Origin of the sequence: Enterobacter sp. V89_11 (assembly GCF_029967775.1) — a bacterium.
Taxonomy (GTDB): Bacteria; Pseudomonadota; Gammaproteobacteria; order Enterobacterales; family Enterobacteriaceae; genus Enterobacter; species Enterobacter ludwigii.
The window spans coordinates 57,672-268,615 of record NZ_JASCAN010000025.1 but is presented as its reverse complement, the minus strand read 5'-3'; the positions used below and the strand labels follow the sequence as shown (position 1 = coordinate 268,615).

Annotated in this window: 197 protein-coding genes, 1 tRNA gene, 1 other RNA gene, 2 pseudogenes and 1 other annotated feature (1 of these 202 only partly in view); of the genes and pseudogenes, 122 read left to right on the top strand and 79 right to left on the bottom strand. The window is 54.9% G+C overall.

Annotation, left to right across the window (positions count from 1 at the left end; translation table 11 throughout):
• Window positions 1–439: 439 nt before the first annotated feature.
• From QLG09_RS19655 to QLG09_RS19625, 7 genes are read left to right on the top strand one after another with little or no spacing between them, the layout of a single operon-like run.
• Entirely contained in the window at window positions 440–1,159 is a 720-nt protein-coding gene (locus tag QLG09_RS19655) for a FadR/GntR family transcriptional regulator (protein WP_014168746.1), read from the top strand.
• Window positions 1,156–2,169, top strand: a complete 1,014-nt coding sequence (locus tag QLG09_RS19650) for an ABC transporter ATP-binding protein (RefSeq protein ID WP_014168747.1) — start codon at window positions 1,156–1,158, stop codon at window positions 2,167–2,169. Before QLG09_RS19655 ends, QLG09_RS19650 begins: the two co-directional genes overlap by 4 nt.
• Complete coding sequence (locus tag QLG09_RS19645) at window positions 2,166–3,248, top strand: oligopeptide/dipeptide ABC transporter ATP-binding protein (protein ID WP_282489311.1); 1,083 nt, start codon at window positions 2,166–2,168, stop codon at window positions 3,246–3,248. The genes QLG09_RS19650 and QLG09_RS19645 overlap by 4 nt, the downstream gene beginning before the upstream one ends.
• A gap of 2 nt (window positions 3,249–3,250) precedes the next feature.
• Window positions 3,251–4,765, top strand: coding sequence for an ABC transporter substrate-binding protein (locus QLG09_RS19640; protein WP_020882796.1), 1,515 nt, complete (start codon window positions 3,251–3,253; stop codon window positions 4,763–4,765).
• 18 nt (window positions 4,766–4,783) lie between these two features.
• On the top strand, window positions 4,784–5,725 hold the full coding sequence (locus tag QLG09_RS19635) for an ABC transporter permease (RefSeq protein WP_032677468.1): 942 nt from the start codon (window positions 4,784–4,786) through the stop codon (window positions 5,723–5,725).
• A 2-nt stretch (window positions 5,726–5,727) separates the two neighbouring features.
• Window positions 5,728–6,603, top strand: a complete 876-nt coding sequence (locus QLG09_RS19630) for an ABC transporter permease (RefSeq protein WP_020882794.1) — start codon at window positions 5,728–5,730, stop codon at window positions 6,601–6,603.
• A gap of 9 nt (window positions 6,604–6,612) precedes the next feature.
• Window positions 6,613–8,214: a gamma-glutamyltransferase family protein gene (locus QLG09_RS19625; RefSeq protein WP_282489312.1), complete on the top strand. Its 1,602-nt coding sequence runs from the start codon at window positions 6,613–6,615 to the stop codon at window positions 8,212–8,214.
• Between the two features lie 41 nt (window positions 8,215–8,255).
• On the opposite strand, the gene QLG09_RS19620 is transcribed toward QLG09_RS19625, so the two are convergent.
• Together QLG09_RS19620 and fadE are read right to left on the bottom strand one after the other, a co-directional pair.
• A complete protein-coding gene (locus tag QLG09_RS19620) occupies window positions 8,256–9,026 on the bottom strand; it encodes an amidohydrolase (protein ID WP_014168753.1) in 771 nt (256 codons plus the stop codon).
• A 108-nt stretch (window positions 9,027–9,134) separates the two neighbouring features.
• A complete protein-coding gene (fadE, locus tag QLG09_RS19615; protein ID WP_282489308.1) occupies window positions 9,135–11,579 on the bottom strand; it encodes an acyl-CoA dehydrogenase FadE in 2,445 nt (814 codons plus the stop codon).
• Between the two features lie 239 nt (window positions 11,580–11,818).
• Here fadE and lpcA point away from each other — a divergent pair, with 239 nt between their 5' ends.
• The gene (lpcA, locus tag QLG09_RS19610) at window positions 11,819–12,397 is read left to right on the top strand and encodes a D-sedoheptulose 7-phosphate isomerase (protein WP_014168755.1); all 579 of its coding nucleotides are present in this window, start codon (window positions 11,819–11,821) and stop codon (window positions 12,395–12,397) included.
• A gap of 46 nt (window positions 12,398–12,443) precedes the next feature.
• Complete coding sequence (locus tag QLG09_RS19605; protein ID WP_014168756.1) at window positions 12,444–13,211, top strand: class II glutamine amidotransferase; 768 nt, start codon at window positions 12,444–12,446, stop codon at window positions 13,209–13,211.
• Here the strand turns inward: QLG09_RS19605 and dpaA are convergent.
• The gene (gene dpaA / locus QLG09_RS19600; RefSeq protein WP_014168757.1) at window positions 13,182–13,922 is read right to left on the bottom strand and encodes a peptidoglycan meso-diaminopimelic acid protein amidase; all 741 of its coding nucleotides are present in this window, start codon (window positions 13,920–13,922) and stop codon (window positions 13,182–13,184) included. The two genes, QLG09_RS19605 and dpaA, sit on opposite strands and share 30 nt — an antisense overlap.
• A gap of 298 nt (window positions 13,923–14,220) precedes the next feature.
• Between dpaA and QLG09_RS19595 the strand changes: the two genes are divergently transcribed.
• From QLG09_RS19595 to dinB, 8 genes are all read left to right on the top strand, one after another.
• Complete coding sequence (locus QLG09_RS19595; protein ID WP_282489307.1) at window positions 14,221–15,564, top strand: Na(+)-translocating NADH-quinone reductase subunit A; 1,344 nt, start codon at window positions 14,221–14,223, stop codon at window positions 15,562–15,564.
• A 3-nt stretch (window positions 15,565–15,567) separates the two neighbouring features.
• Entirely contained in the window at window positions 15,568–16,803 is a 1,236-nt protein-coding gene (locus QLG09_RS19590) for an NADH:ubiquinone reductase (Na(+)-transporting) subunit B (RefSeq protein ID WP_020882790.1), read from the top strand.
• Window positions 16,796–17,590: a Na(+)-translocating NADH-quinone reductase subunit C gene (locus QLG09_RS19585; protein ID WP_079231381.1), complete on the top strand. Its 795-nt coding sequence runs from the start codon at window positions 16,796–16,798 to the stop codon at window positions 17,588–17,590. The genes QLG09_RS19590 and QLG09_RS19585 overlap by 8 nt, the downstream gene beginning before the upstream one ends.
• Complete coding sequence (locus QLG09_RS19580; protein WP_025205100.1) at window positions 17,583–18,221, top strand: NADH:ubiquinone reductase (Na(+)-transporting) subunit D; 639 nt, start codon at window positions 17,583–17,585, stop codon at window positions 18,219–18,221. The genes QLG09_RS19585 and QLG09_RS19580 overlap by 8 nt, the downstream gene beginning before the upstream one ends.
• Window positions 18,222–18,227: 6 nt before the next feature.
• A complete protein-coding gene (gene nqrE / locus QLG09_RS19575; RefSeq protein ID WP_014168762.1) occupies window positions 18,228–18,824 on the top strand; it encodes an NADH:ubiquinone reductase (Na(+)-transporting) subunit E in 597 nt (198 codons plus the stop codon).
• 10 nt (window positions 18,825–18,834) lie between these two features.
• A complete protein-coding gene (nqrF, locus tag QLG09_RS19570; RefSeq protein WP_025205098.1) occupies window positions 18,835–20,058 on the top strand; it encodes an NADH:ubiquinone reductase (Na(+)-transporting) subunit F in 1,224 nt (407 codons plus the stop codon).
• A complete protein-coding gene (nqrM, locus tag QLG09_RS19565; RefSeq protein WP_020882787.1) occupies window positions 20,058–20,261 on the top strand; it encodes a (Na+)-NQR maturation NqrM in 204 nt (67 codons plus the stop codon). Before nqrF ends, nqrM begins: the two co-directional genes overlap by 1 nt.
• 101 nt (window positions 20,262–20,362) lie before the next feature.
• Window positions 20,363–21,421 carry a DNA polymerase IV gene (dinB, locus tag QLG09_RS19560; RefSeq protein WP_014168765.1) on the top strand — a complete coding sequence of 353 codons (1,059 nt, stop codon included), beginning with the start codon at window positions 20,363–20,365 and terminating at the stop codon, window positions 21,419–21,421.
• Between the two features lie 54 nt (window positions 21,422–21,475).
• Here the strand turns inward: dinB and pepD are convergent, their stop codons facing one another.
• A complete protein-coding gene (pepD, locus tag QLG09_RS19555; protein ID WP_025205094.1) occupies window positions 21,476–22,933 on the bottom strand; it encodes a cytosol nonspecific dipeptidase in 1,458 nt (485 codons plus the stop codon).
• A 260-nt stretch (window positions 22,934–23,193) separates the two neighbouring features.
• On the opposite strand from pepD, the gene gpt reads away from it, so the two are divergent.
• From gpt to crl, 3 genes are all read left to right on the top strand, one after another.
• Window positions 23,194–23,652 carry a xanthine phosphoribosyltransferase gene (gene gpt / locus QLG09_RS19550; RefSeq protein ID WP_010427903.1) on the top strand — a complete coding sequence of 153 codons (459 nt, stop codon included), beginning with the start codon at window positions 23,194–23,196 and terminating at the stop codon, window positions 23,650–23,652.
• Between the two features lie 105 nt (window positions 23,653–23,757).
• Complete coding sequence (gene frsA, locus QLG09_RS19545; protein WP_014168767.1) at window positions 23,758–25,002, top strand: esterase FrsA; 1,245 nt, start codon at window positions 23,758–23,760, stop codon at window positions 25,000–25,002.
• A 57-nt stretch (window positions 25,003–25,059) separates the two neighbouring features.
• The gene (gene crl, locus QLG09_RS19540; protein ID WP_020882784.1) at window positions 25,060–25,461 is read left to right on the top strand and encodes a sigma factor-binding protein Crl; all 402 of its coding nucleotides are present in this window, start codon (window positions 25,060–25,062) and stop codon (window positions 25,459–25,461) included.
• A 114-nt stretch (window positions 25,462–25,575) separates the two neighbouring features.
• Here the strand turns inward: crl and phoE are convergent, their stop codons facing one another.
• Window positions 25,576–26,628, bottom strand: a complete 1,053-nt coding sequence (gene phoE, locus QLG09_RS19535; RefSeq protein ID WP_014168769.1) for a phosphoporin PhoE — start codon at window positions 26,626–26,628, stop codon at window positions 25,576–25,578.
• 304 nt (window positions 26,629–26,932) lie between these two features.
• Here phoE and proB point away from each other — a divergent pair, with 304 nt between their 5' ends.
• The 4 genes and pseudogenes from proB to QLG09_RS22405 all read left to right on the top strand — a co-directional run.
• Window positions 26,933–28,036: a glutamate 5-kinase gene (proB, locus tag QLG09_RS19530; protein WP_020882782.1), complete on the top strand. Its 1,104-nt coding sequence runs from the start codon at window positions 26,933–26,935 to the stop codon at window positions 28,034–28,036.
• An 11-nt stretch (window positions 28,037–28,047) separates the two neighbouring features.
• The gene (gene proA, locus QLG09_RS19525; RefSeq protein WP_251884347.1) at window positions 28,048–29,301 is read left to right on the top strand and encodes a glutamate-5-semialdehyde dehydrogenase; all 1,254 of its coding nucleotides are present in this window, start codon (window positions 28,048–28,050) and stop codon (window positions 29,299–29,301) included.
• A 111-nt stretch (window positions 29,302–29,412) separates the two neighbouring features.
• Window positions 29,413–29,488 (top strand) — tRNA-Thr (locus tag QLG09_RS19520).
• Window positions 29,489–29,677: 189 nt separating this feature from the next.
• Window positions 29,678–29,773, top strand: a pseudogene (locus tag QLG09_RS22405) (Arm DNA-binding domain-containing protein); the annotation flags it as partial.
• A gap of 77 nt (window positions 29,774–29,850) precedes the next feature.
• Here the strand turns inward: QLG09_RS22405 and QLG09_RS19515 are convergent.
• Window positions 29,851–30,036, bottom strand: a complete 186-nt coding sequence (locus QLG09_RS19515) for a hypothetical protein (protein WP_282489304.1) — start codon at window positions 30,034–30,036, stop codon at window positions 29,851–29,853.
• Between the two features lie 55 nt (window positions 30,037–30,091).
• On the opposite strand from QLG09_RS19515, the gene QLG09_RS19510 reads away from it, so the two are divergent.
• A complete protein-coding gene (locus tag QLG09_RS19510; RefSeq protein ID WP_282489302.1) occupies window positions 30,092–30,220 on the top strand; it encodes a hypothetical protein in 129 nt (42 codons plus the stop codon).
• 517 nt (window positions 30,221–30,737) lie between these two features.
• On the opposite strand, the gene QLG09_RS19505 is transcribed toward QLG09_RS19510, so the two are convergent.
• On the bottom strand, window positions 30,738–32,603 hold the full coding sequence (locus QLG09_RS19505; RefSeq protein ID WP_282489301.1) for a DUF4209 domain-containing protein: 1,866 nt from the start codon (window positions 32,601–32,603) through the stop codon (window positions 30,738–30,740).
• 213 nt (window positions 32,604–32,816) lie between these two features.
• On the opposite strand from QLG09_RS19505, the gene QLG09_RS19500 reads away from it, so the two are divergent.
• Window positions 32,817–33,989 (top strand): hypothetical protein, encoded by a 1,173-nt coding sequence (locus tag QLG09_RS19500; protein WP_282489300.1) that lies wholly within the window; start codon window positions 32,817–32,819, stop codon window positions 33,987–33,989.
• A gap of 217 nt (window positions 33,990–34,206) precedes the next feature.
• On the opposite strand, the gene QLG09_RS19495 is transcribed toward QLG09_RS19500, so the two are convergent.
• On the bottom strand, window positions 34,207–34,848 hold the full coding sequence (locus QLG09_RS19495; protein ID WP_282489298.1) for a TetR/AcrR family transcriptional regulator: 642 nt from the start codon (window positions 34,846–34,848) through the stop codon (window positions 34,207–34,209).
• Between the two features lie 108 nt (window positions 34,849–34,956).
• Between QLG09_RS19495 and QLG09_RS19490 the strand changes: the two genes are divergently transcribed.
• Window positions 34,957–35,649 carry a hydrolase gene (locus tag QLG09_RS19490; protein ID WP_282489297.1) on the top strand — a complete coding sequence of 231 codons (693 nt, stop codon included), beginning with the start codon at window positions 34,957–34,959 and terminating at the stop codon, window positions 35,647–35,649.
• A gap of 184 nt (window positions 35,650–35,833) precedes the next feature.
• Here the strand turns inward: QLG09_RS19490 and QLG09_RS19485 are convergent, their stop codons facing one another.
• Window positions 35,834–37,222, bottom strand: coding sequence for a carbohydrate binding domain-containing protein (locus QLG09_RS19485; RefSeq protein WP_282489296.1), 1,389 nt, complete (start codon window positions 37,220–37,222; stop codon window positions 35,834–35,836).
• 87 nt (window positions 37,223–37,309) lie between these two features.
• Entirely contained in the window at window positions 37,310–38,074 is a 765-nt protein-coding gene (locus QLG09_RS19480) for a LecA/PA-IL family lectin (RefSeq protein WP_014168780.1), read from the bottom strand.
• 786 nt (window positions 38,075–38,860) lie between these two features.
• On the opposite strand from QLG09_RS19480, the gene QLG09_RS19475 reads away from it, so the two are divergent.
• Window positions 38,861–39,220: a LecA/PA-IL family lectin gene (locus tag QLG09_RS19475; protein WP_032681601.1), complete on the top strand. Its 360-nt coding sequence runs from the start codon at window positions 38,861–38,863 to the stop codon at window positions 39,218–39,220.
• Window positions 39,221–39,624: 404 nt separating this feature from the next.
• On the opposite strand, the gene QLG09_RS19470 is transcribed toward QLG09_RS19475, so the two are convergent.
• Both QLG09_RS19470 and QLG09_RS19465 read right to left on the bottom strand, forming a co-directional pair.
• Window positions 39,625–40,839 carry an L-dopachrome tautomerase-related protein gene (locus QLG09_RS19470; RefSeq protein ID WP_149376853.1) on the bottom strand — a complete coding sequence of 405 codons (1,215 nt, stop codon included), beginning with the start codon at window positions 40,837–40,839 and terminating at the stop codon, window positions 39,625–39,627.
• Between the two features lie 68 nt (window positions 40,840–40,907).
• Window positions 40,908–41,702 (bottom strand): SDR family oxidoreductase, encoded by a 795-nt coding sequence (locus QLG09_RS19465; protein ID WP_049022702.1) that lies wholly within the window; start codon window positions 41,700–41,702, stop codon window positions 40,908–40,910.
• Window positions 41,703–41,799: 97 nt separating this feature from the next.
• Here QLG09_RS19465 and QLG09_RS19460 point away from each other — a divergent pair, with 97 nt between their 5' ends.
• Window positions 41,800–42,696: a LysR family transcriptional regulator gene (locus tag QLG09_RS19460; protein ID WP_282489295.1), complete on the top strand. Its 897-nt coding sequence runs from the start codon at window positions 41,800–41,802 to the stop codon at window positions 42,694–42,696.
• 20 nt (window positions 42,697–42,716) lie between these two features.
• A complete protein-coding gene (locus QLG09_RS19455; protein ID WP_063858387.1) occupies window positions 42,717–43,226 on the top strand; it encodes a hypothetical protein in 510 nt (169 codons plus the stop codon).
• A 33-nt stretch (window positions 43,227–43,259) separates the two neighbouring features.
• On the opposite strand, the gene QLG09_RS19450 is transcribed toward QLG09_RS19455, so the two are convergent.
• Together QLG09_RS19450 and QLG09_RS19445 are read right to left on the bottom strand one after the other, a co-directional pair.
• The gene (locus tag QLG09_RS19450) at window positions 43,260–45,044 is read right to left on the bottom strand and encodes a diguanylate cyclase (RefSeq protein ID WP_282489294.1); all 1,785 of its coding nucleotides are present in this window, start codon (window positions 45,042–45,044) and stop codon (window positions 43,260–43,262) included.
• 120 nt (window positions 45,045–45,164) lie between these two features.
• Complete coding sequence (locus QLG09_RS19445; RefSeq protein ID WP_020885256.1) at window positions 45,165–46,274, bottom strand: AI-2E family transporter; 1,110 nt, start codon at window positions 46,272–46,274, stop codon at window positions 45,165–45,167.
• 336 nt (window positions 46,275–46,610) lie between these two features.
• Here QLG09_RS19445 and mmuP point away from each other — a divergent pair, with 336 nt between their 5' ends.
• From mmuP to tauD, 6 genes are all read left to right on the top strand, one after another.
• Window positions 46,611–48,011 (top strand): S-methylmethionine permease, encoded by a 1,401-nt coding sequence (mmuP, locus tag QLG09_RS19440; RefSeq protein ID WP_025205021.1) that lies wholly within the window; start codon window positions 46,611–46,613, stop codon window positions 48,009–48,011.
• On the top strand, window positions 47,998–48,930 hold the full coding sequence (mmuM, locus tag QLG09_RS19435) for a homocysteine S-methyltransferase (protein WP_047355623.1): 933 nt from the start codon (window positions 47,998–48,000) through the stop codon (window positions 48,928–48,930). The genes mmuP and mmuM overlap by 14 nt, the downstream gene beginning before the upstream one ends.
• Before the next feature lie 196 nt (window positions 48,931–49,126).
• Window positions 49,127–50,089, top strand: coding sequence for a taurine ABC transporter substrate-binding protein (tauA, locus tag QLG09_RS19430; RefSeq protein WP_282489293.1), 963 nt, complete (start codon window positions 49,127–49,129; stop codon window positions 50,087–50,089).
• Window positions 50,090–50,099: 10 nt separating this feature from the next.
• On the top strand, window positions 50,100–50,867 hold the full coding sequence (gene tauB / locus QLG09_RS19425; protein ID WP_282489291.1) for a taurine ABC transporter ATP-binding subunit: 768 nt from the start codon (window positions 50,100–50,102) through the stop codon (window positions 50,865–50,867).
• A complete protein-coding gene (gene tauC, locus QLG09_RS19420; RefSeq protein WP_014168802.1) occupies window positions 50,864–51,691 on the top strand; it encodes a taurine ABC transporter permease TauC in 828 nt (275 codons plus the stop codon). Before tauB ends, tauC begins: the two co-directional genes overlap by 4 nt.
• Window positions 51,688–52,539 (top strand): taurine dioxygenase, encoded by an 852-nt coding sequence (gene tauD, locus QLG09_RS19415; RefSeq protein ID WP_014168804.1) that lies wholly within the window; start codon window positions 51,688–51,690, stop codon window positions 52,537–52,539. Before tauC ends, tauD begins: the two co-directional genes overlap by 4 nt.
• 44 nt (window positions 52,540–52,583) lie before the next feature.
• Here the strand turns inward: tauD and QLG09_RS19410 are convergent, their stop codons facing one another.
• Window positions 52,584–54,284, bottom strand: coding sequence for a lysophospholipid acyltransferase family protein (locus tag QLG09_RS19410; protein ID WP_020885252.1), 1,701 nt, complete (start codon window positions 54,282–54,284; stop codon window positions 52,584–52,586).
• A gap of 132 nt (window positions 54,285–54,416) precedes the next feature.
• Complete coding sequence (gene hemB / locus QLG09_RS19405) at window positions 54,417–55,391, bottom strand: porphobilinogen synthase (RefSeq protein ID WP_020885251.1); 975 nt, start codon at window positions 55,389–55,391, stop codon at window positions 54,417–54,419.
• Between the two features lie 448 nt (window positions 55,392–55,839).
• Here hemB and QLG09_RS19400 point away from each other — a divergent pair, with 448 nt between their 5' ends.
• The gene (locus tag QLG09_RS19400; protein WP_282489290.1) at window positions 55,840–58,614 is read left to right on the top strand and encodes an autotransporter outer membrane beta-barrel domain-containing protein; all 2,775 of its coding nucleotides are present in this window, start codon (window positions 55,840–55,842) and stop codon (window positions 58,612–58,614) included.
• A gap of 91 nt (window positions 58,615–58,705) precedes the next feature.
• On the top strand, window positions 58,706–59,329 hold the full coding sequence (locus tag QLG09_RS19395) for a helix-turn-helix domain-containing protein (protein ID WP_014168808.1): 624 nt from the start codon (window positions 58,706–58,708) through the stop codon (window positions 59,327–59,329).
• Here QLG09_RS19395 and ampH read toward each other — a convergent pair.
• Window positions 59,326–60,492 (bottom strand): D-alanyl-D-alanine-carboxypeptidase/endopeptidase AmpH, encoded by a 1,167-nt coding sequence (gene ampH, locus QLG09_RS19390; RefSeq protein WP_020885249.1) that lies wholly within the window; start codon window positions 60,490–60,492, stop codon window positions 59,326–59,328. The two genes, QLG09_RS19395 and ampH, sit on opposite strands and share 4 nt — an antisense overlap.
• Window positions 60,493–60,696: 204 nt before the next feature.
• Here ampH and QLG09_RS19385 point away from each other — a divergent pair, with 204 nt between their 5' ends.
• The 3 genes from QLG09_RS19385 (at window position 60,697) to QLG09_RS19375 (ending at window position 63,674) form a co-directional block, all read left to right on the top strand.
• A complete protein-coding gene (locus QLG09_RS19385) occupies window positions 60,697–61,230 on the top strand; it encodes an isochorismatase family protein (RefSeq protein WP_025205011.1) in 534 nt (177 codons plus the stop codon).
• A gap of 111 nt (window positions 61,231–61,341) precedes the next feature.
• On the top strand, window positions 61,342–62,562 hold the full coding sequence (sbmA, locus tag QLG09_RS19380; RefSeq protein ID WP_049022711.1) for a peptide antibiotic transporter SbmA: 1,221 nt from the start codon (window positions 61,342–61,344) through the stop codon (window positions 62,560–62,562).
• A 14-nt stretch (window positions 62,563–62,576) separates the two neighbouring features.
• Window positions 62,577–63,674, top strand: coding sequence for a DUF1615 domain-containing protein (locus QLG09_RS19375; protein WP_014168812.1), 1,098 nt, complete (start codon window positions 62,577–62,579; stop codon window positions 63,672–63,674).
• On the opposite strand, the gene QLG09_RS19370 is transcribed toward QLG09_RS19375, so the two are convergent.
• Window positions 63,671–63,973, bottom strand: coding sequence for a DUF2755 family protein (locus QLG09_RS19370; RefSeq protein ID WP_020885246.1), 303 nt, complete (start codon window positions 63,971–63,973; stop codon window positions 63,671–63,673). The genes QLG09_RS19375 and QLG09_RS19370 overlap by 4 nt on opposite strands.
• 248 nt (window positions 63,974–64,221) lie before the next feature.
• Between QLG09_RS19370 and QLG09_RS19365 the strand changes: the two genes are divergently transcribed.
• On the top strand, window positions 64,222–64,458 hold the full coding sequence (locus QLG09_RS19365; protein WP_020885245.1) for a DUF2754 family protein: 237 nt from the start codon (window positions 64,222–64,224) through the stop codon (window positions 64,456–64,458).
• Here the strand turns inward: QLG09_RS19365 and ddlA are convergent.
• On the bottom strand, window positions 64,455–65,555 hold the full coding sequence (gene ddlA, locus QLG09_RS19360; protein ID WP_020885244.1) for a D-alanine--D-alanine ligase: 1,101 nt from the start codon (window positions 65,553–65,555) through the stop codon (window positions 64,455–64,457). The genes QLG09_RS19365 and ddlA overlap by 4 nt on opposite strands.
• A gap of 103 nt (window positions 65,556–65,658) precedes the next feature.
• Between ddlA and QLG09_RS19355 the strand changes: the two genes are divergently transcribed.
• The 6 genes from QLG09_RS19355 (at window position 65,659) to adrA (ending at window position 71,326) form a co-directional block, all read left to right on the top strand.
• Window positions 65,659–66,342 carry an extensin family protein gene (locus tag QLG09_RS19355; protein ID WP_049022712.1) on the top strand — a complete coding sequence of 228 codons (684 nt, stop codon included), beginning with the start codon at window positions 65,659–65,661 and terminating at the stop codon, window positions 66,340–66,342.
• A 169-nt stretch (window positions 66,343–66,511) separates the two neighbouring features.
• Window positions 66,512–67,726, top strand: a complete 1,215-nt coding sequence (locus tag QLG09_RS19350; RefSeq protein ID WP_025204998.1) for a multidrug efflux MFS transporter — start codon at window positions 66,512–66,514, stop codon at window positions 67,724–67,726.
• A gap of 209 nt (window positions 67,727–67,935) precedes the next feature.
• Window positions 67,936–68,196, top strand: coding sequence for an anti-adapter protein IraP (iraP, locus tag QLG09_RS19345; protein WP_014168818.1), 261 nt, complete (start codon window positions 67,936–67,938; stop codon window positions 68,194–68,196).
• A 99-nt stretch (window positions 68,197–68,295) separates the two neighbouring features.
• Window positions 68,296–69,711 carry an alkaline phosphatase gene (gene phoA / locus QLG09_RS19340; protein ID WP_049022713.1) on the top strand — a complete coding sequence of 472 codons (1,416 nt, stop codon included), beginning with the start codon at window positions 68,296–68,298 and terminating at the stop codon, window positions 69,709–69,711.
• Window positions 69,712–69,800: 89 nt separating this feature from the next.
• Complete coding sequence (gene psiF / locus QLG09_RS19335; RefSeq protein WP_014168820.1) at window positions 69,801–70,121, top strand: phosphate starvation-inducible protein PsiF; 321 nt, start codon at window positions 69,801–69,803, stop codon at window positions 70,119–70,121.
• Window positions 70,122–70,222: 101 nt separating this feature from the next.
• A complete protein-coding gene (gene adrA, locus QLG09_RS19330) occupies window positions 70,223–71,326 on the top strand; it encodes a diguanylate cyclase AdrA (RefSeq protein WP_049022714.1) in 1,104 nt (367 codons plus the stop codon).
• A 16-nt stretch (window positions 71,327–71,342) separates the two neighbouring features.
• Here adrA and proC read toward each other — a convergent pair whose 3' ends face one another.
• Window positions 71,343–72,152: a pyrroline-5-carboxylate reductase gene (gene proC / locus QLG09_RS19325; RefSeq protein WP_020885239.1), complete on the bottom strand. Its 810-nt coding sequence runs from the start codon at window positions 72,150–72,152 to the stop codon at window positions 71,343–71,345.
• A 97-nt stretch (window positions 72,153–72,249) separates the two neighbouring features.
• Here proC and QLG09_RS19320 point away from each other — a divergent pair, with 97 nt between their 5' ends.
• The 5 genes from QLG09_RS19320 (at window position 72,250) to ppnP (ending at window position 74,887) form a co-directional block, all read left to right on the top strand.
• Window positions 72,250–72,708: a YaiI/YqxD family protein gene (locus QLG09_RS19320; RefSeq protein ID WP_014168823.1), complete on the top strand. Its 459-nt coding sequence runs from the start codon at window positions 72,250–72,252 to the stop codon at window positions 72,706–72,708.
• Between the two features lie 144 nt (window positions 72,709–72,852).
• Window positions 72,853–73,377, top strand: coding sequence for a shikimate kinase AroL (gene aroL, locus QLG09_RS19315; RefSeq protein ID WP_020885238.1), 525 nt, complete (start codon window positions 72,853–72,855; stop codon window positions 73,375–73,377).
• A 44-nt stretch (window positions 73,378–73,421) separates the two neighbouring features.
• Window positions 73,422–73,613 (top strand): protein YaiA, encoded by a 192-nt coding sequence (yaiA, locus tag QLG09_RS19310; RefSeq protein ID WP_013095817.1) that lies wholly within the window; start codon window positions 73,422–73,424, stop codon window positions 73,611–73,613.
• Window positions 73,614–73,850: 237 nt separating this feature from the next.
• Entirely contained in the window at window positions 73,851–74,528 is a 678-nt protein-coding gene (locus QLG09_RS19305) for an AroM family protein (protein ID WP_025204994.1), read from the top strand.
• A 71-nt stretch (window positions 74,529–74,599) separates the two neighbouring features.
• Entirely contained in the window at window positions 74,600–74,887 is a 288-nt protein-coding gene (gene ppnP, locus QLG09_RS19300; RefSeq protein WP_014168827.1) for a pyrimidine/purine nucleoside phosphorylase, read from the top strand.
• A gap of 45 nt (window positions 74,888–74,932) precedes the next feature.
• Here ppnP and rdgC read toward each other — a convergent pair whose 3' ends face one another.
• Window positions 74,933–75,847 (bottom strand): recombination-associated protein RdgC, encoded by a 915-nt coding sequence (gene rdgC / locus QLG09_RS19295; protein WP_014882739.1) that lies wholly within the window; start codon window positions 75,845–75,847, stop codon window positions 74,933–74,935.
• Between the two features lie 123 nt (window positions 75,848–75,970).
• Here rdgC and mak point away from each other — a divergent pair, with 123 nt between their 5' ends.
• On the top strand, window positions 75,971–76,876 hold the full coding sequence (gene mak / locus QLG09_RS19290) for a fructokinase (RefSeq protein WP_049022715.1): 906 nt from the start codon (window positions 75,971–75,973) through the stop codon (window positions 76,874–76,876).
• Window positions 76,877–76,936: 60 nt separating this feature from the next.
• Here mak and sbcC read toward each other — a convergent pair whose 3' ends face one another.
• Window positions 76,937–80,068 (bottom strand): exonuclease subunit SbcC, encoded by a 3,132-nt coding sequence (sbcC, locus tag QLG09_RS19285; RefSeq protein WP_049022716.1) that lies wholly within the window; start codon window positions 80,066–80,068, stop codon window positions 76,937–76,939.
• Window positions 80,065–81,270: an exonuclease subunit SbcD gene (gene sbcD / locus QLG09_RS19280; protein ID WP_049022717.1), complete on the bottom strand. Its 1,206-nt coding sequence runs from the start codon at window positions 81,268–81,270 to the stop codon at window positions 80,065–80,067. The genes sbcC and sbcD overlap by 4 nt, the downstream gene beginning before the upstream one ends.
• A gap of 187 nt (window positions 81,271–81,457) precedes the next feature.
• Between sbcD and phoB the strand changes: the two genes are divergently transcribed.
• From phoB to QLG09_RS19240, 8 genes are all read left to right on the top strand, one after another.
• On the top strand, window positions 81,458–82,147 hold the full coding sequence (gene phoB, locus QLG09_RS19275; RefSeq protein ID WP_008503265.1) for a phosphate response regulator transcription factor PhoB: 690 nt from the start codon (window positions 81,458–81,460) through the stop codon (window positions 82,145–82,147).
• 21 nt (window positions 82,148–82,168) lie between these two features.
• Window positions 82,169–83,464, top strand: a complete 1,296-nt coding sequence (phoR, locus tag QLG09_RS19270) for a phosphate regulon sensor histidine kinase PhoR (protein WP_014168833.1) — start codon at window positions 82,169–82,171, stop codon at window positions 83,462–83,464.
• A 409-nt stretch (window positions 83,465–83,873) separates the two neighbouring features.
• Window positions 83,874–85,193, top strand: coding sequence for a branched-chain amino acid transporter carrier protein BrnQ (gene brnQ, locus QLG09_RS19265; RefSeq protein ID WP_014168834.1), 1,320 nt, complete (start codon window positions 83,874–83,876; stop codon window positions 85,191–85,193).
• An 81-nt stretch (window positions 85,194–85,274) separates the two neighbouring features.
• Window positions 85,275–86,648 (top strand): proline-specific permease ProY, encoded by a 1,374-nt coding sequence (gene proY / locus QLG09_RS19260; protein ID WP_014168835.1) that lies wholly within the window; start codon window positions 85,275–85,277, stop codon window positions 86,646–86,648.
• A 153-nt stretch (window positions 86,649–86,801) separates the two neighbouring features.
• Window positions 86,802–88,619, top strand: a complete 1,818-nt coding sequence (malZ, locus tag QLG09_RS19255; RefSeq protein WP_049022718.1) for a maltodextrin glucosidase — start codon at window positions 86,802–86,804, stop codon at window positions 88,617–88,619.
• Window positions 88,620–88,819: 200 nt separating this feature from the next.
• Entirely contained in the window at window positions 88,820–89,461 is a 642-nt protein-coding gene (locus QLG09_RS19250; RefSeq protein ID WP_014168837.1) for a hydrolase, read from the top strand.
• Between the two features lie 48 nt (window positions 89,462–89,509).
• Window positions 89,510–90,055, top strand: a complete 546-nt coding sequence (locus tag QLG09_RS19245; protein ID WP_014168838.1) for an antibiotic biosynthesis monooxygenase — start codon at window positions 89,510–89,512, stop codon at window positions 90,053–90,055.
• A gap of 21 nt (window positions 90,056–90,076) precedes the next feature.
• Window positions 90,077–91,945 carry an amidohydrolase gene (locus tag QLG09_RS19240; protein WP_049022719.1) on the top strand — a complete coding sequence of 623 codons (1,869 nt, stop codon included), beginning with the start codon at window positions 90,077–90,079 and terminating at the stop codon, window positions 91,943–91,945.
• Window positions 91,946–92,014: 69 nt separating this feature from the next.
• On the opposite strand, the gene QLG09_RS19235 is transcribed toward QLG09_RS19240, so the two are convergent.
• Together QLG09_RS19235 and acpH are read right to left on the bottom strand one after the other, a co-directional pair.
• A complete protein-coding gene (locus QLG09_RS19235; protein ID WP_014168840.1) occupies window positions 92,015–92,617 on the bottom strand; it encodes a peroxiredoxin in 603 nt (200 codons plus the stop codon).
• A gap of 127 nt (window positions 92,618–92,744) precedes the next feature.
• Window positions 92,745–93,326: an ACP phosphodiesterase gene (gene acpH / locus QLG09_RS19230; RefSeq protein WP_025204983.1), complete on the bottom strand. Its 582-nt coding sequence runs from the start codon at window positions 93,324–93,326 to the stop codon at window positions 92,745–92,747.
• A gap of 92 nt (window positions 93,327–93,418) precedes the next feature.
• Here acpH and queA point away from each other — a divergent pair, with 92 nt between their 5' ends.
• From queA to QLG09_RS19195, 7 genes are all read left to right on the top strand, one after another.
• Window positions 93,419–94,489, top strand: coding sequence for a tRNA preQ1(34) S-adenosylmethionine ribosyltransferase-isomerase QueA (gene queA, locus QLG09_RS19225; protein WP_032677507.1), 1,071 nt, complete (start codon window positions 93,419–93,421; stop codon window positions 94,487–94,489).
• Between the two features lie 53 nt (window positions 94,490–94,542).
• Window positions 94,543–95,670, top strand: a complete 1,128-nt coding sequence (gene tgt, locus QLG09_RS19220) for a tRNA guanosine(34) transglycosylase Tgt (protein WP_020885227.1) — start codon at window positions 94,543–94,545, stop codon at window positions 95,668–95,670.
• Window positions 95,671–95,692: 22 nt separating this feature from the next.
• The gene (gene yajC / locus QLG09_RS19215) at window positions 95,693–96,025 is read left to right on the top strand and encodes a preprotein translocase subunit YajC (protein WP_000007630.1); all 333 of its coding nucleotides are present in this window, start codon (window positions 95,693–95,695) and stop codon (window positions 96,023–96,025) included.
• 27 nt (window positions 96,026–96,052) lie between these two features.
• Complete coding sequence (gene secD, locus QLG09_RS19210) at window positions 96,053–97,900, top strand: protein translocase subunit SecD (RefSeq protein ID WP_014168844.1); 1,848 nt, start codon at window positions 96,053–96,055, stop codon at window positions 97,898–97,900.
• A gap of 10 nt (window positions 97,901–97,910) precedes the next feature.
• Window positions 97,911–98,882, top strand: a complete 972-nt coding sequence (secF, locus tag QLG09_RS19205) for a protein translocase subunit SecF (RefSeq protein ID WP_020885225.1) — start codon at window positions 97,911–97,913, stop codon at window positions 98,880–98,882.
• Between the two features lie 142 nt (window positions 98,883–99,024).
• Entirely contained in the window at window positions 99,025–99,390 is a 366-nt protein-coding gene (locus tag QLG09_RS19200; RefSeq protein ID WP_020885224.1) for a VOC family protein, read from the top strand.
• 14 nt (window positions 99,391–99,404) lie between these two features.
• Entirely contained in the window at window positions 99,405–100,085 is a 681-nt protein-coding gene (locus tag QLG09_RS19195; RefSeq protein ID WP_049022720.1) for a YafY family protein, read from the top strand.
• 48 nt (window positions 100,086–100,133) lie between these two features.
• Here the strand turns inward: QLG09_RS19195 and QLG09_RS19190 are convergent, their stop codons facing one another.
• Window positions 100,134–101,018, bottom strand: coding sequence for a nucleoside-specific channel-forming protein Tsx (locus QLG09_RS19190; RefSeq protein WP_025204975.1), 885 nt, complete (start codon window positions 101,016–101,018; stop codon window positions 100,134–100,136).
• 266 nt (window positions 101,019–101,284) lie between these two features.
• Window positions 101,285–101,824, bottom strand: a complete 540-nt coding sequence (locus tag QLG09_RS19185) for a DUF3251 domain-containing protein (protein ID WP_025204974.1) — start codon at window positions 101,822–101,824, stop codon at window positions 101,285–101,287.
• A gap of 152 nt (window positions 101,825–101,976) precedes the next feature.
• On the opposite strand from QLG09_RS19185, the gene nrdR reads away from it, so the two are divergent.
• The 5 genes from nrdR (at window position 101,977) to thiL (ending at window position 105,583) form a co-directional block, all read left to right on the top strand.
• Window positions 101,977–102,426, top strand: a complete 450-nt coding sequence (gene nrdR, locus QLG09_RS19180) for a transcriptional regulator NrdR (protein ID WP_008503337.1) — start codon at window positions 101,977–101,979, stop codon at window positions 102,424–102,426.
• A 4-nt stretch (window positions 102,427–102,430) separates the two neighbouring features.
• Complete coding sequence (gene ribD / locus QLG09_RS19175; protein ID WP_063435362.1) at window positions 102,431–103,534, top strand: bifunctional diaminohydroxyphosphoribosylaminopyrimidine deaminase/5-amino-6-(5-phosphoribosylamino)uracil reductase RibD; 1,104 nt, start codon at window positions 102,431–102,433, stop codon at window positions 103,532–103,534.
• A gap of 87 nt (window positions 103,535–103,621) precedes the next feature.
• On the top strand, window positions 103,622–104,092 hold the full coding sequence (gene ribE, locus QLG09_RS19170) for a 6,7-dimethyl-8-ribityllumazine synthase (protein ID WP_006176874.1): 471 nt from the start codon (window positions 103,622–103,624) through the stop codon (window positions 104,090–104,092).
• A gap of 21 nt (window positions 104,093–104,113) precedes the next feature.
• Window positions 104,114–104,533, top strand: a complete 420-nt coding sequence (gene nusB, locus QLG09_RS19165; RefSeq protein WP_006809908.1) for a transcription antitermination factor NusB — start codon at window positions 104,114–104,116, stop codon at window positions 104,531–104,533.
• Window positions 104,534–104,611: 78 nt separating this feature from the next.
• A complete protein-coding gene (gene thiL / locus QLG09_RS19160; RefSeq protein WP_020885221.1) occupies window positions 104,612–105,583 on the top strand; it encodes a thiamine-phosphate kinase in 972 nt (323 codons plus the stop codon).
• 81 nt (window positions 105,584–105,664) lie between these two features.
• On the opposite strand, the gene QLG09_RS19155 is transcribed toward thiL, so the two are convergent.
• The 4 genes from QLG09_RS19155 to xseB all read right to left on the bottom strand — a co-directional run bounded on the left by QLG09_RS19155 (window position 105,665) and on the right by xseB (window position 109,732).
• Window positions 105,665–106,639: an aldo/keto reductase gene (locus tag QLG09_RS19155; protein WP_049023479.1), complete on the bottom strand. Its 975-nt coding sequence runs from the start codon at window positions 106,637–106,639 to the stop codon at window positions 105,665–105,667.
• A 63-nt stretch (window positions 106,640–106,702) separates the two neighbouring features.
• Window positions 106,703–108,565 carry a 1-deoxy-D-xylulose-5-phosphate synthase gene (dxs, locus tag QLG09_RS19150; RefSeq protein ID WP_020885219.1) on the bottom strand — a complete coding sequence of 621 codons (1,863 nt, stop codon included), beginning with the start codon at window positions 108,563–108,565 and terminating at the stop codon, window positions 106,703–106,705.
• Window positions 108,566–108,589: 24 nt separating this feature from the next.
• Window positions 108,590–109,489 (bottom strand): (2E,6E)-farnesyl diphosphate synthase, encoded by a 900-nt coding sequence (ispA, locus tag QLG09_RS19145; RefSeq protein WP_014168855.1) that lies wholly within the window; start codon window positions 109,487–109,489, stop codon window positions 108,590–108,592.
• Window positions 109,490–109,732 (bottom strand): exodeoxyribonuclease VII small subunit, encoded by a 243-nt coding sequence (gene xseB, locus QLG09_RS19140; RefSeq protein WP_008503331.1) that lies wholly within the window; start codon window positions 109,730–109,732, stop codon window positions 109,490–109,492.
• 312 nt (window positions 109,733–110,044) lie between these two features.
• Between xseB and thiI the strand changes: the two genes are divergently transcribed.
• Window positions 110,045–111,493 carry a tRNA uracil 4-sulfurtransferase ThiI gene (thiI, locus tag QLG09_RS19135; RefSeq protein WP_014168857.1) on the top strand — a complete coding sequence of 483 codons (1,449 nt, stop codon included), beginning with the start codon at window positions 110,045–110,047 and terminating at the stop codon, window positions 111,491–111,493.
• 45 nt (window positions 111,494–111,538) lie between these two features.
• Here the strand turns inward: thiI and yajL are convergent, their stop codons facing one another.
• Complete coding sequence (gene yajL / locus QLG09_RS19130) at window positions 111,539–112,132, bottom strand: protein deglycase YajL (protein ID WP_020885217.1); 594 nt, start codon at window positions 112,130–112,132, stop codon at window positions 111,539–111,541.
• On the bottom strand, window positions 112,095–113,006 hold the full coding sequence (gene panE, locus QLG09_RS19125; protein WP_014168859.1) for a 2-dehydropantoate 2-reductase: 912 nt from the start codon (window positions 113,004–113,006) through the stop codon (window positions 112,095–112,097). Before panE ends, yajL begins: the two co-directional genes overlap by 38 nt.
• A 203-nt stretch (window positions 113,007–113,209) precedes the next feature.
• Here panE and QLG09_RS19120 point away from each other — a divergent pair, with 203 nt between their 5' ends.
• Window positions 113,210–113,701 carry a YajQ family cyclic di-GMP-binding protein gene (locus QLG09_RS19120; RefSeq protein WP_020885215.1) on the top strand — a complete coding sequence of 164 codons (492 nt, stop codon included), beginning with the start codon at window positions 113,210–113,212 and terminating at the stop codon, window positions 113,699–113,701.
• 32 nt (window positions 113,702–113,733) lie between these two features.
• Here the strand turns inward: QLG09_RS19120 and QLG09_RS19115 are convergent, their stop codons facing one another.
• The 8 genes from QLG09_RS19115 to QLG09_RS19080 form a co-directional block, all read right to left on the bottom strand.
• Complete coding sequence (locus QLG09_RS19115) at window positions 113,734–115,095, bottom strand: MFS transporter (RefSeq protein WP_020885214.1); 1,362 nt, start codon at window positions 115,093–115,095, stop codon at window positions 113,734–113,736.
• A gap of 149 nt (window positions 115,096–115,244) precedes the next feature.
• Complete coding sequence (gene cyoE / locus QLG09_RS19110; protein ID WP_014168862.1) at window positions 115,245–116,132, bottom strand: heme o synthase; 888 nt, start codon at window positions 116,130–116,132, stop codon at window positions 115,245–115,247.
• An 11-nt stretch (window positions 116,133–116,143) separates the two neighbouring features.
• Entirely contained in the window at window positions 116,144–116,470 is a 327-nt protein-coding gene (locus QLG09_RS19105; protein ID WP_006176899.1) for a cytochrome o ubiquinol oxidase subunit IV, read from the bottom strand.
• Window positions 116,470–117,084: a cytochrome o ubiquinol oxidase subunit III gene (locus tag QLG09_RS19100; protein ID WP_014168863.1), complete on the bottom strand. Its 615-nt coding sequence runs from the start codon at window positions 117,082–117,084 to the stop codon at window positions 116,470–116,472. The genes QLG09_RS19105 and QLG09_RS19100 overlap by 1 nt, the downstream gene beginning before the upstream one ends.
• Complete coding sequence (cyoB, locus tag QLG09_RS19095; protein ID WP_014168864.1) at window positions 117,074–119,065, bottom strand: cytochrome o ubiquinol oxidase subunit I; 1,992 nt, start codon at window positions 119,063–119,065, stop codon at window positions 117,074–117,076. The genes QLG09_RS19100 and cyoB overlap by 11 nt, the downstream gene beginning before the upstream one ends.
• Before the next feature lie 16 nt (window positions 119,066–119,081).
• A complete protein-coding gene (gene cyoA, locus QLG09_RS19090) occupies window positions 119,082–120,029 on the bottom strand; it encodes a cytochrome o ubiquinol oxidase subunit II (protein ID WP_008503322.1) in 948 nt (315 codons plus the stop codon).
• Between the two features lie 479 nt (window positions 120,030–120,508).
• Window positions 120,509–121,984 carry a muropeptide MFS transporter AmpG gene (gene ampG / locus QLG09_RS19085; protein ID WP_049022575.1) on the bottom strand — a complete coding sequence of 492 codons (1,476 nt, stop codon included), beginning with the start codon at window positions 121,982–121,984 and terminating at the stop codon, window positions 120,509–120,511.
• Window positions 121,985–122,030: 46 nt separating this feature from the next.
• Complete coding sequence (locus tag QLG09_RS19080; RefSeq protein WP_049022573.1) at window positions 122,031–122,609, bottom strand: lipoprotein; 579 nt, start codon at window positions 122,607–122,609, stop codon at window positions 122,031–122,033.
• 304 nt (window positions 122,610–122,913) lie between these two features.
• On the opposite strand from QLG09_RS19080, the gene bolA reads away from it, so the two are divergent.
• The 9 genes from bolA to QLG09_RS19035 all read left to right on the top strand — a co-directional run bounded on the left by bolA (window position 122,914) and on the right by QLG09_RS19035 (window position 133,277).
• Window positions 122,914–123,231 carry a transcriptional regulator BolA gene (gene bolA, locus QLG09_RS19075; protein WP_013095855.1) on the top strand — a complete coding sequence of 106 codons (318 nt, stop codon included), beginning with the start codon at window positions 122,914–122,916 and terminating at the stop codon, window positions 123,229–123,231.
• A gap of 330 nt (window positions 123,232–123,561) precedes the next feature.
• Window positions 123,562–124,860, top strand: coding sequence for a trigger factor (gene tig / locus QLG09_RS19070; RefSeq protein ID WP_014168868.1), 1,299 nt, complete (start codon window positions 123,562–123,564; stop codon window positions 124,858–124,860).
• Between the two features lie 260 nt (window positions 124,861–125,120).
• Window positions 125,121–125,744, top strand: a complete 624-nt coding sequence (gene clpP, locus QLG09_RS19065) for an ATP-dependent Clp endopeptidase proteolytic subunit ClpP (protein WP_020885210.1) — start codon at window positions 125,121–125,123, stop codon at window positions 125,742–125,744.
• Between the two features lie 126 nt (window positions 125,745–125,870).
• A complete protein-coding gene (clpX, locus tag QLG09_RS19060) occupies window positions 125,871–127,145 on the top strand; it encodes an ATP-dependent protease ATP-binding subunit ClpX (protein WP_020885209.1) in 1,275 nt (424 codons plus the stop codon).
• Between the two features lie 183 nt (window positions 127,146–127,328).
• Window positions 127,329–129,683, top strand: a complete 2,355-nt coding sequence (gene lon, locus QLG09_RS19055) for an endopeptidase La (RefSeq protein ID WP_014168872.1) — start codon at window positions 127,329–127,331, stop codon at window positions 129,681–129,683.
• A gap of 210 nt (window positions 129,684–129,893) precedes the next feature.
• Window positions 129,894–130,166 (top strand): nucleoid-associated protein HU-beta, encoded by a 273-nt coding sequence (gene hupB, locus QLG09_RS19050; RefSeq protein ID WP_002444653.1) that lies wholly within the window; start codon window positions 129,894–129,896, stop codon window positions 130,164–130,166.
• A gap of 212 nt (window positions 130,167–130,378) precedes the next feature.
• Window positions 130,379–132,250 carry a peptidylprolyl isomerase gene (gene ppiD, locus QLG09_RS19045; RefSeq protein WP_049022572.1) on the top strand — a complete coding sequence of 624 codons (1,872 nt, stop codon included), beginning with the start codon at window positions 130,379–130,381 and terminating at the stop codon, window positions 132,248–132,250.
• A gap of 148 nt (window positions 132,251–132,398) precedes the next feature.
• Window positions 132,399–132,779, top strand: coding sequence for a helix-hairpin-helix domain-containing protein (locus tag QLG09_RS19040; protein ID WP_032681557.1), 381 nt, complete (start codon window positions 132,399–132,401; stop codon window positions 132,777–132,779).
• A gap of 99 nt (window positions 132,780–132,878) precedes the next feature.
• The gene (locus tag QLG09_RS19035) at window positions 132,879–133,277 is read left to right on the top strand and encodes a YbgC/FadM family acyl-CoA thioesterase (protein ID WP_014168875.1); all 399 of its coding nucleotides are present in this window, start codon (window positions 132,879–132,881) and stop codon (window positions 133,275–133,277) included.
• Window positions 133,278–133,337: 60 nt separating this feature from the next.
• Here the strand turns inward: QLG09_RS19035 and queC are convergent, their stop codons facing one another.
• Together queC and QLG09_RS19025 are read right to left on the bottom strand one after the other, a co-directional pair.
• The gene (gene queC, locus QLG09_RS19030; RefSeq protein WP_014168876.1) at window positions 133,338–134,033 is read right to left on the bottom strand and encodes a 7-cyano-7-deazaguanine synthase QueC; all 696 of its coding nucleotides are present in this window, start codon (window positions 134,031–134,033) and stop codon (window positions 133,338–133,340) included.
• Window positions 134,034–134,099: 66 nt separating this feature from the next.
• Window positions 134,100–135,800: an SgrR family transcriptional regulator gene (locus QLG09_RS19025; protein WP_063435360.1), complete on the bottom strand. Its 1,701-nt coding sequence runs from the start codon at window positions 135,798–135,800 to the stop codon at window positions 134,100–134,102.
• Between the two features lie 101 nt (window positions 135,801–135,901).
• Here QLG09_RS19025 and cof point away from each other — a divergent pair, with 101 nt between their 5' ends.
• Window positions 135,902–136,720 carry an HMP-PP phosphatase gene (gene cof / locus QLG09_RS19020; RefSeq protein ID WP_014168878.1) on the top strand — a complete coding sequence of 273 codons (819 nt, stop codon included), beginning with the start codon at window positions 135,902–135,904 and terminating at the stop codon, window positions 136,718–136,720.
• A gap of 41 nt (window positions 136,721–136,761) precedes the next feature.
• Here the strand turns inward: cof and QLG09_RS19015 are convergent, their stop codons facing one another.
• Window positions 136,762–137,808, bottom strand: a complete 1,047-nt coding sequence (locus QLG09_RS19015) for a PLP-dependent cysteine synthase family protein (protein ID WP_049022865.1) — start codon at window positions 137,806–137,808, stop codon at window positions 136,762–136,764.
• A gap of 115 nt (window positions 137,809–137,923) precedes the next feature.
• On the opposite strand from QLG09_RS19015, the gene QLG09_RS19010 reads away from it, so the two are divergent.
• The 5 genes from QLG09_RS19010 to amtB all read left to right on the top strand — a co-directional run bounded on the left by QLG09_RS19010 (window position 137,924) and on the right by amtB (window position 143,862).
• Window positions 137,924–138,382, top strand: coding sequence for an Lrp/AsnC family transcriptional regulator (locus tag QLG09_RS19010; protein WP_063156338.1), 459 nt, complete (start codon window positions 137,924–137,926; stop codon window positions 138,380–138,382).
• Window positions 138,383–138,432: 50 nt separating this feature from the next.
• Window positions 138,433–140,205, top strand: coding sequence for a SmdA family multidrug ABC transporter permease/ATP-binding protein (locus QLG09_RS19005; RefSeq protein ID WP_032681552.1), 1,773 nt, complete (start codon window positions 138,433–138,435; stop codon window positions 140,203–140,205).
• Window positions 140,198–141,979 carry a SmdB family multidrug efflux ABC transporter permease/ATP-binding protein gene (locus tag QLG09_RS19000; protein WP_020885202.1) on the top strand — a complete coding sequence of 594 codons (1,782 nt, stop codon included), beginning with the start codon at window positions 140,198–140,200 and terminating at the stop codon, window positions 141,977–141,979. The genes QLG09_RS19005 and QLG09_RS19000 overlap by 8 nt, the downstream gene beginning before the upstream one ends.
• A 222-nt stretch (window positions 141,980–142,201) precedes the next feature.
• The gene (gene glnK / locus QLG09_RS18995) at window positions 142,202–142,540 is read left to right on the top strand and encodes a P-II family nitrogen regulator (RefSeq protein WP_008503304.1); all 339 of its coding nucleotides are present in this window, start codon (window positions 142,202–142,204) and stop codon (window positions 142,538–142,540) included.
• A 35-nt stretch (window positions 142,541–142,575) separates the two neighbouring features.
• Entirely contained in the window at window positions 142,576–143,862 is a 1,287-nt protein-coding gene (gene amtB / locus QLG09_RS18990; protein WP_020885201.1) for an ammonium transporter AmtB, read from the top strand.
• A 75-nt stretch (window positions 143,863–143,937) separates the two neighbouring features.
• Here amtB and tesB read toward each other — a convergent pair whose 3' ends face one another.
• The gene (tesB, locus tag QLG09_RS18985) at window positions 143,938–144,798 is read right to left on the bottom strand and encodes an acyl-CoA thioesterase II (RefSeq protein WP_138013556.1); all 861 of its coding nucleotides are present in this window, start codon (window positions 144,796–144,798) and stop codon (window positions 143,938–143,940) included.
• A 203-nt stretch (window positions 144,799–145,001) separates the two neighbouring features.
• Between tesB and QLG09_RS18980 the strand changes: the two genes are divergently transcribed.
• Window positions 145,002–145,529, top strand: coding sequence for a YbaY family lipoprotein (locus tag QLG09_RS18980; protein ID WP_014168885.1), 528 nt, complete (start codon window positions 145,002–145,004; stop codon window positions 145,527–145,529).
• Between the two features lie 30 nt (window positions 145,530–145,559).
• Here QLG09_RS18980 and QLG09_RS18975 read toward each other — a convergent pair.
• Window positions 145,560–145,874 (bottom strand): annotated as a pseudogene (locus QLG09_RS18975) (MGMT family protein); the annotation flags it as partial.
• Window positions 145,875–146,041: 167 nt separating this feature from the next.
• On the opposite strand from QLG09_RS18975, the gene ffs reads away from it, so the two are divergent.
• The 3 genes from ffs to QLG09_RS18960 all read left to right on the top strand — a co-directional run bounded on the left by ffs (window position 146,042) and on the right by QLG09_RS18960 (window position 146,870).
• An RNA gene (gene ffs, locus QLG09_RS18970) (signal recognition particle sRNA small type) lies at window positions 146,042–146,138 on the top strand.
• 268 nt (window positions 146,139–146,406) lie between these two features.
• Entirely contained in the window at window positions 146,407–146,658 is a 252-nt protein-coding gene (locus tag QLG09_RS18965; RefSeq protein ID WP_020885198.1) for a hypothetical protein, read from the top strand.
• Entirely contained in the window at window positions 146,655–146,870 is a 216-nt protein-coding gene (locus QLG09_RS18960; protein WP_014168888.1) for a hypothetical protein, read from the top strand. Before QLG09_RS18965 ends, QLG09_RS18960 begins: the two co-directional genes overlap by 4 nt.
• Window positions 146,871–146,950: 80 nt before the next feature.
• Here QLG09_RS18960 and QLG09_RS18955 read toward each other — a convergent pair whose 3' ends face one another.
• A complete protein-coding gene (locus QLG09_RS18955) occupies window positions 146,951–148,372 on the bottom strand; it encodes a PLP-dependent aminotransferase family protein (RefSeq protein WP_025204848.1) in 1,422 nt (473 codons plus the stop codon).
• An 87-nt stretch (window positions 148,373–148,459) separates the two neighbouring features.
• Here QLG09_RS18955 and QLG09_RS18950 point away from each other — a divergent pair, with 87 nt between their 5' ends.
• The 3 genes from QLG09_RS18950 (at window position 148,460) to QLG09_RS18940 (ending at window position 153,416) form a co-directional block, all read left to right on the top strand.
• Window positions 148,460–149,071, top strand: a complete 612-nt coding sequence (locus tag QLG09_RS18950) for a membrane protein (RefSeq protein WP_032677524.1) — start codon at window positions 148,460–148,462, stop codon at window positions 149,069–149,071.
• 78 nt (window positions 149,072–149,149) lie between these two features.
• A complete protein-coding gene (locus tag QLG09_RS18945; RefSeq protein WP_041162448.1) occupies window positions 149,150–150,220 on the top strand; it encodes a LacI family DNA-binding transcriptional regulator in 1,071 nt (356 codons plus the stop codon).
• A 103-nt stretch (window positions 150,221–150,323) separates the two neighbouring features.
• Entirely contained in the window at window positions 150,324–153,416 is a 3,093-nt protein-coding gene (locus tag QLG09_RS18940) for a beta-galactosidase (protein WP_282489286.1), read from the top strand.
• A gap of 33 nt (window positions 153,417–153,449) precedes the next feature.
• Here the strand turns inward: QLG09_RS18940 and QLG09_RS18935 are convergent, their stop codons facing one another.
• Window positions 153,450–154,295 carry a nickel/cobalt efflux protein RcnA gene (locus QLG09_RS18935; RefSeq protein WP_282489285.1) on the bottom strand — a complete coding sequence of 282 codons (846 nt, stop codon included), beginning with the start codon at window positions 154,293–154,295 and terminating at the stop codon, window positions 153,450–153,452.
• Window positions 154,296–154,429: 134 nt separating this feature from the next.
• Here QLG09_RS18935 and QLG09_RS18930 point away from each other — a divergent pair, with 134 nt between their 5' ends.
• A complete protein-coding gene (locus QLG09_RS18930; protein ID WP_020885193.1) occupies window positions 154,430–154,702 on the top strand; it encodes a metal/formaldehyde-sensitive transcriptional repressor in 273 nt (90 codons plus the stop codon).
• Here QLG09_RS18930 and QLG09_RS18925 read toward each other — a convergent pair.
• The gene (locus tag QLG09_RS18925) at window positions 154,695–156,260 is read right to left on the bottom strand and encodes an EAL domain-containing protein (RefSeq protein WP_047355651.1); all 1,566 of its coding nucleotides are present in this window, start codon (window positions 156,258–156,260) and stop codon (window positions 154,695–154,697) included. The genes QLG09_RS18930 and QLG09_RS18925 overlap by 8 nt on opposite strands.
• Before the next feature lie 208 nt (window positions 156,261–156,468).
• Here QLG09_RS18925 and QLG09_RS18920 point away from each other — a divergent pair, with 208 nt between their 5' ends.
• Window positions 156,469–156,729 (top strand): type B 50S ribosomal protein L31, encoded by a 261-nt coding sequence (locus tag QLG09_RS18920; RefSeq protein ID WP_010428154.1) that lies wholly within the window; start codon window positions 156,469–156,471, stop codon window positions 156,727–156,729.
• A gap of 2 nt (window positions 156,730–156,731) precedes the next feature.
• The gene (ykgO, locus tag QLG09_RS18915) at window positions 156,732–156,872 is read left to right on the top strand and encodes a type B 50S ribosomal protein L36 (RefSeq protein ID WP_282489284.1); all 141 of its coding nucleotides are present in this window, start codon (window positions 156,732–156,734) and stop codon (window positions 156,870–156,872) included.
• On the opposite strand, the gene QLG09_RS18910 is transcribed toward ykgO, so the two are convergent.
• Window positions 156,869–157,579 carry a GNAT family protein gene (locus QLG09_RS18910; protein WP_282489283.1) on the bottom strand — a complete coding sequence of 237 codons (711 nt, stop codon included), beginning with the start codon at window positions 157,577–157,579 and terminating at the stop codon, window positions 156,869–156,871. The genes ykgO and QLG09_RS18910 overlap by 4 nt on opposite strands.
• A 100-nt stretch (window positions 157,580–157,679) precedes the next feature.
• Here QLG09_RS18910 and QLG09_RS18905 point away from each other — a divergent pair, with 100 nt between their 5' ends.
• Entirely contained in the window at window positions 157,680–159,140 is a 1,461-nt protein-coding gene (locus QLG09_RS18905; protein WP_282489282.1) for a PLP-dependent aminotransferase family protein, read from the top strand.
• On the opposite strand, the gene QLG09_RS18900 is transcribed toward QLG09_RS18905, so the two are convergent.
• The 6 genes from QLG09_RS18900 to acrA form a co-directional block, all read right to left on the bottom strand.
• Complete coding sequence (locus tag QLG09_RS18900; RefSeq protein ID WP_020885189.1) at window positions 159,112–159,579, bottom strand: YlaC family protein; 468 nt, start codon at window positions 159,577–159,579, stop codon at window positions 159,112–159,114. The genes QLG09_RS18905 and QLG09_RS18900 overlap by 29 nt on opposite strands.
• Before the next feature lie 117 nt (window positions 159,580–159,696).
• Window positions 159,697–160,248 carry a maltose O-acetyltransferase gene (gene maa, locus QLG09_RS18895; RefSeq protein ID WP_282489281.1) on the bottom strand — a complete coding sequence of 184 codons (552 nt, stop codon included), beginning with the start codon at window positions 160,246–160,248 and terminating at the stop codon, window positions 159,697–159,699.
• A 209-nt stretch (window positions 160,249–160,457) separates the two neighbouring features.
• Window positions 160,458–160,676: an HHA domain-containing protein gene (locus tag QLG09_RS18890; protein WP_014168902.1), complete on the bottom strand. Its 219-nt coding sequence runs from the start codon at window positions 160,674–160,676 to the stop codon at window positions 160,458–160,460.
• Between the two features lie 27 nt (window positions 160,677–160,703).
• Entirely contained in the window at window positions 160,704–161,078 is a 375-nt protein-coding gene (gene tomB / locus QLG09_RS18885; protein WP_020885187.1) for an Hha toxicity modulator TomB, read from the bottom strand.
• Between the two features lie 511 nt (window positions 161,079–161,589).
• On the bottom strand, window positions 161,590–164,736 hold the full coding sequence (acrB, locus tag QLG09_RS18880) for a multidrug efflux RND transporter permease subunit AcrB (protein ID WP_014168904.1): 3,147 nt from the start codon (window positions 164,734–164,736) through the stop codon (window positions 161,590–161,592).
• Window positions 164,737–164,758: 22 nt separating this feature from the next.
• On the bottom strand, window positions 164,759–165,952 hold the full coding sequence (gene acrA, locus QLG09_RS18875; protein WP_020885186.1) for a multidrug efflux RND transporter periplasmic adaptor subunit AcrA: 1,194 nt from the start codon (window positions 165,950–165,952) through the stop codon (window positions 164,759–164,761).
• A 141-nt stretch (window positions 165,953–166,093) separates the two neighbouring features.
• On the opposite strand from acrA, the gene acrR reads away from it, so the two are divergent.
• Window positions 166,094–166,747, top strand: a complete 654-nt coding sequence (acrR, locus tag QLG09_RS18870) for a multidrug efflux transporter transcriptional repressor AcrR (RefSeq protein ID WP_014168906.1) — start codon at window positions 166,094–166,096, stop codon at window positions 166,745–166,747.
• 113 nt (window positions 166,748–166,860) lie between these two features.
• Window positions 166,861–170,208 carry a mechanosensitive channel MscK gene (gene mscK, locus QLG09_RS18865; RefSeq protein ID WP_014168907.1) on the top strand — a complete coding sequence of 1,116 codons (3,348 nt, stop codon included), beginning with the start codon at window positions 166,861–166,863 and terminating at the stop codon, window positions 170,206–170,208.
• Window position 170,209: 1 nt separating this feature from the next.
• Here the strand turns inward: mscK and rsmS are convergent, their stop codons facing one another.
• Both rsmS and priC read right to left on the bottom strand, forming a co-directional pair.
• The gene (gene rsmS / locus QLG09_RS18860) at window positions 170,210–170,395 is read right to left on the bottom strand and encodes a pleiotropic regulatory protein RsmS (protein WP_049022496.1); all 186 of its coding nucleotides are present in this window, start codon (window positions 170,393–170,395) and stop codon (window positions 170,210–170,212) included.
• A gap of 12 nt (window positions 170,396–170,407) precedes the next feature.
• Window positions 170,408–170,935: a primosomal replication protein N'' gene (gene priC, locus QLG09_RS18855; protein WP_049022495.1), complete on the bottom strand. Its 528-nt coding sequence runs from the start codon at window positions 170,933–170,935 to the stop codon at window positions 170,408–170,410.
• Window positions 170,936–170,985: 50 nt separating this feature from the next.
• Between priC and QLG09_RS18850 the strand changes: the two genes are divergently transcribed.
• The 9 genes from QLG09_RS18850 (at window position 170,986) to QLG09_RS18810 (ending at window position 180,353) form a co-directional block, all read left to right on the top strand.
• On the top strand, window positions 170,986–171,363 hold the full coding sequence (locus QLG09_RS18850) for a DUF454 family protein (protein ID WP_049022494.1): 378 nt from the start codon (window positions 170,986–170,988) through the stop codon (window positions 171,361–171,363).
• Window positions 171,364–171,514: 151 nt separating this feature from the next.
• Entirely contained in the window at window positions 171,515–172,066 is a 552-nt protein-coding gene (apt, locus tag QLG09_RS18845; protein ID WP_000127359.1) for an adenine phosphoribosyltransferase, read from the top strand.
• An 88-nt stretch (window positions 172,067–172,154) separates the two neighbouring features.
• Entirely contained in the window at window positions 172,155–174,083 is a 1,929-nt protein-coding gene (gene dnaX / locus QLG09_RS18840; RefSeq protein ID WP_047744116.1) for a DNA polymerase III subunit gamma/tau, read from the top strand.
• Window positions 173,413–173,477, top strand: a sequence feature (DnaX frameshifting element). Its footprint overlaps the gene before it by 65 nt.
• 54 nt (window positions 174,084–174,137) lie before the next feature.
• Window positions 174,138–174,470, top strand: coding sequence for a YbaB/EbfC family nucleoid-associated protein (locus QLG09_RS18835; protein WP_010428194.1), 333 nt, complete (start codon window positions 174,138–174,140; stop codon window positions 174,468–174,470).
• The gene (gene recR, locus QLG09_RS18830; protein WP_006809843.1) at window positions 174,470–175,075 is read left to right on the top strand and encodes a recombination mediator RecR; all 606 of its coding nucleotides are present in this window, start codon (window positions 174,470–174,472) and stop codon (window positions 175,073–175,075) included. The genes QLG09_RS18835 and recR overlap by 1 nt, the downstream gene beginning before the upstream one ends.
• Before the next feature lie 110 nt (window positions 175,076–175,185).
• The gene (gene htpG / locus QLG09_RS18825; RefSeq protein ID WP_014168914.1) at window positions 175,186–177,060 is read left to right on the top strand and encodes a molecular chaperone HtpG; all 1,875 of its coding nucleotides are present in this window, start codon (window positions 175,186–175,188) and stop codon (window positions 177,058–177,060) included.
• Between the two features lie 192 nt (window positions 177,061–177,252).
• Window positions 177,253–177,897 (top strand): adenylate kinase, encoded by a 645-nt coding sequence (adk, locus tag QLG09_RS18820; RefSeq protein ID WP_006809841.1) that lies wholly within the window; start codon window positions 177,253–177,255, stop codon window positions 177,895–177,897.
• Window positions 177,898–178,022: 125 nt separating this feature from the next.
• A complete protein-coding gene (hemH, locus tag QLG09_RS18815; RefSeq protein WP_025204839.1) occupies window positions 178,023–178,985 on the top strand; it encodes a ferrochelatase in 963 nt (320 codons plus the stop codon).
• A 63-nt stretch (window positions 178,986–179,048) separates the two neighbouring features.
• Entirely contained in the window at window positions 179,049–180,353 is a 1,305-nt protein-coding gene (locus QLG09_RS18810) for an inosine/guanosine kinase (RefSeq protein WP_020885178.1), read from the top strand.
• An 89-nt stretch (window positions 180,354–180,442) separates the two neighbouring features.
• Here QLG09_RS18810 and ybaL read toward each other — a convergent pair whose 3' ends face one another.
• Window positions 180,443–182,119 carry a YbaL family putative K(+) efflux transporter gene (gene ybaL, locus QLG09_RS18805; RefSeq protein WP_014168917.1) on the bottom strand — a complete coding sequence of 559 codons (1,677 nt, stop codon included), beginning with the start codon at window positions 182,117–182,119 and terminating at the stop codon, window positions 180,443–180,445.
• Between the two features lie 229 nt (window positions 182,120–182,348).
• Window positions 182,349–183,557: an MFS transporter gene (locus QLG09_RS18800; protein WP_032677549.1), complete on the bottom strand. Its 1,209-nt coding sequence runs from the start codon at window positions 183,555–183,557 to the stop codon at window positions 182,349–182,351.
• Window positions 183,558–183,726: 169 nt separating this feature from the next.
• Here QLG09_RS18800 and ushA point away from each other — a divergent pair, with 169 nt between their 5' ends.
• A complete protein-coding gene (gene ushA / locus QLG09_RS18795) occupies window positions 183,727–185,379 on the top strand; it encodes a bifunctional UDP-sugar hydrolase/5'-nucleotidase UshA (RefSeq protein ID WP_282489280.1) in 1,653 nt (550 codons plus the stop codon).
• Window positions 185,380–185,468: 89 nt separating this feature from the next.
• Here ushA and ybaK read toward each other — a convergent pair whose 3' ends face one another.
• The 3 genes from ybaK to copA form a co-directional block, all read right to left on the bottom strand.
• Window positions 185,469–185,948, bottom strand: coding sequence for a Cys-tRNA(Pro)/Cys-tRNA(Cys) deacylase YbaK (ybaK, locus tag QLG09_RS18790; RefSeq protein ID WP_020885175.1), 480 nt, complete (start codon window positions 185,946–185,948; stop codon window positions 185,469–185,471).
• A 199-nt stretch (window positions 185,949–186,147) separates the two neighbouring features.
• The gene (locus QLG09_RS18785; RefSeq protein WP_044858267.1) at window positions 186,148–186,942 is read right to left on the bottom strand and encodes a TraB/GumN family protein; all 795 of its coding nucleotides are present in this window, start codon (window positions 186,940–186,942) and stop codon (window positions 186,148–186,150) included.
• Window positions 186,943–186,992: 50 nt separating this feature from the next.
• Window positions 186,993–189,491: a copper-exporting P-type ATPase CopA gene (gene copA / locus QLG09_RS18780; protein WP_049023175.1), complete on the bottom strand. Its 2,499-nt coding sequence runs from the start codon at window positions 189,489–189,491 to the stop codon at window positions 186,993–186,995.
• Window positions 189,492–189,599: 108 nt separating this feature from the next.
• Between copA and cueR the strand changes: the two genes are divergently transcribed.
• Window positions 189,600–190,010: a Cu(I)-responsive transcriptional regulator gene (cueR, locus tag QLG09_RS18775; protein ID WP_014168923.1), complete on the top strand. Its 411-nt coding sequence runs from the start codon at window positions 189,600–189,602 to the stop codon at window positions 190,008–190,010.
• Here the strand turns inward: cueR and QLG09_RS18770 are convergent.
• Window positions 190,001–190,459, bottom strand: coding sequence for an NfeD family protein (locus tag QLG09_RS18770; protein WP_014168924.1), 459 nt, complete (start codon window positions 190,457–190,459; stop codon window positions 190,001–190,003). The genes cueR and QLG09_RS18770 overlap by 10 nt on opposite strands.
• Window positions 190,456–191,370, bottom strand: coding sequence for an SPFH domain-containing protein (locus tag QLG09_RS18765; RefSeq protein ID WP_014168925.1), 915 nt, complete (start codon window positions 191,368–191,370; stop codon window positions 190,456–190,458). Before QLG09_RS18765 ends, QLG09_RS18770 begins: the two co-directional genes overlap by 4 nt.
• Before the next feature lie 217 nt (window positions 191,371–191,587).
• On the opposite strand from QLG09_RS18765, the gene fetA reads away from it, so the two are divergent.
• Window positions 191,588–192,259 carry an iron ABC transporter ATP-binding protein FetA gene (fetA, locus tag QLG09_RS18760; protein WP_063925408.1) on the top strand — a complete coding sequence of 224 codons (672 nt, stop codon included), beginning with the start codon at window positions 191,588–191,590 and terminating at the stop codon, window positions 192,257–192,259.
• Complete coding sequence (fetB, locus tag QLG09_RS18755) at window positions 192,252–193,034, top strand: iron export ABC transporter permease subunit FetB (RefSeq protein ID WP_020885171.1); 783 nt, start codon at window positions 192,252–192,254, stop codon at window positions 193,032–193,034. Before fetA ends, fetB begins: the two co-directional genes overlap by 8 nt.
• Window positions 193,035–193,083: 49 nt before the next feature.
• Here fetB and QLG09_RS18750 read toward each other — a convergent pair whose 3' ends face one another.
• Genes QLG09_RS18750 through tesA form a run of 3 tightly spaced genes read right to left on the bottom strand, consistent with a single transcriptional unit; the run spans window position 193,084 to window position 195,419 of the window.
• Entirely contained in the window at window positions 193,084–193,938 is an 855-nt protein-coding gene (locus QLG09_RS18750; protein ID WP_025204830.1) for a co-chaperone YbbN, read from the bottom strand.
• Window positions 193,939–193,996: 58 nt separating this feature from the next.
• Window positions 193,997–194,806 (bottom strand): SDR family oxidoreductase, encoded by an 810-nt coding sequence (locus tag QLG09_RS18745; RefSeq protein WP_014168929.1) that lies wholly within the window; start codon window positions 194,804–194,806, stop codon window positions 193,997–193,999.
• A complete protein-coding gene (gene tesA / locus QLG09_RS18740; protein WP_025206538.1) occupies window positions 194,796–195,419 on the bottom strand; it encodes a multifunctional acyl-CoA thioesterase I/protease I/lysophospholipase L1 in 624 nt (207 codons plus the stop codon). Before tesA ends, QLG09_RS18745 begins: the two co-directional genes overlap by 11 nt.
• On the opposite strand from tesA, the gene ybbA reads away from it, so the two are divergent.
• The 3 genes from ybbA to QLG09_RS18725 all read left to right on the top strand — a co-directional run bounded on the left by ybbA (window position 195,390) and on the right by QLG09_RS18725 (window position 199,815).
• Window positions 195,390–196,076 (top strand): putative ABC transporter ATP-binding protein YbbA, encoded by a 687-nt coding sequence (gene ybbA, locus QLG09_RS18735; protein WP_014168931.1) that lies wholly within the window; start codon window positions 195,390–195,392, stop codon window positions 196,074–196,076. The two genes, tesA and ybbA, sit on opposite strands and share 30 nt — an antisense overlap.
• Window positions 196,073–198,487 (top strand): putative ABC transporter permease subunit YbbP, encoded by a 2,415-nt coding sequence (gene ybbP, locus QLG09_RS18730; RefSeq protein ID WP_049023174.1) that lies wholly within the window; start codon window positions 196,073–196,075, stop codon window positions 198,485–198,487. The genes ybbA and ybbP overlap by 4 nt, the downstream gene beginning before the upstream one ends.
• A 182-nt stretch (window positions 198,488–198,669) precedes the next feature.
• Window positions 198,670–199,815: a porin gene (locus tag QLG09_RS18725; RefSeq protein ID WP_032677564.1), complete on the top strand. Its 1,146-nt coding sequence runs from the start codon at window positions 198,670–198,672 to the stop codon at window positions 199,813–199,815.
• Window positions 199,816–199,886: 71 nt separating this feature from the next.
• Here QLG09_RS18725 and mnmH read toward each other — a convergent pair whose 3' ends face one another.
• The 6 genes from mnmH to ppiB all read right to left on the bottom strand — a co-directional run bounded on the left by mnmH (window position 199,887) and on the right by ppiB (window position 204,395).
• Complete coding sequence (mnmH, locus tag QLG09_RS18720) at window positions 199,887–200,957, bottom strand: tRNA 2-selenouridine(34) synthase MnmH (protein WP_047744103.1); 1,071 nt, start codon at window positions 200,955–200,957, stop codon at window positions 199,887–199,889.
• An 84-nt stretch (window positions 200,958–201,041) separates the two neighbouring features.
• Window positions 201,042–202,109, bottom strand: a complete 1,068-nt coding sequence (gene purK / locus QLG09_RS18715) for a 5-(carboxyamino)imidazole ribonucleotide synthase (RefSeq protein ID WP_032681533.1) — start codon at window positions 202,107–202,109, stop codon at window positions 201,042–201,044.
• The gene (gene purE / locus QLG09_RS18710) at window positions 202,106–202,615 is read right to left on the bottom strand and encodes a 5-(carboxyamino)imidazole ribonucleotide mutase (RefSeq protein WP_020885164.1); all 510 of its coding nucleotides are present in this window, start codon (window positions 202,613–202,615) and stop codon (window positions 202,106–202,108) included. The genes purK and purE overlap by 4 nt, the downstream gene beginning before the upstream one ends.
• Window positions 202,616–202,827: 212 nt before the next feature.
• Entirely contained in the window at window positions 202,828–203,037 is a 210-nt protein-coding gene (locus QLG09_RS18705) for a YdgH/BhsA/McbA-like domain containing protein (RefSeq protein ID WP_013095921.1), read from the bottom strand.
• A gap of 137 nt (window positions 203,038–203,174) precedes the next feature.
• Complete coding sequence (lpxH, locus tag QLG09_RS18700) at window positions 203,175–203,897, bottom strand: UDP-2,3-diacylglucosamine diphosphatase (protein WP_282489278.1); 723 nt, start codon at window positions 203,895–203,897, stop codon at window positions 203,175–203,177.
• A gap of 3 nt (window positions 203,898–203,900) precedes the next feature.
• Entirely contained in the window at window positions 203,901–204,395 is a 495-nt protein-coding gene (gene ppiB / locus QLG09_RS18695) for a peptidylprolyl isomerase B (RefSeq protein ID WP_014168939.1), read from the bottom strand.
• A gap of 174 nt (window positions 204,396–204,569) precedes the next feature.
• On the opposite strand from ppiB, the gene cysS reads away from it, so the two are divergent.
• Window positions 204,570–205,955 (top strand): cysteine--tRNA ligase, encoded by a 1,386-nt coding sequence (gene cysS / locus QLG09_RS18690; protein ID WP_020885161.1) that lies wholly within the window; start codon window positions 204,570–204,572, stop codon window positions 205,953–205,955.
• A 79-nt stretch (window positions 205,956–206,034) separates the two neighbouring features.
• Here cysS and QLG09_RS18685 read toward each other — a convergent pair whose 3' ends face one another.
• From QLG09_RS18685 to folD, 5 genes are all read right to left on the bottom strand, one after another.
• A complete protein-coding gene (locus QLG09_RS18685; protein ID WP_020885160.1) occupies window positions 206,035–206,556 on the bottom strand; it encodes a metal-dependent hydrolase in 522 nt (173 codons plus the stop codon).
• 72 nt (window positions 206,557–206,628) lie between these two features.
• On the bottom strand, window positions 206,629–207,645 hold the full coding sequence (malI, locus tag QLG09_RS18680; protein ID WP_014168942.1) for a Mal regulon transcriptional regulator MalI: 1,017 nt from the start codon (window positions 207,643–207,645) through the stop codon (window positions 206,629–206,631).
• Between the two features lie 84 nt (window positions 207,646–207,729).
• The gene (locus QLG09_RS18675; RefSeq protein ID WP_014168943.1) at window positions 207,730–209,229 is read right to left on the bottom strand and encodes a PTS transporter subunit EIIC; all 1,500 of its coding nucleotides are present in this window, start codon (window positions 209,227–209,229) and stop codon (window positions 207,730–207,732) included.
• A 221-nt stretch (window positions 209,230–209,450) separates the two neighbouring features.
• Entirely contained in the window at window positions 209,451–209,663 is a 213-nt protein-coding gene (gene ybcJ, locus QLG09_RS18670; RefSeq protein WP_014168944.1) for a ribosome-associated protein YbcJ, read from the bottom strand.
• A 1-nt stretch (window position 209,664) separates the two neighbouring features.
• Window positions 209,665–210,531: a bifunctional methylenetetrahydrofolate dehydrogenase/methenyltetrahydrofolate cyclohydrolase FolD gene (folD, locus tag QLG09_RS18665; RefSeq protein ID WP_014168945.1), complete on the bottom strand. Its 867-nt coding sequence runs from the start codon at window positions 210,529–210,531 to the stop codon at window positions 209,665–209,667.
• A 310-nt stretch (window positions 210,532–210,841) separates the two neighbouring features.
• Here folD and fimA point away from each other — a divergent pair, with 310 nt between their 5' ends.
• Window positions 210,842–210,944, top strand: partial view of a type 1 fimbrial major subunit FimA gene (fimA, locus tag QLG09_RS18660; RefSeq protein WP_282489277.1) — the 5' end (the start) only. The gene runs 461 nt beyond the window's last position; only the first 103 of its 564 coding nucleotides appear in the window; the start codon lies at window positions 210,842–210,844; its stop codon lies off the right edge, out of view.

Sequence of the window (210,944 nt, the reverse complement as noted above, 5' to 3'; positions counted from 1 at the left end):
ATACCTGCCTGTCACGCAGGGGGTCGCGGGTTCGAGTCCCGTCCGTTCCGCCACTATTCAGAAGGCCTGAATCAAAAATGATTCAGGCCTTCGTCGTTTCTGCGTCTGCAAATCTTCTTTATCCGCCCCCCTGTCTTTATTAACAAAAAATTAATATCTGTGGTGCAATTAATTAACATTTGATCAGTGATAGTGCACAATTTGCACCGTATTTGTGCATTTTGCCACCGATTGTCTTTTTGGCAGCGGAGCAGATGTGTAATTTTGTAAAAAATAATTCACAGAAAATCATTCGCTTATCTACAGTCCTTCAGAAAGTTCATGAACCAATGCTTTATTGGTTCGTTTATTGCTTAATCATTAGCACGGTAAGTAGTACGTCATATCAATAACTTATCGTTAATAAAAATAAAGTAATGATGATAGCGAGCGAACCAATATGGAAAAACCGTCACGGTTTCTGGCCAATTCCAGCACCGCGCTTGAGCAGCTGCGCGGACTGATCAACCAGCATGAGTCAACACCAGGCACTCCGCTGCCCACTGAACGTGAGCTGTCGGAGACTCTCGGCGTAGGACGACGTGAAGTACGTCGTGCGCTGGATGTGCTGGAAGAGGAGGGGCGGATCTGGCGTAAACAGGGCAAAGGGACCTTTATAGGCCCGTCTGCACCTGTTGAACCTCTGGCCCTTCAGGGATTGGTTCAGCAAACCAACCTTCTGGAAGTCATGGAAGCTCGTCTTCAGCTCGAACCGGGCTTAGCCCGGCTTGCGGCACTGCGTGCCACCAGGGAAAACCTCGCGCTTATGCAGCGCATGCTGGAACGCATTGATAAGGTCAGCCCGGACGACCGCGATCTCAACGAACTCTGGGATAGCGCATTTCACCGCGCCATTGCCGAGGCTGCCGGTAATCGCCTGATGCTTGGCCTGTTTGATGCCATTGATGCCGTCAGACGTGAACCGGGCTGGCAGCATTTGCGCGAATTAGCCCGTACACCCGAGCGGGTTGATCACTATAACGACCACCATCAAAAAATCATGTCTGCGATTATCCATCGCCAGCCTAATGAAGCAGCGGCCGCCATGCGCGAACACCTGCTTAGCCTGCAGTCAGCCCTGATTCAGGCTATTCACCTTGAGGACGACTTCACGCTATGACGACGATCCCGTTTAAGGACCCCACGCCTGTACTGCGGCTGCAAAATCTTAACGTAACGTTCGCCGGCTCTCCGGTGAGCGTGCTTGATGGTATTTCACTGACGGTCAACGCGGGAGAAACGCTGGCGCTGGTGGGGGAATCCGGCTGCGGGAAAAGTATCACCTCATTAGCGCTGATGGGCTTACTGCCCGCCAGCGCACAGATCGTCAGCGGCGAGATGCAGTTCCGTCGTCACGACTTACGAAAGCTTTCACCGCGGGAATATGCCGATCTTCGCGGCAGCGAACTGGCAATGATTTTCCAGGAGCCAATGACCTCGCTCAACCCTGCCTTCACGCTGGGAGACCAGCTCAGTGAAGCGGTGATGCGCCATCAGAAACTTTCTCGTGCAGAGGCGATGAAGGTTGCGCTGCAGATTCTGGAGAAGGTGCAGATCCCGGCAGCAGAAATGCGCCTGAAAGCGTATCCGCACCAGCTTTCCGGGGGGATGCGTCAGCGCGTGATGATTGCGATGGCGCTGATTAACCATCCACGTTTGCTGATTGCCGACGAGCCGACAACCGCGCTGGATGTGACCATTCAGGCGCAGATCCTCGCGCTGCTTAATACCCTCAAAGAAGAGACCGGTACGGCGGTGTTAATGATCACCCACGATCTGGGGGTGGTGGCGGAAGTCGCGCAGCAGGTGGCGGTAATGTATGCCGGACAGGTGGTAGAGCAGGGGAGCGTGGAGGCCATTTTTGCCGACCCGCAACACCCGTACACCATAGGACTGATGGGCTCGATTCCGTCCCTCGGCGCACGTAAAGGCGCGCTTTCCACTATTCCCGGTGCCGTTCCGCTGCCGGAATCCATGCCCAAAGGGTGCCGATTCGCTACCCGCTGCCCCTTCGCGCAAACGCGGTGTCATGACGAAAAGCCGTCGCTGACGGCGATGGGGACCGACCATCAGGTGGCCTGCTTCCGTGTACCGCTGGAACAACATATTGCGCTGGGAGAAATTGCATGACGACGCCCATTCTTGAAGCCCGGGACCTGAGCAAGCTTTTTCCCGGCCCTAAAAAACTGTTTACCCCAGCACGTTTTGTCACCGCGGTCGATCGCGTCTCCCTTTCCGTCATGCCTGGTGAAACGCTGGCGATTGTGGGCGAGTCCGGATCCGGAAAATCGACGCTGGCCCGTCTTCTTCTGCGGCTGCTGGCGGCCAGCGAAGGACGCGTATTTTATCAGGGTGAAGAGATCACTCATGCCTCGGGTGCGCGTCTGAACCAGCTGCGGCGGGAGCTGCAGATCATCTTTCAGGATCCTTTCGCATCGTTAAACCCGCGCATGACGGTCGAGCAGATCGTCGGTGAGCCGCTGTGGCTACACCAGTCGATGAAGAAAACCGACAGGCAATATCGGGTGGCGGAGCTGCTTAAAACTGTAGGGCTGCCAGCGGCCTGGGCACAACGTTATCCGCACGAATTTTCCGGAGGGCAGCGTCAGCGAATTGGTATTGCGCGTGCGCTGGCCTCCGGTCCAAAGCTGTTGCTCGGGGACGAGCCGGTCTCCGCGCTGGATGTCTCGGTTCAGGCGCAGGTGGTCAACCTGCTGGAAAGCCTGAAGCACCAGCTGGGTCTGACAATGGTGATTGTCGCCCATGGCCTGGCGGTGATTCGCCATATGAGTGACCGCGTGGCGGTGATGTATCTCGGGCAAATTGTTGAGCTTGCGACCGTCGACGAAATCTTTGATGCCCCGCTACACCCCTATACGCAGGCGTTAATCGCCTCCGCCCCCCAGATGCAGCCAGGCGCGCCGCGGGTGGCACCTCTGCTTCAGGGGGATTTACCGAACCCGGCCAGCCCACCGTCAGGCTGCCGTTTCCATACCCGTTGTCCGTATGCCACGGATGAATGTCGCCAGGTCGAGCCGATCAATCAGGTGCTGGACGGGGGACGCCAGATTGCCTGCCATCGCTGGCAGGAGATTAACCGCGATCGCAGTGTTATCCAGATAGCACCGCCATCCGCAGCCTTTCTGCGCCGCCGCGCGCTGTTTGAACACGCGGCCACTCACTCCTCCCTTCCTTCAAGGAACTCATGATAATGACAATGCGTAATTCTCTTTTGACCGTACTGGGAAGTGTTATGTTGCTTGGCGCGGCGCTGCCCGCCCATTCTGAAAGCGTACTGCGAATTGGTCTGGGGGCGGATCCGGATATGCTCGATCCGCATCTGGCGCGCACCTATTACGGCCGTTTCGTCTTTGCGTCTCTGTGCGACCGGCTGGTGGACGTGGATGAGCATCTGAAAGTGGTTCCCGGCCTGGCGAAATCGTGGGCCTGGAGTGACGACGGCAAAACGCTGACCATGGATCTGCGTGAAGGTGTGACCTTCCATGACGGTGAAAAATTTGACGCCGCCGCGGCAAAATACAACCTCGACCGCGCGCTGACGTTAAAAGGTTCGCTGCGTAAAAGTGAAATCTCGTCCGTTGAGTCCGTTGAGGTGACAGGCCCGATGCAGATTGCCCTGCATCTGAAAACACCTGATGCCGCACTGCTGATGCAGCTTACCGATCGCGCCGGGGCGATGATGGCACCCGACGCCGCGAAAAAGCCTGACTTTGCCGCCCATCCGGTCTGCTCTGGCCCCTATAAGTTCGACAGCCGCGTCTCACAGGACCGTATCGTTCTGACGCGTTTTGACAACTACTGGAACAAAGGCGCTTACCATTTCGACAAAATTATCTATCTGCCGATCCCGGATGCTTCCGTGCGTCTGGCTAACCTGCGTGCAGGGGATCTTGATCTGACGGAAGGCATTGCCGCAAGCGACGTTAAAACCGTAGAAGCCGACAGCAAACTGGCGCTGGCGAAGGTGACCGGTCTGGGTTATCAGGGCATTACCTTCAATATCAATAACGGCAAGGTCCCGGCGAACGATCCGTTTAAGGATGCCCGCGTGCGTGAGGCATTTTCTCAGGCAATCGATCGCGATGCGTTAAATCAGGTGGTCTTCGAGGGACTGTACACCCCGGCAAACCAGGCGTTTTCTACCGTAAGTCCGTATCACGTTAACCTGCCGGTGCCACCACGCGATGTCGACAAAGCCAAAGCGCTGTTGAAAGCGGCAGGCGTCACTACGCCGCTGAATGTCAATCTGCTGGTGCCCAACAACCCAACTTCACAGCAGGTCGGTCAGGTACTGCAGGCGATGGTCGCAGAGGCTGGCTTTAACCTGAACCTGCAAATGACCGAGTTCGCCACGCTGCTCGACCGTCAGCAAAGCGGTGATTATCAGCTGAGCTTCTCTGGCTGGTCGGGTCGTCCGGATCCGGATGGCAGCATCTACGGCTTCATTAACAGCAAAGGCACCCTTAACGACGGTCGCTACAGTAACGCGCAGGTGGATGAATGGCTGACGCAGGCGCGCCTGAGCAACGACAAAGCCGTCCGTCAGCCGCTGTACGACAAGGTGGTGAAACAGCTGCAGACGGATATGCCCATTGCCTACCTCTATTTTGAACCGCGTATTTTTGGTCTGAACAAGAGCGTGCAGGGCTTTAAACCGTATCCGGACGGCATTGTGCGTCTGGCTGGTCTGACGCTGGCGAAATAACTGGCCTGAGGAGAACCCATGCTGGAACTGATTTGCAAACGTCTGCTGCTGGCCATCCCGACCTTACTGCTGGTGAGCATGATGGTGTTCGGCCTGCAAAAACTGCTGCCCGGCGATCCGCTGATCGCCATGGCCGGGGAGGAGCGCGATCCGGCGGTGATCGCCCAGCTGCGTGCTGAGCTCAATCTCGATGCGCCCATCCCTGTGCAGTACTTCAACTGGCTGACGCGCGCGCTGCAGGGCGATCTTGGTGTCTCCTTACGCACTCACGAGCCGGTCACCCAGCTCATTGCCAGCAAACTGCCGGTGACGCTGGAGCTGTCGCTGCTGGCGATGATCATCGCGCTGGTGTTTGGCATCAGCATGGGGATCCTCGCGGCGGTCAACAAAAACAGCTGGGTCGATCACGGTGCCAACTTTGTGGCGATCTCGGGGATCTCGATACCGCATTTCTGGCTCGGGATCCTGTTGATTCTGGTCTTCTCGGTCAATCTGCAATGGCTGCCAGCGTCGGGTTTCGTGCCGTTTAGTGAAGATCCGATCCAGAACCTGCGTACGCTGTTGTTGCCTGCCTCGGTACTGGGAACGGGGCTGGCGGCCACGCTGATGCGCCATACCCGCGCCTCCATGATCGCGGTAATGAAGGCCGATTACATCCGCACCGCACGGGCTAAAGGGCTGTTGCCAAACGCGGTGATTTTAAAGCATGCGTTTCGCAATGCGCTGGTTCCGGTGATCACCCTGACCACGCTGCTGTTCGGCGAACTGCTGGGGGGCGCGGTACTGACCGAACAGGTCTTCACCATTCCAGGGTTCGGCAAGATGATCGTCGATTCGGTCTTTAACCGTGACTATGCGGTGGTGCAGGGGGTGGTGCTTATCGTGGCGATCGGTTTCCTGCTGCTGAACCTGCTGGCCGACGTGCTTTACGTTCTTATCAACCCGAAAATGCGAGGTTAAGCATGGCGGAACTGACAACTCAAACCATTGCCGCGGTTCAGCCCCGAGCGCAGAACCGGGTACTGAAGAAATTTCTCGCCAATAAAAGCGCGGTGATGGGTGCCGTAGTGGTGGGCTTTTTTGTGCTGGTGGCACTGCTGGCACCGTGGATCGCGCCTTTTGATCCGGTGAAAGCCAATTTCCTGGCGGTGCGTAAAGCGCCTTCGGTGATGTACTGGTTTGGGACCGATGAACTGGGCCGCGATATTTTGTCCCGCATTATCTGGGGGGCGAGAACGTCGTTGATGGCTGGCTGTATGTCGGTGGTGATCGCCGTGGTCATTGGCGTTCCGCTGGGGCTGGTGGCGGGTTACTTCCAGAAGATGTGGGACGGCGTGATCTCGCGTTTTATTGAAGCGCTGCTGGCTTGTCCGTTCCTGATCATGGCGATCGCGCTCGGGGCGTTCCTGGGCCCAAGCCTGACCAACGCCATGATCGCCATTGGCCTCTCCGCAATGCCGATCTTCGCCCGCCTGACGCGCGGCCAGGTGATTGCCATTCGCAACGAAGAGTATATCGACGGCGCGAGGGCGATTGGCCTGCCGGATCGCTGGATCATCATTAAGTATGTGCTGCCCAATGTGATGTCTCCGATTCTGGTGCAGGCCACGCTGGCCATTGCCTCGGCAATCATTGCTGAAGCCAGTCTGTCATTTCTGGGGTTAGGCCAGCAGCCGCCGAACCCGTCATGGGGCTCAATGCTTAATACCGCGAAAAGTTTCCTTGAGCAGGCTCCATGGATGTCTGTATTCCCCGGTGTGGCGATTTTTCTTGCCGTGCAGGGCTTTAATTTACTCGGCGACGGGCTGCGCGATGCGCTCGATCCGCGCCATGACTAAGGAGTCATGATGACCAGAGCGCTTGATTTCACTTCCGGTTACGATTCACGACGCCCGCCGATGATGGGCCACAACGCCGTGGCGACATCTCAGCCGCTGGCGGCCCAGGCGGGAATGAAAATGCTGCAGCTCGGCGGGAACGCGGTTGATGCGGCGGTTGCAACCGCCATGGCGTTGACGGTGGTTGAACCCACCGGCAACGGTATTGGCAGCGATGCCTTTGCCATCGTCTGGGATGGTGAAAAACTCCACGGCCTGAACGCCTCTGGCCGCTCGCCTGCCAGCTGGCACGCGGATCTGTTTGCCGGGAAAACCGCGGTGCCAGAAATTGGCTGGGACGCCGTCACCGTGCCGGGTGCGGTATCGGGCTGGGTGGCGCTGGCAGAACGTTTTGGCACGCTGCCGCTTACTACGCTGGCGCAACCGGCCATCGAGTATGCGCGTAACGGTTTTCCGGTCTCCCCGTTGATTGGCCATCTCTGGCAGCGGGGTTATAACAAGCTCAAAGATCAGCCAGGCTTTAGCGCCTGCTTTGCTCCGGAAGGGCGTGCTCCCCGGGTTGGCGAGATCTTCCGTAACCCGGCGCAGGCTCATTCGCTGGAGCTGATTGCCAGAACCAACGGTGAAGCGTTTTACCGCGGCGAGCTGGCGCAGAAAATTGCCGCTTTCGCGAAAGAACATGGCGCGCACCTGACGGCAGAGGATTTGGCCAATCATCGTGTGGACTGGGTAGAACTGCTGTCGCGTGATTTTGCCGGTGGTTCAGTGCAGGAGCTGCCGCCAAACGGGCAGGGCATCGCCACGCTGATTGCGCTCGGTATTCTGGAGCAGTGTGGAATTGAAAAACATCATCCGGATTCCGTGCAGTCGCTTCATCTGTCTATTGAAGCGATGAAACTGGCGCTGGCGGATCTCGATCGCTACGTCGCTGATGAAGAACACATGGAGTTCGCGGCCCAGGCGTTGCTGAGCGATCGTTATCTGGCGTCCCGCGCGGCGCTTATCGACCCCGATAACGCCTCCGATTTCGTCTACGGTTCGCCGACGCAGAGCGGCACGGTCTACCTGAGCGCTGCAGATTCCAGCGGTATGATGATCTCCTTTATTCAGTCCAACTATATGGGCTTTGGATCCGGGATTGTGGTGCCGGAGACCGGGATCAGTCTGCAAAACCGCGGCTGTGGCTTTGTGCTGGATCCAAACCATCCGAATGCGCTGGCGGGCAGTAAGCGTCCGTTCCACACCATCATTCCGGGCTTTGCGATGGACGGCAACGGTAAACCGCTGATGTCCTTTGGCGTCATGGGCGGCCCAATGCAGGCGCAGGGGCATATGCAGATGGCGCTGCGCATCATGCTGCACGGGCAAAACCCACAGGCGGCAATTGATGCGCCTCGCTGGCGCGTGGTGCAGGGCAGGGAAGTGATCGTCGAATCGACGTTCGATCGCAATACTATCGCCGCACTGCGTGAGCGCGGGCACCAGATCGTGGTGGAAGATCCGCTCCAGGATTACAACTTCGGCGGCGCGCAGGTGATTTATCGTATGCCGGAAGGGCATTATGTGGCGGCGACAGAGAGCCGCAAAGACGGGCAGGCGCTGGTGAGTTAATGATGTCCCCTCCCTCTACCTGTGAGAGGGAGGGGAAACCGTTATCCAATGCTAAAGGGATCCGCATCCTGCCAGGCCGGAAACTTCTCGCGATATTCCTTCAGGGCCGTTAGTGACAATTCAGCATCAATGCGCGTTGCCTGATGCGGCTCTGCGGTGGCAATAATTTCACCCTGCGGGTTCACCACCCGGCTATCCCCCCGATAATGATGCCCGTTGCCATCGGTCCCCACGCGGTTACAGCCGACCACATACGCCTGGTTTTCAATGGCGCGTGCGACCAGCAGCGACTGCCAGTGCAGGGAGCGCGGGGCAGGCCAGTTGGCGACATACAGCGCCAGGTCGTAATCGTTGCGGTTGCGTGACCACACCGGGAAGCGCAGGTCGTAGCAAACCAGCGGCAGAATACGCCAGCCGCGCCATTCGAACACCACGCGCGCATCACCCGCTTCATAGTGATGATGTTCATCTGCCATGCGGAACAGGTGGCGTTTATCATAGAAATGCACTTTCCCTTCCGGCTCGACCAGCAGGAAGCGGTTGACCGGCCCGCGTTCGGTTTGCAGCGCAGCGCTGCCGGCAATCAGCGCATTGGTTTGCTGCGCTTTGGCGTGCATCCAGGCGACCACCTCTTGCTGTGGCATTGACTGTTGCGCCGCTTCCATGGCGAAGCCGGTAGTGAACATCTCCGGCAGGACAATCACATCACGCCCGGTAATGCCTTCCAGTTGACGATCAAAGTGGCGCAGGTTGGCAGGGCCGTCCATCCACACTAAAGGTTGCTGCAAAATCGAAATCTTCAGACCAGGCACAATTCAGACTCCTCAAACGACCACTTTTTGACACTGTAGCACGACATAAAGAGAAAATGTGGCAATAAAAAACCCCGCGCGTGGCGGGGTTTGTAGAAGCGAAACGCGTTATGCAGCTTCAGGTTTGCGGACCTTCTCCGGCAGCTTTACCGGCTGTGTCGCCAGCTCATCCGGGTCGAAATCATCCACGTTAATGCTGCGCAGACGGCTCTCTTCGGCTTTCACCAGCAGAGCGGCTTCATCATTGTTGATGATCCCGCCCGTCAGGGCCTGTTTCGCCAGTTCATCCAGGCGGGTGAACGGCAGGTTTTTGCCCAGCTGTTTGCAGATCTTCTGGTGGATGGGATCGGCAGCCATCACGTCCAGCAGCGCTTCTTCCAGCAGACCAACCGGGTTATGCGGCGTGGGAGCCAGATACTGACCGCGGCCGATACGGGAACGGGTTGCGCTCGGTACCTGCAGGATCTTCGCCACTTTGTGATCCAGTTTGTCAGACGGCGCCAGATGATGACGACCGGTCGGGAAGATCACCACGCGAAGGGCACCTGCAACAAAGCGGTTCGGGAAGTTCGCCAGCAGATCGTCAATGGCCTGTTCCGCCTGATACATCGCATCCTGAACACCCCAGTGAACCAGCGGCAGATCGGCTTCCTGACGGCCTTCATCGTCGTAGCGTTTCAGGACCGCAGAGGCGAGGAAGATTTGGCTCAGCACATCACCCAGACGGGCAGAGATACGCTCACGACGCTTCAGGCTACCGCCCAGCACCGCCATAGAAACATCTGACAGCAGAGCGAGGTTGGCGCTCAGGCGGTTAAGATGCTGGTAATAACGCTTGGTCGCATCACCGGTTGGCGTGGCGCTGGTAAGACCGCGCGTCAGACCCAGCCAGAAGCTGCGTACTTTATTACTGCCCACGTGACCGATATGTTTGAACAGCAGCTTGTCGAAGGCATCCACGTCGTTATTCTGCGCGGCGGCCATCTCTTCCAGCACATAAGGATGGCAACGGATTGCCCCCTGGCCGAAGATCATCATGCTGCGGGTCAGGATGTTTGCCCCTTCAACGGTGATGGCAATCGGTGCGCCCTGGTAGCCGCGCGCCAGGAAGTTGCCCTCGCCGAGCATAATGCCTTTACCGCCCGCGATATCCATTGCATCAATGATTGACTGCTGTGCGCGGTGGGTACAGTGATACTTCACGATAGCTGACAGCACGGCCGGTTTTTCGCCCAGCATAATGCCGTAGGTAATCAGGGAGGCGGCAGCATCCATCACGTAGGCGTTACCTGCGATACGTGCCAGCGGCTCTTCGATCCCTTCCATCTTGCCGATAGAGATTTTGAACTGACGGCGGATATGGGCGTATGCACCAATCCCCATCGCGACAGATTTCAAACCACCGGTCGAGTTCGACGGCAGGGTAATACCACGGCCAACCGACAGACATTCCACCAGCATGCGCCAGCCCTGACCGGCCATTTTTGGACCACCGATGATGTAATCAATCGGTACAAAGATATCCTTGCCGCGGGTTGGGCCGTTCTGGAACGGTACGTTCAGCGGGAAGTGGCGACGACCAATTTCAACGCCTGGGGTTGAGGTTGGGATCAGCGCGCAGGTAATGCCCAGATCTTCTTCACCGCCCAGCAGTTTTTCCGGATCGGAGAGCTTAAAGGCCAGGCCCAGCACGGTCGCGATAGGGGCGAGCGTAATATAACGTTTGTTCCAGGTCAGGCGCATACCCAGCACCTGTTGGCCCTGCCATTCACCCATGCAGACGACACCGGTATCCGGGATCGCACCCGCATCGGAGCCCGCTTCCGGGCTGGTCAGCGCGAAGCATGGAATTTCCTGGCCGCGTGCCAGACGCGGCAGGTAGTGATCTTTCTGCTCTTCGGTACCGTAGTGTTGCAGCAGTTCACCCGGGCCTAACGAGTTCGGCACGCCAACGGTGATCGCCAGGATCCCGGAAACGCCTGCCAGTTTTTGCAGGACGCGGGCCTGAGCGTAAGCGGAAAACTCCAGACCGCCGTACTCTTTCTTAATGATCATCGCGAAGAAGCGGTGTTCTTTCAGATACGCCCACAGTTCTGGCGGCAGGTCCGCCATTTCATGGGTAATCGCGAAGTCATTTGCCATGCGGCACGCTTCTTCCACCGGACCATCAATAAAGGCCTGTTCTTCAGCGGTCAGACGCGGTTGCGGATAATTGTGCAGCTTTTTCCAGTCCGGGTTGCCCTGGAACAGGTCGCCTTCCCACCAGGTGGTACCGGCATCAATCGCTTCTTTCTCCGTACGCGACATGGGCGGCATCACTTTGCGGAAGCCTTTGAACACCGGCGCGGAGATCATCGATTTACGCATCGGCGTAAAGTTAAGCGGCAGAAGAATGATAGCCAGCGGGACTAAAAGCCAGATATTCCACAGGCCAGCGACGCCAAGCGCAGCCGTCCAGGCCAGCAGAATCAGACTGCTCAGGAATAAACTCACCCGGTGATAGAACAGCACACCGAGCAGAACAACGGTTGCGAGAATGCTCAAAATCATCATAAAGAAAAGCTCCCTTTCTTGTAGGAGGTCTGACCACTTGTGATGATATGGTTGTAGTTGATGTTATTTCCTTTAGCAATGTGTTTACAAAATAATTACAACCTGGTTCACATTGTTCAGGTTTAAGCCGGCACGAAAACGCAAAACGCCAGACGATTCGCATGGCTTTAGCTTCTCGCTTTTCCCGCTATCCGGTACACTCCACTGTGTTATTTCATCAATACTGAAGGATTATCCTCATGTACCAGGATCTTATTCGTAACGAACTGAACGAAGCGGCGGAAACGCTGGCTAACTTTCTGAAAGATGATGCCAATATTCACGCTATTCAGCGCGCAGCGGTCCTGCTGGCCGACAGTTTCAAAGCCGGCGGTAAAGTGCTCTCCTGTGGTAACGGTGGTTCCCATTGTGATGCGATGCACTTTGCAGAAGAGCTGACCGGGCGTTATCGTGAAAACCGTCCGGGCTACCCGGCGATTGCGATTTCCGATGTGAGCCACATTTCCTGCGTCAGTAACGATTTTGGTTATGACTATATCTTCTCTCGCTACGTCGAAGCCGTGGGCCGTGAAGGTGACGTGCTGCTGGGTATTTCGACGTCCGGAAACTCGGCTAACGTGATCAAAGCGATTGCCGCAGCGCGTGAAAAAGGGATGAAAGTCATCACCCTGACCGGTAAAGATGGCGGTAAGATGGACGGTACGGCGGATATCGAAATCCGTGTTCCACACTTCGGTTATGCTGACCGCATTCAGGAAATTCACATCAAAGTGATCCACATCCTGATCCAGCTGATCGAAAAAGAGATGGTTAAGTAAGACTTCGCTGGGGGCATGATTGCCCCCGCTGTTGTGGAGGTGATGTATGTGCGAATTGCTCGGGATGAGCGCCAATGTGCCAACCGATATCTGCTTTAGCTTCACCGGGCTCGTTCAGCGCGGCGGGGGCACCGGGCCGCATAAAGACGGCTGGGGCATTACCTTCTACGAAGGCAAAGGATGTCGCACATTCAAAGATCCCCAGCCCAGCTTTAATTCCCCGATTGCCAGACTGGTGCAGGACTATCCCATTAAGTCCCGCTCGGTGATTGCCCACATCCGTCAGGCAAACCGTGGGGAAGTGGCGCTGGAAAATACCCACCCGTTCACCCGCGAGCTGTGGGGCCGTCACTGGACCTACGCGCACAATGGCCAGCTCTCCGGCTATAAGTCGCTGGAGACGGGCAATTTCCGTCCGGTCGGTGAGACCGACAGCGAAAAAGCGTTTTGCTGGCTGCTGCACAAGCTGACGCAGCGTTATCCGCGCACGCCCGGCAACATGACCGCCGTCTTCAAATACATTGCGTCGCTGGCATCAGAACTGCGTGAGAAGGGCGTGTTCAACATGCTGCTGTCTGACGGGCGTTATGTGATGGCGTTCTGTTCGACCAATCTGTTCTGGATCACGCGCCGCGCGCCGTTTGGCGTCGCCAAGCTGCTCGATCAGGATGTGGAAATTGATTTTCAACGAGAGACCACACCGAATGATGTGGTCACAGTGATCGCGACCCAGCCGCTGACGGGCAACGAAACCTGGCAAAAGATTATGCCAGGCGAGTGGGTCTTATTTTGTCTCGGGGACCGAGTAGTTTGATGCCAGCTGCGGCTGGACGACTTCGTGGCTCAGCGGCTTGCTGACCACATAGCGGCCATCGACAACCGAGACAACCGGCGGCTTGTGCGTCTGCTCAAAGTAGTCGTAACCCGGTTTCAGCTGTTTCCAGAAATCCGCGTAGTAGGAATACTTGTGACGCGCCATGTTGGCATCGGTCATGCGGAACGGGTAGATGCTGACCTGAACGTTCGGCTGACCAAAGACCAGTGCGCCGGTGACAAACTGGAAAATCTCATCAATGCCGGTATCGGTCATCGCATAACAGCCGATAGACACGCATGCACCGTGGATCATCAGGTATTTGCCTTCATAACCGTGGGCACGGTCATAGGCGTTCGGGAAGCCAATGTTAATGGCTTTATAGAAGCGGCTGTCAGGTTTTAGCTGGCTACGCTGAACGTTGTAAAACCCTTCCGGACTTTTGAAATCGCCCTGACGCTGTTTTGGCCCCAGACCACCGGAGTAGTTACAAATCTTGTAACTATCAAGCAGCTGATATGTCTCGCCCATTTTTACAAACAGATCGAGTGTGCGTTCTTCCTTGAAGATTTGAATATAAACCGGTGATCCCATTAACTGCTGTTTATATTCTTTGCTGACCGGCGTGGTTGAGCTATTGCTGCTGAGCAGCCCGGCAAACGATACGCACGGAATCAGGAGCATCGCAATGAACAATGCGATTTTACGCATACTACTAGTTCCTTGATAAAACTAAGACCAAATTGCCAGGACGGCAAAAGAGACCCGAAATCAGATTATTCTGTTAGGTGCGCTCACATTAGCACCGCCATAGATTTTCGCAAGAGCCGGACGGTGAGTTTACAAATTAGTTTTACTTTATAAACCATCAAAATCGCGTTGGCTCCAGGAACTTTGCGTAATACCTCGCACTTTAGCGCCTGCAACCGAGGTTTTGGTGCCCGAAAAACAGCGAAAATGGTACACTTCGCCCCCTCTGGATTGAAGTTCATGGAAGCTTGCTAACCACATGTTTAAAATCAGAAAAGGACTTGATCTGCCGATTGCAGGCGTGCCCGAGCCGCACGTTTCGCCTGGCGCAAGTGTCCGCCATGTCGCCATTTTGGGCGATGACTACCTGGGAATGCGTCCCTCAATGCTGGTGCAGGAAAGCGATCGCGTCATTAAAGGACAGGCGCTCTTCGAGGACAAAAAAAATCCTGGCGTTATGTTTACGGCCCCCGCGAGCGGTACCGTGGTGGCAATCAATCGCGGTGAACGTCGCGTCCTGCAGTCGGTGGTTATCCGTATTGAAGGCGACGAACAACGTGAGTTTTCCCGTTTCGACGCAGCAGACCTCGCTGCCCTGAGCCGGGAAGCCGTTCAGGCACAACTGCTGGCGTCCGGCTTGTGGACGGCGTTTCGCACGCGACCTTTCAGCAAATCGCCTGTTCCGGACACGCTTCCGGCCGCTATTTTCGTCACCGCCATTGATACCAACCCGCTCAGCGCGGACCCGGAGCCCATTATTCTGGCGCAGCGTAACGCGTTTGATGCCGGGCTAACCGTGTTAACCCGTCTGACTTCGGGGAAGGTCCACGTCTGTCAGGCGGGCGGCGGCAAACTCGGGGGCCATCCGCAGGGGCAAGTTACGTTTAATGCGTTTGCAGGTCCGCACCCGGCGGGGTTAGTCGGAACGCATATCCACTTCCTGGAGCCGGTGAGCCTGACGAAACAGGTCTGGCATCTGAATTATCAGGACGTGATTGCCATTGGTAAGCTCTTTACCACCGGTGAACTGTGCGCTGAACGGGTGATCGCCCTCGGCGGGCCACAGGCAGCAAATCCACGCCTGGTGAAAACGCTGATGGGTGCGGACATTAATGAACTGCTTGCCGGTGAAACGAAAGAGGGTGAAAACCGCCTGATTTCTGGCTCGGTGCTCAGTGGCCGTCATGCGGCTGACGCGCAGGCGTATCTTGGGCGCTTCCACCTGCAGGTCAGTGTGGTTCTGGAAGGTCGCGAGAAAGAGCTGTTCGGCTGGGTTCTGCCGGGCGCTGAGAAGTATTCAGTGACCCGCACTACCCTTGGGCACTTCCTGCGTCGCAAACTCTTTAATTTCTCGACCAGCACCCACGGCGGAGAGCGCGCCATGGTTCCGATTGGCAACTACGAGCGAGTTATGCCGCTGGATATTCTGCCAACTCTGCTGCTGCGCGATCTGCTGGCCGGTGACACCGACAGTGCCCAGGCGCTGGGGTGCCTCGAGCTTGACGAAGAAGATCTGGCGCTCTGTACCTATGTCTGTCCGGGAAAATACGAATATGGACCGGTATTGCGCGAGGTGTTAACCCGCATTGAGCAGGAAGGATAACTGATGGGCTTAAAACACCTCTTTGAAAAAATAGAGCCGCACTTTACGCACGGGAAGCTCAGGAAGTACTACCCGCTGTATGAAGCAACGGCGACTATTTTCTACACGCCGGGGCTGGTCACAAAAGGGGCGGCACACGTTCGCGATGCTATCGACCTCAAACGAATGATGATTCTGGTCTGGTTTGCGGTCTTCCCGGCCATGTTCTGGGGTATGTACAACGTTGGCCTGCAGACCATTCCGGCGCTGCATCATTTATATGATGCCCCACAGCTGGCTCAGGTTATCCAGTCGGACTGGCACTACCGCCTGGCTCAGACGTTAGGCGTCAGCTTTGCAGCCGATGCCGGCTGGATAAGCATGATGACGCTGGGAGCCGTATTCTTCCTGCCAATCTACATCACGGTGTTTATCGTGGGGGGCTTCTGGGAAGTGCTGTTCGCCATCATTCGCAAACATGAGATCAACGAAGGCTTCTTCGTGACGTCGATTCTGTTTGCCCTGATTGTTCCACCGACGTTGCCGCTCTGGCAGGCGGCACTGGGGATCAGTTTTGGCGTGGTGATTGCCAAGGAGATCTTCGGTGGCACCGGGCGCAACTTCCTCAACCCGGCACTGGCCGGGCGAGCTTTCCTGTTCTTTGCGTATCCGGCGCAAATCTCGGGCGACCTGGTGTGGACGGCCGCGGATGGGTTCTCGGGTGCGACGCCGCTTTCGCAGTGGGCCGCGCACGGGGGCGAAACGCTGGTTAACAACGCCACGGGTCAACCCGTGACCTGGCTGGATGCCTTTATTGGCAACATTCCCGGCTCTGTTGGGGAAGTTTCCACGCTGATGATTTTACTCGGTGGCGCCATCATTCTTTTCGGACGCGTCGCGTCGTGGCGCATTGTCGCAGGGGTAATGATTGGCATGGTGTTAACAGCCACGATGTTTAATTTCATCGGTTCCGCCACCAACCCGATGTTCTCCATGCCCTGGTACTGGCATCTGGTGCTGGGTGGGTTCGCTTTCGGCATGATGTTCATGGCCACCGATCCTGTCTCTGCGTCCTTTACCGACAAAGGTAAATGGAGCTATGGCGTGCTCATTGGTGCGATGTGTGTCCTGATTCGTGTGGTCAACCCGGCTTATCCGGAAGGGATGATGTTGGCCATTCTGTTTGCCAATCTGTTTGCGCCGCTCTTTGACTATCTGGTCGTGCGCGCCAACATTAAGCGGAGGAAAGCGCGTGGCTGAAAGCAAGAATAACGACAGCATCGGCAAAACGCTGCTGGTGGTGCTGGTCCTTTGCCTGGTCTGTTCCATTGTCGTGGCCGGCTCTGCCGTGGGATTAAAACCACGGCAACAGGAGCAGCGTGCGCTGGATAAACAACGCAACATCCTGGCTGTGGCCGGGTTAATGCAGGAAGGGATGAGTACAGACGACGTGGCTGAACTCTTCGCGGAGCGCATTTCGGCGCGTCTGGTGGATTTAAAAACCGGCCAGTTGCTGGATAAAGACCCGACGAAATTTAACCAGGCACTGGCACTGAAAGACCCTGAGATGAGCCTGACGCTGGAGGCATCGCAAGATCCCGCTGGCATCAAGCGTCGCAGTAACCTCGCCGAAATTTACCTTGTGCGCGATGAGCAGAAGCGGGTGCAGGAGATCGTGCTGCCGATATACGGCAACGGGCTATGGTCGATGATGTACGCCTTTGTGGCACTCGATACGGATGGTCGCACGGTGAAAGGGATTACCTATTATGACCAGGGCGAAACGCCGGGGCTCGGCGGTGAGGTTGAAAACCCTAACTGGCGCGCGCAGTTTGTCGGCAAGAAAGTGCTCGACGATAACGGCCTGCCTGCCCTGAAGGTGATGAAAGGGGCTGCGCGTCCGGGTGACGAATATGCCGTAGACGGGCTTTCCGGGGCAACGCTCACGTCAAAAGGGGTGCAGCACAGTTTTGATTTCTGGATGGGCGAGCTGGGCTTTGGTCCTTTCCTGAAAAACGTACGTGAAGGAGCGCTGAACAATGGCTGATACGGGTGAACTGAAAGAAGTCAAAAAGGTGCTCATTGGCCCGCTGCTGGCGAATAACCCTATTACCTTACAGGTACTGGGCGTCTGTTCGGCGCTGGCGGTCACGACAAAACTGGAAACCGCGCTGGTTATGACCGTCGCGGTCACGCTGGTGACGGCATTTTCCAGCATGTTTATCTCCATGATCCGCCACCACATCCCGAATAGCGTGAGGATCATTGTGCAGATGGCGATCATCGCGTCGCTGGTGATCGTGGTCGATCAGCTACTGCGTGCTTTCGCGTATGAAACGTCAAAACAGCTCTCGGTGTTTGTCGGCCTGATTATCACCAACTGCATCGTGATGGGGCGTGCCGAAGCTTATGCAATGAAAATGCCTCCGCTGGCGAGCTTTATGGACGGGATCGGTAACGGTCTCGGTTACGGCGTTATCCTGCTGACCGTTGGGTTCCTGCGCGAGCTGATTGGCAGCGGTAAGCTGTTTGGCGTCACGGTGCTGGACACGGTACAAAACGGCGGCTGGTATCTGCCAAACGGACTCTTCCTGCTGGCCCCAAGCGCATTTTTCATTATCGGTTTGCTGATCTGGCTGATTCGTACCCTGAAGCCAGAACAGCAGGAAAAGGAGTAACCGACGATGGCTCATTATCTGAGTTTATTTGTGCGCGCGGTGTTTGTTGAAAACATGGCACTCGCGTTTTTCCTGGGCATGTGTACGTTTCTTGCCGTTTCCAAAAAGGTATCGACGGCATTTGGTCTGGGTGTTGCGGTCACGGTGGTGCTCGGCTTATCTGTACCGATTAACAACCTGGTGTACAACTTTGTGCTGCGCGACGGTGCGCTGGTAGACGGTGTCGATCTCAGCTTCCTGAACTTCATCACCTTTATCGGTGTGATTGCGGCGCTGGTACAAATCCTGGAGATGATCCTCGACAGGTATTTCCCGTCGCTATACAACGCGCTGGGGATTTTTCTGCCGTTGATCGCGGTGAACTGCGCCATCTTTGGTGGCGTCTCGTTTATGGTTCAGCGTGATTACAACTTCAGTGAATCCGTTGTGTATGGTTTCGGCTCCGGCATCGGCTGGATGCTGGCTATCGTCACCATGGCGGGGATCCGCGAAAAAATGAAATATGCCAATGTGCCTGCGGGGTTACGTGGCTTAGGGATCACCTTTATCACCACCGGCCTGATGGCGCTGGGCTTTATGTCCTTCTCCGGTGTGCAGCTATAAGGGCTAACAGATGGAAATTATTCTTGGCGTGGTGATGTTCACGCTGATTGTACTGGTGTTGTCAGGGCTGATTCTGGCGGCACGCGCGAAGCTGGTGAATTCCGGCGACGTGGTGATTGATATCAACGGTGAGCCGCAAAACCAGATCCGCACGCCGGCGGGGGATAAACTGCTCAATACGCTCTCCGGTAACGGAATCTTTGTCTCCTCAGCCTGCGGTGGCGGTGGCTCCTGCGGTCAGTGCCGCGTCACGGTGAAAGAGGGGGGCGGGGATATTCTGCCCACTGAGCTGGCGCATATCACGAAGCGTGAGGCGAAAGAGGGCTGCCGTCTGGCCTGCCAGGTCGCGGTGCGCCAGGACATGAAAATTGAGCTGCCGGAAGAGATCTTCGGGGTCAAAAAATGGGAGTGCGAAGTTATCTCTAACGATAACAAAGCGACTTTCATTAAAGAGCTGAAGCTGCGCGTGCCGGAAGGGGAAGATGTTCCGTTCCGGGCTGGGGGATACATCCAGATTGAGTGCCCGGAGCACACCGTGGCGTATACGGACTTCGACGTTCCGGATGAGTACCGTGCCGACTGGGACAAATTCAATCTTTTCCGTTTTGTGTCTGACGTTAAAGAACCGACGCTTCGCGCCTACTCAATGGCCAACTACCCGGACGAGAAGGGCATCATTATGCTCAACGTGCGTATCGCCACGCCGCCGCCGAATGTGCCTGATGCACCCCCGGGCGTGATGTCGTCGTATATCTGGTCCCTGAAACCGGGAGATAAGGTGACCATCTCCGGTCCGTTTGGCGAGTTCTTTGCTAAAGAGACCGAGGCTGAAATGGTCTTTATCGGTGGTGGCGCGGGCATGGCACCGATGCGTTCGCACATTTTTGACCAGCTCAAGCGCCTCGGAAGCAAGCGCAAAATCAGCTTCTGGTACGGGGCACGCTCGCTGCGAGAGATGTTCTATGATGATGAGTTTGAGCAACTGGCGCGTGAAAACCCAAACTTCACCTTCCATGTGGCCCTCTCCGATCCGCAACCGGAAGATAACTGGACCGGCCACACGGGGTTCATCCACAACGTGCTTTATGAAAACTACCTCAAGCAGCATCCTGCGCCAGAGGATTGCGAATTTTACATGTGTGGGCCGCCAGTGATGAACGCTGCAGTCATTAAGATGCTAAAAGATCTGGGTGTGGAAGATGAGAACATCCTGCTGGATGACTTCGGGGGGTGATGATGCTGACGTTTCTGGCAACTTTCGCGGTTTTTTTGCTTGTTGTACTCGGCATGTCTCTGGGCTGGATCATAAAGCGTAAAAGCATTCAGGGCAGCTGTGGTGGTATCTCCGCGCTCGGGATGGAAAAAGTGTGCGACTGCCCCGAACCCTGCGACGCCCGTAAAAAACGCATGGCGCGCGAGGCCCGGCGGATCCTGTAGTGAGTCCGGTGTTTCCCCTCTTCCTGGAGGAGAGGGGAAACACACTTCTCAACTCTCATTTCTTTACTGTATACTTATCCAGTGATGAGTGAGGGCTTACTATGCGCAAAATTATCCATGTCGATATGGACTGCTTTTTTGCCGCAGTGGAAATGCGTGACAATCCGGCGCTGCGGGATATACCTATTGCGATTGGCGGTAGCCGTGTCCAGCGCGGTGTGATCAGCACCGCCAACTACCCTGCGCGCAAATTTGGCGTGCGCAGCGCTATGCCAACTGCCATGGCGCTAAAGCTGTGCCCTCATCTCACGCTGTTGCCCGGCCGATTTGAAGCCTACAAAGAAGCCTCCCTGCATATCCGCGAGATCTTCTCTCGCTATACCTCGCTGATTGAACCTCTGTCACTGGACGAAGCCTACCTGGATGTCACTGACAGCCTGCACTGCCACGGCTCCGCAACGTTAATGGCGCAGGAGATCCGCCGGACTATCTTTAACGAGCTCAATCTGACCGCTTCCGCGGGCGTCGCACCGGTGAAATTTCTCGCCAAAATAGCGTCTGATTTGAATAAACCCGATGGTCAGTACGTCATCACTCCGGAAGAGGTTCCGGCGTTTTTAAAAACGCTGCCGCTCGGCAAAATCCCCGGCGTGGGGAAAGTGTCTGCTGCAAAGCTGGAAAGTATGGGATTACGGACCTGTGAAGATGTACAGCGAAGCGATCTGGCCATGCTGCTTAAGCGTTTCGGTAAGTTTGGTCGCGTGCTGTGGGAGCGCAGTCAGGGAATTGATGAGCGCAGCGTGAGCAGTGAGCGGCTGCGTAAATCGGTCGGGGTTGAACGCACGCTGATGGAAGATATCCATGACTGGTCCGAGTGTGAAGTCATTATCACTGACCAACTTTATCCCGAACTGGAGCGGCGGTTAGCGAAAGTAAAACCCGATCTGCTGATTGCCCGTCAGGGCGTTAAGCTGAAGTTTAATGATTTCCAGCAGACGACGCAGGAGCATGTCTGGCCGCGACTGAATAAAGACGATCTTATCGCCACCGCGAGAAAAGCCTGGGAAGAGCGGCGGGCAGGGCGGGGAGTGAGGTTGGTGGGGTTACACGTGACGCTGCTGGACCCGCAACTGGAGCGGCAGCTGGTATTGGGGTTATAGCAGGCGGATTTGTCAGCCCGGCAGGCAACGTGCTACCGGGCATCATACGGCGAATTACTTAGCAGGGATCGCTTTCAGCAGTTCAGTCAGCAGAGTCCAGTAATGACCCACGCTTTCAATATGAACCTGCTCATCCGGCGAGTGCGGACCGGTAATGGTTGGCCCGATAGACACCATGTCCATGTTCGGATACGGTTTCTTGAACAGACCACACTCCAGACCGGCGTGGATCACCTGAATGTTCGGGGTACTGTTGAACAGACGTTGGTAAGTTTCACGCACCAGCGCCATCACCGGCGAACTGGCATCCGGCTGCCAGCCTGGGTAGCTACCTTTTGCGGAGGTGCGTGCACCCGCCAGTTTACCCAGAGACTCCAGCATGCTCACCACATACTCTTTACCGCTGTCGATAAGCGAGCGGATCAGGCAGATGATCTCCGCGCTGTCATCGCTCATGGTGACCACGCCCACGTTCAGGGAGGTTTCAACCACGCCTTTCGCGACGTCTGAGTTACGAATCACGCCGTTTGGCGTCGCGTTCAGCAGCTGAACGAAGGCGTCACGAGACGGGGAGGTCAGCGCCGCTTTGTCGGTAGTCACGGACTCGAGCACCACGGTCAGGTTCTTCTCTTTCGCTGACAGTTCGTTTTTCAGGATATCCAGGTACACGCTGGAAAGCTTTTTCAGCTCGTCAGCTTTTGCAGCGGGTACTGCCACGGTCGTGAAGGCTTCACGCGGAATGGCATTGCGCAGTGTGCCGCCGTTGAAATCCACCAGACGCAGATCCAGCTCAGCCGCGTGGCCAGCCAGGAAGCGTGCCAGCAGTTTGTTGGCGTTGCCCAGACCCAGGTGAATATCACCACCGGAGTGACCGCCTTTCAGCCCTTTCAGCGTCAGCTTGAAGGTCTGGAAACCAGCAGGGATCGCTTCGCGGGACAGTGGCAGGGTCGTGATGAAATCAATCCCGCCGGCGCAGCCCATGTAGATCTCACCCTCTTCTTCAGAGTCGGTGTTGATCAGAATGTCCGCCTGCAGCCAGTTCGCCTGCAGACCGAACGCGCCGTCCATGCCTGCTTCTTCCGTCATGGTCAGCAGCACTTCCAGCGGACCGTGCTCAACGCTGTCGTCCGCCAGGACCGCCAGAGCAGACGCCATGCCAATGCCGTTATCTGCACCAAGGGTCGTGCCGCGCGCTTTCACCCAGTCGCCATCGATGTAAGGCTGGATAGGGTCTTTGGTGAAGTCGTGAACGGTGTCGTTGTTTTTCTGTGGAACCATGTCCAGGTGCGCCTGCAGCACAACCGGTTTACGGTTTTCCATGCCTGCGGTCGCCGGTTTGCGGATCAGAATGTTGCCAACCTGGTCGCGTTCAGCATGCAGACCTTTTTCCTTCGCCCAGCCCATAATATGTTCGGCAAGCTGTTCTTCATGGTAGGAAGGGTGGGGAATGGAACAGATTTTGGCAAAAATATCCCACAGTGGCTGTGGAGATAATTGAGACAGTTCAGACACGATAAGTCTCCTTGTCGATGCCCTGCAAAGCGAGTTGCAGGTCACAGGGTTAGCAGGTTAATAGTTACCACAAGACAGGCTTGCGAGATGCAACTGAGAATACCACTTTCTCCGATGGCTGGTAGCATAAAGCATGTAAAAACTCAGGCTCCGGGCGCTAAACACTGGTTTTTAGTGCGTCAGATCTCTATAATCTCGCGCAACCTATTTCCCCCTCGAACACTTTTTAAGCCGTATACAAACAGGCTGGGACACTTCACATGAGCGAAAAATACGTCGTCACCTGGGACATGTTGCAGATTCACGCACGCAAACTGGCTGCGCGTCTGATGCCTTCCGAACAGTGGAAAGGCATTATTGCCGTCAGCCGTGGCGGTCTGGTACCGGGGGCGCTGCTGGCACGTGAGCTGGGTATTCGTCATGTCGATACCGTATGCATCTCCAGCTATGACCATGACAACCAGCGTGAGCTGACCGTGCTGAAACGTGCGGAAGGCGACGGTGAAGGCTTCATCGTTATCGACGACCTGGTTGATACCGGCGGTACCGCGGTGGCTATCCGCGAAATGTATCCAAAAGCCCACTTCGTCACCATCTTCGCGAAGCCAGCAGGCCGTCCGCTGGTTGACGATTACGTGATTGATATCCCTCAGGATACCTGGATTGAACAGCCATGGGATATGGGCGTGGTATTCGTACCGCCAATCTCTGGTCGTTAATTCTCTTACGCATTTATTTAACGCCCGGTGATACCGGGCGTTGTTTTTTTTAGTCTGACGCGCGTTACAATGGTCTCTATATGACGTATTCATGGAGGCAACGTAATGACGCAGGCGAATCTCACCGAGACTCTCTTCAAACCCCGTTTCAAACATCCTGAAACGTCGACGCTGGTACGCCGGTTTAATCCGGGAACCATGCCTGCCGTCCAGTCTGCATTAGACGGTAAAAACGTGCCCCACTGGTACCGCATGATTAACCGTCTGATGTGGATCTGGCGCGGTATTGATCCCCGTGAAATCCTTGATGTGCAGGCGCGTATCGTGATGAGCGAAGCCGAGCGCACCGACAGTGAACTCTACGATACGGTCGTGGGTTATCGCGGGGGAAACTGGATCTACGAATGGTCTAAACAGGCGATGCTCTGGCAGCAAAAAGCCAGCCAGGAAGAGGACGCCACGCTCAGCGGCAAACACTGGCTGCATGCGGCCAACCTCTATGCTATTGCCGCATACCCGCATTTGAAAGGTGATGAGCTGGCCGAGCAGGCTCAGGCGCTGGCGAATCGCGCCTACGAAGAGGCCGCTCAACGCTTACCGGGCCGGATGCGCGAGCTGGAGTTTACCATCCCGGGTGGCGCGCCCGTCACCGGGTTCCTGCATATGCCAGAAGGCGAAGGCCCGTTCCCGACTGTTCTGATGTGCGGCGGGCTGGATTCACTGCAAATCGACTATTACAGCCTGTATGAGCGTTACTTCGCACCAAAAGGGATCGCGATGCTGACGCTGGATATGCCCTCAATTGGCTTTTCATCCAAATGGAAACTGACTCAGGACTCGAGTCTTCTGCACCAGCATGCATTAAAAGCGCTGGAAAACATTCCATGGGTTGACCACACGCGTGTTGCTGCATTTGGCTTCCGCTTTGGCGCCAACGTCGCCGTACGTCTGGCTTACCTTGAAGCTTCACGCCTGAAGGCCGTCGCCTGTCTCGGCCCGGTGGTGCACGCTCTGCTCAGCGATCCGACCCGGCAGGGCCGCGTGCCGGAAATGTACCTTGATGTGTTGGCCAGCCGCCTTGGCATGCATGATGCATCAGACGAAGCGCTGCGCGTTGAACTCAATCGTTACTCGCTAAAAACGCAGGGGTTGCTGGGACGGCGTTGCCCTACGCCGATGATGTCAGGGTACTGGAAAAACGATCCCTTCAGTCCCGAAGAGGAGTCACGCTTAATCACTTCGTCATCTGCGGATGGCAAATTGCTTGAGGTACCGTTCAGCCCGGTGTACCAGAATTTTGACAAAGCATTGAGAGAGATCACACGCTGGATCGCGCAGAGATTGTGTTAATAGATTGCTAAATTTTGCTGGTTTGGTAAAACAGTGGCTTCACAAAAGGAGATCGCAATGACGTTACCGAGTGGACACCCGAAAAGTAGACTGATCAAGAAGTTTATGGCTCTCGGCCCGTATATTCGAGAAGAGCAGTGTGAAGAAAATCGCTTTTTTTTCGACTGCCTGGCTGTATGCGTCAACGTGAAGCCTGCACCCGAAAAACGTGAATTCTGGGGCTGGTGGATGGAAATGGAAGCGGAAGAAAAACGTTTTACGTATAGCTACCAGTTCGGCCTGTTTAATAAAGACGGCTACTGGCAAACAGCCCCCATCAAAGACCAGGAAGTGATCGACCGCCTGGAGCATACTTTGAAAGAGTACCTCGAAAAGGCAAGAGCACTGCTGGCCACCCTGGATCTGAAGCTTGAACCCGCGGATAACTTTTCCAGCGAAGCGGTTAAGCTGACGGCGTAATCGCGATATTTCTCCCTCTCTCTTCGCGAGGGATGGGGTGAGGGCAGTAAACCCGACCCCCTCCAGGCAAAAAAAATCCCGGCATCTGCGCCGGGATTTTTTATTTCAACAATATCAGAACTGGTAGGTCATACCCAGAGCAACGATGTCATCGCTGCTCACGCCCAGTTTATTGTCGTCATCAATCTGGTTGATTTTATAATCAACAAACGCGGACATATTCTTGTTGAAATAATAGGTCGCGCCCACGTCGATGTATTTCACCAGATCTTCGTCACCCACACCTTCGATATCCTTGCCTTTAGACTGGACATAACCCAGGGACGGGCGCAGACCGAAATCGAACTGGTATTGTGCAACAACTTCAAAGTTCTGAGCCTTATTCGCAAAACCACCCGAAATTGGGGTCATATTGCGGGTTTCAGAGTACATCGCTGCCAGATAAATATCGTTAGCGTCATATTTCAGACCGGTTGCCCATGCTTCCGCTTTTTTACCTTCGCCACGCGTCAGCAGGTTTTGTGCGTTAGTACGGTCAGAGTTGGTGTAGGCACCGCTGACGGCGAAGTCGCTGCCACCGAAGTCATAGGTCAGAGAGGTACCGAAACCGTCACCGTTCTGTTTTTTGACATCGCGGTTTTCGTTTTTGCCCTGATACTGCAGGGTCATATCCAGGCCATCAACCGCACCGAAGAAGTCGGTGTTACGGTAGGTGGCAAGACCACTCGCACGTTTGGTCATGAAGTTATCAGTCTGGGCTGAAGAGTCACCGCCGAACTCAGGGAACATATCGGTCCAGGCTTCAACGTCGTACAGTGCGCCCAGGTTACGACCGTAATCCAGAGAGCCAATGTCTTTCAGTTTCAGACCAGCAAACGCCAGACGCGTTTTCTGTGTAGAGTCGCTTTCGGCTTTGTTACCGGCAAATTCAGCTTCCCAACGGCCATAGCCCGTCAGCTGATCGTTAATCTGTGTTTCGCCTTTAAAACCGAAACGGACGTAAGTCTGGTCACCATCTTTAGTGTCATCATCGCTGATGTAGTGCATTGCTTTAACTTTGCCGTATACGTCCAGTTTATTACCGTTTTTATTATAAACTTCGGCTGCGTGTACAGATGCGGAAGCCACAACGCCCATTACCACTAATGCCAGTGTGCTCTTTTTCATTTTCGATCCTGTCTTATAAACGCGCTAAAAAATTCGCTGGACGATAAGCTCATGCTTAAGTCCCGTGAAAAAACAGAAAGGGTTTTAACGTTACGCAATGAAACTTTTATGACAAATTAAGAATAATTTTAAAAAACTGTGATTTATTATTTCGGTAATAAAACTGTCAAATTTTGCCGCTACGCTTCCTGATCCCGCGCAACAAAGTGTTTCGCGATGTGCTAAGGCAGTTGGCAACGGGGCTGACACCTGTTAAAACGTTCGTTTGACATCATTTTCCCTTATCGTTGAACGGCAGAGAATCATGAGTGACAGCCAGACGCTGGTGGTAAAACTCGGTACCAGTGTTTTAACAGGCGGATCGCGCCGCCTTAATCGCGCCCACATTGTTGAGCTTGTACGTCAGTGCGCTCAGTTGCATGCCGCAGGGCATCGTATTGTAATTGTGACCTCCGGGGCGATTGCCGCCGGGCGTGAACACCTGGGTTACCCCGAACTCCCCGCGACGATCGCCTCGAAACAGCTGCTGGCCGCCGTGGGACAAAGCCGACTCATTCAACTCTGGGAACAGCTGTTTTCTATCTATGGCATCCACGTCGGGCAGATGCTGCTGACGCGTGCGGATATGGAAGACCGGGAGCGTTTCCTGAACGCGCGCGATACGCTGCGCGCGCTGCTGGATAACAACATCGTTCCCGTCATTAACGAAAACGATGCCGTTGCCACCGCTGAAATCAAAGTGGGTGATAACGATAACCTCTCGGCGCTGGCCGCGATTCTGGCAGGTGCTGATAAATTACTGCTCCTGACCGACCAGCAGGGGCTCTTCACCGCCGATCCGCGTTCAAATCCAGATGCTGAACTGATTACCGATGTACACGGTATCGACGATGCGCTACGCGCCATCGCAGGTGACAGCGTTTCAGGCCTCGGGACCGGCGGGATGGGGACCAAACTGCAGGCTGCTGACGTGGCATGCCGTGCCGGTATCGACACCATCATTGCTGCGGGCAGCCGTCCTGGCGTGATTGGCGACGTGATGGAAGGCATCTCCGTGGGAACCCGCTTCCACGCGCAGGCATCCCCGCTGGAGAACCGTAAACGCTGGATCTTTGGCGCACCGCCGGCAGGCGAACTCACCGTTGATGAAGGGGCGACCGCCGCAATTCTGGAAAGAGGGAGCTCATTACTTCCTAAAGGAATTAAAAGCGTGACAGGCAACTTCTCGCGTGGTGAAGTGATCCGTATCCGTAATCTCGAAGGTCGTGACATCGCCCACGGCGTAAGCCGCTACAACAGCGATGCCCTGCGCCGTATTGCGGGTCACCATTCACAGCAGATCGACGCCATTTTGGGTTATGAATATGGCCCGGTTGCCGTGCATCGTGATGACATGATTATTCGTTAAGGAGCCAGAAAATGCTGGAACAAATGGGCGCAGCCGCGAAGGCCGCCTCTTACAAACTGGCGCTCCTTTCCAGCCGCGAGAAAAACCGCGTACTGGAAAAAATCGCTGATTATCTGGAATCGGAGTCGCAGGACATTCTGCTCGCCAACGAGCAGGATCTGCTGGAAGCGCGTCGCAATGGCCTGAGCGAAGCAATGCTCGACCGCCTGGCGCTGACCCCGGCACGTCTGAAAGGCATCGCTGACGATGTCCGCCAGGTCTGCAATCTTGCCGATCCGGTAGGTCAGGTCATTGACGGTGGGCTGCTCGACAGCGGGCTGCGCCTTGAGCGTCGTCGCGTGCCGCTGGGCGTGATTGGCGTGATCTATGAAGCCCGTCCCAACGTTACGGTTGATGTCGCTTCCCTGTGCCTGAAGACCGGCAACGCCGCCATTCTGCGTGGCGGGAAAGAGACCTGGCGTACCAACGCCGCGACCGTAAACGTTATCCAGCAGGCGCTGGAAGAGTGCGGCCTGCCGGCAGGTGCCGTACAGGCAATCGAGAGCCCGGACCGTGCGCTGGTGAACGAGATGCTGCGTATGGATAAATACATCGACATGCTGATCCCACGCGGTGGCGCGGGCCTGCACAAGCTGTGCCGTGAGCAGTCGACCATTCCTGTGATCACGGGCGGTATCGGCGTGTGCCATATCGTGGTTGATGACAGTGCCGAGATTGAACCGGCGCTGAAGATTATCGTCAATGCCAAAACCCAGCGTCCAAGCACCTGTAATACGGTTGAAACGCTGCTGGTGCATCAGGGCATCGCCAACACCTTCCTGCCTGCTCTGAGCAAACAGATGGCCGAAAGCGGTGTGACGCTGCACGCGGATGCCAACGCGCTGGCACTGCTGAAAGATGGCCCGGCGACGGTGGTACCGGTCAAAGCGGAACAGTACGACGACGAGTTTCTGTCGCTGGATTTGAACGTGAAGGTGGTTGCGAGTCTTGACGATGCCATTGCTCACATCCGTGAACATGGTACCCAGCACTCGGATGCGATTCTGACGCGTACCCTGCGCAATGCCGATCGCTTTGTGAATGAGGTGGACTCCTCTGCCGTATACGTGAATGCCTCAACCCGCTTCACCGACGGTGGCCAGTTCGGCCTGGGCGCAGAAGTTGCTGTCAGCACGCAGAAACTGCATGCAAGAGGCCCGATGGGCCTGGAAGCACTGACCACTTACAAGTGGATCGGCTTCGGTGATGATACGATTCGTGCGTAAATAATCACGGGTGATGCAAAAATAGCCGTTTGATTCAAAAGGGCATTGACGCATCACCCGGTTAGATTTAACCTTTTGCCCCGTGGTTACGCTCGTAACCGGCCTTTCAGGGCCGATATAGCTCAGTTGGTAGAGCAGCGCATTCGTAATGCGAAGGTCGTAGGTTCGACTCCTATTATCGGCACCATCCTAACGTCTCCCAAAGTCGACTAAATTTCACCAAAATCCCTTATATCCTGCGCTCTGAAACCTTTTAGTACCTCCACGTCTACAAAAATCTCCTGAAATCAATGGTCAGTAGGTGCAAGGGTATTTGCAGTTCGGTCTTAAGTAGGTATCTCCAGGTGAAACTTAATGCCACTAAGAGAAGGCTTACATGTTGGCTAATGGTGGTGGCTTGTATCTCATAATCCATCCTTAAGGCGGCAAATACTGGCGCTTAAAATATCATGTAGCCGGTATAGAGAAGCTGGGTTAGTCGGCAGAAGGTTTACGGCTGGATAGCCCGCGGTGAAATGTTATTTCAGGCGAAAAGTGGATGTCGACGCATCACAGGCTAAACAAAACCCCGCCGGTGCTGGCGAAGACCAGACTGAAATGACGTGGGCGCAGGCCGCCGCATGGGTATGGGAGCATGACGGCGGGAAAGAACTGCCAGCTGATATTGACGCTGGCCAGCGGATAGAGGCAGCTGCTGAGCTGAGTTTTGATGTTCAGCACGAACCCGAAGAGCAACTAATGATTCTCCTAGCCGGATGAAGAAACCCATAGCTTCTATGGCAAAGATCACATGGCTGGTGGTCTGCGTTTCCTGCGTTCCGGGCTGGCCTATGTGGCCGCAATGCATCCCGACACCCAGGATGACTGGAGCGAAACAGGATTAAAGGCACTCTGTCTGCTTGCAGGTGAGAAACTGTAAACCCCCGGCCAAACCTAACTCCTCTAACTTGACACTTTTTCGTGAAAAACAGGGAAAAGTGTCAACACAACCTAACGGATCCTGACGCCTACGAACAGCTGCTACAGCAGAAGTGTAAAGGGCTGGCGTTGAGATTTGTTGAGCCTTGGCTGTTAGCTTTTGTTAATCCTGATGCGAAGCTGGGCAGGTGTCAGCCTGTTATGGTTTGTTATGCCTTACCAGGGAAAACTAGGGGTAAAGTGTCAACCGCTACCGCTTCAGAAAACTTCAGGTGCGGGAACACAGGAGGGGAGGTGTTAAGCACTCCCCCTTTGCAACCATCCTCGTGCCTCTTTCAAGTCGCTGTTCTGGTTTGCCCGGACGCTGGCGTTCAGATTGAGTTGTCAAAAGTTGTCACCCACCGGCAGCGCCAGTAGGGATTTTTGGCAGAACGCGCTCTAAGTTACAGTTGCTTTATTCAGGCGCATAAAAATATTTTAATTTCAGTATTTACAATAAATCGGAATATTAATTAGCGTTAAAGCGTCATCTCAATTTGCGGTATTACTTGATCCTTCCAGTAAGGAAGAATGGGTAAACAAATAAATCTATAAATGAACCAACAAGCATAGATACAATCTGGCTGGTAACAGTCTCCAGCCGACAATTTACCATGTGCGACTTTGTGTCTTAGTGAAGGACCTGCTTTGTAATTGAAAAGCATATCGATCTCATGAACTATATCCTCCCCAAGTATTTCAACTAAATCAACACGTTTATTTTCCAAAAGCCCTGACAATGAACGGTCCTCCTGAAGTCCGTCTGCAGTAAATTTGAACGAATCTCTTCCGCTACAGAAGAGAATATGACGTAGTGTATTTTCAAGTTGAGGGATTAATATATATGCGGCTGATGAAAAATCACCTTGCCATAACCGGGCGAATCCTAAACTGAAGAGATGTTCATGGCCAAAAGGTACAAAACAACTTAAACTTACAATAGCATCGAAATGCCTTAATTCTACGGCGTATTGTAACATTGTAGTATGCCGGGCTGGCTTAATTCTTGACTCAGCGATAAAATATCTTAGGCTGCTCATATGTGTAATGGAGTTTGATTTTAACCACTCATTGCCAGAATCTTGTTCTGAAGCGTGGATGGATGTTTTAGCTATAGGCTTGCCTTCCTGATCAAGATGTATTGAAGTGGGAAATAAGATGGAAAATCCACTTTTATCGTTTTCTGAGATTTGTTCTTTTAGGCTTTCAATAGATGGTGATTTTGATAATATCGCAAAGCAATACAATATTTCCGGTAGGCCTATATTTGTAAACTGATTAATTGTTTCATCGCATTCTTCTGATAGTTCGCAAGGTATTTCATAAGGAACCATCTCAGATAGGCTGGCTAGTTGTAAATCTCTCAATCTTACACGCAGGTAATCAATTTTATCCTGAAATCCTCCGGCTATTTGAAGTTCAGTGATAGCCTGTCGCACCCAACTAGCTTGCGCAGCATAGCTTGAAACTTGTTCGCACATCCTTAGTGTTTCATTAGAATACTCTTCTAAACAGCGTCGGCGACCTTCTGTATTATTAATTTTTTGATAGCATTTTGCAGCAAGTGACCATACTTTTTTTCTTGCTTCTGGGTAATCCTTTATACTTCCTCTTTTAACAAGATTTTCTGCATCTTCAGCAACTTCTTGAAATGTTTTTATTTTATAGCCTAAAGCTAACTCTCCAATTCTAGAAAATGCTACATATATGCAATTATCATGTGTGAAATAATAAAATCGCTCAAAAGTTTCTGTGAGGTGAGGTGGGATACGATCACGTTTACTCATCATTCCATTTATATAAAGAGCTCTTTGCAATAAATTTATTAATTCAAACAGGTTTTTATAATTATCAGCGGGTAGTTCTTTGTTTAAATGTTCTCGAACTATATTAGAATATGCCTTAACAGCTTCGATTCCACAGTTGTATTTCTTACGATCATTCGTCCAAACTATATCTGCAACTCTGCCCTTCAATGGTAAGTTTTTAATATCAACAACAATATCTGAAAGAAGAGAGTTGTAATCATTTTTTATATTTTGAGGCGTAAACATTCTATGCTCGGCATCTTGCCATCTTGGATGCCAAGTATCGGCAGGATCATCAGATGACATTCGCATTGAACAAAGCGTAGCTAATAATCTATAGGCTTTATATGCTGAATGATTTTCACGTTCTAGCGCTGAGGATGCTAATTTATTTAGCTGAAGCCACATATCTATATCACACAGACCTTCATAATCCTCTAATAGCGATGTAAGTTGTATGCTGTGTAAATCATCAATAGTAGTTTTATCGTCTAAATGATTTTCACTTTTTCTTCCCTGGTTCGTTGAGTCTGTCATAGATTCTTCCCTTCATTGAAAATGTTGAAGTAGGTGCTTTAAATTTTCACCCGACGCTTAGCTGCTCTTAGCTTATTGCATCTGGAGGCTGATTTACAATATTGCTCTTAAAGGAGTAACACTTTATATTTGTAATAGATGTGGTGATAATGAAAGTGCATAACTGATTGATTCATAATGATTTATTGTGCTAACCATTCTGAGAGTTATGGTATGAGAAAGTCCAGTGGTTACAAAAATGATCGTTTGCCGTCACACAAAAAAAATCTTTTAACTTCAGAAACTAGAGAACGTGTAGTTGAAGGGCTGGTAGCTTCTGCAACAGCCGATTTTGTAGTTCTTGTGGATTGGTTGAAGTATGGAAGAGGAAAGGGTGAACCAATCCCCGTAGCAAAATGTGAAAGTTTAAGGGAAAGAATATCTCATCTTCAGACACTTAAGAGCGGGGTGCAAACAGACTGGAAAAACGTGCTCAAGCTGATGGAGGATACGATACATAAAAGTCACAAAGTTAAAGAAATTGCTCCACCTCCTTCGAAAATTGTCACCAGTGTGCTTAGCAAATTGAACGTAATAAGCTTGGATGTTGCATCAGGAAAGGCAACACCTGACATGCTTGCCAGTCTTCAAACTATGCTTCAGCTAATTTCTGGTCTGAAGGGAAGTGAGGATCTAAAAAATAGTGTTGGCTTAGTCATGGAAGACACAATCAGAGCACTACGTGGTTATAAAAGACAACAAGCAAAGCCTAAGCTCAGAAAAGCTGTTAACCCAACCGATTCTCAGCGTGACGAAAACATTTTTAGGAGTGAATGTGAGCCTTTAATTGGATTAAGTGATGTTTTCATTATCGCAGACTGTGTAATAGCTATGTCCGCTCGTCTAGGGTGTTCTCCAATCAGCTTTATAAAAAGAGCTGCTGCTATGAAAGGTGTAATTGATCCTGTAATCCTACCAGAGTTATTAGAGTTGCTTCAGCAAGATGACGAACTGACCAGAATGGTTGTTCCCATTAAAATCACAGATGATAATACTCGAAGTGATGGTGGGAAACTTGTTGGATTGACTGGAATCGTTGAAGGTGGCGCAGCTATCGGCGTAGAAGCTCAGCGTTTAATCACAAAAGAGCTAAGAAAACATCCATCGCTAACTGCCGCGCAACAAGTCTCGTTTGATACAGCTCGGGCGAGTTTGGCTCTGGAATCTGATCCATTTAAAGTTATCGAAGAGGTAAAACGGATAGCCATTGGCCTGAACTGGAGCCCTTTGACTGTTGCAGCTTACGCAGTACATAAATTTCCTAGGATTAAGCCGGACATTGCTGGAGACGTTATTACATTATTGGCTCAAGATGAGTTACTTACTGAAAATGGTAAAGGTAGGTGAATGCTAATCATCAAAGAGTCATTATTCTCTCTTGACGATTGTTTTAGCGAGTGCCCCCGATTATAAAACCGATTATTTCTTGTTCAAAAGGAGGTTAATAAAACAAATTGGGGGTATCTTTGGGGGTATCTCTCACATCAATATAGAATAGAATTTTTATAAATCATGGTTTTATCTTTTGTGTATTGCTCCTATTATCGAATCGCCACGTACTATGTCATTCCTCACCTTGCCTGAACATAAGTAAAATAAAAGGCATACAAGAATCCAAATGTGCCTCAATATCGGTTTTCTCAACGGGATCAATTAAACCAATCGCCGCCTGCCGAAGAGGTTCGGCGACACACATGGCGAGTATGACTTTGGCACTGGTATCTGCAGGTAACATCGGCAACCAGCCCTGTTTTTGCTGCCGTGTAATCCACTCAGTGAGTAATTGTTGGCCGCGCGCTATGCCATTTTCAGTGTATTTCTTGAGGAGATCATCTTTACCAGGAAATTCAGTATTGAGAAGACGAAACATTTTCACGGCGGTTACTGATAGCGCCTGACCACAAATCGCAGCCAGTAATTTTCTTAGCGCCGGTAAAACGTCATTCTTATCTGTCGGATCGCTCTGCAGGAGTGGGGCGTAGTTATCCGTCCAGTTTCGAACCGAAAGGCCAAGCAATTCCTCCCTGTTTTTCGCAAAGCGATAGACGGTCTTTTTGGCAACGCCTGCATGCGATGCAACCGCCTCAATTGTTGTGGCGTCATAGCCTTTGTCAAAGAGCAAGGCCATCGCGCTACCAATGATTTGTTTCTTCACCTCTTCCTCAGGGACTGAGGGACGTCCGCGTGGTTTGGTTGGTGAGGTCATCCTGGAGATTCCTTTTCGCTTGTCATACGACCATTCTATCGGTAATGTTTAGGAAACGCACTTCGTTTCCAAAATGGTGCGAACTTCCCAATGCTAATGGAGAAAAAAATGCGACAACACGATATTGCCAGGCCCTGGCTGGATTATTCGGCATTGCTTGATCCTTCTCCCATGTCGCTGGAGACAGGTATTAAACGTCTGGATGACGGGAGTCTGCTGGTCGCCGTACGCACCGATTTACATGGCTGCAAAGGACGTATGATTAACTGGTGGTTTACCTTCTTTGAAACGACGCAGCATATAAAATGGTGGCATCCCGTTGATCATGTTGAGCATCGTGGATGGGACGCCAACTGGAAGCGTGGGGAAAGTTTTTACGGCGCAAGCATCCATGCAGTTGAATCATTAGCTGAAATCCCTCCCATTCCCGCGCGTCTTAAATTCCATCACCCTGCATCAGTATTTGGCGAAATGGCTGTCGACAAGGCAATGGCGGATGGGAGTGTCTCGGCAATCATTGCCGCAAGGATAGGCTTCGGTGAAAAAACTGAACTGGATAGCCAGGGCGACCCGCTGGACGGACAAATGCTACATGTTGTCCGGGATACGCCTTTTGGTTGTGTGCTGCGTAGCCGGTTTATTCTGGGTATGAGTAATAACGACCACGCTGAACCTGCCGATGACGTTGGATTAGCGCTTATGCGACACTGTTATACAGAGTTCACGTTCTTGTCTCGTTTCCTGCCTTCTCTGTATTACGGCGAGAAAGCGAATGATGAGAAAATCGCGCTTCCCTGGTAACACGCAGGTTTAACTGCTCAGGTAAACCTGTCGACGAGGGTAATCATGCCCACCGTGTATTACCGGGCCAGACCAACGTTATCTCAAGCGTGACGCACACTGGCTAAGCAGTGATGCCTGGTTTAACCAACGCGTAGCCAAACCGGCATCACTTCATATCTGAAATGAATTCAGCGTAACAAAATCAATCGACGGATTTTACTGTGATTCCAGTAATGCTGAAATCGTTACCATCGCCGCTGGCTTTATGGCTGAAAATTTCCAGCACATTATCGCCCTGCGCCGCCGTAAAATCACCTGACAGCGTGACCCACTCGCCTTTCACGGAAAGAGCTGTAACCGAGGTAATATCCTGGCCTGCCACCCGCAGTGACAGTTCGGGTATCACCTTGTAGTCATTATCCCTGCGAGCCTGAAGGCTGAAGCGATAGCGTTTCCCCGGCTGGAGTTCCGAATAATGTTTATAAAGCAGCACACCATTGTGTGTCCGGCCTTTAACATTGGTGGTCGGAAAACGAATCATGGTCGCGCCACCTTCTGAGTAAAACTCATGCTCAGGCGTTGCCGGTCCGAACTGCCAGTGATTCAGATGATTATTCGTAAACTTACTCTCATCCAGGAATGGTTTTGCTGGCGGCTCGGGACTGACAGGGGAAGTGTCCGGCGCAGCGGGGGGTGAGGAGGGGGGCACCGGTTTGTTGTGATGTTCCTGACACGGGCAAGGGGGCGTATTTTCTTTGCAACGACAGTCGCTGGCGCAAGCGTCAATCAGGTTCTTAAGCACATCAGCAAGCGTATTCACCGCCCGGACAATCTCAGGGGCCTGTGCGCACAGATCGCTGCCATTACCGGGCGTCTTCGCTGGCGTTTTGCCTTCCAGCGCATCTGCTTCTTCTTTTTTGTTCGCCACGCTGTCGTGTTGCGTGGCCTTACTGGCGCAAATGGTGCTTTTTAAAACCGAGGCAAAATCGGCAATGCCGGAGGTGTAGATATAATGCTCACCACCCGTACGAAGCGCCAGGCGCTTGTATTCCCGAACCATGGCTTTCTCATCATCCGGGGTGGGATAAGGTAATGAGACATGAGGCGTGCCCAGATAGGAGTGGATTTTGACACCGTACTCCAGGGCGGTGGCAATGGCATCATCGCAGGCTTTGATGCGGCCCGCATCCAGGGTCATCTCCCCGCCTTTCAGACTTTCGTCTCCCAGCACAAAAACATTCTTTTCAGCGCCGTCACGCCAGTTGTAATGACGGATAACGTCCTCCGCAGCAGGCGCCACATCTTCCTGAGCGGGGTTCCCCTCTTTGACATACTCTCTGCCTTTCAGGGCGGACGGGTTAGCACCAGCCTCGCTCGTCAGGAACTGACGGACCGTTTTATTAAATTTGGTGCCGGCAAAAACGCCTTCGATACCCAGAAAATCAGTTCGTAAATCCGAAGGGCAGGCTTTTCTGGCCTCCTCAATGGCGCTCTCAAGTTTTGCACAGAGCGCTTCCGCTTCATCCTTCATTGAAAGACTGCTGTCGATGATGAAAACCAAATCAACTTTTTTATTGTCCATAATGCTCATATCAGGGGCTCCATTAACGTTCATTTTTGTTTTCCAGTGAACCGGCAGGGAAGGCCGTGAATGGCACGTTGCCTCCCTGCGGGCATTTCAACCGAGCACAACAAACCTGACGTCATAACCTCCCGTATTATTGGCGTATTCAGACGCAACATTTGTATCGTTAAAAATGAATGAAATTTCGCCATCAGCAGGGACTTCCCAGTCGCTACCGCCGCTTCCGATACCGTAAATATGCTCACCCGCTTTGATCAGTAATTTCCCCGCCAGTGCTTCTGGCAGGACAAAAGTGGGATCCGGTTTTTGTGCTGACGGATGCTGGCTGTCGCCGTCAGGTCCAAAGCTGCGACCGCGGCTGTCGTACTGAGCGGTACCGGCAGCAATCAGCATCACCTTGTCCCCTTTGCTCACGGATACGCCGGTGTGGGTCCAGTCACTGCGTGTTGCGGGAACATGACCTTTCCAGTCCGCCTTTTGAGCCGCCGCTTTCTTTTCGTCTTCAGCGATATACACAACCGCGCTGAAAGCGCCGCTGTTGTCGCGATGTGAAGAGTCACTGACCACGAGAATCAGCTCGCCGTCTTCCGGTACCGACCACTGGTAAACACCACTGCCAATGTCATAGCTTTTTCCGGATGCACTGAATCGGGCTTTCAGCACCTTATCGTTCCGTAAGACAAAGCCCTCTTTTAGCCTGCCGTATGGCGATGCCAGGGCGTAGTCTTCCTTACCGTATTTAATCCATCCTTCCGCAATAATACTGATTTTTTGCCCGGCTTTTAGTTTAAGTCCGGTATTAATGCCCGTGTCAGCAGTTGCGTCGATATTGCCCGACCATGCAGGTGAAACAGTCATATAATTCTCCGTAATCGTGACAGCGTAGAGCGTCCAGCTTGTCAGTGGTATGAGGTAATAAATAGCCTACAGATAATGTTTTTTCTTACTAAGGGGTACGGCATTCACAATCAGAATATAAACAGATATGCCACTCAGCAAATAATATTCTGGAAATGATGCTGATGATTTCCGTTCGCCTCCCGTCTGCTGCAGTTCTGTGAATTAAATATTAGGATTAATCTCATGCTGTGTTTTGTTGCTCCAGAGCGGTAATGCGTGTGTGTGAGAGGTATATGTTGAAACCAAAAAAGTAATACACATGGTAACTAAGTGGATATTTGTTAACCCATTAATTTTCCGTCGGGGAGGCGAGAAATTAAGTGGAAAGGTAGATGTTTTTTATTGGGCGGATATCGCGGCAGGCGGTGCTGTAATGCGCCCTCTCACTGCTTCGCGTACCTATTATTACCGCCGGTCAGGTAAGGTAATTAATTTACTAAAGGTATAATTACAGTCATGATTAAAAGTGCGATTACTCCTACAGTTAACATTAAAATCAATTATAAATCAGTGTCTTAGTTGTTGGTTGTGTCGGTGTATTTATATAAATCGCAGCGTAAAAAAAGAAATCGCATTATTCTTTCGACATAAGTCTGGAAAGGATAAATATATTAATATGCATCCATGATGAAATGTTATGAATAATAAATGTGATGTCTGTAACATGCAGGGGAGTTTTGTCTTTGATTGATGCAAAGCACGCATCAAATGTAATGTTAATGAGGTTTGATAAAGGAGAATAGCATGACGGCTAAGCCAGAATGGTCCGGAGAAGTTCCTGCAAATATTCCTGCCGGTATTAATACAGGCCTGCAACTGAATGCCGGTGATGAGATAACGATAATGGCCTCTGGCTGGATTAAATACGGTAAAGAAGAATTTGCGCTGGCGGTGCCGGATGGCAGGGTGAAAGAAGGACTCATTACCTGCAATGATAAGGTGCTCAAGGCGAGATTTGATACCTCTGGAAAAGGTTATGATATAGGCGGTGGAGTATACAAATGGGCGACTCCCCAGAGCGGTACCCTACATCTGTATATTGCCGATACAGAGGCTGGATACTCTGATAATACCGGCAGTTTCAGCGTCAATGTATACCGGTAAGAACGGGTCGTTTCGGATACAGCGATTTCAGCCCCATTGATATGGCGGCAGGGATTATGTCCGGCGTTCTCAAACCGATATCTTATTCATTCCAATATTATTCGCAGAACTCAGCAGATGATAAGAAGACTAATCAACAATATTCTCTGGTACTCTACCGGGTGGGTGTTTTTTGGCCTGATAGTGCTCAGTGGAATCGCAGGGGGACTGGCGGCTTCAGTCCTGCATTTTACTACAACGGATGCATTCCTGGCCGCATTTTGCCTTTTTCTGTTGCTGTCATTGCCCGTTTGCTTCTGGCTGCACCGGTTATCTCGCATACACCGGCGTCAGTAATGTACACGCCCACAAGGAGAGTCTCTGTGAGCGTGTAGTGTTTCCAGTGCTGAGCATGCGCAGTCGCGTTACTGGCGCTTATCCTGCAACGCCTTCAGGGGTAAACGCCATACGTCATAGCGCTCCTGGCCAGGTTTGACCGCGCCAGCAAAATGGTCGTTCAGGCTGCTGGAGGTAAAGATCAGGTCCCCGTCCGGATTGATGGCCGGCGTGTCCGGCCAGTGTACGCCGTCGTTTGACGCCATCAGGGTCATTGAGCCACTCTTCGGTTCATATCTGACAATACCGTTGTGTGTCACATCGGTGATATAGAGGTTGCCTTCGGCATCGGTCACGATACCGTCGGTATTGCCTCCCACCGATCCAAGATCCCGGATCTGCGCCGCAATCTGCGCATCGTCAGCACCTGGCTTTCGCAGAATGTCAGTCGGTACCGCAAATGCATGGGTCCCTGTTGTCACCGTCCAGTAGAGCGTGCCAGTATCCGGAGACAGCGCAATACCGTTGATGCCAATCAGTAATGGATGACCAGGCCAGACTTCAGCCCCGTGCGAGACCACCTTCACACCCGGCTCAATCTGCAGGTCTGGATGACGGTCGAGCACGCGTCGGGCAGTGCCGGTTGCGAAATCGGCGATGATAAGACCGACGCGGTTCTCAGGCGCACTGCGCGAGCCGCTGTCGGAGATGTAGGCGACACGGCGCGTCTCATCAACAACCACATCATTGAGGAAGCTCGCCTTGCGGTCTGCCACGCCATCCAGTGGAATGCGTTTGATCGTGCGGCCGGTACTCAGATCCAGCACCATCAGTTTCTGCGAACCCACGGGGGATTCCGCTTCTCCCGCGACGAACCCCATATCCAGGGCCCACAGCCAGCCATTCTTACGGTCAATATAGAAGCCAAGCACGTTACGCAGGTTCTGATCGGGAGCGGTTTCCACCGCATTCCCCTCGCGGGACGGAAATGCCGTGAGGCGCGCCGGTCCGGTCTGCACGGTCGTATCAAGAATACTTAACGTCGCGGGTGCGCCGGCTGAAACCAGTCGAGGGGTGCTGACAAAGGCTCTTCCCTTTGCATCAAAGTGGATGCCTGCGATGGGCGCGTTAACCGAGCCGGAAAACGGCGTCGGCGTTTCCCCCTTCTCAGGCGTATTCCAGGTTACGCCGGTATAGCTGCGCCAGCGCTCAAGAGGGGCCTGGTTCGCTGCGCTGGCTACGCTCGCAAAAGAGAACAACATTGCCATCGCGATGGCGGACATATTACGGGTACGTTTGAACATTTCTATGCTCCGGTAAATAGGGGAAAGCAGGGGACACTGGTTCCCCTCAGGTCATGACGGCTGCTGCATTAAAGAATGGAGCGGAAGGTGCCGCCTTCGACGCGCACCGCGGCACCGTTAGAGGCAGCGCCCAGCGGGCTCGCCAGCAGCGCGACCATCGCGGCTATCTCATCAGCATCGATCATTCGCGCGATAAGAGAGCTGGGACGGTAGGTCTGGAAGAAATTCGCTTCGATCTCCTGGTCGGTCATACCCGGTGCAGGTGCGGTCTGGCGCAGGTATTCGATAATGCCGTCGGAGCGGGTCGCTGAAGGCAGTACGCTGTTGACCGTAACGCCCGTCCCCTTCGTGAGTTCGGCCATACCGCGCGAAACGGCGAGTTGCGCCGACTTACTGACGCCGTAATGCACCATGTCTGGCGGCGTGAACGCGCCGACTTCGCTCGACATAAAAATCACCCGGCCCCAGTTGCGTTCCAGCATGCGCGGGAAGTAATGCCGTGACAGGCGAACGCCGGACATGACATTGATGTTGAACATGTTCAGCCACTCATCATCGGTGATGTCGGCGAAGTCTCGGGCTTCGTAAAAGCCCAGGTTGTTGATGAGAATATCGGTGTCATGGCAGGCCGCGATCAGGGCTTTTGCCCCCTCAGCGCTTGCCAGGTCGGCAACGATGGCGGTGACCTGCGCCTGAGGCTGAGCGGCGGTAATGTCTGCCACGGCGTATTGCAATTTCGCGTGGTCACGACCAGTAATGGTGACGGCCACGCCTTCGCGCGCCAGCGTGCGGGCGATGGCCAGACCAATCCCCGCGGTTGCGCCAGTAACGAGTGCTGTCTTACCGGTGAGTTGAAGATCCATGATTTTACCCTCTGGTGATGAATGCGCACACTTTACTCATCGCCCAACTGGAGATAAATTAGCGGAATTGAAAAACATTTGTTCCTGAAAGAGCATAATGAGCAGAAAATTCGATTATCTTGGCGATGTTGAGGTATTCATCGCTGTCGTAGAACACGGCTCATTTACTGCTGCTGCCGTCGCCCTGTCCACCACGCCCTCGGTGTTGAGTCGTGCGGTTTCCCGCCTTGAGACGCGTCTGGGACGACAGCTTTTACAGCGAACCACCCGTCGGGTAGGCCTGACCGAGGCAGGGCGAGTTTATCTGGAGCAGGCGCGCTCTGCTTTTTCCCTGCTGGATGAAGCTGAACGTGATGGGCAGGGCCAGGAAGGCGACCTGACCGGACGCGTGCGCATGAGTGTACCGACGACCTACGGTCACTATCGCCTGCCGCCCTTGCTGGCGCGATTCTCCCAACACTACCCGCGTGTTCAGGTGGATCTGAACATCACCAACCGCAACGTCGACCTGATTGCTGAAGGGTTCGATCTGGCGATTCGTTTGGGTCAGATGCCCGACAGTGGTTTAGTCGCGCGTAAACTGGAGGATGCCGCTTTGCTGCTGGTCGCATCACCCGCGTACCTTCACAGGATGGGGACTCCGCAAACGCTGGATGATTTGCACCGACACATGTGTCTGCCGTTTATTTTGCCGCGCACCGGTCGCATCGCTCCGTGGGTGTTTCGGGAAGACGAACGCGATGTGGACTGGCTACCCGCTTCACCTATCGAAACATCGGATGATGTGCTGGGTGTCGTCTCCCTGGCTGAACACGGTATGGGGATTTGCCAGAGCTATGAATTTATCGTCCAGGACAGGATACAGCGCGGTCAGCTGGTGGAGGTGCTTCCTCACCTTCGCGGACGCTCGCGGCCGTTCTCGGTGATCTTCGCGCCACACCGGCGCCAGTCCGCTGCCACCCGCGCGATGATTGATCTCCTGACCAAGCAATAACGACAAGGGAAGGGTGCAATATGAAAAAAACGTCTTATTCGTTTTTGATTCCAGCGATTGTTGGGGTATTGACGCTGGTAATTTGTTTTATTACCTGGCGCGTAGAAATTTACCGTGTGACATTTATTAACGCTCTCGCAATGCAATACATCGCGACCGGCTCATTGCTCTTGTCGCTGGCTTTGATGGTCATTTTTATCTGGAAGGGACGGTTGAAAGGCTGGCCATTTTCTGAGCGTCTAAAAGTGTTCATTGGCACCTTTTTTATCAGCATGCCTCTCGCCATTTTCGTCGTCTTTACGGCGGTTTATTTACTGGATGGGAAAGTGTCGTCCTGGAGTGCTCCTTACAAATATAAATCTGTAGGCAGATATAATTGTGAAGGGGCTGAAGTATATGAACCTGAACTGAAAGAGAAGATACGTATTTGTCACCCAATGGGCGACTATCAACTCGATAACACCTTATATGTTGAAAAACGCAGTAATGCGCTGGGTATCGTGGTGCTTTGGGCTATCACGCGCTCATGAACAGGGGAAAGCCTCAGTGGCGCAACATGAGGTCTAGCCCGCCTCCAGCATCCCAAAACTTACAATCCGCGATCGGCCCAGTTCTTTAGCCCGGTACAAAGCCACATCGGCTGCACGCAGCAGGTTGTCACTCTGGGCGTGCTGCGGATAGCTGGCGATACCAATCGAAACATCGACTGGCCCAATCTCCGTGAGTCCATAACGTAGCGACAACCCTTGTACGCCGTTGTAAATCTGTTGAGCACAGTCATGCGCTTCTTCTTCATCAGCACCGGAAAGCAGTACTAAAAACTCCTCCCCGCCGTAGCGGAAAGCCATTCCGTTGTCATGGGTAGCCCGCTGAACAATCGTCGCTACGCTTTTAATAACCTGATCACCCGCTTCATGGCCAAACCGGTCATTAATGTTCTTGAAGTGATCGATATCGATCATCATGCAACTCAGTGGTTCGCCGTTACGAATGGCCTGTGTCATTTGGGTATGAAGCGTATCTTCCAGATGATGGCGATTGCGCAAGCCGGTCAGCGGGTCGAACAAAGCTTTTTCCAGCAACGCATCGCGTAGCCGCTGGTTTGCCAGCGCCAGACCGAGCGCTTCGGCCATCAGTTCGAGATAAGCACGGGCAGGGGCATTTTCCGCGGTGATATTCTGGAATGAGAGCAGACCAATGGCCTCGCCCTGGGCAATGAGCGGCACGCACAGCGAACGATAAGCCAGTGATTCCGGCAGATGATAGCAGGCGATATCCGGCTTACCGCTGAACGGGGGATGGCTCTGACCACGCCTTACTGCCCAGCATTCGTCAGGATGAAACGTCATCTCCTCTCCCGTGGGGGAGAGCCACTGGGCAACGCAGCGCATCTGCCAGGGATCGCGGTCAAGGACATAGAGCCGGCCAGGGACCCCCGGGGCGATATTGGGGGCAAACATCTCCGCCACGTTGATAACATCGGTAAAGTTCTCACACCCTTGCAGCCGCTGCGTCATGCGGGCCAGCAGTTCGCGGACAGCCCAGTCGGCGTCGCGCTCTTTTTCCAGCCGTTGCCGGGCAAGGCCGTTTTCACGAAAAATACGGATCGCCTGCGCCATATCGCCAATCTCATCAATCTGATTAAAATTCGGCGTTTCGACGGCGTAATCCTGCGACGCCAGACGGTGTACCACGTCGCTCAGACGCACCACGGGGCGCAGCACGCGACGTTTCAGGATAAAGCCCAGGACAAACAGAAACAGCAGGGCGGTCAGGCCAACCATCAGTTCAGAGGCCGTACGCAGCGCTTTCGATTTTTTGGTGGCATCCTGCACGGACGCAATCACCCGCTTGTCGAGGATCTGGCGAAAGTGATCAATCTGGTTTTGTGCGCGTTCCAGCGCCTGCTCATAGGGGGCACCATAAAGCAGGGCAATGGCCTGAGCATCTTCTCCCCGCTCTGTACTGGTCAGGGCCGTCTGCTGTTCATCCTGTAGCTCATCGATAATCTTGAGACCTTCCCGCAGCAGGGACAGCTCCTCATCGGACGCGCCGTTATCGCGCAGTTTATCCAGCCTCAGTTCGACATTTTTCAGGTTGTTCTCTGACTGGCTGTATTGTCTGAGGGTTTGCGGATCTTTTTTTATCACGTACAGGCGGGCTAAATCGGACTGCGCCCAGGCGTCGGTTTCAATATCCTCCGTCAGCTCATCAAAGCGCTGCCGCTGTTCAACGGCGTGACGTTCCACGGTGTCGGCATTGGATGCCATCAGCATGATGATGCCTGAGACAAGGGTCAGGCAGACCGTGGCACCATAGGCCCAGTTAGTTATCGTTGCGATTCGCACCTGTGGATCCTTTTACGACATGAGAAGGATGGCGTTCTTTCAAATTATAGAAAACGTTTGATTTAAGGCGAAAAAAAAGGCGGCACAGTGCCGCCTGGTGTGGTCTTTATCGTCATATCATCACAAATCTGGAGGGTTTTTTCCTTCCTCGATGAAATCCGCATCCAGCTCTTCGGCGTTACCCGCGTGATCGCGACCGGAGAACAGGTTCCAGCAGGCGATGAACAGCGCAGCGATCAGCGGCCCAATCACAAAGCCATTAATGCCGTACAGCTCCATCCCGCCAAGGGTTGAGATGAGGATCAGGTAGTCCGGCATTTTGGTGTCTTTCCCCACCAGCAATGGACGCAGAATATTGTCCACCAGCCCGACAATGATGACGAAGAAGCCAACGATAAAGAGACCCTGCCAGAGCTGATGCGTGGCGAACAGGAAGATGGCGGCCGGCACCCAGACAATGGCCGAGCCGACGGCCGGAACCAGCGAAAGGAACGCCATCAGCGCGCCCCAGAGTACGCTACCGTCAATACCAGCGATGGCAAATGCAATCCCGCCGAGCGTGCCCTGAACCACCGCCACTACCGCCGTACCTTTTACCGTTGCCCGCGAGACGCCGACGAATTTGGCGAACAGATGCTGTTTGGCAAAATCAGACAGAGGAAGCGAATCAAGGATCTGGCGTACCAGATACGGACCATCTTTCAGCAGGAAGAACAGCAGATAAAGCATGATGCCAAAGCTGATCGCAAAGCCAAACGTCCCTTTACCAATCAGAAACGCGCTGCCGGCCAGATACTGTCCGCCCTGCAGGGCCACATCGGAGAGTTTTTTCTGGATCTGTGCCGCGTTCGTCAGATTGTGGTCCGCAAGGAAGCCGCTGGCCCAGCCTGGCAGGTGGTTAAAGATGCTCGCCACCACTTCCGGGAATTGGGTGTTGTTCGCTTGCAGCTTGGTGTACACCACGTTCAGTTCAATGGCGAGCGATGAAAAGATCACCATCAACGGGATAAAGACGATGAGGCAGATAATGCCGATGGTTAACAGCGAAGCCAGTCCGTTGCGATCGCCCATCGCCGCGCGCAGCTTGTTTTTTACCGGGTTAAAGATAACGGTAAGAATGGCGGCCCATAAAATCGCGGAGAAGTAGGGGGAGAGCACGTCGAAGAAAGCCCAGGTGACAAGGGCGAGTATGAAGATAAAGAAACCTTTGGTCAGTCCGTTAAAGCGCATCAGTTGATCCTGTAACGATGAAACTGTGTCGACTATAGAACTGATTGAGGGATTTACCAAGAATTGCGCTGCTGTAAAACCCCGCGTATGAACCCGCTCGTTACGGATACCACTTTCGACTGACCGAAGAACGCCAGGGTCCGCGCCATGCTGTAAGTATCTGCTTGCGGAGGTGCTTATGGCCTGGCGTCCGTTCCTGTATGTGATCCTCACAACCCACCCCAGACTCAGCGCGCGGCGCGCTCGATTACGTCTGGTCGTCTAGCTTTTTCTTAACAATCGCGGTATAACACACCTTCTTTGGATGTTTAGATGTCCATACGTATAGAAGGTAATATGCAAACACAACAAGAAAATGGGCAGCTTAAGCGCACCATGAAAACACGCCACCTGATTATGCTCTCGCTGGGTGGGGTCATTGGGACAGGGCTATTCTTCAATACTGGTTATATCATTTCAACGACCGGGGCCGCGGGAACGCTGCTGGCGTACCTGATTGGCGCGCTGGTGGTCTGGCTGGTGATGCAGTGTCTGGGCGAACTTTCCGTTGCGATGCCGGAAACCGGCGCGTTTCACGTCTATGCCGCCCGCTATCTTGGACCGGCTACAGGCTATACCGTGGCGTGGCTTTACTGGCTTACCTGGACGGTGGCGCTCGGGTCGAGCTTTACCGCCGCCGGGTTCTGTATGCAGTACTGGTTCCCGCAGGTGCCCGTCTGGACGTGGTGCGTGGTGTTCTGCGTGGTGATCTTCGGCCTTAACGTCATCTCCACGCGCTTCTTTGCCGAAGGCGAGTTCTGGTTCTCGCTGGTGAAAGTCATCACCATTATTGCCTTTATTATTCTTGGCGGTGCTGCGGTGTTTGGCTTTATCCCGATGCAGGACGGTTCTCCCGCGCCGGGCTTAACCAACCTTACCGCCGAAGGCTGGTTCCCGCACGGCGGCCTGCCCATTCTGATGACCATGGTCGCGGTGAACTTCGCCTTCTCCGGGACAGAGCTTATCGGTATCGCGGCGGGTGAGACGGAAAACCCGCACAAGGTGATTCCGGTTGCCATTCGTACCACCATTGCCCGGCTGATCATCTTCTTTATTGGTACCGTGTTTGTGCTGGCCGCGCTGATCCCGATGCATCAGGCGGGCGTGGAAAAAAGTCCGTTTGTACTGGTGTTCGAAAAGGTCGGTATTCCGTACGCGGCTGATATTTTTAACTTCGTGATCCTGACGGCCATCCTGTCGGCGGCGAACTCGGGCCTGTACGCTTCTGGCCGCATGCTCTGGTCGCTCTCGAATGAAAAAACGCTGCCGCGTTGCTTTGCGCGCGTTAATAAAAACGGCGTACCCATGACGGCGATTTCTGTTTCAATGCTTGGCGGCGTACTGGCGCTGTTCTCAAGCGTGGTGGCACCGGACACGGTGTTTGTCGCACTGTCCGCCATCTCAGGCTTTGCTGTGGTGGCGGTCTGGATCAGCATCTGCGCGTCGCATTTTGTCTTCCGTCGTCGCCATCTTCAGTCTGGTCAGCCGCTTTCCGCTCTGCAGTATCGCGCGCCGTGGTATCCGCTGGTGCCGGTGCTTGGCTTTATCCTCTGCGTGGTGGCCTGTGTTGGTCTGGCATTTGACCCGAGTCAGCGTATTGCCCTTTATTGCGGGCTTCCGTTTGTTGCCCTGTGTTATGGTGCCTACTACCTGACCCGAAACATGACATCGCAGGAGCCTGAACATGTCGCAGAATAATCCGCTTACCGCCATCCTTGAAAAACAGCCATTTGTGGTGCTGGATGGCGCGATGGCGACGGAACTGGAAGCGCGCGGTTGTAATCTTGCAGACAGCCTGTGGTCTGCCAAAGTGCTGGTTGAAAACCCGGATCTTATCCGCGACGTTCATCTGGACTACTACCGGGCGGGGGCGCAGGTGGCGATCACCGCCAGCTATCAGGCCACGCCTGCGGGGTTTGCCGCACGAGGCCTGGATGAGGCGCAATCCCGTGCGCTGATTGGCAAAAGCGTGGAGCTGGCGCGTAAGGCGCGCGAAGCGTATCTCGCGGAAAACCCTCATGCAGGCACGCTGCTGGTCGCGGGATCGGTTGGGCCGTATGGTGCATACCTGGCGGATGGTTCTGAGTATCGCGGTGACTACGTGCGAAGCGCAGAAGCGTTTACCGATTTCCATCGCCCGCGCGTGGAAGCGCTGCTGGATGCCGGGGCAGATCTGCTGGCCTGCGAAACGCTGCCATCCTTTGCTGAAATCAAGGCGCTGGCGGCGCTTCTGGCCGAGTATCCCCGGGCCCGGGGATGGTTCTCGTTTACCCTGCGTGACAGCGAGCACCTCAGCGACGGCACGCCGCTGCGCGATGTGATTTCTGCGCTGGAACGCTATCCGCAAATTGTGGCGCTGGGGATCAACTGTATCGCGCTGGAAAATACCACCGCGGCACTGAAACATCTTCACAGCCTCACCGCACTGCCGCTGGTGGTCTACCCGAATTCGGGGGAGCATTATGACGCCGTGACCAAAACCTGGCATCACCATGGCGAAGCCTGCGAAACGCTGGCGGGCTATTTACCCCAGTGGCTGGCGGCCGGGGCGAAGTTGATTGGAGGATGTTGCCGGACCACGCCCAAAGACATTGCGGAGCTAAAGGCGCAGCGCTGATGCTGTGTGTCGTCTGATGCATTCACTTCATCCCTCTCCCGTCGGGAGAGGGAGCCAGAATAAACCCCACAAAATTCACTATCCTTTGCCACTTTTTTTCTAAAAACGAATCGGAATTAACGATTCTTTTTTATTCCTTTATCAAAATTCCTGCGCCGGAAATACTGCCCTCATAACAACAAGGGGAGCAGTCACAATGGCAATTTCATCGCGAATTACACTTCTCGGCGCGCTGGCGCTGCTGGCATTTCAGGCACAGGCGGTAGACGTTACCGTCGCGTATCAAACCTCTGCGGAACCGGCAAAAGTTGCGCAGGCGGATAACACCTTCGCCAAAGAAAGCGGCGCGAAGGTGGACTGGCGTAAATTCGACAGCGGGGCGGCCGTCGTGCGCGCATTAGCGTCCGGCGATGTGCAGATTGGCAATATCGGTTCCAGCCCGCTGGCGGTGGCTGCCAGCCAGCAGGTGCCTGTTGAGGTTTTCCTGCTGGCGTCACAGCTCGGGAATTCTGAAGCCCTGGTCGTGAAGAAAAACATCACCCGGCCGGAAGATCTGATTGGCAAGCGCATCGCCGTGCCGTTTATCTCCACCACCCATTACAGCCTGCTGGCGGCGCTCAAACACTGGGGCATCAAGCCGGGCCAGGTGCAGATCATCAACCTGCAGCCACCCGCAATTATTGCCGCCTGGCAGCGTGGGGATATCGACGGCGCTTACGTCTGGGCACCTGCCGTGAATGCGCTGGAAAAAGACGGCACCGTGCTGACAGATTCCGAACAGGTGGGGCAGTGGGGCGCGCCGACGCTCGACGTGTGGGTCGTGCGTAAAGACTTCGCGGAGAAACACCCAGAGGTGGTGAAGGCGTTTGCTAAAAGCGCCATTGACGCCCAACAGCCTTATCTCAGCAACCCCGATGCGTGGCTGAAAGAGACGGGCAATCTGGAAAAACTGTCGCGCCTGAGCGGTGTTCCGGAAGCGGACGTGCCGGGGCTGGTGAAAGGCAATACCTATCTCACGCCTGCACAACAGGTCCAGCAGCTCAATGGGCCGGTCAATAAAGCGATTGTCGATACCGCTACGTTTCTGAAAGAGCAGGGCAAAGTGCCTGCGGTGGCGACAGATTACAGCCAGTACGTGACCGATCGCTTTGTGAAATAAGGGGGAAGCGATGCTGAATATTACAAATCTGTCTGCTGATTACGGCGGTAAACCCGTGCTGGAGGAGATCAACCTGACGCTGGACAGCGGTGAATTGCTGGTCGTGCTGGGTCCGTCCGGGTGCGGCAAAACCACGCTGCTGAATCTGATCGCCGGGTTTGTACCGTATCAGCATGGTTCCATCCAGCTGGAAGGGAAACGGGTCGAGGGTCCGGGTGCAGAGCGCGGCGTGGTCTTTCAGAGTGAAGGGCTGCTTCCGTGGCGCAACGTGCAGGAAAATGTCGCCTTCGGCCTGCAGCTTGCGGGGATTCACCGTGAACAACGGCTGGCGACCGCGCGTGAGATGCTAAAAAAGGTGGGGCTGGAGGGCGCTGAAAAACGTTTTATCTGGCAGCTTTCCGGTGGCCAGCGTCAACGGGTCGGGATTGCCCGCGCGCTGGCGGCAAACCCACAGCTGTTGCTGCTGGATGAGCCGTTTGGTGCGCTGGACGCCTTCACCCGTGAGCAGATGCAAACGCTGCTTTTGCGCCTGTGGCACGAAACGGGCAAGCAGGTACTGCTGATTACCCACGATATCGAAGAGGCGGTGTTTATGGCGACCGAACTGGTGTTGCTTTCGCCGGGGCCGGGTCGTGTGCTGGAGCGGTTGCCGCTCAGCTTTGCCCGTCGCTATGTGGCCGGTGAACCGGTCCGCAGTATCAAATCCGATCCGCTGTTTATTGAACAGCGCGATTATGTTTTAAGCCGCGTATTTGAACAACGGGAGGCATTCTCATGAGCATTGTCTTCAGTGAAAAAACGCGCCGTCCTCGTCTCGCGTTACGCTGGCCGTTCTCTCGCCAGATCACGCTGAGTGCGGGCACGTTGCTGGTATTGCTCGCGGTCTGGTGGGCAGTGGCAGCGCAACAGTGGGTTAGCCCGTTGTTCCTTCCGCCACCGGGACAGGTGCTGGCGAAACTCATCACCATCGCCGGGCCGCAGGGTTTTATGGATGCCACGCTCTGGCAGCATTTAGGTGCCAGTCTGGCGCGTATTCTGGTGGCGCTGCTGGCGGCGGTAGTGATTGGCATCCCGGTGGGTATCGCGATGGGGCTGAGCCCGACGGTGCGCGGCATTCTCGACCCGCTGATTGAGCTATACCGTCCGGTCCCACCGCTGGCCTATCTGCCGCTGATGGTGATCTGGTTTGGCATCGGGGAAACCTCGAAAATCTTGCTGATTTATCTGGCGATTTTTGCCCCGGTTGCTATGTCGGCATTGGCTGGGGTGAAGAGTGCACAGCAGGTGCGTATCCGCGCGGCGCAGTCGCTTGGTGCCAGCCGTCTTCAGGTGCTGCTGTTTGTGATTTTACCGGGCGCGCTGCCGGAGATTTTAACCGGGTTGCGCATTGGCCTCGGGGTGGGCTGGTCAACGCTGGTGGCGGCTGAGCTGATCGCCGCCACGCGCGGATTAGGGTTTATGGTGCAGTCGGCGGGAGAGTTTCTGGCGACTGACGTCGTGCTGGCAGGGATCGCGGTGATCGCCGTGATCGCCTTTGGATTAGAACTGGGGTTGCGCGCGCTACAGCGACGTCTGACGCCCTGGCATGGAGAAATACAATGAGTGAACGTCTGACCATCACCCCGCTGGGGCCATATATTGGTGCGCAGGTCTCCGGCCTGGACGTGACCCGTCCACTGAGCGATAACCAGTTCGAGCAGTTGTACCACGCGGTGCTGCGCCATCAGGTGGTGTTCCTGCGCGAACAGGCGATCACCCCGCAGCAGCAGCGTGCGCTGGCCCTGCGCTTCGGCGATCTGCATATTCACCCGGTCTATCCCCATGCGGAAGGCGTGGAGGAGATCATCGTGCTGGATACCCATAACGATAATCCGCCGGACAACGACAACTGGCACACCGACGTGACGTTTATCGAAACGCCACCTGCCGGGGCGATACTGGCGGCGAAGCTGTTGCCGGACACCGGTGGAGATACGCTGTGGGCCAGCGGTATCGCCGCCTTCGAGGCGCTGTCCGTGCCGTTCCGGACGCTGCTGAGCGGGTTGCGGGCCGAACATGACTTCAAAAAATCCTTCCAGGAGTACAAGTACCGGAAAAGCGAAGAGGAACATCTGCGCTGGCAGGACGCGGTCGCGAAACATCCGCCGCTGCTGCATCCGGTGGTGCGTACGCACCCGGTGACCGGTAAGCAGGCGTTATTTGTAAACGAAGGCTTTACGACGCGGATCGTAGACGTGACGGAAAAAGAGAGCGATGCGCTGCTAAGCTTCCTGTTTGCCCATATCACCAGGCCGGAATTTCAGGTGCGCTGGCGCTGGCAGGAGAACGATCTGGCGATCTGGGACAATCGCGTGACGCAACACTATGCGAACGCGGATTATCTGCCGCAGCGTCGGATTATGCAGCGGGCGACGATTTTAGGGGATAAACCGTTTTACCGTGCGGGCTGATGCCTTCACCTGACCCTCTCCCGACGGGAGAGGGGAAAGCAGGGTTACAAATGCGCCTCAATATAGCGCTGATAGCGGTTCGCCTTCAGATAACACAAATCCACCAGCACCAGGCCGTCAACGCAGTTGTTGAATGCCGGGTCGCTTCCGAAATCAATAAACTGTACGCCACCCGGTTCGCACAGCTCGGAATACTGCTTGTAGAGCGGCGGAATGCCGCAGCCCAGATTGCCGAGCAGGGATTTCAGCTTCGTCAGATCGTCGACATAATCCACGCCGCCAAACTGCGCCAGCACATCCGGAAGCGATGCCGGGTAGGGCTGGCGTGACGCCGCGAGCGGATGGCTTGCCGGGAACCAGAGGCGGTAAAACGCCACCAGCAGATCCCGCGCGGCAGGCGGTAAGCCGCCGGATATCGAGACCGGACCAAACAGATAGCGGTAGTGGGGATAACGCGCCAGATAGGCACCAATGCCTGACCACAGATAGTCCAGACCTCGGCGTCCCCAGTAGCGCGGCTGAATAAAGCTGCGCCCGAGCTCAATGCCGTGCTCCAGCACATCCTGCATTTTGTCGTCGTAGTGGAACAGGCTGTAGCTGTACAGTCCTTCCGGCCCCCGACGCTCCACTTGTCTGGCGGTGGGCATAAAGCGATACGCGCCGACAATCTCCAGATCCTCATCGTCCCATAAGATCAGATGCAGATAATCATCATCGTAGCTGTCAGTGTCCCGGCGTTTACCGCTCCCTTCTTCCACCGCGCGAAAAGCAATTTCACGCAGGCGGCCCAGTTCGCGTAGCAGTGGCGCCTCTTCCTGGCCGTTACGCTGCCAGAGATAGATGGATTTTCCATCGCCGGTTTTGCCCAGACATTCAGCCTGCGCCAGCTCGCGTTTTAGCGTAGCCCGGTCTTCCGGACGGGCAATGGCGCACTGGGTTTTAAAGACGCCAGGCACTCCCTTGCCAAGACGTATCACGTGCTGACGGCACTTTTCGGCCATCTCACGCGACGAAAGGGTGGCGCTATACCAGTCACTCCAGGCAATCTGCTGACCGATTGTAATCGGCAGCTGGCTATGGCGACGGCGGAACATCTGCTGCATCAGCAGCAGCATGGATAACGTCGGCGACACCAGCGTGCTGGCATAAAAGAGGAGGCTGTTGTGCGCCTGAATATGTACCGGCAGCAGCGGGGCGCGCAGTTTGGTGGCGAGTTTGATAAATCCCGAGTGCCATTTTTTATCGCGAATGCCTTTTCGCGTCGGCCGGGAAACTTCACCCGCCGGGAAGAAGATCAGCACGCCCGCGTTTTGCAGATGTTGTTCCATCTGTACCAGCGACGTTTTTGCCGTTCTGCCGCCCATATTATCGACCGGGATAAACAGCGAGCTTAGCGGCTCCAGGTGGGTCAGCATCCGGTTGGTCACGACTTTGACATCGCGTCGTACGCGTGAGACGGCGTACATCAGCGCCAGCCCGTCCAGAGTACCTGTCGGGTGGTTGGCAATGATAACCAGAGGGCCATGTTCGGGGATTTGTTCGAGATCGCGGGCGGAAACGGTGCAGAGAATATCAAGGTGCTCCAGAACTTGCTCCACCATATCCAGTCCTTTCAGGTGGCGGTGTGCTGCGGCAAATTGCTGGAATTCTTCTTCGTAAAACAGCCTTTTTAACAGACTTTTTTGCCAGGGTGCCGGCCTCGCCTGAGGCCAAAGGTCATCGAGAACGCTATCGAGACTAAACATGATCACTCCTCCTGCCGTCTTGCGATGACAGTAGAAGGGGGAGATGTCGGTTGTATTGCAGTTTGGTGAAGTTTCGTGAGGCAGGGAGAGCAGGCCGGGTCAGGCGAAACCGCCCCCCGGCACCGTTGCGCCTTAGCGCAGAATTTTCTTCTCAGCCAGATCCAGCGCAAAGTAGCTGAAGATCAGATCCGCACCCGCGCGTTTGATCGCACCCAGGCTTTCCAGGATCACTTTCTCTTCATCGATCGCACCCGCCATGGCGGCGAATTTGATCATCGCGTACTCGCCGCTGACCTGGTACGCGCCCAGCGGCAGCGAGGTGCGTTCGCGAATATCACGCAGGATGTCGAGATAGGCTCCCGCTGGTTTAACCATCAGGGCGTCTGCGCCCTGGGCTTCATCGAGCAGGGATTCACGGATAGCTTCCCGACGGTTGAGTGGGTTCATCTGATACGTTTTACGATCGCCTTTCAGCGCCGTACCGGCTGCTTCACGGAACGGGCCGTAGAAAGAGGAGGCAAATTTGGTGGAGTAGGACATGATGGCCGTGTCGGTAAAACCGGCAGCATCCAGCGCCTGGCGGATAGCCTGCACCTGCCCGTCCATCGCAGCCGATGGCGCGATGAAATCAGCACCCGCAGCAGCAGCAACCACCGCCTGCTTACCAAGATTCAGCAGGGTAGCATCGTTATCCACACCGTGATCGCACAGCACGCCGCAGTGGCCGTGAGAGGTGTATTCGCAGAAACAGGTGTCGGACATCACGACCATTTCCGGCACGGTCTCTTTGCAAATGCGCGACATACGGGCGACCAGACCGTCCTCTTTCCAGGCATCGCTGCCGGTGGCGTCGGTATGATGGGAGATGCCGAAGGTCATCACCGAGCGGATCCCTGCATTGGCGATACGTTCGATTTCACGCGCCAGATGCTTTTCAGGAATGCGCATCACGCCAGGCATGGCTTCGATGGCCTTGTAGTCGTCAATCTCTTCTTCAACAAAAATCGGCAACACCAGATCGTTTAAGGTCAGTGTTGTCTCTTCAAACATAGCGCGTAGTGCGGGTGACTTGCGCAGGCGACGGGGACGAGCAATTAAATCGGTCATGGTATGCCTGAGGTTTGTGGAACAAAGAGGGTTAGTGTACCTCAAAGTGAAAGAAGGTGTTTTACCAAAGTGGGCATTTTGTCGAGGGGGAAATCCCGATGCCAACGCGTCACGCGATCAATAATATCCTCCCTTCCACTGCGTTAATTGTTCACGAAATATTGGTTTTATTTCTATGATGAAGTAAATATATCATTGAAAATGATCTATTTATTTTTATTATATTTCTTATCTTTATAAGGGGTGTTTTAACTGCCTGTTTTATAATGATTATTGATGGCATTGTATCGCTTCTGCATTATTTTCATGTTGTTTGTCTGAATGCGGACTTAATGGAATGATTCATTGAACCTTTTCAGATTGAAAATGCATAATTCCCTCCGCAATTAAGTATTGCAAAATCGTTAGATGGACAAACTTGCTTACGTCCCTGAGGAGGGATGACCCAATGCAAACATGGAAAAAGAAACTGGTTGTATCACAACTTGCATTAGCCTGCACCCTGGCTATCGCTTCTCAGGCCAATGCGAAGGATATTTCTGGTACGACATATAATACCTTCGGATATGATAATACGGCAGCTGCTCCCTGGTATTATGGTTACGCTGACTGGGATTACTCTGATGCGACGCACGATGGTGATATTTATCCGGTGATTAATAAATCCACCGTGAATGGTGTTATATCAACCTATTATTTGGATGATGGTATCAATGGGCGGGCGAATGCGCTGAGCATTTCCAACAGCACCATTAATGGCATGATCACTTCAGAATGCATGACCGCGTCATGTGCTGATGGCGTGGATACGGACGGCACAACCCATTCTCAATACGACCGTTTTAGCCTGACCGTCGATAACTCCACGATCAATGATACTTACGAGCATTATGCGTATAACGTTGTGAACGGGGAAAATACGGAAACGCACTATCTGGACACCTATGCGCTGGGCAATGCAATTACCCTGGATGTGGAATCGGATATTGTTATTCAGAATAACTCTCACATCGCCGGCATTACCCTGACTCAGGGGTATCAGGAACGGGATAATACCCCGTATGACGGTGTGGAAGGTGTGGCGAACAGCAGCAATGTCTTTACCGACACGCTGCTGGTGAAAGACTCGGTGCTGACCTCTGGCGCATACAGTGACCTGGGCACCAGCGGGTTCTATGGTCAAACCGCGAAGCCGAGTGATTACGGTGAAACCAATGCCACTGCGGCTGACGACGCGGCGCTGATTGTTGCTGCCAGCGCGTCTGACAACGCGATGCAGACCACCGCCATGTTCGATCACTCCACGATCACCGGCGATATCCTGTTCTCCAGTACCTTCGATAACAACTTCTACCCGAACGGCGATCCGGCAACCGATACGACGGCTGACGGTATATACAACCCAACCACCAACGGCTGGGATGACACCGATAAGCTGGACGTCACGCTGACCAATGGCAGCAAATGGGTCGGCGCAGCGCAGTCCAGCGTTGAGGCTATCGGCACCGCGCAGATGTATGGCCTGGGCTACAGTGACGTTGACTGGCGCACCCTCTCTCCAGATAGCATCTGGCCGGATTCCACGTTCGACAATAATGGACATGTCGCGGGTGAAGCGGTCTATCAGAGCGGTCTGTTCAACGTCACGCTGGATAACGGCTCTGAGTGGGATACCCGTAAGCTCTCTAACATCGACACGCTGACGGTGAATAATCATTCGCAGGTCAATGTTGAAAACTCGGGCCTGCTGGCTGATTCCATCACCCTGTCCAATGCTTCATCTCTGAACATCGGTGACAATGGTGCCGTGGCAACCGACAGCCTCTATCTGGACAGCGACAGCCGTGCGGCCCTGACAGAGGAAACCGCGGAGCTGTATGCCAATACCATTACCGTGGACAACGGTGCGGAGCTGTCTCTCGGCCTCGGCCAGGTGGATACGCACAATATGGTGTTGACGGATGGCGGCGTGCTGAACGTGGCCAGCCGTGATTACGTGTTGAACAGCGATCTGAACAACGCCCGCTATATCACCAATGATATGAGCAAAGCCGATTACGACTACGGCGTTGTGGCACTCAACGCTGACGGCCATCTGGCCGTGAATGGTGACATGGCAGGGAATTACGCCGTGCGTATCGACAACGCCACCGGCGCCGGCTCTGTTGCTGACTATAAAGGCCAGGAGATTATCCGTGTTTATGACAACAACACGGAGACCCGCGCCAGCTTCACTGCGGCAAATAAAGCCGATTTAGGGGCATATACTTATCAGGCGCAGCAGAAAGGCGACACTGTTGTTCTGCAACAGCAAGCGCTGACCGATTATGCCAACATGGCGCTGAGCATCCCGTCTGCTAACACCAACATCTGGAATCTGCAGCAGGATGCAGTTAGCGCGCGTCTGACCAACAGCCGTCATGGCCTGGCGGATAACGGCGGGGCATGGGTAAGCTACGTTGGCGGCAACTTCGACGGCGATAATGGCGTTATCAGCTACGATCAGGAAGTGAGCGGTATCATGGTTGGTCTGGACACCCTCATTGACGGTAATAATGCGAAGTGGATCGTCGGTGGTGCGGCAGGTTTCGCCAAAGGCGATATCAGCGATCGCACCGGTCAGGTGGATCAGGACAGCCAGACGGCAATGATGTACGCGTCCGCGAAATTTGCGAACGATCTGTTCATCGACAGTTCCCTGAGCTACACCCGGTTCAACAACGATCTCTCCGCGACCATGAGCAATGGTCAGTATGTTGACGGTAACACCACCACCGACGCCGTTGGTTTTGGGTTGAAACTGGGCTATGACTGGAAACCAGACCTCTCTGGTTATGTGACGCCATACGCAGCCGTGTCGGGTCTGTTCCAGTCCGGTGATGACTATCGCCTCAGCAACGACATGCGCATGGATAGTCAATCCTATGACAGCCTGCGTTACGAAGCGGGTGTGGATGCCGGTTACACCTTTAACTACGGCGGTGACCAGGCACTTACGCCTTACTTCAAACTCGCTTATGTCTATGACGACGCTGGTAACGATGCCGATGTTAACGGTGACAGCATTGATAATGGCGTGAAAGGCTCCGCGGTGCGGGTTGGTCTGGGTACCCAGTTTAGCTTTACGAAGAACTTCAGTGCTTACACTGATGCCACTTATCTGGGCGGCGGTGACGTTGACCAGAACTGGGGCGCAAATCTGGGTGTGAAATATACCTGGTAATAAATAAAAGCGGGGGATAAGCCCCCGCTTTTTTATAGATGACAATAAAAAATAATAGTGAACCGACAAATACGGATGTCTTGAGGTCTGCATGAACGTTAATGCGAAACCACTTTCTGAATTAAGCCGGCTCGAAGCATGTTTGATAGCAGCCAGTACCCCGTTTAAATCTGCTCCACAGCAATTAATTACCTCGGGCAAGGGGAGTGAGCCTTGTACCTACGTATTCCAGACCGGCGTTATTGAAGTTTATCGTCATTCAGACGATCTGCTGGTTGGCATTGCGTCAGCCCCTTTTATTTTTGGACTGTCTGCCGTAGTGATTAATCACAGTCAGGAATACAGAGTCACTGCCAAAACGGCCTGTACCGGTTTTTATTTGCCCGCGGCGACCACCCGTCAACTCATTCAACAGCATTCGCTCTGGAAAGACGCATTTTGCTGGTTATCCTGGATAAATTACATTCTGGGCAAACGCGACAGGCAGCTGGTGGGAAATAACTCCTATCACCAGATCCGCGCAATGCTGCTGAATATGGCCGAGTGGGATGAAACGCTGCGTTCAAAAATTGGTGTGATGAATCATATACAACAAAGCACGCGTATTTCACGCTCTGTCGTTGCCGAAGTGCTCGCTGCTTTGCGACAAGGCAACTACATCAATATGAGCCGGGGCAAACTGGTCAGCATCAACCGTTTGCCCACGGAATATTAAGGCTGGATGGAGGCGGTGAGCACCTGGGCTTTATTGGCGCTCAGCTCAGCCACCAGGTTATTGATGCCATCGCTCATATTGACGAAACGCGTATTTGGAGAGCGGGTGACGACCACAAACGCGCCCACGTTGGACTGCGGGATCATCGCCATATAGGTGATGAATCCACCGCCGCCACCGGTTTTCTGAATAATGCCCGGTCGGCCATTTTTGGGTGCCATATAGACCCAGCCCATGCCCAGCGCGTCGGCTTTACCCGGTACGTCCATGCCGATCACGCGGTGCAACTGGCTACGCTGGTAAATCAGGGTCTGCATGCGATCGGCCTGGTGACTGCGCGCATAGAAATCTGATGAGAGGAACTGCTGCATCCAGCGCATCATGTCGCCTGGCGTTGAATAGACCCCGCCACTGCCGATGGCTGCCAGGGTGTTATTACACGGGCTTGCGCCTTTCTCTGCCACCATCAGGCGTCGGCACTGATCCGGAGAAGGGGTAAAGGTGGTGTCCTTCATGCCGAGCGGGCGCGTTATCTGCTCTTCAAAGAGCTGCGGGTAAGGTTTGCCTGCTGCCGTCGAGAGCGCATCTGCCAGCAGGTCAAACGCCAGGTTTGAATAAGATGCCTGTGAACCCGGTGCCGATTTCAGCGTGGCGGTGCTCAGGTAGTTCCAGCGCTGTTCGCGCGTTGGCCAGACAAAAACGTCACGGTGCGCCGCGCCGCCGGGTTGTTCGCGAGGCAGCGCGCTGGTATGGGTGGCAAGGTTTACCAGCGTGATGGGCGTGCCCTGATAGGTTGGAACGCGTGCGCCTGGCGGCGCATATTTGCTGAGCGGATCGTCGAGCTTGACCACGCCCTGATCGAGTAATTTCACCAGCATTTCGCTGGTCATCAGCTTGGTTAAGGACGCAATGCGGATCACGGAATCCAGCTGCGGGTGAACGTTATTTCCCGGTCGCGTTTCGCCAAAGCTGCGAAATACGCGCTGGTTGCCGTCGATGACCACCATCGCCATCCCGGTCGCGCCACTGCCGTAATAGATAAGGTTCGCGTAGCGATCGGCAATATCTGAAGCCAAAACGGGGGCCGTCAGCGGCTGAGCTGCCTGGGCGGTGGAGAAGCTCACCGCACACAGCGCGGCAAAAGAGAGCAGACAACGTTTCAACGAAAAGCATCCATGAATTGAATGAGAAAAGTAATGGGTATTTATACTACTAAAGCGCACGGTGCAATGCCCCGAATTGCATAACGATAGCGAGAAAAACGTAACCATGGGTAAATAAGCATAATTTCCTGGCGACCAGTCTCCCATTTTGTGACATCGGCCGTATGATAGAGGCCAGTGTCACTCAATCTTGCGGAGAACGATATGTCAGTGAAGCGTGTGGTTATGGTTGTCGATATGCAGCAAGGGGTGTTTGCAACGCCGCGTTACCAACGCGAAAAATGTGTTTCGCTTATCAATCAGCTCACGCAGGCCGCCGAACGGGTGATTTTTATTCAGCATACCGGTGAAGGCGGTCTGGAAGAGGGGAGCGAAGGGTTTGCGCTGCTGCCTGAACTCCATCAGCCCGCTGACGCGCTTTACGTCACCAAGACTGCCTGCGATGCATTTTATAACACCGCACTTGAAGCGGTGTTGCGCGAGCAAGGTATTCGCGAGTTTGTCATCTGCGGCTGTGCCACCGATTACTGTGTCGACGCGACCATCAAGAACGGGGTCAGCCGTGGCTATCACATTACCGTGGCGGAAGATGCCCATACCACGGCTAATCGTCCGGCAGCCGACGCGCCGATTCTGATTAACCATTACAACGACGTCTGGCGTGACTTTATTGCGCCGGCCAATCCTCTCGCGGTGAAACGCACCGAAACAATTCTCGAAAACTGGAAAGCGAACTAATAATTAACCCTCGGGTCTGACCTTTTTGCCTGCGCCGTCTGGCTCAGGCGAGATTTTCGTGTGGTGATGTGTTGAGCACAGCAACAGCCATAACAACAAGAAGGATGCATTATGTTTAAGTCTTTTTTCCCAAAGCCGGGGCCTTTTTTCCTGTCGGCATTTATTTGGGCACTGATCGCTGTCATTTTCTGGCAGGCTGGCGGCGGGGCGTGGCTGGCCCGCATTACGGGTGCAATGGGTGACGTCCCGATCAGCGCCGCTCGCTTCTGGTCGCTTAGCTATCTGCTGTTTTACGCCTACTACATGGTATGCGTTGGCCTGTTTGCCCTGTTCTGGTTTGTCTATGCGCCGCACCGCTGGCAATACTGGTCGATTCTGGGAACCTCGCTGATTATCTTTGTCACCTGGTTCCTGGTGGAAGTGGGGGTGGCAGTAAACGCCTGGTATGCGCCGTTCTACGACCTTATCCAGACCGCGCTGAGTTCGCCGCATAAGGTAACCATTAACCAGTTTTACCATGAGGTGGGCATTTTCCTCGGTATCGCATTGATTGCGGTGGTGATCGGGGTGATGAACAACTTCTTCGTCAGCCACTACGTTTTCCGCTGGCGTACCGCGATGAACGAACACTATATGGCGCACTGGCAACACCTGCGTCATATCGAAGGTGCAGCACAGCGTGTGCAGGAAGACACCATGCGTTTTGCCTCCACCCTTGAAGACATGGGCGTCAGCTTTATCAACGCCATCATGACGTTGATTGCCTTCCTGCCGGTGCTGGTGACGCTCTCGGCTCACGTGCCGGATCTGCCTGTTGTCGGTCATCTGCCGTATGGGCTGGTGATTGCGGCGATTGTCTGGTCTCTGATGGGGACGGGGCTGCTGGCGGTGGTCGGGATTAAGCTGCCGGGGCTGGAGTTTAAAAATCAACGCGTGGAAGCGGCTTATCGTAAAGAGCTGGTCTACGGTGAAGATGATGCTAACCGCGCCTCACCACCAACCGTACGCGAGCTGTTTGGTGCCGTGCGTCGCAACTATTTCCGTCTCTACTTCCACTATATGTATTTCAATATTGCGCGCATTTTGTATCTGCAGGTCGATAACGTTTTCGGTTTGTTCCTGCTGTTCCCGTCCATCGTTGCGGGTACGATTACGCTCGGCCTGATGACCCAGATAACTAACGTTTTTGGTCAGGTGCGTGGCTCATTCCAGTATCTGATCAGCTCCTGGACCACGCTGGTGGAACTGATGTCCATCTATAAACGTTTACGCAGCTTTGAGCGTGAGCTGGACGGCCAGGAACTGCAGGAAGTCACCAATACATTTAGCTAATACAGGGAGTTGCTATGACCTTTGCCGTACCGCGTGCGTTACCGTTGTCCTTACTGGCCGCTCTGGTGCTGGTGGGGTGTGCCGAAAAAGGGGCTGCCCCGCTTAAAGAAGGGGAGAAGCCTGTTGACGTGGCAAGCGTTGTGCGGCAAAAAATGCCCGCCAGCGTGAAAGATCGCAATGCATGGGCGGATGCGCTGGCAAAAACCTTTGAAAGCCAGAAGATTGCCCCTACCGAGGAGAATATCTGCTCGGTACTGGCGGTGGCGCAGCAGGAATCAATGTACCAGTCAGACCCGGTCGTGCCGGGTCTGAACAAAATAGCCTGGAAAGAGATCGACCGCCGTGCGGAATCGATGCATATCCCGGTATTCCTCGTGCATACCGCGTTTAAGATCACCTCGCCAAATGGAAAAAGCTACAGCGAACGGCTGGACACGGTAAAAACCGAGAAACAGCTCAGCGCCATCTTTGATGATTTCATCAGCATGGTGCCGATGGGGCAGACACTGTTTGGCTCACTTAACCCGGTACACACCGGCGGGCCGATGCAGGTCAGCATTGCCTTTGCGGAAAAGCATACCGACGGCTACCCGTGGAAAATCGACGGTACGGTGCGTCAGGAGGTCTTCTCCCTGCGTGGCGGCCTGTGGTTCGGCACTTATCATCTGCTGAACTATCCGGCGAATTACAGTGAGCCGCTGTACCGCTTTGCGGACTTTAACGCGGGCTGGTATGCCAGTCGTAACGCGGCGTTTCAGAATGCGGTCAGCCGCGCAAGCGGCGTGAAGCTGGCACTGGATGGCGATCTTATTGCCTACGGCAGCAGCGAGGCTGGCACCACGGAGCGGGCGGTGCGGAAATTATCGAACAGGCTTGGCATGAGTGAGAGCGACATTCGCCATCAGCTTGAGAAAGGCGATAGTCTGGCGTTTGAGAAAACCGATCTGTACAAGAAAGTCTTTACGCTTGCAGAACAGAAAAGTGGGAAAACATTACCGAGGGCAATCCTGCCGGGTATTCAGCTGGAAAGCCCGAAGATCACGCGTAACCTGACAACCGCCTGGTTCGCAAAACGCGTGGATGACCGCCGGGCTCGCTGTATGGGGCTTTAAAAGCGACGGCGAAAACGCAGTACTAATGCCACAACGCCTAAAATCATACACCCTGCGAGGAAAGGAATCAGGCCAAACAGGGTGCTTACGCCAAAGCCAATTTCCACTCGCGGGCGTCCGTTATCCTGCACCTGCATCAGGTGTTCATAGACTCCTGGTGCATGAACCAGCATATTGAGTAGCTGCGAACCCGCCCAGAAACAGAACAAGACAAACAGGGCATAAGCGATATTACCCGCCGTGGAGGTTTTTGGTTGTTTACCGCCAAAAATCGGTTTCGACAATGTAAAGTCAGCCATCACGACCTCCCGATAAATCACTCTGTTTTATATGCGTCTTACAGGGTGAGTTTGACAGGTCATAGCATTTGTCAATATCAGAATCGTGTTAATTTACCCTAAGGAATTCTCCTGGATTGTCGAATTCTGCAGCGCATCACAATTTCTTAACTTAATTGAAACAACAGCGTGTTTCAGAATTTCCGCATCAGCCACAGACCTCGTCATAAATCTGTGAGAGGATATCTTTTTTTCCTGCCGGAGTTGTCATGAAGCTCACTTCCAAACTACGCCGTGACTGGCATTACTACGCCTTTGCTATTGGGCTGATCTTTATTCTTAACGGTGTCGTGGGGCTGTTGGGATTTGAAGCAAAAGGGTGGCAAACGTATGCCGTGGGTCTGGTGACCTGGGTTATCAGCTTCTGGCTGGCGGGGATGATTATCCGCCGTCGTCCTGAAGAGACGACAGCGGATGAGACGGAAACGGCGAAGAGTCCCGATTAACCGTTTACGGAGCTTTTCAGGGCGCTGTCCGCAGCATGACGCTCCAGCGCCAGTTCAATCAGGCGGGTGATGAGTGCTGAGTAGCTTAGCCCGCTGGCCTGCCACAGCTTGGGATACATGCTGATGTTGGTGAAGCCCGGCAGGGTGTTGATTTCATTAATCACCACCTCGTTTTCAGGCGTCAGGAACACATCCACGCGCGCCATGCCGCTGCAGCCGAGCGTCTGATAAGCGTTAATCGCGATCGCGCGGATCTTATCGTTGATTGCCGGATCGATATTCGCAGGCACAACAACCTGGGCGCCTTTATCATCAATGTATTTGGTGTCGTAAGAGTAAAAATCACTGTTTAACACCACTTCACCGCAGGTGCTTGCCTGTGGGAAATCGTTGCCCAGCACGGCGCACTCAATTTCGCGGCCTTTGATGCCCTGCTCAACCACCACTTTATGGTCAAACTCAAAAGCCAGGCTGACCGCTTGCGTGAACTGCGCTTCGCTTGTCACCTTGCTGACCCCGACGGAAGAACCCTGGTTTGCGGGTTTCACAAACAGCGGCAGGCCCAGCTGACCGGAAATCTGAGCGAAGCTGTGTTGGTCACGGTTGGCGCGGGTGAGGGTGACAAACGGCGCAATATTCAGCCCCGCATCACGCAGCAGGCGCTTGGTGACGTCTTTATCCATGCAGGCAGCGGAACCCAGCACATCAGAACCGACAAACGGCAGGTTGGCCATGCGCAGCATCCCCTGCAGCGAACCATCTTCGCCAAGGGTGCCATGAACGATAGGGAAGACCACGTCAATCTGGGCAAGAGACTGCGCATTACCGGCGTCGATGAGTTGCCCTTGCACCACGCCGGGTACGGTCGCGACGCTGATTGCAGAAGGATTCAGGGCGATATGCGCCGGATCGTCAGCATTTAACAGATACTGGCTGGCATCGTTGACATGCCACTGCCCCTGTTTATCTATGCCCAGCAGCACCACGTCGAAACGGCTTTTATCGATTGCATCGACGATATTTTTGGCCGATTGCAATGAAACCTCGTGCTCCGCTGATTTTCCCCCAAAGACAATACCTACGCGCTGCTTTGCCATCTCATTCTCTTCCAGTCTGACGAAAAACCAATAACATACCACGATGCCCAGCGGGTTTCGCGGCCTTCTGCCATAATGTTTTGGGGAATGTTAAGGGGGGAGCGTGAAAGGAAAAACTCTGCTGACCGTTTTCATTATTGCGGCTGTCGCAACGGTGGGGTATCACTGGTTGCCGTCTTACTACAACCCTTTCACGCCGCTACATCTCGACGACCCGCCAGGCCGCATTACCCAGTATAAGCTTCGGAACTTAACGCCCCAGGCGTGCGCGAGCCTGTTATCGCAGGCCAATCAACGCGCGCTTATCCGCACACAACCGGTCGCAGACAGCGGTGGGGAGTGTCCACTCCGTAACATCGTCCGGGTACGTAACTTCGGTCCGGTCAGCCTGAACAGCAGTTTCCTTGCGAGCTGTCCGCTGGCGCTCAGTTCTGCCTTGTTTATCAGCCAGCAGGCCCGGCCACTCACCAGAAGCTATACGGGAAGTGAGCTGACGCGTGTTGAGCATCTCGGCAGCTTTGCCTGCCGCAACATTTACCATCGCCCCGACGCGCGACGCAGTGAACATGCCACGGCAGAGGCACTGGATATCACGGCGTTTGGGCTGGCGAACGGTGAGAAGGTCACGGTACAAAACGGCTGGAAGGCGACCAAAACGCAGCCATGGCTGAAAGGCATGCTGGCGGCGAGCTGCAGCTATTACGGCAACAGCCTGGGGCCAGAGTATAACGCTGCCCATGCCAGCCACTTTCACCTGGGGATGCGCGGTTTTAGTCTCTGCCGCTGAAGCATAATATTCCGTCAGAAAATGGATGATTTGTGACTTATTTCACAAATATGATGACTGGGAAGATAAAACACCAAAGTCGGCAAGTGCGCATCTCTGGTGCGACGTCATAACGCGTAACTTGCTAATCTGTCGGCGAATTCGCCTAAAAATGAAGACTATTTCTTTTATGGAATCCTGGAAAGTTAATCTCATCTCGGTCTGGTTCGGGTGCTTCTTTACCGGGCTGGCCATCAGCCAGATATTGCCCTTCCTGCCACTGTACGTGTCGCAGCTGGGCGTTACCTCCCATGAAGCGCTCTCCATGTGGTCAGGTCTGACGTTCAGCGTCACGTTTCTGGTCTCTGCCATCGTCTCGCCGATGTGGGGGAGTCTGGCCGACCGCAAAGGGCGCAAGCTGATGCTGCTGCGCGCATCGCTGGGGATGGCGATAGCCATTCTGCTGCAGGCCTTTGCCACTAACGTATGGCAGCTCTTTTTCCTGCGAGCGGTGATGGGGCTGACGTCCGGGTATATTCCGAATGCCATGGCGCTGGTGGCCTCGCAGGTGCCCCGTGAACGCAGCGGCTGGGCGCTGAGTACGCTCTCTACTGCTCAGATAAGCGGGGTCATTGGCGGCCCGCTGCTAGGGGGCTTCCTCGCCGATCATGTGGGGTTGCGCGCGGTGTTTATCATTACGGCCATCCTGCTGGTGGTCAGTTTTCTGGTCACGCTCTTCCTCATTAAAGAGGGAGGACGCCCCGTCATCAGCAAAGCTGAACGCCTGAGCGGCAAGGCCGTTTTCGCCTCGCTGCCCTATCCGGGCCTGATGATCAGCCTGTTTGTGACCACCATGGTGATCCAGCTTTGCAACGGTTCGGTCGGCCCGATTCTGGCGCTGTTTATTAAGTCGATGGAGCCAGACAGCAATAATATTGCTTTCCTCAGCGGGATGATTGCCGCCGTCCCGGGCGTATCAGCCCTCATTTCGGCGCCACGCCTTGGAAAACTGGGCGACAGGATCGGCACGGCGCGTATCCTGATGGCCACGCTGATTTTTGCGGTGGTGCTCTTTTTCGCAATGTCGTTTGTCACTTCTCCGCTTCAGCTTGGCGTGCTGCGGTTTCTGCTGGGCTTTGCCGATGGTGCGATGTTACCCGCGGTGCAAACATTGCTGGTGAAATATTCCAGTGACCAGGTAACGGGCCGTATTTTTGGCTATAACCAGTCGTTTATGTATTTAGGTAACGTTGCCGGTCCGCTTATGGGAGCCGCTGTTTCGGCAATGGCCGGTTTCCGTTGGGTATTTGCTGCTACCGCCATTGTGGTACTGATAAATATAATTCAACTGGCTATTGCACTGCGTCGCCGCAGACAAATGGCAGAGGCGAAGTCGGCGCGATAGCTGTTTCGTGGATGTATTATATATTCTTATGGTCGCCGCATTTTTATATAACTAAATGCGGCGTTTTTTATAGAAAAACGTTTCGCTGAAAGCCGCGAGGAATCTATTTTTCCTGCCGCATCACTTTTGCATAACATAATAAATTTCTTCTCTTTGCATAATGGATTCAGAATGCTAAGTTCAGACAAAACGGATAAGGAAATAGCACCATGAAAAATCTCATTGCTGAGTTGTTGGTCAAGCTTGCACAAAAGGAAGAAGAGTCAAAAGAGTTGGTCGCCCAGGTTGAAGCGCTGGAAATTGTGGTCACCGCGCTGCTGCGACAAATGGCGAAAAACGAACAACAGACGTTGATTGAGAACGTTGAAGGCGCGCTGGAAAGCGTCAGACCCGATTCCCAGGTGCCGGTTGAGGATGCTGAAATGCTCCGCCAGTACGTAAAAAAGCTGTTAAGGCATCCTCGCAACTAAACCATCACGGAACCTGACGGCGTGTCATAGAATTGTCATGCAGGATGCCTATAGTCGCTCTGTTTTATTTTTTATGTATTTGTACATGGAGAAAATAAATTGAAACAGAGCGCACTTTTCATCGCATTACTTCCCCTGTTAATGTCACCCGCTATTTATGCCGACAATCACAATACCAGCGTGCTGGATAATCGTGCGGCCAAAGGGGATATCACCCAGCCAGGCGGCGCGCGGCGGTTGACTGAAGATCAAACAGCCGCCATTCGCGCTTCGCTGAATGAGAAACCCGCTAAAAACATTATTCTGCTGATTGGCGACGGGATGGGCGATTCCGAAATAACGGCAGCACGAAATTATGCCGAAGGCGCGGGCGGCTTTTTTAAAGGTATCGACGCACTGCCTCTCACCGGACAATATACCCATTACGCGCTGGATAAAAAAACCGGTAAACCCGATTACGTGACGGATTCTGCTGCCTCTGCCACGGCGTGGTCCACCGGTGTGAAAACCTATAATGGTGCGCTGGGGGTGGATATTCGCGAAAAAGATCACCAGACCATTCTGGAGATGGCTAAAGCGGCGGGACTGGCTACCGGCAACGTCTCTACGGCTGAACTTCAGGATGCAACGCCAGCGGCGCTGGTGGCGCATGTCACCTCGCGTAAATGCTACGGCCCGTCGGTGACCAGCGAAAAATGCCCGACTAACGCGCTGGAAAAGGGCGGCAAAGGCTCGATTACGGAACAACTGTTGAACGCACGTCCTGACGTGACGCTGGGCGGCGGGGCGAAAACCTTCGCGGAAACCGCAACGGCGGGCGAATGGCAGGGCAAAACGCTGCGTGAGCAGGCGCAGGCTCGCGGCTATCAGCTGGTGAGCGATGCATCTTCTCTGGCGGCGATTACTGAAGCAAGCCAGGATAAACCGCTGCTGGGTCTTTTCTCTGATGGCAATATGCCGGTGCGCTGGGAAGGGCCAAAAGCGTCCTACCACGGCAACATTGATAAGCCTGCCGTAACCTGTACGCCAAACCCAAAACGTACCGACAGCATCCCGACGCTGGCGGCGATGACCGATAAAGCGATCTCACTGCTGAGCAAGAGTGAAAAGGGCTTCTTCCTGCAGGTGGAAGGCGCGTCTATCGATAAACAGGATCATGCGGCTAACCCGTGCGGTCAGATTGGCGAGACGGTCGATCTGGACGAAGCAGTGCAGAAGGCACTTGAGTTCGCGAAGAAAGACGGCAATACCCTGGTGGTCGTTACCGCAGACCATGCGCACGCCAGCCAGATCATCCCAGCGGATACCAAAGCACCGGGCCTGACGCAGGCGCTGAACACCAAAGACGGCGCGGTGATGGTGTTGAGTTATGGCAACTCTGAAGAAGAGTCCATGGAGCATACCGGAACCCAGCTGCGCATCGCAGCATACGGTCCGCATGCGGCAAACGTGGTAGGGCTGACCGATCAAACGGATCTGTTCTACACCATGAAAGCGGCTTTGGGGCTGAAATAATAAAAGCCCGGCGGAAATCACATCTGCCGGGTGGTTTTTTTCCTGTCACGAACCAGACTTACAGTGAATGTTCACAAAAGGATGGTGCAATGAAAACAACATTACTGGTTACTCTGCTCTCGGGTCTGTTCCTGATCTCATCGGCGAACGCGGAAGAGAAAACATTAACGCCGCAGCAGCAACGCATGACCACCTGTAATCAACAGGCGACCGCACAGAGCCTGAAGGGCGATGCCCGTAAGACCTACATGAGCGGTTGCCTCAAAAACGGTGCCGCGAAGCCGGGTGAGAAAAGCCTGACGCCGCAGCAGCAAAAAATGCGCGAGTGTAATGCGAAAGCGACCGAACAGTCCCTGAAAGGCGACGATCGCAGCAAGTTCATGAGTGCCTGTCTGAAGAAAAACGTGTAGTCCTATCGGGTGAGTGGCCCCGGCGGCTCACCCGAAATTTCATACTTTCCCCGTAAGCCCCCTCTCTATAATTTGGGAAATATTTCAGAATATTCCCAAAAATGATGAATGATGAATCTTATTACAATATAAAGCGCATTCGGGAAGAGTGGAATATGACCCTTTCTCAGGATGACCCCCACCGTACCGGGATCCCGTTTGCCCGGCGAGCCCGGCTGGCGCGTGTTGTCGGACTGGCAGCGATGTTCTTCCCCCTCTCTGGCGTGCTGGTCACCTTTTCTGTATCCGGCGTCTGGTGGTTGTTCCTGGTGGGGTGGGCATTTGTCTGGCCCCATTTCGCCTGGCAGTGGTCCTGCCGTGCTGCTTCTCCTCATCAGCAGGAATGCTTTAATCTGAAGATTGATGCCATTATTGCCGGGCTTTGGATCGGCATGATGGGGATCAATGCGCTACCTACGGCAGCGCTGCTGATGATGGTGGGAATGAACATGATGGGGGCCGGCGGCTGTCGGCTGTTTTTTACCGGCATCATGTTAACCCTTCTGTCTTCCCTGGTGACGCTCCCCGTCGTGGGCCGGGTGGCTGTCTTTAACCCGGAGCCTCTGGCATGGGGCTTAACGCTTCCCGTGCTGGTGTTATATCCGATGCTTTTTGCCTGGCTCAGCCATCGTACTGCCATCAGGCTTGCAGAGCATAAACGGCGGCTGGAGCTGATGAGTACCCGCGACGGCATGACCGGCGTCTTTAATCGCCGGCACTGGGAAGTGTTGTTGAGAAATGAATTTGAACACTGTCGCCGCAACCACTGCACCGCCACGATTTTGCTTATCGATATCGATCATTTTAAGAATATCAATGACACCTGGGGCCACGATGTGGGTGATGAAGCGATCATTGCCCTGACGCGGCAACTGCAGCTAACGGTGCGTTCCGGGGATGCGATAGGCCGTTTTGGCGGGGATGAGTTTGCGGTGATCATGTCCCGGACGGCGGCAGACAGTGCCATCGCCGTGATGTCACGCGTACATGAGCGGCTGGAAACGCTGTCGTTACCGTGTGCGCCCAAGGAATCTCTGCGTATTAGCGTCGGTGTCGCGCCCTGGGGACCGCAGTTCGGGCACTATCGGGAGTGGTTAAAAGCGGCCGATGTGGCGCTGTATAAAGCGAAAAATGCCGGACGCGGCCGCACCGAGGTGGCCGCCTGACGTCCGGCGCAGATAATCAGGATTTACTCAGTTTCTCTGATTTTTCCATGCATTTTGTCATCGCTTCAATAACGGCCGAACGGAAGCCGCGCTCTTCCAGCACCCGCACCGCCTCGATAGTGGTTCCGCCAGGCGAGCAGACCATATCTTTCAGTTCACCCGGATGCTTACCGGTCTCCAGCACCATTTTGGCAGAGCCCATCACGGCCTGTGCAGCGAATTTATACGCCTGCGCTCGTGGCATACCGCCAAGCACCGCGGCGTCGGCCATCGCTTCTAAAAACATAAAGACATACGCAGGCGCTGAACCGCTCACTCCCACTACCGGATGGATCATAGATTCGGCAATGACTTCCGCTTCACCGAAGCAGCGGAAGATGTTCAGGACATCCGCCACGTCTTCCGACGTCACCAGCGCGTTAGGCGTGACGGAGGTCATGCCGGCGTTAACCAGTGACGGGGTATTCGGCATAGCGCGTACGATTTTACGGTCATGACCCAGCGCGCGCGCCAGCTGATCGAGCGTGACGCCCGCGGCAATCGATACAACCAGCGTCTCTTTGTTCAGGCTGGTGGTGATGTCGCTCAGCACTTTGATCATGATGTTCGGCTTGACGGCGCCAAAGACAATATCGGCTACCTGAGCCACTTCCTGCGCGCTTTCGGCTGCGTTGATCCCGTACCGATCGCGTAACGCGGCGACGTTGTCCGGTGATGGGGTGTAGACCCAAATCTGACCCGGCAGCACCTGTCCGCTGGCGATCAGGCCACCCAGGATGGCTTTGCCCATGTTACCGCAGCCGATAAACCCGATTTTCTTATCCATCACGATTCTCCGTCATTATGCGTTGTTTTCTCTGATTGATAGCTTAACAACGAAATGCAGGCGACAATAGTCGGCAGAATCATTATGGGGAGACAATATGGCGATTTGGGTTGATGCGGACGCGTGTCCGAATGTGATTAAAGAGATTTTATTCCGCGCGGCCGAGCGCGTGCAGATGCCGCTTACGCTGGTGGCGAACCAGAATATTCGCGTACCACCTTCCCGATTTATTCGCGCGTTGCGGGTTCCGGCCGGCTTTGACGTGGCGGATAACGAGATTGTGCGTCTGTGTAGTCCCGAGGATCTGGTGATCACGGCGGATATCCCGCTGGCCGCGGAAGTGATTGAAAAGGGAGCGGCGGCGCTGAACCCGAGAGGGGAGCGTTATTCGCCGGCGACCATTCGTGAAAGACTCACCATGCGTGATTTTATGGATACGCTTCGCGCCAGCGGCGTGCAGACCGGCGGGCCAGACAGCCTGTCCCAACGCGATCGCCAGCAGTTCGCCGCAGAGCTTGATAAGTGGCTGCTCGAAGTCAAGCGTCGCACTGCGTAATGATAACCATTGTCACTTTGTGGCACAGTATGGCCTCCGCAGGGTTGTCATCCCGTACCGCTTTGCAGTAAAGTAAACGCAACATCTTCTGCAATTATTTCTTTACGCTCTTCGGCCATCCGGCATCAAGGGGAACACCTGGTTATGACCCAACCCATCTTTTTAGTTGGCCCCCGCGGCTGTGGGAAAACCACCGTTGGCCTGGAATTGGCACGCGCGTGCGATCGTCAGTTTGTTGATACCGACCACTGGCTGCAAACCGAAGCCGGGAAAAGCATCGCGGAAATCGTTGAGCAAGAGGGGTGGGAGAGCTTTCGCGCTCGTGAAACGGCCGCGCTGAAGGCGGTCACCACGCCGTCTGCTGTTATCGCAACCGGTGGCGGCATTGTTCTCGCCGAGTGTAACCGCCGTTTTATGCGCGAAAAAGGGATTGTCATCTACCTCAGCGCACCCGTTTCGGCCCTGGTAGGGCGGCTGGAAGCATTTCCGGAAGAGGGACAACGTCCTGCGCTGACCTCCCGGCCGCTCAGCGAAGAGGTGAGCGAAGTGCTGGCCGAACGCGATGCGTTATACCGCGAAGCGGCACACCATGTTGTGGATGCTTCCGCTTCACCCGAGGATGTGGTAATTCAGATTATTACCGCCCTGCGTTTGGCTTGTGCCAGCTAAGCGGCGTCTATACTTATAGCTCAGACATAAAAAAAGGATGAGCTATGCCAACCAGACCTCCCTATCCACGTGAAGCACGCATCGTTACCGTTGAAAAAGGTAATGGCGATCAAACCGTCACCTGGTATCAGCTGCGTGCCGATCACCCCAAACCAGACTCTCTGATCAGTGAACATGAAACTGAACAGGAAGCGCTGGATGCCAAACGGCGCTACGAAGATCCTGATAAGTCGTGAATGAATTCCTAAAGGGCTAAATACCGTGCCTGAATCACACTTTTTACTCATCGCAAATGTTAAGCAGGAGTTAATATTTAGTTATTACAGGTAACTCCGTAATGGGCAGGCGATCTTTACATTTCGCGATGGGGATCACCTGCTACGCTTGGTGCTGTTTTGTTGAAAAAACGAACTGTGCAGCGTAGTGAGCCTGTACCTGTGTGAAAGATTTAGCGGTAATGGAAGGCGATGAAGATGAAGGCGACGTTGGCGATCCTCACTATTGGTGTGGTCCCTGTAAGCGAAGTGTTACCGCTCTTAACCGAGCATGTATCTGAACAACAGATAACGCATCTAAGCCTGCTGGGGAAGATGAGTCGGGAAGAGGTCATGGAAGACTACGCTGTAGAGGCGGGGGAGGATCCCCTGGCGACGTTATTAAGTGACGGTAAACTGGCGCATGTTTCGCGTCAGAAAATCGAGCGCTCGCTGCAGAGCGTAATAGAAGTGCTCGATAATCAAGGCTATGACGTTATTTTACTGATGAGTACTGCACCTGTTAAGGGACTCATCGCCCGTAATGCGATTTTGCTGGAGCCGATGCGGATCATTCCGCCGCTGGTGGCCTCCATTGTTGACGGGCATCAGGTGGGGGTCATTGTTCCCATTGAAGAGCTCATGGACAACCAGACGGCAAAATGGCACGTACTCGAAAAAATGCCTTTGTATGCGCTGGCCAATCCCTTCTGGGACAGCGAGGCCGCGCTGATTGAGGCAGGACGGGAACTGCTGGAGAGAGGGGCCGATGTGTTGATTCTGGACTGCCTTGGATTCCACCAGCACCACCGTGACTTACTGCAAAAGGCGCTGGATGTCCCGGTGCTGTTGTCCAATGTTCTGATGGCCCGGCTGGCCGCAGAGCTGTTGATCTAATGATTTTGCGTGACAGGTGATGATCATGGCCCCTATAGTGAATTTTTATCTAAAAATATAAGGGCCAGTTCATGCTTCAAAGTAACGAATACTTTTCCGGTAAAGTGAAATCCATTGGTTTTACCAGCAGCAGCACTGGCCGCGCCAGTGTCGGCGTTATGGCTGAAGGGGAATACACCTTTGGTACAGCCGAAGCTGAAGAGATGACGGTGATCAGCGGTGCGCTCAACGTCTTACTGCCGGGGGAAACAGAATGGAAAGTTTACTCTGCCGGACAAGCGTTCAACGTCCCTGGCCACAGCGAATTCCATCTGCAGGTTGCTGAACCGACCTCTTATCTGTGCCGCTACCTGAAATAAAACGTTTTATTCCCTCTCCCTGCCGGGAGAGGGTCACTGCAGGCATTACCGCTGCGCTTCGCCGCCGAGGCCTTCTACCAGATTCTGAATTAACGCTGCCAGCTCTCCGGTCATCAGGATAAAGTCTGCGTCAAAGCGCTGGGCGTAATCTTCACGATCGATATCTTCGTTCTGATCGCGCAGCTCATCACAGAATTTCAGACGCTTCACCGAGCCGTCATCGCACATCACAAACTGAATACGCTGCTGCCAGTCGAGTGCCAGTTTGGTCACCACTTTGCCCGCTTCAATGTGAACGGCGATCTCGTCGCTCACCAGATCCTGCTTTTTCGCGCGGATCACGCCGCCATCTTCGAGCAGGGCTTTGAGCTCGGCTTCATCAAGGATCTGGAAGCCCTGGGCCGCTGTACCGCTGCGCACCCATTCGGTCAGGGTCAGTTCAATCGGCGTTTCCAGCGCCAGCGGAACGACCGGTAACGATCCGATGCTTTTGCGCAGCAGGGCCAGCGTATCTTCCGCTTTTTTGGCGCTGGCGCAGTCCACCATGATCAGCCCGTTAACGGTATCGATCCACATCATTGTCTGGCTGAAACGGCTAAAGGCGCGCGGCAGCAGAGAGTGCAGAACTTCGTCTTTCAGCGAATCTTTTTCGGTTTTTTTCAGCTTGCGGCCCTGTTCGGCTTCAAGCTTGAAAATTTTCGCTTCGAGCGCCTGCTTGACCACCGGCGTGGGCAGAATTTTTTCTTCTTTGCGGGCGCAGACGATGATTTGACCCGTGCTGCTGGCGTGGGTCAATGCATCGCTTTGTGAACCCATTGGAGGAACCCAACCGGTTTTTGCCATATCCTGGCTACCGCAAGGGGAAAAGCTATAAGCGGCTAACTGTTTTTCCATCTCTTCTGCACGCAGCGAAACGTCGCGGCTGAGACGGTAAACCATCAAATTTTTGAACCACAGCATGATAATTTCCACGGCCTTGTCGTTAAATCAGCGGGCATGATAACGAATTGTCGCATCGCTTGCATTGCTAATCGGGAAGCGGGCTTCTACTCTGTTGATAATCAAAATAATGAGGAGTGTCTTGTGCGTATTGGGATTGATTTGGGCGGCACCAAAACAGAAGTCATCGCACTGAGCGAGCAGGGGGAGCAACTGTTCCGCCACCGTCTGCCTACGCCGCGCGATGATTATCACCAGACTATCGAGACGATTGCCCGGCTGGTCGACATGGCTGAGCAGGCGACAGGGCAGACCGGCACCGTTGGGATGGGGATCCCGGGCTCAATCTCGCCCTATACCGGGGTGGTTAAAAACGCCAACTCCACCTGGCTCAACGGTCAGCCTTTTGATAAAGATTTAAGTCAGCGCCTGAACCGGGAAGTGCGTCTGGCAAATGACGCCAACTGTCTGGCCGTCTCCGAAGCCATTGACGGTGCCGCCGCAGGGGCCCAGACCGTCTTTGCGGTCATTATCGGGACCGGCTGTGGCGCAGGCGTGGCCCTGGGCGGGCGCGCTCATATTGGCGGCAACGGTACGGCGGGCGAGTGGGGACATAACCCCCTGCCGTGGATGGATGACGATGAACTTAAATACCGCGCCGAGGTGCCGTGCTATTGCGGCAAGCTGGGCTGTATTGAGACGTTTATCTCCGGCACCGGTTTTGCCACCGATTATCACCGCCTGAGTGGCCAGCCACTCAAGGGGAACGAGATTATGCGCCGGGTCGGGGAACACGATCCGGTGGCTGAGCTGGCTCTCAGCCGCTATGAAATGCGGCTGGCGAAATCCCTGGCGCACGTGGTGAATATCCTTGACCCTGACGTGATTGTGCTCGGCGGCGGGATGAGCAATGTCGACCGTTTATATGCCACGGTGCCGAATCTGGTGAAGCAGTGGGTCTTCGGCGGCGAGTGTGAAACCCCGATCCGCAAAGCGGTGCACGGGGACTCCAGCGGCGTGCGCGGCGCCGCGTGGCTCTGGCCGCTATAGCCATTCTCCCTCTCCCTACGTGAGAGGGGCGGGATGAGGGTGCCCTTATGCAGGGCACCCTCACTCCACCGCAAACACCTTATCCAGCTTGCTATACCCCAGCCCGTTAATCTTCTTCACTTTGATCTGCACCGGGATCCGCTCTTTCATCGCCTCGACGTGGCTAATCACGCCAATGGTTTTCCCGGTGGCGTTCAGCGCGTCGAGCGCATCCAGGGCGGTATCCAGCGTTTCGCTGTCGAGCGTGCCGAAGCCTTCATCCAGGAACAGCGAATCGATGCGTGTCTTGTGGCTCACCAGATCGGAAAGCGCCAGCGCCAGTGCCAGGCTAACAAGGAAGCTTTCGCCGCCGGAGAGGGTACGGGTATCGCGCACCGCGTCCGCCTGCCAGGTATCCATCACTTCGAGTTCCAGCGCATCGCTGACCTTGCGCTGCAGCAAATAGCGCCCGTGCAGGCGATTTAGCTGCTGGTTGGCAAGCCAGACCAGATTATCCAGCGTGAGCCCCTGGGCAAACTTACGGAACTTGTCACCGGTGCTGGAACCTATCAGCGAATTCAGATAGCTCCAGTCATCGGCCAGCCGCGCGGCCTCTTCAATATGCTGCATGAGCACCTGCTGGTGCTGACGGTTATCGCTGTCCTGTTTAAGCTGCTGGCGGATCTCACCCTGATGAGTGGTGTTCTCCCGAAGCTGTTGTCCGAGTTGCTGTAGCTGCAACTGCAGGGTTGGCGCGTCGAGTTCCAGCCCTTCCGGTCGCTGCGTCTGATGAGCCTGCAGCTGCTGGTTTGCCTGTGCGAACAGCGCGGTTGCCTGCTGAAGCTGGTTTTCCAGGGTCTGCTTACGGTGTTCAAGACGGCGGATGGTCTCTTCATCAAGCAGTGCAGCCAGAAAGGCCTCCCGATCGGCGAAGCAGCTTGCGGTCAATGCGGCGGTGAAGTGCGTCGTGGCGTGCTGCAGCCGTTCGCTTTCAAGGCTTTCCTGCTGTTGCAGTGTGGCAAGCTGGCTCTGAAGAGAAACGCATTCGTCGTGCGTTTCGCGCCAGTTATCAGGAATGGCCGGTTCGGTTTCTGTGTCGTTTGTGGCGGGCAGGGTGTCGAGCAGCGGCATCAGAGCCGTCATGTGCTCCTGCATGACGCCATGCTGTGTCTGTTTTTCCTGCCACTGTGCGAACTCGGTTTCACGTTCGTTCAGCCAGGCAGCCTCTGTGCCTTCCTCCGGGACGTTGAGTGACAGCGTAAGCAGGGTCGTTTCCAGCGCCTGGCGCGTGGCCGTCAGCTGCTGTTGATACTGACGCGCCTGCGCGTCCTGTTCATTCAGCTGTTGCTGCAGCGTCAGACGCTGGCTCAGCTGGTAAAGCTGACGCTCATACTGCTCTTGTTCGTTCATCCACGGGGCAATATCTTCCTGAATATTCAGAGTGATATTCAGGGACGCGCAAACGGATTGCCACTCTTTAGTGAGCGCTTGCTCCTCCTGAGAGAGCGTCTGAGCGTCGTCTGTCTCACGCTGGATCTGCCGGGTCAGGGCATTCACCTGACCGAGAACTAACAATCCTTCCTCTTTAAGCGCAGCGACCTCTTTGGCTAACTGGTCGCGACGCTGCTGGTTGGCACTCAGCTCCAGCGCCTGATAGGCAGTGACCGCCGGGTGCGAGGTTGAGCCGCACAGCGGGCAGGGCTGTCCCGCCTGCAGCTGCGCACGCTCTGCCTCCAGACTTTTAATCTTCTCTTCCTGTCTGCAGAGCGTTTCAAGATCCAGGTAATGTTGGTTTTTCTCTTTGTACTGCTGGCGACGCAGCGTCAGCGTTTCATTGAGTTTTACCTGCTCTGCCTGGGCTTTCTGCAGGCTTTCACCGTTCTGGCGCAGACGCTGTTGCAGCGGCAGATAACGGGCCTGAAGCGACATCAGCCGCTGGCGGAAAGTCCGTGACTGAGCCTGTTGCTCCATCGCCACGCTGACCTCGTCAGCCGTGAGCGTCAGGGCGTTTTCCGGCATCTCTGCCAGCTTCTGGCGTAATTCAGCAATGCGCGTGGAAAGCGTGGCGATCTGATGTTTATCGCGATTCAGCTGTGCAAAATGGGCGCGCCAGCCTGCTATCTCCTGGCCCCACTGACGATACCGCTCGTGCTCTGCCAGCCACTGTGCCAGCGCCGTAAGGTCGGTCTGCAGTTGTGCATGGCTACGCTGGGCCGTATTACGGATACGCGAGCGCAGCGCGGTTTTTGCTTGTAAGCGAGCATTTACTTCAACAATGCGTTGCTTCGTTTGCCCCAGTCGGATGGTTTGCTCTTGCTGGCTGTCCCACAGTGGTCGCAGCTGGGCGGCGGGGTGAGCAAGCTGGAGCGTTGCCAGCTCGGGCGCAGCCTCGGTCAGTGCCTGTTGCGCCTGTTGCTGCAAGGTGGCAACGCGCTGCTGCTCACGTATAAGCTCGTCATTGCGCGTAAGCCACTGAAAATCTTTCTGTTGATTCTGCTGTTGCGCCAGCAGCGTTTTTTCTTCGTCAGTAAGTGCCTGCAAACTTTGCTGTAACTGCTGCTGTTGCTCTTCACTCAACAACACGACGCCTGCAGCCTGTGCTTCATACACCTCAAGGGCGTTACGCGCGGCTTTGTGTTTCTCAAACACCATGGCGGAAATCTGCCCGTAGATCTCGGTTCCGGTCAGTTCTTCCAGCAGTTCGGCGCGGTCGGAAGGTCTGGCATTGAGGAAGGCGGCAAATTGTCCCTGAGAGAGCAGCATTGAGCGGGTAAAACGGCCATAATCCAGCCCGGTGAGGGCGGCCGTTTGTTCCAGTTTATCCGACACTTTGTCGGCCAGAATTTTACCGTCCTCACAGCGTGCCAGCTCGACGCGTGGGGCCTGAAGATTACCGTCGGGCTGATTTCGCGCGCGGTTCTGACTCCAGAAAGCGCGATAGGCAATACCTTTGACTTCAAACTCAACTTCGGCAAGGCATTCGGCCGTGTCGCGCGTCATCAAATCGTTTTGTGCCTGGGAGACTTTCTGCAGGCGTGGCGTTTCGTGATACAGCGCCAGACAAATGGCGTCGAGCAGGGTCGTTTTCCCTGCGCCGGTAGCCCCGGTAATCGCAAACAGTCCGTTGCTGGCAAACGGCTCCGCGGTAAAATCGATTTTCCACTCACCCTTCAGTGAGTTGAGGTTTTTCAGACGCAGGCTGAGGATTTTCATGCGTTTTCTTCCTCATCGTTCAGGGCATGCAGGGTGTGCGTAAACAGCTCGTTCAGCCGTGCGCGTTTCGCGTCGTCAATCTCCTCGTGGGAGAGCCGGCGTTCAAAAACCTCTTCCACCCTGAGTTCGCTGAGCGTTTCGCGCTGAGCGCCGAGCAGAATTTTCTCGCGCTGCTCGCGGCTGCGGCGCACCAGCAGCACCTCTACCGGCAGGTCTTCCGTGAGTACCTGAATTTTACGCTGCACATCATGCAGGTAGTCGGCGCTGGCGATCTCAATATCCAGCCAGACCGGCGGGTTTTGTTCCACGCCGCGCCACTGTTCAAGCTGGGCGGTGATGGCGTCCAGATCGCCTTTCAGCACCGCCAGCGGCTGGGTGACGGGCACTTCCAGCGTGTCAACGGCGCTGAGCTTGCCGTCGCTAAAGCTGACCAGATGGACACTTTTGGCTTTGCCGGTCTCATCAAAACTCAGCGAGATGGGCGAGCCGCAGTAGCGAATGTGCTCGCAGCCGCCGATAACCTGCGCCCGGTGGATATGCCCGAGGGCAATATAATCCGCGGGCGGGAAGTTTTGTGCCGGGAAAGCATCCAGCGTGCCAATATAAATGTCACGCACCGCGTCGCTTTTGCTGGCCCCAACGGTGGTGAGGTGCCCGGTGGCAATCACCGGAATCGCCTGGTCGCCGCGAAGGGCACAGGCCAGGGCATGCTGCTGATGGTAATAGTCGGTGATGGCCTGCAGCAAATGCTGCTGTTTTTCAGCGCCGGAAAGCCCCGCCTGGCTTTGGACAATATCGCGCGGGCGTAAAAATGGGATCGGACACAGTACCGCACCCGGCGTCCCGTCGCGCTTTTTCAGGATCTGCGGCGCATGTCCTGCGCTGGCCACCACGGTAGTATTGAGGAACGCCAGAATATCGCGGGATTCATTTAACGTTGCGACGGAATCATGGTTGCCGGCAACAATCACCAGATGACAGCCCGTTTGCTGCAGATTGACGACAAAACGGTTATATAACTCGCGCGCATAGCTGGGGGGCGAGCCGGTATCGAAGATGTCGCCCGCCACAATAATGGCGTCCACCTCATGAGAGCGGGCCGTATCCAGCAGCCAGTTCAGGAACGCTTCGTGTTCAGCCGCCCGGCTTTTGCTGTAAAAATTTTGACCCAGATGCCAGTCAGAGGTGTGTAGTATGCGCATTGCTGATCCGTGGCGAAAAAGAGAGAGCAGGATTATAAACTGTCAGGGAACAGAAAATAACCGCTGTAATAAAACAACAGTTTGCCCTTTATAGTGGTACTGTTTTTCATAAATCTGTCATAAATCTGACGCATAATGACGCCGCATTACAAACTTGTAACTTAAATAAGATAAAACAGGGCAAAGTATGGCGAGACGTATTCTGGTCGTAGAAGATGAAGCTCCGATTCGTGAAATGGTGTGCTTCGTGCTCGAGCAAAATGGCTTCCAGCCGGTTGAGGCGGAAGATTATGACAGCGCGGTGAACCAGCTGAATGAACCCTGGCCCGATCTGATTCTGCTCGACTGGATGTTGCCTGGCGGCTCCGGGCTGCAGTTTATCAAACACCTGAAACGTGAAGCGCTAACCCGCGACATACCGGTTGTGATGCTCACGGCGCGCGGTGAAGAAGAGGATCGCGTACGCGGTCTGGAAACGGGGGCGGACGATTACATTACCAAACCGTTCTCACCGAAAGAGCTGGTTGCCCGCATTAAAGCCGTGATGCGCCGCATTTCACCGATGGCGGTGGAAGAGGTGATTGAGATGCAGGGACTGAGCCTTGACCCTACCTCACACCGCGTCATGACCGGTGAAAATCCCCTCGATATGGGGCCTACCGAATTTAAACTTCTGCATTTCTTTATGACTCACCCGGAGCGCGTATACAGCCGCGAACAGTTGCTGAATAACGTCTGGGGAACTAACGTGTATGTCGAAGACCGGACGGTTGACGTACATATCCGCCGCCTGCGAAAAGCGCTGGAACTGAGCGGCCACGATCGCATGGTGCAGACGGTCCGCGGCACGGGTTATCGTTTTTCAACCCGTTTCTGAACAATGACAGGAGTGTGACGCGTGCTGGAACGTCTGTCATGGAAAAGGCTCGTCTTTGAACTGATCTTATGCTGTATTCCGGCCTTCATTCTGGGGGCCTTTCTTGGATATTTGCCGTGGTTTCTGCTGGCGTCGGTTACCGGGCTGCTGATCTGGCATTTCTGGAACTTGCTGCGCCTCTCATGGTGGCTGTGGGTTGACCGAAGTATGACGCCTCCGCCGGGAAGCGGAAGCTGGGAGCCGCTGCTGTACGGTCTGCACCAGATGCAGATGCGTAACAAAAAGCGGCGTCGGGAGCTGGGAAGCCTGATCAAACGCTTCCGTAGCGGCGCTGAGTCGCTGCCGGATGCTGTCATTCTGACGACCGAAGAAGGGACGATCTTCTGGTGTAACGGCCTCGCGCAACAGCTGCTGGGCCTGCGCTGGCCGGACGATAATGGCCAGAACATCCTCAACCTTCTGCGTTACCCCGAGTTCACGCTGTATCTGAAAAAGCGTGATTTTACCCGCCCCCACAACCTGAAGCTCAATAATGGGCGCCATCTGGAAATTCGTGTGATGCCTTACAGCGACCAGCAGTGGCTGATGGTTGCCCGTGATGTCACCCAGATGCACCAGCTGGAAGGGGCGCGACGCAACTTCTTTGCCAACGTCAGCCACGAATTACGCACTCCGCTGACGGTGCTTCAGGGGTACCTGGAGATGATGCAGGAGCAAACGCTGGAAGGCGCGCCGCGCGAGAAAGCGTTGCATACGATGCGTGAACAAACGCACCGTATGGAAGGGCTGGTGAAACAGCTGCTGACGCTCTCGAAAATTGAGGCCGCCCCCTCGCTGGCATTGAATGACACCATTGATGTTCCGATGATGCTGCGGGTGGTGGAGCGCGAAGCGCAGACGTTAAGCCATAAAATGCATCAGCTGACCTTCGAGGTCGACAACACGCTCAAGGTGCTTGGCAGCGAAGATGAGCTGCGCAGCGCCATTTCCAATCTGGTGTATAACGCGGTGAATCATACGCCAGCGGGGACGGATATCGTGGTGCGCTGGCAGCACACGCCAACGGGCGCTGAGTTCAGCGTAGAGGATAACGGGCCGGGGATCGCACCTGAACACATCCCGCGTCTGACCGAGCGCTTCTACCGGGTGGATAAAGCGCGCTCACGGCAGACCGGCGGCAGCGGTCTGGGGCTGGCTATTGTGAAACACGCGGTGAATCATCATGAAAGCCGTCTCGATATTCAAAGCACGCTGGGTAAGGGAACCCGCTTCAGTTTCGTTATCCCGGAACGATTAATTGCCAAAAAGATCGCCTGACGACAGGCGTGTCAGTTTACCTTTCCACGGGCCAGCGTTTGCTGGCCCGTTTGCTTTGCAGTCAAGCGAAACGCGGCTGAATATTATACGGCTGGCTGTTTTTTGTTCGCATGATTAGCCATGGGTTTTTCTTATAATTAGCGTATTGTGCTGGTCTGATTTTTGATGCTGGCATAATGTTCTGGTTTCACGATCCCATCTTGCCTTTAAACGTTATAAGCGTTTAAATTGCGCCCCAGATACTGTCATACCGACTGTATTTGCGTGGTAAATCGAAAAACTATTCTTCTCCACGCCAGGACGGGAGCATATCCCGCTGAAATTGAGCAAATTTTCCGCTGTATCGTCCCGTCAGGGATAGCGAAAATCTCAATGTTTTCAACACCACATCCACAGGCAGTAAGGTTTTATGACCCATCACTTAAAATCGCGTGACATCATCGCGCTGGGCTTTATGACATTTGCGCTGTTCGTTGGCGCAGGCAACATCATTTTCCCCCCAATGGTTGGCTTACAGGCGGGTGAACACGTCTGGACCGCTGCGTTTGGTTTCCTGATTACTGCTGTGGGTCTGCCGGTACTGACCGTCGTCGCGCTGGCGAAAGTCGGTGGTGGCGTTGATAGCCTCAGCACCCCGATTGGCAAAGTGGCCGGCATTCTGCTGGCGACCGTCTGCTATCTGGCCGTTGGCCCGCTGTTTGCGACCCCGCGTACCGCGACCGTATCCTTCGAAGTGGGGATTGCCCCGCTCACTGGCGATGGCGCGATGCCGCTGTTTATCTACAGCCTGATCTACTTCGCGATTGTGATTCTGGTTTCCCTCTATCCGGGCAAGCTGCTGGATACCGTGGGTAACTTCCTGGCTCCGCTGAAAATCGTGGCGCTGATTGTGCTGGCGGTTGCGGCCATCGTCTGGCCCGCAGGCCCGATTAGCGATGCGATGGACGCCTATAAAAACGCCGCGTTCTCCAACGGCTTTGTGAACGGCTACCTGACGATGGATACGCTGGGCGCAATGGTGTTTGGTATTGTTATCGTGAATGCCGCACGTTCCCGCGGCGTAACCGAAGCGCGTCTGCTGACTCGCTACACCATCTGGGCTGGCCTGATGGCCGGTGTAGGGCTGACGCTGCTGTACCTGGCGCTGTTCCGCCTGGGCTCAGATAGCGCCATACTGGTCGATCAAAATGCCAACGGCGCGGCGATCCTCCATGCTTACGTACAGCACACCTTTGGTGGTGCGGGTAGCCTGCTGCTGGCGGTACTGATTTTCCTGGCGTGCCTTGTCACCGCCGTGGGGCTGACCTGCGCCTGCGCTGAGTTCTTTGCTCAGTATCTGCCGCTCTCTTACCGTACGCTGGTCTTTATCCTGGGCATCTTCTCCATGGCGGTGTCAAACCTCGGTCTGAGCCACCTGATTCAGGTCTCTATCCCGGTGCTGACGGCCATCTATCCGCCGTGTATCGTGCTGGTGGTGCTGAGCTTCACCCGCCCGTGGTGGAACAACTCGTCGCGAATTATTGCACCAGCCATGTTTATCAGCCTGATTTTTGGTATCCTTGACGGGATTAAAGCATCCGCCTTTGCGCAAATACTGCCAGCCTGGACACAGCGTCTGCCGCTGTCCGAGCAAGGCCTGGCCTGGTTGATGCCTACCGTTGTTGCACTGGTTCTGGCCATTATCTGGGATCGTGCTGCAGGGCGTCAGGTCGCATCGAACGCCCATTAATCAACGGCAACAAACTGTTTAACCACGGGGCTTAAGGCCCCGTGGTTTTTTGTTTTTTTCGAGTTGAATGGCAAGATTTAAATGGAAAGCACTAACAAACTCAAACGTGGACTCAGCACCCGCCACATTCGCTTTATGGCGCTGGGATCCGCTATCGGTACCGGTCTTTTTTATGGCTCGGCAGATGCCATTAAAATGGCCGGTCCCAGCGTTCTGCTGGCCTACATCATCGGTGGCGTGGCCGCGTATATCATCATGCGCGCCCTCGGGGAGATGTCGGTTCACAATCCGTCTGCCAGTTCGTTCTCGCGCTATGCGCAGGAAAACTTAGGCCCGCTGGCGGGCTTCATCACCGGATGGACCTACTGCTTCGAAATTCTGATTGTGGCCATTGCCGACGTTACCGCCTTTGGCATCTACATGGGCGTCTGGTTCCCCGCGGTTCCGCACTGGATCTGGGTGCTGAGCGTGGTGCTGATCATCTGTGCCGTCAATCTGATGAGCGTGAAGGTGTTTGGTGAACTGGAGTTCTGGTTCTCCTTCTTCAAAGTTGCCACCATTATCATCATGATTATCGCGGGCTTCGGGATCATCATCTGGGGTATCGGCAACGGCGGTCAGCCAACGGGGATCCATAACCTCTGGAGCAATGGCGGCTTCTTCAGCAACGGCTGGCTCGGCATGGTGATGTCGCTGCAGATGGTCATGTTTGCCTACGGCGGGATCGAGATTATCGGCATTACCGCCGGGGAAGCGAAAGACCCGGAGAAATCCATTCCGCGCGCCATCAACTCAGTGCCAATGCGTATTCTGGTGTTCTATGTGGGGACGCTGTTCGTCATTATGTCCATCTACCCGTGGAACCAGGTGGGCACTAACGGCAGCCCGTTTGTGCTGACCTTCCAGCATATGGGCATCGCGTTTGCCGCCAGCATCCTGAACTTTGTGGTGCTGACCGCCTCGCTTTCGGCAATCAACAGTGACGTCTTTGGCGTGGGCCGCATGCTGCACGGAATGGCGGAGCAGGGCAGTGCGCCTAAGGTGTTTGCCAAAACCTCTCGTCGCGGCACGCCGTGGGTGACGGTAATGGTGATGACCGTAGCCCTGCTGCTGTCGGTCTACCTGAACTACATCATGCCGGAGAATGTGTTCCTGGTGATTGCGTCGCTGGCGACCTTCGCGACCGTGTGGGTGTGGATCATGATCCTGTTGTCACAGATTGCGTTCCGTCGCCGTCTGTCACCGGAAGAGGCGAAAGCGCTGAAGTTCAAAGTGCCGGGTGGGGTGGTGACAACCGCTGTCGGTCTGGTCTTCCTGGTCTTTATCATCGCCCTGATTGGCTATCATCCGGATACCCGTATCTCCCTTTACGTGGGCTGTGCGTGGATCGTCCTGCTGCTGCTGGGCTGGATGTTCAAATGCCGCCGCGACCGTCAGCTGGCGCAGGCACAGTAATCTTCCCTCTCCCCTCAGAGGGACTGGAAGGAGGCATCCGCTCACGCTGATGCCTCCTCCCCCGTCCTCCTCCCTCAATAAACCTCGTCATGATGAGCTAACCTTAACCACCCTGTGGCAAGGTGACGTCAATTTCATCAAAGGGGATTCGTGATGTTAAACGCCTGGCACCTTCCGGTTGCCCCATTTGTTAAGCAAAACAAAGACAACCTTGTGATTACGCTCTGGCTGGCGGGGGAAAATCAGCCTGAACGCGTGACGCTACGCGCCGAAATTGATAACGAAGAGACCGCGCTGAAAATGCATAAGCAGCGCAGCCAGCCGCAGCCCGGGATTTCGGCGTGGCGGGCAAACATCGATTTAACCCGTGGACAGCCGCGTCGTCGCTACAGTTTTAAACTGCTGTGGAATAACCGCCAGCTGTGGTTTACCCCGCAGGGGTTTAGCCGTTTTCCGCCGGCCCGGCTGGAGCAGTTTGCCGTCGATTACCCGGACAATGGCCCGCAATGGGTTAACGATCAGGTGTTTTACCAGATTTTCCCGGACCGCTTTGCCCGTAGCGAAAAGCACACTGCAGGCCAGGATAAGGTTTATTACCACCACGCAGCAGGTCACGACATTATCCTCAAAGCATGGGATGAACCGCTGACCGCGCAGGCGGGTGGCTCGACGTTTTACGGCGGCGATCTCGACGGGATCAGCGAAAAACTCCCGTACCTGAAAAAACTGGGCGTGACGGCGCTGTACCTTAACCCGGTGTTTAAAGCCCCGAGCGTGCATAAATACGACACCGAAGATTATCGTCATGTTGATGAGCAGTTTGGCGGCGATGCGGCGCTGCTGCGCCTGCGACAGAACACTAAAAACGAAGGGATGCGCCTGATTCTGGACGGCGTGTTCAACCACAGCGGGGATTCGCACGCGTGGTTTGACCGTCATAACCAGTCGATGAGCGGGGCATGCCATAACCCGGATTCGCCGCAGCGTGACTGGTACAGCTTTAATGAAGAGGGCTACGCGCTGGACTGGCTGGGCTACCCAAGCCTGCCGAAGCTGGATTTCCAGTCGCCTTCTCTGGTCAACGAAATCTACGGCGGTGAAGACAGCGTTGTCCGCCACTGGCTTAAGGCACCATGGAACATGGACGGCTGGCGTCTTGACGTGGTGCATATGCTGGGTGAAGCGGGCGGAGCGCGTAATAACCTTCAGCACGTTGCAGGTATCACCCGCTCAGCGAAAGCCGCGCAGCCGGAGGCCTTTGTCTTTGGCGAGCATTTTGGCGATGCACGCCAGTGGTTGCAAGCCGATGCAGAAGATTCGGCCATGAACTACCGCGGTTTTACCTTCCCGCTATGGGGATTTCTGGCGAACACCGATATCTCTTACGATCCGCAGCATATCGACGCCGAAACCTGTATGGCATGGATGGATAACTACCGCGCCAGCCTGTCGCATCAGCAGCAGTTGCGGATGTTTAACCAGCTGGACAGCCACGATACCGCACGTTTTAAATCCCTGCTTGGCAAGGATGTGGCACGTCTGCCGCTGGCCGTTACCTGGCTCTTCACCTGGCCTGGCGTGCCGTGCATTTACTACGGTGATGAGGTGGGGCTGGAGGGGAACAACGATCCCTTCTGCCGCAAAACCTTCCCCTGGGATCCGGCGAAGCAGGACAAGGCGCTGCTCAGCCTGTACCAGCGTCTGGCTAAGCTTCGTAAACAGAACCAGGCGCTGCGTTACGGTGGCTGTCAGGTGGTGTATGCCCACGATAACGTGGTGGTGTTTGCCCGCGTCTACAACCAGCAACGCGTGCTGGTCGCCATCAACCGCGGAGAAGCCTGTGAAGTGGTGCTGGATGACTCTCCGTTGCTGCACGTGAAGGCGTGGCAACGCAAAGAGGGTAAAGGCACGATTCAGGAAGGCATTCTCTCCCTACCGGCCATTTCCGCCTCCGTCTGGTTCGGAAATTAATCGTCATCAGCAACCGGTTTATTTCCCGGTTGCTGAAAATTCCCCTAAGTTGTTCGGTTAATTTCAACAGAGGGGACAAATATCTTTACTATCCGCTCAATCAATTCTCGCTATACTCAAATTGCTTTATCAGTCAGGGCCCTTTCTCATATAGCACACCAAAACGTTGGCTTTTAACACATTGATTAAAAGGTACTTTTATGTCTATTCGTGAACTGATTGACCCGTCCAATTCCGTACTGATTTTTATCGATCACCAACCGCAAATGTCTTTTGGCGTGGCAAATATTGACCGTCAGTTATTAAAGAATAATACGGTGGCTCTGGCAAAAGCAGGCAAAATTTTTGATGTTCCGGTTATCTACACCTCTGTCGAAACAAAAAGCTTTAGCGGATACATCTGGCCAGAATTGCTGGCGGTTCACCCGGCGGTTAAACCGATTGAACGTACCTCTATGAACTCCTGGGAAGACGATGCGTTTGTTGCGGCAGTGAAAGCAACGGGCCGCAAGAAACTTATCATCTCAGCCCTGTGGACCGAAGTTTGCCTGACCTTCCCGGCGCTGATGGCTCTGGATGAAGGGTTTGAAGTTTATGTAGTGACCGATACTTCCGGCGGTACCTCCGTAGATGCCCATGAACGTGCGATTGACCGTATGGTTCAAGCGGGCGCGGTTCCTGTGACCTGGCAGCAGGTGCTGCTTGAGTATCAGCGCGACTGGTCTCGCAAAGGCACTTACGACGCGGTCATGGACCTGGTCCGTGAGCACAGCGGCGCTTATGGCATGGGCGTTGACTATGCCTACACCCTCGTTCACGGTGCGCCAGAACGCAAAGCGTAAACCTTCCAGGGCGGGGTTCTCCCGCCCATTAATGACCAGGAAACTATTATGGCGCACACATCGCATGTCACGCTGGTGATCACCCACACCTTGCTGCCGGGTCAGGCTGAGCGATACGAACAGTGGCTGGGTAAGATCATGCCCATCGCGGCGGAATTTCCGGGGCATCTTGGCGCGAACGTCATCCGCCCGACCGACGGACAACATCTGTGGACGGTGATAATCCGTTTCGACACCCTCGAACACCTCTCTGCGTGGACCCAGTCCGATACCCGTAATGCGCTGGTAAAAGAGATTGAACCGCTGCTGGCGGAAGGCGATAAAACCGAAGTGCGTACCGAGGCGGCGTTCTGGTTTACCCCACCGGAGCCTCATGTGCGTAAGCCTAAACAGTGGAAACAGTTTCTCATTACCCTGCTGGTTATCTTCCCCAGTACCAACCTGGTGCCGCTGGTCACCGGTGCGTTGCTTCCTGGCCTGAAAGGTACGTTGTTGCTGCATCTGATTAACGATGCCTGTGTGGTCGCGCTGGTGGTCTGGCTGTGGATGCCCATCGTGACCCGTCTGTTTGCCGGATGGCTCAAAAAAGCCTGATTCGGCTGAAAGGAGTACGTTATGTCTCAAACTGCCACACTGATCTTAACCAAAGGTAAGATCCATACTCTCGATCGCGAAAACCCGCTCACGGAAGCGGTGGCTATTGCTAACGGCAAGATTCTGGCGACGGGCAACCACGATCGCATTATGAGCTATGCGACGCAGGGAACGCAGATTGTCGATCTGAAGGGAAGTACGGTGATCCCCGGGCTTAACGATTCGCACCTGCACCTGATCCGCGGCGGGCTGAACTACAACCTCGAGCTGCGCTGGGAAGGCGTACCGTCGCTGGCGGATGCGCTAAGGATGTTGAAAGATCAGGCCGATCGTACACCTTCACCTCAGTGGGTTCGGGTGGTGGGCGGCTGGAGTGAGTTTCAGTTCGCCGAACGCCGGATGCCGACCATCGAAGAGCTTAACGAGGCGGCACCGGATACGCCGGTGTTTGTCCTGCACCTCTACGATCGCGCCCTGCTTAACCGCGCCGCGTTGAAAGCTGTCGGCTACACCAAAGAGACGCCAAACCCGCCGGGTGGGGAGATTGTGCGTGATAACCACGGCAACCCGACCGGGCTGCTGATCGCTAAACCTAACGCGATGATCCTCTACGCCACGCTGGCAAAAGGACCGAAACTCCCCATTGAGCTGCAGGTTAACTCCACGCGCCAGTTTATGCGTGAGCTTAACCGTCTGGGGCTGACCAGCGCCATTGATGCCGGCGGCGGCTTCCAGAACTACCCGGAAGATTACGAGGTGATTGCCGAACTGCACGCCAAAGAGCAGATGACGGTGCGTATTGCCTACAACCTCTTCACCCAGCGCCCTAAACAGGAGCTGGAGGATTTTGAGCGCTGGACCGATATGCTCAAACCGGGGCAGGGCACAGACTTTTATCGTGCGAACGGGGCAGGAGAGATGCTGGTCTTCTCGGCGGCGGATTTTGAAGATTTCCTCCAGCCGCGCCCGGATCTGCCGCAAGGGATGGAAGACGAGCTGGAACGCGTGGTGCGCCACCTGGTGGAAAACCGCTGGCCGTTCCGGCTGCATGCCACCTATGACGAATCCATCAGCCGGATGCTGGATGTCTTTGAGAAGGTGAACCGTGAGATTCCGTTTAACGGTCTGCACTGGTTCTTTGACCATGCGGAGACCATTACCGAGCGTAATATCGAGCGCGTCAAAGCGTTGGGGGGCGGTATTGCGGTGCAGCACCGTATGGCGTTCCAGGGCGAATATTTCGTCGACCGCTACGGCAAAGAGGCGGTAAAACACACGCCGCCGGTGGCGAAAATGCTGGAGCTGGACGTGCCGGTTGGGTTAGGTACCGACGCAACCCGTGTGGCGAGCTATAACCCGTGGACGGCGCTCTACTGGCTGGTCTCCGGGCGAACCGTCGGCGGCCTGGCGATGTATGACGACAATAACCGCCTGCCGCGTGAGGTAGCGCTGGAGCTGTGGACCGCAGGCAGCGCGTGGTTTTCCAGCGAGCAGGGTAAAAAAGGCCGTCTGGTTGAAGGGCAGCTTGCGGACCTGGTGGTGCTGTCGAAAGATTACTTCAGCGTGACGGAAGAGGAGATCAAGGGCATTGAATCGGTGCTGACCGTTGTGGATGGCAAGGTCGTGTATGCCGCCGGTCATTTCAGTCCGCTGTCACCGCCGCCGATCCCGGTTGTGCCGTCGTGGTCACCGGTCGTGAAAGTCCCGGGGCATTACCGCTCTGCGCCGCCTGCAGCCAGTAAAGTGGGGGCGGTGGTACAGATGCACCAGTGCATTGGTAGCTGCGGAGTGCATGGCCATGCGCACGGCATTGCGCGGCAATCGGATATCCCGGTATCTGATGACCAGGCATTCTGGGGCGTGCTGGGGTGCTCGTGCTTCGCGTTTTAACGTGTGAAAGTGAGATCGTACAAAACAAAAAGGCCCGCTAATGCGGGCCTTTTCCGTAAACCGTGCCGATTACAGGCTGGATACGTTCTCAGACAGGTATTTAGCAACGCCGTCCGGAGACGCGTTCATACCTTCTTTACCTTTTTCCCACTGAGCCGGGCACACTTCACCGTGCTCTTCGTGGAACTGCAGCGCGTCAACCATGCGCAGCATTTCGTCGATGTTACGACCCAGTGGCAGATCGTTAACAACCTGGTGACGAACGATGCCGTTTGCGTCGATCAGGAAAGAACCGCGCAGTGCAACACCAGCGTCCGGATGTTCGATACCGTAAGCCTGCTGGATTTCGCGTTTGATGTCCGCAACCATTGCGTATTTCACCGCACCGATGCCGCCTTTGTCGACAGGGGTGTTACGCCATGCGTTGTGTACAAATTCAGAGTCGAAGGAGACGCCTACAACTTCTACGCCACGCTTCTGGAATTCTTCGTAACGTTTGTCGAATGCGATCAGCTCAGACGGGCAAACGAAAGTGAAGTCCATTGGCCAGAAGAACAGAACGGTCGCTTTACCGTTGGTGTGCTGTTTGAAGTTGAAGTTTTCAACGATTTCACCGTTGCCCAGAACTGCTGCAGCTGTAAAATCCGGAGCCGGACGAGTTACCAGAACCATGTGATTCTCCTGTAGATACTAAGGTTATTTGGAACGCAACGCCGCCCAGTATAGAGAGTGTTCATTGATAAGACAAAGAGGCGCTAACAATCGTTCAGCAAGCTTTCACCTATCAATGGCATTTCTGTTATAGCTGTTTGTTTTTCGCCTGGGTCATCATACGCGGGTAGAACTGCCAGAACCGTGTCTCCAGCGCCTCGTAGTGGGCGTCCAGGTCATGCCAGGAGTCGCGCAGCGCGTCGAGTCGCGGTCGGCGACTCGCCATCCCGTTTAACACATTCTGTATAAAGTCCATCTCGCGATAGCGCTCAAGCCAGCGTTCTGACCAGAGATAGTTATTCAGATTCACAAAGCGCGGCGGCGAGTCCGGCAAAATAATGGACACCTGCTGGTGGGCATAACGCACGAACGCGTTAAGGGGCATCTCGGGAGAGAGTGTTTCCCAGTGCCGCGAGAGGAAATGGTCCCACATCACATCGAGCGTGATTGGCGCGACGCGCCGCGTTTCAGGGCGGAACCACGCTTTGGCTTCCTGGACTTCCGGCAGGTTATCGGTCAGTACGTCGATACGGCGATGCATAAAAATCCCGTCGACAACCTCTGCGGAGTACGCGTCGGCGGGATTACCGCGCACGAAATCGGCCAGCAGATTGCCGGAAAGAGAGCTGTCAGCGAGATGAGCAAGATGCAGGTGAGCGAGAAAATTCATGCGTTTTATTTGTCCAGGGGCGGCTAGTTGTTGCAGCAAAAGGGTGTGAGCACTAGACTATGCCGCCTGTTTTTAAGTCACGAGTATACGTCATGCGCGTCGCCGATTTCTCCTTTGAACTACCTGAATCCCTGATTGCTCACTACCCAATGCCTGAGCGCAGTAGCTGTCGTTTGCTGTCACTGGATGGGCCGACGGGCGAGCTGACGCACGGTACTTTCACCGATTTGCTCGACAAGCTCAACCCTGGCGATCTGCTGGTCTTTAACAATACCCGCGTGATCCCGGCGCGTCTGTTTGGCCGTAAAGCCAGCGGCGGCAAGATTGAAGTGCTGGTCGAACGTATGCTTGATGATAAACGTATTCTGGCACATATTCGCGCCTCTAAAGCGCCGAAGCCGGGTGCAGAGCTGCTGCTTGGCGATGATGAGAGCATCCGTGCAACCATGACCGCGCGTCACGATGCGTTGTTTGAGGTGGCGTTCAATGACGAGCGCACGGTGCTCGACATCCTGAATGCGATCGGCCATATGCCGCTGCCCCCTTACATCGAGCGCCCGGATGAAGAGGCTGACCGCGAGCTGTACCAGACCGTTTACAGCCAGAAGCCTGGCGCGGTCGCCGCGCCGACGGCGGGCCTGCATTTTGATGAACCGCTGCTGGAAAAATTGCGCGCGAAAGGTATCGAGATGGCCTTCGTGACCCTGCATGTCGGGGCGGGTACGTTCCAGCCGGTGCGCGTGGACAGCATCGAAGACCACATCATGCACTCCGAATATGCCGAAGTGCCGCAAGAGGTGGTGGATGCCGTTCTGGCCGCCAAAGCACGCGGTAACCGCGTTGTGGCAGTGGGCACCACGTCGGTACGCTCCCTTGAGAGCGCCGCGCAGGCCGCCAAAAATGACCTGATTGAGCCTTTCTTTGGCGATACGCAGATCTTTATCTACCCGGGCTATCAGTACAACGTGATTGATGCCCTGGTAACCAACTTCCATCTGCCTGAATCAACGCTGATTATGCTGGTGTCCGCTTTTGCGGGTTATCAGCACACTATGGCGGCGTACAAGTCTGCGGTAGAACAAAAATATCGCTTTTTTAGCTACGGGGACGCGATGTTTATCACGTACAATCCGCAGGCTTTGAATGAGCGTGTCGGGGAATAAGTCCGCGGCACCGTTTTACAACGTTGGACTGTTTTTCTGACGTCGGAGAAAAAATGAAATTTGAACTCGATACCACCGATGGTCGCGCACGTCGCGGCCGCCTGGTGTTTGATCGCGGCGTGGTGGAAACCCCCGCGTTTATGCCTGTGGGCACCTACGGCACCGTAAAAGGGATGACGCCGGAAGAAGTGGAAGCCACTGGCGCACAGATTATCCTCGGCAATACCTTCCACCTGTGGCTGCGTCCTGGTCAGGAGATCATGAAGCTGCACGGCGATTTGCATGACTTCATGCAGTGGAAAGGCCCGATCCTGACCGACTCCGGTGGTTTCCAGGTCTTCAGCCTGGGCGACATCCGTAAGATCACCGAGCAGGGCGTACACTTCCGTAACCCGATCAACGGCGATCCGATTTTCCTCGATCCTGAAAAGTCTATGGAGATTCAGTACGATCTCGGCTCTGATATCGTGATGATCTTCGACGAATGTACGCCATACCCGGCCGACTGGGATTACGCGAAACGCTCCATGGAGATGTCGTTGCGCTGGGCGAAGCGTAGCCGTGACCGCTTTGACTCCCTGCAGAACAAAAATGCGCTGTTCGGTATTATCCAGGGCAGCGTTTACGAAGATTTACGCGATATCTCTGTTAAAGGTCTGGTAGAGATAGGTTTTGATGGCTACGCTGTCGGCGGTTTGGCTGTGGGTGAACCGAAGGAAGACATGCATCGCATTCTGGAGCATGTCTGCCCACAAATCCCGGCAGATAAACCCCGTTACCTGATGGGTGTGGGTAAACCTGAGGACCTGGTTGAAGGTGTGCGCCGCGGCATTGATATGTTCGACTGCGTTATGCCAACCCGCAACGCGCGTAACGGTCATCTGTTTGTGACCGATGGCGTGGTGAAAATCCGTAACGCGAAGCATAAGAGTGACACCAGCCCGCTCGATTCCGAGTGCGATTGCTACACCTGTCGCAATTATTCTCGCGCGTACCTGCATCATCTTGATCGTTGCAATGAGATTTTGGGCGCGCGTCTCAATACCATTCATAATCTTCGTTATTATCAGCGCTTAATGGCTGGTTTACGCAAGGCTATTGAAGAGGGTAAATTAGAGAGCTTCGTGACCGATTTTTACCAACGTCAGGGTCGAACCGTTCCACCTTTGAACGTTGATTAATTTTAATAATGAGGGAATTTGAATGAGCTTTTTTATTTCTGATGCGGTAGCGGCAACAGGTGCTCCGGCGCAGGGCAGCCCGATGTCTCTGATTCTGATGCTGGTTGTGTTCGGTCTGATCTTCTACTTCATGATCCTGCGCCCACAGCAGAAGCGTACCAAAGAGCACAAAAAGCTGATGGACTCCATTGCCAAAGGTGATGAAGTGCTGACCAACGGTGGTCTGGTCGGTCGCGTAACCAAAGTGGCTGAAAGTGGCTACATTGCTATTGCCCTGAACGACACCACTGAAGTGGTTATCAAACGTGACTTCGTAGCTGCCGTTCTGCCGAAAGGCACCATGAAGGCGCTGTAATCCCAACTTTTCCCAAAGGGAACTGCCGTGTTAAACCGTTATCCTTTGTGGAAGTACATCATGCTGGTCGCCGTGATTCTCGTCGGCCTGCTGTACGCGCTTCCCAACCTGTATGGTGAGGATCCGGCTGTTCAAATCACTGGCGCGCGCGGTGTCGCCGCCAGTGAGCAAACGCTGATCCAGGTCCAGAAATCGTTACAAGAAGAAAAAATTACCGCTAAGTCTGTGGCTCTGGAAGAGGGCGCAATTCTTGCTCGCTTCGACACCACCGACACGCAGCTCCGCGCTCGCGAAGTGCTGATGGGCGTGCTGGGTGATAAATACGTCGTGGCGCTTAACCTTGCTCCTGCAACCCCGCGTTGGCTGGCTGCGTTGAATGCAGAGCCAATGAAACTCGGTCTTGACCTGCGTGGCGGTGTTCACTTCCTGATGGAAGTGGATATGGATACCGCGCTCGGCAAACTGCAGGAACAAAACATCGACAGCCTGCGCAGCGATCTGCGCGAAAAAGGCATCGCTTACACTACCGTTCGTAAAGAAGATAACTACGGCATGAGCATCACGTTCCGCGACAGCGCGGCGCGCGATCAGGCTGTAGATTACCTGACTCAACGTCACCGTGACCTCGTGATCACCTCTCAGGGCAGCAACCAGCTGCGCGCGGTGATGACCGATGCTCGCCTGAAAGAAGCCCGTGAATACGCCGTTCAGCAGAACATCAATATTCTGCGTAACCGTGTAAACCAGCTGGGTGTTGCTGAGCCACTGGTACAGCGTCAGGGTGCTGACCGTATCGTGGTGGAACTCCCGGGGATTCAGGACACGGCACGTGCGAAAGAGATTCTGGGGGCAACTGCCACGCTGGAATTCCGTCTGGTTAACTCCAACGTCGATCAGTCCGCTGCTGCCGCAGGCCGTATTCCGGGCGATTCGGAAGTGAAACAGACCCGCGAAGGTCAGCCAGTTGTGCTGTACAAACGCGTGATCCTGACCGGTGACCACATCACCGACTCCACATCCAGCCAGGACGAATACAACCAGCCGCAGGTTAACATCTCGCTGGATAGCGCGGGTGGTAACATCATGTCTAACTTCACCAAGGACAACATCGGTAAACCGATGGCGACCCTGTTTGTGGAGTACAAAGACAGCGGTAAGAAAGATGCAAACGGCCGCGCGGTGCTGGTGAAAGAGGAAGAGGTGATTAACATCGCCAACATCCAGTCTCGTCTGGGTAACAGCTTCCGTATCACCGGTATCAACAACCCGAACGAAGCGCGTCAGCTTTCGCTGCTGCTGCGTGCCGGTGCGCTGATTGCACCGATTCAGATTGTTGAAGAACGTACCATTGGTCCAACGCTGGGGATGCAAAACATCAAGCAGGGTCTGGAAGCGTGTCTGGCCGGTCTGGTGGTCTCCATCCTCTTCATGATCTTCTTCTATAAGAAGTTTGGTCTGATTGCGACAAGCGCACTGGTTGCGAACCTGGTGCTGATTATCGGCATCATGTCTCTGCTGCCGGGGGCGACGCTGACCATGCCGGGGATTGCCGGTATCGTCTTAACCCTTGCGGTGGCGGTCGACGCCAACGTACTGATAAACGAACGTATCAAAGAAGAGTTAAGCAACGGTCGCTCTGTTCAGCAGGCGATTGACGAAGGCTACAAAGGGGCATTCAGCTCCATCTTCGATGCGAACGTAACAACACTGATTAAGGTTCTTATCCTGTATGCAGTGGGGACTGGCGCTATCAAAGGCTTTGCGATCACCACCGGTATCGGTGTTGCAACGTCAATGTTTACCGCTATTGTCGGCACCCGTGCCATCGTGAACCTGCTGTATGGCGGCAAGCGCGTCAAAAAGCTGTCTATCTGAGGAGTGCGTTGTGGCACAGGAATATACTGTTGAACAATTGAACCACGGCCGTAAAGTCTGGGACTTTATGCGCTGGGACTACTGGGCTTTCGGCATTTCAGGTTTACTGCTGATCCTCTCCCTTATCGTGATGGGCGTGAAAGGCTTTAACTGGGGTCTTGATTTCACCGGTGGTACGGTAATTGAGATCTCCCTGGAAAAACCGGTCGATATGGACCAGATGCGCCAGTCTCTGCAGAAAGCGGGCTTTGAAGAGCCGTTGCTGCAGAACTTCGGCAGCAGCCGTGACATCATGGTGCGTATGCCGCCGGTGCACGATGCGAATGGCAGCCAGGAACTGGGCAGCAAGGTTGTTAACGTGGTTAACGAAACAACCAACCAGCATGCGACGGTTAAGCGTATCGAGTTCGTCGGGCCAAGCGTAGGTGCTGACCTGGCGCAAACCGGTGCGATGGCGCTGCTGGTGGCTCTGATCTCCATTCTGGTGTACGTCGGTTTCCGCTTTGAGTGGCGACTGGCGGCGGGTGTGGTTATCGCCCTGGCGCACGACGTGGTGATCACCATGGGCATACTGTCTCTGTTCCACATTGAGATTGACCTGACAATCGTGGCATCCCTGATGTCCGTTATCGGTTACTCACTGAACGACAGTATCGTGGTATCTGACCGTATTCGTGAAAACTTCCGTAAGATCCGTCGCGGTACGCCGTACGAAATCTTTAACGTGTCGTTGACCCAGACGCTGCACCGTACGTTGATCACATCCGGAACCACCTTGATGGTGATCCTGATGCTGTTCCTCTTCGGTGGTCCGGTACTGGAAGGCTTCTCGCTGACCATGCTGATCGGTGTCTCTATCGGTACGGCTTCGTCTATCTACGTCGCCTCCGCACTGGCACTGAAACTTGGCATGAAGCGCGAGCACCTGCTCCAGCAGAAAGTCGAGAAAGAAGGGGCGGACCAGCCGTCTATTCTGCCGTAAGACGACGTGTCGTTCGTTCCTGAAATCCCGGTCTGTTGACCGGGATTTTTTTTATCTGCTCCTGCCAAACACTCCTGACAGTATGCTGTCAGGAGCCCTGTCGTAGACTCTTTTCGAACCCAAACAACAGGCAGGAGGATGTATGAAAAGTGTGATTAACTGGTTTGAAATTCCGGTCGCCGATATGGATCGCGCTATCAAATTTTATGAGCCCGTGATGCAGGTACAGCTGAGACGAGAGAAAATGGATGTGGCTGAGCTAGCCGTTTTCCCGCATGACGATCCGGCCACCGGCGGCGCGCTGGCAAAATTTGAGGGCATTACACCGTCCGTACAGGGCGCTATTATTTACCTGCATACTGACAACCTGGCGGCAACGCTCGATCGCATCGCGTCTGCGGGTGGCGAGTGCGTGTTTGGTCCGCTGGAATTGCCGCGTGGCATTGGCACCATAGCCTTGTTTACCGACAGCGAAGGTAATCGCGTCGGCCTCCATCAACCTGCCTGAGAGCTGAATACGATATGACCCGACGCGCTGACCGTTTGTTTCAGATTGTGCAGATCCTGAGAGGCAGGCGTCTGACAACGGCAGCGCATCTGGCGGACAGGTTGAGCGTATCGGAACGGACCGTATACCGTGATATCCGCGACCTGTCGCTTTCCGGCGTGCCGGTGGAAGGGGAGGCGGGAAGCGGCTATCGACTGATGTCGGGTTTTGACTTACCTCCGCTGATGCTGACGAACAAAGAATCTGAAGCGCTGATGGTCGCCATCCGTCTGCTGAAAACCTGGGGGGGCGACTCGCTCTCGCGTGAGCTTGAGTCGGCGCAGGAGAAGGTACTGGCGATCCTGCCCGAGGAGAGCCGACGTAAGGCGGAGCAGACGCGGATATATGCGCCGGATATTGCGCTTCAGCCGCATTCGCGCAGCTACTTTGATGTTATTCATCAGGCTATTTCTGCCCAGTGCGTACTGGCGCTGCATTATCGTGATGAAGCCGGGCATCTGACATGGCGCGACATTCAGCCGCTGGGGCTGTTCTTCTGGGGAGAACATTGGCTGCTGGCCGCGTGGTGTGAACGGCGTGATGACTACCGCTGCTTCCGGCTCGACAGGTGTCTGAATATTACGCTCACGCAGAGGCGTTTTAGCGAAAGCGCGGAGCGATCGCTGGCGGATTTTCTGCGTAAGGTGAAGCAATAAAAAAGCCAGCATATCAGCTGGCTTTGTCCGTTTTTGCCTTCTTTCACATCAGAAGTTGTAACCGACAACCAGGTAACCACCCCAGCCGGTAGAACGTACGCTGAAGTCGCCATTGCCGAAGTTCAGGCTTGCGTCATCGTTCCACTGACCGCCGTTGTGCCAGTAACGCGCAACAACGGAGTAGTGCCAGTGATCGTAGTTCAGCGCCAGGATGTGGCTGGAGGCGATGGAGTCGTTGGTACGCGCTTTCTTACCGTTCAGGTCACGGAAGTCGTTGTCGCCCAGGTCTGAACCCCAGTCAAAGTTGGTGAAACCGATATAGCTCAGGTTACCGCCCCATAGCTGGGTAATTGGCACAAAGTATTTCACTTTGAAACGGTAGCCATCCCACTCGTTTTCGTTCGCGGCACCGTAGTTCTGCCACTGGTATTTCGCATAGACGTTCAGGGACAGGCTCATTGGCAGACCGGTGTCGATGTCGGTACCCAGACCCATATACCAGGTGCTCTGACGACCGGACGCGTTACGGCCCATGTCGTAGATGTAGTTGTTCGCGAAGTACCACTCTTTGAATGGACCAAACGCCAGGCTGGTGCCCGTCAGCTTATCAATGGAGAAGCGGGGTTCGATCTCCATGAACAGGGGGGAACCGTGGTTCCAGATCCCTTTCGCATCGGTGTTACCGCCGAAGAAGACCGGTGCATCCATATAGCCGTAGAAATCGAACCAGTCTTTCTTGGCGAAGGCTTCGTACTCCAGGTAGGTATCGTTGCGGATCTGTGGTCCGAAACGGGTGTGATAGCTGCCGACCACGTTAACGCTCTGGTGCCACCAGTCGGAGAGGTATTGTGGTTTATCGTTTTCCGCTGCGTTAACAGTGAAAGTGGAGGAGAGTGCCAGCACGGCGCCAGCCGCGAGTAATGTTTTTTTCATAATCATGCCACTGATTGAAATTCCCTTCCGGGAGTGAAAAATGCGCGAATTGCGTTTCTAAATATTTCGTGTTTCTGCGGAGCCTATTATAGGAATCCTTGCTCACAAAAATATGTGTTGTTTCACATATCTCTCACACGCGTAATCGATTGCGTTCACGTTTGCGTACTTTAAACGGCGGGGATTGTAGCGGCAATGATTTCTGTTGCCAATCTTTGCGGATTGTAAATGTTAGCGGAGTGACATTGCACTCCGCTGAAAGGGGATTACTGCGCGGCGGGCTGGATATCGTGAATGCGGATGAAACCTAACTGATCCGGCGTAAGTCCGTTCAGCTGGATCGGAATGTCAACATCGCTCGGGGCCAGCACGCTGGCGGGTGCGGTGAACAGCTGGCTCTTCACGTTCACTTCCTGATAGTTCTCGGTGGTGCCCTGAATCTGCCCCCACTCGACGGTGCCGCTAAAGGCTGGCAGAGGATCGTTGGATTCCCCCTGAATGCGTAATGTTGCGCGAGTACCATCCGCATTGGCCGCCACGTTAACCAGCGACATTTTCAGCGTGCCAATCTGGCTGTTAAGGCGCGCCGGGGTGTTAGACCCGGGCAGCAGATAAACCCCGCTGCTGGATTTGGCATTCAGCGCGTTTTGCTGGGTGATCTTCACGGTTTCTTTGTTCAGTTTGTCCATCGCGGTATTGAGCGTATTCACGCTTTGTTTCATTTGACGGACTTCGGTTTGCTGTGCACAGGCGCTAAGGGTAAACAGACTCCCCACCAGCAATATTTTCAGGTAACGTCTTGTCATTGCGTTTATTTCCTTGAAATAACGGATCTCCGTAATGGTAGCCAGCATCGCATCAACAGGCATAGATCCTTTGTCTCAAAAAGCTCTTCCTTTGTTGTCAGGCCAGATCAGGGTAAAATGAAGATCAGTTAACCACATAACAGGGATACCGTATGCATTGCCCATTCTGCTCCGCTGTGGATACCAAAGTTATCGACTCTCGCCTTGTGGGCGAAGGGTCTTCCGTACGCCGCCGCCGGCAATGTCTGGTGTGCAACGAGCGTTTCACGACCTTTGAGGTTGCAGAGCTGGTAATGCCGCGCGTGGTAAAAAGTAACGACGTGCGTGAGCCGTTTAACGAAGAGAAACTGCGCAGCGGGATGCTCAAAGCGCTGGAAAAACGCCCTGTCAGTGCAGATGACGTCGAAATGGCGTTAAACCACATAAAATCGTACCTTCGTGGTTTGGGTGAGCGCGAGGTGCCAAGCAAGATGATTGGCAACCTGGTGATGGAGCAACTGAAAAAGCTCGATAAGGTCGCCTATATCCGCTTCGCCTCTGTGTACCGCAGTTTCGAAGATATCAAAGAGTTTGGCGAAGAGATCGCCCGCTTACAGGATTAAGCTCATGCAGGATGAGATTTACATGGCGCGAGCCATGAAGCTGGCGCAGCGCGGTCGTTTTACCACCCATCCCAACCCTAACGTCGGGTGCGTCATTGTCAACGATGGCGAGATCGTGGGCGAAGGGTTTCACTACCGCGCCGGTGAGCCCCATGCCGAAGTTCATGCCCTGCGCATGGCCGGCGAAAAGGCGCGCGGTGCAACGGCCTACGTGACGCTGGAACCCTGCAGCCACCACGGCCGTACCCCGCCGTGCTGCGAAGCACTCATTGCGGCGGGTGTCGCGCGCGTTGTCGCGGCGATGCAGGATCCCAATCCGCAGGTTGCCGGACGCGGCCTGTATCGACTGCAGCAGGAAGGGATTGACGTCAGTCACGGCCTGATGATGCAGGATGCTGAGGCGATCAACAAAGGCTTCCTGAAGCGCATGCGCACCGGGTTCCCGTACATTCAGCTTAAGCTTGGGGCCTCACTGGATGGTCGCACGGCGATGGCGAACGGCGAGAGCCAGTGGATCACCTCTGCGCAGGCAAGGCGCGATGTGCAACGTCTGCGCGCGCAAAGCCATGCTATCCTCACCAGCAGTGAAACGGTTCTGGCTGATAATCCTGCCATGACCGTGCGCTGGGATGAACTGAATGCCGATACCCAGGCGTGCTACCCGCAGGAAAACCTGCGTCAGCCGCTGCGTATTGTCATCGATAGCCAGAATCGCATCACGCCTGCGCACCGCATCGTGCAACAGCCGGGCGAAACCTGGATTGCACGCACGCAGGACGATGCGCGTGAATGGCCGCAAGGCGTACGCAGCATCATGGTGCCAGAGCATAACGGGCACCTCGACTTAGTGGTGCTGATGATGCTGCTTGGTAAGCAACAGGTGAACAGTATCTGGGTAGAAGCGGGGCCGACGCTGGCCGGCGCGCTGCTGCAGGCCGGGCTGGTGGATGAGCTGATTGTCTACGTAGCACCTAAACTGTTGGGTACCGATGCGCGTGGTCTGTTTGTGCTGCCGGGTCTTGAAAAACTTGGCGATGCACCACAACTCAAATTTAGCGAGATTCGTCCGGTGGGCCCGGATGTCTGCCTCCATTTAACGCCAGCGTAATTGCTCCTGAAATAGGGAAGCAGTGCGAAAAGTATTATGATAAAATCCGCCCCCCTGCGGGGCCAAATGAACCCGTAAAGGAAGAGTATGAACATTATTGAAGCTGCTGTAGCTACCCCGGACGCTCGCGTCGCCATCACCATTGCGCGTTTCAACAACTTCATCAACGACAGCCTGCTGGAAGGTGCCATTGACGCCCTGAAACGTATCGGCCAGGTTAAAGATGACAACATTACCGTTGTTTGGGTTCCAGGTGCTTATGAACTGCCACTGGCAGCGGGCGCGCTGGCGAAAACCGGTAAATACGACGCGGTGATTGCGCTGGGTACCGTTATTCGTGGCGGCACTGCACACTTCGAATACGTTGCAGGCGGTGCAAGCAATGGTCTGGCACACGTTGCGCAGGATGCAGAAATTCCTGTCGCGTTTGGCGTGCTGACTACCGAAAGTATTGAACAAGCCATTGAGCGCGCTGGTACCAAAGCCGGTAACAAAGGTGCAGAAGCTGCACTGACCGCGCTTGAAATGATCAATGTGTTGAAAGCCATTAAGGCCTGATTTTTTTGTAAGGGGAATTCCGTGAAACCTGCTGCTCGTCGCCGCGCCCGTGAATGTGCCGTCCAGGCACTTTACTCCTGGCAGTTGTCCCAGAACGACATCGCTGATGTTGAATACCAGTTCCTGTCAGAACAGGACGTGAAAGACGTTGACGTTCTGTACTTCCGTGAACTGCTGTCGGGAGTGGCGACTAATAGCGCGTATCTCGATGGTCTGATGAAGCCATACCTGTCCCGTCTGCTCGAAGAGCTGGGTCAGGTTGAGAAAGCTGTGTTGCGTATCGCGCTGTTTGAGTTGTCTAAACGTGATGATGTGCCGTACAAAGTGGCCATCAACGAAGCGATCGAACTGGCGAAAACCTTCGGCGCTGAAGACAGCCATAAATTTGTAAACGGCGTGCTGGATAAAGCCGCACCTGCGATCCGTCCCCACAAAAAGTGATCCGCAAACCGGAGTTTTGCATTGCCTGCCGGGCAGTGCGGCTCCGGTTTTTTTATTTAATTTGCTGAGGCATAACGTATGGCATGCGGCGAATTCTCCCTGATTGCCCGTTATTTCGACCGTGTCAGAACCTCTCGTCTTGATGTTGAAACCGGCATTGGCGATGACTGCGCACTTCTCAATATTCCCGAAAAACAGACGCTGGCAATCAGCACCGACACCTTAGTGTGCGGACGTCATTTTTTACCTGATATCGATCCCGCCGATCTGGCGTATAAAGCGCTGGCGGTCAACGTAAGCGATTTAGCGGCCATGGGCGCCGATCCCGCGTGGCTGACGCTGGCGTTGACGTTGCCCGAGGTGGATGAAGACTGGCTTGAAGCCTTTAGCGATGCGCTGTTTGATCAGCTCAACTACTACGATATGCAGCTGATTGGCGGTGACACCACTGCCGGGCCGCTGTCGATGACGCTTGCGATCCACGGCTATGTCCCGCTGGGCCGGGCGCTGAAACGCTCGGGCGCAAAGCCGGGTGACTGGATCTACGTGACCGGCACGCCGGGCGACAGCGCCGCAGGGCTGGCGATCCTCCAGGACCGCTTACGCGTCAAGGATGCCGACGATGCGGCATATCTGGTGAAACGCCATCTGCGCCCAACGCCGCGTATTTTGCACGGCCAGGCGCTGCGCGAGCGGGCAAGCTCGGCTATCGATCTCTCTGACGGGCTTATCTCCGATCTCGGCCATATTCTGAAAGCCAGCGGTGTGGGCGCGCGCGTAGATCTGGATCTGTTCCCGCTGTCAGAGCCATTGCTTCGCCATGTGGAACCTGAGCAGGCTCTGCGCTGGGCGCTCTCCGGCGGCGAAGATTATGAGCTGTGCTTTACCGTACCGGAACTGAACCGGGGAACGCTGGACGTGGCGCTAGCTCACCTTGGGGCGAAGTTTACCTGTATCGGACAGATTATGCCGGAAAGTGAAGGGCTGAAATTTGTGCGTGATGGCGCGCCGGTTACGCTTGACTGGAAGGGTTACGACCACTTTGCGTGATTCGTCTGCCGGGTAGCGCTGCGCTTACCCGGCCGAGGGGTTTTGTTCCCTCTCCTTTTGGGAGACGGGCAGGGCGAGGGCTTACTTAAACCCGACCACCGGATGCTGCTGGTACGGCGTTTCCAGTTCGGCGACTTGCTCAGGCGTCAGCGTTAAATCAACGGCACTCAACAACTCATCCAGCTGTTCTTCCCGCGATGTACCGATAATCGGTGCCGCGACTCCGCGTTTGCTCAGCAGCCACGCCAGCGCTACCTGCGCACGCGTGGCACCGGTATCATCGGCAATCCCCGCTAAACGCTCGGCGATCAACGCATCGCTGGCTTCCGTACCTTCGTATAAGGTTTTACCGAACGCATCCGACACCGAGCGGGCGGTGGTCTCTCCCCATGGTCGGGTGAGGCGTCCGCGCGCCAGGGGACTCCATGGGATCACCGCTACGCCTTCCTGATAGCAGAGCGGCAGCATATCGCGCTCTTCTTCGCGATAGATAAGGTTGTAGTGATCCTGCATGGTGACAAACCGTGCCCAGCCGTGCTGCGCCTGAAGATCAAGCGCTGAGGCAAACTGCGAAGCGTGCATAGACGATGCGCCGATGTAACGCGCCTTCCCGGCCTTAACCACATCGTTAAGGGCTTCCAGCGTCTCTTCAATCGGCGTGTTGTAATCCCAGCGGTGGATCTGCAGCAGGTCGACATAATCCATATTCAGGCGCCGGAGGCTGTCATCAATGGATCGCAGGATTTGCGCACGGGAAAGGCCTTCAGGCAAATCACCCACCTGGTGATATACTTTGGTGGCGACGACCACATCGTCACGGCGGGCAAAATCGCGCAGGGCGCGGCCGACAATCTCTTCGCTGCTGCCGTCGGAGTAACTGTTGGCAGTATCAAAAAAGTTAATCCCGCCGTCGAGTGCGCGTTTGATGATAAGGCGGCTGCTCTCTTCCGGCAGCGTCCAGGCGTGATTTCCCCGGTCTGGCTCGCCAAAGGTCATGCATCCCAGGCAAAGTCGGGAAACCTGAAGGTCTGTTTTTCCTAATGTCGTGTATTGCATGGTTCCGCTCCTGCTTTTTTAAACAATACGTTTAAGCATAGCAGGAGCGGAAAAGGGGAGGGATCAGGCAAGCCAGGAGCGGATTTTCGACTCAATGCCGGCCGCATCCAGGCCAATCGCCGCACGGGCTTCGTCCTGGGTACCTTGTGGAATGAAATGATCCGGCAGACCAAGGTTCAGTACCGGCACGGCTTTACGGTTAGCCATCAGCACTTCGTTCACGCCGCTGCCCGCGCCGCCCATGATGGCGTTTTCTTCCAGCGTGACCAGCACGTCATGAGATTCCGCCATGCTCAGGATCAGGGCCTCGTCGAGCGGCTTCACAAAGCGCATATCCACGAGGGTCGCATTCAGCGTTTCAGCCACTTTCGCGGCCTCCGGCATCAGCGTACCAAAGTTCAGGATCGCCACTTTCTCACCGCGACGTTTCACCAGACCTTTACCTATCGGCAGTTTTTCCAGCGGCTGCAGTTCAACGCCGACGGCATTGCCGCGCGGGTAGCGCACCGCACTAGGGCCATCCTGATAGTGGTAGCCGGTAAACAGCATCTGACGACATTCGTTCTCATCGCTTGGCGTCATGATGACCATATCCGGGACGCAGCGCAGGAACGACAGGTCAAATGCCCCCTGGTGCGTCTGGCCGTCAGCACCCACAATGCCTGCGCGGTCGATAGCAAACAGGACCGGCAGCTTCTGGATGGCAACGTCATGGATCACCTGGTCGTAGGCGCGTTGCAGGAAGGTGGAATAAATGGCGACAACCGGGTTATAACCGCCAATCGCCAGGCCTGCCGCAAAGGTCACCGCGTGCTGCTCGGCAATGGCAACGTCAAAATACTGGTCCGGGTATTTTTTGGAGAACTCCACCATGCCAGAACCTTCACGCATGGCCGGGGTGATCGCCATGAGCTTATTGTCTTTAGCGGCGGTTTCACACAGCCAGTCGCCAAAGATTTTTGAATAGCTCGGCATGCCGCCGCTGCTTTTAGGCAGGCAACCGCTGCTCGGGTCGAATTTCGGTACCGCGTGGAAGGTGATGGGATCTTTTTCCGCCGGTTCGTATCCGCGGCCTTTTTTGGTCATGATATGCAGGAACTGCGGGCCTTTCAGGTCACGCATGTTTTTCAGCGTGGTGACAAGCCCCAGAACGTCATGCCCGTCCACCGGACCAATATAATTAAAGCCCAGCTCTTCAAACAGCGTACCCGGCACGACCATGCCTTTGATGTGTTCTTCGGTGCGTTTAAGCAGTTCTTTGATTGGCGGTACGCCGGAGAAGACTTTTTTTCCGCCTTCACGCAGCGAGGAGTAAAGCTTGCCGGAGAGCAGCTGCGCCAGATGGTTGTTCAGCGCGCCCACGTTTTCGGAAATCGACATTTCGTTATCATTGAGGATAACCAGCATGTCTGGCTTGATATCGCCCGCGTGGTTCATGGCCTCAAAGGCCATACCGGCAGTGATCGCCCCGTCGCCAATGACGCAGACGGTACGACGCTGTTTATTCTCTTTTTCGGCTGCCACCGCAATACCGATACCCGCAGAGATCGAGGTGGAGGAGTGCCCAACGCTTAATACGTCGTACTCGCTCTCGCCACGCCATGGGAACGGATGCAGGCCGCCTTTCTGACGAATGGTGCCAATTTTATCGCGACGTCCGGTCAGAATTTTATGCGGATAGGCCTGGTGGCCGACATCCCAGATGAGCTGATCGAACGGCGTGTTATAGACATAGTGCAGCGCCACGGTCAGCTCTACCGTGCCAAGCCCGGAGGCGAAATGGCCGCTGGAGCGGCTTACGCTGTCGAGCAGGTAGCGACGCAGCTCATCGCACAGCTTCGGCAGGCTCTCTTTCGGCAACAGGCGTAACTCCTGGGTGGAGTCAACTAACGCCAGTGTCGGGTATTTGGCAATATCAAAACTCATCAAAGGCTCATCGAGATAGTGTGTTTATTTATCACGCTGGATTATATAGTCCGCTAGCGCTTCCAGTGCCGAAGTATCCAGTGATTGCGCGGCCAGTTGATTCAGCGACTGGCGGGCATCCTCTATCAGATCCCGGGCTTTACGTTGGGCTTGCTCAAGACCCAGCAGGGCGGGGTAGGTACTTTTGCCAAGCTGCTGATCCGCACCCTGACGTTTACCCAATGTTGCAGTATCGCCCACCACATCCAGAATGTCATCCTGAACCTGGAATGCCAGACCGATACTTTCTGCATATCTGTCCAGTATCGGCAGGGCTTTGCGCCCCTGTTCACCCGCGCTCAGGGCGCCCAGACGAACGGCTGCACGAATCAATGCGCCCGTTTTATGGCGATGAATACGCTCCAGCTGTTCCAGATTAACCTGACGTCCTTCCGCTTCCAGATCCAGTGCCTGACCGCCACACATACCGGCGACGCCGCTGGCCATTGCCAGTTCAGAGATCATTGACAGACGGTCACGGTCGGCCACTTCGGCCATCGGCGCATCGCTCAGAATCGAGAACGCCAGGGTTTGCAGGGCATCCCCCGCCAGAATGGCATTCGCTTCGCCAAACTTGATGTGGCAGGTAGGCTGGCCACGACGCAGATCGTCGTCGTCCATGGCTGGCAAATCATCATGGATCAGCGAGTAGGCATGGATGCACTCAACGGCGGCCGCCGGGGCGTCCAGCGTGTTAGCGCTGATACCAAACATATTGCCCGTGGCGTAGACCAGAAACGGACGCAGGCGCTTTCCACCCAAGAGTGCGCCATAGTGCATGGCTTCAACCAGTGGAGTGTTCTGAAAAGGCTGTGGCTCAATAAAACGGCGCAGCGCATCGTTGGCACGCGCGACGCATGCCTGAAGCTCGTTGGCGAAATCCATTTACTCGGCGTCCGGTGTGAATGGCGTAGTTTTAGCGTCTTCGCTGTCGGACAGCAGGATCTGCACGCGCTGCTCGGCCTGCTGCAGTTTGACCTGCCCCTGGCGCGCCAGCTGCACGCCGCGCTCGAATTCATTGAGCGCCTCTTCCAGCGGTAAATCGCCGCTCTCAAGGCGGGTGACAATCTGCTCCAGCTCACTCAGCGCAGTTTCAAAACTGGCCGGTGCGTCGTTCTTCTTCGGCATAGTGAATTGACTCTTATATTCTCAGCCCCGACATGGTAACGGACTCGGGGCAATTATCAAATAACGCGCAATGTGCACAGGAGCGGCGTGAAGATGATATACTTGCGCGCCTGGATGCAGCCACGGGTGTGGGCTGCTATACACGTCATCCTTCAGGTTGTCTCTGTTTGGGCTACGTTTGCGCCTTTCCGTTACTTACTCGCGTAAGCTTGCGGGGGGCTGTGACTCGCCGCGTTGATGCCACCTGAATGATTTTGTGTATATTTCATTTTCCATTACAAGCCTTAAGCTTGCCTAAGAAACATTGCCGCCATGAAGTTTATCATTAAATTGTTCCCTGAAATCACCATCAAAAGCCAATCTGTGCGTTTGCGCTTTATTAAAATTCTCACCGGGAACATTCGTAACGTATTAAAACACTACGACGAAACGCTCGCCGTGGTGCGTCACTGGGACCACGTTGAGGTTCGCGCGAAAGATGAAAACAAACGTCAGGATATTCGCGACGCGCTGACCCGTATTCCGGGCATTCACCATATTCTGGAAGTGGAAGACGTTCCTTACACCTCCCTGCATGACATTTTTGAAAAAGCGCTGGTGCAGTACCGCGATCAGATTGAAGGCAAAACCTTCTGCGTGCGCGTGAAGCGTCGTGGTAAGCATGAGTTTAGCTCCATTGAAGTGGAGCGCTATGTGGGTGGCGGCCTCAATCAGCACGTTGAGAGCGCCCGCGTGCGCCTGACTAACCCGGACGTGACCGTTAACCTGGAGATCGAAAACGATCGCCTGCTGCTGGTGAAAGGCCGTTATGAAGGTATCGGCGGTTTCCCAATCGGCACGCAGGAAGATGTCCTGTCGCTGATCTCCGGCGGTTTCGACTCCGGTGTTTCCAGCTATATGCTGATGCGCCGCGGCTGCCGCGTACACTACTGCTTCTTTAACCTGGGCGGTGCGGCGCATGAAATCGGCGTACGTCAGGTTGCGCACTATCTGTGGAACCGCTTCGGCAGCTCCCACCGCGTGCGTTTTGTGGCGATCAACTTTGAGCCAGTGGTCGGCGAAATCCTTGAAAAAGTGGACGACGGTCAGATGGGCGTGGTGCTGAAGCGCATGATGGTGCGTGCAGCGTCCAAAGTGGCGGAGCGCTACGGCGTGCAGGCGCTGGTCACCGGTGAAGCGCTGGGCCAGGTCTCCAGCCAGACTCTGACCAACCTGCGTCTTATCGACAACGTATCGGATACCCTGATCCTGCGTCCGCTGATCTCCTACGATAAAGAGCACATCATCGATCTGGCGCGCAAAATCGGTACCGAAGATTTTGCCCGCACCATGCCGGAATACTGCGGTGTGATCTCAAAAAGCCCGACCGTCAAAGCGGTAAAGGCGAAAATCGAAGCCGAAGAAGAGAACTTCGATTTCGGCATTCTGGAGAAGGTGGTGGCGGAAGCGACCAACATCGATATCCGCGAGATTGCCCAGCAGACCGAGCAGGAAGTGGTTGAAGTTGAAACCGTCAGCGGTTTCGGTGCCAACGACGCGATTCTGGATATCCGTTCCATTGATGAACAGGATGACAAACCGCTGCAGGTTGAAGGCGTGGACGTGGTTTCTCTGCCGTTCTACAAGCTGAGCACCAAATTCGGCGATCTCGACCAGAGCAAAACGTATCTGCTGTGGTGCGAGCGCGGGGTGATGAGCCGTTTGCAGGCGCTGTATCTGCGCGAGCAGGGCTTTGCGAATGTGAAGGTCTATCGCCCTTAACCGTTTGCCGGGTGGCGGCTTCGCTTACCCGGCTTTCTTTACACGCTACGCTTCGTAAAAATTATAAATCCCCGCCGCCATCACTAACGACGACGCCACCTCGTAGGCTTTCTCACGCCCGACCAGCAGGTCGATAATCTTCAGTCCAAAATCGATCGCGGTACCCGGCCCCTGGCTGGTGAGCAGATTGACGCGCGGATCCCAGACCACACGTTTATCCACCCATTGCTCTTCAGGAATGGTCTCTTTCAGTCCCGGGAAACCGGTCATATTCCCGATCGGGAAAATGTTATGCGGCACCAGAACCGTGCCGGCTGCGGCACAAATTGCCGCAACGATGCGCCCCGACAGATGGAATTGCCTGACAGTTTCGACCAGGAGGGGGCTGTCGCGAAAATACTCCGCGCCCTTCAGGCCGCCCGGCAGTACGATGATGTCGTAATCCCCGTCGGCCACCTGCACAAGCGGTGCATCGGCGAGGATTTTTACGCCGCGTGAACAGGTGATGGTCAGATTACCGTCGCTGGCGACGCTGGCGGTGGTCACGTTAATGCCGCCACGCACCATCAAATCAATGGTGGTGACGGCTTCTGTCTCTTCGCTACCAGGGGCGAGGCAGATCAGTGCTGACGCGCTCATATTCACTCTCCTTACGTTTAACCAGGTCATACAGACGGGCATTTTCCGGCACGGCAATGCCGTGGGCGCGGGCGCGTTTAAGCAAATAGCCTGTGATGTAATCAATCTCTGTGTGGCGTAATGCCCGAATGTCCTGCAACATCGAGGAGATGTTTTCTGCAGTACTTTCAATTACCTGCTCAACATAATAGCGTAAATCCTCCGCCGAGGTATGCAGGCCTTCACGTTCGATAACCGAGGCAACCTCCGCGCACAGGGTGGCAATTTCCTGCGGATGATTTTTCAGTTCCCCGTTCGGGCAGTTCCACAGCGCCGTCAGCGGATTGATCACGCAGTTAACCGCCAGCTTGCGCCACAGCTGCGGGCGGATAGTGTCATGCCAGGCCACGTCCGGCAGCACCTTCTGCAGAACATCCGCCAGATAGCTGTAGTCGCCATCCTGCGTACGGGCGGGGCCCATGTGCGTTACGCCGCTGGCGACATGCACGATAATGTTGCCATCGCGGCGTGCAGCGTGCGTGGTGGTCGCCATCAACAAGGGATGCGGGATGCTTTTCAGCTCATCAATGGTTCCCATGCCGTTATGCAGCAGCAGGATGGGGGAGTCTGGGGGAAGTTGCGCGGCCAGCGTCTTTACCGCATCTGATACCTGCCATGCTTTGAGCGTGACCAGCAGCAGATCGCTTTGCGCCAGAAAATCCGGATCGTTCGCGGTGAGTGATTCGTTGAATATACTTCCGTCTTCGTCAATCAGGTTCACACTGCAATAGGGCTGGGGCACGCGCAGCCAGCCCTGTACCTCATGTCCGTGCTTGCAAAGCGCGGTCAGCCATAGCTGTCCAAGGGCTCCGCATCCGAGCACTGTAATTTTCATTGTTCCTCCTCACCTGCAACTGCGCCAGGTGTTACGGCCTAAGTATAGCGCCGTCAGCTAAGCTTCTGTTGAGTAAACCCTGTGACATCTGTGCGGTGTTTCCTCACGTGAGCGGCCAGGGATAGCTGCAACTCGAATTATTTGGGGTATCTGCCTTGTAGCGGGTATTATGCAACGCAACAAAAATGAAGGGAGAAGAAAAGATGCCATCTTTCGATATTGTTTCCGAAGTTGATATCCAGGAAGTCCGCAACGGCGTTGAAAACGCAAGCCGTGAAGTTGAGTCACGTTTCGACTTTCGTGGCGTTGAGGCAACTTTCGAGCTGAACGATGCGAATAAGACCATTAAGGTCCTGAGCGAATCTGATTTCCAGGTTAACCAGCTGCTGGATATTCTGCGCGCCAAGCTGCTTAAACGCGGCATTGAAGGCACCTCACTGGATGTACCAGACGAGTTTGTGCATAGCGGTAAAAACTGGTTTGTCGAAGCCAAACTGAAGCAGGGTATTGAGAGCGCGGTTCAGAAGAAGATCGTTAAGCTCATCAAGGACAGCAAGCTGAAGGTTCAGGCGCAAATCCAGGGTGAAGAAATTCGTGTGACCGGTAAATCCCGCGATGACCTGCAGGCCGTTATGGCGCTGGTACGTGGCGGCGATCTGGGGCAGCCGTTCCAGTTCAAGAACTTCCGCGATTAAGACAAAAATGCCCGGCTTTACCGGGCATTTTTTCAGGCTTTGAGAGCCTGCTCGATTTCGAAGCGGTTAGTCACTTTACTGTCTATTTTGACGTAAGCGCTGCGCTCTTGTGGGGCAATAAGCACTTCACTTACCCCCTCTGTTGCTTCAAGACGCTGTTTTAGCGCGTCGGTAATCTCAACATCCTCAGGAATTTCGACCCGCAGACTGCTGACGTAGCGCGGCTCTTTCATGCTGCTGGCGACCAGCAGCCAGACCATCGCCAGCAGTGCGCCCGCGAGGAACACGGTTTGCGAATCAAACAGGCCGTCCACCCAGCCGCCGAGCGAGCCCCCGATAGCCACGCCGATAAACTGGCTGGTGGAGTAGATCCCCATTGCTGTGCCTTTATAGCCGGCCGGGGACTCCTTGCTAATCAGCGATGGCAGCAGGGCTTCCATCAGGTTAAAGGCCAGGAAGAAGAGCTGCACGCCGGCCACCAGTTCCCAGAAGTGCGGGCCGGATCCCCAGAGCACAATCTCGGCAATCAGCAGCACCGCCACGCAGCCAATGAAGACGCGCTTCATCTTGCGTTTCACTTCGGCGTAGATGATGAACGGCACGACCGAAACGAACGAAATCAGCATGGTCACCAGATAGATTTTCCAGTGCTCCGCGGCAGGGAAGCCCGCGGCGGCAAGCTGACCGGGAAGGGCGACAAAGGTCGACATCAGCAGGATGTGCAGACACATGATGCCGAAGTTAAGTTTAAGCAGGCGCGGTTCCATCAGCACTTTGCTGAAGCAGCCTTTCACCATCCCGGATTCACGGTTAAGGACGTGGTTTTTGCTGTCCGGCACCACCCAAAGGGTCAGCGCAATACCGACGGTCGCCAGCACGGCAATCATCCAGAACAGGGCATGCAGGCCGAGTTTATGGGTGATAATAGGCCCGAGCACCATCGCAATCGCGAAAGTGACGCCAAAGCTCACGCCGATAAACGCCATCGCTTTGGTGCGATTCTGCTCACGGGTTAAGTCTGACAGCAGCGCCATCACGGCGGCGGCAATCGCACCAGAGCCCTGCAGGGCGCGACCAAGAATAATTCCCCAGATGGAGTGGGAGAGGGCGGCTATCACGCTGCCGAGCACAAAAATAAGCAGGCCGCCGACAATCAGCGGTTTGCGGCCAACCCGATCCGAGAGCAGGCCAAACGGGATCTGAAATACCGCCTGAGCCAGACCGTAGATGCCAATCGCCAGGCCAATCAGCGCTTCGCTGGCACCCTGTAGCGCCATGCCGTACGTGGTCAGAACAGGCAGGACCATAAACATGCCAAGCATCCGTAGCGAGAAAACAGTCCCTAAACCCCAGGTCGCGCGCAATTCGCCTGGCGTCATTTTATAATCGTTCATTACCACCTCAATTCAAAAGCAGGCCATAGTGTAGTGCGGGGAAGGGGCGGGGTAAATAAAGGGTTATTTAACAAATATTACATGCGTTATTAATGGATTCGATGAATAAAAAAGGGTGCCGAAGCACCCTTTTATTCACCTGGTGTGACTTACCAGACGTAAGTCAGCAGGTTGTGTGAATCAGGCACCATGAAATCCACGGACATCATCACCGACAGCGAAGTGATAGCGACAATGGAGAACACGAACAGCTTACGTGCCCAGACCTTGTCATCTTCCACTTTGTAGCCGCGCAGGGCCATGCCGAGCCACCAGACGCTCACCGCAGCCGCTACCGCCAGGTATTTGTACCCGGCGTAACCGCCCAGAGAGAGCATCAGCGTTGCCACGGCAAAGGCGATGATGTACAGCGTGATGTGGTTTTTAGCCACGGAAATGCCCTTCACGACCGGCAGAACCGGGATGTTCGCTGCCTGATAATCCTTAAAGCGGAAAATCGCGATGGCATAGGAGTGCGGCATCTGCCACAGGCTAAAGATAGCCAGCAGGATCAGCGCACCGCTGTCGAACTCGTTCGTGACGGCGCAGTAGCCAATCACCGGCGGCGCAGCGCCGGAGAGAGAACCAATCAGCGTTCCGTAGACGGAGTGGCGTTTCATATACAGGCTGTAAACGCCCACATAGACAACGAACCCCATCACCCCCAGCCAACAAGCCAGAGGGTTAGCGCCAAACCACAGCAGCATAAAGCCAGCAATACCCAGCAAGGTGGCGTACACCAGCGAGACGGAAGGGGCGATCAGGCCTTTAACCAGCACCCGATTTTTAGTCCTTTCCATCTTCTTGTCGATATCCATGTCGATGTAGTTGTTAAATACACAACCGGATGCAACAACCAGCGACACACCGACCAGCGTAGCGATAAAGAGGGTGTAATCGATGCTGCCTTTAGAGGCCAGCAGGAACCCCCCAATTACGGAGATCAGGTTGCCAAAGATGATGCCTGGTTTCGTGACTTGCAGGTATTGCTTAAACATACTCGCCGCTCTTAGTGAACCATCATGTTGTAGTTAAGGTTCCACATAATCCAGATGGAACCGACTACCAGGATAGCGATGATAATCACGGTAAAGATGAAAGCCGTCATGTTCCAGCCTTCATCGGACTTGGTGTTCATGTGCAGGAAGCAAACCAGATGCACCAGAATCTGAATCACCGCGGTTACCAGGATTGCACCCAGAATAACCGGCTTAGACGCAGAACCGCTCATCACCATCCAGAACGGGATCACCGTCAGAATGATCGACAGGATGAAACCTGTCATATAGGTTTTTACGCTACCGTGGGAAGCGCCATGATCGTTTGAATGACTCATTACATCGCCCCCATCAGATATACAACAGAGAACACACAGATCCACACAACGTCCAGGAAGTGCCAGAACAGGCTCAGGCACAGGATACGTGTGCGGTTAGTGCTGGTCAGGCCACGACGGGAGATCTGGAACATCAGTACTGCCATCCAGATCAGACCAGACGTTACGTGCAGACCGTGGGTCCCGACCAGTGCGAAGAACGCAGACAGGAAGCCACTACGATCCGGCCCGAAGCCTTCCATAATCAGGTGATGGAATTCATAGATTTCCATCCCGATAAAGCCAGCACCAAACAGCCAGGTCAACGCCAGCCAGGAGACAACCTGGCTCTTGTTGTTTTTGTACATGGCGATAGCCGCCATGCCGTAGGTGATGGAGCTGAACAGCAGCAGCGCGGTTTCTACCAGAACGAACGGCAGTTCAAAGATGTCCTTGCCAGCCGGGCCGCCCGCAGTGCCGTTCACCAGAACGGCATACGTTGCGAACAGACAGCAGAACAGAATGCAGTCGCTCATCAGGTAGATCCAGAAACCGAAGACTTTCGTCGGTCCTGTATCGTGGTGCGCATGTTCATGCGCGTGGGCAGTAGAGTGCGCCAAAGTATCAGTTGCCATTTTTCAGCCCCGCTTTAGAAATCTCATCGAAATGCTGGTTTTCCAGTTTTTCGACTTCACGGACTGGTACGTAGTAGTCTACGTCCTCGTCAAAGCTCTTCACAATCCAGCTGATTACAATGCCGGCGAAGCCAACAATCGCCATCCACCAGATGTGCCAGATCATTGCGAAGCCAAATACCGTTGCGAAAGCGGCAATAACAATGCCCGCACCGCTGTTTTTCGGCATGTGGATCTCTTCGTAATGAGCAGGTTGCTTGTACGCTTCACCTTTTTCTTTCATTTCCCAGAATGCGTCGCGTTCATGGACCTGCGGCACAATGGCGAAGTTATAGAATGGTGGTGGAGAAGAGGTTGCCCACTCCAGCGTACGGCCACCCCATGGGTCACCGGTCAGGTCACGGTTCTGATCGCGGTCGCGAATAGAAACGTAGAACTGAATCAGCTGAGACGCGATACCACAAGCAATCAGCACGGCACCGCCCGCTGCAACCATCAGCATTGGGTGGAACTGTGGATCAATCTGCTGGCTCAGACGACGGGTCATACCCATGAAGCCCAGCACGTACAGCGGCATAAATGCAACGAAGAAGCCGATGATCCAGAACCAGAATGCGCGTTTACCCCATTTTTCGTTCAGGGTGAAACCGAACGCTTTTGGCCACCAGTAGGTTACGCCAGCGAAGCAGCCGAAGACCACACCACCGATGATAACGTTATGGAAGTGCGCAATCAGGAACAGACTGTTGTGCAGAACGAAGTCAGCACCCGGTACCGCCAGCAGTACACCGGTCATCCCACCCACGGAGAAGGTGACGATGAAGCCGATAGTCCACAGCATTGCTGAGTGGAACACGATACGGCCCTGGTACATGGTGAACAGCCAGTTGAAGATCTTAACCCCGGTAGGGATTGCGATAATCATGGTTGTAATACCGAAGAAGGCGTTTACGTTCGCGCCAGCACCCATGGTGAAGAAGTGGTGCAGCCAAACGATGAACGACAGAACGGTAATACACACGGTTGCCCACACCAGAGAGGTGTAACCAAACAGACGTTTACGCGAGAAGGTTGCTGCGATTTCGGAGAACACACCGAAGACCGGCAGAACCAGGATGTACACTTCCGGGTGACCCCAGGCCCAAATCAGGTTGATGTACATCATCATGTTGCCACCCATATCGTTGGTAAAGAAATGGGTGCCCAGGTAGCGGTCCAGGGTCAGCAGCGCGATGGTGACGGTCAGAATTGGGAATGATGCAATAATCAGGATGTTGGCGCACAGAGATGCCCAGGTAAATACCGGCATCTTGAACATGGTCATGCCAGGGGCACGCATCTTGATAATGGTCACGAAGAAGTTGATACCGGTCAGGGTTGTACCGACACCGGAGAGCTGAAGTGCCCAAATCCAGTAATCGACGCCAACGCCCGGACTGTACTCAATTCCCGAAAGCGGCGGGTAAGCCAGCCAGCCGGTCTGCGCAAATTCGCCCACACCCAGTGACAGGTTAACCAGGATAACGCCAACAACCGTGAACCAGAAGCTCAGGTTGTTCAGGAACGGGAACGCTACGTCGCGCGCGCCGATTTGCAGCGGAACGACAACGTTCATCAGACCGATAACCAGCGGCATCGCCACGAAGAAGATCATGATAACGCCGTGGGCGGTAAAGATCTGGTCGTAGTGATGCGGCGGCAGGAAGCCGGCTTCACCCGCAGACGCGAGTGCCTGCTGGCTACGCATCATGATCGCATCCGCAAAGCCACGAATTAACATGACGATACCGACGATGCAGTACATGATACCCAGTTTTTTGTGGTCAACCGAAGTCAGCCACTCGTTCCACAGGTAGCTCCACTTACCGAAGTAAGTGATCAAGGCCAGTAAGGCTGCGCCACCGATGATAATTGCAGCAACCGTAACCACGATAATGGGTTCATGGTAGGGCACTGCATCCAGTGTCAATTTTCCGAACATTTTCTTCCTCGGCCCCTTAGTGAGCGGTTTCCGCGTGGCTCATGTCCATGCCTTCCATACCTTCGTGTGCGCTATGCTCACCTTCAGGCTGGGTCATGTCCATGCTCTTGCCGTGATCCATAAATTTGCCAATAACGTCTTTGAACAAATCTGGTTTCACGTTAGAGAAGTACTCCACCTTGTTATATTCGCTAGGTGCTGCCACTTTTTCGAACGCCGCCATGTCAGACATGGTGTTTGGAGACTGCTTCGCTTTTTCAACCCACTGGTCGAAAGCGGCACGGTCTGGCGTCGCGATAGCTTTGAACTTCATACCTGAGAAGCCCGGGCCGCTATAGCTGGCGGAGATACCATCGTAGGTGCCTGCTTCATTCGCGATCAGGTGCAGGTTAGTCTGCATACCGGCCATCGCGTAAATCTGGCTACCCAGACGTGGGATGAAGAAGGAGTTCATTACGGAGTTGGAGGTCACTTTGAACTGAACCGGAGTGTTCGCCGGGAAGGCGATTTCATTCACGGTGGCAATGCCCTGTTCCGGATAGATGAAGAACCATTTCCAGTCCATGGAAACCACTTCAATGGTAATCGGTTTTTCATCGTGAACCAGCGGCTTGCTTGGCTCAAGTGCGTGAGTGGTTTTCCATGTCAGTACGGCAAGGAACAGGATGATCAGAATAGGTACCGTCCAGACCACAGCTTCCACTTTATTGGAGTGTGACCAGTTAGGGCTATACTTCGCATCTTTATTGCTCGCACGATACTTCCAGGCGAAACCAACAGCCATCAAAATGGCTGGAATAACCACAATCAACATCAGGCCAAAAGCCGTCAATATCAGTGAACGTTGTTCCAGTCCAATCTGTCCTTTGGGGTCAAGTAGTGCAGAATCGCAGCCACTGAGTAATACAGTGCCTGCGAATAATGACAACCATCCCAAACTTTTATTGTATTTCCTGAGTCTCATTTAACGACCTCAATTCCACGGGAGTCTGGTGGCGTTTAAAGTGTGGGGGCATTTTACGGGAAGGTTACATTACTGTAAACATCATTAGACCTGTGTCAGGAAGGTGTTACCGGGTTCTGCCGCACATGTCACAAGTGTTGCAAATTATGTCGCTTTTTAAGACGTAAGCCGCATGGCATGGGCTTTATAACGAAAGGACCCCCAAGCATACCCTAAAAGGGGCAATTGGTATAACCATTGTGAAAAATAAACAAAAAATTAACAATTAATTATCAATAAAAAGACAACTAAAAAACGAAAAATCAAACTCTCTGATGCTGAATCGTTTAATGAAAAATAGCGTTCTGCAATTGACTCCAATAATTTCCGAATCCTATCCCGCACAAAACAACAAATATTTTTTTTAGCGGCTGGCGGCTATTTCACCGTTATAATTTCGGTTCGTGATTACAACGGGAAATAACCTTTCGGATTTTACTTCAGGTCAACTGCGTTTTACGCAGCGCCATGAAATCGAGCAGCCCGCCAGTCAGGATCCCGGCAACCGCCAGCAGCGCGCCGGTATCCAGCAGAAGCGCTTCGAGAGGCAGTACCAGAGAGGTGGTGGCATTAATAATGAGCACCACGAGCCACAGCACCAGGGCAAAGCAACCCGCCATTAACAGTCGTAACGCAAAACGGTAAGCGCGATGATATTCCGTGCGTGGCATAAAGTGTTCTGTTCGCTGGGTATATTCCAGCGTCTGGCGACAGACCAGTAACAATAAGAGCCCAGGCACTGCCGCTACCACGGAGAAGAGGTAGAACGTTGGCCAACCATGGGCTTCAACAAACCAGCCGGCAATCGGCCCGACATACACGCGACCAACGGCGGAAAGCGCCGAGAGCAGAGCGAACTGCGTCGCGGAAAACGATTTGTTGCACAGGGTCATCAGCAGGGCAACAAACGCCGCTGTCCCCATACCGCCGCACAGGTTTTCAAAAAACACCGCGGCGCCCATGCTGATCATATGCTTATCCGTCACCGACAGCAGCCAGTAACCGGCGTTCGATGCCCCCTGCAGGATGCCGAAGATCAGCAGTGCGCGAAAGAGCGTCAGACGCTGCATTAATACGCCGCCGTACAGGGCCCCGACAATAGTCGCAAACAACCCGAGCGTTTTGTTCACCACGCCGACTTCGCCGGCATCAAACCCGACCCCGCGAATAAGGAAGGTGGTGGTCAGGCTCATCGCGAAGGCATCGCCGAGCTTATAAAGGACGATTAACAGCAGGATAAGCCAGGCGTTGTTGCGGCCAAAGAAGTCGCGAAGAGGTTCGGCAACGGCCTGCTCCAGAGAACGTGGAACCGGGATCACATCGCTCGGTTCGGGGGCGAGCAGGGTAGCAATAATACAGGGGATCAACAGGGCGGCCATCAGCCAGTACATGCCCTGCCAGCCGAGATAACGGTCGGCCACCCACAGCGCCAGACCACCGGATACCAGCATCCCCAGACGATAGCCCAGCACGCTAATGGCTGCGCCGGCTCCCCGCTCTTCTGCAGGCAACACGTCCGTCTTCCAGGCATCAAAAACGATATCCTGCGAGGCAGAACAGAAGGCGATTACCACCGCAAGGGCGGCCATCCAGCGAAGCTGCGTCGTGGGTTCAAGAAAGCCCATCGCCGCGATTGCGATCAGCAACAGGACCTGGGTCATCACTAACCAGCCGCGACGACGGCCCAGGAACGGCGGGGTATAACGGTCCATCACCGGCGACCACAGGAACTTAAAGACGTAAGCCTGGCCGACGAGGGAGAAGAAACCAATGGTTTTGAGATCGATATTCTCGACGGTCATCCAGGCCTGCAGCGTGCCGGAGGTGAGGGCGAGAGGTAAACCGGAGGCGAAACCAAGGATCAGCAGGATGGCTGATTTAGGTTGCTGGAAAATGCGTAAGTAATGACTCGACATGTTCATATAAAGCTGACCCGGTGAAACACCGGGTCAGGAAGCGGGATTAACGCGCGTTTTGCTTGATGAAGTCGTGGATGCTGGTGTCCTGCGCCATATCGGAAATGGTGTCAGTCAGCACGCTGTTAACCGCGTTAGCAATATTTTTGTTGGACGCCTGGAACGCGCCTTCAACAGAGTAGCTCGCACGGTAGTTTTTGGTCATCTTGTTACCGTTCTTCGCGGTCGCGATGATGGCGATATCCGCTTTGGTGGCGATGTTGTAGCGAACGTTACCCTGGGACACGTCAGCGTACAGGTTGTTCACGATGATCTGCAGATCAACCGCACCGCTTGGGCCAATCATATAGCCGCGGGAAGTCATCTGTTTCTCGAGCACTTCCTGCAGCAGGAAGCGCAGGTCGCGTGAGGCGGTCAACGTCACCTGCTGGTTGTCGCGGGTCACTTTAGCCAGGGCTTGATCCTGACGCTGATCGGCACCGTTAATGCTCACGGTTACGCCCATCAGGCTAGGATCCTGCTGAGGCAGGGTGATCTTAGGGGAGACATCAATGGTTGTAGGCGGGGTAGCGCAGCCTGCCAGCATAAAAAGTGCTACCAACGGAAAGAAGAGTTTTTTTAACATTTTCAGGTTCTCAACGAATCGTAAGCATTACAGAGAAAAATTGCCGCCATCATAACATCGCTAACGGCCAGGGGAAGTGGTCAACGCATGTAAATTCATCGCCTTGTCCGAAAACTGACCAGCCCCGCCTTTTTCTCCACGCGCGAAGGTCAAAAGGTATGAGTCTCACAGTGAACTTCATTCGTCTGAATGAGAATATAAGACGAAAGCTAAATATTTGTTGTCTTGTTGTAATGGAAACGGTAAAAGCGGCTAATATTTAAAGGGATGGGTGACATCCTGGCGTTGTCGGAGGAGTGATTTCATGATGATACGTGAACAGATAGAAGATAAATTAAGGGCAGCGTTCAACCCTGTGTTCCTCGAAGTCGTCGACGAAAGCTATCGTCATAACGTGCCGGCAGGTTCTGAAAGCCACTTTAAAGTGGTTCTGGTCAGCGATCGCTTCACGGGAGAACGTTTCCTGAACCGACATCGCTTGATCTACAGCACCTTGACGGAAGAACTCTCCACAACCGTACATGCGCTGGCATTGCACACCTATACCATTAAGGAATGGGAAGGCTTGCAGGATACGGTATTTGCATCGCCGCCGTGTCGCGGCGCAGGCACCATCGCCTGATAAATCGGATTTGCAACGGCTGGAGCTTTTCCAGTATGTTGCATACAGATTTCCTCAAAACGGCCTCCGGGCCGTTTTGTTTTGTCTGAGTTTTGAGCGGATGGTGCGTTTTTAAGGCTAAAAATAGCCTTAAAGTGTGAAAAAAGCCGCAGCAACATGCCCCAACCGTTCTCGACTCACCTAAGTGATGCCGCTATAATGCCGCGTCTTAATGAATGTCTTCGGGATGATTCTGGCGACAGGGAATGTGAATCTGCACTAAGAGAGCATCCCGGTATAACAGACAGATTCAGAGTTGACCGAGCACTGTGATTTTTTTGAGGTAACAAGATGCAAGTTTCAGTTGAAACCACTCAAGGCCTTGGCCGCCGTGTAACGATTACTATCGCTGCTGACAGCATCGAAACTGCTGTGAAAAGCGAGCTGGTCAACGTAGCAAAAAAAGTACGTATTGACGGCTTCCGTAAGGGCAAAGTACCGATGAATGTTGTTGCTCAGCGTTATGGCGCTTCCGTGCGTCAGGATGTGCTGGGTGAACTGATGAGCCGCAACTTTATTGATGCGATCATCAAAGAAAAAATTAATCCGGCCGGTGCGCCGAATTACGTTCCAGGCGAATACAAACAGGGCGAAGACTTCACCTACTCCGTAGAGTTCGAAGTGTACCCGGAAGTTGAGCTGAAAGGTCTGGAATCTATCGAAGTTGAAAAACCTGTTGTTTCCGTGACTGACGAAGACGTTGACGGCATGCTGGACACTCTGCGTAAGCAGCAGGCGAACTGGAAAGAGAAAGAAGGTGCTGTTGACGCGGAAGACCGTGTGACCATCGACTTCACCGGTTCTGTAGACGGCGAAGAGTTCGAAGGCGGTAAAGCGTCTGACTTCGTACTGGCAATGGGCCAGGGTCGTATGATCCCAGGCTTCGAAGACGGTATCAAAGGTCACAAAGCGGGCGAAGAGTTCACCATCGACGTGACCTTCCCGGAAGAGTACCACGCTGAAAACCTGAAAGGTAAAGCAGCGAAGTTCGTTATCAACCTGAAGAAAGTTGAAGAGCGCGAACTGCCTGAACTGACTGAAGAATTCATCAAGCGTTTCGGCGTGGAAGATGGTTCTGTAGCTGGTCTGCGTACCGAAGTGCGTAAAAACATGGAACGTGAGCTGAACGGCGCTGTACGTAACCGTGTGAAATCTCAGGCTATTGACGGTCTGGTAAAAGCGAACGAAATCGACGTTCCGGCTGCCCTGATTGACAGCGAAATCGACGTTCTGCGCCGTCAGGCTGCACAGCGTTTCGGTGGCAACCAGCAGCAAGCGATGGAACTGCCACGCGAGCTGTTCGAAGAGCAAGCTAAACGCCGCGTTGTTGTTGGCCTGCTGCTGGGCGAAGTGATTCGTACCCACGAGCTGAAAGCTGACGAAGAGCGTGTGAAAGGCCTGATCGAAGAGATGGCTTCTGCATACGAAGATCCATCAGAAGTGATCGAGTTCTACGGTAAGAACAAAGAGCTGATGGACAACATGCGCAATGTTGCCCTGGAAGAACAGGCTGTTGAAGCGGTACTGGCGAAAGCGAAAGTGACCGAAAAAGCGACCTCTTTCAACGAACTGATGAACCAGCAGGCGTAATTTCGCCCCCAGGGTTTAAAGTTTGAACAAAAAACCCGTTGCCTTCCGGCGACGGGTTTTTTTTATCACGGCTTTACCCCAGGAAGAGTGCTAAAACGCCCTTTCAGTGTTAGCGTAACAACAAAAGGTTGTTATGCTTGAAATAGGGCAGTATGAACCCCATAAGTGTGTAATCACGATGATTGAGACTGGCTGATAATCCGTCCGTAAGGTTACAATCAGTACAGCAGGTGTTTTCAATTTTGATCCAGGAGACGGAAATGTCATACAGTGGCGAACGAGATAACTTTGCACCCCATATGGCTCTGGTGCCAATGGTTATTGAACAGACCTCACGTGGTGAGCGTTCTTTTGATATCTATTCCCGTCTGCTCAAGGAGCGCGTTATCTTTTTGACCGGCCAGGTGGAAGACCACATGGCTAACCTGATCGTGGCGCAGATGCTGTTTCTGGAAGCGGAAAACCCGGAAAAAGACATTTACCTGTACATTAACTCCCCGGGCGGCGTGATCACGGCAGGTATGTCCATTTATGACACCATGCAATTCATCAAGCCAGATGTCAGCACTATCTGTATGGGTCAGGCTGCATCTATGGGTGCGTTCCTGTTAACCGCAGGGGCTAAAGGTAAGCGTTTCTGCCTGCCAAATTCCCGCGTGATGATTCACCAGCCGCTGGGGGGTTATCAGGGGCAGGCGACGGATATTGAAATCCACGCCCGCGAAATTCTGAAAGTAAAAGCGCGCATGAATGAACTTATGGCGCAGCATACGGGTCAATCTCTTGAGCAGATCGAGCGCGATACCGAGCGCGATCGTTTCCTCTCTGCCTCTGAGGCTGTTGAGTACGGCTTAGTCGACTCCGTTTTGACCCATCGTAATTGATGCCCGTGACGCGAGTGTGCCGCTATACTCAGGTAGGGCGGCATGTTGCTAAAAGCAGCTTGCGTCTGAAAATGGCATTTGCGTCGTCATGTGCGGCACAAAGAACTTAAAAAGAGGTTTGGACTCATGACAGATAAACGCAAAGATGGTTCGGGCAAACTGCTGTACTGCTCTTTTTGCGGCAAAAGCCAGCATGAAGTGCGTAAACTGATTGCCGGGCCGTCCGTGTATATCTGCGACGAATGTGTTGACTTATGTAACGACATTATTCGCGAAGAGATTAAAGAAGTAGCACCTCACCGCGAGCGCAGCGCGCTGCCAACGCCGCATGAAATTCGTCATCATCTTGACGACTATGTCATCGGTCAGGAGCAGGCGAAAAAAGTGCTCGCCGTGGCGGTATACAACCACTACAAACGCCTGCGTAACGGTGATACCAGCAATGGCGTAGAACTGGGTAAAAGTAATATTCTGCTGATCGGTCCAACCGGTTCCGGTAAAACGCTGCTGGCTGAAACGCTGGCGCGTCTGCTGGATGTTCCGTTCACAATGGCCGATGCCACCACCCTGACCGAAGCCGGTTATGTGGGTGAGGACGTAGAAAACATCATCCAGAAACTGCTGCAGAAATGCGATTACGATGTACAGAAAGCGCAGCGCGGGATTGTTTATATCGATGAGATCGACAAGATCTCCCGTAAATCTGACAACCCGTCCATTACCCGTGACGTTTCGGGTGAGGGCGTGCAGCAGGCGCTGCTGAAGCTGATTGAAGGTACGGTTGCAGCCGTTCCACCGCAGGGTGGCCGTAAACATCCTCAGCAGGAGTTCCTGCAGGTTGATACGTCCAAGATCCTGTTCATCTGTGGTGGTGCGTTTGCCGGTCTGGATAAAGTGATCTCTCACCGTGTTGAAACCGGCTCCGGCATTGGTTTTGGCGCGACGGTGAAAGCCTCGTCCGAAAAGCCGAACGAAGGCGAGTTGCTGTCACAGGTTGAGCCAGAAGACTTGATCAAGTTTGGTCTGATTCCTGAGTTCATTGGCCGTCTGCCTGTTGTGGCAACGCTGAACGAACTGAGTGAAGACGCGCTGATCCAGATCCTGAAAGAGCCGAAAAATGCGCTGACCAAGCAGTATCAGGCGCTGTTCAATCTGGAAGGCGTTGAGCTGGAATTCCGTGACGAAGCGCTGGACGCGATTGCCAAGAAAGCGATGATCCGTAAAACCGGTGCGCGTGGCCTGCGTTCTATCGTGGAAGCGGCGCTGCTTGACACCATGTACGATCTGCCGTCGATGGAAGATGTTGAGAAAGTGGTGATTGATGAGTCGGTCATTAGCGGCCAGACCAAGCCATTGCTGATTTATGGCAAGCCGGAAGCGCAACAGGCATCTGGCGAATAATTCACCAAATCATACAAGCAGTTAATCAAAAAGGGGGGATTTTATCTCCCCTTTTATTTTTCCGTATACGCGGCGTTGAATGTGTGGGAAACATCCCCATATACTGGATACATGTTAATGGTTATGTGAAGCACAGTGACATGACCAGTTTACCTGGCGGACACTAAACTAAGAGAGAGCTCTATGAATCCTGAGCGTTCTGAACGCATTGAAATCCCCGTATTGCCGTTGCGCGATGTGGTGGTTTATCCGCACATGGTCATACCCTTATTTGTAGGGCGGGAAAAATCTATCCGTTGCCTCGAAGCCGCCATGGATCATGATAAAAAAATCATGCTGGTGGCGCAGAAAGAAGCATCAACGGATGAGCCGGGTGTAAACGATCTTTTCACCGTCGGGACCGTGGCCTCTATTTTGCAGATGCTGAAGCTGCCTGACGGCACCGTTAAGGTGCTGGTAGAAGGCTTGCAGCGTGCGCGTATTACCACCCTGTCTGACGATGGCGAGCATTTCTCTGCCAAGGCAGAGTACCTCGAATCACCTCAGCTGGATGAGCGCGAGCAGGAAGTGCTGGTGCGCACCGCGATTAGCCAGTTTGAAGGCTATATCAAGCTGAACAAGAAAATCCCACCAGAAGTGCTGACGTCGCTGAACAGCATCGACGATCCTGCGCGTCTGGCGGACACCATCGCTGCACACATGCCGCTGAAGCTGGCTGACAAACAGTCCGTGCTGGAGATGTCCGACGTTAACGAACGTCTGGAATATCTGATGGCGATGATGGAGTCTGAAATCGATCTGCTGCAGGTTGAGAAGCGTATTCGTAACCGCGTTAAAAAGCAGATGGAGAAATCTCAGCGTGAGTACTATCTGAATGAGCAAATGAAAGCCATTCAGAAAGAGCTCGGCGAGATGGATGATGCGCCGGACGAAAACGAAGCACTGAAGCGTAAGATCGACGCGGCGAAAATGCCGAAAGAGGCCAAAGAGAAAGCCGAAGCAGAACTGCAGAAGCTGAAAATGATGTCTCCAATGTCGGCTGAAGCGACCGTCGTGCGTGGCTATATCGAATGGATGGTTCAGGTTCCCTGGAATGCCCGCAGCAAGGTCAAAAAAGACCTGCGTCAGGCGCAGGAGATCCTGGATACCGACCACTACGGCCTTGAGCGCGTGAAAGACCGCATTCTTGAGTACCTCGCAGTCCAGAGCCGTGTGAACAAAATCAAAGGCCCGATTCTGTGCCTGGTGGGACCACCGGGGGTAGGGAAAACCTCTCTGGGTCAGTCCATCGCCAAAGCGACCGGACGTAAGTATATCCGTATGGCGCTGGGTGGCGTACGCGATGAAGCGGAGATCCGCGGTCACCGTCGTACCTACATCGGTTCTATGCCGGGTAAACTGATCCAGAAGATGGCGAAAGTGGGCGTTAAAAACCCGCTGTTCCTGCTCGATGAGATCGACAAAATGTCTTCGGACATGCGTGGCGATCCGGCGTCTGCTTTGCTGGAAGTTCTTGATCCAGAACAGAACGTGGCGTTCAGCGATCACTACCTCGAAGTGGATTACGACCTGAGCGATGTCATGTTTGTCGCGACCTCGAACTCCATGAACATTCCGGCGCCGCTGCTTGACCGTATGGAAGTGATTCGTCTCTCCGGTTATACCGAAGACGAAAAACTGAACATTGCGAAACGGCACCTGCTGCCGAAGCAGATTGAGCGTAACGCGCTGAAAGCCAACGAGCTGACCGTTGAGGACAGCGCGATTATTGGCATCATCCGCTACTACACCCGTGAAGCGGGCGTGCGTAGCCTTGAGCGCGAAATCTCGAAACTGTGCCGTAAGGCGGTTAAACAGCTGCTGCTGGATAAGAGCCTGAAACACATCGTGATCAATGGCGACAACCTGCATGCCTATCTGGGCGTTCAGCGCTTTGACTATGGTCGCGCGGACAATGAAAACCGCGTGGGCCAGGTCACCGGTCTGGCATGGACGGAAGTGGGTGGCGATCTGCTGACCATTGAAACCGCCTGTGTCCCGGGTAAAGGCAAGCTGACCTACACCGGCTCTCTGGGTGAAGTGATGCAGGAGTCGATTCAGGCCGCGCTGACAGTGGTACGCGCGCGTGCGGAGAAATTGGGCATCAACCCTGATTTCTACGAGAAACGCGATATCCACGTGCACGTGCCTGAAGGGGCAACGCCGAAAGATGGCCCAAGCGCAGGTATTGCCATGTGTACCGCACTGGTATCCTGCCTTACCGGCAACCCGGTGCGTGCCGATGTGGCAATGACCGGTGAGATCACGTTGCGTGGCCAGGTGCTGCCAATCGGTGGGTTAAAAGAAAAACTGCTGGCGGCACACCGTGGTGGGATCAAAACCGTATTGATCCCTTACGAAAATAAACGCGATCTGGAAGAGATTCCGGACAACGTGATTGCCGATCTGCAGATTCATCCTGTGAAGCGAATTGAGGAAGTTCTGACTCTCGCCCTGCAGAATGAACCTTCCGGAATGCAGGTTGTAACCGCAAAATAGTGACCTCGCGCAAAGAGCGTCAATAAAAGTAAGGCTGGTAAGTCATTTCGCACTTGCCAGCCTTTTTTTGTATAGCTAATTTAGATTGCTGATTAGGCCAGCCATCAACAACGGGTGTTGTAAGGTCATGGCAGGCCTGATATAACTGCTGCGCGGTCGCGTTGTGAAGGATTCAGGCGCGATATAAATTATAAAGAGAGGAAGAGAACAGTGAATAAATCTCAACTGATTGACAAAATTGCTGCTGGTGCTGATATTTCTAAAGCTGCAGCTGGACGTGCGTTAGATGCATTAATTGCTTCTGTTACTGAATCTCTGCAGGCTGGGGACGACGTTGCACTGGTAGGCTTCGGTACTTTTGCTGTTAAAGAGCGTGCTGCCCGTACTGGCCGCAACCCTCAGACCGGTAAAGAGATCACCATTGCTGCCGCTAAAGTGCCGGGTTTCCGTGCAGGTAAAGCGCTGAAAGACGCAGTAAACTGATTGCTTTCCCATCTCAGGGAAGCCGAATAGTACAAGGGCGCATCATTTGATGTGCCTTTTTTGTTTGTCCAGGCCTGATTTGTGCGAGTTTATGCGAGTTGTGGGCTGACAATCGCACCGTTTTCTTGTCACAATACGCCTTTACGCGCGACGGGCAGGATTTTCCGTTAGCGTCAGGTAACCAGTCACCTACAGCGGAGTGTTGTTACACCATGATGGACAGCTTACGCACGGCTGCTAACAGTCTCGTGCTCAAGATTATTTTCGGTATCATTATCGTGTCGTTCATATTGACCGGCGTGAGCAGTTACCTTATCGGCGGTGGCGCGAACTATGCCGCAAAAGTGAATGGCCAGGAGATCAGCCGTGGTCAGTTCGAGAATGCTTTTGCCGGCGAACGTAACCGTATGCAGCAACAGCTGGGCGACCAATTCTCTGAACTCGCGGCAAACGAAGGGTATATGAAATCCCTGCGCCAACAGACCCTGAACCGTCTGATCGACGAAGCGCTGCTCGATCAATACGCGAAAAAACTGGGCCTGGGCATCAGCGATGAGCAGGTTAAAAAAGCCATCTTATCGACTCAGGCTTTCCAGTCTAACGGCAAATTCGACAATGCGCGTTACAACGGCATCATTAATCAGATGGGCATGACTGCCGATCAATACGCTCAGGCTCTGCGTAATCAACTGACAACCCAACAGCTCATCAATGCCGTCGTTGGCACTGATTTCATGCTCAAAGGTGAGACGGAAGAGCTGGCAGCCCTGGTTGCACAGCAGCGCGTGGTACGTGAAGCGACCATCGATGTGAATGCTCTGGCGGCGAAGCAGCAGGTTAGCGACGCGGACATTAACGCCTATTACGAGCAGAACAAGAATAACTTCGTTGCTCCAGAACAGTTCCGTGTGAGCTATATCAAGCTGGATGCTGCCGCGCTGCAGGAAACAGCCTCTGACGCCGAAATTCAGTCTTATTACGATCAGCATCAGGATCAGTTCACTCAGCCGCAGCGTAACCGCTACAGCGTGATCCAGACCAAAACTGAGGCAGACGCCAAAGCCGTGCTGAATGAGCTGAATAAGGGCGCTGATTTCGCCTCCCTCGCGAAAGCAAAATCCACCGATATTATCTCTGCTAAAAACGGCGGTGATATGGGCTGGCTGGAAGAGAGCACCACGCCTGACGAACTGAAAAATGCCGGTCTGAAAGATAAAGGCCAGCTTTCGGGTGTCATTAAATCTTCCGTTGGTTTCCTGGTGGCGCGTCTGGATGACATCGAGGCCGCGAAAACCAAGCCGCTGGCTGACGTTCGCGATGATATCGCAGCGAAAGTGAAGCAGGAAAAAGCGCTGGATGCTTACTACGCGCTGCAACAGAAAGTCAGTGATGCTGCCAGCAACGACAACGAATCTCTGGCGGGTGCTGAGCAGGCTGCAGGGGTGAAAGCGGTTGAGACCGGCTGGTTCGGTCGTAACAACCTGCCGGAAGAGCTGAATTTCAAACCGGTTGCTGATGCCATCTTCAACGGTGGTCTGGTTGGCGAGAACGGCACGCCGGGCAGCAACTCTGACATCATTACCGTCGACGGCGATCGTGCGTTTGTTCTTCGCGTCAGCGAGCACAAACCAGAAGCGATTAAACCGCTGGCAGAAGTGAAAGATCAGGTGGTTGCTCAGGTTAAGCACAACAAAGCGGAACAGCAGGCAAAACTGGATGCTGAGAAGATTCTGGTTGACCTGAAAGCGGGTAAACAGGATGCGCTGAAAGCGGCAGGTCTGAGCTTCGGTGAGCCAAAAACGCTGAGCCGTACCGGTCAGGATCCTGTCAGTCAGGCAGCGTTCGGTCTGAGCCTGCCTGCGAAGGACAAACCAAGCTTCGGTACCACTACCGATATGCAGGGTAACGTCGTTCTGCTCGCACTGGACGACGTGAAAGCAGGCACGATGCCTGAAGAGCAGAAGAAAGCGATGGTGCAGGGTATTACCCAGAACAATGCTCAGATTGCTTTCGAAGCGATGATGAGCAACCTGCGCACAGAAGCCAAAATCAAGCTCGGTGACGTGATGACTCAGCAGCAATAATTACGTATTTGCTCGCATATTTTCGTAACGCTCTGCAATAACTAAAGGCCGCTTTCGCGGCCTTTTCCATTTCTGCAATCTGCCGTTTGTGCCGGGTTATAACGCTGGATATTGTGGCCTGGCTGTCAACAAACAAGGAGATAACAGCATGAAATGTGGAATCAAGGCTCTGTTCATTACTCTGGCGATTGCCACCACCGGGATGAGCGCAGGCGCGCTGGCGACGACACCTGCGGCGAAAACACCGGCGGTGCAAACCAGGCCTGACGCAGCGGCACCCGCAGCTGGCCAGACGAAAGCCACGGATGCCGGAAAAAGCGCGGATGATGACGGTACGCGAGTCAGTATCAATTCGGCATCGGCAGAGGATCTCGCCCGGGTAATGAATGGCGTAGGGCTAAAAAAAGCGCAGGCGATAGTCAGCTATCGCGAAGAGTACGGTCCTTTCAAAACGGTTGACGATCTTAAGCAAGTACCCGGTATGGGCGGAGCGCTGGTTGAGCGCAACCTCTCACACCTGACGTTGTAATCACATAATTATTTGCACGGCGGCAAAATTTTGCCAGGATAAAGAGGTCATACCAGTCATGACCTCTTATCCTATAACAACAGTAAAGGCTATTGCGCTATGCAGACAAAAATCAAAGTACGCGGGTACCACATCGATGTTTACCAGCACGTCAACAACGCCCGTTATCTTGAGTTTCTTGAAGAAGCGCGCTGGGACGGTCTGGAAAGCAGCGAAAGCTTTCAGTGGATGACCGCGCACAACATCGCGTTCGTGGTCGTCAACATCAATATCAACTACCGTCGTCCGGCCGTGCTGGGAGATGTGCTGACCATCACCAGCCAGCTTCAACAGTTAAACGGCAAGAGCGGCGTGTTAACCCAGGCGGTGACGCTGGATCCTGAAGGCCAGGCCGTTGCCGACGCGCTGATCACCTTTGTCTGTATCGATCTGAAAACCCAGAAAGCGTTGCCGCTGGAAGGGGAGTTGCGGGAAAAACTGCAGTTGATGATCGTCTAGACGCGTTGTGTTCATGACCCGTGCTGTCGATATTCTGTTCGCCAGCACGGTCAAAGAGGCTTATTTGAGCCCGGTTTTTTTCTTCATCGCCGACATCACGCCCGCTTTATCGGCCAGATAGTGATTCAGTCCGTTTGCGCGCAGATTACAGGCCGCACACTGGCCACAGCCATCACCTTTAATGCCGTTGTAGCAGGTAAGGGTTTCGCTGCGAACCATGTCCAGTTTGCCCCAGTAGTCTGCCAGTGCCCAGGTTTCCGCTTTATCAAGCCACATCAGTGGCGTTTCAAAGCGCGTCTCTTTTGCCATCCCCAGATTCACGGCGTGGTTGAGAGCCTTCACGAACTCGTCACGGCAGTCAGGGTACCCGGAGAAGTCGGTTTCACACACGCCCGTGATCACCGCTTCGGCTTTCACCTGGTAGGCGTAGATCGCCGTCAGCGTCAGGAAGAGAATATTGCGGCCTGGCACAAAGGTGTTCGGAATGCCGCTGGCATCAGGTTCATAGTCAGGAACGGGAATACTGTCGCGGGTGAGGCTACTGACGGCCAGTTCATTTAACAGCGTAACGTCCAGCACCTTATGCGCGCGCGCGCCCAGTTTCAGCGCCAGTTCACGGGCGACGTCGATTTCAGCGCGATGTCGCTGACCATAATCGAAAGTGACACAGTGAACCTCATCGTACTGATGAAGCGCCTGAACCAGGCAGGTAGTGGAATCTTGTCCTCCGCTGAACACGACGACGGCACGTTTCATAAATCATCTCGACAGTTACGGTAAAAACATCATGTTACCGTCTGACTACGGCGACGACCAGCTTCTTCACGATTTGGGGGCCGGGAGCCAGGCTTCGGTGAAATCGAACCAGCCGCGGGTGTTAAGCCGTATGCCATTGACTCCCGGGGGCGCGCTGATTTGGTACTGGTAGTTAAACAACGGCGTCAGCACCGCGCTCTCCATGAGTTGGGTAAAAATAGCTTTCAGCCCGCGATGCCGGGCATGCTCGTCAGCCTGAGTCTGAACGGCATCCAGTGTCGCCTGCAGATGGGCATGTTGCGGCGCGCTCAGCAGGTGCGGCCATAGCGCATCGCAGCGAAGCCACTGCTCAAGGGTGTATTCCGGTGCTTCGCCAATCAGCCTGTCTCCCATCATGAGGTCCGCGTCGGCAAGATGCTGACATCCGTCCCACGTTTTGGCATCGTGAAAGATGACCGTTAACGCGCAGCCCTGGCGGGAAAGATACGCTTTTAGCTGACTCGCCATGGTATGTAACTCGACGGGCAGATGGTAAATCAGGGTCAGCGTCTCAGGCAAAGGGACATCCGTGAGATCCGGCCACTCAGGAATACGCCAGCCCGGCAGCAACTCCTGCGTTGGGGTGATAAGCCCCTCATCCAGAGGAAGAGTATGCAGAAGCGTTGAGAGATGAATGATGTTGATAAGGCGTCTTGCCTGCATTTCGCTAAGACGCGGGCTGCGCTTCAGCGTGAGGTAGCAAAACCCCAGGCTGATGCTGTTACTCACCAGCCGCAAACGGGTCAGTTCGTCAGGCTCCCCGATGGCGATTTGTACCGGATGCCGGCAGCTGGTTCCAAGACCCTGATCAAATAGCTGAGGGGTGATCCAGAACTCGATGGCCTTCAGTAGCGGGTGGTTAAGGTGATACTGCTCATGGCTTTCCAGACGAACCAGGTCCGGCTTATACGCGGTGAGCCTGAAAGGTCCGCTGCCTGTCATCGGTTGTGCCGGGTGCGCCACACGGCTGCAATAGGTTGCCAGCCGATGCGCCAGCCAGTAGTCGGGCTTGTGTAAAATAAACGTCAGACACTGCGGATGGGTAACTTCAATGCGCAGCACGCTCTGAAAAAGCCTGTGCATGGCCGGGAGCGTCAACATCGCATTCAGACTCTCCTGTAGCTGGACCGTTTCGACTTTATCACCGTTATGCCAGTGAAGCGTGGAGCGAATATAAAAATGCCAGCGCAGCCCGTCCTCCGACACGTCCCAGTGATGGGCAAGATCGCCCGTCGGTTCGCTGCTGTTACCGTGAAAACGCGTCAGCCCGGAAAAGACCTGTCCTGCCAGATGCTGTTCCGCCCGACCGGGTAAAAAGCCGGGATGCAGTGGATCCAGCGAGCGGTAATAGGGAATGCGCAGCGTCGGCGTATCGTTTTGCCACTGGCCGCCTAAAAACGGATGAAGCAGTGACCGCAGCTCCTCCGGTGCCAGCTGGGCCAGCTCAAGCGCGTTATGCTGCTGCCCACGCTTCAGCGCCTCTTCCATCATCGCATTGCGAAGTGACTCCGGGGTGACGTGGAAAGTCAGCTCCCCACGCTTACCGCGGCCAGACTGCGCTCGCCAGCTAAGCCAGCCCGCCTCCTGCGCCTGACGCAGTAACGTACGGACATGCCGTTCGCTGCAAAAACAGCGGGCGGCCAGCTCGCTGATGGTGGCCTGCTGCGTCGCGCCAGCGGAAGGCTGCCACAAACGGTGGTACTGGTTGAGTCGGTTAAGCTGGCGCATGAGAAACCCTGAACAATAATTATCATCTATTCACTATTACTTCCGTATATCTCACGCAATACTGATGCACAAGTTAACCGCATCACATTTCAGGAGTAATCATGGCTCGTCTCGCTGCGTTTGATATGGACGGTACGTTGTTAATGCCGGATCACCGTCTGGGTGAGAAAACCCTGAGTACCCTGAAGCGCCTGCACGAACGTGATGTCACCCTGACGTTTGCCACCGGCCGTCATGTGCTGGAGATGCGCCATTTGCTGGGGGCGTTTTCCCTGGATGCTTTTCTTATTACCGGCAATGGGACGCGCATTCACTCTGTCGAAGGCGATGTTCTCCACCGTCAGGATCTCAACCCGGAAGTGGCAGATATCGTATTGCACAGCACCTGGGACACCCGGGCCAGCGTTCATGTCTTTAACGATAACGGCTGGTTTACCGGGCATGACATTCCGGCATTGCTGCACGCCCATGTCTACAGTGGTTTCCGCTATCAGCTTATCGATCTGCGCCGTATTCCGGCTCACGCAGTGACGAAGATCTGTTTCTGCGGCGATCATGACGATCTTTGTCGCTTACGCATTCAGCTGAATGACGCGTTAGGCGACCGGGCGCACCTGACCTTTTCAGCGGTGGACTGTCTCGAGGTTTTGCCGGTTGGGTGTAATAAAGGATCGGCGCTGGCGGTACTGAGCGATCACCTGGGCTTAACGATGCAGGAATGTATGGCGTTTGGCGACGCCATGAACGACCGCGAAATGCTGGGCAGCGTTGGTCGCGGTCTGATCATGGGAAATGCGATGCCGCAGTTGAAGGCAGAGCTTCCCCATCTACCGGTTATCGGACACTGCGGTAACGAAGCAGTGTCTCATTTTTTGACGCATTGGCTGGACAACAACAACCTCCCATATTCCCCCGAATAGTGAGACCCTTCCAGCAAGCCAGACCCCGGTCTGGCTTTTTTTTATTTCACCAGCTGCGTAATCTGCGCTTTCCATGGCTCAATATCGCCGATGTTTGCCTGAACCCACTGCGCATTGTAATAGGTCTCAAGATAGCGCTCGCCGCTGTCGCAGAGCAGGGTGACGATAGAGCCGGTGCGCCCCTCTTCACGCATGCGAGCCGCAAGCTGCAGGGCTCCCCACATGTTGGTGCCGGTAGATGCACCGACTTTACGGCCAATCTGTGTCTCCAGCCAGTGCGCCGTTGCCACGCTGGCGGCATCCGGCACGCGGAGCATCTCATCCACCACGTCCGGAATGAATGAAGGCTCCACGCGCGGGCGGCCAATACCTTCAATCTTACTGCCCACCGGGCTGCGCAGATCCGCATTGCGGCTTTGCCAGTAGTCCAGGAACACCGAGTTCTGCGGATCCACCACCATCAGCTGCGTATCATAGCCCTGACAGCGGATGTAACGCCCCAGGGTGGCTGAGGTGCCGCCAGTACCGGCGCTCATCACGATGTACGACGGAACAGGGTGAGGTTCGTGGGTCATCTGGCGGAAAATACTGTCGGCGATGTTGTTATTGCCGCGCCAGTCTGTGGCTCGCTCCGCAAAGGTGAACTGGTCCATATAGTGGCCATTCAGCTCACGGGCCAGCATTTCAGACGCGGCGTAAATTTCGCAGGCGCTTTCCACAAAGTGGCAGCGTCCACCGTAAAATTCGATCTGCTCAATTTTTCGTTTCGCGGTGCAGGAGGGCATCACGGCGATAAACGGCAGGCCCAGCAGGCGGGCAAAGTAGGCTTCGGATACGGCGGTTGAACCGGAGGAGGATTCAATAATCGTGGTTCCCTTCTTAATCCAGCCGTTACACAAACCGTATAAAAAGAGCGAACGCGCCAGGCGATGCTTCAGGCTACCGGTGGGATGGGTGCTTTCATCTTTCAGGTACAGCTGGATGCCAGCAAAACCCGGCAGAGCCAGGCGAATGAGATGGGTGTCCGCCGAGCGCTGATAGTCGGCATTGATTTCGCTGATGGCATGTTTAACCCAGGCGCTATTCATCGTATTTATCCGTTTGTCATTTTGTGCCCAGCATAGCGAAAAGCACAGAAAAAATTGTTGCTATATGGCCTTTAAAATAGAATGAAGGGAGAAAATTTTTCTCTGTGAGGTGGGTATGCTAGATAAAATAGACCGTAAGCTGCTTTCTTTACTGCAAAATGACTGTACCCTCTCTTTGCAGGCACTGGCAGATGCCGTTAATCTGACCACCACGCCGTGCTGGAAGCGCCTCAAGAAGCTTGAAGATGACGGCATCCTTCTGGGGCGAGTCGCGCTTTTAGATCCCGAAAAACTGGGGCTTGGGTTGACGGCATTTGTCCTGATAAAAACCCAACATCACAGCAGCGAGTGGTACAGCCGCTTCGTAACACAGGTCTCCGAGATGCCGGAGGTGCTCGGTTTCTGGCGCATGGCGGGAGAGTATGACTATCTGATGCGCGTCCAGGTGGCAGACATGAAGCGTTATGATGATTTTTACAAGCGGCTGGTGAACAGCGTACCGGGCTTGTCGGACGTCACCTCGAGCTTCGCCATGGAACAGATTAAATACACCACAGCACTACCCATTGATTAATTGAATAACTTCCCGGCGTAGCCGGATCCATACCTTCAGGAACAAACCGCGTGCGATTATTTGCCCAATTAAGCTGGTACTTTCGTCGGGAGTGGCAACGCTACCTCGGCGCTGTGGCCCTGCTTATTATCATTGCCATCCTGCAGTTAATTCCACCAAAAGTGGTGGGATACGTTGTGGATGGCGTTACAGAACAGCATTACACCACCGCACGGGTGTTGATGTGGGTCGGCACGCTGGTGCTGACGGCCATCATTGTCTATCTGCTGCGCTACGTCTGGCGGGTACTGCTGTTTGGCGCGTCCTATCAGCTGGCCGTCGAACTGCGTGAAGATTTTTATCGTCAGCTGAGCCGCCAGCATCCCGAGTTCTACCTGCGTCATCGCACCGGGGATCTTATCGCTCGCGCCACCAATGACGTTGACCGCGTCGTGTTTGCCGCCGGGGAAGGGGTGTTAACGCTGGTGGACTCTCTGGTGATGGGCTGTGCGGTTCTGATTGTGATGTCCACCCAGATAAGCTGGCAGCTCACGCTGCTGGCGTTGCTGCCTATGCCGCTGATGGCGCTGGCGATCAACCGCTATGGCGAACAGCTTCATGAGCGCTTCAAGCTGGCGCAGGCGGCGTTTTCCTCGCTGAATGACCGTACGCAGGAGAGCATGACCAGCATCCGCATGATCAAAGCGTTTGGCCTGGAAGATCGACAATCCGCGCTGTTTGCAGCCGATGCCGCCGACACGGGGGCGAAGAACATGCGCGTTGCGCGTATCGATGCGCGGTTTGACCCGACAATCTATGTCGCGATTGGCATGGCAAACCTGCTGGCCATTGGTGGCGGGAGCTGGATGGTGGTGCAGGGCTCGCTAACCCTCGGGCAATTGACCAGCTTTGCCATGTACCTGGGGCTGATGATATGGCCGATGCTGGCACTGGCCTGGATGTTTAACATCGTAGAGCGCGGCAGCGCCGCCTACAGCCGTATTCGCGCGATGCTTGCCGAAGCGCCAGTGGTGAATGACGGTAGCGAATCGGTACCGGAAGGGCGCGGCGTGATGAATGTCGACGTCCGTAAGTTTGTGTATCCGCAAACGGAACATACGGTACTGGAGAACGTCAGCTTTACGCTCAAACCGGGTCAGATGCTCGGTATCTGCGGTCCGACAGGCGCCGGGAAAAGTACCGTACTCTCCCTGATTCAACGTCACTTTGACGTCACGCAGGGCGATATTCGCTTCCATGATATTCCGTTGACGAACCTGCTGCTCGATGACTGGCGCGGTCGTCTGGCGGTGGTCAGCCAGACGCCGTTTCTCTTTTCTGACACCGTGGCGAATAACATTGCCCTCGGACGCCCAGCGGCGACTCAGGAAGAGATTGAGCACGTCGCGCGCCTGGCCAGCGTCCATGACGATATTCTGCGTCTGCCACAGGGCTATGAAACGGAAGTGGGTGAGCGTGGCGTTATGCTTTCCGGCGGGCAAAAACAGCGTCTCTCGATTGCCCGCGCGCTGCTGCTGAATGCCGAAATCCTGATCCTTGATGATGCGCTCTCCGCCGTCGATGGCCGCACCGAGCACCAGATCCTGCATAACCTGCGACAGTGGGGGGATGGAAGGACGGTGATCATCAGTGCACACCGGTTGTCGGCGCTGACGGAAGCCAATGAAATTCTGGTATTACAGCACGGGCACATTGCCCAGCGCGGACAGCATGAACAGCTTGCGGAGCAACCGGGCTGGTATCGCGATATGTATCGTTATCAGCAGCTTGAAGCGGCGCTGGACGACGCCCCGGAACAGGATGAGGAGAACGCTAATGCGTAAGACCGTGACGCAGTGGCCGACGCTAAAACGCCTGCTGGCCTATGGTTCTCCGTGGCGAAAACCGCTTTCGCTTGCCGTACTGTTGCTGTGGATTGCCGCGATTGCAGAAGTGAGCGGTCCGCTGCTTATCAGCTACTTTATCGACAATATGGTGGCGAAAAGCTATTTGCCGCTGGGGCTCGTCGCGGGGTTAGGTGTGGCCTACGTTGGGCTACAGCTGACTGCGGCGTCACTGCATTACGCCCAGTCTCTGCTCTTTAACCGGGCGGCCGTGGGCGTGGTGCAGAAGTTACGTACGGATGTGATGGATGCGGCACTGCGCCAGCCGTTGAGCGAGTTTGATACCCAGCCGGTTGGGCAGGTGATATCCCGGGTGACCAACGATACCGAGGTGATCCGCGATCTGTATGTCACCGTCGTGGCAACCGTGCTGCGCAGCGCGGCGCTGATTGGCGCCATGCTGGTGGCGATGTTCAGCCTCAACTGGCGTATGGCTCTGGTGGCGATCACCATCTTCCCGGCCGTATTGATTGTAATGGTCATCTATCAACGCTACAGCACGCCGATTGTGCGTCGGGTGCGCGCCTATCTGGCCGATATCAACGATGGCTTCAACGAAGTGATCAACGGCATGAGCGTCATTCAGCAGTTCCGCCAGCAGGCTCGCTTTGGTGAACGCATGGGGGAAGCCAGCCGGTCGCACTATATGGCGCGTATGCAGACGCTGCGACTGGACGGTTTCCTGCTACGTCCACTGCTGAGCCTCTTCTCGGCGCTGGTTCTCTGTGGCCTGCTGATGCTTTTCGGGATGAGCGCGAACGGAACAATTGAAGTTGGGGTTCTGTACGCTTTTATCAGCTATCTGGGACGCCTTAATGAACCGTTGATAGAACTCACCACCCAGCAATCTATGTTGCAACAGGCCGTGGTGGCGGGGGAGCGCGTGTTCGAACTGATGGACCGGCCACGTCAGACCTACGGCGATGATGAGCGTCCTTTGCAAAGCGGAGAGATTACGTTTGATAAGGTCTCGTTTGCTTACCGTGAAGACCGTCTGGTGTTGCAGGACATCTCTCTTGATGTGCCGTCGCGCGGCTTTGTGGCGCTGGTGGGGCACACCGGTAGCGGCAAAAGTACCCTCGCCAGCCTGTTGATGGGCTATTACCCGGTCAGTCAGGGTGAAATCCGCATTGATGGTCGTCCGCTCGCATCACTGAGCCACAATGTGTTGCGCAAAGGCGTTGCAATGGTGCAGCAAGACCCGGTAGTCATGGCCGATACCTTTTACGCCAACGTCACTCTCGGTCGGGACTATACCCAGCAACAGGTGTGGGATGTGCTGGAAACCGTGCAGCTGGCAGAGCTGGCGCGCGGCTTTAGCGATGGGATCAATACCCGGCTTGGTGAGCAGGGGAATAACCTCTCGGTGGGACAAAAGCAGCTTCTGGCCCTGGCGCGGGTGCTGATTGAAACGCCGCAGGTGCTGATACTCGACGAAGCGACCGCCAGCATCGACTCTGGTACTGAGCAGGCTATCCAGCTGGCGCTGGCCGCGGTGCGTGACCACACGACGCTGGTGGTTATCGCACACCGTCTTTCAACGATTGTCGACGCAGACACCATCCTGGTGCTGCATCGCGGTCAGGCCGTCGAACGCGGTACGCACCGGGAGCTGCTCGAAGCAAAAGGGCGCTACTGGCAGATGTATCAGCTGCAGCTGGCCGGTGAAGAGCTGGCCGCCAGTGTGCGCGAGGACGAGTCCCTCAGCGCCTGATGCACCAAAACAAGGCAGCGCGCTAACAGTCATTACTGTTGGTGCAAAACTGAAACGCACCGTGCACTGTCATGGTGCGTTTTTTTTCACCGGTTCGTTAAACATGCTCGTGTAATGCTCATTGCAGCGCGTTTCCCTCAGGTTTTCATTTCTGGCACACCCCTTGCAATGTCTTCTGCGTATTAGCGGCGGCCATTACCGAATTCTGACTGGAGGGGATCTATGAAGCTGGTTACGGTTGTAATCAAACCATTCAAACTCGAAGACGTGCGTGAAGCATTGTCTTCCATGGGTATTCAGGGACTGACTGTCACCGAAGTGAAAGGCTTTGGTCGTCAGAAGGGTCATGCCGAGCTTTACCGCGGGGCAGAATACAGCGTTAACTTCCTGCCAAAAGTAAAAATTGATGTCGCGATTGCTGATGACCAGCTTGATGAAGTTATTGATGTCATTAGCAAAGCGGCCTACACCGGCAAAATTGGCGACGGCAAAATTTTCGTTGCCGAATTGCAGCGCGTCATTCGCATCCGTACCGGCGAATCTGACGAAGCGGCACTGTAAGTAACTCCTGGCACACAGTGATAGGGATCGAGAAAATGAAGATAGCAACAATCAAAACGGGTCTGGGTTCGCTGGCACTGCTGCCGGGCCTGGCACTGGCTGCCCCTGCGGTGGCAGACAAAGCCGATAACGCCTTTATGATGATCAGCACCGCGCTGGTGCTGTTCATGTCCATTCCGGGCATTGCGCTGTTCTACGGCGGCCTGATCCGTGGCAAAAACGTTCTCTCCATGCTGACGCAGGTTGCCGTCACGTTCGCGCTGGTTTGCGTGTTGTGGGTGGTCTACGGTTACTCTCTGGCCTTCGGCACGGGCAATGCGTTCTTCGGAAACTTTGACTGGGTCATGCTGAAAAACATCGAACTGACCGCGCTGATGGGCAGTTTCTATCAATATATTCACGTTGCCTTCCAGGGCTCGTTCGCCTGTATCACCGTTGGGCTGATCGTCGGTGCGCTGGCTGAGCGTATTCGCTTCTCCGCCGTACTGATCTTCGTGGTGGTCTGGCTGACGCTCTCCTATGTGCCGATTGCGCACATGGTCTGGGGTGGCGGTCTGCTGGCGAGTCATGGCGCGCTGGACTTCGCAGGCGGTACTGTTGTACACATCAACGCCGCGGTGGCGGGCCTGGTAGGGGCATACCTGATTGGCAAACGCGTTGGCTTCGGTAAAGAAGCGTTCAAACCGCACAACCTGCCGATGGTATTTACCGGTACAGCGATCCTTTACTTTGGCTGGTTCGGCTTCAACGCCGGTTCAGCAAGCGCAGCAAACGAAATCGCCGCGCTGGCCTTCGTGAACACGGTTGTGGCAACGGCGGGTGCGATCCTCTCATGGGTATTTGGTGAGTGGGCGGTACGCGGTAAGCCTTCGCTGCTGGGTGCCTGTTCAGGTGCAATTGCCGGTCTGGTTGGTATCACGCCAGCTTGTGGCTACGTCGGTGTTGGCGGCGCGCTGCTTGTCGGGCTGGTGGCCGGTCTGGCGGGTCTGTGGGGTGTGACGGCTCTGAAACGTGTTCTGCGCGTCGATGACCCGTGCGATGTCTTCGGTGTACACGGCGTCTGCGGCATCGTCGGTTGTATCATGACCGGTATCTTCGCGGCGAAATCGCTGGGTGGCGTGGGTTACGCAGAAGGCGTCACCATGGTTCACCAGGTGCTGGTGCAGCTGGAAAGTATTGCCATCACCGTCGTGTGGTCTGCCGTTGTGGCCTTCATCGGCTATAAGCTGGCGGATATGACCGTCGGTCTGCGTGTTCCGGAAGAGCAGGAACGCGAAGGTCTGGACGTCAACAGCCACGGCGAGAATGCGTACAACGCCTGATAAGCAAAACGGCAACCCAGGGTTGCCGTTTTCGTTTTGTTCCCTCTCCCGTCGGGAGAGGGCCGCAGTACAACATCACCCGCGGTTACGCATTACCCCTTCCTGCACCGTCGACGCGACCAGCACGCCATCCTGAGTGTAAAACTCACCGCGCACAAAGCCGCGCGCGCTTGACGCCGAGGTACTCTCCACGCTGTAGAGCAGCCACTCGTTCATGTCGAACGGACGATGGAACCACATGGAGTGATCGATGGTGGCCACCTGCATCCCTTTTTCAAGGAAGCCCACGCCGTGCGGCTGCAGCGCCACCGGCAGGAAGTTGAAATCTGAAGCATAACCCAGCAGATACTGATGAACGCGGAAATCCGCGGGTACGGTACCGTTAGCGCGGATCCAGACCTGGCGCTTTGGATCGGCCGTGTGGCCTTTCATCGGGTTATGGAATTCGACAGGGCGGATCTCAAGCGGTTTATCGCAGAGAAACTTCTCCTTTACCTGCGGTGGAAGCAGATGCGCCAGCGCACGAGCGATATCGGTCTCGGATTTGAGATCGTCTGGCGACGGCGCGGGTGGCATCGTTTTCTGATGCTCATAACCCGGTTCCGGCGCCTGGAACGAGGCGGTCATGTAAAAGATAGGCTTGCCATTCTGAACCGCCGCGACACGACGCGCGCTAAAGCTGTTGCCATCCCGCAATACCTCAACGTCATACACGATGGGTTTCGCGCTATCACCAGGGCGTAAGAAGTAGCTGTGAAATGAGTGCACCAGACGGTCTGCAGGGACGGTCTCCTTTGCTGCGTAGAGCGCTTGTCCTACGACTTGCCCGCCGAAGACCTGGCGTAAGCCGAGATCTTCGCTCTGTCCGCGAAAGAGTCCTTCCTCAATTTTTTCCAGATTCAGTAATGTCAGCAGATTGTTCAGTGCCTGACTCATAGTTGTCCTCAATAAACGCCGTAGCGAAAGATAGGCAGAGTATAACGCAGAAATGAAAGTGGTCCGATGGGTAGAATAATCTGAATATCTGGACGATTTTAGGCATAAATCAGTGATCTGTGCCAAACTTACCTGTGTTATGTGATTGAAACGACATCGGATGGGATCGATCCCGCTGGTGCATTGATGATAAGGAGACTTCAATGAAACTCGTGCCCATGCTAAGTGGTGTAGCAATTGCGGTGGCGTTGTCCGCCTGTGCAGGAAAGAGCGCCCAGGTGCCGGTGCCAGCAGCAGATCCAAACGGGATTAATACACTCTCACAGCAGTCCATTCAGCAGCCTAACGTTTCCGGGACTATCTGGATTAAACAGAAAGTCGCGTTACCGCCAGATGCGGTATTAACGGTAACCCTGTCTGATGCTTCCCTGGCAGACGCGCCGTCTAAAGTATTGGCCCAGCGTGCCGTGCGTACGGAAGGTAAGCAGGCACCGTTTAGCTTCGTGTTGCCGTATAACCCATCAGACGTGCAGCCTAATGCCCGTATCCTCCTGAGCGCAGCAGTAACGATCAACGATAAACTGGTGTTTATCACCGATACGGTGCAGGAAGCGATTAACCACGGCGGGACAAAAGTTGACCTGAACCTGGTTCCGGTACAGCAAACCGAAGTGCCGGTTGCGCCACAGACTAACCAACCGTCTCTGCCAACCCCTCCGACCCAGATGTAACGCTTTAAACCCTCTCCTTCGGGAGAGGGTTTAATACACCCAGCGGTACTTTTGCAAATCAATCTGCCCTGATCCCGACACCTGCACCCCTTCTGACAGTAACGCCTGACGCTGGCGCTGCAGATCCGGCCCGGTCAACGAGATCGCCCCATGACGGTTTACCACCCGATGCCAGGGCAGGGTGCTTCCTTCCGGCAACCTTTTCAGTACACCACCGACCTGCCGCGCCGCACGCGGGGAACCGGCCAGACGCGCTACGTCGCCATAGGTGGTGACATAACCTTCCGGCACAGAGGCCACAATTTGCCATACGCGTTGTGGAAAGGAGTCAAGTTCGTCCATACGTCTACCTGTGGGGAATGTCTGGACAGTCATGTTAAACGAAGATAAACCCAATTGCTGCGCCAGTTTGCGCAAGAAACCAGCATCCAGTTGCGGGTCGCTTGCAATTGGCGGTAAGCACAGGGATAATGCGCCAGCGCGTTGGTTATCAACGCTCTCAATGGGGGCTCTGTTGGTTCTCCCGCAACGCTACTCTGTTCACCAGGTCAGGTCCGGAAGGAAGCAGCCAGGGCAGACGACGTGTGTGCCGGGATGTAGCTGGCAGGGCCCCCACCCATTTCTGCTCTCATCAACACTCTCCCTGTTTCTCTTCGCTTCGAATAGCCTTTAATCCACAACGTTATTAGGACTTTACTGACTGCATGTAATATATATTTCATTGCATTGAAGTATTACTGTCATAAACCTGTAATAATAGACTGTCATTTTAATATCGGATGTCTTTTTTCTGTCATAACTTAAAAATATATATCTGGATAACATTGGTAAGTTCGTGTATTAAATAAAGTACTTATTCCGAAGGGAAGTGACAAACATGGCTACTGCGGTGTTAAACGTTAAGATTGATCAAGCGCTAAAAGAAAGACTTCGCCACTATGCTGAAGTTAATAACGAGAATTTAAGCGTGACGACAGAGAAACTGCTGCTGCTGGCATTCGAAGCGGTAGAAGAGGCGGGAGTATCGGAAGAGGATATTGATAACCAGCATACGGAAGAAGAGAGTGTTTCTCCATTTACTCCTAAAGAAATCAAGGCTCTACGTAAAATTCTTAAGAAGAGAAAATGAAACAACAACTGTCAACTGCCAGTGACTACAACGAGGCCTGCGATCTGTTGCGTTCAGGCTACGTGAAGCATGTACGTCTTGGCTGGAATGTAGGAAGTGATGAGTTCTTTCGTATTGCGTCTGACTGGTGTGATACCGGCGCAAAAATAAAGAAAGACGGTGAAAATTTCGTTATTTCACTGAAAGGTTTTCCTATTCCTCCTCAGCACTAAATCCTGAATGGTGAAAACTGCTGACTGTATCTGTGACAGTCAGCAGTTTTTATTTTATGATCCACTTCAAATTTTTTATATCAAACCAGACTTCTTTTTATTGATGGCACGTTTTTATTCAGGGCGAGCCACAAGGGTTTAATTCTCAGTAATGCTTGTTCAAGCTCAGCCGGATCGAGTGAAAAGGGCATACGTAAATACCGATCAAACGCACCCGATAAACCAAACCGCGTGCCGGTCCCCAGGTTGATTCCCAGTATCTCTGCGCGTGCAGCAAGTTGTGTTGCCAGCATCCCCGGCAGTTCAATCCAGTAGGAAAGCCCGCCTTCCGCTTCATGGAATGTCCATTCAGGGAAGTGCTCGCGCAACAGCGCGCCGCATTGATCTCGCCGTTCTGCCAGCATCTTCCGGCGAGCGGGCAAAAACGTTTCGCTGTTATTGATAAGCCACAGCGTCGCCAGCTGTTCGAGCATGGGCGATCCTAAATCCAGGGTATCCCGCGTCTGGGCAAGCGTAGCGATGGTGCGCGAGGAGGCACGGATCCAGCCAAGACGAAGGCCGCCCCAGAAACTTTTTCCGGCAGAGCCTAACGTTATCACGGTGGCCTGCGGGTTGAATGACGCCAGCGGCGGCGGCGGGGGCGAGTCAAACCACAGATCCACCATCGTTTCATCTACTACCAGCGTCGTGCGGGTTTGCGCGGCAATCTCGGTGATTGCCTGACGGGTGGGAATATCCATGCATCGCCCGGTAGGGTTATGAAAATCGGGCATCAGGTATGCCAGGCGCGGCGCTGTCTGGGCAAGCGTTGCGGCAAACCCATGGGTATCCCAGCCCGTTTCCGGCAGCGACACGCCCACTGGACGGCACTGCGCCCCCTGAATGGCGGCGATCGCCAGCGGGTAAGTGGGATGATCGACCACGACGCGATCCCCCGGGCCGGTCATCATCCGCAGGACCAGCGCAAAACCGCTGACCGCGCCATTGACCACCATTACCTCGTCTGTCCGGGTCGGAAGCCCCCGCGCGGTATAGCGTGCGGCGATGGCTTCCCGCAGCGCCGGCAACCCAAGCTGATCGTAACCCGTAAGCGAGAGATGTTGCGTAATGGCCGTGAGCGCATGGGTATAGGCCTGGTGGATCTCAGGCCCGGCATTGAGCGCAGCGGTGGAGAGATCCAGCGCGGCACTGGCTGCTGAAAGGGTTGGCACGGCGCGTGTGTCGGGCAGGATCACGCGTGAACCGCTGCCGTGGCGGCTTTCAAGATAACCTTCCTCACGCAGATGGGCGAGTGCGCTGCTGATGGTGGTCCGGCTCACATCCAGCGCAGTGGCCAGCTCCCGCTCGCCGGGTAGACGGGTGTTAAGCGCCAGTCGGCCATCAAGAATTAACAGGCGTAACGCATCCGCCAGCTGACGCCAGAGCGGGGTTCGGGACGAGGTTTGTTGCCAGTGGCCTAACAGGCGTACCAATGACTGGCTTCCGAAGCGGCGAGATGACATGTGCAGTCCACTATTTGAAAACTGGACATTAATCATAATGCCATTTTCGCTCAAGATGAAAGCCTGGTTCACTGGAGAAGATAAAAAATGGTACGTCGTCTGCTACAACTGTATGTCGGTTTAGGGCTGTATGGGCTTTCAACCACGATGTTTATTCGATCGGATCTGGGGCTCGATCCGTGGGACGTCTTCCACCTGGGCGTGGCGATCCAGCTGGGGTTGAGCATTGGGATGGTGATTATTTTAACCGGTGCGGCGGTACTCCTGCTGTGGATCCCGCTGCGTCAGATGCCTGGTCTGGGAACCCTCAGTAACGTGATTATTATTGGCCTGGCGGCAGATGCCTCCATGGCCCTGATCCCCGAGGTGACCTCGCTGCCCCTGCGTATCGCGCTGCTGGTGGCCGGAATTGTCGTGAACGCGATAGCCACCGGTATGTATATCGGTGCCGGTTTCGGGGCGGGCCCGCGCGACGGTCTCATGACCGGGATCCATGCCCGTATGGGATGGTCCATCCGCAGTGTACGTACCTCGATTGAAGTGTCCGTGCTGCTGATTGGGTGCATGTTGGGCGGAACGTTCGGGATAGGCACCGTCGCGTATGCTCTGACCATTGGCCCGCTTATCCAGATCTGCTTGCCTCTGTTCCGTTATAAGCCGCGCGTTGAGAAGACTCCCCAGCCGGAGCGGGTTGTTTAATTCTGCGAAGCGCTCACATGTTTTCATGGCGTCGCTGTGTCAGAATAGTGGCCTTCGAATGACGCGATGCCAGAATGCATGAAAGCAATCACTCTTTATGATGTTGCCCTCCTTGCGGGGGTTTCTTATCAGACCGTTTCCCGTGTGATTAACGACGCGGAGCATGTCTCTGCCCGCACGCGGGAAAAAGTGCAGCAGGCGATGGCAGAACTGCACTACGTCCCCAATCTCAGGGCACAACAGCTGGCGGGTAAACGTACCCGTACGCTTGGCCTTATTACTACCGATCTGGCGCTGCACGCCCCTTCGCAAATTGTTTCGGCGGTAAAATCCCGGGCGGTTGAGCAGGGGGCGAGCGTGCTTATCTCAATGGTGGAACATCCACAGCAGTGCCAGTCTGCCCTTCAGGCGTTGCTGGCGCAGCGTGTGGAAGCTCTGCTGGTGAATGTGCCGCTGGAGGATCCTCATGCTGAAGCGCTAAAAGCCCTCGCATCGCCCATTCCGGTGCTGTTTCTGGATGTCTCGCCCTCGGCTCAGGTAAACAGTCTTGTGTTTAATGCAGAGCAGGGTGCTCGTCTCGGGATTGAGCATCTGCTTTCGCTGGGGCATGAGCGTATAGCGCTGCTGAGTGGACCGGAGAGCTCTGTCTCCGCCCGGGCACGTCTTGCAGGCTGGAACGCCACGCTGGCACAGGCCGGGCTTGAGGCTGTCGCGGTGGCGCACGGCGACTGGAGTGCGGCAAGCGGCTATGAGAAAGGACATTTGCTGTTATCTGCCGCGCAACTCCCGGATGCGATAGTGGTCGCGAACGACCAAATGGCGCTGGGGGTGATGCGTGCCTGTGCGGAAAAAGGGACCGCGATCCCGGGCCAGATGTCGGTTGTCGGGTTCGACGATACGGCAGACAGCGCCTGGTTTTCTCCCCCACTGACCACCATTCGCCAGGCTTTTCGCGAGGCCGGCGAGCGAAGTGTGGAGTGGCTGCTGGCGCCAGTTGAGGGTGACGCATGCTGGCAGGTTCAGCTTCCGGTGACGCTTGTGACCCGCCATTCTACCGCTCGCCACGATCCGCAGCAGATCGAACGCGAGGATCTGGCTCAGCAGCTCAGGAGCCTGGCGTTAGCGGCTGAGCAACTTGCCCGCCGGTAAGACTTTTGTGATCTGACTCGCTACCCCGCGATCCGACGCTTTACCGCACCCGGTAGCCAGGGCATGTTAGCTAAAATTGTGAGCGCTTCGCAAAGAGGTTAATATGTCCAACACTCCATCGCTGACTCTCAGCGAACTTCTGGCTCGTCGGGACTGGGAAAACCCGGGGGTCACCCAGTGGAACCGCCTGGCAGCACATGCTCCCTTGCACAGCTGGCGTGATGAACACTCCGCCAGAGAAGACGGGGGAACCGTCAGCCGACGCCTCCTTAACGGGGAGTGGCGTTTTAGCTTCTTTCCTGCACCAGAGGAGGTTCCTTCGGTATGGGTCAGTGAAGATTGCGCCGATGCCGTGCTGATGCCCGTGCCCTCTAACTGGCAGATGCAGGGGTTCGACACGCCCATCTACACCAACGTGACCTATCCGATCCCCGTAAACCCACCGTTTGTGCCGCAAGAAAACCCAACAGGTTGTTACTCGCTCACATTTGAGATGGATGATACCTGGCTGCAGAGCGGCCAAACCCGCATTATCTTCGATGGCGTGAATTCGGCGTTTCATCTGTGGTGTAACGGTCAGTGGATCGGTTATTCACAGGACAGCCGACTGCCCGCCGAATTCGATCTTTCAACGGTGCTGCGTCCTGGCCAGAACCGCATTGCGGTCATGGTGTTGCGCTGGTGCGACGGGAGCTATCTGGAAGATCAGGACATGTGGCGCATGAGCGGGATTTTTCGCGATGTGTCGCTGCTGCATAAGCCAGAGACGCACATAGCCGATTATCAGGTTGTGACTGACCTGAATGCGGAGCGGGATCGCGCGGTGCTGAAGGTGGATCTCGCGCTCGCAGGCGCACAGTTTGCGGAGTGTGAGGTGGCGTTTACCCTGTGGCGCAACGGCGAAAAATGCGCCAGTGCCACCGGGCGGCCGGGCACTGCCGTTGTCGATGAGCGCGGCGGCTGGGCCGAGCGGCTAACGGTGGCGCTCCCCGTTGAGGCGCCCGCCTTGTGGAGTGAGGAAACGCCGGAACTTTATCGCCTGACGATGACCCTTCTGAACGCGCAGGGTGAGGTGCTGGAAACGGAGGCCTGCGATGTGGGGTTCCGCCGCATAGAGATCAGCAATGGCCTGCTGAAGCTCAACGGTAAACCCCTGCTGATCCGCGGCGTTAACCGGCATGAACATCACCCGGAAAACGGCCAGGTGATGGATGAAGCGACGATGCGCCGCGATATCGAACTCATGAAGCAGCACAACTTCAACGCCGTGCGCTGCTCGCACTATCCGAACCATCCGCTGTGGTACACGCTTTGCGACCGCTATGGTTTGTATGTCGTCGACGAAGCCAATATTGAAACCCACGGCATGGTGCCGATGAGTCGCCTTGCTGACGATCCGCGCTGGCTCCCTGCCATGAGCGAACGCGTCACCCGCATGGTGCAGCGCGACCGCAATCATCCTTCGATTATCATCTGGTCGCTGGGGAATGAGTCCGGCCATGGCGCGAACCATGACGCACTGTATCGCTGGCTGAAAACCACCGATCCGACGCGTCCGGTGCAGTACGAAGGCGGTGGGGCGAATACGGCAGCGACCGATATCGTGTGCCCGATGTATGCCCGGGTCGATCAGGATCAGCTCTTCCCGGCGGTACCGAAATGGTCTGTTAAAAAATGGATCGGCATGCCGGATGAAACGCGTCCGCTTATTCTCTGTGAATACGCCCACGCGATGGGGAACAGCTTCGGTGGTTTTGCCAAATACTGGCAGGCGTTTCGCCGCCATCCTCGCCTGCAGGGGGGATTTGTCTGGGACTGGGTTGACCAGGCGCTGACCAGAAAAGACGAAAATGGTACACCGTTCTGGGCCTACGGGGGAGACTTTGGCGACACGCCCAATGACCGCCAGTTCTGCCTTAACGGGCTGGTTTTTCCCGATCGCACACCGCATCCGGCGCTGTATGAAGCCCAGCGCGCTCAGCAGTTTTTCACCTTTACGCGGATAAGTACGTCTCCGCTGGTGATTGAAGTCCACAGCGATTACCTGTTCCGTCATACCGATAACGAGGTGCTGCGCTGGACCCTTGTCCGCGACGGCAACGTGCTGGCCAGAGGGGACGTGACGCTCTCCATTGCTCCCCAGGGCACACAGCGTCTGGACATCGACCTGCCAGCGCTGGCGCCTGAAGCGGGTGACGTCTGGCTGAACGTTGAAGTGCATCAGCCGCGGGCGACGCCGTGGTCACCGGCAAACCATCGCTGCGCGTGGGAGCAGTGGCCGGTTCCGACTCCCCTGTATATCGCCCCGCCAGCGCCAGAAGGTGTACCGCCGGTGTTAACGCAAACTGGCGACGTGTTTGAGCTGGTGCATCAGCAGCAACGCTGGCAGTTCAACCGCGCATCAGGACACCTGACGCAATGGTGGCGCAATGGCGTTGAAACGCTGCTCTCACCGCTGACGGATAACGTTAGCCGCGCACCGCTGGACAATGATATTGGCGTGAGCGAGGCCACGCGAATCGATCCGAATGCGTGGGTTGAGCGCTGGAAAGCGGCAGGCATGTACGAGCTCACCCCGCGATTACTGCACTGTGAAGGAGAGCAGCATGCAGCCGAGGCGGTGGTGAAAACCCTGCATGTCTGGGAGTATCGCGGTAAAGCGCTCTTCCTGAGCCGTAAAATCTGGCGGGTGGACGATCGGGGCGTTTTGCATGGCGATATTCAGGTCGATATTGCGTCTGATATCCCGGAACCGGCACGCGTAGGCCTGAGTGTTCACCTTGCCGCAACGCCGGAAACGGTTCAATGGCTGGGGCTTGGGCCACATGAAAACTACCCGGACAGAACGCTGGCGGCTCAGCAGGGGCGCTGGACATTACCGCTGGAAGCCATGCACACGCCTTACATCTTCCCGACAGAAAATGGTTTGCGCTGTGATACCCGTGAACTGCTGCTGGGCGCGCATCGGCTGAATGGCCTGTTCCATTTCTCCGTCAGCCGCTATAGCCAGCAGCAGTTGCATGAGACAACTCACCATCATCTGTTGCGCGAGGAGCCGGGGTGTTGGCTTAACCTGGACGCGTTCCATATGGGCGTGGGCGGTGATGACTCGTGGAGCCCCAGCGTCTCGCCGGAATTTATTCTGCAGAAACGCCAGCTTCGCTATACCTTCAGCTGGCAGCAGAACCCTGACTGAGCAAAGAGGCGGCCACAGCAGTGGCCGCCTCGCTTACGCCAGGATACCGCTCAGGCCGTGCAGGCTCATGTAAATCCCGACCACAGTAATCAGGGCAGCGGAGATCCACGGTGCTTTTCGTGAAAACTCGCTGAAACCCGGCCAGCGTTTTGTCGCATGCTTAAGGCTCAGGGCGGCAATTGCACCGGAAGCGACCAGCGTTAACGCCAGACCAATACTGAAGCTGAATACCAGCGTTGCGCCGAGGGCAAAATGCTTCAGCTGCAGGCAGATGAGCAGGACCGTGATTGAGGCCGGGCAGGGGATAAGCCCTCCGGTCAGGCCAAACAGTGCAATTTGTCCGGTGGTAACGTTCTGGCCGTTGAAGCGGCGGTTAATATCCTGCGCGTGTGCGCGCTGGTGGGCGTCCTGCCACTCTTCTTCAACCAGTGGATGCCCATGGTCGTGATGATCATGATGATGGTCATGGTCCTGGTCGTGGTCGTGATGGTCATGATGATGGTCATGGTGATCGTGGTGATGGTGGTGATCGTGTGGCCGGCTCTCCTTCCAGGTTCGCCAGGCCATCCACAGGGCGATCAGCACGATCAGTATCCCCGAGACCAGCTGGAACCAGGGCTCAGACGTATGCGCATCCCAGCCCCGGCCAAACCATAATCCTGCCATGGCAATGATCCAGACCACCGCCGTATGGGAAAGCGTTGCCGCCAGACCAAGCAACACCGCCTGTTTCAGCGTACCGCGAATAGCCACAATAAACGCGGCCATCATCGTTTTGGAGTGGCCCGGCTCCAGGCCATGCAGCGCGCCGAGGAGGATAGCGCTGGGTACAAACAGCCAGGCATTGCCCTGCTGCAGGAGTGAAGCAAAATCGTTCATGGAAAATTCCGGAGTGGAAAGCGTGTTCAGATACTACTCCCCCCCAGTAGTCTAATACTACCCCCCAGTAGAAAAATACTCAGGGGGAGTAGAGCATGATATGCTTTAAAAGCCATACGATGAGGGAGACAGAGATGTCACATACGGTTCGCGACAAGAAGATGTTATTGACTCGCCTGAAGAAAATTCAGGGGCAAAGCGCTGCCCTGGAAAAAATGCTCAATAGCGACCACGAATGCGCCGACGTGTTACAACAGCTGGCGGCGATCCGCGGCGCGGTAAACGGCATGATGATGCAGGTGATCGAAGGTCATCTCACCGATCATGTGGTGAAAGAGCCTGAAGAAGCTCAGCGCGAAGCCGATCTTGGCGTCGTGTTACAGGTGATCAAATCCTATCTTAAGTAGGATGTGTTTTGAGGTTATCTTCCGCCCAAAGAATAAAGTCCGCTTTCGGCAACGCCTTGCTATAGTACCAACCCTGCCCATACTGCACGCCATGACGACGTAGCCAGGCGAGTTGCCCTTCGGTCTCCACGCCTTCCGCCACCATCGCCAGCTTCAGCGATTTCGCCATTTCAATAATGTGTGGCGTCACGTTTTTATATTCCAGTGCATCCACAAACGCTTTATCAATTTTTAGCGTGTCGACATCCAGATCCTGCAGGTAGCTCAGGCTGGAATAGCCCGTACCGAAATCATCAATATAGATTGCGTGGCCTGAATGACGAAAGGCGGCGATGGCCGGCGCGCTGATTTTAGGATCGGCAAAGCCGCGCTCGGTTAACTCAAGGGCGATCTGTTGCGGATGGACTTTCCACTTATTCATTAAGTGACTCAACAGTGGCGGAAGTTTTCCCGAGGTCAAATCGGCCGGCGCGAGGTTAATGGAAATATGCTGACCGGCGTGAAGGTGCAGCCAGTAGCCCATATCCTCAAACACCTTTTCAATGACCAAATGCGTCAGCTGCGAGATGAGCCCCGTTTGCTCAGCAAGCGGCACAAAAATATCCGGTGAAAGGCTGCTCCCGTCAGGCTGGGGCCAGCGGGTTAGCGCCTCTGCGCCCACAATCTTCCCGCTAGAGAGTTCAATAATGGGCTGGTAATGCACCACAAATTCCCGGTTATTGATGGCGTCAAGCAGGCGGTTGCGTGGCGACTGGATGCGACGCAGCAGTCGTAAAACAAAGAGTGCGGCAAGCAGGCTTATCAGTATGCCGAACGGCAGCCAGATGAGAAGTTGCTTGTGCCAGGTTTCAGCCAGCGGTTTTAACGCCGCCCAGGCGACCACCGTAAACCCCAGTTCAGGAACAGGCTTCATAATGTATATCGAGCCGTTGTACTGAATACGGGTGACGCCCTGGTCCTTAACCAGATTGCGGATATGCGGATCGAGCTTGCTGCTGCTGGCAAAAATGAGATGTGATTTGCTGCCCACCAGGGCGGCATCTGTGGCGATCTCACCGAAAGGGATCACATCGACAAGCGAGGCAGGATCCACCAGCACCAGATAGTGGCCCCGACCCAGGACCGCCATGTAGCGGCTAAAACCGAGATCGTTTTGCGTGGTGAGCCATGCGCCATAACCATCTTCCGTGATTCGCATGGGCGGCGGGAAAGGGGCCGACTGACTGGTTTGTTCCAGGGACGAGCAAAGGGGTTCAAGATTGTTGATATAAATAACTTCCTGAACATAACGCCATGAAAAAGCGACCCGCCGCATCTCCCTTAAATGCATAACGCTACAGGGGATCCCTTTAAAGGTCTGCAGGCTATTGAGCGCTTCCTTTGCATCATCCACCACCCTGGCGGTACGTATCAGCACGCGTGAGGCATAGCTATCCAGCGCATCGACAAACTTATCTTCCGCCTGGCGATGTGCCAGCCAGATGCTCAGGCTAATCGGAACCAGCACCGCAATGATAAGTACGCCGGTCACCAGACTGACCAGATGTCGGGTTTTCATGGTGCTGTTTCCTTCCTCTTATGCCCGCTCCTGGGCGCTGAAAAACCTGCCAGAGGAGAAAGATTTTACCGCTAAATGATAAAGTTATAGCACGCGCAGGTCATGATTTACGGCACAACAGAAAATATCGTCGGGGCAGAGGGGTTGTTTTTTCAGCAGGGGTTAGATATCATTTTGTTATGTTATAACAAAACATAAAGAGTTTACGATGAAACCAGATATCCACCCAGCCTATCGCACCGTGGTGTTCCACGACACCAGTGCTAATGAATACTTTAAAGTCGGCTCAACCATTAAGACCGACCGCGAAATTGAACTCGACGGTGAAACGTATCCGTATATCACCATCGAGGTCTCTTCAAAATCGCACCCGTTCTACACCGGCAAGCAGAAAACGTTCTCGACGGATGGCAGTGCGGCGCGCTTCCGTAAGCGTTTCGGCGGCTTTCTTAATGCGAAGCGGGGATAACCATGCAGGTACTTAACTCATTGCGCAGTGCAAAACAGCGTCACCCGGATTGCCAGATAGTCAAACGCAAGGGACGCTTATACGTGATTTGCAGATCCAATCCGCGCTTTAAGGCGGTTCAGGGACGTAAGAAAAGACGCTAGACGCGTGCTTCGCGCCAGCTTTCCAGGGATCTTTTCTGGTTGCCATCGGCAGTAAAATTGTCGGTGGCAAGCCAGCCTTCAAAAGCACTCGCCAGCGCCGGCCACTCTTTGTCGAGAATCGAAAACCAGTCGGTATCCCGGTTATGACCTTTCGTGACCAGCGCCTGACGAAAACGCCCCTCAAACTGAAAGCCAAGACGCAGTGCCGCCTTGCGCGAAGGCGCGTTCAGGCTGTTGCACTTCCACTCGTATCGACGATACCCAAGGGTGTCGAACACGTATCGCATCAGCAGATATTGCGCTTCCGTCGACATCGGCGTGCGGCTGAGCAGCGGGGAGAAATGAACATGCCCCACCTCCACCACGCCGTTGGTTGGATCGATCCGCATCAGAGCCAGCGTGCCGACCGGAGACTGGGTCTGGTTGTCGATAACGCTAAAGTGAATCGGATCGGATAAGTCACGCACGCTCTCTACCCATCCTGCAAACGCCTCTGCGCTGGCATCCGGCTCACGCAACAGCCACGTCCAGCTGCGGGTATCTTCGGCCAGAGAATACGCGCTGAACAACGCCTCAGCGTGCTCCACCCGCAGCGGCTCAAGGCGACAATAGTGGCCCTGAAGCACCACACGTGAAGGGGGCTGGCGGGGTTGCCAGTCGATAAGCGCCTCGCCTACTGGCTGTCCAAACTCATTGAATGTTTTCATTTTACTGTCCGTGACGTTGATAAGAACGCCAGACTAGTGAATTACTGGTTCCTTAAAAAGTGCCACTCAGCTATGTTTTGGTGGTACCACGGGAGGCGAGATGAACATACCGGGCGATGAATTTTATACTTTGCTGAATGCCGCGTTGAAAGCGCGGGGGGAAGAGACGCTACAGCGCGCGCTGTATCATGCATTGCGTGAGGCGATACTGTGCGGCCGGCTACACGCCGGGAGCCGGCTTCCCGGTTCGCGAATGCTGGCTCAGCAGCTCTCGCTTTCACGGAATACCGTCAATGCGGCGCTGGAACAGCTGACGCTCGAAGGGTATCTGCTGCGTAACCGCCAGGGGACGCGGGTGGCGCAGCTGGCGCAGCGTACGCTCGTTCAGGCATTGCCGGACTCTGCCGTCGCGCTCGGCAGCCGGGTCGCCTCGCTGCCTGCGCCGGTGCCGCGTGATACCCCGGTTCCGGCATTTACGCCGGGAACACCGGCCATCAACTACTTTCCCCTGCCGCTGTGGCGGCGCTTGTACGACCGGGTTCTGCGCGAAGAGGGCAGCGCGCTGTTAGGGTATGGCGATCCTGCCGGAGAGCCGTCGCTGCGGGCGGCCATTGCTCGCCACCTTGCCCTTTCGCGCGGCATTGACTGCGATGCCAGTCAGATAGTGATGACCGAAGGTGCGCTTGAGGGGGTAAACCTTTGCACGATGCTGCTGAGCGAACCCGGCAGCGTCGCGTGGGTGGAAGATCCTGGCTATGGTGGGGCTAAAAGCGCCTTTGCCAAAGCGGGCTTAGTCATGACGGGGATGCCGGTTGATGACGAAGGCATGTTCTGGGAAGGGCTGGATACGCCGTCCCCTGCGCTTATTTTCACCTCACCTTCGCACCAGTTTCCGTACGGAAGCGTGCTCAGTGCGCGGCGACGCCTGGCGCTGCTGGATCTGGCCCGGCAGCATAACGCCTGGATTATTGAAGATGATTACGACAGCGAGTTTCGTTATTCCGGTGAGCCCGTGCCTGCAATGCTGGGAATGGTCAACAATGCGCCGGTTGTCTATCTCGGTACCTTCAGCAAAACCCTCTTTCCGTCGCTGAGAATGGGGTTCATGGTGTTACCCCCGGTGCTGGCAAACGCGGCCCGTCCGGCCATTGGCGCGCTGCTGCGTGGCGGGCATCGCGCCGAACAGCGAACCCTGGCGCTGTTTATTGAGGAAGGACATTATGCCCGCCACCTTGCCGCCATGCGCCGGCTCTACCGTAAGCGCTACCGACAGCTGCGTGAGGCGCTGAGTGCCGAGCTTCATACCCCGCATCGCATTCTGGCGGGTGAAGGGGGGATGCATCTGACGCTGGCAATAGACGGCATCGACGACCAAAAAGTGGTCGAGCAGGCGAGGGCGTTTCAGCTGGCACCCGCTGCACTGAGCGGGTATTACCTGGAGCCGAAGCAGGGGCAAACCGGTCTGGTGTTAGGTTACGGCAATACCTCTGCTTCTCAGTTTGTGTCGGGTATCCGACGCATACAGGCTTTAATCACACAGCAGCAGGACGGGAAAGGGTAAAGACATCATAAAAAGAGAGCTGACCTTTGGTGGATACCATCTTCTGCAGCTTCTCTTTTTGCACCGTTTCAACCGCGGGGGAGTGCATGATGCTTTCGATCAGCTCCGGCGGCACGTAACGCGTGTTGTACCATTCACCGTTATAGCAAACCCGGAAATCAAGGACGTCGATATCTTCGTAGCGGTAGCGGGGATTAACGTCAAAAAAGAAAAAGGCGTTAAACACCACAAACAGAATGACAAGCAGCCAGACGGAGTCCACCAGAGTTTCGGACTTCAGCATCACAATCAGTGTCGCCAGCCAGGCGGCATACATTGCGACAAACAGTCCAGGATGTTTGCGAATAAAGCTGATGCTAAAGCGTGGGCGATTGTCGCGCTTTTCGCGGTGATTAAGATCGTCGATGGTGGCAGTAAGCAGGCGCTGTATCTCGGTCATTTTTTGCCTTTATGAGAATTGACAATACAGGATGTCTGCCAATTTTAGGGGAGCCATTTGGCTGAAAAAAGTAACAGTCAGGCGCTAAAAGACCATAACAGTTGACTCCCCGTCACTTTACAGCCGTTTAATGATTGTTGCCGGATTGCCGCCGACGACGACATTCGCCGGGACGTCTTTCGTTACGATAGCGCCGGAGGCCACCACCACATTATCACCCAGCGTAACGCCCGGGTTAATAACCGCACGTCCACCAATCCAGACGTTGTTGCCGATGGTCACCGGCTTGCCAAACTCCACGCCGCTATTACGCGCGTCGGCGTCCAGCGGATGGGTTGCCGTGTAAATATGCACCCCTGGCGCGAGCATGCAGTTGTCGCCAATATGTATCGGGCAGACATCCAGCATCACGCAATCGAAATTGGCGTAAAATTCTTTGCCCAGATAAATGTTATATCCATAGTCACAGCGGAAGCTCGGCTCAATATAGGCCCCTTCGCTTTGCCCGAGGAGTTCCGCCAGAATGTTCTGGCGTTCGAGTTTCTCATCAGGTGCAGTGTGGTTATAACGGTGAACCAGGTGTCGGGCGCGTAATCGGTCGGCCCGTAATGTTTCATCACCAGGGCGGTAATATTCACCTGCAATCATCTTCTGCTTTTCTATGCTCATTGGGAACCTCACTGGTCGTCTTTACCGTAGGGTAATCGGAACAGGATAACAGGGGAACGTTCCCGGAAAACCACTGTGACTATAATCACAATAATATTGCGGATGAGCACGTTTTACACGGAGACCTGCACTGGGGCAGGAGGGTATAGCCAGAAAGTTGAATACAGCTGAGAAAGTGGCGTAGAACCTCTACAGACACACTTCAAAGATTAACGGACAAATCTCCACACGGATGTTGGGATTTTGTCATACAGCTTATTCATGGTCAGTTCTGCAAGACGGTGGTCAGCCGCTGAATAAAATACCGCCAGTTCATTATCAGAAAGCTCGTATTTATTCTTTTCAATTACACGTTCAAGCGTGTCTATTGACTGACAGCGTCGCAAACGCATCAAATAATCGATTTTTGTGAGTGGTTTTTCAGACATAAATTTACCTTACTAATTGTAATAATTTTAACAGGAAAGACTAACGGGGTTAGCTCTGCTCACGTTGATGAAGCAACGAAATAGTCGGTTGCCCGATTTACGCCATTTCTGCAAATCTTGCGCATTAATGCCGTAGCTGCTGAACAACATAAAGGTGTCATCCAGGTATTCATCAATTTGCTCAATCAGCTTATTATCTTCATTGTACTTAATTTTATAATTAAGTGCGAAGGTTGCAATATGCTCGATCAACTCATTTAACTGTAAATTGATGGCAGACGTTGGGTCGTTTACCCAGCCATGGTTACTTTCATCAAGATTGGCAAGGCAGTCATGGTACAAGGATTCGCAGAGAAATTTCAACTGCGCGATATCATGCCTTTTTGGCGAGTACTCGTCCATAGCGCATCCCCTTCTGAGTGATTTCTTACTCACCGAACATCATGTCGGGATGGATACAACATACTTAGCCGCACGGGTGCTGTGTTCCTGATAACTCTAACTATAATCCACTCTGATCAAGATTTCACCGCGCTATTACGAAAAATTACAAATAAAAGCACTGACTGCGAGCCTTTACGCAAATGTGCCTTCAGCGCTAAACATTTTTATCCAGATTAACGCGGAACTTTTTTCGCTCCCTTACGTTTCATTGGCTTAGCGTAAACAATCCTAAGATGTCCAAATCCGGAGTTCTCTTTGTCTGAAGATATGGTTAGGAATATTCCTAATCACTTAAGCAGGGAAATGAAATTAAAAAAATCCTGAATTCAGCGATTACGTTATCACTTAATTATGATATGTCATTGTAGGCGGCAGGAAATAAATAGAAGCACAATAAGCCTATTTTATGATTTTTTTCTGAAAAAGAAAAAGGCCGCTAATGCGGCCTTTTTATCATGTGAAACCGGTATCAGTGCGGTTCTACCGAATGACTGTGCTCAATATCTTCATTCTTGCGGCTAAAGCGGCGGCGAACCACCACGAAGAATACCGGAACGAAGAAGATAGCAAGTACGGTTGCGGTAACCATACCCCCCATAACGCCTGTACCGACGGCGTTCTGTGCACCGGAACCCGCACCGGTACTGATAACCAGCGGCATTACCCCGAGGATAAATGCCAGTGACGTCATCAGGATTGGGCGCAGACGCATACGCACCGCGTCAAGGGTCGCCTCAATCAGGCCTTTACCTTCTTTCTCCATCAGATCTTTGGCGAATTCAACGATAAGTATCGCGTTCTTCGCCGACAAGCCAATGGTTGTCAGCAGGCCCACCTGGAAGTACACGTCGTTGGTTAATCCACGGAACGTTGCCGCAAGCAGCGCACCGATAACCCCCAGTGGCACCACCAGCATAACGGAGAACGGAATCGACCAGCTCTCATACAGTGCCGCCAGACACAGGAAGACCACAATCAGTGAAATGGCGTACAGGGCAGGGGCCTGGTTTCCGGACAGACGTTCCTGGTAGGACATACCGGTCCAGTCATAGCCGATACCCGCAGGCAGTTTACCTGCCAGCTCTTCCATCAGGTTCATGGCTTCACCGGTGCTTCGGCCTGGTGCGGCCTGACCCAGGATCTCCATGGATGGCAGCCCGTTATAACGTTCCAGACGCGGCGAACCGTATTCCCAATGCGACGTAGAGAAGGATGAGAACGGCACCATCTGACCGTTGTTGCCGCGAACGTACCAGTTGTTGATATCGTTCGGTAACATACGGTATTGCGCTTCTGACATCACGTACACTTTCTTCACACGACCACGGTCGATGAAGTCGTTGACGTAGCTACCGCCCCAGGCCGCGCCCAGCGTGGTATTGATGTCACTGATGGAAACGCCCAGTGCCTGCGCTTTCTCCTGATCGATGTCGATTTTGTACTGAGGCGTATCTTCCAGACCGTTAGGACGCACGCCGACCAGAAGGTCAGGGTGTTTCGCCACTTCACCGAACAGCTGGTTACGTGCCTGCGTCAGTTTTTCATGACCCAGACCGCCCTGGTCAATCAGCTGGAAGTCGAAACCTGTCGCTGTCCCCAGTTCAACAATCGCTGGCAGGTTAAAGGCGAAGACCATCGCATCTTTAATCTGTGAGAACGTGCCCATTGCACGGCCAGTAATCGCCTCAACTTTGTTCTCTTCGCCCGGACGTTCTGACCAGTCTTTCAGAGAAACGAAGGCAATACCGGTGTTCTGACCACGACCCGCAAAGCCAAAGCCGTTAACCGCAAACACGGATTCAACGTTGGCTTTCTCTTTGGTGAGGTAGTAATCCGTTACTTCATCCAGCACCTTCTGGGTACGTTCTTGCGAGGCACCCGCCGGCAGCTGTGCCATCGTCAGGAACACGCCCTGGTCTTCATCTGGCAGGAACGAGCTTGGCAGACGAACGAACAGATAGGCCATACCCACCACGATGATGATATAGAGCAGCAGGTAACGACCGGTGCTGCGCAGGATGTTACCCACGCTGTCGGTGTAGTGATGCGTGCTCTTATCAAACATGCGGTTAAACCAGCCGAAGAACCCTTTATGCTCGCCGTGACCGCCTTTCTGAACAGGTTTCAGCATGGTGGCACACAGTGCAGGCGTCAGGATCAATGCAACCAGTACCGACAGCGCCATCGCCGAGACGATGGTGATGGAGAACTGACGATAAATTGCACCGGTTGAGCCGCCGAAGAAGGCCATCGGGATAAATACCGCAGACAGTACCATCGCGATACCGACCAGCGCGCCCTGGATCTGGCCCATGGATTTACGGGTTGCTTCCTTCGGCGGTAGACCTTCTTCCGCCATGACACGCTCGACGTTTTCTACCACCACGATGGCGTCATCCACAAGCAAGCCGATGGCGAGCACCATCCCGAACATCGTCAGGGTGTTTATCGAGTAGCCAAAGATGGCCAGTATGGCGAAGGTCCCGAGCAATACGACCGGTACGGCGATGGTTGGGATCAGCGTCGCGCGGAAGTTTTGCAGGAACAGATACATGACCAGGAATACCAGGATGATCGCTTCTGCCAGGGTTTTAACCACTTCGTGAATCGAGATTTTGACGAACGGCGTGGTGTCATACGGATAAACGATCTTCAGGCCGGACGGGAAGAACGGTTCCATCTTCTTCAGTTCCGCACGGATAGCCGTCGCGGTGTCCAGGGCGTTAGCACCTGTCGCCAGTTTGATCCCGAGACCGGAAGCCGGCTTGCCGTTAAACTTCGCAATGATGTCGTAGTTTTCGCCCCCCAGTTCCACTTTCGCCACGTCGCGCAGACGAACCTGTGAACCGTCCTGATTCACCTTCAGCAGAATTTTGCTGAACTCATCGGCGGAGGTCAGACGGGTCTGTGCGATGATCGAGGCGTTAAGCTGCTGGCCTTTCACCGGCGGGGTACCGCCTAACTGACCGGCGGCAACCTGGGCGTTCTGCGCTTTGATGGCGTTGATCACGTCCACCGGCGTCAGCTGGAAGTTGTTCAGTTTGTTCGGATCCATCCAGATACGCATCGCGTACTGAGAACCGAACAGCTGAACGTCACCCACACCAGACGTACGGCTGATGGCGTCCTTCATGTTGGCGCCCACGTAGTCGGAAATATCCTCCTGCGTCATGGTGCCGTTGGTGTTGATAACGCCAACAACCATCAGGAAGCTACTGGACGATTTCTCGACGCTCACACCCTGCTGTTGTACTTCTTGTGGCAGCAACGGCATGGCGAGCTGCAGTTTGTTCTGGACCTGAACCTGCGCGATGTCAGCATCAGTTCCTGACTGGAAGGTCAGGGTGATCTGTACCGTACCGGTTGAGTCACTGTTTGAGGACATGTACATCAGGTTATCGATACCGTTCATGTTCTGTTCGATAACCTGTGTCACGGTGTCCTGCACCGTTTTTGCATCAGCCCCGGGGTAGGTTGCGGAAATTGTTACCGCCGGTGGCGCAATCGTTGGATATTGCGCGACAGGCAGCTTCAGGATCGCAAGTCCCCCAGCCAGCATGATGATTATGGCGATCACCCATGCAAATATGGGGCGATCGATAAAGAAATTAGGCATGTCTTAACGGCTCCTGTTTAAGTTAAGACTTGGTTTGTTCTGACTGGCCAGCGGCCGAAGCTTGTTGTTTATCGTCAGATTTCACTTCCTGTGCTTTGACCTGCGCGCCAGGACGAACTTTTTGCAAACCAGTAATAATCACGCGATCGCCATCTTTCAGACCTTCCGTCACCAGCCATTTATCGCCAATCGCCTGCGTGGCAGTGATGTTGCGCGTTTCGACTTTGTCATCAGCCCCGACAACCAGTGCACTCGCGTCGCCACGTGGCGTACGGGTGACACCCTGCTGAGGCACCAGAAGTGCGGTTGGGTTGGTGCCTTCTTCCAGACGCGCGCGAACGAACATACCAGGTAAGAGTGTCTTATCCGGGTTCGGGAAAATCGCACGTAAGGTGATGGAACCGGTGGTTTGGTCGACCGTCACATCGGAGAATTCCAGTGTGCCTGCCTGCGGGAACTTGATACCGTCATTGGTCACGAGCTCCACTTTGGCTTTACCGTTTTCCTGCTTCAGCGTGCCGTTTGCCAGCTCTTGTTTCAGGCGCAGGAAATCGTTGCTGGACTGGGTCACGTCGACGTAAATCGGATCAAGCTGCTGCACGGTGGCCAACGCGTTGGTCTGACCGTTCTGCACCAGCGCCCCTTCCGTGACGGAAGATTTACCGATGCGACCGCTGATTGGGGAGGTCACTTTGGTATAGGCGAGGTTGATACGCGCTGTTTCCACTGCAGCTTTCGCGGCAATCACGGCGGCGTTGGTCTGCTGTGCATCAGACAGGGCAGTGTCATAATCCTGTTGACTGATGTACTTGGTACCGAGCAGTTTTTTGTAACGGTTCAGCGTCAGTTGGGAGATTTTGGCTGCAGCTTCTGCTTTCGCCAGATCGCCTTTCGCGCTCTCATAGGAGGCCTGGTAGGTTGCCGGATCAATCTGATACAGAGACTCGCCAGCTTTCACTTCACCACCCTCGGTGAAGTTACGTTTCAGGATGATACCACTCACCTGAGGACGCACTTCTGCGATGCGGTATGCGCTGGTACGGCCCGGTAGTTCTGTCGTTATCTGGAGAGGTTCGGACTTGAGCGTCACCACGCCAACTTCTGGCACCTGCTGAGCTCCTTGTTGAGCCTGTTTGTCGTCACATCCTGTTAGCGCTAAGCTGCCTGAGAGCATCAGAACGACCGCCAGAGGCGTTAACCCTCTGTTTTTGTTCATATGTAAACCTCGAGTGTCCGATTTCAAATTGATCAATGGTCCTGAGTCCAAAAACCCATTGCTGCGTTTATATTATCGTCATGCTATGGTACATACATTCACAAATGTATGTAAATCTGACTCCTGTAAATTCACTAACGTATGGCACGAAAAACCAAACAACAAGCGCTTGAAACCCGACAACACATTCTGGATGTGGCTATGCGTTTGTTTTCTCAGCAGGGTGTTTCGTCAACCTCGCTGGCGCAGATTGCTCAGGCCGCGGGCGTCACGCGGGGAGCGATTTACTGGCATTTTAAAGACAAGACAGATCTGTTCAGTGAAATCTGGCAACTCTCAGAGTCCAGCATTAGCGATCTTGAGACTGAGTATCGGGCAAAATTCCCCGAGGATCCACTCTCAGTATTAAGAGAAATATTAGTATATATCCTTGAAGCAACGGTAGTTGAAGAACGTCGCAGGTTAATGATGGAAATCATCTACCATAAATGCGAGTTGGTCGGAGAGATGGCGGTCGTCCAGCAGGCGCAGCGCAGCCTGTGTCTGGAAAGCTACGATCGCATTGAACAGGTCCTCACCCAGTGCATGCAGGCGAACCAGCTGCCGGCGACGTTAATGACCCGACGGGCGGCTGTCCTGATGCGCAGTTATATTTCCGGTCTGATGGAAAACTGGCTTTTCGCCCCGGACTCCTTTGACCTGAAGAACGAAGCCCGCAGCTATGTGGCTATTTTCCTGGAGATGTGCCAGCTCTCCCCGACGCTGCATGGCAAGTCAGGCTCGCTAACAGCCTGACGCGATTCCAGGATTTCTCTTAGAGGCTCACGTTCGCGCTATTCTGCTTCAGGCGAGCGTGATATCCTGCACGCCGGACTATTTTCGGTCATCTTCTGACATCATTCACAACTATGCTGCACACCAATCGCTCGCAACATCCTGTTCTTGTATTTTTATTGGCGACGCTGTTTTTCTTCGCAACGGCACCGCTTTCCTGGGCCCGCGCCGATAACAACAATGACATCCCTTCACGCAGTGATGTTCAGTCGCAACTCGACACCCTGAATAAACAAAAAGATCTCTCTGCTCTGGATAAGCTCGTTCAGCAGGATCTGACGGAGACGCTGGAAACGCTTGATAAAATTGAGCGTGTTAAAGCGGAAACCACACAGCTTCGGCAGAAAGTGGCGCAGGCGCCTGAAAACATGCGTAAGGCCACGGAATCGCTGAATGCCCTGAGCGATGTGGATAATGACGACGAAACCCGTAAAACGCTCGCGACCCTGTCATTGCGTCAGCTGGAATCGCGCGTCGCACAGCTGCTCGACGATCTGCAAACGGCGCAGTCCGATCTCGGCACGTACAACAGCCAGCTTGTCTCCCTGCAAACCCAGCCCGAGCGCGTGCAAAATGCGATGTACGCCGCCTCTCAGCAGCTGCAGCAGATCCGCAACCGTCTGAACGGTACGTCGGTTGGCGAAGGCACCCTGCGCCCAACGCAGCAAACGCTGCTGCTGGTGCAGCAGGCCTTACTGAATGCGCAAATCGAACAGCAGCGTAAAAGCCTGGAAGGGAATACGGTGCTGCAGGATACGCTCCAGAAGCAGCGCGACTACGTAACGGCGAACATTAATCGTCTGGAACATCAGCTTCAGCTGTTGCAGGAGGCGGTTAACAGTAAGCGCCTTACGCTGACGGAGAAAACGGCTCAGGAAGCCGTCTCACCGGACGAAACTGCCCGCATTCAGGCGAACCCGCTGGTGAAACAGGAGCTCGAGGCTAACCATCAGCTGAGCCAGCGCCTGATACTGGCAACAGAAAGCGGTAACTCGCTGGTTCAGCAAAATATCAGAGTGAAAAACTGGCTGGACCGCGCGCTGCAGGCTGAACGCAACATTAAAGAGCAGATTGCGGTTCTGAAAGGCAGCCTGCTGCTGTCGCGTATTCTCTACCAGCAACAGCAGACGCTGCCGTCCGCCGATGAGCTCGAGGACATGACCAACCGCATTGCGGATTTGCGTCTGGAACAATTCGATGTGAACCAGCAGCGCGACGCCCTTTTCCAGAGCGATACGTTTGTCGCCAAATTGGAAGAAGGCCATTCCAGTGAAGTGAACCCGGAAGTTCACGACGCTCTGCTGCAGGTTGTGGATATGCGCCGCGAGCTGCTCGACCAGCTCAACAAACAGCTCGGCAACCAGCTGATGATGGCGATTAACCTGCAGATCAACCAGCAACAGCTGGTGAGCGTGTCGAAAAGTCTGCAGGAGATCCTGACCCAGCAGATTTTCTGGGTTAACAGCAATAAGCCGATGGACTGGGACTGGATTAAATCCTTCCCTGAAACGCTGAAGGCGCAGATTAAGAGCATGAAAATCACCGTAAACTGGGAGAAAGCCTGGCCTGCGGTGATGATTGCCTTCCTGGCGGGGCTCCCGCTGCTGCTGATTGCCGGCCTGATCCGCTGGCGTCTGGGCTGGCTGAAGAAATACCAGGATAAGCTGGCGTCTGAAGTGGGGCAACTGCGTAACGACAGTCAGCTGCACACGCCAAAAGCGATTCTGATCGATCTGATCCGCGCGCTGCCGGTCTGCCTGATTATTCTGGCGGTGGGGCTTATCCTGCTGACGATGCAGCTCAACATCAGCGACCTGCTGTGGGCGTTCAGTAAAAAACTGGCCCTGTTCTGGCTGGTGTTTGGCGTGTGCTGGAAAGTGCTGGAAAAAGACGGCGTTGCGGTGCGTCATTTCAACATGCCTGCGCAACTGACCAGCCACTGGCGTCGTCAGATTGTACGCGTCAGCCTGGCGCTGTTGCCGCTGCACTTCTGGTCCGTCGTCGCTGAGCTGTCTCCGCTGCACCTGATGGACGATGTCATGGGCCAGCTGGTTATTTTGCTGAACCTGCTGCTCATTGCCATCCTGATGTGGCCGATGTGCCGCGACAGCTGGCGGGATAAAGAGTCTCATAACATTCGTCTGGCCACCGTGACGGTACTGGCGATTATTCCGCTGGCACTGATGGTGCTCACGGCGACGGGGTACTTCTATACCACGTTGCGCCTGTCCGGACGCTGGATTGAAACCGTCTATCTGGTGATCGTCTGGAACCTGCTTTATCAGACCGTACTGCGCGGCCTGAGCGTGGCGGCTCGCCGCATCGCTTATCGTCGTGCCATCGCGCGTCGCCAGCATCAGGTGAAGGAGGGGGCCGAAGGCGCGGAGCCACAGGAAGAGCCAACCATCGCGCTGGAGCAGGTGAACCAGCAGACACTGCGTATCACCATGCTGGTGATGATCGCGCTGTTTGCGGTGATGTTCTGGGCGATCTGGTCTGATTTAATCACCGTCTTCGCCTACCTCGACAGTATCACCCTCTGGCAATACAACGGCACCGAAGCGGGCGCCGCGGTAATGAAAAGCGTGACCATGGGCAGCCTGCTCTTTGCCCTGGTGTCGTCAGTGGTAGCCTGGGCGTTGATTCGAAACCTGCCAGGCCTGCTTGAAGTACTGGTGCTGTCGCGTCTGAACCTGCGTCAGGGGGCGTCGTATGCCATCACCACCATCCTCAACTACGTCATTATTATTGTCGGGGCGATGACGGTCTTTGGATCGCTTGGCGTCTCGTGGGATAAGCTGCAGTGGCTGGCGGCCGCGCTCTCTGTCGGTCTCGGTTTTGGCTTGCAGGAGATCTTCGGTAACTTTGTTTCCGGCCTGATCATCCTGTTCGAACGTCCGGTACGTATCGGTGATACCGTCACCATCGGCACCTTCTCGGGAACGGTCAGCAAGATCCGTATTCGTGCCACCACCATCACCGACTTCGATCGCAAAGAGGTGATCATCCCGAACAAAGCGTTCGTCACCGAGCGACTGATCAACTGGTCGCTCTCCGACACCACAACGCGCGTCGTCATTCGACTGGGTGTGGCCTACGGCTCCGATCTGGATAAAGTGAAAGAGGTGTTGTTAAAAGCCGCGAAATCGCATCCTAAGGTGATGCACGAGCCCGCCCCAGATGTGTTCTTCACCACCTTTGGGCCGAGCACGCTGGATCACGAGCTGCGGTTATACGTGCGTGAGCTGCGCGATCGCAGCTACACCGTGGATGAGCTGAACCGCACTATCGATCGTCTGTGCCGTGAAAACAACATTAATATCGCCTTCAACCAGCTTGAAGTTCACCTGCGTAACGAGAAAGGTGATGAGCATACGGAAGTGAAGCGCGAGATTCAGGGTGACGATCCTACCCCGGCGTAATTCAGGTTCCCTCTCCCGGTGGGAGAGGGTCAGGGTGAAGGCGACTGGCCTTCACCTTGCCTTCAAAATCCGTCTTCACTATCGCAAGTGCTTTCAGCACCGTCTGAGCAGGGATGTCATGATTCTCCAGCAGCATAATCAAATCGACGGCCAGCTTGACCTCATCGGGTGCATTTTCCAGTGACATTTACGGCTCCTGTTAACGGGTCAGACGTTCAATGACGCGTTCAATTTCATCCAGTGCCTGACGGCAACGAACGATGCGGCCCTCGAGGGCGCTAATCTCTCGCATTAATAACTGCTGCTCTTCCAGCGTCTCGCTTGCGTTCAGGCGCGTTTCCCGCTCCCGCTTCATCTCAAACAGACGGCGTGCAAACTCCTGGTTCTCCAGCCGCTTGCGTTGCCATTTACCGAGACCCGGCGACGCGCTGTCCCAGACGCGTAGCGGCCAGGCGGTCATTTCACGGTGCAGGGCGGTGATCTGCTCGGTGAGATGTTCCGCAAGCCAGGCGACCTGTTGCTGTTGATTGTTCTCAACCGCATGGCGCAACTCATCAAGATTCATCTGCGCCTCAGCAACATAATCCTGGATGCGCGTGCTGCGGGTACGAAAAAGCTGCCGGTCAAAGCGCGGCTTCAGCGTAGCATGCCCCATTAACGGCGTAGCCTGCGCGCGCAGGGTGGACAGCTGATTTTGCAGCGTCTCCAGAAGCAGGGCTGTTTTCAATACGCTCTCCAGTGGTAAAGTAGCCGTTCAGTTTGATAACGATTCGCATTATGCAGCGTACTATTTTAATCATCATTGGCTGGCTCGCGGTAGTGTTAGGCACGCTGGGCTTGGTTTTGCCCTTATTGCCCACCACGCCTTTTATCCTGCTGGCAGCCTGGTGCTTCGCCCGTTCATCGCCGCGCTTTCACCACTGGCTGCTGTACCGCTCCTGGTTTGGCGGCTATTTGCGCCACTGGCAAAAACATCGGGCAATGCCGCCCGGTGCGAAGCCGCGTGCGATCGCGGTGATCCTGATTACCTTTGCCATTTCATTATGGCTGGTGAAAATGATGTGGGTGCGCATTCTGTTGCTGACGATCCTCGCCTGTCTGCTTTTCTTTATGTGGCGGATCCCCGTGGTTGATGAAAAGCAACAAAAGCACTGAAGCCTTATAATGGCTGTTGCAATTATTGCGCGCAGCCAGTAAATTCGACCGTTTTCGAGCACAGCTGCGCCTGGTCAAAGGTTAAACAATTGTTACCCTGGCCGACTCGTTGCGCGCTGTGAGTAACACTGTTTCATTTAGGCACAAACCGATGACCGCAACTGCACAGCAGCTTGAATATCTGAAAAACAGCATCAAAAGTATCCAGGACTATCCAAAGCCTGGCATTCTTTTCCGTGATGTCACCAGCTTGCTGGAAGACCCGAAAGCGTACGCGCTCAGCATTGAACTGCTGGTCGAGCGTTATAAAAACGCCGGGATCACCAAAGTAGTGGGTACCGAAGCCCGTGGATTCCTGTTTGGCGCGCCGGTCGCGCTGGCAATGGGTGTTGGCTTTGTGCCGGTGCGTAAACCGCGCAAACTGCCGCGTGAAACCATCGCAGAGAGCTACGAACTGGAGTACGGCACCGATCAGCTGGAAATCCACGTTGATGCGATCAAGCCTGGCGATAAAGTGCTGGTGGTTGACGATCTGCTGGCGACCGGCGGCACGATTGAAGCGACCGTGAAGCTGATCCGTCGTCTGGGTGGTGAAGTGACCGACGCGGCATTCATCATTAACCTGTTTGACCTGGGTGGCGAACAGCGCCTGGAAAAACAGGGCATTACCAGCTACAGCCTGGTGCCTTTCCCGGGTCATTAATCCCGGTTTTCACAACCTCGCTCAATGGGTGAGGTTGTGATAGCATTCCCCTCCATAAATTCACCTTCCAGCGTTGCAGAGCCTGCCCATGAGTTATCAGGTGTTAGCCCGTAAATGGCGACCACAAACCTTTGCTGACGTTGTCGGTCAGGAGCATGTGCTGACGGCCCTGGCGAACGGCTTGTCGCTAGGTCGCATCCATCACGCTTATCTTTTCTCCGGCACCCGCGGCGTCGGTAAGACCTCTATTGCCCGTTTGCTGGCAAAAGGTCTGAACTGCGAAACCGGGATCACCGCCACGCCGTGCGGCGTGTGTGACAACTGCCGTGAAATTGAGCAGGGGCGCTTTGTCGATCTGATTGAGATCGACGCCGCCTCGCGCACGAAAGTGGAAGATACCCGCGATCTGCTCGACAACGTGCAGTACGCGCCGGCGCGTGGCCGCTTCAAGGTCTACCTGATCGATGAAGTGCACATGCTGTCACGCCACAGTTTCAACGCCCTGCTGAAAACGCTGGAAGAGCCGCCCGCGCATGTGAAATTCCTGCTGGCGACCACCGATCCGCAAAAGCTGCCGGTCACTATTTTGTCGCGCTGCCTGCAGTTCCATCTGAAGGCGCTGGACGTCGAGCAGATCCGCGCTCAGCTTGAACATATTCTTGATGAAGAGAAGATTGTCCACGAACCGCGCGCCCTGCAGCTGCTGGCCCGCGCGGCAGACGGCAGCCTTCGTGATGCCTTAAGTCTCACCGACCAGGCGATTGCCAGCGGTGACGGTAAACTCTCGACCGACGCGGTCAGCACCATGCTCGGCACGCTGGATGACGATCAGGCGCTTTCTCTCATCGAAGCGATGATTTCCGCCAACGGTGAACGCGTCATGTCGCTGGTGAACGCCGCAGCTGCCCGGGGCATTGAATGGGAAGCGCTGTTGGTTGAGATGCTGAGTCTGCTGCACCGCGTGGCGATGCTGCAGCTTTCTCCGTCCGCCATCGGTGCCGATATGGCGGTTATTGAACACCGGATGCGTGAACTTGCGCGCACCGTCCCACCGGCTGACGTGCAGCTTTATTACCAGACGCTGCTGATTGGCCGCAAAGAGCTGCCGTTTGCGCCGGATCCCCGGATGGGCGTTGAAATGACCCTGCTGCGTGCGCTGGCGTTCCATCCGCGCATGCCTCTGCCGGAGCCGGAAGTGCCCCGACAGTCTTTTGCTCCGGTCGCCCCCACTGCGGTGATGTCGCCTCAGCAGGTGCCACCGCAGCCGACGGCTCCCCCGCAGCAGAACGTACCGCTGCCGGAGGCCACCAGTTCGGTGCTTGCCGCACGAAGCCAGTTGCAACGTGCTCAGGGAGCAACCAAACCAAAAAAGAGTGAACCGGCAGCGCCAGGAAGAGCGCGGCCGGTGAACAACGCCGCGCTTGAACGACTGGCTTCGGTTACGGAGCGCGTTCAGTCGCGCCCTGCACCGTCCGCGCTCGAGCAAAAAGCCCCGGTGAAAGAAGAGGCTTACCGCTGGAAGGCAACAACCCTCGTTGAAGAGGTGAAAGAAGAAGTTGCCACACCGAAAGCGCTAAAAAAGGCGCTGGAGCATGAAAAAACACCTGAGCTTTCCGCGAAACTTGCCGAAGAGTCTATTGAGCGTGACGCGTGGGCCGCAGAGGTCAGTAAACTGCAGTTGCCGAAGCTGGTTGAGCAGGTCGCGCTGAATGCCTGGAAAGAGCAGGACGGTCATCAGGTACGTTTACACCTGCGACCGGGTCAGCGGCACCTGAATTCCCCTGGCGCGCAAAAAGCGCTGGCCGAGGCGCTCACCGCATTACACGGTGCACCGGTTGAATTGACTATCATTGAAGATGATAATCCGGCGGTGCGAACGCCACTGGAATGGCGTCAGGCGATTTATGAAGAGAAGCTCGCGCAGGCGCGCGAGTCGATTATCGCGGATAACAATATCCAGACTCTGCGCCGGTTCTTCGACGCCGATCTGGATGAAGAGAGTATTCGCCCCATTTGATCGTGAGTCTGACTTACGGTTGTAATCCTTAAACGTGAAAGAAGAGAGAAGCCTATGTTTGGTGGAAAAGGCGGTCTGGGTGGCCTGATGAAGCAGGCTCAGCAGATGCAGGAAAAAATGCAGAAGATGCAGGAAGAGATCGCTCAGCTGGAAGTCACGGGTGAATCCGGTGCCGGTCTGGTCAAGGTGACCATCAACGGTGCGCATAACTGCCGTCGCGTTGAAATCGACCCAAGCCTGCTCGAAGACGACAAAGACATGCTGGAAGATCTGGTTGCAGCCGCGTTTAACGATGCTGCGCGCCGTATCGATGAAACTCAGAAAGAGAAAATGGCCTCTGTTTCCAGCGGTATGCAACTGCCGCCTGGCTTCAAGATGCCATTCTGATGCAAACCAGTCCGCTGCTCACGCAGTTAATGGAAGCACTGCGCTGTCTGCCGGGTGTCGGCCCGAAGTCGGCGCAGCGCATGGCGTTTACGCTATTGCAGCGCGACCGCAGCGGCGGGATGCGCCTGGCGCAGGCTTTGACCCGTGCCATGTCAGAAATTGGTCACTGTGCGGATTGCCGTACCTTTACCGAGCAGGACGTGTGTAACATCTGCACTAATCCGCGTCGTCAGGAAAACGGTCAGATTTGCGTGGTGGAGAGTCCGGCGGACATCTACGCCATCGAACAGACCGGGCAGTTTTCTGGCCGCTATTTTGTGCTGATGGGGCATCTCTCCCCGCTGGACGGTATTGGCCCGGACGATATCGGTCTCGATCGCCTTGAACAGCGTCTTGAGTCCGAAACGATCAAAGAGGTGATCCTCGCCACCAACCCAACGGTGGAAGGGGAAGCTACGGCTAACTACATCGCCGAATTGTGCGCACAGTATGGCGTTGACGCCAGCCGCATCGCTCACGGCGTGCCAGTGGGCGGTGAGCTGGAGATGGTGGACGGCACCACGCTGTCCCACTCTCTGGCTGGACGTCACAAGATTATTTTCTGACCAAACGGAGGCTGCAATCGCGGCCTCCGCTTGAAATTCTCCCCTCGTATCCCCATCTCTCCCTCAACGTTTTAAAACCCCATTAAATGGCATTGTTGAGGTCGACATAGATGAAAGGACAAGAAACCCGTGGTTTCCAGTCAGAAGTAAAACAGCTTCTGCACCTGATGATCCATTCCCTGTATTCCAACAAAGAAATCTTCCTGCGTGAGCTGATTTCCAACGCCTCCGATGCGGCGGACAAGCTGCGCTTCCGCGCCCTGTCTAACCCGGATCTGTACGAAGGCGACGGAGAGCTGCGCGTGCGCGTCTCTTTCGATAAAGAGAACCGTACCCTGACTATCGCCGATAACGGCATTGGTATGAACCGCGACGAGGTCATCGACCATCTCGGGACCATTGCTAAATCCGGTACCAAAGCGTTCCTCGAATCAATGGGCTCCGATCAGGCGAAAGACAGCCAGCTGATCGGCCAGTTCGGTGTGGGCTTCTACTCGGCGTTCATCGTTGCGGACAAAGTTACCGTACGTACCCGTGCAGCAGGCGACAGTGCGGATCACGGCGTCTTCTGGGAATCTAAAGGCGAAGGCGAATACACCGTTGATGACATCACTAAAGCGGACCGCGGTACCGAAATCACCCTTCACCTGCGTGAAGGCGAAGATGATTTCCTGAATGACTGGCGCGTGCGCTCCATCATCAGCAAATACTCCGACCATATTGCCCTGCCGGTTGAGATTGAAAAACAGGAAGAGAAAGACGGTGAAACCGTGGTGTCCTGGGAGAAAATCAACAAAGCGCAGGCGCTGTGGACGCGCAATAAATCTGAAATTAAAGACGACGAATACAACGAATTCTACAAACACATCGCCCACGACTTTACCGATCCACTCACCTGGAGCCACAACCGTGTGGAAGGTAAGCAGGAGTACACCAGCCTGCTGTATATCCCGTCTCAGGCGCCGTGGGATATGTGGAACCGCGATCACAAGCACGGTCTGAAGCTGTACGTCCAGCGCGTGTTTATCATGGATGACGCCGAGCAGTTCATGCCGAACTACCTGCGCTTTGTGCGTGGTCTAATTGACTCCAACGATCTGCCGCTGAACGTCTCCCGTGAAATTCTGCAGGACAGCACCGTCACCCGCAACCTGCGTAATGCACTGACCAAACGTGCGCTGCAGATGCTGGAAAAACTGGCGAAAGACGATGCAGAAAAATACCAGACTTTCTGGAAACAGTTCGGTCTGGTGCTGAAAGAGGGCCCTGCGGAAGATACATCCAACGTAGAAGCCATTGCTAAACTGCTGCGTTTCGCTTCCACTCACACCGACTCCTCTGCGCAGACCGTGTCGCTGGAAGAGTACGTCTCCCGCATGAAAGAAGGGCAGGAGAAGATCTACTACATCACCGCCGACAGCTACGCCGCGGCGAAGAGCAGCCCACACCTCGAGCTGCTGCGTAAGAAAGGCATCGAAGTACTGCTGCTGTCTGACCGCATCGACGAGTGGATGATGAACTACCTGACCGAGTTCGACGGTAAGGCGTTCCAGTCCGTCGCCAAAGCCGATGAGTCGATCGATAAGCTGGCCGATGAAGTGGACGAAAGCGCGAAAGAAGCGGAGAAGGCGCTGGAGCCTTTCGTTGAGCGCGTGAAAACGCTGCTGGGCGATCGCGTGAAAGAGGTGCGTTTCACTCACCGTCTGACTGATACCCCGGCCATTGTCACCACGGATGCGGATGAAATGAGCACCCAGATGGCGAAACTGTTCGCCGCGGCGGGCCAGGCGATGCCAGAAGTGAAGTATATCTTCGAGCTGAACCCGGATCATCCGCTGGTGAAACGCGCGGCGGATACGCAGGACGAAGCACGCTTCGCCGAGTGGGTTGAGCTTCTGCTGGATCAGTCTCTGCTGGCCGAGCGCGGCACGCTGGAAGATCCTAACCTGTTCATTAAACGTGTGAATGCGCTGCTGCTGGCGTAATTGACCCGCCTCACCCTGGTCTTCTCCCTCTCCTGTGGGAGAGGACCGGGGGAGGGCACCAGACCGCTCCTTCCCGTTAATCTCCCTTCATTAACCGTTTCAGCCCGCCTGCCTTCCTTGAGCCATATCCGTTCTGGTGGTATTGTTTAGCGCTTTTGAAAAATTGAATCGACTTTTGAGGGGATTTTCGCAATGCGTATTATTCTGCTTGGCGCTCCGGGCGCGGGTAAAGGAACTCAGGCTCAGTTCATCATGGAGAAATACGGTATTCCGCAAATCTCCACCGGTGATATGCTGCGCGCCGCTGTTAAATCTGGCTCCGAGCTGGGTAAACAAGCGAAAGACATCATGGACGCAGGCAAGCTGGTGACCGACGAGCTGGTTATCGCTCTGGTCAAAGAGCGCATTGCTCAGGAAGACTGCCGTAACGGTTTCCTGCTGGACGGCTTCCCACGTACCATTCCTCAGGCTGATGCCATGAAAGAAGCGGGCATCAACGTGGACTACGTGCTCGAGTTCGACGTGCCGGACGAGCTGATCGTTGACCGTATTGTTGGTCGTCGCGTACACGCTGCCTCTGGCCGCGTTTACCACATCAAATTCAACCCGCCTAAGGTTGAAGGTAAAGATGACGTTACCGGTGAAGAGCTGACCACCCGTAAAGACGATCAGGAAGAGACCGTGCGTAAACGTCTGGTGGAATACCATCAGATGACCGCTCCGCTGATCGGTTATTACACCAAAGAAGCGCAGGCGGGTAACACCAAATACGCGAAAGTTGACGGCACCAAAGCCGTTGCTGACGTTCGTGCAGAGCTGGAAAAAATCCTCGGCTAATTGCACCTCTCTCACCCGGGCTCTCCGGGTGAGAAAAATTCTCATCTTACCTATTGCAGCAATGGGTTTCGTTTAAACGCTTTTCCGCTACAATTGAAAACCATTCAAATGGTTAAGAGGCGTGAATGAGTCAGGCGAAAACCGGCATCCTGCTTGCCAATCTGGGTACACCAGATGCACCGACATCAGAAGCGGTAAAACGCTACCTGCGACAATTTTTAAGCGACACGCGCGTCGTGGATACCCCAAGACTGTTGTGGTGGCCGCTGCTGCGTGGCGTCATTCTGCCGATTCGTGCCCCACGTGTAGCAAAGCTTTATCAGTCCGTCTGGATGGAAGAGGGCTCACCGCTGATGGTGTATAGCCGTCGGCAGGAAAAAGCGCTGGCCGCCCGCCTGCCGGATATGCCCGTCGCGCTGGGCATGAGCTACGGTAAACCGTCACTGGAAAGCGCGGTCGACTCGCTGCTGGCGCAGGGCGTCGACCACATTGTGGTTCTCGCCCTTTATCCGCAGTACTCCTGCTCGACGGTTGCCGCCGTCTGGGATGAGCTGGCACGTATTCTGGCGACCCGCCGCCGTATTCCTGGCGTGACCTTTATTCGCGATTACGCCGATAACGAACGCTATATTAAAGCGCTTGCCAGTAGCGCGCGCGCGTCGTTTGAAAAACATGGCGAGCCGGATCTGCTGTTGCTCTCCTATCACGGGATCCCGCAGCGCTTCGCCAATGAAGGGGATGATTACCCGCAGCGCTGCCGCGATACTACCCGTGAGCTGGTCTCAGCCCTCGGCCTGCCGCCAGAGAAAGTGATGATGACCTTCCAGTCGCGTTTTGGCCGCGAGCCGTGGTTAACGCCTTATACCGACGAAACCCTCAAAATGCTCGGTGAGAAGGGCGTGAAACATATTCAGGTGATGTCACCCGGTTTCTCCGCCGACTGTCTGGAAACGCTGGAAGAGATTGCCGTGCAGAACAGAGAGTTCTTCCTCGAGGCGGGCGGAACGAAATACGAATATATTCCGGCCCTTAACGACTCGCCTGAGCATATCGAGATGATGGTGTCACTGGTGACAAACAGCCGCTGATCGCACTATGGGCCGGGTTTGTGCTACCATTCCCGGCCCATAATCCTTGCACAGTTCAGACCCATGAAATTTCCCGGTAAACGCAAATCTAAACACTACTTTCCCGTTGATGCCCGCGATCCGCTCCTGCAGCAAATCCAGCCGGAAAATGAAACCAGCGCCGCATGGGTCGTCGGTATCGATCAGACGCTGGTGGACATTGAAGCTAAAGTGGATGATGCGTTTGTCGCTCGTTACGGTCTGAGCGCCGGTCACTCGCTGGTGATTGAGGACGATGTTGCCGAAGCCCTGTATCAGGAGCTGACGCGCGAAAACCTGATCACCCATCAGTTTGCCGGTGGCACTATCGGCAACACCATGCACAACTACTCGGTGCTTGCCGACGACCGCTCTGTGTTATTGGGCGTCATGTGCAGCAACATCGAAATTGGTGGCTACGCCTACCGTTACCTGTGCAATACCTCCAGCCGCACCGATCTGAACTACCTTCAGGGCGTTGACGGGCCGATTGGCCGCTGCTTCACGCTGATCAGCGATTCCGGCGAACGTACCTTTGCCATCAGCCCCGGCCACATGAATAAGCTGCGTGCAGAGAGCATTCCGGAAGCGGTGATAGCGGGCGCGTCTGCACTGGTGCTGACGTCGTATCTGGTGCGCTGTAAACCCGGTGAGCCGATGCCGGAAGCCACCATGAAAGCGATTGAGTACGCGAAGAAATACAATGTGCCGGTCGTTCTGACGCTGGGCACCAAATTCGTGATAGCCGACAACCCCGAGTGGTGGCAGGCCTTCCTGAAGGAACACGTCTCGATTCTGGCGATGAACGAAGAAGAGGCTGAAGCATTGACCGGCGAGAGCGATCCGCTGCTGGCCTCCGATAAAGCGCTCGACTGGGTCGATCTGGTGCTCTGCACGGCCGGACCGGTAGGGCTGTATATGGCAGGCTTCACGGAAGAAGAGAGCAAACGCAAAACGCAGCATCCACTGCTGCCAGGCGCCATTGCCGAGTTTAACCAGTACGAGTTCAGCCGCGCGATTCGCCATAAAGATTGCGAAAACCCGCTGCGTATTTACTCCCACATCGCGCCGTATATGGGCGGGCCAGAAAAGATCATGAACACCAATGGCGCGGGAGATGGCGCACTGGCGGCGCTGCTGCATGACATCACTGCGAATGCCTACCATAAAACCAACGTCCCGAATTCCAGCAAGCACAAATTCAACTGGCTGACCTATTCGTCGCTGGCGCAGGTGTGTAAGTACGCGAACCGCGTGAGTTATCAGGTGCTGAACCAGCACTCGCCGCGCTTAACCCGCGGTCTGCCGGAAAGGGAAGATAGCCTCGAAGAAGCCTACTGGGACCGATAAAGGCAAAACGGCAACCTTGCGGTTGCCGTATTCGTGTTTGTACCCTCTCCCGGTGGGAGAGGGTCAGTAAAGGGCTGCAGGAGGCACGCTTACCCCGTCACCACCTCGTCAACCGGCGGTTTCGTTAACAGCGTCAGCATCGCTTTTGCAATTTCGCGTTCACCCATCACCACCTGATCCGCACCCCGTTCGGTAATGTACTCCACCTCATCGTCATAATGGGCACGGGCAATGATCTCAATATTCGGGCATTTTTCACGTGCGGACGCCACAATTTCACCCGCTTCATAGCCGTTTGGAATGGTCAGCAGCAACCAGCGCGCGCAGTCCAGATGCGCGAGATTCATGATCTCTTCGTTTGCCGCATTGCCCAACACCGCGCGAACGCCGCGCTCGCGCAGCTCGTCGACGCGGGTACGTGATGTTTCAATCACCACCAGCGGGATCCCCTGCGCCATCAGCTTCTCACCGAGCAGGCTTCCTACGCGGCCAAAGCCGACCAGCAGGGCATGATTGCAAATATCCACCGGGATCTGCTTCTCTTCTTCGATAGCTTCTTCCAGCGTCTGCTCTTCCAGCGTTTCGGTTTTATCGAGGTATTTTTCCAGCAACGCAAACAGGACCGGGTTCAGCATGATGGAGAGGATCGCTCCGGCGAGGACCAGGTTTTGCCCGGCCTGCGGCAGCAGATTCAGCGCCATACCCAGGCCTGCCAGAATAAAGGCGAACTCACCAATCTGCGCCAGGCTGGCGGCGATGGTCAGAGCGGTACGCGGCGAGTGGCCAAACATCCGTACCAGGAAGAAGGCGGCAACCGACTTACCAAAAATAATAATCGCCAGGGTGCCCATCACGGCCAGCGGTTGCTGAACCAGAACCATCGGATCAAACAGCATCCCGACGGAGACAAAGAACAGGACGGCGAAGGCGTCGCGCAGCGGCAGCGTATCGTGCGCCGCACGGTGGCTCAGCTCGGATTCGTTCAGCACCATCCCGGCGAAGAACGCGCCCAGTGCAAAGGAGACGTCGAACAGTTCAACGGCCCCAAAGGCAATCCCCAGCGCCAGGGCAAGGACAGACAGGGTAAACAACTCACGGGAGCCGGTGGCCGCGCTGCGGGACAGGATCCACGGCACCAGACGGCGGCCCACCAGCATCATAATGGTGATAAACGCCACCACTTTCCCGATGGTGATGCTCATGTCCAGCGCCAGCGTCGCAAAGCCGACGCTCTCTTTTTCCATCATACCGGCGACGGCAGGCAGCAACACCAGCGTCAGCACCATCACCAGGTCTTCCACAATCAGCCAGCCTATCGCGATTTGTCCGCGCTGGCTGTCGATAAGCTGCCTCTCCTCAAGCGCGCGCAGCAGTACGACGGTACTGGCGGTTGAAAGACACAGCCCAAAGACGATACCGGTCATCAGCGACCAGCCAAGCACTGTCGAAAGCGCCATTCCCAGCAGCGTCGCTACGGCTATCTGTGCGATCGCTCCCGGTATGGCGATCGACTTTACCGCCATCAGATCCTTCAGTGAGAAATGCAGACCCACGCCAAACATCAGCAGAATCACGCCTAATTCCGCCAGTTCGGGCGCCAGTTTGGTATCCGCCACGAAACCTGGCGTAAAGGGACCCGCCAGCACACCCGCTAACAAATAGCCCACCAGAGGCGAAATACGCAGTTTATTGGCAATCATGCCGAGGATAAAAGCGAGCACAAGTCCACCAACAATGGTGGTGATAAGCGGTGTGGCGTGATGCATTCCGTCTCCTTTCGTTGTGGGTGTTCCATTTGGTTAAAAAACCAAAAACCGAGTAATAGTTTATGACAATTTTTGCCGTTATGTTTATGAATAATTGTTGAAGTTTGAATAAAACAGCAATATGCGTGTAAAAAAGCGCATTTTGATAAATTAGGCAGGGGGATGGAGAAGAAACCCTTATGGCATCAGGGTGTCAGGTCGCCAAAGTAAAACTTTAGCGACCGTTATATTACGCTTTATGGCGGTTATCAGGCAGGAATATGGTCAACATCCCCAGAAGCGGCAGGAAAGCACAGATTTTATAGACCAGGAAGATACTGGTGTGGTCGGCAATCATGCCCAGCACTGCCGCACCAAGGCCGCCCATGCCGAAAGCAAAACCGAAAAAGAGCCCGGAAACCATACCGATACGGCCTGGCAGCAGCTCTTGCGCGTAAACAAGGATGGCGGAAAACGCCGAGGCGAGGATAAACCCAATAATCACGGTCAAAATCCCCGTCCACTCCAGGCTTGCATACGGCAAAATAAGGGTAAACGGGGCCACGCCGAGGATAGAGCCCCAAATGACGTATTTACGTCCGATTTTATCGCCCACAGGCCCGCCGATAACCGTCCCTGCAGCCACCGCAAACAGGAAGGCAAACAGGTGAAGCTGGGCGTTTTGGACCGATAATCCGAATTTTTGCATCAGGTAAAAGGTGTAATAGCTGCTGATGCTCGCCATATAGAAGTATTTCGAAAAAATCAGCACCAGAAGCACGGAGACGGCCAGAATGACCTTATCGCGAGGAAGGGGATTGATAACCTTCGCTTTAGGCTTACCTTTGTTCACGCGATGCTGTGCGGCATACCAGCGGCTGATCTGAATCAGTACGATAATCGCCAGCAAGGCTGCCAGCACAAACCACGCCACGTTACCCTTGCCGTACGGAGCGATGATCACCGCTGCCAGCAGTGGGCCGAGGGAGCTGCCAAAGTTACCGCCCACCTGAAAGAGCGATTGCGCCAGCCCGTGACGGCCCCCGGAGGCCATGCGCGCCACGCGTGAGGACTCCGGGTGAAAGACCGACGACCCCGTGCCCACCAGCGCGGCGGCAATCAGCACTGCTTCAAAGCTGCCTGCCATTGCCAGCAGCACCAGCCCGCTCAAGGTAAAACACATGCCAATCGGTAGCGACCACGGCATGGGATATTTATCCGTCCAGTAGCCCACGACCGGTTGCAGAAGCGAGGAGGCCAGCTGGAAGGTCAGGGTGATCATCCCGATCTGCACGAACGTTAACGAAAACTCGGACTGCAGCAGCGGGTAGATCGCGAGAATCAACGACTGGATCATGTCGTTGAGCAGATGTGAAAGACTGATTGCGCCTAACACTTTAAACGAGGTGCGCGACGCCGGAGCGCCAGACACGGGCTGGGTTGATTCACTGATTGCCATAGAGATGAATACCACGTCTTTTGTTATTAGAAATGCAGGGTGTAATTATTATCCAACTAACATACCCGGCAGTGACATTTGAATAAAGTCGCAATTCTGAAAACTTATTTGTCTATTCTTATTAGTCACTGTAATTTTTGCCTTTGTCTATTGGTCAGGGAGAGAGAAGATGAAGTTAATGAAGCGGAGCGTCGCGCTGGCGCTGATCGCCGCCTGGGGTCTGGTTAGCCTGCCCGTGCAGGCCTATGAAAAAGATAAAACCTATAAAATCACCATTCTGCATACCAACGATCACCACGGCCATTTCTGGCGCAGTGAATACGGCGAATACGGTCTGTCGGCACAAAAAACGCTGGTGGATGGCATTCGTAAAGAGGTGGCAGCCCAGGGGGGCAGCGTACTGCTGCTGTCGGGGGGCGATATCAATACCGGCGTGCCGGAATCTGATTTACAGGATGCGGAGCCTGATTTCCGCGGCATGAATCTTATTGGCTATGATGCGATGGCCGTCGGTAACCATGAATTCGATAACCCGCTGACGGTGCTGCGTCAGCAGGAAAAATGGGCAAAATTTCCGTTCCTCTCTGCCAACATCTACCAGAAAAGCACAGGCGAGCGACTGTTCAAACCCTGGGCGCTGTTTAAGCGTCAGGATCTGAAAATTGCGGTCATCGGGTTAACCACCGACGATACGGCGAAAATCGGCAACCCTGAGTTCTTTACCGATATCGAATTCCGTAAACCGGCAGACGAAGCGAAGCTGGTCATTCAGGAATTGCAGCAGAACGAAAAGCCGGATGTCATTATTGCCACCACCCATATGGGCCACTACGACAACGGTGAGCACGGCTCGAATGCGCCGGGTGACGTGGAGATGGCTCGCAGCCTGCCTGCAGGCTCGCTGGCGATGATTGTGGGCGGTCATTCACAAGACCCGGTCTGCATGGCGTCAGAGAATAAAAAGCAGGTCGACTACGTGCCAGGCACGCCGTGTGCTCCGGACCGTCAGAACGGTATCTGGATTGTGCAGGCGCACGAATGGGGTAAATACGTGGGGCGTGCGGACTTTGAGTTCCGTAACGGCGAGATGAAGCTGGTGCACTATCAGCTCATTCCGGTCAACCTGAAGAAGAAAGTGACTTACCCTGACGGGAAGAGTGAACGCGTACTCTACACCCCGGAAATTGCCGAGAACGCGCAGATGCTCTCCCTGCTGACGCCCTTCCAGAATAAAGGCAAGGCGCAACTGGACGTGAAGATTGGTACGCTGAATGGTCGTCTGGAAGGGGACCGCAGCAAAGTTCGCTTTGTGCAGACCAATATGGGGCATCTGGTGCTGGCGGCACAAATGGCGCGCACAAATGCCGATTTTGGCGTGATGAGCGGCGGCGGCATCCGCGACTCCATCGAAGGCGGAAACATCACCTATAAAGATGTGCTGAAGGTTCAGCCGTTCGGTAACATCGTGGTGTATGTCGACATGAGCGGTAAAGAGGTGATTGACTATCTCGCCGCCGTGGCGCAGATGAAGCCGGACTCCGGCGCTTATCCGCAGTTTGCCAACGTCAGCTTTGTGGCGAAGGACGGCAAGCTCAACGACCTCAAAATCAAAGGCGAGCCGGTCGACCCTGCCAAAACCTACCGCATGGCAACATTAAGCTTTAACGCCACCGGTGGTGATGGTTATCCGCATATCGACAATAAACCGGGCTATGTGAATACCGGGTTTATCGATGCGGAAGTGCTGAAGCAGTTTATCGAGCAGAATTCACCGATCGACGTGAATACCTACGAGCCGAAAGGCGAGGTGAGCTGGCAGTAGTGCGGTTTTGTGCCGGGGGGCGGCTACGCCTGACCCGGCCTGTATGAGAATCGTCGGCCCGGTAAGCACAGTGCCTCCGGGCCAATTCCTCAATCCCGTCGCGCAATATCCGCAAATGTCGCGTCCAGTATTTTCGCCAGATCGCCTGCGGACAGTTCAATATCCAGCCCGCGTTTGCCGCCGGAAATATAAATAGTGTCGAAGGTCTGCGAAGGGGCATCAATCAGCGTCGGCAGGCGTTTTTTCTGCCCGAGCGGGCTAATACCGCCGACAAGGTAGCCGGTAGTGCGTTGCGCAACCATCGGATCGGCCATATCCACCTTCTTTGCCCCCAGCGCTTTGGCCACTTTCTTGAGATCCAGCTGCCCGGCAACGGGCGTTACCGCGACGGCGAGGTGTTTCATATCACCGTTCACCGCCACCAGCAGCGTCTTATAAACCCGATCGGCGTTGAGCCCCAGTTTGCGCACCACTTCATCACCAAAATTCGTTTCGCTGGGATCGTGATCGTAGGTGTGGATCCGAAAGGGAATGTTGTTTTTTTCGAGTAATTTAACGGCGGGAGTCATAGCTATCCTTCTTACGACAGACAATTCATGCTGACAGCATACGCCTGACGTTTGTCTAAAAAATAGCACCATCTTGCGCAATAGTATTGGCAGTGATGGTCACTTTGAGCGACAATCGGCTCAACCGAAGGTCTCCTTCGGCATAATAAAAACGATGAAATTCCTCTTTGACGGGCCAATAGAAATATTGGCCATTTTTTTATTTCAGCAGTGACGGCAAATTCCCTTCTCCGTACAAATGTAACGCCCCGACAGCGACCACGTAACGCCCCGCAGGCAACGCATGTAACGTCTGCTGCCAGGCTTTGTTGCGCTCGTTCATCAGCACATCATACAACGATTCACTGAACGTCGACGGCAGCGCCAGTTTACCGTCCGTGGGCGGCGCATTCAGCCACCAGCCGATCATCGTTTGCAACAGACGCGCGTTGGTGTGCCAGTGGGTCAGGGTATCATCCAGCAGCATCAGCCCATCATCAGGAAGCTGGCGCAGCAGGGCTATCTGGCTGTCCGTGCCTTCGAGCTCAATGACTGACAAATGGCGTGCTCTCGCGGCATTCAACAGCTGGTAATCAATACCGTAATCCCCGCGTAGCCCCAGACGCTGCGCCTGGGTCGCCTGCAGGACCATCGCGATTTGCCACAGCGGCAGTGTGTCCAGCATGGAGAGCGACACCCCCGTCTCATCTGCGACGCGCGTCAGTTCAGCGAACTGCGTGTCGTTCAGACGTTCAGCCAGGGGGAGATCGTTTTCGAGGCCGGCAAACGGCGACGTCTGGCCCGAAATATCCGCTTCAACGACCAGCGCATCGGCGCTCTTCAGCAGTTTCATCAGACCGGCTGGCAGCGGGGACATATCCTGCGTGCCCATATGGATGCTGCCCACCAGGTGAAGGTGCTGCCCGCCGGGAAGCGAGATATCCATGCCGGGCCAGGCATAACGGCGGGGGAAGAGGGCGCGAAACGATGTTTTTATACGATTAAACAGACTCATACGCGCTCCATAAACGGAAAGGTTCATGCTAGCGCGTAGGAGAAGAAGGTTCAATCTTTCGGTTTAAACCGCAACAACCGGTTTGCGTTGCTCACCACGGTAATGGACGAGAGCGCCATCGCCGCACCCGCGACAACCGGGTTCAGCAGCGTGCCGGTCAGCGGCCACAAAATACCGGCAGCAATCGGGATACCGAGCGAGTTGTAGACGAAGGCACCCAGCAGGTTCTGCTTCATGTTGCGCAAGGTGGCTTTTGAAATCGCCAGCGCGTCCGCAACGCCCATCAGGCTGTGACGCATCAGGGTGATGGCGGCCGTCTCAATGGCGACATCGCTACCGCCCCCCATCGCAATACCCACTTCCGCCTGTGCCAGCGCCGGCGCATCGTTAATCCCGTCACCGACCATCGCCACCTGGCGACCCTGGCTTTGCAGCGTCTTGATGGCGTCTGCTTTGCCGTCAGGTAACACCCCGGCAATGACCTCGTCAATCCCAGCTTCCCGGGCGATGGCGTTCGCCGTCACAGGATTATCCCCGGTCAACATCACCAGGCGATAGCCCGCACGATGCAGGCGTTGCAACGCCTGCACGCTGTCCTGGCGTAGCGGATCGCGAATTGCCAGCAGCGCCGCGGCCTTGCCATCAACGGCAAGCAGAACCGGGGTTGCGCCCTGAGAGGCTTGATCTTTCAGGTCTTGTTCCAGGGCTGAAGTCTCAACGCCATGCTCCTTCAGCAGTGCCTGATTCCCCAGCAGCAGCGTGTGCCCTTCGGCGGTACCGCTGACGCCTAAACCGCGCAGGGTACGGAAATTGCTCACCTGCGGCAGGCTGGCATTTCCGGCTTTCTCAATAATGGCGTGGGCCAGCGGGTGGCTAGAGCCTTGTTCAAGCGCCGCGGCGAGACGCAGCGCGTTATCCTGCGTGATGCCTGCGGTTATCACGGCCACTACCTGCGGTTTCCCTTCCGTCAGCGTGCCGGTTTTATCAAACACCAGCGTGTCCAGCGTGCTCGCCCGCTGCAACGCATCGGCATCCCGTACCAGCACACCAAATTCAGCGGCACGGCCTACGCCTGAGATGATCGACATTGGCGTGGCAAGACCGAGCGCGCAAGGACAGGCAATGATCAGCACCGTCGTGGCAATCACCAGGGTATAAACAATTTGCGGTGCCGGGCCGAAGACATACCAGATAGCCGCGCTCAGCAGCGCGATACCGACCACGACCGGCACAAAAATGGCGGAGATTTTATCGGCCAGCTGACCAATTTCCGGCTTACTGCTCTGTGCCTGACGCACCATGCGAATAATGCGTGACAGCGTGGTATGGCTGCCGACGGCACTTGCGGTGAAAAGCACGCTACCGTCCTGCACTACCGTACCGGCATGAATGGCATCGCCCTGGGCTTTCTGTTGCGGGACGGGTTCGCCTGTCAGCATCGCTTCGTCAAACCAGGCTTCGCCCTGAGTGATTTCACCGTCGACGGGAACGCGGTCGCCGGTGGTCAGGCGCAGCGTCATGCCGGGTTGAACTTCAGCCAATGGGACATTTTTTTCACCTGCATCCGTCACGACGCGCGCGGTCGGTGGGGTTAAATCCAGCAGGCGCTCCAGCGCTTTGGAGGAGCGCTGACGGGCGCGCGCTTCAAGCATATGGCCGAGGTTAATCAGGCCGATAATCATCGCGCTCGCTTCATAATAGAGATGACGCGCTTCCATCGGGAACCACTGGGGCCAGACGTTGACGCTCATGGAGTACAGCCACGCCGCACCCGTGCCGAGTGCGACCAGGGTGTCCATCGTCGCGGTGCGATTTTTCAGGCTTTTCCAGGCGCTGGAGTAGAAGTGACCGCCTGCGAAGACCATCACGGCAAGCGTAATCAACCCAATGACCAGCCACAGCGTGCGGTTATCGTCGGTGACCATCATATTGTCACCGATCATACCCCACACCATGACCGGCACCCCGACCAGCAGCGCGACGATGGCCTGCCAGCGGAAGCGTTTCATGGTGGCGACGGCCGTTTCCTGCTGGCGTTCACGACGTTTGAGGTCATCTTCGATGGCCTCTGCGCCGTAGCCCGCTTTTTCAACGGCCTGCACTAAATCTGCGGCGGAGGCACTGCCCATCACCAGCGCAGTACGCTCCGCAAGATTGACCCGTGCCTGCGCGACACCCGGTACAGCCTGCAAGGCATTTTGTACCCGGGAGACGCAGCTGGCGCAGCTCATGCCGTTGATCAGCAGCTGTTGGCTGTCATCAATATCATCAGCTACCGGAAGCTCAGGAGTGGCCGCTGTCAGTGCTTCCGACGGGGATGATGACTCTGCCAGCGGTTTAGCCTTTGGGTGGCTCAGCTCCGCCCCATAACCAGCCTGTTTGATCGTATCAATCAGCGCATCCGCACTGGCGCTACCGGTGACGGCGGCGTGATCAAGGGTCACTTCAGCGCTGTCTACATCAGGACGCTGTTCCAGACTTTCTTTAACGCGTTTGACACAGTGGCCGCAGGAGAGGCCGTCCAGTGTCAGGTCAATAGTGTGAGACATAACAAAACTCCCGTATAATGATCTGGTCAGATGTTGACCGGCATAACGCTTTTCGCTAACTGTTATGAAGGTTAAACCTTCCATCAAGGGGAAGGTCAAGGGGGAAATGTGAATATCAGTGATGTTGCGAAAAAAACCGGATTGACCAGCAAAGCGATCCGTTTTTATGAAGAGAAGGGGCTGGTGACACCGCCGCTGCGCAGTGAAAATGGCTACCGCAGTTATACGCAACTGCATCTTGATGAACTGACGCTGCTGCGCCAGGCGCGGCAGGTGGGATTTAACCTTGAAGAGTGCGGCGAGCTGGTCACCTTATTCAACGATCCGGCGCGCCATAGCGCAGACGTGAAAAAACGAACGCTTGAGAAAGTGGCTGAGATTGAACGCCACATTACCGAGTTACAGGCGATGCGTCAGCAGCTTCTGGCGCTGGCGGAATCCTGTCCGGGGGATGACAGCGCCGACTGCCCGATTATCGATAATCTGTCCGGCTGCTGTCATCGTAAGGCTCATGCCTGACAGGCTTTAACCCGCAGGGTTATCCCTTCCACCGCAATGACCTCAACCTGCGTGCCGGCGCTGAGGTCATCGTCGGCCACCACGGGCCATGAACTGTCGCCCACGCGCATATGTCCGCGCCCGTTAACCAGCGCTGTGTCGAGCGTAAAACGTTTGCCGACAATCTGCTGCCCGCGCTGATTGAGGTGAGCGTCGAGCGGTTTCTGCTCTGTCACCTGGCGGTTAAGCCAGCGCCACCACAGCCAGGCGGCTAACAGCGTCAGCACGGCAAATAACGCCCCCTGCCACGCCCAGTCCAGGGGCAGTAGCCAGACCACTAACCCGGTAATGACAGCGGCAACACCGCTCCAGAGCAGGTAACCGTTGCCGCCAAGCATCTCCGCGGCCAGCAATAAGCCACCGAGGCTTAGCCAGAATGCATGAGGATGTGCGACGATTAGCTCAATCATTTTTTGCGCTCGTTTCCGCTGTCTTTGATAAGTTCCGTGATCCCGGCGATGGAGCCCATCAGGCTGCTGGCATCCAGCGGCATCATCACCACTTTGCTGTTGTTCGCGGAGCCAATCTCTTTCAGCGCGTCAGTGTATTTTTGCGCAACGAAGTAGTTCACCGCCTGGATATCACCTGCCGCAATTGCTTCAGAGACCATCTGGGTGGCGCGGGCTTCCGCTTCTGCAGAACGTTCACGGGCTTCCGCCTGTAAGAAGGCAGACTGGCGTTCACCTTCCGCTTTCAGGATCTGCGACTGTTTTTCCCCTTCGGCTTTCAGGATCTCTGCCTGACGCACCCCTTCAGCTTCCAGAATGTAGGCGCGTTTGGTCCGTTCCGCTTTCATCTGCGCGTTCATGGAGGCGATCAGCTCTGCCGGTGGGCGCACGTCACGGATCTCAATACGGGTAACTTTGATCCCCCACGGGTTGGTGGCCTCGTCGACAATGTGCAGCAGGCGGGTGTTAATGCTGTCGCGCTGAGAGAGCATCTCGTCCAGCTCCATTGAACCGAGCACGGTACGAATGTTGGTCATCGTCAGATTTACGATAGCCAGCTCCAGATTGCTGACTTCATAGGCCGCTTTTGGGGCATCAATAACCTGAATAAAACAGACCGCATCAATGGTGACGTTGGCGTTATCCTTGGAGATCACTTCCTGGGAAGGAATATCCAGCACCTGTTCCATCATATTGATTTTACGTCCAATCCTGTCCATGAAAGGGACAATCAGGCTTAAACCCGGCTGGAGCGTGTTGGTGTAGCGGCCAAAGCGTTCAACGGTCCACTGATACCCCTGTGGGACAATTTTGACGCCAGCGCCGACAATAACCAGCGCAACGAAAATAAGGACAGGTATAACGATAAGCATAAAAACCTCCTGTTTTGCATGCTGTGACGAAGGGAACTGCGTGTGTGTTATAAGTCAGTATATCGGCTATCGGACTGAAATTCGCCCCTGTAAAGAAGGGGGCGCGACGAATACCGGTAAAACCTTTACTCCAGCCATCGATACACCCTATTCGCGCTGCGTTCGTGAAAGGATTATTCTACGCATGGTTGCAATAAAGGTGGTTACAGGATGCATGATGAACAATAAAAATACGCTCTTGCAGGTCAGGGATGTCGGTTTTCGTGTGGCAAATACCACGATCCTTCAGCATGTCGATTTTTGTCTTTCCCCGGGTGAGTTCAAACTGATAACAGGGCCGTCAGGCTGTGGTAAAAGCACGTTATTAAAGATTGTCGCTTCACTGCTCAGCCCCACTGAGGGCGCTATTCTGTTTGAAGGGCAGGATATCGCGACGCTGTCGCCAGAAAGCTATCGCCAGCAGGTCTCTTACTGCGTGCAAACCCCTTCGCTGTTTGGGGACACGGTTTATGACAACCTGGTCTTTCCGTGGCAAATCCGTCATAAAACGCCGGAGCCAGAAAAATTTATCGCCGATCTGGCCCGCTTTGGCCTGTCGAAAGAGACGCTGACTAAATCCATCAATGAATTATCGGGCGGCGAAAAGCAGCGTGTTTCGCTGATTCGTAATCTGCAGTTTTTGCCGAAGATATTGTTACTCGACGAGATCACCAGCGCGCTGGATGAGGTGAACAAACGCAACGTTAACGAGATTATTCATCGTTACGCAAGCGAGCAGAATATTGCCGTGCTGTGGGTTACGCACGATTCGAACGAAATTACCCATGCGGATGACGTCATTACGCTTGAGCCGCAGGGCGGGAAAATGCAGGAGGCAAACCATGGGTGAGCATAATATTACGAATACGTCGCTGGCGTTTTCGATGGTGCTGGTACTGATCGCTATTGTGGTGAGCTACCGGGAAAAGCTGGGTCTGGAGAAAGATATTATCTGGAGTATCTGCCGCGCGGTTATCCAGCTCATTATTGTCGGCTATGTGCTGAAGTATATTTTTAACGTCAACCACGCGGTGTTGACGCTCCTGATGGTGCTGTTTATCTGCTTTAACGCGGCGTGGAACGCGCAGAAACGCAGTAAGTATATCGATAAGGCGTTTGTCTCATCGTTTATCGCCATTACAACCGGGACGGCGCTGACGCTGGCGGTGCTGGTGGTGTCCGGCTCAATCGAGTTTACGCCGATGCAGGTTATCCCTATTTCCGGGATGATTGCGGGGAACGCTATGGTGGCTGTAGGACTGTGTTACAACAACCTCGGCCAGCGATTTAGCAGTGAACAACAGAAGCTGCAGGAGAAATTAAGTCTGGGGGCGACACCGAAAATGGCCTCGGCGGTACTGATCCGCGACAGCATCCGCTCGTCGCTGATCCCAACGGTGGATTCCGCAAAAACGGTTGGGCTGGTTAGCCTGCCGGGAATGATGTCGGGGCTGATTTTTGCCGGTATCGATCCGGTCAAAGCCATTAAATATCAGATCATGGTGACCTTTATGCTGCTCTCTACGGCCAGCCTGTCGACCATCATTGCCTGCTATTTAACCTATCGGAAGTTCTACAACGCGCGCCACCAGCTGGTGGTGACGCAGTTGAAAAAGGCGGGGTGACCGCCTCTTGTGCAGGCCCGGTGAGCGCTAGCGGCACCGGGCCTGTTCATCAGTAGAGCAGTGCGTACAGCTGACGGCGGTACGTCGACGCCAGCGCATCGCCGGTGCCCAGCGCGGCCAGGATCTCCTGGAACATTTTCCGCGCCTGACCGTCGGCGGCACCCAGATCGTTTTGCAGATGGCTGAACAGCAGTGCCAGCGCTTCTTCGTTACGTCCCACCTGATGCAGCTGCAGCGCCAGCTGGCTTGCCAGCGCGGCATCGGTCGGGTTATCGGCAACCTGCTGTTGAAGCTGCTGGATCTCCGGCGTGTCCGCCGCCTGTTTCAGCAGATCGATCTGCGCGACCAGACCCTGATAACGGGTATCCTGATCCTGCAGTGGAATGGTCTTCAGCACAGCTTCCGCATCGTCGGAACGGTGCAGGGCAATCTGCGTTTCCGCAAGGAGCAGGCCAATCTGGCTGTCCTGTTTCGACAGCTGCCACGCCTCTTTGAGCAGCGGCAGCGCTTCGTCGTATTTGCCTTCCTGCATCAGTCCCATGGCTTCCTGCGCCTTCAGCTCTTCCTCGCGCGGCAGGACTTTATCCAGCAGGGCGCGGATCGCTTCTTCAGGCTGTGGCCCCTGGAAGCCATCAACAGGTTGCCCATTCTGGAACAGATAGACGGTAGGAATCGCGCGCAGGCCAAACTGAGACGCCACCATAGGCTCAGCGTCACAATCCAGTTTGGCGAGAATGAACTGGCCATTGTATTGCGCGGCAAGGCTTTCGAGTACCGGCGTCAGCTGCAGACAGTGTTGACTACGCTCAGACCAGAAGTAGAACAGCACCGGTTTGGTCATGGACTGTTCGAGGGTCTGTTGCAGGTTTGCTTCAGTGATATTGACGATATTCTGTACGGACATGCGGCCTTCTCTTTTATCGGTTTGTTATTTACATGGGGGTTAGCGACGACGCTTCAACTCAACCGTGTAAAATTTTGTCCATCATCCGGCCCGGCAGCAGGCGTTTTAACCAGCCTACCGCATGGGTTACCAGCGTCACCGGATAGCGCATTTTGGGGTTTTCGCTCTCAAAAGCATGGCGTACTTTAGCGACGACTGCTTCCGGCCCGAGCGTAAAGCGTGCGGCGATACCGGGATTTTCGACCGGTTTATCCGCCTGGGTCTGGTTAACGTTTTCCGTAAAGCGGGTGCGGATAGGGCCCGGCTCGATCAGGCTGACCTTAATGCCGCTGTGACGCAACTCCATGCGCAGGGCATCGGACCAGGCCTCCAGCGCATACTTGCTGGCGGCATAGGCCCCGCGGCCCGGGGTTGAAATCAGCCCCATCACGGAGGAGGTCATCACAATGCGTCCTTCACCGTGCGGCAGCATGGCGGGAAGCAGGCGCATGGTGAGCTGATGGACGCCAAAGAAATTGGTGGAAAACTGTTTTTCCAGCTGCTCGCGGGTGAGCGTGTCCAGGGGACCATACACGCCGTAACCGGCATTGTTAAAAAGGCCGTACAGACGGTTGTCGGTCAGGGCCAGCACCTCATCGGCTGCGCGTTCCACGCTTTCCGGTGAGTCTAAATCCAGTAACACACCGGTAAAGCCCAGCCCGTTCATGCGTTCGACGTCGTCGGGTTTACGACAGGCCGCCAGTACCCAATATCCCTGACGCTTCAATTCGAGTGCACTTTCAAGACCGATTCCGCTGGAACATCCTGTAATTAAGACCGATTTTTGCATAACTTTACCTGTCAGGATCTCCGCTGAATTAGGAGTCATGTTTAACTAAAGGGGCCAGCCGTGTTGCCATCCAGTCGGCAATAAACGGCTGCGCATCGCGATTGGGGTGGATCCCATCGTCTTGCATCCACTGGGGTTTGAGATAGACCTCTTCCATAAAAAATGGCAGCAGCGGAATATCAAACTCGTTGGCAAGCTTTGGGTAGATCGCGCTAAAGGCTTCATTATACCGACGTCCATAGTTGGCGGGCAGGCGAATTTGCATCAGCAGCGGTTGCGCGTTCGCGGCCTTAATATCCTTAAGGATCGTGCGCAGGGTCTGTTCCGTTTGCTGAGGCTGGAAACCACGCAAGCCATCATTACCGCCCAGCTCAACCAGCACCCATCGCGGTTGATGCTGTTTGAGTAAGGCTGGCAGGCGCGACAAGCCTTGCTGCGAGGTATCACCGCTGATGCTGCCATTAATAACCGTTGTCTTACTCTGCCATTTGTCATTGAGCAGAGCTGGCCAGGCCGCGTTGGCCGCCATGCGATAGCCTGCACTCAGGCTGTCACCGAGAACCAGTAACGTGTCCGCTGCCGCCGCGCGGAAGGTCATCAGGATTAAAAACAGGAAGGGCAAATGCCAGCGGAAAACATTGTTGAAGTTCATCGTCTTAAGAAGTCCGTCGGTCAGGGGGAACACGAGCTTTCCATCCTCACCGGAGTTGAACTCGTTGTCAAACGCGCCGAAACCATTGCGCTGATTGGCGAGTCCGGCTCCGGAAAGTCCACGCTCCTGGCCATTTTAGCCGGTCTGGACGACGGCAGCAGTGGAGAGGTCAACCTGGTCGGGCAACCGCTGCATCAGCTTGATGAAGAGGCGCGTGCCGCGCTCCGCGCTCGTCATATCGGGTTTGTCTTTCAGTCCTTCATGCTGATCCCGACGCTCAATGCGCTGGAAAACGTTGAACTGCCGGCACTGCTGCGCGGCGGTAACAGCCGTGAAAGCCGCGCCCACGCGAAGGCATTGCTGGAGCAGCTTGGGCTTGGCAAACGCCTCGACCATCTCCCGGCGCAGCTTTCCGGCGGGGAGCAACAGCGTGTGGCCCTGGCCCGGGCGTTTAACGGCCGCCCGGACGTGCTGTTTGCGGATGAGCCTACCGGAAACCTCGACCGAAAGACCGGGGATAAAATTGCCGACCTGCTGTTTTCGCTCAACCGCGAACACGGGACCACGCTGATTCTGGTGACCCACGATCCGCAACTGGCTGCCCGCTGCGACCGTCGCCTGCGGCTGGTTAACGGTGAACTGCAGGAGGAAGCATGATTGCCCGCTGGTTCTGGCGCGAATGGCGCTCGCCCACGCTGTTGATTGTCTGGATGGCGTTAAGCCTGGCGGTAGCCTGCGTGCTGGCGCTGGGCAGCGTCAGCGATCGCATGGAGAAAGGGTTAAGCCAGCAAAGCCGCGAGTTTATGGCCGGAGACAGGGCGCTGCAAAGCTCGCGTCCCGTCCCGCCGGGCTGGCTTGACGAGGCGCGTAAGCGTGGGCTGAAGGTGGGGGAACAGCTGAGCTTTCAGACCATGACCTTTGCCGGCGATACGCCGCAGCTGGCGAGCGTCAAAGCCGTCGACGACCTTTACCCGCTGTACGGTGAACTGCAGACCAGCCCGCCTGGGTTAAAGCCGAAACCGGGCACGGTGCTGCTGGCGCCACGTTTAATGGCGCTGCTGAACCTGAAAACGGGTGACAGCATTGACGTGGGTGACGCCACGCTCCGTATCGCCGGGGAGGTGGTTCAGGAACCTGACTCCGGCTTTAACCCGTTCCAGCTTGCCCCGCGCTTGCTGATGAATACCGCTGATGTGGCAAATACCCATGCCGTGCAGCCGGGAAGCCGTGTCACCTGGCGCTATAAGTTTGCGGGAACGCCCGCCCAGCTTGACGCGTATGAAAAATGGCTGCTGCCGCAGTTAAAACCGGAGCACCGCTGGTACGGACTGGAGCAGGACGAAGGGGCGCTTGGTAAATCTCTCGAACGTTCTCAGCAGTTCCTGCTGCTTTCAGCGCTGTTAACCCTGCTGCTGGCCGTGGCGGCGGTGGCGGTGGCCATGGGGCACTACTGCCGCAGCCGATACGATCTGGTGGCGATCCTCAAAACCCTCGGCGCGGGCAGCGCCCAGCTGCGTAAGCTGATTGTCGGCCAGTGGCTGATGCTGCTGGTGTTGTCAGCACTCACCGGTGGGGCGATGGGGCTGCTGTTTGAAAAGCTGCTGATGGTCATGCTGAAACCGGTACTGCCTGCCGCACTTCCACCGGCCAGCCTCTGGCCATGGCTGTGGGCGATTGGCGCGATGATGGTGATTTCGGTGCTGGTGGGGCTTCGCCCGTACCGGCTGTTGCTCGCGACGCAGCCGCTGCGCGTACTGCGCCGTGACGTGGTGGCCAACGTCTGGCCGCTGAAGTTCTATCTTCCTGTCATTGTTGCGGTGTCGGTTGGGTTATTGGCCTGGCTGATGGGCGGCAGCGCGCTGCTGTGGGCCGTACTGGCCGGGGCGGTGGTGCTGGCGCTGCTGTGTGGTGTGGTCGGCTGGGTGCTCCTTAATGTGCTTAAAAAGCTGACGGTGAAGTCGCTTCCCGTGCGGCTGGCGGTGAATCGTCTGCTGCACCAGCCCTGGTCTACGCTGAGTCAGCTGTCTGCCTTTTCGCTGTCGTTTATGCTACTGGCACTGCTGCTGGTGCTGCGCGGCGATCTGCTGGATCGCTGGCAACAGCAGCTTCCGCCGGAAAGCCCGAACTATTTCCTGATCAATATCGCCCCTGAGCAGGTGACACCGCTGAAGACGTTCCTGGCGGAACACCAGATTGTGCCGGAGTCGTTCTACCCCATCGTCCGTGCGCGTCTGACGCAGATCAACGGCCAGTCCACGGAGGGAAACAAGGATGAATCGCTTAACCGCGAACTGAACCTGACCTGGCAGGAGAAACGTCCAGATCACAACCCGATTACCGCCGGCAGCTGGCCGCCGAAAGCGGGTGAAGTGTCGATGGAAGAGGGGCTGGCGACGCGCCTGAACGTCAGGCTGGGCGACAGCGTGACCTTTACCGGCGATACGCAGGACTTTAGCGCTAAGGTCACCAGCCTGCGTAAGGTGGACTGGGAAAGCCTGCGGCCGAACTTCTTCTTTATTTTCCCCGCAGGCGCACTGGACGGACAGCCGCAAAGCTGGCTCACCAGTTTCCGCTGGGAAAACGGCAACGGTATGCTGACCCGGCTGAACCGCGAATTTCCGACGGTCAGCCTGCTGGATATTGGCGCGATCCTTAAACAGGTCGGGCAGGTGCTGGAGCAGGTCAGCCGGGCTCTGGAGGTCATGGTAGTGCTGGTGACGATCTGCGGCGTACTGTTGCTGCTGGCCCAGGTGCAGGTCGGGATGCGGCAGCGTCATCAGGAGCTGGTGGTCTATCGCACGCTCGGGGCGAGCAAGCGACTGCTGCGCACCACGCTGTGGAGCGAGTTCGCCCTGCTGGGGCTGGTCTCGGGTCTGGTGGCGGCGATGGGGGCTGAGACGGCGTTAGCCGTGCTGCAGACCCGGGTCTTCGATTTCCCGTGGGAGCCTGACTGGCGGCTGTGGTTCACGCTGCCGGTCTGCGGTGCGGTGCTGCTGTCGCTGTGCGGCGGCTGGCTCGGCACGCGATTGCTAAAAGGGAAAGCGCTGTTCCGTCAGTTTGCCAGTTAGTTCAAATCCGTGATAATTACGCACCGGTTTATCTGCTGGTGCGTAATAATTTAGCAGCACAAATCGGTAATACCCATGCGTTTAGTAGCACAAAACATTAAAAACCCGCGCACACAGCAAGATTATTTCCAGTTAATATTCACCTGCTAAATATTTAGCAGCGTGTCTATAAAGGAAAAATAATGACTATAAAAAAATCAGCGCTGGCAGTAACAATTGGCGCAGCAGTGGCATTGACCTCCTTCGCATCTCAGGCGGAAATCACGGTTCTTAAACAAGACCCTCAGGCAGGTAACCCGCTGAGCCGTCTTAACTTTACCGTTGGCGGCAGTATTCGTCCTCAGTTCAACATGATGTCGGGCGACGGCGATAAAGGCTCCTACAAACGTAATGGCTTCGACGGCGGCACCCGTTTCCGTTTCGCAGCAGATTACTATCTGTTTGATGACATCAGCTGGATCAGCTACTACGAGCTGGGTGTGAACATTCCGGCGCTGTTCAACTGGGATAATCACTACGCTGAAGGTGCTAACGACACCTCTCGCCGTATGCTGTACACCGGTCTGAAGAGCGACACCTGGGGTACGCTGACCTTCGGTCAACAGAACAGCGTTTACTATGATGTGGTTGGCGTGAAAACCGATATCTGGGATTACGACATGATTGGTCAGGCTCCAGGTAACGGGATCAACGGTGACTACGACGGCTCTTATCGTTCACGCAAAATGCTGAAATATAAGAAAACCGTAGGCGATGCGGATATCTATGCATCCTACCTGTTTGAAGACAGCGAATACCTGCCGGGCAATGGCCTGCGTTACAAACGTAAAGGCGGCGGTTCACTGGGTCTGGATTACCACCTGACCACCGATCTGACCTGGGGCGCAGCGTGGAACTACACCCGCGCGGACATGCGTAACCCGGACAACGGCGACAGCAAATCTTACGACCAGAATATCCTCGGTACCGCGCTGAGCTGGACGCCGGATAACTGGACCTTCTCGGCTGGCGGCGGCTGGTACCAGAACTTCCTGACCACCAAAAAAGTGTCTACTGACAACTACTTTGCCGGTGATGCATGGGGTATTGAATACTTCGCAGGGTACAAATTCCCAATCGATCAGTATGCGGTGAAATCCATCCAGCCTTACTTCATGGGTGACCGTATTGAGTACGTGAATGGCCGTAACTACCAGCGTATCGATAACGGCGTGGGTGTTAGCGTCCAGCTGGACTACGGTTTCCGTGTTGATTACGAACACGTGTTCACCTCCAGCACGGATAACCTGGGCGACATGAACCTGGTGCGTCTGCGTTACGACTTCTAAGTTCAGTCCGCAGGGGAGTCACCCCGATATGAAAACGGCAACCCTGGGTTGCCGTTTTTTTTGCACGTGATTCAGCGATTGAGCCAGTCAGCCACGTCCTCAAACGTTCCGCGAAACACAATCTTCTCCGCTTTTTTTGCCAGCTGCCAGGTGTACATCGGGTCGTAATAGTCGTTCAGCAGCGGGGCAAGCCAGCGCAAATGCGCGTCGGTGCTGCCAGAACGTTGTTGCTCCTGCAGGGCGGAATCCAGCAGCGCCGTAAAGTCTGCAAAGCGTTGCAGCCCCAGACGGCGGCGAATGGCAAACAGGCCGTGGTGCAGGTATTCGCTGTACGCTTTCCAGCCCGCCTCTTCGCCAAAGGCAGCAGAAAAATCCGCCCACATATGGTCGAAATACTCTTCACGCAGGCGTTCAAGACGGACATCAAACGGGTCTTCTACCACCACAACAGGTGCCTGAACCATGCGGTCTCGCAGGCATTCCGGCAGGTGGTTGGAGCCAATCATCCGCCCTTCATCTTCCAGCACCCAGCGTGCGGCCTCTTTTTTCAACAGCACGACGGCGAGCTGGTTTTCGAAGCTCGCCTGCGAAAGCTGTGGTGTAAGCGTGCGGCCAAACGACGAGCCGCGATGGTGTGCCAGCCCTTCCAGATCCACACCCTGCGCGTGCTGTTTCACCAGCAACGTTTTGCCGCTCCCGGTACAGCCGCCGATCAGCACCATCGGTTTTTGCACCTGCTCAGCGGTTACCTTAATCGCGGTCTGACGCAGCGCTTTATAGCCGCCTGCGATCAGCGGGTAATCCACGCCGCGCGCTTTCAACCAGGCCTGAGTGATATGCGAGCGTTGACCGCCACGCGCGCAGCAGAGGTAGCCGGTGGGGTGGGAGAGACAGGCTTCGCGCCAGGCGTTAATGCGCATCTCACGGGTATTGCCTGCGACCAGGCTATGGCCGAGAGCAAGCGCAGCGTCCGGCCCCTGGCGTTTATAGCAGGTACCGACGGCGGCGCGTTCATCATCGTTCATCAGAGGCAGGTTGATTGCCGCAGGCATCGCGCCCTGGGCGAATTCGATCGGCGCGCGAACGTCGATTAAAGGGGTATCGGATGCGAGGATCGCGCGATAGTCCGTTCCATCGTTCATGGTTTTTCCAGAAGAAAACTAAGCTGCAATGGGCGGGGATTGTACGCCGGGGAGGGGGAAGGTCAACTCCCCGGCAGAGGAGTATTACTTAAGCTTTGATTGCGCCCAGATAATTCCGCTCGCGTATTCCGGCGGCAGGAGAGGAATAATCGCTTCCAGCGTGGCGCTCAGACGATCGGTGTCGGTATCGTTCAGGTTCAGGTGACCGACCTTACGACCCGGACGCACCTCTTTGTCATACCAGTGCAGATGCACCAGCGGCAGCTTGAGCCAGTCGTAGTTCAGATCGGTACCGATCAGGTTGATCATCACCGACGGGCTGTTCACCACCGGCTGCGGCAGCGGCAGGTCAGTGATGGCGCGCAGGTGCAGCTCGAACTGGCTGATGGACGCCCCGTTTTGGGTCCAGTGACCGCTGTTGTGAACGCGCGGTGCCAGTTCGTTAATCAGCAGACCGGACGGCGTGACAAAACACTCCATCGCCATGACGCCGACGTAACCGAGTTCGTGCATGATGGCAGAGAGCATCTCTTCTGCCTGCGCCTGCTGTTCAGCACTGGCCTGCGGGAATGCAACGCTGGTACGCAGGATCCCGTCCTGATGCAGGTTATGCGTCAGCGGATAAAAAACGGTATGGCCATCCTGCCCGCGAGCACCTACCAGAGAGACTTCACCGCTGAAGTTAATGCCTTGCTCAACGATGCACTCCCCGTAGCAATCGTCCGGCAGCTCGTGAGTGTCATCGGCGTGCAGACGCCACTGTCCACGACCGTCGTACCCGCCGACGCGACGCTTCACAATTGCCAGCTCGCCCAGCATTGCAAATATATCCTTCCACTCGCTTTTATCGGACAACAGCTGCCACGGCGCAGTCGGCAGCCCGAGCTTATCGAACAGCTGCTTTTGCGTCAGACGGTCAGCAATAATGGGAAAGACGTCGCGGTTAACGAAGGCATTATGACGTGCCAGCTCGCGCGTCAGGGCCGTTTGTGGCCAGCGTTCAATCTCCGCGGTGATCACACTCTGGTGAAACGGCACGGCTTCCGGTTCGTCATCCAGCCCGACGGGCCAGACGGCAATACCCAGCGGCTCACCGGCCTGACGCAGCATACGGCCTAACTGACCATTACCGAGGACGCATACCTGCTTCATGCCGCACCCCGTGGGTCCGGATTGTCCAGCACCTCGTCGGTCTGGGCTTTACGCCAGTCCGCCAGACGCTGATGTAACGCTTTATCGTGAGTCGCCAGGATCTGCGCGGCGAGCAGGGCAGCGTTGGCAGCGCCCGCTTTACCAATGGCCAGCGTGCCGACCGGAATGCCACGCGGCATCTGAACGATGGAATAGAGGCTATCGACACCACTTAACGCAGCGCTTTGCACCGGAACACCCAGAACCGGTACCAGCGTTTTGGCGGCAATCATGCCTGGCAGATGTGCTGCGCCGCCCGCACCGGCAATGATCACCTCATAACCCTTCTCTTCGGCGCTTTCGGCGAAGCTGAACAGTTTGTCCGGTGTACGGTGTGCGGAGACCACTTCAACGTGGTGCGGAACATTCAGGATTTCAAAGATTTCGGCGGTGAACTGCATGGTAGCCCAGTCGCTTTTGGACCCCATCACGATGGCGACACGCGCCGGATTATTGCGGGAAGACATGCGTCTTAAAACTCCTGTGGTGCGAAACACACTGCTTTCGAGGGCACAGAGAATAGCATGTAATAGGGGCAAGGAAAACGGTTGCGCGGTTAAAAAATGAGCCGTTGTGGCTCTCAGGAGATAACAAAACAGACCGCGTTCTGGCGGTCTGTTTTATCAGGCATCGATGTGCTTTGATGTGCTTTTGACGGGCGGCACGGTCAGCAGACGTCTTATTTGGTCAGTTCTGCCGTCATGTGAACGCGGTTGTTAAACTGAGCGCTGGTGATTTTGTAAGACGCGCCCTGTTCAGCAGCCTGAGCGGCAATTTTCGCTTCTGCGCGGTCAAGGGTAGAGGCCGTGGCGCTGACGCTCTGAGCAAAAGAACCGAAAGAGATCAGAGAGAGTGCGGCAACTGCAACGAAAGTTTTGATGGATTTCATGGTCGTATTCCTTAAATTTTTTATCTGGGATAGGGCGTGTTGCCCTGATGTGATAAATAATAGGCCGACCACGGGCTGATTAAAATCGAAACAATTTGCCGATATTGTTCAAAAAAATAGAATGATTTTTTGGCGGATTAAAACGGGAAAGCGATCAGTTCCACACCGTTAGGCGTGACGCTGACCATTGAACCTTCGCTGTGCCAGGCCCCCAGGACGACGCGGTGGGCCGCTTCGCCGTTGGCGGTAAGGGTATGCACATCGGGACGATGAGTATGACCGTGGATCAACCACTGAACGCGGTGTTTTTCCATGACCCTGACTACCGCCTGGGGATTAACGTCCATAATGGCCATGGATTTGCCGCTGTTCGCGGCCTTACTGTCGGCACGCATTCTGGCTGCGATCCGCTTGCGGATAAACAGCGGCAGAGCCAGGAACAGTTTTTGGATCCACGGGGTATGAACCTTAGCGCGAAACGCCTGATAGCCGGTGTCGTCAGTGCAGAGTGTGTCACCGTGCATGATTAACACCTTTCGGCCATAAAGGTCGAGTACCTGCTCTTCCGGCAGCAGCGTCATGCCGCTTTCGCGGGCGTAGCGCTTGCCGAGCAGGAAATCACGGTTGCCGTGGATAAAGAAGCAGGGGACGCCGGAATCGACCAGCGCTTTAATGGCAGCCGCCATCTCACGGTGCAGCGGGTTGGGATCGTCGTCGCCAATCCAGGCTTCAAACAGGTCACCCAGAATGTAAAGTGCATCGGCACTTTTCGCTTCACCGCGTAAAAAACGCAGAAAACCGGCGGTGATCGCCGGTTCTTCTGTTTGCAGGTGCAAATCTGCAATAAAGAGTGTCGCCACGAATTACTCGCTGACGGTCACGCTGTTAATCACGACGTCTTCTTTTGGAACGTCCTGATGCATGCCGCTGCGGCCGGTCGCCACGGCTTTGATTTTGTCGACTACGTCCATACCTTCAACCACTTCTGCAAAGACGCAGTAGCCCCAACCCTGCAGGCTTTCGCCGGAGAAGTTCAGGAAGTCGTTGTCAGCAACGTTGATGAAGAACTGGGCTGTTGCAGAGTGAGGAGCCTGCGTACGCGCCATCGCCAGCGTACCACGGGTGTTTTTCAGACCGTTGTTCGCTTCGTTTTTAATCGCTTCTTTCGTCGCTTTCTGGTTCATGCCAGGTTCGAAACCGCCGCCCTGGATCATAAAGCCGTTGATCACGCGGTGGAAAATAGTGTTGTTGTAGAAACCTTCGCGGCAGTAGTCCAGGAAGTTTTTAACTGTTTCAGGCGCTTTGTCATCAAAGGTTTTGATTACGATATCGCCATGATTAGTGTGGAAAGTAACCATTTTTGCATCCTGTTCCGTTATTGTGGTACGTCGACCCGCGTTTGGGTCATCTATAGGGGCTTGTTATAGCATAACCACAGGATGCGATCACCTTGCATTGTGTGCTGCTTCAGGTTTGAATTACAGGTAGAATAACCGGTTTTCAACCACACACGTGTTTACATGGAATCTTCGATGTTAAAAATCTTTAATACAATGACGCGCCAAAAAGAGGAATTTAAACCTATCCATGCCGGGGAAGTCGGCATGTACGTGTGTGGTATTACGGTTTACGATCTCTGTCATATCGGCCATGGCCGTACCTTTGTGGCATTCGACGTTGTCTCGCGCTACCTGCGTTTTCTGGGCTACAACCTGAAATACGTGCGTAACATCACCGACATCGACGACAAAATCATCAAGCGCGCGAACGAAAATGGCGAAAGCTTTGTTGCGCTGGTGGATCGTATGATCGCGGAAATGCACAAAGATTTCGACGCCCTGAATATTCAGCGTCCGGACAGCGAGCCGCGTGCCACCCACCATATCCACGAAATTATCGACATCACCGAGAAGCTGATCGAACGTGGTCACGCCTATGTGGCCGATAACGGTGACGTGATGTTCTCCGTGCCGACTGACCCTACCTACGGTCAGCTTTCCCGTCAGGATCTGGATCAGCTGCAGGCCGGTGCGCGCGTTGATGTGGTGGACGTGAAGCGTAATCCGATGGACTTCGTGCTGTGGAAGATGTCCAAAGAGGGCGAACCAAGCTGGCCTTCCCCGTGGGGCGAAGGGCGTCCTGGCTGGCACATTGAGTGCTCGGCGATGAACTGCAAACAGCTGGGCAAACATTTCGATATTCACGGTGGCGGTTCGGATCTGATGTTCCCGCACCATGAAAACGAAATTGCACAGTCAACCTGTGCGCATGGCGGCGAGTACGTGAACTACTGGATGCACTCCGGGATGGTGATGGTTGACCGTGAGAAGATGTCTAAATCTCTGGGCAACTTCTTCACCGTGCGCGACGTGCTGAAATATTACGATGCGGAAACCGTGCGCTACTTCCTGATGTCTGGTCACTATCGCAGCCAGCTGAACTACAGCGAAGAGAACCTGAAACAGGCGCGTGCGGCGCTGGAGCGTCTGTACACTGCCCTGCGCGGTACCGATAAATCTGTACCCGCGGCAGGCGGTGAGGCGTTTGAAGCGCGCTTTATTGACGTGATGAACGATGACTTCAACACGCCGGAAGCCTACTCCGTGCTGTTTGATATGGCGCGTGAAGTTAACCGTCTGAAATCAGAAGATATGGCGGCGGCGAATGCATTGGCCTCCCATCTGCGTAAGCTCTCTTCGGTACTGGGTCTGCTGGAGCAGGAACCGGATCTGTTCCTGCAAAGCGGTGCGCAGGCGGACGATAGCGAAGTGGCGGAGATTGAGCAACTTATCAACGCGCGTCTGGAAGCGCGTCAGGCGAAAGACTGGGCGGCAGCAGATGCCGCGCGTAACCGTCTCACGGAAATGGGCATCATTCTGGAAGATGGCCCGCAGGGGACCACCTGGCGTCGAAAATAATTCTGGTGCGCGCTGATGCCCTCTCCCACCGGGAGAGGGTGCAAACACGAAAAACGGCAACTGGGTTGCCGTTTTGCTTTTACCTCCGCTTCCACCACAACAGCCCCATCAGCACAACCCCTGGCAGCCACACCCACAGCAGTTCCGACATAATCACCTGATGCCCGTAGGGCGTTGTATAGCGTGACAGCGCAAACGGCGCGACCTTAATGACCTGCCACGGTGCAAAAAACCGTTCATCTGACCACGGCCACAGCCAGCCGACGCCTTTCCCTCCGGTGGTGATGGAATCCAGCAAGCTGTGCGACAGCAGAGACACGGTTAAGAACAGCCAGCAGCGGGTCAGACTTGCCCGAAACCATCGTCGGCCCATCAGTACGCAAAGTATCGGCACCACAAAGGCAAACAGCAGGGAGTGGGTAAAGCCGCGGTGGCCGAACACATTGCCGTAGGCAACGCCGAACTTAAACGCCAGCACGTCGGCGTCCGGCAGCATGGCGAGGACGACGCCGGCAAGCAGCAGGCGGGGAGGGATGATTTTACTTCCCAGGCCTAAGCCCAGACACAAAGGCACTGCAGCGTGGGTGATAACGGTAGGCATTGCGATTATCCATGGCAAAGCAGGGAAATATAGCAGCGAATGGGCGCAATGAGGATGGTGTTAGCGTCTTATTTACGCCGATTCCCGGGCAATAAGCTGCCCGGAAAGGGTGATACGCTGTGTTTGCAGATCCGGCTCTTTTAACTTGCGGATAATCAACCCCGCCGCCTGACGCCCTGTCTCCTCACTGGCGGAGGAAACGTAGGTAAACGAGGGAGACGTCAGGTTCACGTGCAACATATCTTCAAAACCGACCAGCGCGACCTGCTGGGTGAGAAACACATCTTTCCCCACGGTGCGCCCCACCTGATGAATGCCGGAGATGGAGCCGATCATCGCATCCGGCGAGTGGCAGAGCAGGGCGGTGATGGTGTTGTTTTTTTCCAGCAGCTGGCGGGTGGCGAAACCTGCGGCCAGCGTGTCATCGCTACACGCAGGCGAGTATTCCTCACGCCAGACCAGGCCGTTCTGGGTCATCGCGCTGCGAAAGCCGAGCAGACGCTGCTCGCGGATAAGGCAGCCTTCACGACCCCCAATGTAGGCAATGTTGCGGTGTCCGCGCTCGATAAGATAACGCGCGGCAAGGTTCGCCGCCTGGCGATTGTCGCGCATCACCAGATTGCATTTTTCATCCAGCAGGGACTGAGAGACCACCACCAGCGGCAGCGGGCACTGGCGTATGTGTTCCGGCAGCGAGGATGCCCGGGTGTCAGAGGCCAGATAGATAACGCCGGCGACCCCTTGCTGTTTAAACGACAGCAGGCAGCGCTCAAGATGTTCATGGTCGTTCAGCGGCTGGCCGAGGAAAACCATATACCCCTGTCTCTCCAGCTCCTGGACGATGCTCGCCATCACCTTAATGGAAAAGCTGTCGCTAAAGTCGCGCAGGATCAGGCCGATCAGGTTGGAGGTGTTGGCGCGGAGATTGGCAGCGGCGACGTTGTGAACATAGCCCAGCGTAGTGATGGCAGCATTGACCTTCGCGATCGTTGCGTCTGAAATTTTCCCTTTCTGGCGCAGCACCAGCGATACGGTGGAGACCGAAACGCCCGCATGCTTTGCGACATCAATGATGCTGACTTTCTTCAAAACCGCTCCCTGAAATTTACCGATTATCAGCCAGATAAGACAACGTCCCCCAGCGTACAGGAGACGTGTCGTTCAGGCATCTTATTATTTGCCAATCATGGTGGACATGGTCTGGGCGATAAACTGTGCTCTGGCACCGAAAATCACCTGAATACCGTTATCACCGACGAACACTACGCCGCGGGCGCCAAGGCCGTTCAGACCGTCCTTATCAACCGCTTCACTTTTTGCCACTTCCAGGCGCAGACGGGTGATGCAGGAGCCGACGGAGTCGATGTTGTGCGCGCCGCCCAGCAGGTTGATGATCTCTGTGGCGAGTTCTGAATCTGACTTATCGTCCGCACTGGCGGTCACTTCTGTACGGCCCGGCGTTTTCACGTCGAAACGACGGATCACAAAGCGGAACGTGAAGTAGTAAATCAGGCCCATCGGAATGCCGATAATAATGGCGTTCAGGAAGTTGGTTTTGTAGCCGTTAAATGACGGCAGGATCCCGAACGACAGGTAGTCGATAAAGCCCGCAGAGAACGACTTGGCGATATGCGCATGCAGCAGATACATGGTCATGTACGCCAGACCGGCCATGATGGCGTTAAAGACGTACAGAATAGGGGCGACGAAGATAAAGGTAAATTCAACCGGCTCGGTGATCCCCGTCAGGAAGCAGGTGAGCGCCGCAGAGAACAAAATACCGGCCGCGATTTTCTTATTTTTGGTGTGCGCTTCGTGGTACATCGCCAGACACGCCGCAGGCAGCGCGAACAGCATCAGCGGGAATTCACCCTGCATGAACTTACCGGCGTTCTGGTAGCTGTCACTGCTGAAGGATTTGACCCCTTCTTCGAGCATCTTAAACCAGATGGTCTGGTCGCCGTGAATCACCTGACCGGCCTGGGTGGTGTAATCCCCAAACGAATACCAGAAAGAGGGATACCAGATGTGGTGCAGGCCGAGTGGGATCAGCGCGCGTTCCACCAGACCGAAGATAAAGGTCGAGGCTGCCTGATTATCGCCATTAACCACCACGGAGAGCGCATCGATGCCCGCCTGGATATGCTGCCAGACATACGGCAACAGCAGGCCGAGCAGGAAAGAGAGAAACGCTGTCGCAATCGCCACAAAGCGTTTCCCGGAGAAGAACCCGAGGAACTCTGGCAACTGCAGGGTGTGGAAACGGTTATAGCACCAGGCGGCGAGAATCCCGCAGATCAGGCCGCCGAAGACGCCCATCTGCAACGTCGGGATGCCGACCACCATCGCGTATTTGCCGCCCTGAGACGCCATTTCCGGCGTGATGCTCAAGACGGTGCTGATGGTGATGTTGGTGACAAACACCGAGACCGCCGCCGAGAGCGCGGCAATGCCGGACTCGGATGCCAGCCCCACGGCGGAACCAATGGCAAACAGCATCGGCAGGTTATCAAAGATAACCCCGCCCGCGTTCATCATCAGCGGCAGGTGAAACTTATCGCCAAAGGCCAGCAGCAGGCCCGCAGCGGGAAGCAGTGAAATTGGCAGCATTAACGCGCGACCAATCATCGATAATTTAGAGAGCGATTTAACAAACCCTGATATCAGACTCATGCTGATTTCCCCCGAGTAGCGCTTTTTTTGGCGCTGTTATTGTAAGTAGAACGTTTTAGTAGAACGTTCTACTTATCGTGGGGAAAGAGTGAAAAACGCGCAACAGAATTTTCACTTTTCAACAGATGAAATAGTGATTATTTGAAGTCGATCGATAATTAACCGTGATGGGTGTGGGGGAATGTGGGTTCCCTCTCCCGACGGGAGAGGGGGGGAGAGCATCAGGCGGTCACCGTCACGGTTTGCCCTTCAAAGCTCACGGTCTGACCCGCGACAATTTTGCAGCGCTTGCGGGTTTCCACTGCGCCGTCCACCTTAACAAGCCCGTCGGCAATGGCGATTTTGGCCTGTGCGCCGCTTTCGGTCCAGCCTTCCAGCTTCAGCAGATCGCACAGCTCAACGTGCGGGTGTTTACCTAATGAAAATGTGGCCATCTTACGCGTCCTCTACGTCGTGGTACTCTTCGCATGCCTGCAAAGTATTCTGAATCAGTGTGGCAACGGTCATCGGGCCTACGCCGCCCGGAACTGGGGTAATGTAAGAGGCGCGAGCCGCAGCATCTTCGTAAACCACGTCACCGACCACTTTCCCGTTTTCCAGACGGTTAATACCGACGTCCACAACGATCGCGCCTTCTTTAATCCATTCACCCGGAATAAAGCCCGGCTTCCCGACCGCCACGATCAGCAGATCGGCGTTTTCTACGTGATGACGCAGATTTTTGGTGAAGCGGTGGGTCACGGTGGTGGTGCAGCCAGCGAGCAGCAGCTCCATGCTCATCGGACGGCCGACAATGTTTGATGCGCCAATGACCACGGCGTTCAGACCGTAGGTATCGATGTTATAACGCTCCAGCAGCGTAACGATACCGCGCGGCGTGCACGGACGCAGACGCGGGGCGCGCTGGCACAGACGGCCCACGTTGTACGGGTGGAAACCATCAACGTCTTTGTCGGGGGCGATACGTTCCAGCACCTTCACGTTGTCGATGCCGGCTGGCAGCGGCAGCTGAACCAGAATACCGTCGATCGCGTTGTCGGCATTCAGGGTATCAATAAGTTCCAGCAGTTCTGCTTCGCTGGTGGTTTCCGGCAAATCGTAAGAGCGGGAGACGAACCCCACCTCTTCACACGCTTTGCGTTTGCTGCCGACATAAATCTGCGATGCCGGGTTGCTGCCGACCAGCACAACGGCCAGCCCGGGGGCGCGTTTTCCGGCAGCTTTACGCGCCTTCACTTTTTCCGCGACCTCAGAGCGCACCTGCTGCGCAATCGTTTTACCGTCAATAATCTTTGCTGCCATCAGAGAGAAGATTCCGTCTGTAACGTTTGAAAGGGGGGATTGCCTGTATTTTGTCAGAAGCGAGCGCCGCTGTCAGTCACCCTTTGCGAGTTTTCATCAGGAGGCCGTAAAAACCCTTCTGAGGGGATGGTCAATTTCTTAGGCAGGATTAGGATGTGACCTGGCGAAATGACAGCGTTTTGACATATTTTAAAATACATTCATGAGCTACTTTGTCTCCTCCGAAATAAGCTTTCAATTAATCAATTGAACGTATTTCTTATTCCCGATTATTCGCGGGAAGGGTTATTTACATTTTAAAGGAATAGACATGAAACTCAGCAACATTGCTTCTACTGTTATTGCTACTCTGGCCCTGGTTGCGGGTGCCGCAAATGCAGAAGATACAGCCACTCCGGTTACCGTAAATGGCG

What these genes read in the sequence shown, in the direction of transcription:
- adk (WP_006809841.1), top strand. Translation starts at nt 177,253, where the DNA reads ATGCGTATTATTCTGCTTGGCGCTCCGGGCGCGGGTAAAGGAACTCAG.
- QLG09_RS19115 (WP_020885214.1), bottom strand. Translation starts at nt 115,095, where the DNA reads ATGAACGATTATAAAATGACGCCAGGCGAATTGCGCGCGACCTGGGGT.
- acrR (WP_014168906.1), top strand. Translation starts at nt 166,094, where the DNA reads ATGGCACGAAAAACCAAACAACAAGCGCTTGAAACCCGACAACACATT.
- QLG09_RS19650 (WP_014168747.1), top strand. Translation starts at nt 1,156, where the DNA reads ATGACGACGATCCCGTTTAAGGACCCCACGCCTGTACTGCGGCTGCAA.
- QLG09_RS19635 (WP_032677468.1), top strand. Translation starts at nt 4,784, where the DNA reads ATGCTGGAACTGATTTGCAAACGTCTGCTGCTGGCCATCCCGACCTTA.
- QLG09_RS19240 (WP_049022719.1), top strand. Translation starts at nt 90,077, where the DNA reads ATGTCTCAAACTGCCACACTGATCTTAACCAAAGGTAAGATCCATACT.
- proY (WP_014168835.1), top strand. Translation starts at nt 85,275, where the DNA reads ATGGAAAGCACTAACAAACTCAAACGTGGACTCAGCACCCGCCACATT.
- queC (WP_014168876.1), bottom strand. Translation starts at nt 134,033, where the DNA reads ATGAAACGTGCCGTCGTCGTGTTCAGCGGAGGACAAGATTCCACTACC.
- QLG09_RS18725 (WP_032677564.1), top strand. Translation starts at nt 198,670, where the DNA reads ATGACTATAAAAAAATCAGCGCTGGCAGTAACAATTGGCGCAGCAGTG.
- ybcJ (WP_014168944.1), bottom strand. Translation starts at nt 209,663, where the DNA reads ATGGCCACATTTTCATTAGGTAAACACCCGCACGTTGAGCTGTGCGAT.
- QLG09_RS18850 (WP_049022494.1), top strand. Translation starts at nt 170,986, where the DNA reads ATGCAGCGTACTATTTTAATCATCATTGGCTGGCTCGCGGTAGTGTTA.
- yajL (WP_020885217.1), bottom strand. Translation starts at nt 112,132, where the DNA reads ATGAGCGCGTCAGCACTGATCTGCCTCGCCCCTGGTAGCGAAGAGACA.
- QLG09_RS18785 (WP_044858267.1), bottom strand. Translation starts at nt 186,942, where the DNA reads ATGAGTCTGTTTAATCGTATAAAAACATCGTTTCGCGCCCTCTTCCCC.
- ribD (WP_063435362.1), top strand. Translation starts at nt 102,431, where the DNA reads ATGCAGGATGAGATTTACATGGCGCGAGCCATGAAGCTGGCGCAGCGC.
- QLG09_RS18890 (WP_014168902.1), bottom strand. Translation starts at nt 160,676, where the DNA reads ATGTCTGAAAAACCACTCACAAAAATCGATTATTTGATGCGTTTGCGA.
- QLG09_RS18810 (WP_020885178.1), top strand. Translation starts at nt 179,049, where the DNA reads ATGAAATTTCCCGGTAAACGCAAATCTAAACACTACTTTCCCGTTGAT.
- QLG09_RS19200 (WP_020885224.1), top strand. Translation starts at nt 99,025, where the DNA reads ATGAAAAGTGTGATTAACTGGTTTGAAATTCCGGTCGCCGATATGGAT.
- QLG09_RS19365 (WP_020885245.1), top strand. Translation starts at nt 64,222, where the DNA reads ATGAAGCTCACTTCCAAACTACGCCGTGACTGGCATTACTACGCCTTT.
- QLG09_RS19245 (WP_014168838.1), top strand. Translation starts at nt 89,510, where the DNA reads ATGGCGCACACATCGCATGTCACGCTGGTGATCACCCACACCTTGCTG.
- QLG09_RS19385 (WP_025205011.1), top strand. Translation starts at nt 60,697, where the DNA reads ATGTCAGTGAAGCGTGTGGTTATGGTTGTCGATATGCAGCAAGGGGTG.
- QLG09_RS18930 (WP_020885193.1), top strand. Translation starts at nt 154,430, where the DNA reads ATGTCACATACGGTTCGCGACAAGAAGATGTTATTGACTCGCCTGAAG.
- cyoB (WP_014168864.1), bottom strand. Translation starts at nt 119,065, where the DNA reads ATGTTCGGAAAATTGACACTGGATGCAGTGCCCTACCATGAACCCATT.
- dnaX (WP_047744116.1), top strand. Translation starts at nt 172,155, where the DNA reads ATGAGTTATCAGGTGTTAGCCCGTAAATGGCGACCACAAACCTTTGCT.
- hemH (WP_025204839.1), top strand. Translation starts at nt 178,023, where the DNA reads ATGAGTCAGGCGAAAACCGGCATCCTGCTTGCCAATCTGGGTACACCA.
- QLG09_RS18925 (WP_047355651.1), bottom strand. Translation starts at nt 156,260, where the DNA reads ATGAAAACCCGACATCTGGTCAGTCTGGTGACCGGCGTACTTATCATT.
- cyoE (WP_014168862.1), bottom strand. Translation starts at nt 116,132, where the DNA reads ATGTTTAAGCAATACCTGCAAGTCACGAAACCAGGCATCATCTTTGGC.
- crl (WP_020882784.1), top strand. Translation starts at nt 25,060, where the DNA reads ATGACGTTACCGAGTGGACACCCGAAAAGTAGACTGATCAAGAAGTTT.
- QLG09_RS18920 (WP_010428154.1), top strand. Translation starts at nt 156,469, where the DNA reads ATGAAACCAGATATCCACCCAGCCTATCGCACCGTGGTGTTCCACGAC.
- acrA (WP_020885186.1), bottom strand. Translation starts at nt 165,952, where the DNA reads ATGAACAAAAACAGAGGGTTAACGCCTCTGGCGGTCGTTCTGATGCTC.
- QLG09_RS19580 (WP_025205100.1), top strand. Translation starts at nt 17,583, where the DNA reads ATGGCTGATACGGGTGAACTGAAAGAAGTCAAAAAGGTGCTCATTGGC.
- clpP (WP_020885210.1), top strand. Translation starts at nt 125,121, where the DNA reads ATGTCATACAGTGGCGAACGAGATAACTTTGCACCCCATATGGCTCTG.
- apt (WP_000127359.1), top strand. Translation starts at nt 171,515, where the DNA reads ATGACCGCAACTGCACAGCAGCTTGAATATCTGAAAAACAGCATCAAA.
- amtB (WP_020885201.1), top strand. Translation starts at nt 142,576, where the DNA reads ATGAAGATAGCAACAATCAAAACGGGTCTGGGTTCGCTGGCACTGCTG.
- acpH (WP_025204983.1), bottom strand. Translation starts at nt 93,326, where the DNA reads ATGAATTTTCTCGCTCACCTGCATCTTGCTCATCTCGCTGACAGCTCT.
- cof (WP_014168878.1), top strand. Translation starts at nt 135,902, where the DNA reads ATGGCTCGTCTCGCTGCGTTTGATATGGACGGTACGTTGTTAATGCCG.
- cysS (WP_020885161.1), top strand. Translation starts at nt 204,570, where the DNA reads ATGTTAAAAATCTTTAATACAATGACGCGCCAAAAAGAGGAATTTAAA.
- QLG09_RS18765 (WP_014168925.1), bottom strand. Translation starts at nt 191,370, where the DNA reads ATGCTTATCGTTATACCTGTCCTTATTTTCGTTGCGCTGGTTATTGTC.
- phoE (WP_014168769.1), bottom strand. Translation starts at nt 26,628, where the DNA reads ATGAAAAAGAGCACACTGGCATTAGTGGTAATGGGCGTTGTGGCTTCC.
- QLG09_RS19500 (WP_282489300.1), top strand. Translation starts at nt 32,817, where the DNA reads ATGAGAAAGTCCAGTGGTTACAAAAATGATCGTTTGCCGTCACACAAA.
- QLG09_RS18900 (WP_020885189.1), bottom strand. Translation starts at nt 159,579, where the DNA reads ATGACCGAGATACAGCGCCTGCTTACTGCCACCATCGACGATCTTAAT.
- mscK (WP_014168907.1), top strand. Translation starts at nt 166,861, where the DNA reads ATGCTGCACACCAATCGCTCGCAACATCCTGTTCTTGTATTTTTATTG.
- QLG09_RS19595 (WP_282489307.1), top strand. Translation starts at nt 14,221, where the DNA reads ATGTTTAAAATCAGAAAAGGACTTGATCTGCCGATTGCAGGCGTGCCC.
- nqrE (WP_014168762.1), top strand. Translation starts at nt 18,228, where the DNA reads ATGGCTCATTATCTGAGTTTATTTGTGCGCGCGGTGTTTGTTGAAAAC.
- QLG09_RS19510 (WP_282489302.1), top strand. Translation starts at nt 30,092, where the DNA reads ATGGCTGGTGGTCTGCGTTTCCTGCGTTCCGGGCTGGCCTATGTGGCC.
- QLG09_RS19195 (WP_049022720.1), top strand. Translation starts at nt 99,405, where the DNA reads ATGACCCGACGCGCTGACCGTTTGTTTCAGATTGTGCAGATCCTGAGA.
- QLG09_RS18675 (WP_014168943.1), bottom strand. Translation starts at nt 209,229, where the DNA reads ATGAGTCTGATATCAGGGTTTGTTAAATCGCTCTCTAAATTATCGATG.
- QLG09_RS19655 (WP_014168746.1), top strand. Translation starts at nt 440, where the DNA reads ATGGAAAAACCGTCACGGTTTCTGGCCAATTCCAGCACCGCGCTTGAG.
- QLG09_RS19080 (WP_049022573.1), bottom strand. Translation starts at nt 122,609, where the DNA reads ATGTTAAAAAAACTCTTCTTTCCGTTGGTAGCACTTTTTATGCTGGCA.
- QLG09_RS18910 (WP_282489283.1), bottom strand. Translation starts at nt 157,579, where the DNA reads ATGAAAACATTCAATGAGTTTGGACAGCCAGTAGGCGAGGCGCTTATC.
- tesA (WP_025206538.1), bottom strand. Translation starts at nt 195,419, where the DNA reads ATGAACTTCAACAATGTTTTCCGCTGGCATTTGCCCTTCCTGTTTTTA.
- QLG09_RS18955 (WP_025204848.1), bottom strand. Translation starts at nt 148,372, where the DNA reads ATGTCATCTCGCCGCTTCGGAAGCCAGTCATTGGTACGCCTGTTAGGC.
- QLG09_RS19035 (WP_014168875.1), top strand. Translation starts at nt 132,879, where the DNA reads ATGCAGACAAAAATCAAAGTACGCGGGTACCACATCGATGTTTACCAG.
- QLG09_RS18940 (WP_282489286.1), top strand. Translation starts at nt 150,324, where the DNA reads ATGTCCAACACTCCATCGCTGACTCTCAGCGAACTTCTGGCTCGTCGG.
- adrA (WP_049022714.1), top strand. Translation starts at nt 70,223, where the DNA reads ATGATGAATGATGAATCTTATTACAATATAAAGCGCATTCGGGAAGAG.
- QLG09_RS19480 (WP_014168780.1), bottom strand. Translation starts at nt 38,074, where the DNA reads ATGACTGTTTCACCTGCATGGTCGGGCAATATCGACGCAACTGCTGAC.
- QLG09_RS19350 (WP_025204998.1), top strand. Translation starts at nt 66,512, where the DNA reads ATGGAATCCTGGAAAGTTAATCTCATCTCGGTCTGGTTCGGGTGCTTC.
- QLG09_RS18905 (WP_282489282.1), top strand. Translation starts at nt 157,680, where the DNA reads ATGAACATACCGGGCGATGAATTTTATACTTTGCTGAATGCCGCGTTG.
- QLG09_RS19410 (WP_020885252.1), bottom strand. Translation starts at nt 54,284, where the DNA reads ATGTTTAGTCTCGATAGCGTTCTCGATGACCTTTGGCCTCAGGCGAGG.
- QLG09_RS19040 (WP_032681557.1), top strand. Translation starts at nt 132,399, where the DNA reads ATGAAATGTGGAATCAAGGCTCTGTTCATTACTCTGGCGATTGCCACC.
- nqrM (WP_020882787.1), top strand. Translation starts at nt 20,058, where the DNA reads ATGATGCTGACGTTTCTGGCAACTTTCGCGGTTTTTTTGCTTGTTGTA.
- ybaL (WP_014168917.1), bottom strand. Translation starts at nt 182,119, where the DNA reads ATGCATCACGCCACACCGCTTATCACCACCATTGTTGGTGGACTTGTG.
- htpG (WP_014168914.1), top strand. Translation starts at nt 175,186, where the DNA reads ATGAAAGGACAAGAAACCCGTGGTTTCCAGTCAGAAGTAAAACAGCTT.
- tomB (WP_020885187.1), bottom strand. Translation starts at nt 161,078, where the DNA reads ATGGACGAGTACTCGCCAAAAAGGCATGATATCGCGCAGTTGAAATTT.
- QLG09_RS18800 (WP_032677549.1), bottom strand. Translation starts at nt 183,557, where the DNA reads ATGGCAATCAGTGAATCAACCCAGCCCGTGTCTGGCGCTCCGGCGTCG.
- sbmA (WP_049022711.1), top strand. Translation starts at nt 61,342, where the DNA reads ATGTTTAAGTCTTTTTTCCCAAAGCCGGGGCCTTTTTTCCTGTCGGCA.
- QLG09_RS19185 (WP_025204974.1), bottom strand. Translation starts at nt 101,824, where the DNA reads ATGACAAGACGTTACCTGAAAATATTGCTGGTGGGGAGTCTGTTTACC.
- nqrF (WP_025205098.1), top strand. Translation starts at nt 18,835, where the DNA reads ATGGAAATTATTCTTGGCGTGGTGATGTTCACGCTGATTGTACTGGTG.
- QLG09_RS19000 (WP_020885202.1), top strand. Translation starts at nt 140,198, where the DNA reads ATGCGTAAGACCGTGACGCAGTGGCCGACGCTAAAACGCCTGCTGGCC.
- QLG09_RS19155 (WP_049023479.1), bottom strand. Translation starts at nt 106,639, where the DNA reads ATGCAATACACGACATTAGGAAAAACAGACCTTCAGGTTTCCCGACTT.
- QLG09_RS19395 (WP_014168808.1), top strand. Translation starts at nt 58,706, where the DNA reads ATGAACGTTAATGCGAAACCACTTTCTGAATTAAGCCGGCTCGAAGCA.
- malZ (WP_049022718.1), top strand. Translation starts at nt 86,802, where the DNA reads ATGTTAAACGCCTGGCACCTTCCGGTTGCCCCATTTGTTAAGCAAAAC.
- mnmH (WP_047744103.1), bottom strand. Translation starts at nt 200,957, where the DNA reads ATGAACGATGGAACGGACTATCGCGCGATCCTCGCATCCGATACCCCT.
- queA (WP_032677507.1), top strand. Translation starts at nt 93,419, where the DNA reads ATGCGCGTCGCCGATTTCTCCTTTGAACTACCTGAATCCCTGATTGCT.
- xseB (WP_008503331.1), bottom strand. Translation starts at nt 109,732, where the DNA reads ATGCCGAAGAAGAACGACGCACCGGCCAGTTTTGAAACTGCGCTGAGT.
- ribE (WP_006176874.1), top strand. Translation starts at nt 103,622, where the DNA reads ATGAACATTATTGAAGCTGCTGTAGCTACCCCGGACGCTCGCGTCGCC.
- clpX (WP_020885209.1), top strand. Translation starts at nt 125,871, where the DNA reads ATGACAGATAAACGCAAAGATGGTTCGGGCAAACTGCTGTACTGCTCT.
- dpaA (WP_014168757.1), bottom strand. Translation starts at nt 13,922, where the DNA reads ATGCGTAAAATCGCATTGTTCATTGCGATGCTCCTGATTCCGTGCGTA.
- QLG09_RS19305 (WP_025204994.1), top strand. Translation starts at nt 73,851, where the DNA reads ATGAAGGCGACGTTGGCGATCCTCACTATTGGTGTGGTCCCTGTAAGC.
- lpcA (WP_014168755.1), top strand. Translation starts at nt 11,819, where the DNA reads ATGTACCAGGATCTTATTCGTAACGAACTGAACGAAGCGGCGGAAACG.
- QLG09_RS18965 (WP_020885198.1), top strand. Translation starts at nt 146,407, where the DNA reads ATGGCTACTGCGGTGTTAAACGTTAAGATTGATCAAGCGCTAAAAGAA.
- QLG09_RS19485 (WP_282489296.1), bottom strand. Translation starts at nt 37,222, where the DNA reads ATGAGCATTATGGACAATAAAAAAGTTGATTTGGTTTTCATCATCGAC.
- QLG09_RS19120 (WP_020885215.1), top strand. Translation starts at nt 113,210, where the DNA reads ATGCCATCTTTCGATATTGTTTCCGAAGTTGATATCCAGGAAGTCCGC.
- rsmS (WP_049022496.1), bottom strand. Translation starts at nt 170,395, where the DNA reads ATGTCACTGGAAAATGCACCCGATGAGGTCAAGCTGGCCGTCGATTTG.
- lon (WP_014168872.1), top strand. Translation starts at nt 127,329, where the DNA reads ATGAATCCTGAGCGTTCTGAACGCATTGAAATCCCCGTATTGCCGTTG.
- QLG09_RS19375 (WP_014168812.1), top strand. Translation starts at nt 62,577, where the DNA reads ATGACCTTTGCCGTACCGCGTGCGTTACCGTTGTCCTTACTGGCCGCT.
- bolA (WP_013095855.1), top strand. Translation starts at nt 122,914, where the DNA reads ATGATGATACGTGAACAGATAGAAGATAAATTAAGGGCAGCGTTCAAC.
- QLG09_RS19235 (WP_014168840.1), bottom strand. Translation starts at nt 92,617, where the DNA reads ATGGTTCTGGTAACTCGTCCGGCTCCGGATTTTACAGCTGCAGCAGTT.
- maa (WP_282489281.1), bottom strand. Translation starts at nt 160,248, where the DNA reads ATGAGCATAGAAAAGCAGAAGATGATTGCAGGTGAATATTACCGCCCT.
- tauB (WP_282489291.1), top strand. Translation starts at nt 50,100, where the DNA reads ATGCTGAATATTACAAATCTGTCTGCTGATTACGGCGGTAAACCCGTG.
- QLG09_RS18935 (WP_282489285.1), bottom strand. Translation starts at nt 154,295, where the DNA reads ATGAACGATTTTGCTTCACTCCTGCAGCAGGGCAATGCCTGGCTGTTT.
- QLG09_RS19445 (WP_020885256.1), bottom strand. Translation starts at nt 46,274, where the DNA reads ATGCGCTTTAACGGACTGACCAAAGGTTTCTTTATCTTCATACTCGCC.
- QLG09_RS19605 (WP_014168756.1), top strand. Translation starts at nt 12,444, where the DNA reads ATGTGCGAATTGCTCGGGATGAGCGCCAATGTGCCAACCGATATCTGC.
- QLG09_RS18835 (WP_010428194.1), top strand. Translation starts at nt 174,138, where the DNA reads ATGTTTGGTGGAAAAGGCGGTCTGGGTGGCCTGATGAAGCAGGCTCAG.
- thiI (WP_014168857.1), top strand. Translation starts at nt 110,045, where the DNA reads ATGAAGTTTATCATTAAATTGTTCCCTGAAATCACCATCAAAAGCCAA.
- fetA (WP_063925408.1), top strand. Translation starts at nt 191,588, where the DNA reads ATGAACAATAAAAATACGCTCTTGCAGGTCAGGGATGTCGGTTTTCGT.
- sbcD (WP_049022717.1), bottom strand. Translation starts at nt 81,270, where the DNA reads ATGCGCATACTACACACCTCTGACTGGCATCTGGGTCAAAATTTTTAC.
- ykgO (WP_282489284.1), top strand. Translation starts at nt 156,732, where the DNA reads ATGCAGGTACTTAACTCATTGCGCAGTGCAAAACAGCGTCACCCGGAT.
- purK (WP_032681533.1), bottom strand. Translation starts at nt 202,109, where the DNA reads ATGAAGCAGGTATGCGTCCTCGGTAATGGTCAGTTAGGCCGTATGCTG.
- ispA (WP_014168855.1), bottom strand. Translation starts at nt 109,489, where the DNA reads ATGGATTTCGCCAACGAGCTTCAGGCATGCGTCGCGCGTGCCAACGAT.
- QLG09_RS19250 (WP_014168837.1), top strand. Translation starts at nt 88,820, where the DNA reads ATGTCTATTCGTGAACTGATTGACCCGTCCAATTCCGTACTGATTTTT.
- QLG09_RS18685 (WP_020885160.1), bottom strand. Translation starts at nt 206,556, where the DNA reads ATGCCTACCGTTATCACCCACGCTGCAGTGCCTTTGTGTCTGGGCTTA.
- fetB (WP_020885171.1), top strand. Translation starts at nt 192,252, where the DNA reads ATGGGTGAGCATAATATTACGAATACGTCGCTGGCGTTTTCGATGGTG.
- proA (WP_251884347.1), top strand. Translation starts at nt 28,048, where the DNA reads ATGCTGGAACAAATGGGCGCAGCCGCGAAGGCCGCCTCTTACAAACTG.
- QLG09_RS19645 (WP_282489311.1), top strand. Translation starts at nt 2,166, where the DNA reads ATGACGACGCCCATTCTTGAAGCCCGGGACCTGAGCAAGCTTTTTCCC.
- QLG09_RS19100 (WP_014168863.1), bottom strand. Translation starts at nt 117,084, where the DNA reads ATGGCAACTGATACTTTGGCGCACTCTACTGCCCACGCGCATGAACAT.
- QLG09_RS19490 (WP_282489297.1), top strand. Translation starts at nt 34,957, where the DNA reads ATGCGACAACACGATATTGCCAGGCCCTGGCTGGATTATTCGGCATTG.
- folD (WP_014168945.1), bottom strand. Translation starts at nt 210,531, where the DNA reads ATGGCAGCAAAGATTATTGACGGTAAAACGATTGCGCAGCAGGTGCGC.
- sbcC (WP_049022716.1), bottom strand. Translation starts at nt 80,068, where the DNA reads ATGAAAATCCTCAGCCTGCGTCTGAAAAACCTCAACTCACTGAAGGGT.
- QLG09_RS18960 (WP_014168888.1), top strand. Translation starts at nt 146,655, where the DNA reads ATGAAACAACAACTGTCAACTGCCAGTGACTACAACGAGGCCTGCGAT.
- QLG09_RS18705 (WP_013095921.1), bottom strand. Translation starts at nt 203,037, where the DNA reads ATGAAATCCATCAAAACTTTCGTTGCAGTTGCCGCACTCTCTCTGATC.
- QLG09_RS19455 (WP_063858387.1), top strand. Translation starts at nt 42,717, where the DNA reads ATGAAAAAAACGTCTTATTCGTTTTTGATTCCAGCGATTGTTGGGGTA.
- ppiB (WP_014168939.1), bottom strand. Translation starts at nt 204,395, where the DNA reads ATGGTTACTTTCCACACTAATCATGGCGATATCGTAATCAAAACCTTT.
- QLG09_RS19495 (WP_282489298.1), bottom strand. Translation starts at nt 34,848, where the DNA reads ATGACCTCACCAACCAAACCACGCGGACGTCCCTCAGTCCCTGAGGAA.
- QLG09_RS18745 (WP_014168929.1), bottom strand. Translation starts at nt 194,806, where the DNA reads ATGACTCCTAATTCAGCGGAGATCCTGACAGGTAAAGTTATGCAAAAA.
- ppnP (WP_014168827.1), top strand. Translation starts at nt 74,600, where the DNA reads ATGCTTCAAAGTAACGAATACTTTTCCGGTAAAGTGAAATCCATTGGT.
- thiL (WP_020885221.1), top strand. Translation starts at nt 104,612, where the DNA reads ATGGCATGCGGCGAATTCTCCCTGATTGCCCGTTATTTCGACCGTGTC.
- ybbP (WP_049023174.1), top strand. Translation starts at nt 196,073, where the DNA reads ATGATTGCCCGCTGGTTCTGGCGCGAATGGCGCTCGCCCACGCTGTTG.
- tauD (WP_014168804.1), top strand. Translation starts at nt 51,688, where the DNA reads ATGAGTGAACGTCTGACCATCACCCCGCTGGGGCCATATATTGGTGCG.
- mmuM (WP_047355623.1), top strand. Translation starts at nt 47,998, where the DNA reads ATGTCGCAGAATAATCCGCTTACCGCCATCCTTGAAAAACAGCCATTT.
- QLG09_RS19320 (WP_014168823.1), top strand. Translation starts at nt 72,250, where the DNA reads ATGGCGATTTGGGTTGATGCGGACGCGTGTCCGAATGTGATTAAAGAG.
- hemB (WP_020885251.1), bottom strand. Translation starts at nt 55,391, where the DNA reads ATGACCGATTTAATTGCTCGTCCCCGTCGCCTGCGCAAGTCACCCGCA.
- proB (WP_020882782.1), top strand. Translation starts at nt 26,933, where the DNA reads ATGAGTGACAGCCAGACGCTGGTGGTAAAACTCGGTACCAGTGTTTTA.
- phoB (WP_008503265.1), top strand. Translation starts at nt 81,458, where the DNA reads ATGGCGAGACGTATTCTGGTCGTAGAAGATGAAGCTCCGATTCGTGAA.
- QLG09_RS18750 (WP_025204830.1), bottom strand. Translation starts at nt 193,938, where the DNA reads ATGTCCGTACAGAATATCGTCAATATCACTGAAGCAAACCTGCAACAG.
- iraP (WP_014168818.1), top strand. Translation starts at nt 67,936, where the DNA reads ATGAAAAATCTCATTGCTGAGTTGTTGGTCAAGCTTGCACAAAAGGAA.
- tgt (WP_020885227.1), top strand. Translation starts at nt 94,543, where the DNA reads ATGAAATTTGAACTCGATACCACCGATGGTCGCGCACGTCGCGGCCGC.
- ybaK (WP_020885175.1), bottom strand. Translation starts at nt 185,948, where the DNA reads ATGACTCCCGCCGTTAAATTACTCGAAAAAAACAACATTCCCTTTCGG.
- ddlA (WP_020885244.1), bottom strand. Translation starts at nt 65,555, where the DNA reads ATGGCAAAGCAGCGCGTAGGTATTGTCTTTGGGGGAAAATCAGCGGAG.
- dxs (WP_020885219.1), bottom strand. Translation starts at nt 108,565, where the DNA reads ATGAGTTTTGATATTGCCAAATACCCGACACTGGCGTTAGTTGACTCC.
- QLG09_RS18770 (WP_014168924.1), bottom strand. Translation starts at nt 190,459, where the DNA reads ATGATTGAGCTAATCGTCGCACATCCTCATGCATTCTGGCTAAGCCTC.
- panE (WP_014168859.1), bottom strand. Translation starts at nt 113,006, where the DNA reads ATGAAAATTACAGTGCTCGGATGCGGAGCCCTTGGACAGCTATGGCTG.
- QLG09_RS18980 (WP_014168885.1), top strand. Translation starts at nt 145,002, where the DNA reads ATGAAACTCGTGCCCATGCTAAGTGGTGTAGCAATTGCGGTGGCGTTG.
- aroL (WP_020885238.1), top strand. Translation starts at nt 72,853, where the DNA reads ATGACCCAACCCATCTTTTTAGTTGGCCCCCGCGGCTGTGGGAAAACC.
- ppiD (WP_049022572.1), top strand. Translation starts at nt 130,379, where the DNA reads ATGATGGACAGCTTACGCACGGCTGCTAACAGTCTCGTGCTCAAGATT.
- QLG09_RS19470 (WP_149376853.1), bottom strand. Translation starts at nt 40,839, where the DNA reads ATGTTCAAACGTACCCGTAATATGTCCGCCATCGCGATGGCAATGTTG.
- dinB (WP_014168765.1), top strand. Translation starts at nt 20,363, where the DNA reads ATGCGCAAAATTATCCATGTCGATATGGACTGCTTTTTTGCCGCAGTG.
- brnQ (WP_014168834.1), top strand. Translation starts at nt 83,874, where the DNA reads ATGACCCATCACTTAAAATCGCGTGACATCATCGCGCTGGGCTTTATG.
- QLG09_RS19460 (WP_282489295.1), top strand. Translation starts at nt 41,800, where the DNA reads ATGAGCAGAAAATTCGATTATCTTGGCGATGTTGAGGTATTCATCGCT.
- QLG09_RS19640 (WP_020882796.1), top strand. Translation starts at nt 3,251, where the DNA reads ATGACAATGCGTAATTCTCTTTTGACCGTACTGGGAAGTGTTATGTTG.
- QLG09_RS18950 (WP_032677524.1), top strand. Translation starts at nt 148,460, where the DNA reads ATGGTACGTCGTCTGCTACAACTGTATGTCGGTTTAGGGCTGTATGGG.
- psiF (WP_014168820.1), top strand. Translation starts at nt 69,801, where the DNA reads ATGAAAACAACATTACTGGTTACTCTGCTCTCGGGTCTGTTCCTGATC.
- purE (WP_020885164.1), bottom strand. Translation starts at nt 202,615, where the DNA reads ATGTCTTCCCGCAATAATCCGGCGCGTGTCGCCATCGTGATGGGGTCC.
- tauA (WP_282489293.1), top strand. Translation starts at nt 49,127, where the DNA reads ATGGCAATTTCATCGCGAATTACACTTCTCGGCGCGCTGGCGCTGCTG.
- gpt (WP_010427903.1), top strand. Translation starts at nt 23,194, where the DNA reads ATGAGCGAAAAATACGTCGTCACCTGGGACATGTTGCAGATTCACGCA.
- cyoA (WP_008503322.1), bottom strand. Translation starts at nt 120,029, where the DNA reads ATGAGACTCAGGAAATACAATAAAAGTTTGGGATGGTTGTCATTATTC.
- QLG09_RS19015 (WP_049022865.1), bottom strand. Translation starts at nt 137,808, where the DNA reads ATGAATAGCGCCTGGGTTAAACATGCCATCAGCGAAATCAATGCCGAC.
- rdgC (WP_014882739.1), bottom strand. Translation starts at nt 75,847, where the DNA reads ATGCTGTGGTTCAAAAATTTGATGGTTTACCGTCTCAGCCGCGACGTT.
- copA (WP_049023175.1), bottom strand. Translation starts at nt 189,491, where the DNA reads ATGTCTCACACTATTGACCTGACACTGGACGGCCTCTCCTGCGGCCAC.
- nrdR (WP_008503337.1), top strand. Translation starts at nt 101,977, where the DNA reads ATGCATTGCCCATTCTGCTCCGCTGTGGATACCAAAGTTATCGACTCT.
- QLG09_RS19370 (WP_020885246.1), bottom strand. Translation starts at nt 63,973, where the DNA reads ATGGCTGACTTTACATTGTCGAAACCGATTTTTGGCGGTAAACAACCA.
- tauC (WP_014168802.1), top strand. Translation starts at nt 50,864, where the DNA reads ATGAGCATTGTCTTCAGTGAAAAAACGCGCCGTCCTCGTCTCGCGTTA.
- tesB (WP_138013556.1), bottom strand. Translation starts at nt 144,798, where the DNA reads ATGAGTCAGGCACTGAACAATCTGCTGACATTACTGAATCTGGAAAAA.
- QLG09_RS18945 (WP_041162448.1), top strand. Translation starts at nt 149,150, where the DNA reads ATGAAAGCAATCACTCTTTATGATGTTGCCCTCCTTGCGGGGGTTTCT.
- yaiA (WP_013095817.1), top strand. Translation starts at nt 73,422, where the DNA reads ATGCCAACCAGACCTCCCTATCCACGTGAAGCACGCATCGTTACCGTT.
- QLG09_RS19025 (WP_063435360.1), bottom strand. Translation starts at nt 135,800, where the DNA reads ATGCGCCAGCTTAACCGACTCAACCAGTACCACCGTTTGTGGCAGCCT.
- glnK (WP_008503304.1), top strand. Translation starts at nt 142,202, where the DNA reads ATGAAGCTGGTTACGGTTGTAATCAAACCATTCAAACTCGAAGACGTG.
- QLG09_RS19475 (WP_032681601.1), top strand. Translation starts at nt 38,861, where the DNA reads ATGACGGCTAAGCCAGAATGGTCCGGAGAAGTTCCTGCAAATATTCCT.
- ushA (WP_282489280.1), top strand. Translation starts at nt 183,727, where the DNA reads ATGAAGTTAATGAAGCGGAGCGTCGCGCTGGCGCTGATCGCCGCCTGG.
- acrB (WP_014168904.1), bottom strand. Translation starts at nt 164,736, where the DNA reads ATGCCTAATTTCTTTATCGATCGCCCCATATTTGCATGGGTGATCGCC.
- yajC (WP_000007630.1), top strand. Translation starts at nt 95,693, where the DNA reads ATGAGCTTTTTTATTTCTGATGCGGTAGCGGCAACAGGTGCTCCGGCG.
- QLG09_RS19400 (WP_282489290.1), top strand. Translation starts at nt 55,840, where the DNA reads ATGCAAACATGGAAAAAGAAACTGGTTGTATCACAACTTGCATTAGCC.
- QLG09_RS19630 (WP_020882794.1), top strand. Translation starts at nt 5,728, where the DNA reads ATGGCGGAACTGACAACTCAAACCATTGCCGCGGTTCAGCCCCGAGCG.
- ybbA (WP_014168931.1), top strand. Translation starts at nt 195,390, where the DNA reads ATGCCAGCGGAAAACATTGTTGAAGTTCATCGTCTTAAGAAGTCCGTC.
- QLG09_RS19190 (WP_025204975.1), bottom strand. Translation starts at nt 101,018, where the DNA reads ATGAAAAAAACATTACTCGCGGCTGGCGCCGTGCTGGCACTCTCCTCC.
- QLG09_RS19105 (WP_006176899.1), bottom strand. Translation starts at nt 116,470, where the DNA reads ATGAGTCATTCAAACGATCATGGCGCTTCCCACGGTAGCGTAAAAACC.
- ampG (WP_049022575.1), bottom strand. Translation starts at nt 121,984, where the DNA reads ATGTCGAGTCATTACTTACGCATTTTCCAGCAACCTAAATCAGCCATC.
- tig (WP_014168868.1), top strand. Translation starts at nt 123,562, where the DNA reads ATGCAAGTTTCAGTTGAAACCACTCAAGGCCTTGGCCGCCGTGTAACG.
- QLG09_RS19625 (WP_282489312.1), top strand. Translation starts at nt 6,613, where the DNA reads ATGACCAGAGCGCTTGATTTCACTTCCGGTTACGATTCACGACGCCCG.
- fadE (WP_282489308.1), bottom strand. Translation starts at nt 11,579, where the DNA reads ATGATGATTTTGAGCATTCTCGCAACCGTTGTTCTGCTCGGTGTGCTG.
- mmuP (WP_025205021.1), top strand. Translation starts at nt 46,611, where the DNA reads ATGCAAACACAACAAGAAAATGGGCAGCTTAAGCGCACCATGAAAACA.
- QLG09_RS19590 (WP_020882790.1), top strand. Translation starts at nt 15,568, where the DNA reads ATGGGCTTAAAACACCTCTTTGAAAAAATAGAGCCGCACTTTACGCAC.
- frsA (WP_014168767.1), top strand. Translation starts at nt 23,758, where the DNA reads ATGACGCAGGCGAATCTCACCGAGACTCTCTTCAAACCCCGTTTCAAA.
- QLG09_RS19505 (WP_282489301.1), bottom strand. Translation starts at nt 32,603, where the DNA reads ATGACAGACTCAACGAACCAGGGAAGAAAAAGTGAAAATCATTTAGAC.
- recR (WP_006809843.1), top strand. Translation starts at nt 174,470, where the DNA reads ATGCAAACCAGTCCGCTGCTCACGCAGTTAATGGAAGCACTGCGCTGT.
- QLG09_RS19465 (WP_049022702.1), bottom strand. Translation starts at nt 41,702, where the DNA reads ATGGATCTTCAACTCACCGGTAAGACAGCACTCGTTACTGGCGCAACC.
- QLG09_RS19010 (WP_063156338.1), top strand. Translation starts at nt 137,924, where the DNA reads ATGCTAGATAAAATAGACCGTAAGCTGCTTTCTTTACTGCAAAATGAC.
- proC (WP_020885239.1), bottom strand. Translation starts at nt 72,152, where the DNA reads ATGGATAAGAAAATCGGGTTTATCGGCTGCGGTAACATGGGCAAAGCC.